Genomic DNA, 227,884 nt, shown 5'->3' on the forward strand with positions numbered 1-227,884 from the left:
AGGAGGCGCGCAGCTCGAGCTGGTGTGCGTGCGGGGGACCGGCGATGTCCCCGTACCGAACCGAGCTGGTCGCGGTCACCGTGCCGCCGAGCGCGGTCATCGGTTCGCCGCGCGTTTCGAGCGCGTCGACCAGCCAGCTCCACGCGACCTCGGGCAGCAGCGGGTCCGCGGCGAGGTCGGCGTCGAGATCGGCCTGGATGTACGCGACCAGGCGCATCGTGCCGTTCCAGGCCTCGTCACCCTCCGGGTCGTACAGCAGGATCAGTCGTCCGAAGGCGTCGCCCTCGGACTGCTCGGCCACGATGTCGGACTCGGGATGGCGGACCTCGGCGCCGAGCGCGTAGCTGTACGGCGCCAACCGCTGCGGCGGCCGGATCGGGCCCACCTCGATCTGCGGGTGAACCGAGGCCGTCTGCATCGCGTCTATCGCTCTGCGAAACTGTGCAGGCTCGGTAGGGGATCCCGACGTGGTCACACCGCGGACGTTAGACCTGCCTCGTTGGCCGCCGGTGGAGGCGCGCCGGTTCTAGCGGCATCGGCTCCAGGCACTCCACTTCGCGCGTTGGTCTCGCCGCGGGCATCATGAAGGGTGTGGACCAGCTCCTCGGGTTTCTCTCGCACTCCTGGTGGTTGCTCTTCGTCTTCGGCGGGAGTATCGGCGGGGCGGTGAAAGCGGTCGGCGCGGCCAATCAGCGGCGCGCCGAGCGGCGGCAGGAGCGCTACCGCCTGAAGCAACAGACCAAGATCGAAATCGCTCGAGCCAAGGCGCAGAGCCACACCGACGAGCAGACCCAGCGACGCGAGATCGCCAAGATCGTCGACGAGCACGACCAGACCGAGGCTCGTTGGTTCGGGTACGAGATGAGTCTCGTCACGTTGCTCGACTTCCCGATGATGACTGATATGCGCGAACCCCTGACGGTCGAATTCCACAAGGCGAGGCGGCGTGCGGACCTGCTCCGGCCGGAGGACCAGGAGTCGATGGTGGGCAACCACGAGGCACAGGTCGAGTACCGCGCCGCCGTGCATGCCTACGCGATCGCTTTCGATGTCTGCGAATCGGAGGCGAAGCGACGGCGCCGCAGCGGGTTCACCGCTCGCGAGCAAGAGCGCCTGGTGCGCGCCCAGAGGCTCCTGCGGCTGGCCATGGATGACGCGGCCACGCCGGAAGAGCGGCAGAGCGCGTACGTGAAGGCGCGGGCGGACCTCGACGGCCTGATCGTGATCCCGGCCGGTGCGCGAGCACAGCTCGAGCATCGGATTGCCGGCCAGATCGGTGCGTGAGACGGGGTCGATGCCGGGAGTCGGGTTCCCGGTGGCGGATCTGGCAGCATGGTCGCCAAGTAGACGTCGGGCGATGAGCGTTGGGACATATGAGCGACCTGGAAGACACGAATGCGGCCATGACCACCGGCGCGCAGTACCCGTACCGGAGGCTGCTGCCCCAGACACCACTGCTGGCGGCCGCGACCGGGCGCACACCGGCGCACCGGCCGGTGTGGTTCATGCGGCAGGCCGGCCGGTCGCTGCCCGAGTACCGCGAGATCCGAGCCGGGATCGGGATGCTCGAATCCTGCTTCAATCCCGAACTGGTCTGCGAGATCACGATGCAGCCGGTGCGCAGGCACAAGGTGGACGCGGCGATCCTGTTCTCCGACATCGTCGTACCGCTCAAGGCGGCGGGTATCGACCTCGACATCGTGGCCGGCACCGGACCGGTCGTGGCCTCGCCGGTGCGGTCGGCGGCCGACGTCGCGGCGCTGCCCAGGCTGCGCACCGAGGAGGTCGGCGCGGTCACCGCGGCGATCGCGCTGCTCACCCGGGAACTCGGCGACACCCCGCTGATCGGGTTCGCGGGGGCGCCGTTCACGCTGGCCTCGTACCTGGTCGAGGGCGGCCCCAGCCGCAACCACGAGCGCACCAAGGCGCTCATGCACTCGGATCCGCACACCTGGCACGCGTTGCTCGGATCGCTCGCGGACACCACGATCACCTTCCTCAAGGCACAGCTGCACGCGGGGGTCGACGCCGTGCAGCTGTTCGATTCCTGGGCGGGCGCGCTCTCGCTCGCGGAGTACCGCAAGTTCGTGCTCCCGCACTCGGAGCGGGTGTTCGCGGAGGTGGCCGAGGCGGGCGTGCCGCGCATCCACTTCGGTGTCGGCACCGGCGAACTGCTCGGAGCCATGGGTGAGGCGGGCGCGGACGTGGTCGGCGTCGACTGGCGGATCCCGCTCGACGAGGCCGCCCGTCGCGTCGGCCCCGGAAAGGCGCTGCAGGGCAACCTCGATCCCGCGGTGCTGTTCGCCGGCTGGGACGCCGTCGAACGCGAGGTCCGTCGGGTGGCGGACGAGGCGGACCGGGCGGTCGCGGCGGGCGCGATCGGACACATCTTCAATCTCGGGCACGGGGTGCTGCCGGACACCGATCCGGGCGTGCTGACCGCGGCGGTGGAGCTGGTGCACTCGCTGTGAGTTCGGTCGCCGTCATCGGTGGGGGCATCTCCGGGCTGGTCGCCGCGTACCGGCTGCGGCAACGGCTCGGGCCCGAGGCCGCCATCACGGTGGTCGAGGCGTCCGGCCGCCTCGGCGGCAAACTGCGGACCACCGAGCTGGCGGGCGACGGTGTGGACGTCGGCGCGGAGGCCTTCATCGCCCGGCGTCCGGAGGTGCCCGGGCTGCTCGCCGAGCTCGGCCTGTCGGAGCAGATCGTCGCCCCGGCCGGTGTGCGACCGCTGATCTGGTCCGGGCACGAGCTGCACCCGCTGCCGGGCGGCACCCTGATGGGCATACCCGCCCGGTCGGCATCGGTCGCCGGGCTGGTCGACGAGGCGACCCTGGCCCGCATCGATGCGGAGTCGAGCGTGCCGCTGGACTGGCGGCCCGGCACCGACACGGACGTCGCGACCCTGGTCGGATCGCGGTTCGGCGAGCAGGTGGTGCGCCGCTCGGTGGACCCGCTGCTCGGCGGCGTGTACTCGGGACTCTCGGATTCGATCGGTGTGCGTGCCGCGCTGCCGACCCTCGCCGCGGCTCTGGACCGGGGCGCGGGCAGCCTGTCGGCGGCAGTCGCCGAGGCCCTGCCGGCGCCCGCGCCCGGCCCGGTGTTCGGTGGCTTGCGTGACGGCTACGGCGTACTGCTCGACGCGCTCACCGAACGGGCCGCGGCGACCGTGCTGCGCGCGGAGGCATCGGGACTGCGACGGTCGGGTGCGGGCTGGTGGATCGATCCGGTCGGACCGGTGGACGGCGTCGTCCTGGCCGTGCCGGCCCCGTCGCTGGCCGCGCTGCTGTCCGACGTCGCGCCCGTCGCGAGCTCCGCCGCCGCACGGATCCCGCTCGCCTCGTCGGTGGTGGTCGCCCTCGCGCTCGCGGAGGGCACGCCGCTGCCGGAGAACTCCGGCATCCTGGTCGCCACCGGGGAAGCCGTGCGGGCCAAGGCGTTCACGCTGTCCAGCCGCAAGTGGCCGCACCTGGCCGAGCGCGGTGGGGCGCTGCTGCGGGCCTCGTTCGGCCGGTTCGGGGACGCGGACATCGTCGATGCCCCCGACGAGGAGCTCGTCGCGGCCGCCCGTGCCGACCTGGAGACGGTGACCGGACTCCGGGTCGATCCGGTGGACGCGGTTGTCCAGCGCTGGCACGGCGGGCTGCCCCAGTACGGGCCCGGACACCTCGAGCGGGTGCAGGTCATCGAGGACTCGGTCGCCGCGCTGCCGGGGCTGGCCGTCGCCGGGGCGCTGCTGCACGGCGTCGGTGTGCCCGCCTGCGTGGCCGCGGCGACGACGGCGGCGTCCACGGTCGCGGCGCGGATGGCACGATAGAGCCATGGCACGCCTCGATTACGACAAGCTCAACTCCACGCTCCGCTACGCGATGTTCTCGGTGTTCCAGGTGCAGCCGGGAGTCCTCGACGAGGACCGCACCAAGGCGATCGACGACGCGAAGGCGTTCTTCGACTCCTTCGAGGACACCGACGCGACCGTCCGCGGCATCTACGACATCGCCGGGATGCGGGCCGACGCGGACTTCCTGATCTGGACGCACGCGGAGCGGTTGGAGGATCTGCAGAAGCTCTACGCCGACTTCCGGCGCACCACGATCCTCGGTCGCGCGAGCGACCCGGTGTGGAGCAATGTCGCGTTGCACCGTCCGGCGGAGTTCAACAAGAGTCACCTGCCCGCGTTCGTGGCGGGCGAGGAGCCCGGCGCCTACATCTGTGTGTACCCGTTCGTGCGGTCCTACGAGTGGTACCTGCTGCCGGACGAGGAGCGTCGCAAGATGCTCGCCGACCACGGCAAGGCCGGTCGCGGCTACCCGGACGTGCGCGCCAACACGATCCCCGCGTTCGCGCTCGGCGACTACGAGTGGATCCTCGCCTTCGAGGCCCCCGAGCTCGACCGCATCGTCGACCTCATGCGGGACCTGCGCGCCACCGAGGCACGGATGCACGTGCGCGAAGAGGTCCCGTTCTTCACCGGACCCCGCGTGGCCGTCGACAAGCTCATCGCGTCGCTGCCCTGACTCGTGACCGGCGGTGCGCAGGACGGACTCAGGTGCCGATCCTGCGCACCAGCTCGTCGAGGGCCTCGCGGTATTGCGGTGTCCGGACGTACCCGCTGTGGCTCGCCACGGTCGGCAGGTAGCCGGACCGGTCTATCTCGTCGGCCGTCACGTCGATGTAGTTCGCCGCCCGCGAGTAGGCGGGAAAGCCCAGATAGTCCGTCTCGCGCCACAGATTGATCCATCGAGTCTCGCCCGTGCCCGCACGCAACAACCCGACCAGCGTCTGTCTCCTCGCGGCGGGTCGACCACCGGACGTGTCGTCACGGAACTCGTCGGCACCGAACAGTCGCGCGGCCCTGGCGGGCACGGTCGCGAGGACGTCCGGACCGAACAGCTCGGGGAAGATCCGTCCGAAGTAGGCACGCAATTGCGAACCATAGGTGAGCAGCGCGCCACGTTTGATCAGCGCCGCCGATCGCGGGTCGAGGATCACCGCCGCCGCGAGGACCGACCCGATCGAGTGCGCGGAGAGCACGACCTTGCGGCCGGGGACGCTCAGCCAGGACTCGCACCGGGTGACCAGCTCCGGCACGGCCCGCTCCGAGTAGCTCGGCGGCCCGAACGGGTGCGCGGCGCGAGGGACGATGCACAACAGGTCCCAGACGATGCCCAGCGGCCGCGCGCCGTCGGGCCGCAGGATCAACGCGCCCGCCAGCGCCACCACGAGGACGGTCGCGGGGAGCACTCCCAGATCGGTGAGTGCCTGAGGGGCAATCGGATCGCCGACCCACGGGATGATCTGCCACCCGGCGAACAGCAGGCAGGGGAGCAGCGACACCAGCGTCAGCACGGCGAGGATCCCGACCAACGGCTCGGCCCGGTGTGCGGCGGTGGCCAGCAACCGCGCCGGGGCGGTGCTCGGGTCGGTGACCGTGCCGGGTGCCGGGGCGGGCCTTGCGGAGGGGAGCGCCGCGGCCCATCGGACCGCGGCGGTCGCGAACACCGGCACGGATGCCAACACCAGCGCACCGGACACGACCAGCCCGACACCGAACCACGCGAAGAACTCCGGTACGTGGATGGTCTCGGCGGTCCTCACCGGGCCCGACGCCACCAGGTCGGCGGCGCCGCTCGTCCCGTTCAACCAGTTGCCGACCCCGACCACGACCAGGTTCGACAGCAGCATCGCGGTGCCGAGCGCGAGCAGCAGGAACACCCCGACGGCCCGGCCGCCCCACGCGCGCAGGGGCTTCTTGCCGCGCGCCGCGAAAGCGAGAGCAGGCACCAACAGCAGGACCAGCAGTGTCGCGGGGATCGCGATCAGCCCCTCCAACCGCGCCGCGGATTGTCCGTTCGGGACCCCTGAGCCGGGACCGAGGGCCAGCAGCAGGGCGTGCGCGACGAACGCGGCGCCGCTGACCCCGAGGACGACCCAGGTGGTCCAGTGGACGGCCGAGGCCGGTTTGACCGGCACGTCGGCCGCGTTCGCGCTCGTCCGGATCAGGCGGACGACGGCGCCGAGGATCGCTGCCCCCGCGACCGCCGCCGTCGCCCACGACCACCGGGCGGGCGGCTGACCGTCCGGCGGCACGAACAACGCGGTCATCGCGACGACGGCCGCCACGCTGGCGCCGGCATGGATCAGGGCGGTCTCCGTGGCGTGCGCGGTGTTGTTCCAGAAACCGTTCCGCCGCACCACCGGCGTGTCCGCGGCGACGCGGGCGTCCTGTGCCGAGGTGTCCACGTCGTAGCGGGAGCGGGAGCGCCAGGCCACCGACCACAACAGGGCCACCGCGATGACCGGTACCAGCATGGACGCCGCCAGCCGTCGCGCGGGGGTCCACTCGGCCACGACGCCGATCTGCGTCGGGAGACGACCGATCCCGGAGTGGAGGTACTGCAGCGCGATAAGGTCCGAGCAGACCGTGACGACGGTGCTCACGAACAGCAGGGTCAGGGCGAGGCCGACCAGGCGGACCGCCGCCGCCGACTGGAAGACTCGCCGCGGGCTCGCGCCGAGATCTCGAGCCCAGTACGCGAGGTTCGTCAGCCCGTACGGCAGCACCAGGCACCAGGCGGCACGGATGACGATCGCCAGAAGTTTCCGATAAACCGGGAGGACGCCGCCGCTGGTGGTGCGTGCCAACGCTCCCCAGGAGTACGCCTCCCGCCGGATGCCGGGCGGTGTGTACCCCCGCTGGTCGGCGGTGAGTTCGGCCGCGACGTCGGCCTTGACCGTCCAGAAGCTCGCCAGGTCGTCGCCGCCCACCCGGCGGACCTCGTCGGGTTGCACATCGAGCATGCAGTACGGCGGGGTGTTGCTGACCCCGTGGATGCGGAGTTCGAGGACACCGGGCCGCACGACATCGCCGCTGCGCGTCATCTCTCAGGGATACACCCCGACGTCGTGAACCGGACGGGTTTCGGCCGGATGGCAGACTCGGCGCCATGAGTTCGGGAACCACGCGGCGCCAGCACATGGCGCATTGGGGGATGTTCGAGGCGGAGTCCGACGGCGCCGAGGTGACGGCGGTGCACCCGTACTCCGGCGACGGCGATCCCTCCCCGATCCTGGCCAACGCGGTGGGCTCGGTGCGGCATCGTTCCCGGGTCGCAGGCCCGGCGGTGCGGCGGGGCTGGCTCGAGCGGGGCCCGGGCCCGTCCGACGATCGCGGATCCGACGAGTTCGTCGCGGTGTCCTGGGACGAGCTGTCGGAATTGCTCGGCGGTGAGCTGCGTCGCGTCGTGGACGCGCACGGCAATCGCGCGATCTTCGGCGGTTCCTACGGTTGGTCCTCGCCGGGCCGATTCCACCACGCGCAGAGCCAGGTGCACCGGTTCCTCAAGATGCTCGGCGGCTACACCCGCTCCGAGCACAGCTACTCCCTCGGCGCGACCGGCGTGATCATGCCGCGGGTCGTCGGCACGCACTGGAAGATGTTCGCCCGCTCCACGAACTGGGACGTCATCGCCCGCGAGACCGACCTGATGGTGTGCTTCGGGGGAGTGCCGCTCAAGAACACCGCCGTCAACGACGGGGGCACCAGTCACCACCCGACCCGCGGCGCGCTCGACGCGCTGCGGGCGCGGGGCGGCCGGATCGTGTCCATCAGCCCGTTGCGCGACGATCTCGACGGCGAGGCCGAGCGGCTCGCGCCACGTCCCGGTACCGACGTGGCGATCATGCTGGCCTGTGCGTATGTGCTCGCCGACGAGGGGCTCGCGGACCGGGCCTTCCTCGACCGCTACTGCACCGGCTACGAGGTGTTCGAGGAGTACCTGCTGGGCAAGGCCGACGGCGTCGCGAAGACCCCCGAGTGGGCGGCCGCCCTGTCGGGCCTGCCCGCGGACACCATCGCGGATTTGGCCCGCCGAATGGCGAAGGGCCGCACCATGATCTCGGTCACCTGGTCGCTGCAACGGGTGCGGCACGGCGAGCAGGCGCCGTGGGCGGGCATCACCCTGGCCGCGATGCTCGGCCAGATCGGTTTGCCGGGCGGCGGTTTCGGGCACGGATACGGCTCGATGAACGAGCCGGGGCTGGCGCCGGTGCCGTACCCCCTGCCGACCCTGTTCCAGGGGCAGAACCCGGTTTCGGACTCCATCCCGGTCGCGGCGATCTCGGACCTGCTCCTGAACCCGGGGCAGGAGTACGACTTCGACGGTCGGCGCCGCACCTTTCCCGACATCCGGCTGGTGTACTGGGCCGGAGGCAACCCCTTCCACCACCACCAGGACCTCGGCCGGCTGCGCCGCGCGCTGGCCCGGCCGGACACGATCGTCGTGCACGACCCGTATTGGACGCAGATGGCCAAGCACGCGGACATCGTCGTTCCGTCCACGACGTCGCTCGAGCGCGAGGACCTGTCCTGCACACGCAACGATCCGCTGATGGTCGCGATGCACGCCGCCACCCGTCGGTTCGCCGACGCCCGAGACGACTACGACACCTTCTCCGCCCTCGCGCACCGGCTCGGCTTCGGTGAGCGGTTCACCGAGGGCCGCACCGCCCGCCAGTGGATCGAGCACCTCTACGACCAGTGGCGCGGGTACGTCCTCGCCGACGGCGCAGACGCGCCGGAGTTCGGCGAGTTCTGGCAACGAGGGTTCGTGCGGATGCGCACCGAGGACCAGTTGACCCTTTTCGAGGAGTTCCGCGCGGATCCGGAGGCCAATGCGTTGCGCACTCCGAGCGGCAGGATCGAGATCTTCTCCGCGGACATCGACGGCTTCGGCTACGACGACTGCGCCGGGCACCCGACCTGGTATGAGCCGGAGGAGTGGCTGGGTGGGCGACGCGCCGAGGTGTTCCCACTCCACCTGATCGCGAACCAGCCCAAGACCCGGCTGCACAGCCAACTCGATCACGGCGCGACCAGTCAGGACTCGAAAATCCAGGGGCGCGAACCGATCCGGCTGCACCCCGAGGACGCCGCCGCACGGGGTATCGCCGACGGCGACGTGGTCCGGGTGTTCAACGACCGCGGTGCCTGCCTGGCCGGGGCCGTGCTCGACGACGGCGTGCGAACCCGCGTCGTCCAGCTCTCGACGGGCGCCTGGTTCGACCCGTTGGACCCATCCGATCCGCGCTCGATGTGCGTGCACGGCAATCCCAACGTGCTCACCGCCGACGTCGGCACCTCCAGCCTGGCGCGCGGGTGCACCGGCCAGCACGTGCTGGTGCAGATCGAACGGTTCGACGGCGAGCTGCCGCCTGTCCGCGCCTACGACCCGCCGGTCGTCCGACCGCGTCGGTGAGGTCCGATTTCCCTGCGACGCACCGGACCTGCGGCGTAGCGTGACCGGGCATGGACCGTCGTGCGGTGACCAGTCGACCACGCCATCTCCGAGCGGCCGGCGCCGCATTCGCGTTGACCCTGCTGCTCGGTGCCTGCTCCTCGGACACCGGGTCGGATCCGGGTCCCGCCTCCGGAACCACCTCGCCCGGCGCGGCCGCCCCCGCGATCGACGACGCGACCCTGCAGTCGACCGTGCAGGAGGCCGCCGAGCAGTTCTTGCTGCCCGGCGCGGTGGTGTTGCTGCGCACCCCGGACGGTGAACAGACCGTCACCTACGGCACCACCGAACGCGGGGGCGGTGCGCCGGTGACCCTCGACGACCACATCCGGGTCGGCTCGAACACCAAGACCTGGACCGGAACGGTGATCCTGCAGCTGGTGCAGGAAGGCAAGATCGCGCTCGAGGACCCGGTGTCGCGATATCGGCCCGAGGTCCCCGGCGGCGACGGCATCACGGTCGAGCAGTTGCTGAACATGCGCAGCGGGCTGTTCAACTACAGCGAGACGCTCGAACTCAACGAGGCCCTCGACCGGGATCCGCAGAAGGTGTGGACCCCGGAGGAGTTGCTGGCGTTGGCGTTTGCGCATCCGCCGTACTTCCCGCCCGGGCAGGGCTATCACTACTCCAACACCAATTTCGTGCTGCTCGGTCTGATCGCGGAGCAGCTCGACGGTAAGCAGCTCCCGGAGATCTTCCGGGACAGGCTGTTCACGCCGGTCGGCCTGGAGTACACCGAGTTGCCCGCCCTGACCTCGAACGCGATCCCCGCCCCGTTCTCGCGCGGCTACATGTTCGGGGACAACGTGCTGACCATGACCGACCCCGCGATCCCGCCGGACATGCAGGCCGCGGCCACCGCGGGCACCCTCGCGCCGAACGACGTCACCGAGGGCAACCCGTCCTGGGCGTGGGCCGCCGGATCCGGGATCTCCACCGCGCACGACCTCGCGACATGGGTCGAGGCGCTGGCCGACGGCAAGGCCCTCGACGCCGACATGCAGGCCCGTCGCCTCGCGAGCGTGCAACCGGTCGATCCGAGCCAGCCGGACGGGCCGGGCTACGGCTGGGCGATCGCGAAACTGGGTCCGCTCTACGGTCACACCGGCGAGCTGCCCGGGTACAACTCGTTCATGGGCTCCGATGCCGAGAGCGGCGTCACGCTGGTCGTCTGGGCCAACCTCGCGCCCGGCGCGAACGGTCAGGACCCGGCCAGCACCATCGCGAAGACGATCATCGAGACGATGTACCCGCCGAAGTGAGCGAATCGCGGTTCTGCTGACCGGAGGTCTCAGCCCTGTTCGTTCTCAGTCCACGGACGGAGCTTCTCCGGATTGCGGACCGCCCAGATGTGAGTGATGCGGCCGCCGGTGAGACTGAACGCCGCCACGGTCACGGTGACGCCCATGTGCTGGGCGACCAGGCCGGGTCTGCCGTTGACCGTCCGCTCCAGGAGCGTGAGCCCGGGGGCCTTGTCGGCGATGTGGGCCAGGTACTCGGCGATGCGCTTGCTGCCCTCGACCGGGCGGAGGACGGTGCCCACCAGGCCGCCGCCGTCGGCGGTCATCCTGGCGTGGGGGTCGAGGAGGTCGACCAGGGCTTCGATGTCCTTGGCCTCCCACGCCGCTTTGAAATGTCGCACCAGACCGGCCTGCGCGGCCGACGGAACCGCGGGAACCTGCGCGGCGCGAATCCGCCGACGGGCCGAGGACGCCAATTGCCTGCAGGCCGCGGGCGTCCGGCCGACGATCTCGGCGATGTCGGCGAAGGGGTACCGGAAGACGTCGTGCAGGATGAACGCCACGCGCTCGGCAGGCGTCATCGACTCCAGTACGACGAGAAAGGCCATGTTCACCGACTCGTCCAGGGTGACCCTGTCGGCGGGGTCGGCGCCGCCGCCACCCGTCCGCCCGCCGGCCCACTCCGTACGGTCGGGCAGCGGCTCGGGTACCCATGCGCCGACGTAGCGCTCACGCCGGGCCCGCGCCGAACCGAGCATGTCCAGGCAGATGCGGCCGGCCACGGTCGTCAGCCAGGCGCCGGGCGACTCGACGGCCTCCTGTCGGTGCTGCGACATCGCGTACCAGCGAGAGTAGGTCTCCTGCACCGCATCCTCGGCCTCGGACAGCGAACCGAGCAGCCGGTAGGCGAGATTGGTCAGATGGCGCCGCTCGCCGACGATCGCGCTCGGCTCGGATGGGGTGCTCATGGTCGCGACCGCTCCCTGGTTCTTCTCGTCCGCTTCGCCTCACATTTCGCGAGCCCGCGTCGTCGTAGTACCGAGACACTATCGATCCACCGCCGCGAGGCAGATGAGGGGACCGCATCATGGCCACACAGACGAGGGCAGTACCGGGCAGAATCACGTTCCTGCGTGTCGCGATAGCCCTGCAGACCGCGACCATCTTCTTCCAGGCGGTCACCGCCGGAATGCTGCTGTCCTCGTCCCTTGGCGCGGAACTGCACGACGCCGGATCGAAGGTGATGTACGGCGCGTCGATGCTCTACGTACTCGCCGCGATCCTGGCGTGGCGGCCGGGTGGCGGCTCGCCCCGCCCGATCCTGTACGCGTCCGGCTTCCTCGTACTCGCCTCCGCGCAGGTGGCGCTGGGCATCGCGCACGTGCCGTCGCTCCACGTTCCCCTGGGAGTCCTGATCTTTGGCCTGAGCGTGCTGGCGCTGGGCCGAGCGCTGGCCGCCCCTGCGGAGAGCGGGACTCAGTCGCGCGGAACCAGGCGCAGCGAGATCGAGTTGATGCAGTACCGCTGATCGGTGGGGGTGGGGTAGCCCTCGCCCTCGAAGACGTGGCCGAGGTGGCTGTGGCAGTTGGCGCACAGCACCTCGACCCGGCGCATGCCGAGGGTGTTGTCCTCGCGCAGGATCACCGCGTCGGAGTCCGCCGGGTCGAAGAACGACGGCCACCCGCAATGGGATTCGAACTTCTCGGTGCTGGTGAACAGCAGCGCGTCGCACGCCCGGCAGTGGTACTCGCCTACGGTCTTCGTGTCGGTGTACTCGCCGACGAACGGCCGTTCGGTGCCTGCCTGACGGAGCACCGCGTACTCCTCGGGGGTGAGACGCTCGCGCCACTGCGCGTCGGTGAACTGGACGGGTGCCGGATCTGCCGCGGAACTCATGGGAACCACGGTACTCAGCCGACGGCCACCCTCGCGGGCTCCCGGACCACGAACGCCGGGTCGATGCCGTCGTCGAGCCTGTTCTCGCGCTTCGCGGTGAGGTAGCGGGCCACCAGCACCGCGAAGATCACCATCAGGAGCAGGCTCCAGCCGAGCGTGGTCTTCATGTACTCCGCGGCCCGGCCGGCGGCCGGGAACCGCCCCGACAGCCAGCTGTCGTAGCTCATGAACCCGTAGACGGCCAGCCAGGCGGGCCAGTTCCGCATCACCGAGTTCCGCAGTACCACGCTCATCAGCAGCGGGAACAGGATCATCGAGTAGTACATCTGTCCCAGCGAGCCCAGCAGGAACGCCGCGGTCATCAGCACGCCGGAGGCGGTGGTGACGAAGAAGAGCTGATCGTCCCGGTAGTACCGGTACAGCAGCCACAGCGACACCAGCACCATCACACCGAACAGGGCGCGCAGCGCCAGGATCAGCAGGTCCGGCAGTCCGTAGTACGCGCCGTTGCCGACGATCGCGCTGTTGAAGTAGTCACGGGACTCCATCAGGTACGGCGCGGTGCGGTGCACGAAGTCCATCGGGTCGGCCGACAGCGGCCAGGCGATCGCGGTGAGGATCACCGGGATCCCGATCGCCGTGACGATCGACTTCCACTGCTTGCTCACCAGCGGCAGCAACAACAGTGGCCAGAGCACGGGCTTCACCGCGAACGTCAGCCCGAGCGCGACGCCGGACCACGCGTCCTTCTTGCGCAGCAGCAGGTACATGAACGCCACCTCGCCGAGCAGGACGAGGCCGTTGATGTTGGTGAAGACCAGGGTGTTGGTGACGGTCTCGGTGGCGAACATCGCGAACAGCAGGATCGGCGCCGCGACGGAGTCGAGCGCCAGGTTGAACATCTTCAGCAACAGGTAGCCGGCGATGATCACGGCCGCCGCATTGACGAGGATGAACAGCCAGCGCGAGCGCTCCGGGTCGATGAGGGCGATCGGGGCGATCAGCAGGGTTCCGCTGGGCGGGTAGAGGTAGTGCGGGTCCACCCAGTTGAAGTTCGCGATGTACACGGGCCGGTGGTTCAGGAAGGCCAGCGCCGCCTCGTAGACCGGTTTGAAGTCGTCGGTGCGGAACCCGTTCACCGCCTTGACCAGCACTCGATGCAACACCGTCATGATGGCGATCGGCCACAGCGCGAACTTGACCACCTCTGCGGTCGTCCGTCCGGTGCGCGGTTCGAGCTGTCGAAGGAACACCGTGGCACGGTACACCGAGCGGGCACCCCGTCGTTCGGGTGACACTCCGCGGAGCCGCCTCAGCCCGGGCAGGCGCCGCCGTCGGGAGGGAGTGCTCCGGTGCGGGCGTAGTCGGCGATCGCGAGCTGGCCGCACCCGGAATGCGTGGACACCGGGTGCCCGCTGCCGAGCCACCCGACGGTCGCGGTCGCGGTGCCCACCGCCGCCACCGTCCCGGTGACGGAGCCGGGACCGTCACTGCCGACGACCGGGTCGGCGATCCCGCTGAGGGTCAGCACGGCGACGTCGAGTTGTGCGGGCGGTTCCGGCGGCGGGGTGGTCGGCCAGGCCGTACACAGCAGCAGCGAGAGGGCGGCATCGGGCCCGAACACCGGGTACTGGTCGGCCCAGGCGGTGCGCAGCTCACGGGCCCGGCCGGGTGTCGGCCACTGATGGCCGTCGGAGCAACGCGCGATGAACTGGCCGTCCGAGTCGGTGGCCGCGGCGGTGTGCCCGATGAGGGACTGGAGTGGGCCGACATCGCCGCGACCGGCGGCGCTCAGCACGTCCGCGAACTCGCGGACGCGGGCCTGCTGATCGCCGCGGGGCGCGCCGAGGAAGCCGGTGAGCGCGATCACCAGGCCGTTCGAGGACACCGGGGCCAGCTCGCCCGCCGATGCCCGGCGGACCAGATCGGCCACCGCGGAACGAGGATCGGTGCCCAGCGAGCAGGCCAGCGCCGCGCACTGTCGGGCGAAGGCGGCCAGCGCCGCTTCCTGCCCGGCGACGCGGGATTCGGCCGAGGTCACCGCATCGGCGCGGACCGAGCCGGGGGCATCGAGGACGAGCCGGGAGAGCCGGTCCGGATGCTTCGCCGCATAGGAGAGCGCGACCGCCGCGCCGTGACCGGTGGCGAGCAGGCCCAACCGCTCGACACCCCACGCCATCCGGAGCTGTTCGAGGTCGTCCGCGGCGTGCGCGGCGTCGAAGGCCAGTTCCTGAGGCTGCAGGAAGTCGGTGCACGCGACGGTGGCGTCGCGGCTGAGCGTCATCACCTTGTCCGCCGCGTCGCCCCCGTCGGGGTCCGGCGGGGAGAACTGTCCGAGGTCGAGCATGTTCTGACGCAGGCCGGGGTCGGTCGGCGTGTCGATGCACTCGATGACGGTCGACGTACCGATCCCGCGGCGGTCCACCGCCACCACAGGTCGGGTGGCCAGCAGGTCGGTGATCGGGCCTGCGGCCAGCGCCGCGAGGGTGGCGGTCGAGGACCGGTCCGCGCCGGAGGTGAGGACGAGGGGACCCGCGTCGGTCGGTGTCTGCGGCAGCCTGGCCCGGGACACGCCGACGCTGAACGTCCCGGGGATCGCCGAGGCCGCGTCGATCGGGGCAGCGAGCTGCGCGCACTCGATGATCAGGCCCGCGGGTCCCGGACCGAGGCCGAGCGTGTCGAGGGTGGTGCGGGTGCAGTCGCTCCAGTCGAGGTCGGTCGCGGGCACCTCGAGCGGGGGCGGTTCCTGCGCGGCATCGGCGGGTCGGCCCGTCAGCTCGCCCGGGCGCTGTTCGACCGCGACGTCGGGGCGCACGCTCGGCCCGGCACTGCAGGCGCAGCAGAGGGCGAGCACCACGGCGAGCGGCCACGTCCTGCGCAGTGGGGAGGTCACGACGCACAGCCTGCCAGGTCGCTCAGCCGTTCCGCTCGCGTACCCAGCGCGCGAGCAGCGTGCCGTCGTCGTCGCCGAGCAGGTGCGCCCGTCGCATCGTCGTCGCAGTGGCAGTGGGGGAGAGCGCGATTCGCGGAGCGTGGCCACCGACCAGCAGCGGCGCGGTGGTCAGGCACAGCTCGTCGACGGCATCGTCGGTGAGCAGTTGCCCGAAGAGCGCCGGACCGCCCTCGCACAGCACCCGGCCCAGCCCGAGTCGGTGGAGGGTCCGGGCGATCGCCGCGGATGTCACGGTGGACTCACCGAGTTCGAGCACCCGCGCACCCGCCGCCTCGAGGCGGGCCTTCCGATCGTCGGGCGCGCCCGCGGTGGTGAGGATCAACGGTGCGACGGTGGTGTCGGTCAACAGGCGGGACCCCGGGTCGATATCGGCGCTCGCGGTGACCACGGCGATGGGGGGTGCGTCGGTCTGGCCGCGCTCGCGCCGTCGTGCGCTGCGCTCCGCGGTGACCCGGGCGCCACCGTAGTTCTCGGCCCGCACGGTGCCTGCGCCGACCAGGATCACGTCGGCGAGTTCGCGCAGGACGCCGAACAGGCGCTTGTCGGCGGGGGTGCCCAGCGCGCCGGACGTCCCGTCGGCGCTCACGGCGCCGTCGATGCTGGAGACGAAGTTGACCCGGATCCACGGCGCCGACGTCGTGTCCGGGTAGAGGTGCAGGTTGCGGAGTTCGTCGTCGTCCAGCGGTGTGAGGTGGGTCGCATTATCGAGGCGGTGCATATGGGAGATAACAGCACGTAGATAACCTCCTTGCATGCACGAGCGTCTTGTTGATCGCAGTCCGGTGGTTCAGGCGGACCAGCTGATCGCGCAAATGGTCCCGCCGGCGATGTTCGACGACGTCAGTTTCGCTTCCTACATCCCCGATCCGAACGAACCGAGCCAGGCCGCCGCCGTGCGCAAGGCCGAGGAGTTCGCGGCCAAGGTGACCAAGATCCGCTCGGGCGGACGACGCGGGTTGTTCGGCAAGAAGACCCAGGCCAGCGGCGCGGGCCTGTATCTCGACGGCGGCTTCGGTGTCGGAAAGACCCACCTGTTGGCGTCGATCTTCCACAGCGTGCCGTCGCCGAAGGCGTTCGGGACGTTCGTCGAGCTCACCCACGTGGTCGGCGCGCTCGGCTTCAACAACGCGGTCGAACAGCTCTCCGGGCACAGCGTGCTGTGCATCGACGAGTTCGAGCTCGACGATCCGGGCGACACCATGCTCGTCTCCCGCCTGCTCACCGAGCTGTCCGCGCGCGGCGTGTCGATCGTGGCCACCTCGAACACCCTGCCCGGACAGCTGGGCGAGGGCCGGTTCGCGGCCCAGGACTTCCTCCGCGAGATCAAGAAGCTCGGTTCGATCTTCGAGACGATCCGGGTGGACGGTCCCGACTACCGTCACCGTGATCTGCCGCCCGCGCCGGAACCGATCTCGGATGCCGAGCTCGCCGACCGTGCCGACGCGATCCCCGGCGCGACGCTCGACGACTTCGACGCGCTGTGCGCGCACCTGAGCACGCTGCACCCGTCGCGCTACAACAAGCTGATCGCGGACGTGCCCGCGGTGTTCCTGCGGGGCGTGCACCCGGCTCAGGACCAGTCGGTGGCGCTGCGACTCGTCGTGCTCGCCGACCGCCTGTACGACGCGAGCATCCCGGTCACGGTGTCCGGCGCGAAGCTGGACGAGATCTTCACCCCGGAGATGCTCGCCGGCGGGTACCGGAAGAAGTACCTGCGCGCGACCTCACGACTGCTCGCGCTGTCCCGCTTCGAGGTCGCGGCGTAGCTCAGACCGCTCGCTGCATGACGAAATCGTGGTGCAGCTGCTCGCCGACCAGGAACGTCTTCGTGCCGACTCGCTCGAAACCGTTCTTGGCGTAGAAGCGCTGGGCCCGGGTGTTCTCCTGATTCACGCCGAGCCAGACGCCCGCGGCGCCGAGCGCCCGGGCATGGTCGAGGGCGGCGGTCATCAGCGCAGCCGAGACCCCGTCGCCGTGCCGGTCCGGCAGCACGTACAGCTTGCTGATCTCCATCGTCGGCAGCAGCGTCACCGCCGCGCGCACGTCCGGGTCTTCCGGCGTGCCGTCGACGAGAATCGCGTAGCCGGTGATCCCGTCCGAGTCGACGGCCTTGAGCACGGTCCGGTCCGGAGCCGCCAGGTACTCGGTGAAGCGGGCCTCGGACAGGACCGTGGACACGAAGTCCGCCACGTCGGCCTCCGTCGCGGTCGGCGGGCACGCCAGCGGGAAGGTCTCGGCCGCGACGGCGGCGAGTTCGGCAGCGTCGGACGCGGTCGCGCGGATGATGGCGAACTGAGTCGGCATGCGTTCAGTCGACCACACTCGACAGCTCTGCGGAATCGGTATCTCTGCGCACCCGGTCGGGCCGGAACGCGGGGGCCAGCAGGAACAGCGTCACCGCGAACAGCAGGGGCAGGACGAAGCCGATCCGCAGATCGGAGACGGCCGCGACCGCGCCGACGATGGCGCCGCCGATCAACGTGCCCGCGTAGTTGAACAGGTTGAGCCGGGCGATCACGGCGTCGGTCTGGTCCGGCGGGGCGAGCCGGCCCGCGGCACTGAAGCACAGTGGGGCGACGACCGGTGCGCCCAGTCCGACGATGAGGAAGCCGATGATCGCGACGGTCGGGCTCTGCGCGGCGATCACCACGATGAGGCCGAGCGCCGCGATCGCCGAGCCCACCCGGACCACCGCGATCTCCCCGTGGCGCCGCACCCAGAAGTCGCCGGTCAGGCGGGAGACGAGGCCCGCGGTCTGATAGGCGGCCACTGCGAGCGCGGCGGTGCTGGCGCTGGCCAGCAGCAGGTCCTTGAGGTAGAGCGCCGACCAGTTGCCGACGCTGAAGTCGATGGCGAAGAACAGCGCCATCGCGGCGCCGAGGGCGAGGAAGGGGCGCAGCGGGATGGCCAGCGGCGCGGCGGACGTGGCGGCCTCGGGTTCCGGTCCCACGGCGAGCAGCCTCGGTCCGATCAGCAGGGTTCCCGCGGCGACCGCGAGCGCGGCGCCGAAGATCGACACCGGCAGGCTCACCTCGAGCGCCGAGCACGCCGAGACGTACAGTGCACCGACGATGGCGCCGACGCTCCACACCGCGTGGAACGAGGACAGGATCGACCGGCCGTAGCGGTGCTGGATCGCGACCGCCTGCATGTTGGTGGCCGCGTCGACCATGCCGAGGCCGATGCCGTACACGGCGAACCCGGTGAAGAACGCGGCGGTCGAGGGCGCGAACGCGATCCCGGCGCCCGCACCTGCGATCACGAACAGCCCAGCGCGCAGGGTGGTCTTGCTGGAGGTCCTCGTCGCCACGTACTCGGCGAGGACGCTGCCGACGCCCGCCACCAACGAGACGAGCACCACCGCGATCACGATCGTGGAGTCGTCGAAGCCGAACCGGTCCTTGAACTGGGGGAGCTGCGTCAGGAGCGCGGCGAGGAACAGGCCCTGCAGGCCGAAGGCCGTGGCCGTCGCCACGCGGGCGGCCCGCGGGGCGGGGGTGGGGAGCGTCATTAGGCCAGTGTGCTTTCGCCGGGCCCGTTCGGGCGGGTTGTTGATGAATTCAAACACCGCACTGGACGCGCGTCCAACATTTCGGGCAAACTCGTGTGATGACTGCTGTCGAAACCAATCCGGTGTTCCCTCAGGGCTTTTTGTGGGGCGTGGCCGCCGCCTCGTACCAGATCGAGGGTGCGGTGGACGAGGGTGGCCGGGGTCGTTCCATCTGGGACGAGTACTGCGAGCGGCCCGGCGTGATCGTCGGGGGCGAGACCGGGGTGGTCGCCATCGACCACTACCACCGGTATCGCGAGGATGTCGCGCTGATGCGTGATCTCGGCGTCGACGCCTATCGGCTGTCGGTGTCCTGGTCCCGGGTGCAGCCCACCGGCAGCGGTGCGGTCAACGCGGAGGGACTGGACTTCTACGACCGGCTGATCGACGAGCTCGGCGCCGCGGGCGTCAAGCCGGCGGTCACCCTGTTCCACTGGGACTTGCCGCTGGCATTGCAGGAGGCCGGCGGATGGCTCAATCGCGAGACCTCGTACCGGCTCGCCGAGTACGCCGACATCGTCGGTAGCCGGCTCGGCGACCGAGTACACATGTGGATGCCGCTGAACGAGCCGGTGGTGCACACCTTCTACGGTCACGCGTTCGGCGTGCACGCACCCGGCGAGGAGCTCGGATTCGGTGCGCTGCAGGCCGCGCACCATCAGCTGCTCGGTCATGGGCTCTCGGTGCAGGCCCTGCGGGCGGCCGGGTGTTCGAACATCGGGATCGCCTCCAATCACGCGCCGGTCCGCGCCGCCAGCGAATCGGAGGCCGACACCACCGCGGCGGAGATCTACGACCACCTCGTCAACTGGACCTTCGCCGATCCGATTCTGCGCGGTCGCTATCCCGCCGAGGAGATCGGGGCCATGATCCAGGGTCCCGTCGCCGAGGATCTCGAGGTGATCTCCCAGCCGCTGGACTGGTTCGGCATCAACTACTACGAGCCGACCGTGATCGCCGCTCCGTCCGGTGAGGACGACGGGGGCGCGGGTGTGCTCGAGGTGGACCTGCCGCCGGGAATGCCGTTCCAGCCGGTGGCGCTGGAGGGCTACGAGCGGACGGACTTCGGCTGGCCGATCGTGCCCGAGGGGTTGCGGGAGATCCTGGGGATCTTCGCGGACCGGTACGGCGACGAGCTGCCGCCGATCTACATCACCGAGAGCGGTGCCTCGTTCCACGACACCGACCCCGATGCGAACGGCCGGGTCGACGACCGGCGGCGGATCGACTACCACCGCGAACACCTGCACGCCGTGCGGGCTGCGATGGAAGACGGCGTCGACGTGCGGGGATACTTCGCCTGGTCGATCTTCGACAACTTCGAGTGGGCCGCCGGGTACAAGGAGCGGTTCGGCCTCGTCCACATCGACTACGAGACCCTTGCCCGGACGCCGAAGGACTCGTATTTCTGGTACCGCGACCTGATCGCCGGACACGCGAGCCCGAGCTGATGACCAGCCTGGCGAACCGATTGATGCCTGCTGCCCTCGCGCTGCGGGGCAGCAGGCGGGTGGGCGCCGAGGCCACCCTGCGGGAGATGGCGAGCAGGGCCCTGCGGCCCCGCTCGTTCAGTCCGCCGCGCGGGCTCGATCGGCGGGTCGACATCCGGCTGGAGCGCTCGGCCGCCGGCTGGCCGGTGTACTCGCTGGCCGCGCACGGTGCGGCCCGGCGCGACCTGGACAGTGCCCTGTACCTGCACGGCGGCTCGTACTTCCGGGAGATCACCCGGCGACACTGGCGGCTGGTCGCGGACCTGGCCCTCTCGTTGCCGATGGAGGTCGTGGTCCCGATCTACCCGCTCGCCCCCGCGGCGACCGCGGACGTGCTGGTGCCCGCGGCCGCCGATCTCGCCGAATGTCTGATGGGGGAGCGCGGCGCCGATCGGTTCTCCCTGCTCGGTGATTCCGCGGGCGGCGGGATGGCGCTGGCCGTCGCGGTGGCCTTGCGGGAACGCACGCTGGCGCCGCCGCGTCGCACGGTGCTGATCTCGCCGTGGCTCGACATCGCCGCCTACGACCCCGCGATCGCGGACCTCGCGGCGCACGACCCGTGGTTGTGTCCGGACGCGCTCCGCGTCGCCGGCGAGGCCTATCGCGGCGCCCTGCCGCCGGAGGACGTGCGGGTGAGCCCCATCAATGCCGATCTCGACGACCTCGGCCACGTCACGGTGTTCACCGGCACCCGCGACATCCTGAACGCGGACGCACGTCGGCTGCGCGAACGAATCGCGCTCAGCAACACCGAGTTCGAGTACCACGAGGAACCGGGCCTGCTGCACGTCTACCCGCTGCTGCCGACCCCGGAGGGCAGGGCGGCACGCCGGACACTGCGCGGCGTGATCGACCCGCGGGGTGCGATCAGCTCGGTGCGGTGACCCGGTCCCGGTCCGGTCGCCTGCGCCGGATGACGAAACCGGCCCAGGAGACGAGGACCGCGGTCCCGGCGAGCACCTGCAGCAGGGTGGTGTACCGCTCCGGGTAGACGACCCCGGTCAGGTAGGTGTCGATGAAGCCGCGGCTCAGCCCCTGCTCGCCCGCTTCGCGCCTGGCCCAGTCCTCGATGTGGGTGAGCGGGCAGTCGAATCCGAAGACGATCGTCGAGAAACCCCAGCCGGCGAGGATCAGGTGCGGCCAGATCATCCACGGCCAGCGCCATGCAAGGAATCCGCCTGCGACGACAAACACGAGAAAGGCGAAGTGGGCGACCATGGTCGCGTTGGCGATCAGTTGATACACCATGTGGTCATTATCGACCCGATGCGAAGAATGCACCCTCCCGAAGGGCGGCAGTGTCTTGGTGCGCGATACTGGGATTGAACCAGTGACCTCTTCCGTGTCAGGGAAGCGCTCTCCCGCTGAGCTAATCGCGCGGGACGCCGGAACTAGTCCGGCCCTCTCGAGCGGATGACGGGATTCGAACCCGCGACCCTCACCTTGGCAAGGTGATGCGCTACCACTGCGCTACATCCGCATTGTGCACTGCCGGACCCATGGTGCAGGTCCGAGAGTGCGAACAGAAAAGGCACCCGACCGGGTGCCTTTTCCTTGGTGCGCGATACTGGGATTGAACCAGTGACCTCTTCCGTGTCAGGGAAGCGCTCTCCCGCTGAGCTAATCGCGCGAGGTGGAGACGGGAATCGAACCCGTGTGCACGGCTTTGCAGGCCGTTGCCTCACCACTCGGCCACTCCACCGTCAAGGTCGAGTCCAACCTCGAGAGCGGATGACGGGATTCGAACCCGCGACCCTCACCTTGGCAAGGTGATGCGCTACCACTGCGCTACATCCGCATTGCACTTCCGGGGGCGGCGTTGCTGCCTCCGTGGTGCGAGATGAAACATTAGCCCACGGGGTGTGTAGTCACAAATCGCCAGCTCAACGGCGGAAACCGGGGTCGTCTGATGTGCTGAACCGGGAATACGGGCCATTCCCGACCCTCGTCCGGGACCCGTGGGCGGGCATCGTGGCGGGGGTTCGACGGCGGTTTTTCACTTCCGCGGAAGTCGTGTTAATGTTCCATCCCGTCCGGCCGCGAGAGTTCAGCGCGCGGCTCGGTCCCGTGGCTCAGTGGGAGAGCGTCCGCTTCACACGCGGAAGGTCGCTGGTTCGATCCCAGCCGGGACCACAGACAAAGGGTCGTCGCGAGAATCTCGCGACGGCCCTTTTTCTTGTCCCCGGGTTGGGGTGTAATGGACGCCCATGACCGTCGTACACAGCTTTCCCGCCGTACTCGACGAGCGCGCCGACACCCTCATCCTCGGGTCGATGCCCGGTATCCCGTCCCTCGTCGCGGGCATGTACTACGCGAATCCACGCAACAGCTTCTGGCCGATCATGGGTGAGCTGTTCGACGCCGGACCGTGGCAGACCTACCCGCAGCGCCTGCGGCGGCTGCAGGACGAGGGCATCGCATTGTGGGATGTGCTCAAACGGTGCAGGCGGGAGGGCAGCCTCGATTCGAGTATCGAGTCCGGGTCCGAGGTGGCGAACGACTTCGGGACGCTCTTCGATCGTCACCCGCGGATCGGCCGGATCTTCTTCAACGGGGTCACGGCCGAGCAGGCGTATCGGCGCACCGTCGTCGCGCGGGGTCTGCATCCGGCGGAGGTCGACATGGTGAAGTTGCCGTCGACAAGCCCGGCGAACGCGGGCACCTCGGCGGCGAGCAAACTCGAGGCCTGGCGGGCGGTCGCGAGGTAACGCGGCGGCCACGGCATTGCGCCGGGCCCGTCGGTACTGTGGTCCGGGTGGCGACGACCGAGAACCATGCGACCGAGAACAGGTGGATGCGCCTGCGCCGACGCATCGCCGGCAACCCGGCCCTGAACCTCGCCTATCGGATCTGCGTCGGCGTGATCGGCGGAGCGGTCCTGGTCGTCGGCATCGTCGCCATTCCCTATCCGGGACCGGGCTGGCTGATCGTCTTCGCGGGACTCGGCATCCTCGCCTCGGAGTTCGCGTGGGCCCACCGTCTGCTCCGGTTCGTGCGGGAGCGCTACGACCGGTTCATGGCCTGGTTCGTCCGGCAGTCGATCGTGGTCAAGGGACTGGCCGCGTTGCTGACGTTCGCCATCGTGATCGGAACCCTGTGGGTGCTGGGCACTCTCGGACTCATCGGCGGATGGGTGGGCATCGAGCACCCGTGGCTGCGGAGCCCGCTCTAGGCGTCATCACGGCTCGTGCATACTGCAGGAGCACTACTGACCTTCGCGCAGGGGAAGTCCGGTCGAAATCCGGCGCTGACCCGCAACGGTAGATCGCTCACGCGACAAGCCCGATTACCTGCCGATCGTCATGCGACTCCCATTCGTCGTGGTCTACGAAGCGGAAGTCCGGTGGGGCGGGATCCGGTGTGCTCGGGTTCCTTCGAGCTGGACCCGTCCTCGGCGACCCCTGAACCAGAGGTCTGCTATGAATCTCACCAGCAAGCGACGCGGTATCGCTTCGGTCGCACTCGTTCTCGGTCTCGCACTCGCGGGATGCTCCAAGGGGGAGTCGGTCACCGAACGCGCGGACGCCGCCGACTTCGCGGAGCCGGTACACATCACCAACTGTGAACGTGCCGCGACGTTCGACGCCCCGCCGCAACGCATCGTCTCCATGAACGATCACGTCACCGAGACGCTCATCCTGATGGGCGTCGGCGACCGGATCGTCGGGATGGGATACGGCGAACAGCCGAACCCGCTGCCGGAGACGGCCGATCGGTTCCGGAAGATCCCCAGCCTCGGCAAGGAGTACCCCACGGCCGAACAGATCCGCGATCTGGAACCCGATCTCATCGTCGGCGGGATGCGCAGCGCGTTCGACGCCAAGGAGGGACGCGATCGGGACCAGTTCGAAAAGGAGGGCATCGCGACCTTCCTGTTCTCCGAATACTGCGGCAAGGGCTTCCCGTCGATCGGTCTGCTGGAGAACGACTTCGCGCAGCTCGGCGAGATCCTGGGGGCGGAGGCGGAGGCCTCGACCCTCACCGAGCGCGTCACCGAGCCGCTGGAGCGGGTGCGGTCCACCCTCGCCGCCGCGGGCGCCCAGCCGGTGCCCACCTTCTTCTACGACGGTGGCGAGGCGGAACCACTGTCGATCGGCGGAGTCGGGATCGGCAATCTCATCGCCGAGTACGCGGGCGCGCGGAACATCACCTCCGAGGGCCAGAAGCCGTACACCACCACGACGTGGGAAACGGTCGGCGAACGTGCCCCTGAGGCGATCGTCGTGCTCGACTACGGCAACGCGCCGGTGGCCCAGAAGCTCGAGTACCTGCGCAGCCAGCCCATCGCCTCGGCGACCCCGGCCGTGCGCAACAACCGGATTGTCGTCGTGCCGCTCGACGACTTCTTCGAGAGCCCGCGGATGGTCACCTCGGTCGAGACGATCGCGAAGGCGCTGCATCCCGGGGTCTTCGGCGGGCAGGGGTGACGACCGCGGTCCGCGCCCGGCCCGAGGTGGTCACAGCGCGTCGGGCCGAGCCCCCGCCGTCGCTGTTGCGACGGCGGGGGACGTTCCCGCTGTTGATCATCTCCCTCCTCGTGGCGCTCTCGATGTCGATCGCCCTGGCGGTGTCGTTCGGTTCGGTGCGGATTCCGGTGGGCGACGTGTGGGCGATCGTCGGGCACCGGCTCAGCGGCGGCGCCTACGACGCCTGGTGGTCGCAGGCCCGTGAGCGGATCGTGATCGACTCGCGGATGCCGAGGGCGATCACCGCCGCGGTCGTGGGCGCCGCCCTCGCCGTCGGCGGCGCGCTGGCACAGGCGGTCACCCGCAACGCCCTCGCCGACCCGTACCTGCTCGGAGTGTCCGCGGGCGCCGGGTTCGGCGTCGTGCTCGTCACCGTGCTCGGGGTCGGGGCGGGCGTCGCGGGCGTGTTCACGGTCCCGATCGCCGCGTTCCTCGGCGCGTTGATCCCGATGTTCGCCGCGTTGGTGATCGGCGGCCGCTATCAGAACGTCACCGGGGTGATCCTCGTCGGAGTCGCCCTGGCCCAGGTGTTCTCGGCGCTGACCATGTTCGTGCTGCTGGTCCTCGCGGACGAGCACCAGCTCTCCGCCGTGTTGCGGTGGATCGCGGGCGGATTCGGCGACGCCAGGTGGTCGACGGTGACCTACCCGAGCGTGATGCTCGCGGTCGTCGGTGCGGCCGCGCTGTTCGCCGCGCGGTGGCTGAACCTGCTGCACGCGGGCGACGACGGGGCGACCGCTCTGGGCATGAACGTGCGACGGTTCCGGATGCTGATCCTGCTCGGGGTCTCGGTGCTCGCGGGCGCGGCGGTGGCCGTCGCGGGCGCCATCGGCTTCGTCGGGCTGCTGGTCCCGCACGTGGCCGGATTCCTGGTCGGCGTCAATGCCATCCGGTTGATCCCGGTGGCCGCGCTGCTCGGGGCGGTGACACTGGTACTCGCCGACCTCGCCGCTCGAGCGGTGAGTTCGTCGACGGAGCTGCCGGTGGGGGTGGTCACCGCATTGGTCGGGGCTCCGGTGTTCATCGTGATGCTCTACCGCCAGTACCGGGGGTCCGAATCATGAACGCGCCATTGCGGATCCATCGGGTGCGGGCCGGCCTGGGCGGGCGCCAGGTGCTCGCCGGCGTGGACCTGGAGGCCCGCGGCGGGGAGGTGCTCGCGCTGGTCGGGCCCAACGGGAGCGGGAAGACCACCGCGCTGCGCTGCTGCTACCGGGCGCTGTCCCCGAGCGCGGGCACGATCACCCTGACGGGGTCGGACATCGCGTCGCTCCCGCGTCGCGCTGTCGCCCGCCGGCTCGCGGCCAGCACCCAGGAACCGCCTGCTTCGGCCGGACTGACGGTGCGCGAATCCGTGCAGCTCGGCCGGGCCGCGCACCTGGGCTGGTTGCAGAGCCCCGGTGAGGTGGATCGTCGGGTGGTGGATCGCGTGCTGGCCCAGGTCGGCCTCGCGGGACTGGCAGGCCGCGACGTCAGGGAGCTGTCCGGCGGCGAACGGCAACGGGTGTCGATCGCGCGGGCCCTGGCTCAGGAACCGGCGGTGTTGCTGCTCGACGAGCCGACCAATCACCTCGACCTCCGGCACCAGATCACCGTGATGGAGCTCCTCGTGAGCCTGGCCGCGGACGGGATCGCGGTGGTGGTGACCCTGCACGACCTGCGGCTGGCGGTGGAGTACTGCGACCGCATCGCCGTCATGTCGGAGGGGGCCATCGTGGGCACCGGCGCGCCTGCCGAGGTGTTGACCGGTTCGCTCCTGTCCGGTGTGTTCGGGATCATGGGTGAGGTGGGGCCGGATCCGCGGACCGGGCGGCCCGCGCTGGCGGTACACGGATTGGCGACCGGAACGGTGGATGCGTGATGGATCCGGAACTGGGCGAGGCGTACGGGCGAGCGCTCGACGCGGTCCCCGCGCTGCGTGAGGCGATCGTGCCCCCCGCAGGCGCCGTCGAGTACCCCGGCAGCGTCCTCGCCGCCCCCGACTGGCTGGCGTCCCGGATCGTCGACACCGCGCGCCGCTGGAACTGCGACGACGCCCGGGTCACCGCCACGCTGTGGTGGTACTCGGCGAGCTCGACACTGATGTCGGTGCCGGTGTCGATGCTGCTGGCCACGGGTACGGCTCCCGATCCGGGCCTCGACGGGCTGACCTGCACGTTGCGCCCGGACGGCTATCTGGGGACGCTGCGCTCCGCCGCGGGCATCCGCGACGACGCAGTCCTCGCGGAGCGGCTACGGGGGGTGCTCGGCCCGATCATCGCGGCCCTGAGCGAGCTGAGCGGCGCGGGAGTGCGCTCGTTGTGGGCGATCGCCGCCGACTCGCTGGGCAACCGGGCGCTCGACGCGGGTACGGCGCTGGGCAGCCCGACGCTCGGGAGCGCGCTCGCGGTGCGGTTGGCCGAGCTGATCGGTCATCCGATGCCCCCGCCGCGATTCGTCGACGTCGGCCGCGGGGGACCGGTGGCCGCGGATCCGTGCGCTGCTCCCGAGGCGGCCGCGCGTCGGGTGGTCCGCAGGTCGTCCTGCTGCCTGATCTATGAAACGGAGCCCGATCCGGGTGCCGTCGAGGGCGCCAAGTGCACCAGCTGCCCCCGGCAGCGGCCGTCGGTTCGTGCGGCGCGGCTCGGCGTGCTGCTCGGGTGACAGGCCTGTCCGATCCGCGTGCCGATAGCATGAGGGCTCACCGAGCTGCCGTCTTCGCGTCGGCGCAGAACATCGAGGAGCACATCGCCGTGACCACGCCCGCATCCGCAGTCTCAGCCGCCCATGTCCGGGTGCCCGCAGGGACTACCGCAGGTACGGCGGTTCGGGAGGCGGGGCTCACCGGCAAGGGCGCGGACGCCATCGTCGTGGTCCGCGACGCGGAGGGCCAGCTCAAGGACCTGTCCTGGATTCCCGAGCAGGATGCCCTGGTCGAGCCGGTCGCGGCGGACTCCGACGACGGCCGCACCGTGATCCGGCATTCCGCCGCGCACGTGCTCGCCCAGGCCGTGCAGTCGGAGTTCCCGAACGCCAAGCTCGGCATCGGCCCGCCGATCAAGGACGGCTTCTACTACGACTTCCGCGTCGACGAGCCGTTCACTCCGGAGGACCTGGCCCGCCTCGAGAAGAAGATGAAGCAGATCATCAAGGGCTCGCAACGCTTTTCGCGGCGCGTGGTCGAGGACATCGAGGACGCCCGCGTCGAGCTGGCGAACGAGCCGTTCAAGCTCGAGCTGATCGACGACAAGTCGGGCATCGACGACCCCGAGGTGATGGAGGTCGGCGGCAACGAGCTGACCATCTACGACAACCTCGACCCGCGGACCGGGGAGAAGGTGTGGGGAGACCTGTGCCGCGGCCCGCACATCCCCACCACCAAGCACATCCCCGCCTTCAAGCTGACCCGCAGCTCGGCCGCGTACTGGCGTGGCGACCAGAACCGTGAGGACCTGCAGCGCATCTACGGCACCGCATGGGAGTCGACGGAGGCGCTCGACAAGCACATGGAGCTGATCGCGGAGGCCGAGCGCCGCGATCACCGCAAGGTCGGTGCCGAGCTGGACCTGTTCAGCTTCCCCGACGAGCTGGGGTCCGGCCTGCCCGTCTTCCACCCCAAGGGCGGCATCATCCGCCAGGAGATGGAGAACTACTCGCGCGCCAGGCACGTCGAGGAGGGCTACGAGTTCGTCTACTCGCCGCACATCACCAAGGGCGACTTGTACCAGGTGTCCGGTCACCTCGACTGGTACAAGGACGGCATGTTCCCGGCGATGCACATCGACGCGGAACTGAACGAGGACGGCACGGTCCGCAAGCCGGGCCAGGACTACTACCTCAAGCCGATGAACTGCCCGATGCACAACCTGGTGTTCCGTTCGCGTGGACGGTCGTACCGGGAACTCCCGCTGCGGCTGTTCGAGTTCGGCTCCGTCTACCGCTACGAGAAGTCCGGCGTCGTGCACGGCCTGACCCGGGTGCGCGGCATGACTCAGGACGACGCACACATCTACTGCACCCGCGAGCAGATGCGCGACGAGCTCACCAGGACGCTGAACTTCGTGCTGGGCCTGCTCAAGGACTACGGCCTGGACGACTTCTACCTCGAGCTGTCCACCAAGAACCCGGACAAGTTCGTCGGTGACGACGAAGTCTGGGAGGAGGCGACCCGGACACTGGCCGAGGTCGGCGAGGCATCCGGGCTGACCCTCGTGCCGGACCCGGGCGGGGCCGCGTTCTACGGACCCAAGATCTCCGTTCAGGTGCAGGACGCGCTCGGTCGCACCTGGCAGATGTCGACGATCCAGCTCGACTTCAACCTGCCGCAGCGCTTCGACCTCGAGTACACCGGGTCGGACGGCGCCAAGCATCAGCCGGTGATGATCCACCGCGCGCTGTTCGGATCGATCGAGCGGTTCTTCGGGGTGCTCACCGAGCACTACGCGGGCGCGTTCCCGGCGTGGCTGGCGCCGGTGCAGGTCGTCGGCATCCCCGTCGCCGAGGCGTTCGAGGGGCACCTGTTCGACGTCGTCGCCAAGCTCAAGGCCGCGGGTGTCCGCGCCGAGGTGGACGTCAGCGACGACCGGATGCAGAAGAAGATCCGCAACCACACCACACAGAAGGTGCCGTTCATGCTGCTCGCGGGCGAACGAGACGTGGAGGCAGGCGCGGTCAGCTTCCGATTCCGGGACGGCACCCAGATCAACGGTATCGCCGTCGAGGACGCGGTCGAGGCGATCGCCGGCTGGATCGCGAGGCGCGAGAACGCCTCGCCCACATCCGAACTGCTCGGGAGCCTCGGATGAGCGACGAGGGTTCGGTCGTCGACACCGGACCGGGCGACCCCGATCGGCTGCAGCGCCTGTGGTCGCCGCACCGGATGTCGTACATCGCCGAGGCGCCGAAGGTGTCGACTCCCGGCGAGGGGCCGTTCACCGACATCCCGAAGATGAGCGACGAGGAGGGTTTGATCGTCGCCCGCGGTGACCACGTCTATGCGGTGCTCAACCTGTACCCGTACAACCCCGGTCACATGATGGTGGTGCCGTATCGCCGGGTGGCCGCGCTCGAGGACCTCACCGCCGACGAGTCGGCCGAGCTGATGGCCTTCACGCAACAGGCGATCCGGGTGATCAAGCGGGTCTCTCGTCCGGACGGTTTCAACGTCGGGCTGAATCTCGGCGCCGCGGCCGGTGGTTCGCTGGCCGAGCACCTGCATCAGCACATCGTTCCGCGCTGGGGTGGTGACGCGAACTTCATCACCGTCGTCGGAGGGGCGAAGGTGATGCCCCAGCTCCTCCGCGAGACCAGGGCGCTGCTCTCGGCGGCCTGGAACGCGTGAGCCGCATGGCCTGCGTCGTGGCAGGATCGTTGACGAGATCAACTCGAACTCGGGTCTCTTCCAGCACAGGAACGGGGGACGACAGGTGCTGAGCGTTCTCGGGCGCGCCGCGGTGTCGAAGGTGATCGCACCGGTGGGTAGGGCCCTGGTCGGGGCCGGGCTGTCGCCGGATGTCGTGACGGTGTTCGGCACCGCGGCCAGTGTCGCGGCCGCGGTCACCCTGTTCCCCTCGGGCCACCTGTTCTGGGGCGCGATCGTGATCGCCTCGTTCGTCCTGTTCGACCTGGTCGACGGGGCGATGGCGCGGGTGCGCGGGGGCGGAACCCGGTACGGGGCGGTGCTGGACGCGACCTGCGACCGGATCGCGGACGGCGCCATCTTCGCCGGCCTGGCCTGGTGGGCCGTGTACCACGAGAACAGCCGGTCGCTGCTGGTCGCGACGCTGATCTGCCTGGTGACCTCCCAGGTCATCTCGTATGCCAAGGCGCGTGCCGAGGCGAGTGGGCTGTCCGCGGAGGGTGGTCTCATCGAACGGTCGGACCGCCTGGTGATCGTGCTCCTGGGCGCCGGACTGACCGGCCTCGCGGGACTCCTTGGCATCGACTGGCTCGAATGGGCTGTCTACGTGGCGATGTGGCTGCTGGCGGTGGCCAGCGTCGTCACCGTCTTCCAGCGGCTGCTGCAGGTGCGCAACGCGCCGGGGGCGCGGGACCCGTTGCCGCCGAAGGCAGGTGTCACCGAGGGTGGAGAGGCGCCGACATCGTGAATTGGACCGAACGGGCGAGCGACCTCGGCTACGCCGCCGGGTGGCGGCTCGTCCGCGCCCTTCCCGAAGGGCTGGCGAAGTCGCTGTTCGACCGGGGTGCAGATCTGGCGGCCCGTCGCGGCCCGGATCAGCTGCGCCGCAACCTGGCCCGCGTGCTCGGCGTGCCCGCCGCCGACGTGCCGGACGAGCTGATCCGGGACTCGCTGCGCTCCTATGCCCGCTACTGGCGTGAGGCTTTCCGGCTGCCGTCGATGGACCATGCCGAGCTCGCCAGGCGGCTCAACGCGCACGTACACGGCCAGGAGCACCTGGACAAGGCCCTCGCGGACGGCCGCGGAGTGGTGCTCGCGTTGCCGCACAGCGGGAACTGGGACATGGCGGGCGTGTGGGCCGTGCACCGCCTGGGCACGGTGACGACCGTCGCCGAGCGGCTCAAGCCGGAGTCGCTGTACCAGCGTTTCCTCGCCTACCGGGAGGGGCTGGGGTTCGAGATCTTCCCGCTCAGCGGTGGGGAGCGTCCGCCCTTCGAGCAGCTGGCCGAGCGGCTCCGTCAGAACCGGGTGGTGTGCCTGCTCGGGGAGCGCGACCTCGCCAAACACGGTGTGCCGGTGACCTTCTTCGGCGAACCCACCAGGATGCCCGCGGGCCCGGCCAAGCTCGCGATCGAGACCGGTGCCGCGCTGCTGTCGGTGCACTGCTATTTCGAGGGTGACGGCTGGGGGTTCCAAGTCGATCCGCCGGTGGACACGTCCGGTGGGGTCGCGTCGGCCACCCAGGCCCTCGCCGACCGCTTCGCCGTCAACATCGCCGAGCACCCGGAGGACTGGCACATGCTCCAGCCGCTGTGGCTCGCCGACCTGTCCGAGGGACGCCTGGCGCGGATGGAATCGCCATGAGGATCGGGATGGTCTGTCCCTATTCCTTCGACGTACCGGGAGGGGTCCAGGCCCACGTCGTCGAGTTGGCGTCGGTGTTGATCGAGCGGGGGCACAAGGTCAGCGTGCTGGCCCCCGCGTCCGAGGCCACCGAACTGCCCGATTTCGTGGTCTCCGCCGGCCGGGCCGTCGCGATCCCGTACAACGGCTCGGTGGCCCGGTTGAGCTTCGGCCCCGTCTCGTATGCGCGGGTGCGTCGGTGGATCGTCGACAACGACTTCGACGTGCTGCACATCCACGAGCCGAACGCACCGAGCCTGTCGATGCTCGCGATGAAGATCGCCGAGGGCCCGATCGTCGCCACCTTCCACACCTCGACCACGAAGTCGTTGGTGCTGAGCACCTTTCAGGGCGTTCTCGCGCCCTATCTGGAGAAGATCAGCGGCCGCATCGCGGTGTCCGAGCTGGCTCGGCGCTGGCAGATGGAGTCGCTCGGCTCGGATGCCGTCGAGATCCCCAACGGCGTCGACGTGCCGGCCTTCGCGAACGCGGATCCGCTGCCCGGATACCCGCGCGCAGGCGGCACGGTGCTGTTCCTCGGCCGATACGACGAATCGCGCAAGGGCATGGCGGTGTTGCTCGAGGCGCTACCCGAACTCGTCGCGAGGCATCCCGGCCTGGAGGTCCTGGTCGTCGGCCGCGGTGACGAGGACCGGCTGCGCAAGGACGCCGGCGCCTATGCCGGGCACCTGCGGCTGCTGGGCCAGGTCAGCGACGCGGAGAAGGCCTCGGCGCTGCGCAGCGCCGATGTCTACTGTGCGCCGAATCTCGGCGGCGAGAGCTTCGGCATCGTGCTCGTCGAGGCGATGGCGGCGGGCACCGCGGTCGTGGCCAGCGAGCTGGACGCGTTCCGGCGGGTGCTGCGCGATGGCGCCGCAGGGATGCTGGTGCCGGTCGGAGACTCGGCCGCGTTGGCCACCGCGATCGACTCGGTGCTCAGCGACCGGGACCGCCGACGCGCACTGGTCGGCACCGCCACCGAGGTGGTGGCGGAGTACGACTGGCCGGTGGTCGCGGAACAGATCCTGCGTGTCTACGAGACGGTGACGGTCGGCGGCAGCGGTGTCGGCGTGGAGGTCCGGTCGTGACCTTCAGCGCGACCTCGATCCTCGTCCTCGCGCTGATCACCGCCGTGATCGTCGCGATCGGGGTGTGGGCGTACGGCACCGCCAACCGGCTCGACCGCCTGCACGTGCGCTCCGACCTGTCATGGCAGGCGCTCGACGCCTCGCTCGCGCGCCGGTCGGTGGTCGCCCGGGCGGTCGCCGCCGCGCTCGCGCCGAATGGGAGTGGGCAGGCGCCCGACGGAAAAGCGCTGGCGGCGTTGGCGATCAAGGCCGAGCGGGCGGACAGGGGACATCGGGAGACCGAAGAGAACGCGCTGTCCGTCGCGCTGGCCTCGGTGCCGGCTGAGGCGCTGCCGCCGCAACTGGTGGCGGAGCTGGCCGATGCCGAGGCCCGGGTGCTGATCGCCCGCAGGTTCCACAACGACGCCGTTCGCGACACCCTTGCGCTGCGGACCCGGCGACCGGTGCGCTGGCTACACCTCGGCGGCACCGCTCCGCTGCCCACCTACTTCGAGATCGCGGAACGCACCGCCCCGGTGGTGGGCGCCGGACTGAACGTCGACGAGACACGAACGTCCTCCCGCGTGGTGCTGCTCGACGAGAAGGGCCGGGTGCTGCTGCTGCGCGGACACGACCCGCAGGTGCCCGACGTCTACTTCTGGTTCACCATCGGCGGCGCCGTCGAGATGGGTGAGACGTTGCGGGCGGCCGCGGTCCGGGAGGTCGCGGAGGAGACCGGTCTGTCGGTGGACGAGTCGGCGCTGCGCGGGCCGATGTGGCGCCGGGTGGCGGTGTTCCCGTACGACGGGGAGCTGATCCGCTCCGAGGAGCTGTTCTTCGCTCTGCAGACCAGCGAGTTCACCCCGACCCGCAACGGCTTCACCGACCTCGAGCGGCGCGCGATCACGGGTCACCGGTGGTGCACCCCGGCCGACATCCGCGAGATCGCCACGACCGGCGAGGTGGTGTACCCGGAGGAGCTGCCGGACCTCCTGGAGGAGGCGAAGGTCGTGGTCGCACGGCTGGTCGAACCCGAGGTCCGCTCGATTCGCTGACCGGGCGACCGGGGGAAAGCCGCATCGTCATAGAATTGAGAGAGTTCCCCTGACAGGTCACTACTGATGGAGTATGCCGTGAGCACCCCTGATACCGCCCCGACCACCGGCACGGCCCGCGTCAAGCGTGGCATGGCCGAGATGCTCAAGGGCGGGGTCATCATGGACGTCGTCACCCCCGAGCAGGCGAAGATCGCCGAGGACGCGGGCGCGGTGGCGGTCATGGCCCTCGAGCGTGTGCCCGCGGATATCCGCGCGCAGGGCGGCGTGTCCCGGATGAGCGACCCGGACATGATCGACGGCATCATCTCGGCCGTGTCGATCCCGGTGATGGCCAAGGCCCGCATCGGTCACTTCGTGGAGGCGCAGATCCTGCAGTCCCTCGGCGTCGACTACATCGACGAGTCCGAGGTGTTGACCCCCGCGGACTACGCCAACCACATCGACAAGTGGAAGTTCACCGTGCCGTTCGTGTGTGGCGCCACCAACCTGGGTGAGGCGCTGCGTCGAATCACCGAGGGCGCGGCCATGATCCGGTCGAAGGGTGAGGCCGGCACCGGTGACGTGTCGAACGCGACCACCCACATGCGCACCATCCTCGGTGAGATCCGCCGGCTCGGTTCGCTGAGCGAGGACGAGCTGTACGTGGCGGCCAAGGAGCTGCAGGCGCCGTACGAGCTGGTGGTCGAGGTCGCCAAGGAGGGCAAGCTGCCCGTCACGATGTTCACCGCGGGCGGCATCGCCACCCCGGCCGATGCGGCGATGATGATGCAGCTCGGCGCCGAGGGCGTGTTCGTCGGCTCGGGCATCTTCAAGTCCGGCAACCCGGCCGAGCGTGCGGCGGCGATCGTGAAGGCCACCACCTTCTTCGACGACCCGGACGTGCTGGCGAAGGTCTCCCGTGGTCTCGGTGAGGCGATGGTCGGCATCAACGTCGACGACCTGCCGGTCTCGCACCGGCTCGCCGAGCGCGGCTGGTGAACCAGAGCCTCGATACGACCGCGGCGTTCCGGCCGCGGTGACATACCTCTCGTCGCGGCGGGGGCGGCCTACGCCGCCCCCGCCGCGTTCGTTGCTAGCCTGAGCCGGCAGCCGAAAGGGGTACGCCATGTCGTCCATCGAAGAGATCCTGGAACTCGAACGGCTGGAGAAGGACATCTTCCGCGGCATCGTCGCGGACACGATGCTGACCCGGACCTTCGGCGGACAGGTGGCCGGTCAGGCCCTGGTCTCCGCGGTCCGCACGGTCGAGGAGCAGTACCGCGTGCACTCGCTGCACGGCTACTTCCTCCGGCCGGGCAACCCGACCATCCCCACCGTCTTCCTCGTCGACCGGATCCGCGACGGGCGATCGTTCTGCACCCGCCGGGTCACCGGGGTGCAGGACGGTCAGGCGATCTTCACCATGTCCGCCTCGTTCCATGTCGGCGACATCGGGATCGAGCACGAGGACCAGATGCCCCCGGTGCCGAACCCGGAGGATCTGCCCGACACCTCGGAGATGATGAGCGAGGAACTGTCGTGGGAGTTCCGGGAATGGGCGGACTGGGATCTGCGCTTCGTGCCGGAGGACAAGGTGACCCGGCGCAAGGGCGTCCCGGCGCAGCAGCAGGTCTGGTTCCGTTACCGCGGCACGCTCCCCGAGGACCCCGTCTTCCACGTCTGCACGCTGGCCTACATGAGCGACATGACGCTGCTCGGTTCGGCGAAGGTGCCGCATCCCGACGAGGACATCCAGCAGGCCTCGCTCGACCACGCGTTGTGGTTCATGCGCCCCTTCCGCGCCGACGAGTGGCTGCTCTACGACCAGTCGTCACCGTCCGCGGGGTTCGGCCGCGCGCTCACCCAGGGCCGGATCTTCGATCGCAGCGGGAACCTCGTGGCGGCGGTCGTCCAGGAGGGGCTGACCCGCTTGCTCCGCCAGGACTGACGGGTGCAGGGTGCGGAGCGCCCCGCGCATCTGCACGGTGACCATGGCCAGACGGATCATCGGGACACCTTGTCGGTCGCGCCGATTCGCAGTCGGATGCGGCAGACGAGGGCGTCGGTATCGCGGCGCAGCGCGCGATCCAGCTCGTCGCCCCTGTGGTTCGGCAGGATCCGCTGCCACGCGGAGCCCGGCTCCACCTCGCCGATCACCACGACCACACGGCGGTCGGCGAGCTTGTTCTTGATGTACCGGACCAGGGTCGCCGCGAGCCCGTCGTCGGCCCCGTCGAGCAGGACCAGGCGGACCCCCGGGTGCCACGCCTCCCACGCCTTGGTGAAGGCCCGCGGCGATTCCCCGGCCGGGCACACCCGGACCGCGACGACGTCTCTGCCCATGGACAGCCCGGCGCAGATCGCCTCGCGGCTCAGTTCGGAGACCTCGGCGACCGGAACGACGATGACGGTGCCCTGCGCGGTGGGTGCGGCGGGCACCTCGCCGAGGTGCAACCGGTCGCCGATGGTCGCGTAGGCCGTCCGTACGCGCTCCATCAGGAACACGATCAGGGGCAGGGCGACCACGATGAGCCAGGCGCCCTCGGTGAACTTCATCGCGGTCGTGACGAACGCCGCGACGGCGGTCAGCGTGGCACCGAATCCGTTGAGGCAGGCGCGCCACTGCCAGCCGGGGGCGCGGGTCAGCATCCAGTGCCGGACCAAACCGACCTGGGCGATGGTGAACCCGACGAAGACCCCGATGGCGAACAGCGGGACCAGGGCGTTCATGCTGCCGCGCGAACCGATGAGCAGCGCGGCGGCGAACAGTCCGAGGGTGAGCACCCCGTACCGGTAGACCTCGCGGGCGGAACGCAGCGCGAACCGGTGCGGCAGGCAGTTGTCGTCGGCGAGCAGGCGCATCAGCGTCGGCAGGCCGCCGTAGGACGTGTTCGCGGCGAGGGCGAGCAGCACCACGGTCGCGAATTGCACCACGTAGTAACCGATCCCGTGCCCGAGGGACGCCTCGGTGAGCTGGGAGAGCACGGTCGTCCCCTCGACGGGGTGCAGCGCGAACTTGCCGATGAGGACGGCGAGCCCGATCAGCATGGTGCCGAGCAGGATTCCGAGCGCGACCTCGGCGCGCTGCGCGTTCTTGACGCGGGGTTCGCGGAAGCTGGGCACCGCGTTCGCGATGGCCTCCACGCCGGTGAGGGCGGCACATCCGCTGGAGAACGCCTTGAGCAGCAACAGGACCCCGACGGTCTGTACGTTGGCGGCGACGGCCGTGCCTTCGGTGACGCTCAGTGGTTCCGAACGCAGCAGGCCCGCGATGATCACGGTGAAGATGCTGACCACGAAGACCGCGGTCGGGATCATGAATGCCTTGGCGCTGTCGGCGATCCCGCGCAGGTTCAGGGCCGTGATCCCGGCCAGGACGGCGAGGCAGATCCACACGCTGTGGGGAAGGAGGGAGGGAAAGGCGGAGGTGAGTGCGGCGACACCGGCGGCAATGGAGACCGCGACATTGAGGATGTAGTCGATGACCAGCGACGCCGCCGCGACGAGCCCGGTGCGGTGGCCCAGCCGGGCCCGTGCCACCGCGTACGCGCCGCCGCCGTTCGGGAAGGCCGCGATGAGCTGACGGTAGGACGCGACGAGCACGGCGAGCAGCGCCGCGATGGCCAGGGTGACGGGCAGCGTGAAGCCCAGTCCGGCTCCGCCGGCGAGCGCGAGTACCAGCACTATCGCCTCGGGTCCGTACGACACCGACGCCATCGCATCGAGGGATAGGCCTGCCAGGCCCGTGGAGACCGAGAGCTTGTGTCGATCGGTCTTGCGCTTGGGGCCACCGGTGCGGGGTGCCCGAATGAGCAGTGCGTTGGTCACCGAGCGAGTGTCGTCCCGGATCGGATGTGTACCAGCGGTCTTGATGCTTCCCTGATGCTGCCGGCCGAGCTCTTGATGCGGCGTGGACGCCGCCCGGTGCGGCGATGTCGAGAACCCGTGAACGGTTCCGTCCCAGCTGTGAACGCGACCAGAATGGGTCGCACCAGCACAGAGGAGAATCACCATGGCCAAGTACTTGCTGCTCAAGCACTACCGTGGCGCGCCGGCGGCGGTCAACGACGTGCCCATGGACAAGTGGACTCCGGAGGAGATCACGGCCCACATGCAGTACATGCAGGACTTCGCGGACCGGCTGGAGGGGACCGGCGAGTTCGTCGACGGTCAGGCACTCGCCCCCGACGGGACGTTCGTCCGGTACGACGGCGAGGGCCGCCCACCGGTCACCGACGGCCCGTTCGCCGAGACCAAGGACCTCATCGCCGGCTGGATGGTGATCGACGTCGACAGCTACGAGCGCGCCATCGAGCTGGCCGGGGAACTGTCGGCCGCCCCAGGGGCGGGCGGCAAGCCGATCCACGAGTGGCTCGAGGTGCGTCCGTTCCTGACCGCGCCGCCCACCATCACGGAGTGACGTCTCCGGTGGACGAGGTCCTGCTCCGGAGCCTCACACCGCACGTCATCGGGATCCTCGTCCGCCGCGGAGCCGACTTCGCGGCGGCCGAGGACGCCGTGCAGGACGCGCTGGTCGAGGCGGTCCGCGTCTGGCCGGACGACCCGCCGCGGGACCCGAAGGGCTGGTTGGTCACCGTCGCCTGGCGCAAGTTCCTCGACGCGACCCGCGCGGACGCCGCCCGCCGCCGGCGTGAGGACCTCGTCGAAGAGGAACCGGCGCCTGGTGCCGCGCCCGCGGTGGACGACACGCTCCAGCTCTATTTCCTGTGTGCCCACCCGTCGCTGACGCCGTCGTCCGCGGTCGCGCTCACGCTGCGCGCCGTCGGCGGGCTGACCACTCGCCAGATCGCCCAGGCCTACCTGGTGCCCGAGGCAACCATGGCGCAGCGCATCAGCCGGGCCAAGCGCACCGTCTCCGGCGTGCGGTTCGACCGGCCCGGCGACGTCGCCACCGTGCTGCGCGTCCTCTATCTGGTCTTCAACGAGGGCTACTCCGGCGATGTCGACCTCGCCGCCGAGGCCATCCGGCTCACCCGGCAGCTCGCGGCCGCTATCGACCACCCCGAGGTGGCGGGGCTGCTCGCCCTCATGCTGCTCCACCACGCCCGGCGAGCCGCCAGGACCGCGCCCGACGGCAGCCTGGTGCCGCTCGCCGAGCAGGACCGCGGCCGGTGGGACACCGAGTCGATCGCCGAGGGCGTCGAGATCCTCCAGGCAGCCCTCGCCCGCGACCGGCTCGGTGAGTTCCAGGCACAGGCCGCCATCGCGGCGCTGCACGCTGACGCGCCCACCGCCGAGGAGACCGACTGGGTGCAGATCGTCGAGTGGTATGACGAGCTCGCGCGCCTCACCGACAGTCCCGTCGTCCGGCTCAACCGCGCGGTCGCCGTCGGCGAGGCCGATGGGCCGCGCGCCGGCCTGACGGCGCTCGCGGCGCTGGACGACTCACTGCCCAGGTACGCAGCGGTGGCGGCGTACCTCCACGAGCGCGACGGCGACCTGGCGGCGGCGGCCCGGCTCTACGTCGAGGCGGCCCAGGAGGCAACCAACCTCGCCGAGCGTGATCACCTGACGCGCCAGGCCTCCCGGCTCAACGCTCGCCGTGGGTAACGTCGGTGGCAATCACGACGAAATGGACATCGCGAGACATGCTCGCGGTCGGGGGGAGTGTCCGTGGGTAGGCGGGGTGGGGGAGTCGGCGTCGATGTCGTGGTGATCGGTGCGGTCGTCGCGGTCGGGGTGGTGGTGGCAGGGCTGTTGAACGACGCTGGCCGTGAGGACTATTCGGCGCAGATACCCGGATGTGACGTCGTGAAACCGCCGGCCGAGTCCCGGCGGATCAACTTCGCGTTTGCCGGCTCTCCGAGCTACGACAACCCGCGGTACCCGTGGTTCTCCGGTCCGAAGGCCACCGCGATGACGGCGGCACTCGAGGGGGCGCTGCCCGAGGATGCCGAGCTCGAATTCGCGCCGCCCTCGCAGTCCCTGCACTTCGAGCCGATCCTTGACTTCGGAGACGCGACCGATCTGCCCGACGGCATCAATGCCGAGGACTTCGGCGGTTCGACGACTGCGCAGGGAACACTGACGCGCGGCGAGACCTCCGGTTCGCTGATGGTCGATGTGCGCCGCGCACGGTCGACGGTGCCCCCGCCCTGTGTTGCGGGTGAACTCGACCGACGCTCGACACTCCCGGATGGGACGGTCATCGACAGCCAGGAACAGGCGCGTGGCCTGACCCGTTCCGTCATGGCCTATCTGCCCGACGGAACCGGTATGTGGGTCCGGGCGGAGGGGGAGGAGTCGGGCCAGGCGCCACTCACGATCGAGGAGCTGACCGCCATCGTGACCGCTCCCGGTCTTCGGGTGACCGCGCTCGTACCGGCGGGTACCCCGTCGCCCCCGGAGCCCTGCTCCGTGAAAGAGGACGAACCTGCCACCTATGAGTTCGACAGGGCGACGGTGGATCGGCTGAACAGGGTGCTGGATGACCACTGGCAACGCCGCCCGGCTGGCCCGGCGACCCTCGATCGCCCGCTCGGCTCGCTGCAGCTCTCCGATCTGGATGCCGGCCGCAGCGGAGTCTGCGAGGTGCTGACGGTCACGACCGCGGAGTCGGAAAGCCGTTTGCACGTGGCGATCGCAGCCGAAGCGCCGCCTCGAATGGACGAGCCTGAGCGTCCGAATGGTCCGCACCGGTCCACCGAGACGTTTCCCGACGGGACGGTGGTGGAGCGGGTCGAGGTCGCACCGTCGCCCGCTGGCGGCGCGACAGGGACGGAGACGATCCGCTCGGTGACCGTGACCAAGCCGTCGGGTGTACAGATCCGGGTGAGTTCGTCGGCGCAAGCTCCGGCCGATCCGCTGGGTATCGACGAACTCGAAGCCATCGCGACCGCACCCGGGCTGGAGTTGTAGCTTCGCCGGAGCGTGTCGGTGGCCGCGCGTAGACTCGTACACATGTTCGATGCCGGGGGGTTTCGGGGTGACGCAGCAGGTGAGAGTGACTGCGACGAACCCGTCGTGGACTTCGAGAACGGGACCGATGCGCTGGCTGCGTTGCAGGGATATGCGCGGGCGGAGAACATCGCCGCGGCACGGAAGGTGTTGACGGCGGGGGCGTTTGCGCGGCGGCAGTTCGCCCACGAGGTGGATCTGTTCGGCGAGGAGTTCGCCTACCGTGCCGGGCGGTCCGCGGAGATGGAGACCGCACTCGCGTTGGGGGTGAGTGCGTTCACCGCGGAACGGTATGTGGCGGTGGGCAATGCGCTGGATCTGCGGTTGCCGCTGATACGTGCGGTGTTCGTGTCGGGGCGGGTGGACTTTCCGCGGGTGTTCGCGATCGTCGAGGCGACCGCCGAGATCAGCGACGCCACGCTCGGGCGGATGGAGGGCCATCTCGCGGATGCGGCGTTGTATTTGACTCCGAGGAAGTTGGTGGCGGAGGTGATGCGGGAGTTGATCCGCATCAACCCGGAGGAGGCGGAGGAGCTCCGCAAGCGTCGGGAGCGCCATGGTCGGCGGGTGTCGGTGACCGCGGACCTGCACGGGATGGCTCAGGTGTATGCGACGCTGACGGCGGCGGAGGGCCGGACTCTCGACAGTCTCATCCAGGAGATGGCTGGCACTGTCTGCCGGGAGGACCCGCGGACGGTCGACGCTTTGCGGGCGGATGCATTCATGGCCTTGGTGCACGGCGAGTCGTATCTGCACTGCCAGTGCGGACGCGACGGCTGCCCGACGGCGCATTTGCCGCGGCCGGCGCGTCCGAAGCCCGAGGTGCACATCCACGTCGACCTGGACACGTTGCTGCGGCTGGCCGACAACCCCAGCCATCTCGAGGGTCACGGACCCATCGATCCGGAGTTGGCGCGGCTGCTCGCCGGCGATGCGACGTGGCAGGCGGTGATCGCCGATGCCCTGCGCATCGATGCCCAACGAAATGCGGGCAGTGGCAACGACGTACCCGACGTCGACCCCGAACCGCCCGACGTCCACTCCGAACCGCCCGACATTGAACCACCGGACGGCTCCAGCGCGGAACCACCAGAACCAGAGGGCGGCAACGGTTCAGGGGACAGCTCTGCCTCGAACCCGCCACCCGGCGTACCCGCCCGCTATCGCCTGCGGCGCAGACCGGCCGGGCGACTACCTGCCCGGCATGATCCGCCGCCGCCGTCGGACACGAACTCTCACGGGCCGCGGGTCACCGACGTCCTCGACGCGATCGCCTCCGACCCGGCCCTGCTCGTTGGCCAGTATCCGGACGGGCACGGTGGATACGACCTGCCGCCCCGCGGCGCGCTGACCTACCGGCCCAGCAACGCCGTCCGCGCCGCCGTCTTCGACAAGTACGACACCTGCACCTTCCCCGGCTGCACCGTCAAAGCCCGCGACTGCCAGTTCGACCACATCGTCGAATATGACCCCGACAACCCGCATGCGGGCGGGTGGAGCGTCGAGAGCAACGGCGAACCCGCCTGCACCCGCCACCACCAGGCCAAGACCGACCGCCTCTTCCGCGTCGTCCGCCTCGATGGCGACGTCATCGTCTGGATCGGCGAACACGGCACCATCGGGGTCACCCTGCCGCTACCGGTCGAGCAGCGACCCAGCGCCCGCGTTACCAAGCCCGCACGCCGACCGGCACCGAAGTCGACACCGAAACCGCCGCCGGCCGAACCACCCGACCTCGGCATCTACGAACCGACCTGGTGGGAAACCCACATGCAGCCCACCGACCTACCCCCGACGCTCGCCGAGCTCGCCACCATCACCGACCCCGACCACCTCGCCCGATGCGCCCAACTCCGTACCCACCACACCGAACACGAAGCGATCCTGGGCGCACGCCAGCGCCACCAGCCCCCGCCGTTCTGAACATCCGTATCCTCGACCTGTGCAGACGAGACGAATTCTGGAACTGGTCCTCGGTGCGGCCGCACTCATAGCGGTCCTCGCGGCCGTGGTGGTGTCGATCGGGTCGACATCCCAGACCGCGCAGGCCGACAGTGTGGACGACACCCTCACCGTCACCGGGAACGTCTCGTACCGCGAGCGAATCGCCTTCCCTGAGAACGCCGTCGTGACGGTGCGCCTCGAGGACATCTCCCTGGCGGACGCGCCGTCGACGGTGCTCGCCGAGCAGCGCATCGAGGACGCCACCGGCGTGCCGGTGCCGTTCGAGCTCGCCGCCTACCGCGACGCCATCGACCCGCGTGCCCGTCTCGCCGTTCGTGCGCAGATCGAGGTCGACGGAGCCCTGCGCTGGACCACGGACACCGTCCATCCGATCCCGGTTGAGGGTGACGCCCCCGCGCAGGAGCTCATCCTCGTGGCGGTCCCGCAGTGAGCGTCGACATGATCGAACGGACATCGGCCGCGACCACGACACCCACCATCGGCGTGCTGGCGTTGCAAGGCGACGTCCGCGAACACCTTGCGGCCCTGGAGGCGTCTGGCGCACGAGGCGTCGGCGTGCGCCGGGTCTCGGAGCTCGAATCGGTGGACGGCCTGGTCATCCCCGGCGGAGAGTCCACCACCATGAGCCGGCTGCTCACGGTGTTCGACCTGCTCGAACCGCTCCGCGCCCGGTTGCGTGACGGCATGCCCGCGTACGGGTCGTGCGCGGGCATGATCCTGCTGGCGAGCGAGGTGCTCGACACCCGGCCGGATGCCCAGTGCCTGAGCGGAATCGACATCACCGTGCGGCGCAACGCCTTCGGTCGTCAGGTCGACTCCTTCGAGGAGGACCTCGAGTTCGCCGGCATCGAGGGCGCCCCGATGCGGGCGGTGTTCATCCGCGCGCCCTGGGTGGAACGGGTCGGCCCCGGCGTCGAGGTACTGGCCACCGTGCCGGAGGGCCCGGCCGCGGGACGGGTCGTCGCGGTCCGCGAGGGCAACGTTCTCGCGACCTCATTCCACCCCGAGGTGACGGGCGACAGGCGCGTCCATCAGCTGTTTGTCGACATGGTGCGGGAAGTCGCGGTCGCCCGCGCGTAAACTGGCGCTACTGTGTGCTCCCCGCGCCGGCGTGCTCCGCTGTCGCGTGCGCATCTACGAACGGGAAGAGGGAACTACGCATGAGCGGCCACTCCAAATGGGCCACCACCAAGCACAAGAAGGCTGCGATCGACGCCAAGCGCGGTAAATCCTTCGCGAAGCTGATCAAGAACATCGAGGTGGCGGCGCGTACCGGTGGTGGTGACCCCGCGGGTAACCCGACCCTGTACGACGCCATCCAGAAGGCGAAGAAGACGTCCGTCCCCAACGACAACATCGAGCGTGCCCGCAAGCGCGGCGCGGGCGAAGAGGCCGGCGGCGCGGACTGGCAGACCATCATGTACGAGGGCTACGGCCCCAACGGTGTGGCGCTGCTCGTCGAGTGTCTGACCGACAACCGGAACCGCGCCGCGGGCGAGGTTCGCACCGCGATGACGCGCAACGGCGGCAACCTCGCCGATCCGGGTTCGGTCGCGTACCTGTTCACCCGCAAGGGCGTCGTGGTGCTCGAGAAGAACGGCCGCACCGAGGACGAGATCCTCGAGGTCGTGCTCGAGGCGGGGGCCGAGGAGATCAACGACCTCGGTGACTCCTTCGAGATCGTGTCCGAGGCCGCCGATCTGATCGGCGTCCGGACCGCCCTCGTGGACGCAGGCATCGACTACGAGTCGGCCGACCCCGACTTCCGTGCCTCGGTCGAGGTGCCCGTCGACGTCGACGGCGCCCGCAAGGTGTTCAAGCTCGTCGACGCCCTCGAGGATTCCGACGACGTGCAGAACGTCTACACCAACGTCGACGTCTCCGACGAGGTCCTGGCCGAGCTCGACGCCTGATCGTGCGGTTTCGCGACGACCGCGACGTGCGGTGGCGGGTCGGCAGGCGCTGGCTGCCGTGGCGTCGGCGGACGAAGGTTCCCGACTGGGGCAGCGGAATCGACAGCACCTCGCTGGGCGACGACCCGATCAGCGCGATCATCGGCATCGTGCTCGCCGTGCTGATGCTGCCGGTCCTGCTGTTGGCCCTGGTCGTCGGCCTCGAGTTCCTGCTGCTGCTCCTGCTGGTGCCGGTGTGGGTGGGCATCCGAGTGCTCTTCGGCCTGCCCTGGACCGTCGTGGTCCGTCGCGACGGCAAGGTCGTGCACGAGGAGCAGGTCCGGGGCTGGCGGGCATCGGAGGCCCGGATCGAGGCGATCGGCGCCCAACTGCGGGATGGTCGCGGTCTCGCCGCCATCCGCGCGAACAGGTGACCGCCGGCCGGCCGTGTCGCCACGCGGCCGGCCGGCCCACAGCGGCTAGAATCTCGAACAGCTGTTCGTAGTGCTGGGACGAGAGGTGATCGCGTGCGCGTGTTCGGGGTGGATCCCGGCCTGACCCGTTGCGGGTTCGGGGTGGTCGACTCGGGACGCGGCCGGACGGTCGCGCCCGTTGCCGTCGACGTCATCCGCACGCCGCCCGAGATGGAACTGTCGCAGCGGTTGCTGCGGATCTCGAACGCGGCCGAGGAATGGCTCGACCTCTACCGACCGACCGTCGTCGCCGTCGAGCGGGTCTTCTCGCAGCACAACGTGCGCACCGCGATGGGCACGGCCCAGGCGGGTGGCGTCGTCGCGCTCGCCGCGGCGCGGCGCGGAATCGACGTCTGCTTCCACACCCCGAGCCAGGTGAAGTCGGCTGTCGCGGGCAACGGCGCCGCGGACAAGAAGCAGGTCACCGCGATGGTGACCAAGATCCTCGGGCTGGCCGTCGCGCCGAAGCCCGCCGACGCCGCCGACGCGCTCGCACTCGCGATCTGCCATTGCTGGCGGGCCCCGATGCTGTCGAGAATGGCGCAGGCCGAACTCGCGGCCGCCGAACAGAAGCGGCGCTACGAGGCCAGGCTCGCGGAACTGAACAAGACCCGGCTCAAGAAGGCAGGTACTCCATGATCGCCTCCGTTCGCGGTGAGGTGCTCGAGATCGCGCTCGATCACGTGGTGCTCGAGGCGGCGGGGGTCGGGTACCGGCTCAACGCCACCCCGGCGACGCTCGCCACCCTCCAACGCGGAACCGACGTCCGGCTGGTCACCGCGATGATCGTCCGTGAGGACTCGATGACGCTGTACGGCTTCCACGACACCGAATCGCGGGACCTGTTCGGCCTCCTGCAGACCGTCTCCGGGGTGGGTCCGCGGCTGGCGATGGCGACCCTCGCCGTCCTCGAACCGGAGGCGCTGCGCAAGGCGCTCGCCGAAGGCAATGTCACCGCGCTGACCCGGGTACCCGGCATCGGCAAGCGGGGCGCCGAGCGGATGGTCGTCGAACTCCGGGACAAGGTGGAGGCCGTGGCCGTCTCGTCCGATCCGGGTGGCGACGGTTCGCCGGCGGTGGTTCCGGGCCTGGTCCGCGAGCAGATCGTCGAGGCCCTCGTCGGCCTCGGCTTCCCGGCGAAGTCCGCCGAACAGGCCACCGATACGGTGCTGGCCGCGGATCCGGAGGCGGGCACGTCGACGGCCCTGCGCTCGGCGCTGTCGCTGCTGGGTAAGACCCGGTGACCGAGGAGGTGGGGGACCCGGCCGGGCTGGAATCGTCCGTCACCGCGAACTTCGTCGCGGCCGACAGTGACATCGAGGCCAGCCTCCGGCCGACGAGTCTCACCGACTTCATCGGCCAGCCGCGGGTGCGCGAGCAGCTCCAGCTCGTGCTCACGGGGGCCAAGCTGCGCGGCGGCACACCCGACCACATCCTGATGTCCGGGCCGCCCGGGCTGGGCAAGACCAGCATGGCCATGATCATCGCCGCGGAACTGGGTACGTCCCTGCGGCTGACCTCCGGCCCGGCACTCGAGCGGGCGGGCGACCTCGCCGCGATGCTGAGCAATCTCGTCGAAGGCGACGTCCTGTTCATCGACGAGATCCACCGCATCGCCCGACCGGCCGAGGAGATGCTCTACCTCGCCATGGAGGACTTCCGGGTGGACGTCGTCGTGGGCAAGGGGCCGGGGGCGACGTCGATTCCGCTGGAGGTCGCGCCGTTCACCCTGGTCGGGGCCACCACCCGCTCCGGCGCGCTGACCGGGCCGCTGCGGGACAGGTTCGGCTTCACCGCCCACATGGACTTCTACGATCCGCCGGAGCTGCAGCGGATCCTGCTGCGATCGGCGGGAATCCTCGGTGTCGACCTGGGGGAGGAGGCCAGCGCGGAGATCGCGGGCCGCTCCCGCGGCACGCCGCGGATCGCGAACCGGCTGCTCCGCCGGGTGCGCGACTACGCCGACGTGCGGGCCGACGGCGTGATCACCCGCGACGTCGCGAGGGCCGCGCTCGCGGTGTACGACGTCGACCAGCTCGGCCTGGACCGCCTCGACCGTTCGGTGCTCAGCGCGCTGGTGCGCAGCTTCGGCGGCGGACCCGTCGGCGTGTCGACCCTCGCCGTCGCGGTGGGCGAGGAGCCGGGCACGGTGGAGGAGGTCTGCGAGCCGTTTCTCGTGCGTGCGGGGATGATCGCCCGGACTCCCCGGGGCCGGGTCGCCACCGCCGCGGCGTGGGAACAGCTCGGTCTGACGCCGCCGCCGGAGGCCGCCGCGGGCGGCATCGACGTGCGTGTCAACGAACCGCAGCAAGGTCTGTTTGACTAGTGGCACACTGGAGTACCGCGCCGGTCTGTTCCGGACCGCGCGCGTCGACGACCCTCGAGGACTGAATTCAACGATGGAACTGCTGTTTCCGCTCCTGATTCTCGCCCTGCTCGTGCCCATGTTCCTGGGCATCCGCCGCCAGAAGAGGGAAATGGCGAAGACTGCCGAGCTGCAGGATTCGCTCACCGTCGGTGATCGCGTGCTCACCACCTCCGGACTCCACGCCACCGTGGTCGAGCTCGGTGACGGCACGGTCGACCTGGAGGTCGCGCCCGGCGTGGTCACCACCTGGTCGCGGTTGGTCATCCGTGAGCTCCTGGTCGAGGACGACGAGGAGTTCGAGGAGGAGGACATCGACGAGATCGTCGACGAGACCCCCGTCGACGAGAAGCCTGCCGACACGACCCCCGTCGAGGAGACTCCCGAGGAGACCAAGCGTCGCCTGGACAACGAATGAGTTGACTTCCGGACCGCTGCCGAGTGATCCCGCTCGGCAGCGGTCGCGTGTAGGGCCTGGGAAGCCGACCATCGCACGACACACGTACTAGGAGAACTTCGGATCGTGGCACCTTCGACTGGAGCCGTACGACCAGCACGCTCGCTCGTGATCTTCGGGCTGATCGTCGCCGCGCTGTACGCGCTCGTCTTCTTCACCGGGGACAAGTCCCCGACGCCGAAGCTCGGCATCGACCTGCAGGGCGGCACCCGTGTCACCCTGACCGCGCGCACCCCGGACGGTAGCCAGCCCAGCCAGGACAGCCTCCGCCGCGCGCAGGAGATCATCGAGACCCGAGTGAACGGACTCGGAGTCTCCGGGTCCGAGGTGGTCATCGACGGCGACAACCTGGTGATCACGGTCCCCGGCGACGACAGCTCGCAGGCCCGCACGCTCGGCCAGACGGCGCGGCTCTACATCCGCCCGGTCCAGGGCTCGGCAGCGTCCTCGAACTCGCAGGCACAGGCCCCGAAGGCCGAGACCCCGGCCCCCGCGCCCGCGCCGCAGAATCGGCCGTTCCCCGCCCAGGACCCGGGCACCCCGGCTCCGCCGACCGAGACCCCCGCGCCCCCCGCGGAACAGGGTGCCGCGTCGACTGCGGACCAGGCGGCCGCGGAGATCGCCGAGGCGAAGAAGACCAGGCAGAGCACGGACCCGGCGGTGCAGCAGCAGGCCATGGCGGCCCTGGACTGCAACGCGAGCGATCCGCTGCAGGGCAACGACGATCCGGCCCTGCCGCTGGTGGCCTGCTCGACGGACGGCACCACGGTCTACCTGCTCGGGCCGAGCATCATCGACGGCCAGGAGATCGCGGACGCGACCTCCGCCTTCAACACACAGCAGTCCCGTAACGAGGTGTCGCTGACCTTCAAGTCGAGCGGGAGCACCACCTGGGCGCAGTTCACCTCCGCCAACATCGGCAAGCAGGCCGCGTTCACGCTCGACTCCAAGGTCGTCAGCGCGCCGGTCGTCCAGGGCGCCACCCCCGCCGGCAGCGCCACCTCCATCACCGGTGACTTCACGACCGCGACGGCGAAGGAACTCGCGAACACGTTGAAGTACGGTTCGCTGCCGCTCTCCTTCCAGGCATCCGAGGCCGAAACCGTGTCCGCGACATTGGGTCTCGCCTCGCTCGAGGCCGGACTCATCGCCGGCGCGATCGGCCTGGTGCTGGTGCTGCTCTACTGCCTCATCTACTACCGGATGCTGGGCGTGCTCACCGCACTCTCGCTCGTGCTGTCCGGACTGATGGTGTACGCGATCATGGTCCTGCTCGGCCGGTACATCGGCTTCACCCTCGACCTCGCCGGCATCGCCGGTCTGATCATCGGTATCGGCATGACGGCCGACTCGTTCGTCGTGTACTTCGAACGCATCAAGGACGAGATCCGCGAGGGCCGCAGCTTCCGTTCGGCCGTGCCGCGCGGTTGGGCTCGCGCCAAGCGGACCATCCTCTCCGGCAACGCCGTGAGCTTCATCGCGGCCGCCGTGCTGTACGTCCTCGCGGTCGGCCAGGTGCGCGGCTTCGCGTTCACCCTCGGCCTGACCACCATCCTCGACGTCGTCGTGGTGTTCCTGGTGACGCATCCGCTGGTCCACCTGGCGTCGAAGTCCGACTTCTGGTCGAAGCCGAGCATCAACGGTCTCGGCGCGGTGCAGCAGGTCGCCCGCGAACGCAAGACCGCCGCGTCCGCGCGCACGAGCGCCGGCGCGCAGGCGAAGGAGGCCTGACTGTGACCACATCTGAAGATCTGTCGTTGTCCGATTCCGCGGCCGATCAGGCGAAGCTGCCCCGGCACAGCCTGCTCGCGCGGCTCTACACCGGCACCGGCGCCTTCGAGGTCGTCGGCAGGCGCAAGTTCTACTACGGGCTCGTCGGCGTCATCCTGCTCATCTCGATCGCCGGCATCCTGCTTCGTGGGTTCACCCTCGGAATCGACTTCGAGGGTGGCAGCCGGATCCAGTTCCCGGCAGCCGACAATGTCACCACCGAGCAGGTCGAGGAGGTCTACACGGCGAGCCTCGGCGAGGCCCCGGTGTCGGTGCAGACCGTCGGTGCCGGCAGCAGCGCGACGATCCAGATCCGGTCCGAGGCGCTCGACGCGCGTCAGGTCGTGATCCTGCAGGACGCGCTGTACGACGCCTTCCAGCCGCAGGACAAGGACGGCAACCCCAGCAAGAACGCGATCAGCATCGCCGACGTGAGCGAGACATGGGGCAGCCAGATCACCAAGAAGGCGCTGATCGCGCTCGCGGTGTTCCTGGTCATCGTGAGCATCTACATCGGTATCCGGTTCGAGCGGGACATGGCGATCGCCGCGATCGTGGCGCTCTTCTTCGACATGATCGTCACGGCGGGCGTGTACGCGTGGGTCGGTCTCGAGGTCACGCCCGCGACGGTGATCGGCTTCCTCACGATTCTCGGCTTCTCGCTGTACGACACCGTGGTGGTGTTCGACAAGGTGGAGGAGAACACCCGAGGGGTGCTGCACCTGAGCAAGCGGACCTACGCGGAACAGGCCAACCTGGCCGTGAACCAGACGCTGATGCGCTCGATCAACACCACCCTCATCAGCGTGCTGCCGGTGATCGGTCTGCTCGTGGTCGCGGTCGGACTGCTCGGCGTCGGCACCCTCAAGGACCTGGCCGTCGTCCAGCTGGTCGGCATCATCGTCGGCGCCTTCTCGTCGATCTTCTTCGCGACACCGCTGTTGGTCTCGATCAAGGAACGGTGGGGTCCGGTCGCGGCGCACACCAAGAAGGTGCTCGCCCGCCGGGAGGCCCGGACCGATACCGCGCCCGCGACGGCGACCGCGACCCCCGCCGCTGCCTCCCATGTCACCGCCTCGGCCCCGCGGCCCGGCGCTCGACCGACGGGGAAGCGCGACAAGAAGAGGCGATGACATGGGTACCGGCACCCGCAGGGCTGGCATTCGGAGAGTCGGGGTTGCCCGACGTTTGAGGGCCGGCGGCGCCGCCGGCGTGATCGCACTGATCGCGGCGTCGGCCGTCGGCTGCTCGGCGGGTGAGGATCAGGTCCAATCCATCGGGTACGCCATCGACAACGTGCTGACCACCTACAACGCCAACACGGTCGACGGTGCGGCATCGGGTGCGCGGCAGGCGTTCTCCCGCGTGCTCACCGGCCTGAGCTACATCGGGCCGGAGGGTAGCGCCCTGTCCGATGGCGATGTCGGCACCGCGGCCACGGTGCCCGCCGACGTGCTGACCGTCGCGGTCAAGCTGAACCCCCAGGCGGTGTACTCGGACGGAGTGCCCACGGCCTGTGACGACCTCGTGCTCGCCTGGGCGGCGGGGAGCGGGCGGTTCCCGATGTTCCGTGCGGCGGGAAGCGCCGGCTACGCGGACATCGACCGCGTCGACTGCCAGTCCGGGTCCAAGGACGCGACCATCGTGTTCCGCCCGGGGCGCGCGTTCGCCGACTGGCCGGCGTTGTTCGGCGCCACCGCACTGATGCCGTCGCACGTGGCGGCCAGGTCCGCGGGGGTGCCGGACCTCGTCAACGCGATCCGGTCCAACGACGTCCCTGCCCTCGAGCGGATCGCCGAGTTCTGGAACAACGGGTGGAAGCTGGTTCCGGACCAGCTCGATCTCACGCTGTTCCCCTCCTCGGGCCCGTACCGTGTCGAATCCTTCACGGCGGATGGCGGACTCGTGTTGGTCGCCAACGAGCGCTGGTGGGGCAACAAGCCCGCCACCGCGCAGATCGTGGTGTGGCCGAAGGGAACCGACCTCGAGTCCAAGACCGCGTCCGGTGAGGTCGACGTGATCGACGCGGGGGCCGGCTCGATGGCAGGGCTCTCGCCTGGGGATGGATTCACCACGGTCACCGCGCCATCGCGGAGCAGCGAGCAGTTGGTGTTCGCGACATCGGGAGTGTTCGAATCCGCCGATGCCCGCCGGGCGTTGGCGCTGTGCGTCCCGCGTCAGCAGCTCTTCGACCGACTCGGGCACCCGGACTTCGAGAAGCAGTCTGGTCTCGGCTCGGGCGTGCTCAGTTCCCGGATCGTGCAACCGGACATGCTGATCTATCCGTCGGTTGCCGCGGTCGAGGGCGGCCGGTACCTGCACCCCGACGTGCCGGCCGCCGTGGCCGCGCGGAGCGCGTCGGGGCAGGGCCCGTTCACCGTCCGGGTCGGCTATCTCGCCCCGGACACCCGGCGTGCCGAGACGGTCAAGGCGATCGCCGAGGCCTGCGCCCCGGCCGACATCACCGTGGAGGACGCCGGTTCGCCGGAGTTCACCCCGACCGCGCTCGGCGCGGGCGGCGTGGACGCCATCCTCGGTGGGACCGCGTCCGCTCAGGGTGCCGCGGGCACGGACTCTGAGGTGCCACCGGCGTACTCCCTGGTCGGGGGCTACCCGACGAACTTCGGCGGCTACCGCAACGACCGCGTCACCGCGATCGCCGAGCAGTTGGCCGTCGACACGGCGGAAGGCAGCAGGCTGAACCTGTCCTCGGAGGCCGAGACGATCCTGTGGAACGACCTGCCCTCCCTTCCGCTGTTCAACGAGCCGAGGACGACGGTGTTCGCGGAGGGTCTGCACGCCGCGGTGCCGAACCCGACGGTTTCCGGTGTGGGGTGGAACATGGACAGGTGGATACTTCTCCGGTGACTGCATTGAGTACGGCCTCCGACGACGTCGGGCGGCTGACCCGCTGGGCCGATGATTTCCCGGAGCCGGGGGTCAAGTTCGCCGATCTCACCCCGGTGTTCGCCGACGCCAAGGCCTTTCGTGATGTCATCGATGCAATGGTCGAGGCCGAGCGGAGCCTGCGGAGCGAGCATCGCGCCGGCGACGGTGCCGACCTGGTGGCCGGCATCGATGCCAGGGGATTCCTCCTCGGTGCCGGTGTGGCCCTGGCGCTGGATGCGGGCGTGCTCGCGGTCCGCAAGGCGGGCAAGCTGCCGCCGCCGGTGCTCACCCGGGAGTACCAGCTCGAGTACGGCACGGCGTCGCTGGAGATCCCGGCCGACGGGATCGAACTCGCCGGCCGCCGGGTGCTGGTGATCGACGACGTGCTGGCGACCGGCGGGACCCTGGGCGCGGCGGTCGAGTTGCTCGGCGCGGCGGGCGCCGAGGTGATCGGGATCGCGGTGGTGCTCGAGATCGAGGCGCTCGACGGGCGCTCGCGGCTCGCTGGCCACCCGGTCACATCGTTGCTCCGGGTCTGAGGACTAAAGTTTCCGGTGAGGCGACCGACAGCGCGGGAGGTGACGCAATGACCCAGAACCTCGACCGGTCGCAGTCCGAGACCGGAGGTCCGGCGGCGCCGACGGAGGGAGCCGCGCCCGCGGTGCCCACCTCGGCCTCTCGCCGGGTGCGGGCCAGGCTGGCGCGCCGGATGACCGGGCAGCGCAACGCCGCGATCAAACCGGTGCTCGAGCCGCTGGTCAGCGTGCACAAGGAGCTGTACCCGAAGGCGAACCTGGCGCCGCTGCAGCGCGCGTACGACGTCGCCGAGGAGCGGCACGCCAGCCAGAAGCGCAAGTCCGGCGATCCGTACATCACGCATCCGCTGGCCGTGGCGAACATCCTCGCCGAGCTGGGGATGGACACCACCACCCTGGTCGCGGCGCTGCTGCACGACACGGTGGAGGACACCGGGTACTCCCTCGAGCAGCTCACCGACGAGTTCGGCGAGGAGGTCGCGCACCTCGTCGACGGCGTCACCAAGCTCGACAAGGTGGTGCTCGGCAGCGCCGCGGAGGGCGAGACCATCCGCAAGATGATCATCGCGATGGCCCGCGATCCGCGGGTCCTGGTGATCAAGGTCGCGGACCGGCTGCACAACATGCGCACCATGCGCTTCCTGCCCCCCGAGAAGCAGGCACGCAAGGCCAAAGAAACCCTGGAAGTGATTGCGCCGCTTGCGCATCGACTGGGCATGGCCACCGTGAAGTGGGAGCTCGAGGATCTGTCGTTCGCGATCCTGCACCCGAAGAAGTACGAGGAGATCGTGCGCCTGGTCGCGGACCGGGCGCCGTCGCGCGACACCTACCTGGCGAAGGTGCGGGCAGAGATCAACGCCACCCTCGCCGCGTCCCGGATCAACGCGGTCGTCGAGGGCAGGCCCAAGCACTATTGGTCGATCTACCAGAAGATGATCGTCAAGGGTCGCGACTTCGACGACATCCACGACCTCGTCGGGGTGCGGATCCTGTGCGACGAGATCCGGGACTGCTACGCGGCCGTCGGTGTCGTGCACTCGCTGTGGCAGCCGATGGCGGGCCGCTTCAAGGACTACATCGCGCAGCCGCGCTACGGGGTGTACCAGTCGCTGCACACCACGGTGGTCGGCCCGGAGGGCAAGCCGCTGGAGGTGCAGATCCGCACCCGCGACATGCACCGCACCGCGGAATTCGGCATCGCCGCGCACTGGCGCTACAAGGAGACCAAGGGCAGGCACTCCGGTGACGCCGCCGAGGTCGACGACATGGCGTGGATGCGCCAGCTGCTCGACTGGCAGCGCGAGGCCGCGGATCCGGGGGAGTTCCTCGAGTCCCTGCGATACGACCTCGCGGTCAAGGAGATCTTCGTCTTCACCCCGAAGGGCGACGTGGTGACCCTGCCGGCGGGCTCGACGCCGGTGGACTTCGCGTACGCAGTGCACACCGAGGTCGGTCACCGCTGTATCGGCGCCCGGGTGAACGGCCGTCTCGTCGCGCTCGAACGCACCCTGGAGAACGGCGAGGTCGTGGAGGTGTTCACCTCCAAGGCCGCGAACGCGGGCCCGAGCCGGGACTGGCAGGGATTCGTCGTCTCGCCCCGCGCGAAGACGAAGATCCGTCAGTGGTTCGCCAAGGAGCGCCGCGAGGAGGCCCTGGAGGCGGGTAAGGACGCGATCGCCAAGGAGGTGCGCCGCGGCGGCTTGCCGCTGCAGCGTCTGCTGAGCGCCGAGTCGATGTCGGCCATCGCGCACGAGCTGCGCTACGTGGACGTGTCCGCGCTCTACACGGCGGTCGGCGAACACAACGTGTCCGCCCAGCACGTGGTGCAGCGGCTGGTCGCGAATCTCGGCGGTGTGGAGTCCGCGGAGGAGGAGCTGGCCGAGCGGTCGACGCCGTCGACCATGCCGATGCGGCAGCGTCGCACCACCGACGCGGGAGTGCTGGTGCCGGGTGCAACCGGCACGGTGGCCAAGCTCGCGAAGTGCTGCACGCCGGTGCCGGGCGACGAGATCATGGGGTTCGTCACCCGCGGTGGCGCGGTCAGCGTGCACCGGACCGACTGCACGAACGCGGGGTCTCTGCGCGAGCAGTCCGAGCGGATCATCGAGGTGCAGTGGGCGCCGTCGCCGTCCTCGGTGTTCCTCGTCGCGATCCAGATCGAGGCGCTCGACCGGCACCGCCTGCTCTCCGATGTGACGAAGGCGCTCGCGGACGAGAAGGTCAACATCCTGTCGGCCTCGGTGACCACCTCGGGGGACCGGGTTGCGATCAGCCGCTTCACCTTCGAGATGGGCGACCCCAAGCACCTCGGGCACGTGCTGAACGTGGTCCGCAACGTCGAGGGCGTGTACGACGTCTATCGGGTGACCTCGGCGGCGTAGCCGCCCGTGCGCGGTTTGCGAGTCCCTGGACTCGTAAACCGCGCACGGGCGCGAAGCGCCTAGCTGCTGATCGTGACGGTCTCGATCTGCACCGGTGTGTTCGGCTTGCCGCCGCCCGCGGACATGGAGCCGTCGTCGCCGTCCGCGGCGATCTTCTCGATGGTGGTCAGGCCCTCGTCGGAGATGGTGCCGAACACGGTGTACTGCGGAGGCAGCACGGAGTCCTCGTAGACGAGGAAGAACTGGCTGCCATTGGTGCCACCGGGCCCCGAGTTGGCCATCGCGATCGTCCCGCGCGGGTAGAGCATGCCCTCCTGGGCGGCCGGGTCGGCCTCGGCGTAGGCCGTGGTCGGGTACTCGTTGGCGAATCGGTACCCGGGGCCGCCGTTCCCGGCACCCGACGGATCACCGCACTGCAGCACCTGCAGACCCGCACTGGTGACCAGCCGATGGCAGGGGGTGTCGTCGAAGTAGCCCTGCTGCGCCAGGCTGGCGAAGCTGTTGACCGTGCACGGCGCCTCGGCGCGGTCGAGGGTGAGCCCGATCGGGCCCTGTGACGTCGTCATCGCGACGCCCACGGTGCCCGCGGTGGACACGCCATCGGTGCTCGGCGGTTGGACCGGCTTGGACGCCTGGCCCGCCGGTGCGTACGAACAGGACACGGTCGCCGATGCCGGCGCGGCCGGGGCGGGCAGCTGCGGGAACCGGGACAGGTCCGGCGCGGCACTCTGCTGGCTGGCCAGCGTGCGCGTCGTGGGTGGGGTCGAGGAGGAGTCGTCGCCCGAGCAGGCACTCGACGCGAACGCCAGTCCGATGCCGACGGCGATCATCGCGCCGCGCCGGACGCTCACCGGGGCCCTCATGCCGCCACGCTCGCGGTCGTGATCTTCACCGGCAGGTTCGGCTTGCCGCCGCCCGCGGACATCGAGCCGTCGTCACCCGCGGCCGCGACCTTCTCGATCGTCGCCAGGCCCTCGTCGGAGATGGTGCCGAACACGGTGTACATGGGCGGCAGCGGCGAGTCGTCGTAGACCAGGAAGAACTGGCTGCCGTTGCTGCCCGGCTGGCCGGTGTTCGCCATCGCGATGGTGCCGCGCGGGTAGGTCACGGGCTCGCCGAGGTTCGGGTCGTCGGGGTTGTACTGATCGGTGGGGAACTCGTTGACGTAGCCGTAGCCGGGACCGCCGGTGCCCATCCCGGTCGGGTCGCCGCACTGCAGGATCTTCAGCCCGGTGGTGCTCAGACGGTGGCACGGGGTGTCGTTGAGGTAGCCCTGCTGCACGAGGCTGACCATGCTGTTGACCGTGCACGGCGACTTGGCCCGGTCGAGCGCGAGCCCGATCGGGCCCTGGTCGCTGTCGAGGTTCACCGTGACCGTGCCCTCCGCGGGCACGCCGGCGGAGGAGGGCAGGTTCGCGGGCTTGGCGGGGGGCGTGCCGTCCGACATGTACGTGCAGTCGACGGTCGCGGGCAGTGCCTGCGCCCGGCCCGCCGGCATCGCGCCGGGGGTCTGCGCGTCGGCTGCGGCGGTCGAGGTGTCCGACGAGGCCTCGGAGGCATCGTCCTCACCACTGGTGAGGGAGTAGATGAAGGCGCCTGCGGCGACCACGAGTACGACTCCGAGGGCCGAGGCCCCGATCGTCATCTGCTTGCGCTTGCGGGCCCGCTCGGCTCGGTGTTCGAGCTGCCGCTCCAGCTTGCGCTTGGCGGCTTGGCGTCGCTGCTCATTGGTCGGCACTGCTGCTTACCTCTTTCTCGGGCAAAGCCTCGGAAAATGTCACGGCTCCTCGGGCGAAGCCTCGGGCTCTCTTCGCTGCCGTTCGGTCGCTGAGTGAGTCTGCCATTCGATCCTGAGAACTGGCCGCATAGGCTGTATCCGGTCCCGTACCCCGGACCGACCCCCACGTCATTAGGAGCGATCGCCGTGCTCGTCACCGGATTCCCGGCCGGAGCGTTTCAGACGAACTGCTACATCCTCGCGCAGGACGGTGCGAGCGAGTGCGTCGTCGTCGACCCCGGTCAGAACGCGGCCGAGCCGCTCTTCGAGTTCCTCGCGCAGTCGTCGCTGACCCCGGCGGCGGTGCTGCTCACCCACGGACACCTCGACCACACCTGGTCGGTCGAGCCGGTCTGCGAGAAGTTCGGCATCCCCGCCTACATCCATCCGGAGGACCGGTACATGCTCAGCGACCCGCTGCGAGGCACGGGTCCGGCCCTGTCCGCGATGTTGGGTGACGCCGAGTTCCGCGAGCCGGACGAGGTGATCGAGCTGGCCGACGGCGACGTCCTCGACCTGGCCGGGATGTCCCTGACCGTCGATCACACCCCCGGCCACACGCAGGGTTCGGTGGTGCTGCGGACGGTGGCGGACACCGACACCGGGCCGGTGCCCATCGCGCTGACCGGCGACACGCTCTTCAGCGGATCCATCGGCCGCTCCGATCTGCCGGGCGGCGATCACGAGCAGCTGCTCCGGTCGATCGCCGCGAAGCTGCTGGTACTGGCCGACGACACGGCCGTGCTGCCGGGTCACGGCGGGTCGACGTCGATCGGCCAGGAGCGGGCGTCCAACCCGTTCCTGGTTGGACTGGCCGGATCCAGGTAGGGGCTCGTGTTTCCGAATAGGAGAAACTAGGACAGTGAGCAAGCCCAGCAACAGCGCATTCTCTGCCCCCAAGGGCGTTCCCGACTACGTGCCGCCCGCATCCGCCGAGTTCGTCGCCGTGCGCGACGGACTGACGCGTGCGGCGAGGCTCGCCGGCTACGGCCACATCGAGCTGCCGATCTTCGAGGACACCGGACTGTTCGCCCGCGGCGTCGGCGAGTCGACCGATGTGGTGAGCAAGGAGATGTACACCTTCGCCGACCGCGGCGACCGGTCCGTGACCCTGCGGCCGGAGGGAACCGCGGGCGTGATGCGTGCGGTGATCGAGCACGGCCTCGACCGCGGACAGCTCCCGGTCAAGCTCAGCTATTCGGGACCGTTCTTCCGCTACGAGCGTCCCCAGGCCGGCCGGTATCGGCAGCTGCAGCAGGTGGGCGTCGAGGCGATCGGTGTGGACGACCCGGCGTTGGACGCCGAGGTGATCGCGATCGCGGACGCGGGCTTCCGCAGCGTCGGGCTCGAGGGGTTCCGGCTCGAGATCACCTCGCTCGGCGACGACACGTGCCGACCGCAGTACCGGGAGTTGTTGCAGGAGTTCCTGTTCACGCTCGACCTGGACGAGGACACCCGCAGGCGCGCGGAGATCAACCCGCTTCGCGTGCTCGACGACAAGCGTCCGCACATCAAGGAGATGACCGCGGCCGCCCCGCTCATGCTCGACCACCTGTCGGAGGAGGCCAAGGCCCATTTCGACGAGGTGCTCGCGCACCTGGACGCCCTCGGTGTGCCGTACGTGGTGAACCCGCGAATGGTGCGTGGCCTGGATTACTACACGAAGACCACCTTCGAGTTCGTGCACGACGGCCTGGGTGCGCAGTCGGGCATCGGTGGCGGCGGCCGGTACGACGGCCTGATGGCGCAACTCGGTGGGCAGGAGTTGTCGGGCATCGGATTCGGTCTCGGCGTGGACCGCACGGTGCTGGCGCTCGCCGCCGAGGGCAAGACCGCGGGCAGCCCCGCACGCTGCGAGGTGTTCGGGGTTCCGCTGGGCGACGAGGCGAAGTCGCAGCTCGTGGTGATCGCGGCGCGGCTGCGCGCGGCGGGGATCCGGGTCGACCTCGCCTACGGGGGCCGCGGCGTCAAGGGCGCGATGAAGGCAGCGGATCGGTCCGGGGCCAGGCTCGCGCTCGTCCTCGGGGAGCGCGACATCGCGGACGGCGTGATCGGCGTCAAGGACCTCGCGACCGGCGACCAGCGGCAGGTGCAGCTCGGCGATGTGGTCGCCGAGGTCGGGGCGATCCTTGCCGCCGGGTGACCCCGCCGGGCCGGTGTCCCTCGATCTCATCCCGGCGTCGCTGATCGCACCTCGGCTGCGCAAGGTCGCGTTGTTCGCCGTCGTACTCGGCGTCGTCGTCGCGGTCGTGGTCGGCTTCTTCGCGTCGGCCGGGGTGGCCGTGCTGGTCGGTGCGATCATCGCGGTCCCGACGGCGCTGTCGGCACTGCTGACGCTGCGTCGGCGGATCTGGCTGACGGGCACCACGATCCACGCCCGGCACGGCCTGCGAACCCGGTCGGTGGATGCGGGCCGGGCGGTGAGTGCCGAGGTGGTGGTGCGCGTCGCGCGGGTCAGTCAGGTCGGGGTCCGGATCGGTGACGGCACCGTGCTGGTCTCGATCCCGCTCGCGTTGTACACCGACGACGGCGGGCGCGAACTCGATGTGCTGGCTCTGCGGTCGCTGGCCGACGCGCTGAACGCGGGCGAGCTCGCCCCGGCGGTGGCCGTGGCCTCCGTCCTGATCGGGCAGCTCCGCGCCGAGGCGCGGGGCGCCGGGCTGGAGGAGCGGCCGCTGTACCGTGCCGTGCAGACCGCGCGAGAGGCGGGCCGGGTGCCGCAGACCGTGCTCACCGACCACGAGGTCGCGGGGCTGGCGGACTGATCCCATGACCGCGACCCCGCCCACCCGCCGCCGTCGTCGAACGGTCTGGATGGTTGCCGTGCTGGCCGCGCTCGCCGCCGTCGTGGGCGGGGTGCTGTGGGCGGCGCCGAGCCGATACCTGCCCTGGGACACCACCGATTTCCCGGCCGTCGACCTGGCGGCGCTGTCGCCTGCGCAGGCGCGGGTCGTCACGCTCCTCGAGGCGGAGCACCGGAGTCAGCGCCCCGGGACGTTCTATTCCGAGGGGGTCGAGGAACCCTGGTGCGCGGACTTCGTGAGCTGGATCATGCGGGAGGCGCAGCGGCCACTGTCGAACCCGAATTCGGGTCACTGGCGGATTCCCGGCGTCTACACGCTTCAGGAGTACTACGAATCGCAGGGCCGGTTCGAGCCGGTCGGCGGCGGGTACCGCCCCATGGTCGGTGACGTGGTGCTCTACGACAACAGCAGCTGGGTCGGTCAGCACACCAACTTCGTCGTCGCCGTCGACGGTGACACGGCAACGACGGTCGGAGGCAACGAGTTCGGCCGCATCCGCGTGCACACCGTCGACTGGGGGAGCGACTCCGCGGTGGTCGGGTTCGGCCGGCTCGATCCCTGATCAGGCGGGGGTATCGCACGACCGAACCGATTTCTGTCTCGGAGTCCGGTGGAGTGTGGCGCCGCCAGGGTCGGGGGTCATGGCGGCGCCACACGTCATTGGTACTGCACTGGCGCGCAAATCGAAAGAGTTTCCGCCCGAAATTGGGGGAACGTTTAGGGGGAACGTCGCGATTAGGGGAAGCGATCGACCTCGAATCGGGGTCCGCTGGATCAGGCGGGTTCACTCACATCAGCCGTGTAGCGCGGACATGATTCGGGCGGCGTAGTCGGCGGCCTCGGCCTCGTCGGCGTAGTGGGTGCGCGGCCAGAAGAAGCCGCGCAGGCCGTCGCCCTTGGTGCGCGGCACGATGTGCACGTGCAGGTGCGCGACGGACTGTGAGACAACGTTGTTCATCGCGACGAAGGAGCCCTGCGCGCCGAGCCCGGCGACCATGGCGCCGGAAAGTCGTTGCGCGACGGTGAACAGCGGGGAGATCAGGTCGGCCGGGAGATCGGCCAGTGTCACGACGTGTCGGCGCGGCACCAGCAGTACATGGCCCTTGAACACCGGTCGCCGGTCCAGGAATGCGACGGTGTCCGCGTCCTCGAAGACGCGGTGGGTGGGGACGGTGCCGTCCACGATGTCGCAGAACGTGCACCCCTCGGTCACGGCCGCGGCCCGGTTGCGTCGGCCAGAATCCGCTCGGCGGCCGCGCGCAACTGCGTGATCTCGCCGGGCCAACCGAGGACTCGCAGCGCGGCGTCGGCGACCAGGGCCGGCTGGTCGACGGGGTCGGGCCCACGGTCGGTCTCGTCGCTCTCCCGGTCGGACCGCTCGTTGATGATGGTCTCGACCAGGCGGAACGGCAGCCCGGCGAGAGCGGTGTCACCCGGTCGGTCCAGCTCGTCGAGCACGGCGCGGGCGAGAATCTCGTACTGCGCCCGCAGCCGGACGCGTTCGCGACGGAACTGGGCGAACCGCTCCGTGCGCAGCTCGGGTAGCAGGTAGAGCGCGCCGAGGTTCCATCGGCCGGACATCAGCTGCCGGCTGTCGAACAGCGCCAATGCATACAGCCGCTCCGGTGCGGCCTCGGCTCGATCTGCCAGTCGCGTCGCCAGTTCCATTGCGGGAGTGACCGTCTGCTCCAGCAGGGCCGCCAGGATGTCGTCCTTGGTGGCGAAGTGGTGGTAGAGGGAGGCCTGGCGCACGCCGACCACCTCGGCGATCTGGCGCGTCGAGGTGGAGGCGAATCCCTTCGTGGTGAACAGTTCCGCCGCGGCGTCGAGGATTTCGGCCTGAGCGGTCGGTCCGGGCCTGCGCTGTTTGGTCAGGCGGGGTCGTCCGGGGCCGGCATTGGTCACCTCCCCATCCTGTCAGCAGGTGGGGACGAGTGCGAACACGCGCGGACGGTAGGTGAATTCCGTGTCCGTCGCGTCGTAGTATCCAGTTGCTTAGCATTGATACAGATCAGTTCTTGGGGGGACCAGATCATCTCGCGGGAGTTTCCACGCAGTAAATCGGTCATGCTCGTGCTCGGGGGCGCGGCGGCGACCGCCGTCGTTCTCGTGATGACGACCGTCGATCCATGGCTCAACGGCGCCGGGATCCTGGCCGGTGGTGCTGATCTGCACGTGTACCGGGACGGCGCCTTCCGGATCCTGCGCGGGCTGCCGCTCTACACCGAGCCCGTCCTGTTCGGGCTCCAGTACACCTACACGCCGTTCTCCACGATCGTCTTCATCCCCATCGAGCGGATCCCGTGGGGGTCCGTCAACACCATCTGGATGGGAATCAACCTCGGCGTGATCCTCGCGTGCATCCTGTTGTCCTGGCAGCTACTCGGATACCGGGTCACGCCCAGGCTCGTCGGTGCCAGCGCGCTGCTGACGCTGACGTCCACCTTCCTCGAGCCGGTGCGGACCACCCTGTTCTACGGCCAGATCAACCTGGTGCTGATGCTCCTGGTCCTGTGGGACTTCTCCCGTGCGGATCGCAGCCGGCTGCGCGGGCTCGGCGTCGGGCTCGCCGCGGGGATCAAGCTCACCCCGGTCTATTTCGTCGCCCTGTTCGTCGTGCTACGTCAATGGCGTTCGGCGGCAGTCGCATCGGCGGCCATCGGGGCCTCGATCGTGCTGACGTGGACGGTGCTGCCGACCGACTCACGCGAGTACTGGACGTCGACGTTCTTCCAGTCCACACGGATCGCCGACGACACCCATCCCTCCAATCAGTCGATCAGGGGCGTCATCGCGCATCTGACCGGCCACGCGACGCCGACGTGGTTGTGGATTCTGATCGCGGGCGGCGTCGGGATCGTGAGCCTGCTGGTCGCGGCCCGTCTGCACCGTGACGGGGATCGGCTCCTCGCCGTCGTGCTCTGCGGACTCACGGCATGCGCGGTGTCGCCGTACTCGTGGAGTCACCACTGGGTCTGGTTCGTGCCGCTGCTGGTGTACCTCGTGCACCTGGCGTTGGCGCAGCGGTGGTGGTGGGCCGCCGCGGGCGTGCTGGTCGGATCGGCGGGGGCCTGGCCCTACGTCTGGGACGAGCGCAACGTCGTCATCGGGGTCTTCCTCTTTCCGCCGTCATGGCCGATCACCGCGATCCTGGTCAACGCGTACGTGATCGTCTTCGCGTGTGTGCTCGGCGGTGCCGTCGTGAGGGTCGGCCGGTTCCGCGACCAGGGCGCGCCGGAAGATCGGGATCAGCGGCCGGGGAGAGGGTTCGCCGGAGCGCCGGAACGGCGCCGAGTCTCGTGACGCGTCCGCCCATTCGCGGGCGCTCACCACGGACAGATCCAACCGGAACGGGGTGAGCGCCGCCAGCTGGTGCAGGAACAGCGTTGCGGTCCGGCCGTTGCCCTCACGGAAAGGGTGGGCGTGGTTGAGGGTGGCGTAGACCCGGGCGAGGGTGAAGGCGAGCGTGCCGCGGTCGGGTGACGGCCAGTCGGCGCCGGCGATGTACCCGGCCGCGAGGTCGAGGTAGTGGTCGATGGCGGGGACCGGCGCGAACTCGGTGCCGCCCTTGGTGATGTCGACGATCCTGTTCTGCCCCGCCCAGGCGAAGACGTCGCCGAACACGTGCTGGTGCAGCTGTCGCAGATGCGCGCCGTCGAAGCCGGAGCCGACCGCGGGCCGTCGATCGTGCACCTGCAGGATCCGGACGGCGGTCGCGGTGAACTCGATCGAACGCAGTGCGGCGCCGTCGCGATAGCCGAAGTTGTTTCGCAGTACCCGGGTCCCGGGCACGAGGTACGGGTGACGGCGCAGTGTCAGGAGCCGGCGCGGCGCCGTCGCGACGCGGAAGGTGTCCGCCTCGGCGCGGCAGTTGGCGAGGTAGCTGCCCACGGTGAGCTCCCGGAGCAACACCGAGACCAGGTCCGCGACGTGGTCCGCGCGTGGCTCCCACCCCTCGAGGCGCTCCGCCGCGACGGTCTGGTCCACCGCGTGGCCCTGGCGATCGTCGAGCCGGGCGAACAATGCCGGCCATTGCCGGGAGGCGTTCACGTTCCCGGGCCCGTGTACGCGAGCTTGCGTTGCACGCCGGCGATCTCGCGGACCGCGCCGGCGAGCAGGCTGCGGTACAGCGGGGTGAGCGAGGCGATCGTGATCTCATCGCCGATCGGTAGCCCCTGCTCGAGTTGTTCGCACTGGTGCCGTAGCCGGATCTGCTGGAGGACGTCGAACGACTCCGTGAGGATGCGGGCGTCGTCGGCGGGGAGCAGTTCGGCGCCCGCCGCGGCCTGCAGGCGTGCGGGCGTCGACCCGCCGACCTGTCCCGCCGCCATCCCCGCCCAACGCGCGATGTTGACGATCGGCATCACCCCCTGCGACTTCACGTTCACCGAATCGGTCCGCCTGGTGAGGATCTGGCGCAGCGAGTGGATCCGGACCTTGTCCACGACGGCCTCACGGAGCAGGAGCGCCATCGCTGCGGGGTTCGCGCGGGCCCGGGCCGAGACCGGCGCGGACAGATCGAGCCCGTCGTCTCCCCATGCGACCCGGCTGTCGGCGAGCAGGGAGATCATCAGGATGCCCTTGTCCTCATACGGGTCCGCGACCCACTGATCGACGGCACCCATCCACGCCCGGGTCGAACGGGCGAAACGCGGGCGCGCCGCGGTGGCACCCTTCTCGTCGGACGGGAACCCGCACCGGTCGAGCAGCCGATGCACCCGGGCGGCCGTCGCCCTCAGTTCGGTGTCGCTGTCGGGGCGCTGGGCGTCGTCCGCCCACACCAGGGCGCTGTCGATGTCGGATCCCGGCATCGACTCGCGCCGCGCGACACTGCCGAGGGTGAGCCAGGTGAACGGGGTCCGGCCGGACCGTGCGGCGCCGGTCTCGAGGTGCAGGGCCCGTGCGGCGGCGGCGTCCACGACCACCGAGAGGATCGCGGACACGTCGAGGGGGGCGACCCGCGCCCGCCACAGGCCGAGCACCAGTTCGGGCACCCGGGCGGTCGCCGCGACCAGTGCGTCCGGGTCGGCCGCCCTCGCCACCGCCGCGCGGAGCAGGAACCCGCTGCGGGTCGCGGTGGCCACGAGGTCGGCGTCCTCGAGGACACCGAGCAGGTCGCCGGTCGACGACAGCACGGGCAGGTGCCGCACGCCCCTCTCGAGCATGTCCATCAGCGCGTCCGCGCCGAGTCGGTCCGCCGGGACGGTACGGGCGGGAGAAGTCATCACCGCCGACACCGGCGTGTGCGTGCCGAGCCCGGCGGCCACCACCCGTCGGCGCAGGTCGCCGTCGGTGAAGATTCCGTGCGTGCCCCCGCCCAGCGGTATGACGACGTGGCGCCGACCATGGAGGGTCATGAGCTCGGCCGCCTCGCGCGCGGTGGTCTCGGGGGTGCAGGTCAGCGCCGGTCCGCGCAGCAGCTCGCCGGCCGGGCGCATGGCCGGATCACGAACGACCAGCGGGGCGCCGGACGCCTCGGCACTGCCCTTCCTCTGCTCAGCCCTCATGGGCACATCCTCCCAGGACTCCCTTCTCCGGCGCGGCAGTCGACCGAGGTGAGCACTCGGAAATCTCGGTGTAACGAATGACATTGAGACGCAACGGAATGCCCGAACCTCGAAACGTGCGGGACACCCATGCGCACCGGCCGGACGGAAAACTGTCAACTGACAGATACTCCGCCGCCCGCCTTGCAGGAGAGCCCATGACGACCGTCGCATCTCAGTCGCCGGACCACGACGACTTAGCGGAATTCGGGTATGAACAACAGCTGCACCGGTCGCTGGGCAAATTCGCCTCCTTCGCGGCCGGCTTCTCCTTCGTCTCGATCCTGACCACGATCTTTCAGCTGTTCGGACTCGGTTTCAGCTTCGCCGGGCCCGCGTTCTTCTGGACCTGGCCGTGCGTGTTCATCGGCCAGTTCATGGTGGCCCTCTGCTTCGCAGAACTCGCCGCCCGCTACCCGATCTCCGGCGCGATCTACCAGTGGTCGCGGCGGATGGGAGGCGAGCTCGTGGGCTGGTTCGCGGGATGGTTCATGATCCTCGCCCAGATCGTCACCGCCTCCGCCGCGGCCATCGCGCTCCAGGTGGTGTTGCCGACCGTGTGGAGCGGGTTCCAGATGGTCGGGGAGGACAGCGCGCTGACCTCCCCGAGCGGGGCCGCCAATGCGGTCGTGCTCGGATCCGTGCTGCTGGTGCTGACCACCACCATCAACTGCATCGGCGTCAACTGGATGTCGCGGATCAACAACATCGGGGTGACCTGCGAGATCATCGGTGTCATCGCCGTGGTCGGGATGTTCTTCACCCACGCCCAGCGCGGGCCCGACGTCGTGTTCGACACGGGGGAGGCCGGGACGCAGCCGGGGTACATCTGGGCGTGGATCGTCTCCGGGTTGATGGCCGCCTACGTGATGGTCGGCTTCGGCTCCGCGGGCGAACTGGCGGAGGAGACCCGCAACCCGCGCAGGGTCGCGCCGCGCACCATCCGGCTGGCGCTCTCGGTCTCCGCCATCGGCGGCGGCCTGATGATCGTCGGCGCGCTGATGGCGGCTCCGAGCCTGACCGACGGTCGCCTCGCGACCGAGGGTCTGCCGTACGTGCTGACCTCGATCCTCTCCTCGCCGTGGGGGACGCTGCTGCTGATCGACGTCGCGATCGCCGTGTTCGTGTGCACCCTCGCCATCCAGACGGCGGCCTCGAGGCTGATGTTCTCGATGGCCCGCGACGGTCGACTGCCCGCCTCGGCCGTGCTGGCCCGGGTCAACCCGCGCACCGGCACCCCGATCGCTCCCTCCGTGCTGATCGGCGTGCTGTGTGTCGCGGTGCTGGCGGTCAATGTCGGCAACTCCGCGATCTTCACCACCCTCTCGAGTGTCTGCATCGTGCTGATCTACCTCGCCTACCTGATGGTGACCGTGCCGTTGCTGGTGCGCAGGCTCAGCGGCTGGCCCAGCGGCGGGCCGCAGGTCGATGCGGAGGGACGTCCGCTGTTCTCGCTCGGGCGATTCGGCATCCCGGTGAACATCGCGGCGGTCCTCTACGGCGCGCTGATGGTCGTCAACCTGTCCTGGCCACGCGCCGAGATCTTCAACCCGACAGGCGAATTCCCCCTCCTGCAGTGGGCCGCGCCGCTCACCGTGGCGGCGGTCGTGCTCGTCGGGGCCCTCTGCTACCCGCGCGGCAAGACCGTACCGAACCCCGTCACGATCGGAGCATAGGCAGTGACCAGCACTGAAATGAACACGAACACCACGACCGCAGCCCGCGCGCACGCCCGCGCACAGGCAGGCGAGATCACCGATTCGATGCCGGTGCTGCCTGCGTCCCGGTGGCCCAGCCCACCGGATGGTGTGCTCGCCGAGCGCCTCACCTGGGCGGAGACCGTCCCGGGCGGTCGTTACACCTCGAAGGTCCTGGCCCGCGGGACCAGGCTGCGGCTGCGCGACCTCGCCGGGGCAGCCTGCGCGAACCTGCTGCTCTACCGCGCCGACGCACCGTGGGAGCGTCTCAACGTCGCCGACACCGTGAAGGTGCCCTGGCAGGCCTACCTCGGAGTCGGACACCCGCTCCTCTCCGATCAGGGTCGGGTCCTCGCCACCATCGTGGCCGACACCTCGGGCCGGCACGACGCCTTCTGCGGCACCAGCAGCCTGGCCGACAACATCGCGCGGTACGGCGAGGGTGCCGCGCACTCGGACGCCCCGGCGGGCCGGGAGCTGCTGACCCTCGCCGCCGCAAAGCACGGCCTGGCCCCGCGCGACCTGCCGCCGGTGCTGAGCTTCTTCCACGGCGTCCGGGTCGAGCCGGACGGCGCCCTGACCAGCACGGGGAACGCCGGGGCAGGCGCGGAGCTCGAGCTGCTGATCCACCTGCCGGTGATCGTGCTCCTCGCGAACAGCGCGCACCCGCTCGACCCGGCGCCGACGTTCCCGACCACCTCCCTCGAGGTGCTCGGCTGGGAGGCGACTGCCGATCTCGCCGCCCTGACCAATGAGGACCCCGAGTACCGGCGAGCGGTTCTCAACAGCGAAGACGCCTGGGCCGCAGCTCAGTTCGGAAAGGACGCGAAATGACCTCCACCCTCGACAATCCCGCCCTCGTCCCGGGCGCCGTCGTCCTCGACGAGACCGTCGGCGCACGCGGACCGTGGTCGGCGATCGTTCGCGCGGGCGACGTGCTGACCATCGTCGACCTGCACGGAAACCAGGCCGTGGACACCCTCTTCTACGCCGCCGGCGACCACGCCGTGCGGTACTCGGCCGCCGCGACCGTTGCCGCGCAACGCAATCTCTTCCTCACCACGGGAAGCGTGCTGCGGGCCGACGATTCGAGTGCGCTCATTACGATCGTCGCGGACGAGGTCGGCAACCACGACACCGTCGGCGGCGCCTGCTCGCAGGAATCGAACACGCTGCGCTACGGCCACCACACCAGGCATCAGCATGCCTGCGTGGAGAACTTCCTGGCCGAGGGCGCGAAATGGGGCCTGGGGAAACGCGATCTGGTCTCCAACATCAACTTCTTCATGAACGTGCCGGTCGACGCCGACGGCACCCTCGGGATCGTCGACGGGCTGTCCGCGCCCGGCAAGCGGCTGGCCCTGCGGGCCGAGGTGGACACCCTGGTGCTGGTCTCGAACTGCCCGCAGATCAACAACCCGTGCAACGGATTCGACCCGACCGAGGTCCGGATGATCGTCACCCGGCCGACGGAGGTGGACCGGTGAACGCGGTGACCGTCGAGCGCCCGGGAATGCTGACGGCCGTGCAGGATTGGCCCGGTCGGGTGGGGTACTGGCAGATCGGGGTGCCGCCGTCGGGACCGATGGACGACCTGTCCTTCCGGCTCGGGAACGTGGCGCTCGGCAATGAGGAGGGTGCACCCGGGCTCGAGTGCACCATGGCGGGCCCGGCCTTGCGGTTCGCCGAGTCGACCACCGTCTGCGTCACCGGGGCGCCCACCGTCGTCACGGTCGACGGGAGACCCGTGCCGTCGTGGCGGGCGGTCGACGTGCCCGCGGGCGGAATTCTCGATGTCGGCGCGGTCAGCGGTCCCGGCCTGCGGATCTACGTACTGGTGCGGGGCGGGCTGAGCGTGCCGGACTACCTCGGCAGCGCCGCGACCTTCACCCTGGGCCGGTTCGGCGGACACGAGGGCCGGACGTTGCGCGAGGGCGATGTGTTGGTCGCGGGGGGAGGCGTCTCGAACCCGGCTGCCGCCCAACCCGTTCCGATGGAGCACCGTCCTGTCATCGGGGGGCACTGGGAGATCGCGGTCACGGAGGGCCCGCACGGGGCGCCGGAGTTCTTCACCAGGGAGGACATCGACACGCTGCTGGCGACCGACTACGAGGTGCACTTCAACTCCGACCGCACCGGTGTCCGGCTGATCGGACCGCAGCCGGACTGGGCGCGATCCGACGGCGGCGAGGCCGGGCTGCATCCGTCGAACATCCATGACAACGCCTACTCGGTCGGTGCTCTCGATTTCACCGGTGACACCCCGATCCTGCTCGGGCCCGACGGACCCAGTCTCGGCGGATTCGTCTGCCCGGTCACCGTGGTGGCGGCCGAACGCTGGAAGCTCGGTCAGCTCAGTCCCGGTGACACCATCCGTTTCGTGCCCATCCGGGCGGCTCACGCCGCATCGAGAAGCGAACTGGGACTGGGCCGCCGGGCCAGCCTGCCGACCGTCTTCGGGCGGGGCGGCGACGGCGACGACGGGGTGATCGCCAGGCGGGACGGGTCGACCGCGGTGACCTACCGCCGTTCCGGCAACGACAACGTGCTCGTCGAGTACGGCGACATGAGCCTCGACCTGGCCCTGCGGGCCCGGGCGCACGCCCTGCACCAGCGGCTCGAGGCGGAGAAGCCGGCGGGGCTGCTCGACCTGACGCCGGGTATCCGGTCGCTGCAGGTCCGCGTCGACCCCGACGTGCTCCCGGTACCGACGTTGATGGGGCTGCTGTCCGAGGCCGAGGACCAGCTCCCCGAGGCGTCGGAATTGGTGGTGCCTAGCCGCGAGGTCCGGATGCCGCTGTCCTGGGACGATCCTTCCACCCGTGAGGCCATCAAGCGATACATGCACGGCGTCCGCGCCGACGCGCCCTGGTGTCCCTGGAACATCGAGTTCATCCGGCGGATGAACGGCCTGGACTCGGTGAACGACGTCTTCGACACCGTCTTCGGCGCGCAGTACCTGGTGCTCGGGCTCGGTGACGTCTACCTCGGCGCGCCGGTGGCCACCCCGCTCGACCCGCGGCACCGGCTGGTGACCACCAAGTACAACCCGGCCCGCACCTGGACGCCGGAGAACGCGGTCGGGATCGGCGGCGCGTACCTGTGCATCTACGGGATGGAGGGGCCGGGCGGCTACCAGTTCGTCGGCCGCACCACCCAGGTCTGGAATCACCGGCACCCGCAGCCGTCCGGGCCGTTCGAGGACGGCACCCCCTGGCTGCTGAGGTTCTTCGACCGGATCAGTTGGTACCCCGTCGAGCCCGACGAGCTGCTGGAACTGCGCGCCGAGACCGCCGCGGGCGGCCCGGGCGGTGTCCAGATCGTCGACGGCAGCTTCTCGCTGGCCGAGCACGACCGGTTCCTCGCCGACAATGCCGACTCGATCGGCGCGTTCCGTGCCACTCAGGCCCTGGCGTTCGAGGCTGAACGTGAGGCCTGGTCCGCGGCGGGCGAGTTCGCCAAGACCGAGGCCAAGGAGGTGGCCGCATGACCGCGGTGGCCCGGGTGCGGGCGGCCTATCGCGCGATCGCCGCGGCCGACCGGCCGGAGATCTGGATCCACCTGCGTCCCGAGGCGGACGCCGTGGCGGAGGCGGAGGCGGTGGACCGACGCACCGACGCGCCGGCCTTGCGCGGCACGGTACTGGCGGTCAAGGACAACGTCGACGTCGCGGGCATGCCGACCACCGCCGCCTGTCCGGAGTTCGCCTATCTGCCGGACGAGGATGCCGCATCGGTGGCGGCCCTGCGGGCGTCGGGCGCGGTGGTGATCGGCAAGACGAACCTGGACCAGTTCGCCACCGGGCTGGTCGGCACCCGGAGCCCGTACGGGGCGGTCCGCGATTCGCGCCGTCCCGAGTACATCTCGGGCGGCTCCAGCTCGGGCTCGGCGGTCGCGGTCGCGCTCGGGCTGGTGGACCTCGCGGTCGGAACCGACACCGCCGGGTCCGGGCGGGTGCCCGCGGCCCTGCAGGGGATCGTCGGGATCAAGCCGACCCGAGGGGTCGTCTCGACCGACGGCGTCGTGCCCGCGTGCGCGTCCTACGACTGCGTGAGCCTGTTCGCGGCCGACCTGCCCGCGGCGACGCGCGCGATGGGGGTGCTGGCGGCGGGCGCACCCGCCCGACCCTGGCCCGCCGACCGTCGGCTCGCCGCTCCGCCGCGACCGCGGGTGGCCGTGCCGCGCGAGCTACCGGGCCTCGATGCCGAGTGGGCGGGCGCGTTCGGCGCGGCGGTGCACGCGCTGGCCGAGTCCGGCGCGGAGATCGTGGAGATCGACCTCGACCCATTCCTGGCGGCGGCCAGGCTGCTGTACGACGGGGCGCTGGTGGCCGAGAGATACGCCGCCGTGGGCGAGTTCGTCGACTCGCGGCCCGAGGCCGTCGACCCGACGGTGCGGGCGATCGTCTCGCCGGCAGGCGCGATCGCCGCGCATCGGCTGATCGCCGATCGGCACCGCCTCACCCGGCTGCGCGCCACGGCGATGGCGCGGTTGGAGGGCATCGACGCGTTGGTGATCCCCACCGCGCCCGAGCATCCGACCATCGCCGACGTCGCGGCCGATCCGATCGGGGTGAACTCCCGGATGGGGACCTACACCAACTTCTGCAACCTCTTCGACCTGTGCGCGGTGGCGGTGCCCGCCGGGAAGGCGGGCGCGGCGCAGTTCGGGGTGACCGTGCTCGCGCGCGCGTTCGAGGACGCGGTCGCCGCGGACATCGCGGGCAAGATGTGCGGTTCGATGCCGGAGGACTGGCCGGCCGCGGCGGCCCCTGCGGTCGAGCTGGCGGTGTTCGGCGCCCACCTGCTGGGCCAGCCGCTCGAGCACCAGCTCACCGCACTCGGTGCCCGTTGGCTCGGGCCCGTGTGGACCGCGCCGAACTACCGCCTCACGGCACTGGACACGGTGCCCCGCAAGCCCGGACTGATCCGGGTGGCCGACCGCGGAGTGTCGATCGCGGGGGAGAAGTGGCTGCTCACACCCGCGGCCCTCGGGCGATTCCTGGCCGAGCTGCCGACGCCGATGCAGCTCGGCGCCGTCGAGTTCGACGATGGCAGTTGGGGTACCGGATTCGGGTGCGATCACGCGGCGGCGGCGAGCGGCCGCGACATCAGTGAGTACGGCGGCTGGAAGGCGGCGCTGGCGGCAGGCGCGTTGGGCTGAGGGTCTCGACGGGCCGCCGTGCGCCTGCAATCGTTGAGGTGCGACTCGAGGAGGCGACCATGACGAACGAGAAGAACTGGTCGGTGAGCATCGTCATCGACGAGCACGACGGCCGGACGAGGGCCACGGCGCGATTACGCGCCGACGACAAGGCCGAACTGACGGGTAGCGGGTTGGCCAGGCTCAATCCCGCCGACACCGACGTACCCGCGATCGGCGACGAGCTGGCGACCGCGCGCGCCCTGGCGGACCTGGCGCATCAGCTGATCGAGGCGACCGCGGCCGACATCGAGGAGGTGACCAAGCAGCCCACCGATCTATACAGCTAGGGCGCCTCGGCTGCGGGACCGTGTCCGTCGCGGGTCGACGACCCGAGTCCGCGGCTGAGTGTTCGTGCCAGGCTCCGGGCGAGTTCGTCCGGGGCGGCCGTGGCGTCCGGGCCGGCCTCGTAGAACCGCAGGAATGCCTGATGGAAGCAGGTGCCGTCGAGCATCGCGGCGACGGTGTCGGTGTCGGTGTCGGTGTCGACCCGCCCGAGCTCCTGCTCGGCACGCAGATAACGGGCGATCCCGGCGATGGCATGACCGGGTCCGGCGCCGTGGCGGCGCATCGAGTCACGATGTGCCGCCATCCGTTTCGGCTGTGCGAGCAATCCGCCGAGTAGCGGCAGCGACTGTTGGTAGAAGGTCAGCGCCATGCGGGCGAAAGCGGCCAGATTGTCTTCCACGGTGTCCGTGCCCGGCTCGGGACGGGCGGAATCCTGTCCAGGCATGCGATGCCGGAGGACGTTGAGGATCAGGTCTTCCTTGTCGCTGAAGTGCTTGTAGAGCGCGGCTTCGGAGTAGCCGGCCGCCTTGGCGATTTCCTTGGTCGTCGCCTGGGCCACGCCGCGATTGCGCATGATCTCGGCGGCGGCGTCGAGGATCTGATCGCGCGTTCCCATTCGGCCTCCCTTGACAGGTTGGTAAGTGTTCACTCATCCTAGGTTAGTAAGCACTCACTAACCGGAAGGCTCGACATGCGACTCACGATTTTCGGGGCCACAGGCCGCACGGGTGGACGTCTCGTGCAGCAGGCGCTCGCGGCCGGACATCAGGTGACCGCGGTGGTCCGCGGTCACTACTCGATCCCGGGTGGTCCCGGGCTGCGGGTCGTCACGGCCGACGTCATGAACCCCAACGACATCGCGGACGCCATCCGGGGCGCCGACGCCGTGGTCGACACGATCGGGTCGCGTGACGCGGGGCCCACGTCGGTGGCCACCGAAGCCGCGCTCTCGATCACCAAGGCGATGGAATCGGTGGGTGTCCGGCGGCTGATCCTGATCAGCAACAGTGCGCGAATCGCCGGGCCGGGCGACGACTGGTTCACCCGATTCGTGGTGAAGCCACTCATCCTGCGACGACTGCTACGGAACAGCCTGACTGACATGGCGGCGGCCGAGCAGTCGACGCGTGACACCGCGCTCGACTGGACCATCGTCCGTGCGCCTCAGCTCACCGACGCGCCGGGGAAGGGTTCGTATCGACTGGCCGTCGAGCGCAACGTGACATTCGGCATCCGGATCAGCCGGGACGACCTGGCGACCTGCCTGCTTGACCTGGTGGCCGATCCGCAGTCGATCCGCACGCACGTCAACGTCGCGAGTTGACCGGGCTCGACGGTCTGTGACGAAACCGGCGTGTGCAGCGGGCCGCGTGGGTGAACGGCAGGAGGTCAGCGCAGGGTGCGGGCCAGGTTGCCGGTGAGTCCGGCGAACGTGATCGCGTCGGAGCGGTATCCGACGTAGCCGTCCGGTCGGATGAGGAATCCGGTCCGGTCGGCGGTGCCATAGCCGGCGGCGAACCTGCCGTCGGAGTCGCGCACGGTGATCCCCGAGACGCCGGGAAGGTCGGCGTCGGCGGCGACGATGACGTGGCTGCGCACCGACCGGCCGAAGCGCTCGCCCACCTCGGCGGCGAGCGCGTGTTGCGCCGCGGCCGCCCGGTCGTCGGATGCCCACAGCAGCAGGGTGTGGCCGGGATGACGGAACAGTTCGTGCAGGCGGATCGGGAACGCGACGCCGTCCTGGCGCAGGCCCCTCGCGTCCGGCGCGCGATCGCCGGGGCGGGGGAGGGTGTCTGCTGCGCCGGCACCGTCGGATACCAGGGAGCTCGACGGGTACCCCACCAGAAGCTGTGCCTCCCTGGCGATCACGGTGGCGGGATCGCTGACTCCCGCGCCGATGCCCTCGCGAGCGCTCTTGACGGTACGCCCCACCACCTCCTCGCCGATGGGGTGCCGTTCGTCGTGATAGCTGTCCAGGAGCGAGGGGGCCGCCGATCCGCCGACGGCCAGCGCCAGCTTCCAGCCGAGGTTGTACGCGTCCTGGATGCCGGTGTTCATGCCCTGCGCGCCGGTGGGCGGGTGGATGTGGGCGGCGTCGCCCGCGAGGAACACGCGCCCGGCGCCGTACCGGCCCGCCAGTCGGTGGCTGATCCGGAAGACGGAGGACCACCGCATCGCGCTCGCGGTCGTCGGTTGCGGTGAGAGCCGGTCCAGCACCGCCTGCACGTGGTGCAGCTCGGGTGGTCGTCCACCCTCGAGGCCGTGTGCGATCTCGCCGGACTCGGGCGGTGGACCGGTGAGCTCGTCGGGAACGAGCATCGAGATCCGGTAGCGGTTCCGGCCGGGGAGCGGGATGCAGACCAGTAAATCGTCGGTGGCGCCGTCGGTCTGGTGCATCGCCCGGATGCCATACCCGGCGGGCATTGTCCAGTCGAGCTCGACGTCGGCGAGCATGTACCCCTCGGCGAAGGCTCCGCCGTCGAACGAGATCCCCAGCCCCTTGCGGACCGCGCTGTGGGCGCCGTCGCAGCCGACCAGGTACCGCGCCTCGACCGAGTGGTTCCCGCGTCCGTCCCGGACGGTGGCGCGGACCCCCGACGAATCCTGTTCGAACCCGGTCAGTTCGGTGCCCCGGGTGATCCGGCCGCCCAGGCCCTCCAGTGCCTCGCCGAGCACGCGTTCGGTCTCGTACTGCGGTAGCGCGAGGAATCCGTACGGGATCTCCTCGGGGAGGGTGAGCTCCAGCCGGGCGACATTGGTTCCGTTGACGTAGACGAGTTGGCCGCGCATCGTGGTCGCCGCGTCGAGGGCGGGCCGGGCCACGCCCATCGCGTCCCAGATCTCGACGGTGCGCGGCTGGATCCCGACGGCCTTCGCATAGGGCGCCCGCTCGGTGCGGCGGTCGACGACGACGACCTCGACACCGCGCCTGCGCAGCTCCACGGCCAGCGTCAGCCCGACCGGACCGGCCCCGACGATCAGGACATCGGTGGTGGCGGGCGCTACCTGCGGTTCGACTGCCGAGGCCATCTCTGGATTCTGTCAGAGGCCGCCGAGCCGGGTGAGCAATTCGATCGCGCCGTCCGCGGTACCCCACAGGGCCTCCATCTCCGCCGTCGCGGCCGGTGCGATCTGTGGGTTCTGCAGGGCGAACCCGTTCGCGAGGGTGAGGGTGTTGTATCCGCTGTCGGCGGCGCGCAACAGCAGTTCGGAGGCGACGCCCTCGCCCGCGAGCCGATCGAGTCCCTCGCCCACGAAGTAGAACCGCCACAGCGGGCCGAGATCGGCGCCGTACGCGGCCTTCGTCCTGGTGACGATCGCATCGCCGTCGGTGGCGATGGAATCGACGATCTTGTAGTAATCCGGCACGTTCCGGTCCGTGGTGCCCGTCGCGGCGACCGCCCGGGCGAGGTCGACCGTCAGGTGGGCGTTGTATCCGATCATGGCGACGCGGGCGGGGGACAGCGCGCAGTCGCGGGTCAGGTCGAAGTAGCGCTGCCACGCGGGCTCGGCTGGGGTGCCGGTGAATTCGGCATGCACGTTGTCCAGGTATCGGCGCAGCAGGTCCGTGCTGATCGCGTGTGCCCACGCGGGCACGGCGAAGGCGGCCGGGTCGCGTTGCAGCGGCATCACGGCCTGCTGCACGACCGCGTCGAGTCCGATGCCGAACAGCCCCCGGCGGTCGCCGTGCGAGGTGAGGATCTCGGAGATCCGTTGCTGGCGGTCGACCTCGTCCTCGAGCCGGTCGATGGGTGTGGGCGCGGTGATGGTCGAGGTGTCCGACAGCGCGGCGACGGTGCCGATCTCGGCCTCGGACAACAGGGTGCCGCAGGCAGAGGTGGCGACGCGATCGGGGGCGAGGGGATCGGCGGCCGCGGGCTGGGTGAGGGTGATCGAGGCGAGGAGTGCGATCGAGGAGAAGGTGGCGAGGCGGGAGACGGACGTGCGGGCGGTGGTCCGGCGCAGGCTCATCGCCGGAGTCTAACGACCACGATGTCGCGATGCGGGTCGTCGACGAGCGCACTTGACAGGTCCTAGAACACGTGTTCGACTCTGTGTATGCGATGGCAGGGGCAGGCACTCGACGCCGATGACGGCGCCCTTCCCGGACTCGCCCGTGCCGGGCTGGTCCGCACTGTACAGACCCCCGAGTTCGAGGGGATCACCTTCCACGAGGTGCTGTGCAAGTCCGCGCTGAACAAGATGCCGGAGGAGTCCACGCTGCCGTTCCGGTTCACCGTCAATGCCTTTCGCGGCTGCTCTCATGCGTGCCGGTACTGCTTCGCGAGGCCGACCCATGAGTACCTGGACCTGGACGCTGGCCGTGATTTCGACAGCCAGGTCGTGGTGAAGACAAACGTGGCCGCGGTGCTGCGGCGCGAGGTGACCCGTCGATCGTGGAAGCGTGAGCACGTCGCGCTCGGCACCAACACGGACCCCTACCAGCGGGCCGAGGGTCGCTACCGGCTGATGCCCGGGATCATCGGTGCGCTGGCCGAGTCCGGCACGCCGTTCTCGATTCTCACCAAGGGCACGCTCTTGCGGCGGGATCTGCCCCTGCTCGCCCTGGCGGCACGGCAGGTCCCGGTGGGGATCGGGGTCTCGCTCGCCATCGGGGACCCGGAGATGCAGAAGGCGATCGAGCCCGGCACGCCGTCGCCGAAGGCCCGCCTGGAGCTGATCAGGGCGATCGCCGATGCGGGCTTCGACTGCAACGTGATGGTGGCCCCGGTGATTCCGTACCTGACCGACACGTCACGACATCTCGACGCGCTGCTCGGCGCGATCGCGGAGGCGGGCGCGACGAGTGTGACGGTGTTCCCGATGCACCTGCGGGGCAGCACCAGGGGCTGGTTCCTGAACTGGCTCGCGGAGGAACACCCCGCCCTGATCCGCCGGTACCGGCAGCTCTACGGGCGCGGCGCCTACGTGACGCCGGAGTACCAGGCGTGGCTGCGCGAGCGGGTGCGACCCATGGTCGAGAAGTACGGGTTGGGTGGGTCGGCACACCGGCAGGAGGCCTCGCCGCCGCCCGCGCGTGAGCTCGTCGGGGCGGGCTCGGCTCCTGCGCTGACGCTGTTCTGAGGCAAGGCCGAATCCTATAGTGGTAGTGGGGAAATACTCCGCGCAGAAGGTCGGGACATGCAGCCGACCAGCCATCGTGAGGCAGCGATCTCACGTCGATGGTCATCGCGGACCCCGGCCAGATGTTTCGGCTCGGGATACGTTCGCGGGTTGATCGTCGGCGCGCTCACCATCCTGATCTGCGCGACCCTCACGTCCGGTGGGACGGTCACCCGGGGCGATGCTGTGACCGTCGACCGGGTCCGGTCCGAGATCGACGGGTCCTGTGGCCGGTTGGCGGCATCCCTGGCGATCGCGGTCGAGGACGCCGCGGCGGCCGGTGACGTGGTCGGGATCGCCTTCGTGGACCGCGAGGCCGGGGTGTATGCCGGTGCGGGTGACACCGCCGCCAGGTTCCCGGCGGCGTCCCTGGCAAAGCTGTTCATCGCCGACGACTATCTGTATCGCGGCGCGGCGGCCGGTGCGCCCGTCGACGACGCGCGGATGGCCTGGATCGTGTCCTTGCTCGCCACCTCCGATGACGGTGTGGCCGAGTTGCTGTGGACGCTCGGCGAGGGCCCGGCCATCATCGCGCGCGTCGCCGCCCGGTACGAGTTGCCGGCGACCTCGGCGGTCGGTGCGTGGTGGGACACCGAGGTCACGGCCGCCGATGTCGCCCGCTACTACGTCGGCCTCCTCGGCGGAGGTGGCGGCCTGCCCGAGCCGGCGCGGCGGCTGATGATCGCCGGGCTCCAGGCAGCCGTACCCGTGGCGGCCGACGGGTTCGACCAGGACTTCGGTGTGCGGGCGACGTTGGAGCGGTTGGGCCGACCCGGGATCAAGCAGGGCTGGATGGCGACGGGGGACAGGACGATCCGGCATTCGACGGGATTTGCCGGACACGACCACAGGTTCGTCCTCGTCGAGCTCGCCGACCTCGATTCCGGGTCGCCGTCGATCGCCGACGATATCGCCAATGCCGCCGCGAGCGACCGGGCCACCTCGATAGTCGAGGCCGCCCTGCCCGCGGACCTCACCGCGCATACCGCCTGCGCCGATGCGCCGTGACGGCGGCTTTTGCCCTCGTGCGGTCGTGTTCGGCGAGTACATTTCGGCTGTAGCGCCCGCATCCACCCGACCACGGAGTGTGCGATGACCGAGGAGAGCGAACCGATCGGGACCTCCGGACCCGGCGAGGGCGCCCCGCGCCGCGCCGACCTCCGCTGGCTTCGGACCGCCATCATCTACGTGCTCCTCGCGGTTGCCGGCTACCAGGTGCTCGGCTGGCTGCTGCAGAGCCTCCGCGGATTCCTGGGCATGTTGTTCCTGGCGTGGCTCTTCAGCATCACCCTCGAGCCGGTCGTCGACTGGTTCGAGCGTCGCGGGTGGCGCCGCGGCGCGGGCACCGGACTGGTGCTGTTCTCGCTCATCGCCTTCGCGATCGCGTTCCTCGCGGTGTTCGGCACCCTGCTCGCGGAACAGCTGGCCCAGCTGCTCACCGCGTTGCCCGACGCGATCTCACGGGTGACGGAGTGGGCCAACCGGACGTTCGACACAGACTTCTCGACCGGTCCGGAACTGCTCAAGCTCACCCCGGACACCATCCGTGAACTCGCGCAACGCTTCACGCCGGGCGTGCTCGGGGTGGTGTCGTCCCTGCTGGGGGTCGTGTTCCAGGCGCTGACCCTGCTGCTGTTCGTGTTCTACATGTCCGCGCAGGGGCCTGCGCTGCGCCGGACGATCTCCAGCTGGTTCCCGGCCCGGCAGCAGGAGATCATCTCCACGGTCTGGGAGACGTCGGTCGAGAAGGCCGGCGGCTACGTGGTGTCGCGGTTGATCCTGGCGGCGGTGAGCAGCGTCGGCACCGGCATCTTCCTCATGGTCATCGGGGTGCCCTACTGGCTGCCGCTGGCGATCTGGACCGGTGTGGTCTCGCAATTCATCCCCACGCTCGGCACCTACCTGGCGATCGCGCTGCCCGCGATCATCGCCGCCGCCTCGCAGCCGATGGACGGTGTGTGGGTGGTGGCGTTCGGGACGGCGTACCAGCAGGTCGAGAACTATCTGCTGCATCCACGCATCACGTCCAAGACCGTCTCGATCCATCCGGCCGTCGCCTTCGGGTCGGTGATCGCCGGAGCGTCGCTGTTCGGGGCGGTCGGCGCGCTGGTGTCGGTCCCGGTCGTCGCGGTGATCCAGGCCCTCGTCGAAACCTACGGTCGCCGTTACGAACTGGTCCACGACCGGGAGACGGAGCCCGACGCGCCCGCCGCCGAATAGCGGGCGGACGCGCCGGGAGTGGTCACCGGCGCAGCGCCGGCGGGTTGTTCAGGTCGCGGGCCGCGTAGGTGTTGCAGTCGCTGACCTGCCCGGTGCGATAGCCGGTGGCGAACCACTTCATTCGCTGATCCGAGGAGCCGTGCGTCCAGCCCTCCGGGTTCACCCTGCCGCCCGACGCCTGCTGGATCCGGTCGTCGCCCACCGACGAGGCCGCCGACAGGGCGTCGCGGATGTCGTTCTCGCTCAGCTTGTTGAGGAACGGAGGACCGCCGTCCGGGCCGGGCTTGGTGTCGGCGTAGTGCGCCCAGATGCCCGCGTAGCAGTCGGCCTGCAGTTCGGTGCGCACCGCCCCGGACTCGGCGCCCTTCGGATCGGCCTGAGCCCGGCCGATATCGCCCAGTTGGTTCTGGATGTGGTGGCCGATCTCGTGCGCGACCACGTACTCCTGTGCCAGCGGACCCGCGCTCGAACCGAACTGGTCGACCAGCAGCTGGAAGAAGCTGGTGTCGAAGTATCCGGTGGAATCGGCGGGGCAGTAGAACGGGCCGACGTCGCTGGTGGCGTTGCCGCAGCCGGTGTTCACCGCGCCGGAGAAGAGCATGATGCCGGGCTGCACGTAGCGGACGCCGGTCTGCTTCTGCAGCTCCTCGCCCCACACGGAGTCGAGGCTCGCGGTGGTGAAGGCGACCCGGCAGTTCACGTCGCGGTTGGCGTCCGCGCCGGTCTCGCAGTTCTCCAGCTCCGAGACGGAGCCGGTGCCCAGCTGGGCGGTGTCGGCCGCACCGGTCAGCCCGCCGAGCAGAGAGCCGGGATTGCCGCCGAGCAGCAGCGCCAGCACGAGCACGATCAGGCCACCCGCGCCGCCGCCGAGGGCGAACTTGCCGCCCCGCCCGCCCCCACCGCGGTGGCCGCCGCCGACTGTGACGCGGCCCGAGTCCATCCGCGCACCCTCGTTGAAGGTCATCGTCATCGCTTTCGTTCGAAGTCGAGGAACTGCGGGTACAGCTTTACACGCGATCGCGCGCAAAGTTTCGACTGCGCCGTTATGTCTTCTGAGTGTCTCTCCGTAGGATCGCAGCAACTGAGAAGTCGCTGGAAGTCTGTGAAAGGAACCCCGTGCTGCGCACCCACCTCGCCGGCTCGCTGCGAGCCGAGCACGCCGATCAAACCGTCACCCTCACCGGATGGGTGGCCAGGCGTCGCGATCACGGCGGAGTGATCTTCATCGATCTGCGTGATGCCTCCGGGGTCTCCCAGGTGGTCTTCCGCGAGGGCGACGTCGCCGAACAGGCGCATCGCCTGCGTGCCGAGTACTGCGTCAAGATCACCGGCCGCGTCGAGGTCCGGCCCGCGGGCAACCAGAACTTCGAGATCCAGACCGGTGCGATCGAGGTCAACGCGACCGCGCTCGAGGTGCTCAACGAGAGCGCGCCGCTGCCGTTCCAGCTCGACGACCAGGTCGGCGAGGAGGCGCGCCTCAAGCATCGCTACCTCGACCTGCGCCGCGAGGGTCCCGGCCAGGCGATCCGGTTGCGGTCCAAGGTCAACGCCGCGGCCCGTGAAGTGCTGGCGCACCACGAGTTCGTCGAGGTCGAGACGCCGACGCTCACCCGTTCCACGCCGGAGGGTGCCCGCGACTTCCTGGTGCCCGCGCGCCTGCAGCCGGGCAGCTTCTATGCGCTGCCGCAGAGTCCGCAGCTGTTCAAGCAGTTGCTGATGGTCGGTGGGATCGAGCGCTACTACCAGATCGCGCGCTGCTACCGGGACGAGGACTTCCGCGCCGACCGGCAGCCGGAGTTCACCCAGCTCGACATCGAGATGAGCTTCGTCGACCAGGAGGATGTGCTCCACCTCGCCGAGGAGATCCTCGCGAACGTGTGGAAGCTGATCGGCCACAAGATCAGCACCCCGATCAAGCGGATGACCTACGCGGAGGCGATGCGCCGCTTCGGTTCCGACAAGCCGGACCTGCGCTTCGGGCTCGAGCTCGTCGAGTGCATGAAGTTCTTCAAGGACACCACGTTCCGGGTTTTCCAGGCCGAGTACGTCGGCGCCGTGGTGATGCCGGGCGGGGCCAGTCAGCCGAGGCGACAGCTCGACGGCTGGCAGGAGTGGGCGAAGCAGCGCGGGGCCAAGGGGCTGGCGTACGTCCTCGTCGGCGAGGACGGTGAACTGACCGGTCCGGTCGCCAAGAACCTGACCGACGAGGAGCGCGAGGGCCTCGCGGCGCACGTCGGTGCCGCGCCGGGCGACTGCATCTTCTTCGCGGCCGGCCCGACGAAGCAGATGCGCGCGCTGCTCGGCGCCGCTCGCGGCGAGATCGCGCGCAAGCAGGACCTCATCGATCCCGACGCGTGGGCGTTCGTGTGGGTCGTCGACGCCCCGATGTTCGAGCCGACCGCCGACGCGACGGCCAGCGGCGACGTCGCGCTCGGCTACAGCGCGTGGACCGCGGTGCACCACGCCTTCACCTCGCCCAAGCCGGAGTCGATGGACACCTTCGACACCGATCCCGCCAATGCGCTGGCCTACGCGTACGACATCGTCTGCAACGGCAACGAGATCGGCGGCGGCAGTATCCGTATCCACCGCAAGGACATTCAGGAACGTGTCTTCAAGGTGATGGGGATCGATCACGAGGAGGCGGAGGACAAGTTCGGCTTCCTCATCGACGCCTTCTCGTACGGCGCGCCCCCGCACGGCGGCATCGCGTTCGGGTGGGACCGCATCACCGCGCTGCTCGCCGGGATGGACTCGATCCGGGAGGTGATCGCCTTCCCGAAGTCGGGTGGCGGCGTCGACCCGCTGACCGACGCGCCCGCGCCGATCACCGCGCTGCAGCGCAAGGAGTCGGGCATCGACGCCAAGCCGGAGCCGAAGGGCAAGCCCGAGGATCCGCAGGCCGGCACCGCGGCCTCCTGACCGGTCGGGGACCCGACCGACCGCACCCGCGGGTGGCGGTCCGGTCGGGTCCCGCTCGGGGCGCCACGGGCGACGTCTCGGTGAATTTTTCGTACGGATCGGTCTGTTTCTGCAGGTCCACACCGCGGACTCATCGGTAACGGACCGGACGGGTGACCGAGCGGACCCGCGCCGGTGCCCGGACGGGTAGGTTGGACGCCGATGACCGCACTATTGGCCGACCCCGTTTCAGAGGTAGTCACCGCAGCCGAGCAGCTGCTGGAACGACGTACCGGAGCTCCGGTCACCCTCGTGGACCCCACCGACCTCGGCGGCAGCGGCCGCACGGTCGTGCTGCGCGTCCGCTGCGCCGAGAACCCCTTCTCGTTGCCGCGCACACTGGTGATCAAGCAGGTCCGGGAGCTGTCGCCGGAGGCCGAGGCCCGGCGTATCGCGGCCTACGCGGCGCTGCCTGACGGCGAGCCGCACGTGGTGGACACGGCGTTCCTCCGCGAGGCCGTCTCGTACCAGTTCGCCACCGCGCTGGCCACCGACAGCCGACCGGGCCCGGAGCTGATCGCCTACGACCTCGACGCGCGTCTGCTGGTCCTGACCGACCTGGGCGACGCCACCCCGATCGCGGAACTGCTCCAGCAAGCCGACGGGGCGGCGGTCACCAACTCGCTGATGGCGTTGGCTCAGGCGATCGGCCGGATGCATGCCGCGACCGTGGGGCGCGAGGAGGACTTCGCCGCGTTGCTGCGTCGAGCCGACGTGCCGCATGTCGGGAACAGTGTGACCGAGCAGGTGCTCGCCGCCGTCCCGAAGCTGCCGGCGCTGCTGCATCGCGAGCTGGGCGTCGAGGTCGCCCCGGACGTCGTCGCCGTCGTCGAGCGGGCCGCCCGACTCTTCGACGGTGGTCGCTACCGGGCGTTCAGCCCATCCGACCTGTGCCCGGACAACATCATCGTCAACGACGTCGGGGTGCGCTTCCTCGACTACGAGTGGGGCGGGTTCCGCGACGCGACGCTCGACATCGCCTACGCACTGGTCTCGTTCCCCGGATGCCTGTGCGGCGTCGAGCTCTCGCCCGAACGCTCCGCGGCGATGGTCGAGGCATGGCGCGCCGAGGTGGTGGGCATGTGGCCGCAGCTCGCGGACGACGAGGTGCTCTGCGCCCGGATGCTCGAGGCCCAGCTGATCTGGGTCTGGCTCTCGACGTACTGGTTCCTGCCCGACGACCACGAGCGGATCGCCTCGGCCCGCGAGCATCACCTGTCGGTGCCGCGATCGAAGGCGTTGAGGTCGCGGTGGAACGCGCTCGCATACTGTGCCGACCACGCGGGTCGGCCGGACGTGGCCGCGCACGCCCGCGAGGTGGCGGATCGGCTCGCGACGTACTGGGCGTAGTGACGACGGACCTCCGCAGCCCGGGCCGTTCAGATCCCCGGACTGCGCGTCACCCGCGCGTCAGCAGCGGCGTCAGCGCCCCGGCCGGTGGGACGCGGGGTCGAGCGGTGCGCCGACCTGCTGGGCCCGCTGGGAGCCGTCCGCAACCCGGTAACTCGTGGCGTGGCGTGCGGCCGCCCGGGGGTCGGTCGGGTCGGTGACGTAGTACCAGTCCATCTGCGCGCCGGAGCGGGCCACCTCGAACACGCCATACCCGTGCGAATCGAGTTCGACATACCGGACGTGCCGGTTGACCGCCTTGAACGCCTCCTCGGCGGCGACCGTGGCGGTGCGCGGCGGGACCTGCAGCATGTCGTCGATGTTCGGTGAGGTCACCGACGGCACCACGAACTCGGTGCCCACGGTGGCGCCCGCCGGGTAGTTCGCCGCGTCCACCGGGAGATCGCACGCCCAGGAGGTGTGGATGTCGCCGGTGAGGAAGACCGTGTTGTCGATGCCGGCGGAGGCGATCGCGTCGAACAGGCGGCGGCGGTCAGCGGAGTAGCCGTCCCACTGGTCGGTGTTGAACGGGATGCCCGCGTCCGGCACTCCCACCATCTCGGTGACGGCGGCGGTGGTCCGCTGGTCCAGCGGCGGGAACACGCAGGGCGCGATCATCACCGGGTTGCCCACCACCTTCCAGCGGGCGGGCGAGGACACGATCCCGTTGGTCAGCCAGTCCATCTGGGCGCGACCGGCGACGGTGCGGTCGGGGGAGTCGACGGTGCGCCAGCCGGCCCCGGCGGAGGCCTGCTCGTCGCGGTAGGTGCGCAGGTCGAGCATCGAGATCTCGGCCAGCGTGCCGTACCGGAACCGGCGGTACAGCGCCGCCTCGGTGCCGGAGCCGGTGACGCGGACCGGCATCCACTCGAAATAGGCGCGGGTCGAGTTCGCCTTGCGGGTGGCCCAGTCGCCCTCGGTCGCGGGGTTGTGGTTCTCGGCGCCGCCGTCGAAGGAGTTGTCCGCGGACTCGTGGTCGTCCCAGGTGGCGATGAACGGCAGCCGGGCGTGCAGCGACATGAGGTCCGGGTCGGTCTTGTACTGGGCGTGGCGGATCCGATAGTCCGCGAGCGAGACGATCTCGTGTGCCGGGTCGTGCGGGCGGACGGATCCGTTGCGCGCGCCGTACTCGCCGCGGCCGTACTCGTAGACGTAGTCGCCGAGATGCAGGATCGCGTCGAGGTCCTCGCGCTCGGCGAGGTGGCGGTAGGACGCGAAGTAGCCGGCCTCCCAGTTCGAGCAGGACACCACGCCGAACCGCAGCCGCTCGGGGTCGGAGTCGGGCGCCGGGGCGGTGCGGGTGCGTCCGACCGGTGACTCGTGCCCGTCGACGGCGCCGCCGCGCGCGGTGAATCGGTAGTGATAGTTCGTGTTTGCGCGCAGGCCGGTGACGTCGACCTTGGCGGTGTGGTCGGTGTCGGGGCCGACGGTGACGGCGCCGCTGCGCACGACGGACCCGAAGGAGGGGTCGGTCGCGATCTCCCAGGTCAGCGAGACCGGTTCTCCCACACCGGAACCGGGCTGTGCCGCTGCCGAGGGGGTGATCCGCGTCCAGATGATGACCCGGTCGGGGAGCGGGTCACCGGAGGCGACGCCGTGCGCGAATCCGACCGGGGTCGCGGAGGGTGCGGCGCCGGCACCACCGGCGGCGGCAACGCTCAGGCCCACGCCCGCGAGCGCGGCGGAGCTCCTCAACAGGGTCCGCCTGCTCAGGCTCGGCAGGGTGGTGCGGTCGGGTAGCCAATTGTCAGACACCCGAGGATCACAACCGAACATGGACGCGTGTTCAATCCGCAACGGGGTGGATCGTCAGATGTTCACCGTAAGTTCGGTCTCCGGTCGCCGAGGATCGGTTCCAGTGCTCCGAGTAGGGCGCCGATGCTGATCTCGCGCAGCTCGGTTCGGGAGAACGCATGGTTCTCCAGCCAGTCGATCGTGAGGATGCGGACGAAGGTCAGCCAGCTCATCAGGACCGCGGAGGTCGTCTCGCGGGTTGATCCCTCGACGCCCATCGAGTCGAGCAGTCGGCGTCGTAGTTCGCCGAGCTCGCCGGTGATGATGGCCTGGATGGTGGGGTCGCCCGCGAGCACGCGATTCGCGGTGACCACGGTGTTGCTGTTGGCCTCGAAGTAGTCGAAATGTGCGTCGAGCCCCGCCGCGAGTTGTTCGGACAGTGGGGACGCGGCATCGAATTCCGTCGCCACGAGCAGGCGGTCGGCGGCCAGTTGGTAGACGCCGGCGAAGAGGTCCCTCTTGGTCGGGAAGTGGCGGTAGAGCAGCGCCCGCGACACGCCGGCTGCCGCCGCGACGTGCTCCATCAGCACCTCGTCGTAGGCGCGCTCGGCGAACAACGTCGCGCCCGCGTCGAGCAGGACGCGACGGCGTTCGTCGGGGTCGAGTCGGCGGCGCGTGGTCATCCCGAAAGCTTAGTTGACGCGTGTCTACCAAGGGTCGTAGGGTCTGGCTTAGTAGACATATGTCTACGAACTGGGTTCGCGAGGAGGGAAGCTCATGACCGGACTGCTCAAGGGCCTCAGCATGGCGATGGGCGTCGCCTGCGTGGCGATCGGCTTCGTGCACGTGGCCCTCGGCATCGACTTGGTCCCCGACATGGGTTCGTCCGGCGTGACCGCCGACAGCCAGAGCCGGTTCTTCGGCGCGATCTTCGTCGGCTACGGGGTCGCGTGGATCTGGGCGGCCCGGCGGTCGCCGATCCCCGCGGTGGCGGTGCGCTGGCTCGCCGGCATCTTCCTGCTCGGCGGAGTGGGGCGGCTGATCTCGATCGCCGTGCACGGCTGGCCGCACTGGTTCCAGATCGTGCTGACCGTGATCGAACTCGCGCTGCCGCCGGTGTTCTTCTGGCTGTCCGCCGCCGACGAGAAGCGGGTGGCCGCGCCCGACGCCGGACGGGTCCGTGCGGCCGGTTGACCGAGCGCGCCCCTTCACAGCCGGTGTCGGTGGGTTTTAGTAGCGTCGTGGCGTGAGCGACTGGTTGGGGCCCTCGGACGGCGGCGGCGAGAGCGCGGGTCTGTTCGCCGCACCCGGATCCGAGCCGGAGGGCGGCCGGGTGACCGCGGGCCTACCGCCGGTGCGCCCGGACGCACCGCTCGCGGTCCGGATGCGGCCGACGAGCCTGGACGAGGTGGTGGGGCAGGGGCATCTGCTCGGCCCCGGCGCGCCGCTGCGTCGGCTCGTCGAGGGCTCCGGTGCGGCGTCGGTGATGCTCTTCGGCCCACCTGGCACCGGCAAGACGACCCTGGCGTCGCTGATCTCGCGTGCGACGGGACGCCGGTTCGAGGCGTTGTCCGCGCTGTCGGCCGGTGTGAAGGACGTGCGCGCCGTCATCGACCTGGCGCGCAGGCGACTCACCTCCGGGGAGCAGACCGTGCTCTTCATCGACGAGGTGCACCGCTTCTCCAAGACGCAGCAGGACGCGCTGCTCGCCGCCGTGGAGAACCGGATCGTGCTGCTGGTGGCGGCAACCACCGAGAACCCCTCGTTCTCGGTGGTCTCGCCGCTGCTGTCCCGGTCCCTGGTGCTGCAGTTGCAGCCGCTGACCGCGGAGGACATCGGGGCGCTGCTCGACCGGGCGCTGCGCGACCCGCGCGGCTACGGCGGCGGCGTCGCCCTGACGGAGGACGCAGCCGACCACCTGGTGCGGCTCGCGGGTGGCGACGCCCGGCGCGCGCTGACCGCGCTGGAGGCGGCCGCCGGGACGGCGCTCGACGCGGTGGACGAGTCGGAGCCCGGCGAGCCCGTGGTCGTCGACCTGGAGACCGTCGAGGCCAGCGTCGACAAGGCCGCCGTGCGCTACGACCGCGACGGCGACCAGCACTACGACGTGATCAGCGCGTTCATCAAGTCGATCCGCGGCTCGGACGTCGATGCCGCGCTGCACTACCTGGCCCGGATGATCGCCGCGGGCGAGGACCCGCGTTTCATCGCCCGCCGGTTGGTGGTGCACGCGAGCGAGGACATCGGCATGGCCGACCCGACCGCGCTGCAGACCGCGACGGCGGCTGCGCAGGCGGTCCAGCTGATCGGCATGCCCGAGGCCCGGCTCGCGTTGGCGCAGGCGACCATTCACCTGGCGACCGCACCGAAATCCGGAGCGGTGATCGCGGCCCTCGGCGCGGCGATGGCCGACGTGTCCGCCGGAAAGTCCGGGCTGGTGCCGCCTCACCTACGGGACGGGCACTACGCGGGGGCCGAGAAGCTGGGTAGTGCGGTCGGGTACCGCTACCCGCACAACGCCGCGGACGGGGTGCTGCCGCAGCAGTACCCGCCGGACGAGCTGATCGGCGTCGACTACTACCAGCCGACCGGACACGGCGCCGAGCGCGAGATCGCCGCGCGGGTGGGCAAGTTGCGCCGGATCGTGCGGGGCTGACGCGGGCCCCGAGCGCTGCGCACCCCGCCGTCCGCGGCACGTTAAGCTGGATATTCATCCGCGACGCCCATGAAGTAAGGACCGGTTAGTGCAGACCCACGAGATCCGCAGGCGATTCCTCGACCACTTCGTCAAGGCGGGTCACGCCGAGGTGGCCAGTGCCTCGCTGATTCTCGACGACCCGAACCTGCTGTTCGTCAACGCGGGCATGGTCCAGTTCGTGCCGTACTTCCTCGGTCAGCAGACCCCGCCGTACGCGACGGCGACCAGCGTCCAGAAGTGTGTCCGCACCCTCGACATCGAGAACGTCGGCATCACCACCCGGCACAACACCTTCTTCCAGATGGCAGGCAACTTCTCCTTCGGCGACTACTTCAAGCGGGAGGCGATCAAGCACGCCTGGGCGCTGCTGACGAACAGCATCGACGACGGCGGCTACGGCTTCGACCCCGAGCGACTGTGGGTCACGGTGTACCTCGACGACGACGAGGCCCGCGACATCTGGATGGAAGAGGCCGGGATCCCCGCCGAGCGGATCCAGCGCCGCGGTAAGGCGGACAACTACTGGTCCATGGGCATCCCCGGTCCCTGCGGCCCGTGCTCGGAGATCTACTACGACCGCGGGGCCGAGTACGGCCTCGAGGGTGGACCCGAGGCCGACGAGGACCGCTACCTCGAGATCTGGAACCTCGTGTTCATGCAGAACGAGCGGGGTCTCGGCGGTCCGGGCAAGGACAACTACGAGATCCTCGGCCCCCTGCCGAAGCAGAACATCGACACCGGCATGGGCGTCGAACGCGTCGCCTTCCTGCTGCAGGGCGTCGACAACGTCTACGAGACCGACCTGGTGCGGCCCGTGATCGCGAAGGCCGAGGAGCTCACCGGCCGCGCCTACGGGAAGAACCACGAGGACGACGTCCGATTCCGCGTCATCGCCGACCACGCCCGCACCGCGGCGATGCTGATCGCCGACGGCGTGAACCCGAGCAACTTCGGTCGCGGCTACGTGCTGCGCCGACTGCTGCGGCGGATCGTCCGTTCGGTCAAGCTGCTCGGCGCCGAACAGCCCAGCATGGCGGAGTTCATCACCGTCGTCCGCGACACCATGGCCCCGTCGTACCCGGTGCTCTCCTCCGACTTCGACCGCATCCTCAGCGTCGCGGTCGGCGAGGAGTCGGCCTTCCGGCGCACACTCGACTCGGGCGAGAAGCTGTTCGAGACCGCCGCCGAGGAGGTCAGGTCCGCGGGCAAGAAGGTCATCGCGGGCAGCGAGGCCTTCGCCCTGCACGACACCTACGGCTTCCCGATCGATCTCACCCTCGAGATGGCGTCCGAGGCCGGATTGACCGTCGACGAGGACGGCTTCCGCTCGCTCATGGCCGAGCAGCGCCAGCGCGCCAAGGACGACGCGCAGGCCCGCAAGCACGCGCATGCGGACCTCACCGTCTACAAGGAGTTCGTCGACCGCGGCGAGACCGAGTTCACCGGCTTCGCCGAGCTGACCTCCGAGGCCGCCGTGCTGGCGCTGATCTCCGACGGCGTCCGGGTGCCGGTGGCGACCGCCGGGCAGGACGTCGAGGTCATCCTCGACCGCACCCCGCTGTACGCGGAGTCCGGCGGCCAGATCGCCGACATCGGCGTCATCACCGGGCCGGGCCTGCGGGTCCGCGTGCGCGATGTGCAGAAGATCGCCAAGAAGCTGTGGGTGCACAAGGTCACCGTCGAGCAGGGTCAGCTCACCGAGGGGGACACCGTGCTCGCGCAGGTCGACGCCAACTGGCGTGCCGGGGCGACCCAGGGGCACTCCGGTACCCACATGGTGCACGCCGCACTGCGACAGGTGCTGGGCCCCAACGCCGTTCAGGCCGGTTCGCTGAACAAGCCCGGCTACCTGCGGTTCGACTTCTCCTGGCAGAGCCAGCTCTCCGAGCAGCAGAAGGCCGACATCGAGGCGGTCGCCAACGAGGCCGTCGCGGCGAACCACCCGGTCAACACCTTCGTCACCGACCTGACGAAGGCCAAGTCGATGGGTGCGATGGCCCTGTTCGGCGAGAACTACGGCGACGAGGTCCGTGTCGTCGAGATCGGCGGACCGTTCTCGATGGAGCTGTGCGGTGGCACCCACGTCGCGCACTCCTCGCAGATCGGGCAGATCACCCTGCTGGGTGAGTCGTCCGTCGGCTCGGGGTATCGCCGTGTCGAGGCGTTCGTCGGGCTGGACTCGTACAAGTACCTCGCCAAGGAGCGCGCCCTGCTGGCCGGAGTCGCGACCGCCCTCAAGGTGCCGTCCGAGGAGGTGCCCGGCCGTGTCGAGCAGCTCGTCGAGCGGCTCAAGGTCGCGGAGAAGGAACTCGAGCAGACCAAGGCCGCGGCCGTTCTCGCCGCCGCCGGGTCGTTCGTGGACAAGGCCCAGCGCATCGGCGGGCTGCTGCTCGTCGCCGAGGCCGCTCCCGACGGCGTCGCGGCCGGTGACCTGCGGACCCTCGCCACCGACGTGCGTGGCCGATTCGGCACCGAGCCGGCGGTCGTCGTGCTGATCGGTTCGGTCGACGGCAAGGTGCCCTTCGTGGTGAGCGCGAACAAGGCGGCCCAGGAACTCGGCGTGAAGGCGGGCGACCTGGTGGCCGCATTCGGTCCGAGCATCGGCGGCCGCGGTGGCGGCAAGCCGGAGATGGCCCAGGGATCCGGCACCGACGCGTCGGGCATCCCCGCGGCACTCTCGGCGGTGCGCGCCCGCGTTGCCGAGCTGGCCGGGTGACCGAGGCGGATCAGCCCGGCGACCAGGGGCGGGGTCGCCGGATCGGGGTGGATGTCGGCAGCGTCCGGATCGGCGTCGCCGCCAGCGATCCGGACGGGATCCTGGCCACCCCGGTGGAGACCGTGCCGCGGGCCAAGTCCCGCGCCGACAGATCCGACATCGAGCGACTCGCCGCGATTGTCGCGGAATACGAGGCGGTCGAGGTTATCGTCGGACTGCCGCGAACCCTCAGGGGGGAGAGTGGCTCCGCGGCGGGACTCGCATCGAAGTTCGCCGCGCAGCTCCGGGATCGGTTGGCGCCCATCCCGGTTCGCATGACCGATGAACGCTTTACGACGGTGACCGCGTCGAGGGCTCTGCGTGAGAGCGGGGTCAAGGCCAAGGGTCAGCGGTCGGTGATCGATCAGGCCGCGGCCGTCGCGATCTTGCAAGGATGGTTGGACCAACGAAGCAGGGCCCTGCCGGAGCAGGGGACCGCGTCATCGATGGAGGACGAGTGACGGAAGACCCCTGGCAGTACCGCAGCCGAGCGGACGAACGTCGCGCGCGGGAGGCCGCGGCGGGCCGGAAGAGTCGTGGCAAGGCCGTCGTCGCGGTCGCCGGACTCGGTGCGCTGGCACTGGTCATCGGCGTCGGCTACGTCGGCGGCAAGAAGCTGCTCGGCGGCGGTGTCGACGCACCCGCCGACTACGCGGCAGGCGAAGCCGGACCCGACGTCGTCGTGCAGGTGCACCCCGGTGACACCGCCGATCAGATCGCCACCGAGATGGCCGAGAAGGGCGTCGTGAAGAGCGCGTCGGCGTTCTTCAACGCGGCGGTCCAGAACGACGCCATGACCTCGGTGCAGCCCGGCTTCTACAACCTCGAGTCCCAGGTGCCGGCCGCGCAGGCCGTCTCGGGTCTGGTCGACCCGAACTCACGGGTCGGCGCGCTGGTCATCTCCGAGGGCCGTCAGCTGCACGACAGCAGGGACGTCAACACCGGGGCGACCAAGCGTGGCATCTACACCCTGATCTCCGAGGCCAGCTGCCTGCCGACGCCCTCGGGCCAGCAGAAGTGCGTCAGCGTCGAGGACCTCAAGACCGCGGGCGCCAACCCGAACTTCGCCGCGCTCGGCGTGCCCGACTGGGCGGCGGCCCGGGTCAAGTCGGTCCCGGACCGGACGCGGCAGCTCGAGGGCCTCATCGCCGCGGGCAAGTGGGACTTCGACCCGACGGCGTCGGCGTCGGAGATCCTCACCACCCTGGTCAGCGAGAGCGCCGCCAAGTACGAGGCGACGGGCATCGACACCGCGGGGAACGCCGTCGGGCTCAGCCCCTATGACCTGCTCGTCGCGGCGTCCCTGGTGGAGCGGGAGTCGCTGCCGGACGACTTCGGGAAGGTCGCGCGCGTGATCGTCAACCGGCTCGCGGAGCCGCAACGCCTCGAGCTCGATTCGACGGTCAACTACGCCCTGGACACCACCGAGCTCGCGACCACCGACGGCGACCGCGCGAAGGTCACCCCGTGGAACACCTACGCGATGGACGGACTGCCCGCGACCCCGATCTCGTCGCCGAGCATCGGCGCCGTGGAGGCCGTCGAGAAGGCCCCCGCGGGCGACTGGCTGTACTTCGTGACGATCGACAGCAAGGGCACCACCCTGTTCACCAAGAGCTACACCGAGCACCTCGAGAACAGCAAGAAGGCGCTGGCAAGCGGGATCCTCGACAGTGGACGCTGAGCTGCCACGCAGGGCGGCGGTCCTGGGCAAGCCGATCGGGCACTCCAAGTCGCCGTTGCTGCACCTGGCGGCGTACCGAGCGCTCGGCCTGACCGACTGGACCTACGACCGCATCGAGTGCACCGGCGAGCAGTTGCCCGCGCTCGTCGACGGGCTGGGCCCGGAATGGGTCGGGCTCTCGGTGACGATGCCCGGCAAGCTCGCCGCGCTCGAGTTCGCGACCGAACGCACCGAACGCGCCGTGCAGGTCGGTTCGGCCAACACCCTGGTCCGGGTGGCCGGCGGCTGGCGGGCCGACTGCACCGACGTGGACGGCGTGACCGGGGCGCTGGCCGAGGTCGGGGTCACCGATCTGAGCGGCGCGAACGCGGTGGTGATCGGTGCGGGCGGGACCTCGCGGCCGGCGCTGCGGGCCCTGGCGGACCTCGGTGTCACCGCGGTGAACGTGGTGGCGCGTGACGCGCAACGGGCCGCGGACACCTTGGCGTGCGCCGAGACCATCGGCCTGCGGGCCACCCACGTCGGGTTCGACGCGGACGCGCTGGCCCGTGCCTGCGCAGGCGCGGGCGCCGTGGTGAGCACCGTCCCGGCCGAGGCGGTGGCGCCGTTCGCGGACGCGATCGCGGTGGCGCCTGTGGTGCTCGATGCAATCTACGACCCGTGGCCGACACCGCTGGCCCGGGCGGTCGAGCGGGCAGGCGGCACCGTGGTCGGCGGGCTGCGCATGCTGCTCAACCAGGCGTTCGGGCAGGTGGAGCAGTTCACCGGGCGGCCCGCGCCGCGGGAGGCGATGGCGGCGGCGCTGGAGCGCTGAGCAGGCGATCCACAGGCCCTGAAACGATCCACAGGCGCACCGTTTTCGCCGCCCGCGCGGCACCGGTGATGTCCGGTCGGTGGCACCGTTCGGGACATGGTGGTGGTCGTGATGGGGCTCGTAGGCGTGGCCGCGGGGATGTGGACCCGCCGGTTCCTGACCGGGTTCACCGCGCACCCGCCGATGTGGTGCGTGGCCGCGTTGGGGGTGGGGTTCGCGCTGTCGGCGGCGTCGGCGCCGTCATGGGCGGTGACGGCGGCCGGGTGTGCGCTGATCTGGTGGTGCGTCAGCCTCTCCGTCGTCGACCTGGGCGAACGGAGGCTCCCGAACGAGCTCACCCTGCCGGGCGCCAGCGCGGTGTTCCTGGGCTCGGTCCTCGTGGGCCGGGGGATGGCGGCCCTGGTCGGGGCGGCGATGCTGGCCGGGCTCTACCTGTTCGTGCACCTGGCATCCCCGCAGGCGATGGGCGGCGGGGACGTGAAGCTGGCCCTCGGACTCGGTGCCGTGACGGGTGCGGCGGGCGCCCAGGCGTGGCTGGCGGCGACGGTCGGTGCGGTGGCGCTGACGGCGGCGGCAGGCGGGTGCGCCCTTGCCCTCGGGCGGGGCCGCCGCGCACTCGCGCACGGGCCGTCGATGTGCCTGTCGACGCTGCTGGCGTTGAGCCTGGCAGCGGGCGGGTAGCCGGGGACCGGGCCGGTGTGCGTTGACGACCACGTTTCGTGAAAAGATGGGCGGCGTGCTGCGCTGGATAACTGCCGGAGAATCCCATGGTCCCGCCCTCGTCGCCCTCCTGGATGGGATGGTCGCCGGGGTCGAGGTGACCTCCGAGGACATTGCTTCCCAACTCGCCCGCCGTCGCCTCGGCTACGGCCGCGGTGCCCGCATGAGCTTCGAGAAGGACGTCGTGACGGTGGTCGGCGGCGTCCGGCACGGTCGCACGATGGGCGGTCCCGTCGCCATCGAGGTCGCGAACAGCGAGTGGCCCAAGTGGGAAACGGTCATGTCCTCCGACCCGGTGGACGAGGCGCTGCTCAAGGATCTCGCGCGTAACGCGCCGCTGACCCGCCCTCGCCCGGGCCACGCCGACTACTCCGGCATGCTCAAGTACGGGTTCGACGACGCCCGTCCCGTCCTGGAACGCGCCAGTGCCCGCGAGACCGCGGCCCGGGTCGCGGCCGGAACCGTGGCCCGTGCCTTCCTGCGCCAGGTCTTCGGCGTCGAGGTGATCTCCCACGTGATCTCCATCGGTGCGGCCTCGGGCCCCGCCGAGTCCCCGGTCCCCGGTCCCGACGACCTCGCGGCCATCGACGCCAGCCCGGTGCGCGCCTTCGGCGCCGAGGCCGAGGCCGCGATGATCGCGGAGATCGACGCGGCCAAGCGGGACGGCGACACCCTCGGCGGTGTCGTCGAGGTGGTCGTGCACGGCCTGCCCGTCGGGCTGGGCTCGTTCATCAGCGGCGAGAACCGGCTCGATTCCCGACTCGCCGCCGCGCTGATGGGTATCCAGGCGATCAAGGGGGTCGAGGTCGGCGACGGCTTCGAGACCTCCCGGCGCAGGGGCAGCGCCGCTCACGACGAGATGCGACCCGGCCCGGACGGCGTGCTGCGCTCGACGAACCGCGCAGGCGGCCTCGAGGGCGGCATGACCAACGGCGAGGCGCTGCGGGTCCGGGCGGCGATGAAGCCGATCTCCACCGTGCCGCGGGCGCTCGCGACCGTCGACATGTCCACCGGCGAGGAGGCCGTCGCCATCCATCAGCGCAGCGACGTGTGCGCGGTCCCCGCCGCGGGCGTGGTCGCGGAGTCGATGGTGGCACTGGTGGTCGCGCAGGCCGCGCTCGAGAAGTTCGGCGGCGACTCGGTCGAGGAGACGATGCGCAACATCGACGGCTACCTCGACTCCGTCCGGGAACGCCTGTCGAGGTGACTCCCAGGGCCGTCCTGATCGGACCGCCGGGCGCCGGCAAGTCCACCATCGGGCGTCGACTGGCGCGGGCGCTGGACGTCGAGATCTTCGACACCGACGCCGCCATCGAGCGGGAGTCGGGCAAGACGATTCCGGAGATCTTCGCCCAGGACGGGGAACCGGCGTTCCGCGCTCTGGAGGAGGACATGGTCCGGCGCGCGCTGGTCGAGCAGGAGGGCATCGTCTCGCTCGGCGGCGGCGCGATCCTGTCCGATGTCACCCGCGCCCGCCTGGTCGGCCACACGGTCGTCTACTTGGAGATCAGCGTGGCGGAGGGACTCAAGCGGACGGGCACCAACACCTCCCGGCCGCTCCTCAACGGCGGCGACCCCCGCCAGAAGTACCGGGACCTGATGCGGCGGCGGCGACCGCTGTACCGCAAGGTGGCCACCATCCGGGTCCGCACCGACGGGCGCAGCCCCGCCCGCGTGGTGCAGCAGCTCGTCACCAAACTGGGGTAGAGCAGTGGCAGCGATCCAGGCAACAGCGATCCAGCAGCAGCGCACAGAAGCGGAGAAGCAGACAGTGACCGAACCCGTACGCGTCGAGGTCAAGACCGCCAGTCCCTACCCGGTGATCATCGGCCGCGGACTGCTCGGCGAACTGGTCGACGAACTGATCGGCACCAGGACCGTCGCGATCTTCCATCAGCCGCCGTTGGCGCAGACCGCGGAGGCGGTGCGAGCCGCGCTCGCCGCGAAGGGGATCGACGCGCATCGCGTCGAGATCCCGGACGCCGAGGACGGCAAGGATCTCGCCGTCGCGGGCTTCTGCTGGGAGGTTCTCGGCCGCATCGGACTGACCCGCAGCGACGCCGTGGTCAGCCTAGGTGGCGGCGCGGCCACCGACCTCGCCGGGTTCGTCGCGGCCACCTGGATGCGGGGTGTGCGCATCATCCACGTGCCGACCACGCTGCTCGCGATGGTCGACGCTGCGGTCGGCGGCAAGACCGGCATCAACACCGAGGCGGGCAAGAACCTGGTCGGTTCGTTCCATGAGCCGTCCGCGGTGCTGATCGACCTGGCGACCCTCGAGACCGTGCCGCGCAACGAGATCGTCGCGGGCATGGCCGAGGTGATCAAGACCGGGTTCATCGCCGATCCGACGATCCTCGAGCTCATCGAGGCAGATCCCGAGGCTGCCCTCGACCCGACCGGGGAGGTGCTGCCCGAGCTGATCCGCCGATCGGTGGAGGTGAAGGCGAAGGTCGTCGCCGCCGACCTCAAGGAGTCGGACCTGCGCGAGATCCTCAACTACGGACACACGCTCGGACACGCGATCGAGCGTCGCGAGAAGTACCGCTGGCGGCACGGCGCGGCGGTGTCGGTCGGGCTCGTGTTCGCCGCGGAACTGGGCCGGCTCGCGGGCCGGCTGGACGACGCCACCGCGGAACGGCACCGCACCGTCCTCGAGAGCGTCGGACTGCCCACCACCTACGACGCGGACGCGTTCGCGGACCTGGTCAAGGGCATGCAGACCGACAAGAAGAACCGCGCGGGCATGCTGCGGTTCGTCGTGCTGGACGGACTGGCGAAGCCGGGTCGGCTGGAGGGCCCGGACCCGACGCTGCTCGCGGCCGCCTACTCCGCCGTGGCCCGCGAGGAGCAGCCGGGCACCAGCGGCACGGTGCTCCTGTGAGGGTCCAGGTCCTCAACGGACCGAACCTCGGCCGGCTCGGCAAGCGGCAGCCCGAGGTGTACGGCGCCACGACGTACGCCGACCTCGTCGCGCTCTGTGAGACGGCCGCGGCGGAACTGGGCATCGAGGTGACGGTGCGTCAGTCCGACAGCGAGGCCGAGCTGCTCGGCTGGGTCCACGATGCCGCCGACGCCGGCGACCCGGTCGTGCTCAACGCGGGCGCGCTCACCCACACCTCGATCGCGCTGCGCGACGCCTGCGCCGAGCTCACGGCCGGGCTGGTCGAGGTCCACATCTCGAATGTGCACGCCCGTGAGGAATTCCGGCATCACTCGTACCTGAGCGCGATCGCGACGGGCGTCATCGTCGGGTGTGGCGTCGCGGGCTACCCGCTCGCATTGAGGTTCCTCGCGGAGCGGTAGACGAACTGTGAGTGGGTTTCACCCCAGCCGGGGTGAAACCCACTCACAGTCGCGAAGCGCTACTTGCCGTTCTCGGGCCTGATGGCCTCGAACACCTCGGTCGGTGCGTCGTTGGCGTACTGCTGCTGGGTGGGGGTCTGGTCCTCGCCCTGGCCGGTGCCGTGCTCGTAGGCCCACTCGGAGGCCTCGTAGTTCTCCTCCGCGGTCTCGACCACGTCGTAGTCCTGCTCGTTCGCGTACTCGCCGACGGCGACAGCGCCCGCCGCGCCCGCTGCACCTGCTGCGCCCGGCGAGACGTGGGCCGGCGTCGCCGGGGCCTTGCGCCGCACCAGGAACCGGCCGACCGCCACCGCGAGCATCGCGGGCAGGAAGACGAGCAGGACGGTGAAGGCGGCCCCGGAGGTGAGTTCGAAGAACAGGGTGTTGTCGCCGAGCGCGATGTCGGTGATCACACCGATCAGCCAGGTCACCGCACCTGCGAGCAGCCCCGCCACGGCGGCGGCCTTGAGCCACATCATGGTGAGGTCGGCGCCCGACTCCTCGTCCACCGCGGTGCGCGCGTCCCTGATGCCGTCGAGCCCGCCCCACAGCAGTGCCGCCAGCACCACCAACGCCAGCGAGAGCCACCGCAGCGACGAACCGTGCAGGGGCCACTGCGTGACCGCGAGTCCGAGCACCACCCTCGTCACGACATGCACCGACGCCATACCCAGACCACGAAGAAGCCACGAGTTCATGCCGACAGCGTAACGACCGCTGATCGGGAGCTGTGGGGTGTGTCACCAAATCGGCGGGATATCGGGTCAGACTTGCCGAACCTGCGTTGCGGCACCGGTGTCGTCGTTCTGTCGGTGGCCGCTGTCACACTGCAGAGATGGTGCGGCACACGACGTTCCGATACTGCCTCGACCCGACGGTCGAGCAGCAGGCGGTGCTGGCCAAGCATGCCGGGGCGGCGCGGTTCGCGTTCAACCAATCCCTGCGCGCGGTCAAGACCGCGCTCACCCGCCGCCGCACCGATCCCGATGTGGCGGTGCCGTGGTCGGGGTTCGACCTGATCAACGCGTTCAACACCTGGAAGAAGACCGCGGACGCGGGCCGCGTATTCGTCGTCGATGCCGAGGGGGTTGCGGAGATCCGGGTGACCGGGCTGGCGTGGCGGACCGAGGTATGTCAGCAGGTGTTCGAGGAGGCCGCGGTGGACTGCGGCCGCGCCCTCGCCGCCTGGTCGGCCTCCCGGACCGGGGCGAGGACGGGTCGGAAGGTCGGATTCCCGCGGTTCAAGAAGAAGTCCGGCGCGACACCGTCGTTTCGGCTGCGCAACAAGCAGCGGACGGGCGGCAGGCCGCCGATCCGGGTCGGTGACACGCGGCCCCGCTCGGTCACCCTCCCCGGTGTCGGGGCGGTGCGGGTGCACGACGATACCCGCCGATTGCGACGACTGTTGGGCAAGGGTCGCGGGAGGATCCTGTTCGCCACGGTCAGCTTCCGGGGCGGACGGTGGTGGGTCAGCCTGAATGTCGACGCCACCGACCTGCACCCAGCACAGCACCACCCACCGCGGCCCGAGAACGACGCTGGCGGCTGGGTCGGGATCGACCGCGGCCTGACGACGTTCCTCGTCGCGGCAACCGCCGACGGCCGCGAGGTAGCCCGCATCGACGATCCGCCGAAGGCCCTGGCCGCTGGGATGCGCCGTCAGCGGCGCCTCGCCAAAACCGTCTCCCGAAAGGAGAAAGGATCACACAACCGCACACGAGCGGCCGCCCGACTGGGGCGGCACCACAAGAAAGTTCGCGATATCCGCCGGCATTTCCTGAATGAGGTGTCGAACGCACTGGTCAAGACCCACGACCGGATCGCGCTCGAAGACCTGCATGTGACCGGGATGCTGGCCAATCACCGGCTGGCCCGCGCTATATCCGACGCCGCCTGGGCGGAGTTCGCCCGGATGCTGCGTTACAAACAGGCCTGGCGACACGGTGACATCGCCGTGGTCGACCGATGGTTCCCGTCGAGTAAAACCTGCTCGATCTGCGGCACCGTCAACGCGGGCCTGACGCTGTCGGATCGGGCGTTCGTCTGCGTGAACGGACACCGACTCGACCGCGATCACAATGCCGCGATCAACCTCGCTGCCTGGGCCGAGAACCATCACGGCAGTGATGCCGATGCCCAGGTCCGGGACCCCCAAGCAGGAGGCCCGGTCACCAACGCCCGCCGACAGGACGGCCCTGGCCCACACTCTGGTGTGGGTGAAACCAGCCTGGAAGACGCGGGAACCGACGCTCACCCCACCGCTGTGGCCTGAGCCGACGACGCCCGAGAAGGGCGGTGCCTCACAAGAACAAGTGAGGTCATGCTTTGCCGTAGGTTGAGCTCATGTCGACCGTCGATCACGGGTCCCGCCGGGCCGCGCTGCGCACTCTGCTCACCGACCGGGGCGTCGAGGCCCTCCTGGTGACGGATCTGCTCAACATCCGATACCTGACCGGGTTCACCGGGTCGAACGCAGCGCTGCTCGTCGACGCGCGTGACGAGCCGGGCGTCGAGTCACGGACCCTCATCTGCACCGACGGCAGGTACCTGATCCAGGTCGGCGAGCAGGTGCCGGACCTGGAGGCCGTGATCGACCGGGCCAGCGCCGCCGCCCTGATCGGCCGGTGCGCGGAGAGCGCAATCGCGCGACTCGGTTTCGAGAGTCACGTGGTGACCGTCGACGACCTCGCCGGCTGGCAGGAACTGGCGCCGTCGCTCGAGCTGATCCGGTCGCCACGGCTGGTCGAGCGGCTCCGCATGGTCAAGGACGAGCACGAGGTGGGCCTGCTGCGTCGCGCGTGCGCGGCCGCCGACCTGGCCCTGGCCGTCCTGCTCGAGCGCGGTGGGCTGCGACCGGGCCGGTCCGAACGCGAGGTCGGACGGGAACTGGAGTTCCTGATGCTCGAGCACGGCGCGGACGGCATCTCGTTCGAGACGATCGTCGCGGCGGGCGCGAACTCGGCGATCCCGCATCACCGGCCGACCGATGCCCGCCTCGCCTCCGGCGCCTTCGTCAAGCTCGACTTCGGGGCGACCGTCGAGGGGTACCACTCCGACATGACGAGGACGTTCGTGCTCGGGTCGGCGGTGGACTGGCAGCGCGAGGTGTACGAGCTCGTGGCGGCCGCGCAGGCGGCCGGCCGGGCGGCGCTGGCACCGGGTGTGGAGGTCGCCGCGGTGGACGCGGCGGCCCGCTCGGTGATCGAGGACGCGGGCTACGGCGAGCTGTTCCTGCACGGTCTCGGGCACGGCGTCGGCCTGGAGATCCACGAAGCACCGGGGATCGGCAAGCTCGGCACCGGTACACTGCTAGCCGGTGCTGCGGTGACGGTCGAGCCCGGTGTGTACTTCTCCGGTCGCGGAGGCGTCAGGATCGAGGACACGCTCGTCGTTCGCGAGCAGGAGCCCGAGCTCCTCACCCTCACCACCAAGGATCTCGTAATCGTCTGAAGGAGACGCGAAGTAAGTGGCTGACACCAGTGATTTCAAGAACGGGCTCGTGCTGAAGATCGAGGGCCAGCTCTGGCAGATCATCGAGTTCCAGCACGTGAAGCCGGGCAAGGGCCCCGCGTTCGTGCGGACCAAGCTCAAGAACGTGCTCTCCGGCAAGACCGTGGACAAGACCTTCAATGCGGGTGTCAAGGTGGAGACCGCCACGGTCGACCGTCGCGACATGACCTACCTCTACCACGACGGTAGCGACTACATCTTCATGGACGGCGAGACCTACGACCAGATCTCGATCAACGAGGCGACGGTCGGCGACGGCGCGCGCTTCCTGCTCGAGAACATGCAGGTCCAGGTCGCGACCCACGAGAATGCCCCGCTGTTCGTCGAGCTGCCGGTCACCGTCGAGCTCGTCGTCAAGCACACCGATCCCGGCCTGCAGGGCGACCGCTCCACAGGCGGCACCAAGCCCGCCACCCTCGAGACCGACGCCGAGGTGCAGGTCCCGCTGTTCATCAACACCGGCGACAAGCTCAAGATCGACTCCCGTGATGGCAACTACCTGGGCCGTGTGACTTCGTAGCGTGTCCGGTAGTCAGAAGAAGCTCGGGGCCAGGCACAAGGCCCGCAAGCGCGCAGTCGACTTCCTCTTCGAGGCCGAGGCGCGTGACGTCGACCCGGTCGACCTCGCCACCGAGCGGGCCGAGCTCGCGGGCAAGGACGACGCCGTCGCCCCGGTGAACCCGTACACGGTCACCCTGGTGACCGGCGTCGCGGAGAACCTCGACCGGCTGGACCAGGTCATCGCCGACCACCTGCAGGACTGGACGCTCGAACGGCTACCCGCGGTGGACCGCGCGGTCCTGCGGATCGCGGTCTGGGAGCTCTTCCACGCCACCGACGTGCCGCCCGTGGTGGCGGTCGACGAGGCCGTCGAGCTGGCCAAGGAGCTGTCGACCGACGACTCGCCGGGATTCATCAACGGCGTGCTCGGTCAGGTGGTGCTCGTCGCGCCGCAGGTGCGGGCCGCGGCGGCCGCGACCTCGCAGCGTGCGGAGGCCACACCCGAGCCGGGTGCCGAGGCCTGACCCGGCGCCGAAGGACACGCGAACGCCGCGGACCGATCACGGTCCGCGGCGTTTGTCGTCGGGGAGTGGAGGCCGGGTCAACGGGGTCCGATTGTGGCTCAGCACACCCCGAACCGCGTCGGGTCCCGGGTCGCGGCGCTGATAGGCTGGCGGGCGTCAGACATCCTTTAACGATCCGTCCAGAGAGGCGGAGAAGGAGGTCCAGCTTGCTCACGCCCGAGCCATCCTCCGCCGATTCGTCGGCTCAGGATCACCCTGTCACCAGGGAGCTGCTCTCTTCTGCCGACGTTGGTCGGACCATCGCGCGGATCGCGCACCAGATCATCGAGAAGACCGCGCTCGACGCCGAGACCGATCCGCCCCGAGTGGTGTTGATCGGTATCCCGACGCGCGGCACCACCCTCGCCAACAGGCTGGCGAACAAGATCGAGGAGTTCTCGGGTGTCCGCCCCCCGACCGGCTCGCTCGACATCACCCTTTACCGCGACGATCTGCGGACCAAGCCGCACCGGCCCCTCGAGCGCACCTCGGTGCCCGAGGGCGGGGTGGACCAGGCGCTCGTCGTCCTCGTCGACGACGTCCTGTTCTCCGGGCGGACCGTGCGCTCGGCGCTGGACGCGCTCCGCGACCTGGGCAGGCCGAAGGCCGTGCAGCTCGCGGTGCTGGTCGACCGTGGTCACCGGGAGCTCCCGTTGCGCGCCGACTTCGTCGGGAAGAACGTGCCGACCGCGCGCACCGAGGACGTGAAGGTGCAGTTGGTCGAGCACGACGGGGTCGACAGCGTCACGCTGAGCGGTGGGGCCAAGGCCGCACCGCACGACGACGCGAACAAGGCGAGCGGGGAGCCGAATCTGTGAAGCACCTACTGTCGGTCTCCGACCTGACCCTCGAGAGCGCGACGGGGCTGCTCGACGAGGCCGAACGGTTCGAGCAGGCCCTGCTCGGGCGCGAGGTCCGCAAGCTCCCGACGCTGCGGGGACGCACCGTGATGACGGTGTTCTTCGAGAACTCGACCAGGACCAGGGTGTCCTTCGAGGTCGCGGGCAAGTGGATGAGCGCCGACGTGATCAACGTCAGCGCCAGCAGCTCGTCGGTGTCGAAGGGTGAATCGCTGCGCGACACCGCGATGACCCTGCGGGCCGCAGGCGCCGACGCGCTGATCGTGCGGCACCCGGCCTCCGGCGCCGCGCACCGGATCGCGGAATGGACCACGCAGGGCGACGAAGGCCCGGCCGTGATCAATGCGGGCGACGGCACGCACGAGCACCCCACCCAGGCACTCCTGGACGCGTTGACCCTGCGGCAGCGGCTCGGTTCCATCGCCGGCAAGCGGATCGCGATCGTCGGGGACATCCTGCACAGCCGGGTGGCCAGGTCGAACGCCTTCCTGCTCTCGACGTTGGGTGCGGAGGTGGTGCTCGTCGCGCCGCCCACCCTGCTGCCGGTGGGCGTGTCGAGCTGGCCGGTGACCGTGTCGCATTCGTTGGACGCGGAGCTGCCGGGCGTCGACGCCGTGCTGATGCTGCGGGTGCAGGCCGAGCGCATGAACGGTGGGTTCTTCCCGTCGCCGCGCGAGTACTCGATCACCTACGGGCTGTCCGAGAAGCGGCTCGGCATGCTCGCCGATCATGCCGTCGTGCTGCACCCTGGCCCGATGCTGCGCGGCATGGAGATCGCATCGGCGGTCGCGGATTCACCGAAAGCTGCAGTGCTGCAGCAGGTTACGAACGGAGTTCACATTCGCATGGCGGTCCTGTTCGGGTTGTTGGTCGGTACCGAGGAAGGTGCAGCGCTGTGAGCAGTGACAACTCCCGAGGCTTCGCCCGCGGCGATGTGCTGATCCGCGGGGCGCGGATCTACGGCGAGGGCGAGCCGCAGGACGTGCTGATCTCGGCCGGAGAGATCCGCGAGATCGGAGCCGGACTGGACGTGCCCGCAGGCGCCGAGGTCATCGAGGCGGCCGGTCAGGTGCTGCTGCCCGGTTTCGTCGACATGCACACCCACCTGCGCGAGCCCGGTCGCGAGGACACCGAGACCATCGAGTCCGGCTCGGCGGCGGCGGCGCTGGGCGGCTACACCGCGGTGTTCGCGATGGCCAACACCAGCCCGGTCGCCGACTCCGTCGTGATCACCGACCACGTGTGGCGCAGGGGGCAGGAGGTCGGCCTGGTCGACGTGCACCCGGTCGGCGCGGTCACCGTGGGGCTGGAGGGCAAGCAGCTCGCCGAGATGGCCACCATGGCGGCGGGCGTCGGCAAGGTGAAGATGTTCTCCGACGACGGTCACTGCGTGTACGACCCGCTCATCATGCGCCGGGCGCTCGAGTACTCGAGCGCGCTCGGAGTCCTGATCGCCCAGCACGCCGAGGAGCCGCGGCTGACCGTCGGCGCCGTCGCCCACGAGGGCCCGACCGCCGCCCGGCTCGGGCTGGCCGGCTGGCCCCGTGCCGCGGAGGAGTCCATCGTCGCCCGCGACGCGCTGCTGGCCCGAGACGCAGGCGCGCGCGTGCACATCTGCCACGCCTCCACCGCAGGCACCGTCGAGCTGATGAAGTGGGCGCGCGGGCAGGGCATCTCGATCACCGCCGAGGTCACCCCGCACCACCTGCTGCTCGACGATTCGCGGCTGGAGACCTACGACGCGGTGAACCGGGTGAACCCGCCGCTGCGCGAGCCCAGCGACATCGCCGCGCTGCGGCAGGGGTTGGCCGACGGCGTCATCGACTGCGTCGCCACCGACCACGCCCCGCACGCCGAGCAGGACAAGTGCTGCGAGTTCTCGGCCGCGAGGCCAGGCATGCTCGGGCTGGAGACGGCGCTGGCGATCGTCGCGCAGACGATGGTCGAGACCGGCCTGCTGGACTGGCGCGGCGTTGCCCGGGTGATGAGCGAGCGGCCCGCGGAGATCGTCGGGCTGAGCGATCAGGGCCGGCCGATCGCGGTCGGCGAGCCCGCCACGCTGGCACTGGTCGACCCGGCCCGCGAATGGACGGTGCGGGCACCCGAGCTGGCATCGATCGCCCAGAACAGCCCGTTCGACGCGATGACGTTCGGCGCCAAGGTGACCAACACCCTGCTGCGCGGCCGGATCACCGTCCGGGACGGGCAGGTGCGGGCATGAGCACGGACCGGATCCTGCTGACGCTCGGCTTCTTCCTGTTCTGGGCGCTGATGGTGGCGCTGATGTACCGGGGCTGGAAGAAGCGGGCCGGCCGTCAGGCGGACGTGATCGGGGACCTGCCCGCGGTGCCCGCCGACCTGGGCGCGCTGCTGATCCCCCCGAGCAGCGGCCTGTACGTGGGGAGCACCCTCGCGCCCAGCTGGCAGGACCGGATCGCGGTCGGCGACATCGGCTTCCGCGCGACGGGCGACCTCAGCAGGCACGAGAAGGGTGTGCTGCTCGAACGCGACGGCGCATCGGCGATCTGGATCCCGCAGGCATCGATCCGGGCGATCCGGACCGAGCGGGGGCTCGCGGGCAAGGTCATGAGCAAGGACGGGGTCCTGGTGATCCGGTGGGAGCTGCCCACCGGAACGGAGATCGACACCGGATTCCGTGGAGACGACAAGAGTGTGTACCCGGCATGGGTGAACGGAGAGAACGCGTGAGCGACAGCATTGAATCGGCCAGCGGCACAGGACCCGCGGCCCTGGTCCTCGAGGACGGCCGGATCTTCCGCGGCATCAGCTTCGGTGCGGTCGGCCAGACCCTCGGCGAGGCGGTGTTCAGCACCGGCATGACCGGCTACCAGGAGACGCTCACCGATCCGAGCTACCACCGCCAGATCGTGGTCTCCACCGCCCCGCAGATCGGTAACACCGGCTGGAACGATGAGGACGGCGAGGCGCTGAGCGCAGGCCGCCAGGCCTCCGGCGACTCGAACAAGATCTGGGTGGCCGGCTATGTGGTCCGCGATCCCGCGCGCCGCACCTCGAGCTGGCGCGCCACCGGGTCGTTGCAGGACGAGCTCGTCCGCCAGGGCATCGTCGGCATCTCGGGCATCGACACCCGGGCCCTGGTCCGGCACCTGCGCACCCGCGGTTCCATGCGGGCGGGCGTCTTCTCGGGGGCGGCGCTCACCGACGACGCCACGATGCTGCAGGCCGTGAAGGACCAGCCGTCCATGCTGGGTGCCGATCTCGCGGGCGAGGTCAGCACCGACAGCGGCTACATCATCGAGCCGGTCGGTGGCGAGGCCCGGTTCACGGTCGCGGCCATCGACCTGGGCATCAAGACCAACACCCCACGGATGTTCGCCCAGCGCGGCATCCGGGTGCACGTGCTGCCCTCGAACGCGAGCCTCGAGCAGATCCTCGACCTCGGCGCGGACGGGGTGTTCCTGTCCAACGGTCCCGGGGACCCGGCGACCGCCGACGGCGCGGTGCACCTGACCAAGGAGGTGCTCGGCCAGGGACTGCCGCTGTTCGGCATCTGCTTCGGCAACCAGATCCTCGGCCGCGCGCTCGGCCTGAGCACCTACAAGATGAAGTTCGGCCACCGGGGCATCAACATCCCGGTGATCGAGCACGGCACCGGGCGGATCGCCATCACCGCGCAGAACCACGGGTTCGCGCTCGAGGGCGAGGCCGGCCAGGAGTTCGACACCCCGTTCGGCCGCGCCGTGATCAGTCACACCTGCGCCAACGACGGCGCCGTCGAGGGCGTCCGCCTGCTCGACGACTCGGCCTTCTCGGTGCAGTACCACCCCGAGGCCGCGGCGGGTCCGCACGATGCCGCCTACCTGTTCGACCGCTTCACCAGCCTGCTCGAGGGAGTCAAGAAGTAATGCCACGTCGCACAGATCTCAAGCACATCCTGGTGATCGGTTCCGGACCGATCGTCATCGGCCAGGCCTGCGAGTTCGACTACTCGGGCACCCAGGCGTGTCGCGTGCTGCGCGAGGAGGGCCTGCGCGTGTCGCTGGTCAACTCCAACCCGGCCACGATCATGACCGACCCGGAGTTCGCCGACGCCACCTACGTCGAGCCGATCACCGCCGAGTTCGTCGAGAAGGTCATCGCCCGCGAGGCCGAGCAGGGCCACAAGATCGACGCGGTGCTCGCCACCCTCGGCGGCCAGACCGCGCTGAACACCGCGGTCGCGCTGCACGAGCAGGGCATCCTCGAGAAGTACGACGTCGAGCTGATCGGCGCCGACTTCGACGCCATCCAGCGCGGCGAGGACCGGCAGAAGTTCAAGGACATCGTCGCCAAGGTCGGCGGCGAGTCCGCGCGCTCGCGTGTCTGCTTCTCGATGGAGGAGGTGCACGACACCGTCGCCGAGCTCGGCTACCCGGTCGTCGTGCGGCCCTCGTTCACCATGGGCGGTCTCGGCTCCGGCATGGCGTACGACGTGGACGACCTCACCCGCATCGCGGGCGGCGGCCTGGCCGCCTCGCCCACCGCGAACGTCCTGATCGAGGAATCCATCCTCGGCTGGAAGGAGTACGAGCTCGAGCTGATGCGCGACGGCCGCGACAACGTGGTCATCGTCTGCTCGATCGAGAACGTCGACCCGGTCGGTGTGCACACCGGCGACTCGGTGACCGTGGCCCCGGCCATGACGCTCACCGACCGCGAGTACCAGAAGATGCGCGACCTCTCCATCGACATCCTGCGTGAGGTCGGCGTCGACACCGGCGGCTGCAACATCCAGTTCGCGATGGACCCGACCGACGGCCGCCTGGTGGTCATCGAGATGAACCCGCGCGTCTCGCGCTCGTCGGCGCTGGCGTCGAAGGCGACCGGCTACCCGATCGCGAAGATGGCCGCGAAGCTGGCGATCGGCTACACCCTCGACGAGATCGTCAACGACATCACGAAGGAGACGCCTGCCTGCTTCGAGCCGACGCTCGACTACGTGGTCGTCAAGGCTCCGCGGTTCGCGTTCGAGAAGTTCCCGGGTGCCGACGGCACGCTGACCACGACCATGAAGTCGGTCGGCGAGGCCATGTCCATCGGCCGCAACTTCACCGAGGCGTTCGGCAAGGTCATGCGCTCGCTCGAGACCAAGCGGGCCGGCTACTGGACGGGCCCCGACGTCGAGGCCGGCGGGGCGAGCGGAGCGACGGGGGATGTCACTGCCCTGGACGCACTGCTGCAGGATCTTTCCGTCCCGCAGGACGGGCGGATGTACGGCATCGAGAAGGCGTTCGCGCTCGGCGCGACCGTCGAGCAGCTGTTCGAGGCCACCAAGATCGACCCGTGGTTCCTCGACCAGTTCCAGCAGATCCACGAGCTGGGGGAGCAGATCCGCGCGGCCGAGGTGCTCGACGAGGCGATGCTGCGCCAGGCCAAGTACCACGGCCTGTCCGACCGGCAGATCGCGGCGCTGCGGCCGGGGCTCGGCGGGGACAGCCAGGAGGGCGAGGACGCGGTCCGCACACTGCGCGACGCGCTGAAGGTGCACCCGGTCTACAAGACGGTCGACACCTGCGCGGCCGAGTTCGAGGCCAAGACCCCGTACCACTACTCGACGTACGAGCTCGACCCCGAGGCGGAGTCCGAGGTCGCGCCGCAGACCGAGCGGCCCAAGGTGCTGATCCTGGGTTCGGGCCCGAACCGCATCGGGCAGGGCATCGAGTTCGACTACTCCTGCGTGCACGCGGCCCTGACGCTGTCCGAGGCCGGGTACGAGACCGTCATGGTCAACTGCAACCCGGAGACGGTCTCCACCGACTACGACACCGCGGACCGGCTGTACTTCGAGCCGCTGACCTTCGAGGACGTGTTCGAGGTCTACCGCGCCGAGTCGGCATCGGGCACGGTCGCGGGCGTGATCGTCCAGCTCGGCGGCCAGACCCCGCTCGGCCTGGCGAGGCGGCTCAAGGCCGCGGGGGTGCCGATCGTCGGCACCAGTCCCGAGGCCATCGATCTCGCGGAGGACCGGGGCGAGTTCGGCCGCGTGCTCACCGAGGCGGGCCTGCCCGCGCCGAAGTTCGGCACCGCCACCACCTTCGACGGTGCCCGCGAGATCGCGGGCGGCATCGGCTACCCGGTGCTGGTGCGCCCCTCGTACGTGCTCGGTGGACGCGGCATGGAGATCGTTTACGACGAGAAGTCGCTGCAGGACTACATCTCTCGCGCCACCGAGATCTCCGACGACCGCCCGGTGCTGGTGGACCGGTTCCTGGAGGACGCGGTCGAGATCGACGTCGACGCGCTGTGCGACGGCACCGAGGTGTACCTCGGCGGCGTGATGGAGCACATCGAGGAGGCCGGCATCCACTCCGGCGACTCGGCCTGCGCGCTGCCGCCGATCACGCTCGGCAAGGCCGATCTCGAGAACGTCCGACGCTCCACCGAGGCGCTCGCCAAGGGCATCGGGGTCAAGGGGCTGCTGAACGTGCAGTACGCGCTCAAGGACGACATCCTGTACGTCCTCGAGGCGAACCCGCGCGCCAGTCGCACGGTGCCGTTCGTGTCCAAGGCGACCGCCGTCCAGTTGGCGAAGGCCTGCGCCCGGGTGATGCTCGGCGAGTCCATCGCGGACCTGCGGGCGAGCGGGGTCCTGCCTGCCGAGGGGGACGGCGGCAACACCCCGGCGGGCGCGCCGATCGCGGTCAAGGAGGCGGTGCTCCCGTTCAACCGCTTCCGCAGGGCGGACGGCACCGGCGTCGACACCCTGCTGAGCCCGGAGATGAAGTCCACCGGCGAGGTGATGGGGATCGACGCTGACTTCGGTACCGCGTTCGCCAAGAGCCAGACCGCCGCGTACGGCTCGCTGCCCACCAGCGGCGCGGTGTTCGTCTCGGTCGCGAACAAGGACAAGCGGTCGCTGATCTTCCCCGTGAAGCGGCTCGCCGACCTGGGCTTCAGGATCCTGGCCACCGAGGGAACCGCGGACGTGCTGCGGCGCAACGGCATCACCTGCGAGCAGGTGAACAAGCAGTCCGGCGAGGATCTGCCCGAGGGGGCGCGCACGATCGTCGACCAGATCAAGGCGGGGGAGGTGGACATGGTGATCAACACCCCGTACGGCAACTCGGGTCCCCGCGTGGACGGCTACGAGATCCGCAGCGCGGCGGTGTCGGTGAACATCCCGTGCATCACCACCGTCCAGGGCGCCTCCGCTGCCGTGCAGGGCATCGAGGCCGGCATCCGGGGCGACATCGGGGTGCGCTCCCTGCAGGACCTGCACGCGGCACTGCGCGAGCCGGGTCAGTCGTGAGCCAGCACAGCTGGGGCAGCCGGCTCCGGTCCGCGATCGCGGACCGGGGCCGGCTGTGCGTGGGCATCGACCCGCACCCGTCGCTGCTGCGGGCGTGGGGGCTCCCAGAGACCGCTGGGGGCGTCGAGACCTTCGCGGAGATATGCGTGGAGGCCTTCGTCGGCGACGTGGCGCTGGTGAAGCCTCAGGTGGCCTTCTTCGAGGCGTACGGTGCGGCCGGGTACGCGGTGCTCGAGCGGACCATCTCGGTGGTGCGCGCGGCGGGCACCCTGGTCATCGCCGATGCCAAGCGCGGCGACATCGGTTCGACCATGGCGGCGTACTCGCAGGCCTGGCTGGGCAAGGATGCCCCGCTGGCGTCCGACGCGGTGACGGTCTCGCCCTATCTCGGGTTCGGCGCGCTCGAGCCGGCCGTCGAGCTGGCGACCGAGCACGGCCGCGGGTTGTTCGTGCTCGCCCGTACCTCGAATCCGGAGGGTGGGCAGTTGCAGGGCGCTCGGTTGCTGGGTGATCGGTTGTTGGGTGATGAGCTCGACGCTGCCGACCTGTCGGATGTTTCTGCTGGTGAGGGTGTGTCGGTGGCGCAGTCGATCGTTGACGCGGCCGTCGCGCAGAACCGGGACGGCCGGGACACGGTGGGCCTGGTGGTCGGCGCGACACGCGGACACGGATTGGATTTATCGGAATTTTCCGGGCCGATTCTCGCGCCCGGGCTGGGTGCTCAGGGCGCCACCGTGGCCGATCTGGCGGAGATTTTCTGCGATTCGCGAGAGTTGTTGCTGCCCAACACTTCTCGTGACATTCTTCGGCACGGACCGTCGGTTTCCGCGCTTCGCGAGGCCGCGGAGCGGGCCCGGGACGAGGTCGAGAAGGGGCTCGCATAACCCACCGGAATTGCGCGCTGACCTGGGGGGTGGGTTCGCAATCGGCGCTCGGCGTGAGTACGGTCGCTATCGCTGCTGGTTAACCGGTGGCAGAAGACTATTTGCACACGACGAGACGGAGGAACCGTGGCCCTTCCCCAGTTGACTGATGAGCAGCGCGCCGCTGCTTTGGAGAAGGCGGCTGCAGCCCGTAAGGCCAGGGCTGAGCTCAAGGAGCGCCTCAAGCGCGGCGGCACCGACCTGAAGCAGGTCCTCAAGGACGCCGAAGAGAACGAGATCCTCGGCAAGATGAAGGTGTCCGCACTGCTCGAGGCCCTGCCCAAGGTGGGCAAGGTCAAGGCGCAGGAAATCATGACCGAGCTGGAGATCGCTCCGACCCGTCGCCTGCGTGGCCTCGGCGATCGGCAGCGCAAGGCTCTGCTCACCAGGTTCGATTTCGACGCTGAGTAGGAATCTGGTGGCTGACACACACAACGTGTCAGACAACAGCAAGACCACCCCGGCTTCGGACAGCGGGGACAGCACAGCGCAGAGGGGCCGGCTGGTTGTACTGGCCGGCCCCTCGGCCGTGGGTAAGTCGAGCGTGGTCCGCAAACTGCACGAGCGACTTCCCGACCTGGTCTTCAGCGTGTCTGCCACGACGAGAGACCCGCGCCCAGGCGAAATCGACGGCAAGGACTATCAGTTCGTCACCGCCGCCGAGTTCGACCGGATGATCGGCGCGGGCGAACTGCTCGAATGGGCGGAGATCCACGGCGGGCTGCAGCGGTCGGGCACCCCCGCCGCACCCGTGATCGCGGCCCTCGAGGCCGGACACCCCGTCCTGGTGGAGGTCGATCTGGCCGGCGCCCGCGCCGTCCGGGCGGCCATGCCAGAGGCGATTCTGGCCTTCCTGGCGCCGCCGAGCTGGGAGGAACTGGTGTCCCGGCTGACCGGTCGCGGCACCGAGTCGGAGGACGTCGTCGCCCGTCGGCTGGAGACCGCGAAGATCGAATTGGCTGCCAAGGACGAGTTCGACACGGTCATCGTGAACGTGGATGTCGACCGTGCGTGCGACGAGTTGGTATCCTTGTTGGTTGGAACGCCGCGATAGCCGGCGTTCATTCAGGATTCTAGGTAGAAACCAGTACCGATCTCGACTAGCAGCACCTTTGCACGAACCTGCAGTTCTCAGAAGTAGTTGCAGTTGAAACACAAGCGCCGACCACCACAGGAGATTCGCCAGTGAGCGCAACTCAAGCAGCCTTGTCCGACGCCGAGCGCCACGGCGTCCCGGCGTACGACACCCCGTTGGGCATCACCAACCCGCCGATCGACGAGCTGCTCGCCCGCACCTCCTCGAAGTACGCGCTGGTGATCTACTCGGCCAAGCGTGCCCGCCAGATCAACGACTACTACAACCAGCTCGGCGACGGCATCCTCGAGTACGTCGGCCCGCTGGTCGAGCCGGGCCTCCAGGAGAAGCCGCTCTCCATCGCGCTGCGCGAGATCCACTCCGACATGCTCGAGCACACCGAAGGCGAGTGACCGAGTGCCGGGTCGCCCCGCAGACTCCGCTCCAGTGACCCCTGAGGGCGAGTTCAACTCTGATTCCGCCGATCGACCCCGACGCATCGTCGTCGGGGTCGGCGGCGGAATCGCCGCATACAAGGCCTGTTCGATCATCCGCAGCTTCACCGAGAGCGGACACCAGGTGCGGGTGATCCCGACCGACTCGGCACTCGAGTTCGTCGGCCGCGCGACCTTCGAGGCACTGTCGGGCAATCCGGTGCAGACCGGCGTGTTCGCCGACGTCCCACAGGTGCCCCACGTGCGGCTCGGTCAGGAGGCCGACCTGGTGGTGATCGCGCCCGCGACGGCCGACCTGATGGCCAGGGCCGCGCACGGTCGCGCCGACGACCTGCTCACCGCGACACTGCTCACGGCGCGCTGTCCCGTGGTGTTCGCCCCCGCGATGCACACCGAGATGTGGGAGCACCCCGCGACCGTCGCGAACGTGGCCACCCTGCGCGACCGCGGAGCCTGTGTGATCGAGCCCGCGTCGGGGCGGCTGACCGGCAAGGACACCGGCGCGGGCCGGCTGCCCGACCCGGACGAGATCGTCGGCCTGGCGACGCTGCTGCTGGAGCGGCCCGACGCGCTGCGGCGCGACCTCGTCGGTCGCAAGATCCTGGTCTCGGCCGGCGGGACCCGCGAACCCCTCGATCCGGTCCGGTTCCTGGGTAACCGCAGTTCGGGTAAGCAGGGCTATGCCATCGCCCGGCTCGCCGCGCAGCGGGGCGCCGAGGTGACCCTGATCGCCGGCTATACCGCGGACCTGGCCGATCCGGCCGCGCTCGACGTGATCCGGATCCGCACGGCGAGCGAGCTGAAGGAGGCCGTGGACAAGGCGGCCGTGACCGCGGAGGCGGTCGTGATGGCCGCCGCCGTCGCGGACTTCCGGCCGTCGACGGTCGCGGACAGCAAGATCAAGAAGGGCGCGGACGAGCCCGACACGATCCCGCTGACCCGCAACGAGGACATCCTGGCCGGTCTCGTCCAGGCGCGACGCGACGGTGAGTTGCCGAACACGTCCGTCATCGTCGGCTTCGCGGCCGAGACCGGAGACGCGCACGGCGACGTGCTCACCCACGCTCGATCGAAGCTCGCCCGCAAGGGCTGCGACCTGCTCGTGGTCAATGCGGTCGGGGAGGGCAAGGCGTTCGAGGTCGACCACAACGACGGTTGGCTGCTCGGTGCCGACGGCTCCGAGGTCGCGCTCGAATACGGGTCCAAGGCGTTGATGGCGAGCCGAGTGCTCGACGCGCTGGTGTCCCTGCTCGACAGCGGTGGGGGCGCGCACGCGCAGACCGGTTCGGCCTCGTAGTCTGAAGGTCAGGGGGAACACTCCCGCTGGTTTCGTTTTTCTGCTGATTTCAATGGTTCATATCCGTCGTACCCCGCATTAGGGTCTGTGGGGCAATACCAACGCTGTGGCGAGAGGGAGTTCTGTGAGCAAGTCCGGTAGCCGGCTATTCACCAGTGAGTCCGTGACCGAGGGACACCCGGACAAGATCTGTGATGCGATCAGCGACTCCATCCTCGACGCCCTGCTGGAGCAGGATCCGCGCAGCCGCGTCGCCGTCGAGACGTTGGTGACCACCGGCCAGGTGCACGTGGCGGGCGAGGTCACCACCACGGCCTACGCGGACATCCCCAAGATCGTCCGCGACAAGGTCCTCGAGATCGGCTACGACTCGTCGGCCAAGGGCTTCGACGGCAACTCCTGCGGCGTGAACATCGCGATCGGTGCGCAGTCCCCGGAGATCGCGCAGGGCGTCGACCATTCCCACGAAGCCAGGGTCGACGGCGTCACCGACGACGAGATCGACCGTCAGGGCGCCGGCGACCAGGGGCTGATGTTCGGGTACGCCTGCACCGACACCCCCGAGCTGATGCCGCTGCCGATCGCCCTCGCGCACCGGCTCTCGCGCCGGCTGACGGAGGTCCGCAAGACCGGTGTGCTGCCGTACCTGCGCCCGGACGGCAAGACCCAGGTCACCATCGAGTACGACGGCGACCGTGCCGTGCGCCTCGACACCGTGGTCATCTCCACCCAGCACGCCGCCGACATCGACCTCGACAACCTGCTCACCCCGGACATCCGCGAGAAGGTGCTCGGTTCGGTGCTCGCCGAGCTCGGCGTTGCCACCCTCGACACCTCGGACGTCCGGCTGCTGGTCAACCCGACCGGCAAGTTCGTCCTCGGCGGTCCGATGGGCGATGCCGGCCTGACCGGCCGCAAGATCATCGTCGACACCTACGGTGGCATGGCCCGCCACGGCGGCGGCGCCTTCTCCGGCAAGGATCCGTCGAAGGTCGACCGGTCCGCCGCGTACGCCATGCGATGGGTGGCCAAGAACGCCATCGCCGCCGGCCTCGCCGAGCGCATCGAGGTCCAGGTGGCGTACGCCATCGGCAAGGCGGCCCCCGTCGGCCTGTTCGTGGAGACCTTCGGCACCGAGCGGACCGATCCGGCGCTGATCCAGAAGGCGATCACCGAGGTCTTCGATCTGCGCCCCGGCGCGATCATCCGGGACCTCGACCTGCTGCGCCCGATCTACGCGCCGACCGCGGCGTACGGGCATTTCGGCCGCACCGACATCGACCTCCCCTGGGAGCGCACGGACCGGGCCGAGAAGCTGCGCGCGGCCGCCGGACTCTAGATGGAATCAGCTCCGAGCCGCTCACCGAAATCGGTGGGCGGCTCGTGCTGTCGGTGCGGGATGGTCGGCTCGTGCCGGTGACCGCCGAACGGGACCCGGCGGAGTTCCTGCCCGTCGCCAGGGTGATCCCGATGCTGCCGCTCGCGCACCTGGACCGGGAGTTCGACTACCGGGTACCGCGTGAGCTGGACGAGCTGGCACAACCGGGAGTGCGGGTGCGCGTGCGATTCGCCGGGCGGCTGGTCGACGGTTTCCTGGTCGAACGCGTCGAGTCGAGCGAACACCCCGGCAAGCTGGGCTGGTTGGACAAGGTGGTCAGCGGTGAGCGCGTGCTGACCCCGGAGATCGCGACGCTGGTGGAGGCGGTAGCGCAGCGGTATGCCGGCACGCGGGCAGACGTTCTGCGGCTCGCAGTGCCACCCCGGCACGCGCGGGTCGAGGCGGAGCCGTGCGGCGAGCGGGCGCCCGCCCCGGATCCGTCCGGTTGCGAGGCGTGGTCGAGCTACGTCCACGGTGAGGCCTTCGTGGCCGCGGTGCGGGCGGGTCGCGGTCCACGTGCGGTCTGGCAGGCGTTGCCGGGGGAGGACTGGCCGGCCCGGCTGGCCGAGCTGGCGGCCGTGGTCGTCGCTCGCGCTCAGGCCGCGGTCCTGGTGGTGCCCGACCAGAAGGACCTTGATCGGGTCGCGGCGGCGTGCGTCGACCTGGTCGGTGACGAACTGGTGGTTCCGTTGGCAGCGGGCCTCGGTCCCGCGATGCGGTACCGCCGCTGGCTCGCGGCCCTGCGGGGCACCGCCCGGATCGTCGTCGGCACCCGCAGCTCGGTCTTCGCGCCGGTGCCGGACCTCGGCCTGGTCGCGGTCTGGGACGACGGCGACGACAGCCACTCCGAGCCGCGCTCGCCCTACCCGCACGCCCGCGAGGTGGCGTTGCTGCGGGCACACGCGAGCGGGTGCGCGCTGGTGCTCGGAGGCCACGCCCGGACCGCGGAGGCGCAGGCGCTGGTGAACTCGGGTTGGGCACACGACCTGGTGGCCGACCGTGCCGTGGTGCGCGCGCGGGCTCCCCAGGTCACCGCGCTGGCGGACAGCGACCACGCGCTCGCCCGGGATCCGGGGGCCAGGGCCGCGCGGCTGCCTGCGATCGCGTTCGCCGCCGCGAGGGAGGCGCTCGCCGCGGGGGCGGGCGTCCTGGTGCAGGTACCGCGGCGCGGCTATGTCCCGTCCCTGGCCTGCGGCAAGTGCCGCGCACCCGCCCGGTGCCGTCGGTGCAACGGCCCGATGTCGCTGGCGTCGGCAGTGGGCCCGGACGGTGCCGGCACGCCGACGTGCCGGTGGTGCGGGGTCGCCGACGCCACCCATCGGTGCAATGCGTGCGGAGCTCGGTCGCTGCGGGCGGTGGTCGTCGGGGCCGGCCGGACCGCGGAGGAGTTGGGACGGGCATTCCCCGGGGTGCCGGTCCGTACCTCGGGCGGCAGCGAGACGTTGGCGGCCGTGAAACCCGGTGCCGCGCTGGTGGTGTCGACCGTCGGTGCCGAGCCCGTCATGCCGGGCGGCTACGGTGCCGCGCTGCTGCTCGACGGTTGGGCGTTGCTGGGGCGGGCGGACCTGCGGGCCGAGGAGGAGACGTTGCGACGCTGGATGACGGCCGGTTCGCTCGTCCGCCCCGCAGGCGAGGGCGGCCGGGTCGTGGTGGTCGCGGACTCGACCCTTCCGACGGTCCAGTCCCTGGTTCGCTGGGACCCGGTGGGTGCGGCCCAGGCCCAGCTCGACGAGCGGTCCGAGGTCCGGTTCCCGCCGACCGTGCACATGGCCGCGGTCGACGGTTCGCGCGAGGCGATCGAGGCGTTGCTGGAGAACGCGCAACTGCCCGACGTGGTGGAACAGCTCGGTCCGGTGCCGCTGCCGCCGGGCGAACGGTTGCCGTTCGCGGGTGACGGCCCGGAACCGGCCGAGGTCGAGCGGATGCTGCTGCGGGTGCCGCGGGGGAGCGGCGGCGCCCTGGCGAAGGCGTTGTCCGAGGCGCAGGCCGTGCGCGGCGCCCGGCGCGAATCGGGGTCGGTCCGCGTGCAGGTCGACCCCGTCCGGATCGGCTGAGAATCGAGCATGATGTCGAACCCACCGCACCCGAGCACCTCGTGTCACCCGTTGCCCATCGTGGAAGAGCAGTACTCGATAGGTTGTCAAACCAGATCAACAGAACATCGAGTTCTTCGGAGAGAGCGAGCTGCACAGATGTCGAGTTTTCCGGGCCTTGCCCACATCGCGATCACGGTCTCTGATCTGTCCGCCAGTACCGCTTGGTACAGCGCATTGTTCGGGGCGGCGCCAGTGCTCGACGAGGACGAGGAGTCGGGAACCTTCCATCACACCGTGTTCGCACTCGACGGCGGAATGCTGTTCGGCCTGCACACCCACAGCACCAGCGGCGCTCCCAGCACATTCGATGAACGGCAGGTCGGTCTCGACCACATCGCGTTCCAGTGTTCCTCCGACACCCTGCCCCAGTGGCGCGATCGGCTCGACAGCCTGGGGATAGAGCACGGCGGGATCAAGTCGGCACACTACGGATCCGGTATCTCCTTCCGGGATCCGGACAACATCGCTCTCGAGTTCTTCGCGCCGCCGGCGTAGATACTCGCGGTCGCACCGCCACTACCGTCGGCCCGGACCGGCGGTTGTGTACCGCACCGGCTGGGCGTTCACTGGAAGTGGATGCACATGATCCACCACACGCCCCGGGAGGCTCGTCATGAAGCGGGCAGCGCCATCGACAAGTTGGAGTACCTACGACGTGCTGCCCCATGAGGGAGGCGACGCGGCGCACGGCTGGGAGGTGCACGAGCACGGTGCGCGTGAGCGCACGTACTTCGGTACCGAGCGGGAGGCGATCGCCGCCGCCCGTGAACTGGCGCACGCACATCACCCGGCGAAAGTGGTGCTGCACGGGCGAGACGGTTTCGCGTACCGCGAATTCGACTGCTAGCTAACGCATTTAACCCTCCCGAGTCGGTGGCGAGGAAGGATCGCGACCCCGCGAAATGTCTCCATGTGCGGGCCTGGGCGGTCCGCGGTCGTCGTCCGCTTGCCGTGTCCATCCGGAGTGTGATTGCCGGCACCCTTGCTATCGACTGTTTGTCGATATATCGTCGAATACGATATTGACGAACAGTCCGAGGAGGCTGACATGGAAGACATTCAACGAGGGCACGGGCGCGTCAGGCGCCGGCCCGGACGAGAGGGGCGGGACCGTCGTCGCGACGGATTCGGTCCCGGGTTCGGTCCCGGGTTCGGTCCCGGACAGGGCTTCGGGCCCGGTCACGGTCCCGGCGGTCAGCGACTCGGCCGCGGGCGGGGGCGTGGTGGACGCGGACGGCGCGGTGACGTGCGAGCCGCGGTGCTGCTGCTGCTCGCCGAGGGCCCGATGCACGGCTACGAACTGATCCAGCGGATCGTCGAGCGCAGCGACGGCGTCTGGCGGCCCAGCCCGGGCTCCATCTATCCCGCGCTCGCGCAGCTCGAGGACGAGGGCCTGGTGCTGATCGAGAAGGTGGCCGGCCGCAAGACCGCGCGCCTGACCGAGTCGGGCGTCGCGTACGTGGAGGAGAACAGGGCCGACCTGGGCAATCCGTGGGACGAGGTCAGCGCGGGCGTCGGCCAGGAGGCGCAGGACCTGCGCGCGCTGATCGGACAGCTGATGGGTGCGGCAGGCCAGGTCGCCGCGGTCGGGACCTCCGACCAGATCCGCAAGGCAGGCGAGGTGCTTGTCGAAAGCCGGCGCGCGCTGTACCGGATTCTGGCCGACGATCCGACTCCGACGTCCACCCCGGAGCCGGCCCCGGAACGGGCCGAGCCCGAACCGCACGAGTGATCGGCAACCGAATCCCCACCGGACCGTGCTGAAATCGTGACCTCCAGGTGGTCCCGTAGCCGCCGCCCCCGTGTGCATGATGTGGGTCGTGAACAGGATCGATTCGGGACCGTCCGGGGTAGGGGCGGGGCGGAGGATCGTCGCGACGGTCTCGCTGGCCCTCGCCGCATCAGTGCTCCCGCTCTCGTCGGCGCATGCCGAATCCGGCTCGTCGCAGGGTGGCGGGTCGATCTCCGAGGTCCCCGAGAATTCCGGACCGGCGCAGTCGACCCACGCCGCCGCGGCCGCATACGCGCGCACGCATCCCGGCACGGCGCCGCCCGGATCGAACGACTTCTCCTGCAGGCCGTCCGCGGCGCATCCGCGCCCGGTGATCCTCGCCCACGGCACCGATGCCAGCGCCTATTCGGACTGGTCCGCGCTCTCACCCGCACTCGAGTCCGCGGGCTACTGCGTGTTCGCCCTGAACTACGGGGGCAGGCCGGGCGGCGACTCGTTCGGGACCGAGGACATGCGGATCAGCGGGGAGCAGACCGCGGACTTCGTTCAGCGGGTCCGGTCCGCTACCGGTGCCGAGAAGGTCGACCTGGTCGGGTTCTCGCAGGGTGCGACGGTGACCAGGTACTTCGTCAACCGGCTCGGCGGTGCCGCGGTGGTCGACAGGTGGGTCGGGGTGGCCTCGCCCTCGTACGGCGGGGTGTTCTACGGACTGGCGCCGGTCGTCGACGGGATCCCCGGCGGGGCGGGGGCCATCGAGGCGGTGCTCGGGCAGGCGGTCGGCCAGCAGATTCAGGGATCGCCGTTCCTGGATGCCCTGAACCGGCCCTCGGACACCGTCCCGGGCGTGAGTTACACCACCATCGGGACCCGCTATGACGAGATGATCCAGCCCTCGTCGAATGTCGCACTGCGAGGCCCGGGCGCGACGAACATCGAGATCCAGGAGCTGTGCCCGGAGGATCGGACCGGGCACATGAACATGGTCTACGACCCGTTCACCATCGGTCTCGTGCTCCGGGCCCTCGACGCCGGTGCCCCGGAACCGCGCTGTGCGCCCGTCGCGCTCGGGACCGGGATGCCGGAGATGATGCTCGAGAGCAACTTCGGCGGGGGCAGCAGCGACGGCAGCTGACGCGGTCCTCGCATCGCGGCGGCTCAGCCGGCCGGCAACACCTCGGCCATCACGCGGAGCGTGTTGCCGCCCATGATCGCCCTGATCTCGTCGTCGGTGCGGCCGCGGTCGCGCAGTTCCTGGGTGATGACGGCGATCTCGCTGGTGTCCCACGCGACCGTCGTCGCACCGTCGTAGTCGCTCCCGAGCGCCGCCGTCTCCAGGCCGCCGACCGCGATGACGTGCTCGATCGCATCGACCACCGCGGCGGGGGTCAGCTCGCAGACCGCGGCGTCCCAGTAGCCGATGCCGACCACGCCGCCGGTCGCCGCCACGCCCCGGATCTCGTCGTCGGTCAGGTTGCGGTTGACGTCGCACGTCGCCTGGACGCCGCCGTGGCTCGCGACCACGGGCCGGGTCGCCCGCGCGAGCATCTCCTCGATGGCCGGGTGGCTGGCGTGGGCGATGTCGACGATCACGCCGCGTCGTTCCATCTCCGCGAACACCGTCTTCCCGAGATCGGTCAGGCCGCCCTTGGCCTCACCGTGCATGGATCCGGACGTCTCGTTGTCGAAGAAGTGGGTGAACCCCGCCATCCGCATGCCGGCGTCGTAGAGCTTGTCGAAGTTCTCGGCCTTGCCCTCGAGGTTCTGCAGGCCCTCGACGGAGAACAGTGCGCCCGTCACGTTCTGTCCGGCACCTCGGTCCTCCAGCAGTGTCGCCAAGTCGCCTCGCGTCCGGACGTATCGCAGCTGACCGTCCGAGTCCTCGGCCGCGTTCTCGAGCTTCTCCGCGTGGTAGAGCGACCTCTCCAGGAGCGATCCCCAGGTGCGCGGCGGCTGAAGCTGGGTAATCGTCAGGAGCTCGATGTTGTCGGTCTCGTCGGAGTTGGCATCGTAGTTCTGGCCCTTCGGCGACTTCGACACGGACGAGAACACCTGCACGGCGACGTTGCCGTCCTGCAGGCGGGGCAGGTCCATGTGCCCGCGGCCCGATCGCTTCAAGATGTCGCGGTCCCACATCAGGGTGTCCGAGTGCATGTCGGCGATCTGCAGACTGTCGTGCAGGGCCTGCGTCTGAGCGGTCACCTCCGGTAGATCGGCGGCCACGACCTTGTTCATGCTTCGTTCGACCGCGCCGGGCGCGATCGTGAAGAATCCGACGAGTGCCACCACGATCAGGACCAGGGAACCGATGAGGACGCGACGCGGCCACTTGCGCTTCGGGGACGACATGCCGCGAATCCTAAGGTGTGCGAACCAGATTTGATCGAGTGTTGTGGGATCTCGCGCGGAGGCCGCCGCACGGGAGTACCCAGTCCCGTCCTTCCGGGCGATGCGGCTGTCGTGGGGAGCCCGTCGGCTTCCCTAGACTGTTCGTGACGTCGGACCCGACATGACGCAACCCGTGGGAGCAACTTCGTGAGTATTCAGCCCGTTCGCCTGTTCGGCGATCCCGTTCTGCGAACACGCGCGGACGAGGTGGTCGACTTCGACCGGGAGTTGCACAAGTTGGTCGAGGACCTGACCGACACCATGCACGACCGCGGCGGCGCCGGGATCGCAGCGCCGCAGATCGGCGTGGGTCTGCGCGTGTTCGCCTACCACTGTGGCGGGATGTCCGGACACCTGGTGAACCCGACCTACGAGGTACTCGGATCGGGGCAGCAGGTCGGCCCGGAGGGCTGCCTGTCGATTCCCGGCGTGCGCGCGGACTGCACGCGCGCGCTGACCGTGCGGGCGAGTGGCTTCACCATGCACGGCGAGCCGGTGGACTTCGAGTGCGAGGGAATCATGGCGCGCTGCGTGCAGCACGAGACCGATCACCTCGACGGGATCCTGTTCCTGACCCGCCTCGCGCCCGAGGACCGCAAGGACGCGATGCGGGTGATCCGCGAATCGGACTGGTTCCGCGCGGGCATCAACGTCTCGACGGAGTCCCCGGCTCCGGCGGGGGGACGCTGACATGCGGATCGTCTTCGCCGGTACCCCGGAACCCGCCGTTCCCTCGCTGGCCCGACTGCTCGCCTCGCAGCGGCACGAGGTCGTCGCCGTGGTGACCCGCCCCGACGCGGTGGCGGGTCGCGGGCGCAAGGTGACCCGTTCGCCGGTCGGGTTGCTCGCCGACGAACACGGCATCGAGGTCCTCACGCCAGCCCGCGCCTCCGACCCCGAATTCCTCACCAGGCTCCGGGAACTCGCGCCCGACTGCTGCCCGGTGGTGGCCTACGGCGCGCTGCTGCCGCGCGCGGTGCTCGACGTCCCGCGCCACGGTTGGGTGAACCTGCACTTCTCGCTGCTCCCCGCGTGGCGGGGTGCCGCGCCGGTCCAGGCGGCGATCGCGTCGGGCGACGAGATGACCGGCGCGAGTGCATTTCTGCTGGAGGAGGGCCTCGACACCGGGCCGGTGTTCGGGGTGATGACCGAGCGCATCCGCACCGACGACACCGCAGGCGAGCTGCTGAGCCGGCTCGCGGACGGCGGCGCGGGCCTGCTCGACTCGGTTCTCGACGGTATCGAGGACGCTGTGCTGACTCCCGTGCCGCAGCCGGCGGAGGGCGTCTCGCACGCACCGAAGGTGACGGTGGAATCCGCCCGGATCCGCTGGGATCAGCCGGCGCACGCGGTCGATCGCCTGATCCGGTCGGTCACCCCCGCGCCCGGTGCGTGGACGGAGGTGGGACAGTTGCGGCTCAAGGTCGGGCCGGTGCAGATCACCGACGAGACCCTGGAGCCCGGGCAGTTCCTGGTCCGCAAGGACGGGTGCTACGTCGGGACCGCGACGACCGCGGTTCGGCTGAGTCAGGTTCAGCCGCAAGGTAAGAAGGCCATGGCGGCCGCAGATTGGGCGCGGGGAGCGCGCCTCGACCCCGAGGTGCGTGCACAGTGACCGAATCCCGCAGGCCCGCACGAGGAAAGCGCGATCAGTCGCGAGGCGGTGACAAGCCGGGCGCGAAGGGCGGACCGAACACCCGGCCGCGCCAGGCGGCCAGGCCGAACCCGTCCGCGAGTGGGGTCGATCAGCCCCGGGTGGCGGCGCGTGACGTGCTGCGGGCCGTGCGCGAGCGCGACGCCTACGCAAACCTGGTGCTGCCCGGTCTGCTGCGCGACCGGAAGATGGACGGCCGGGACGCGGCACTGGCGACCGAACTCGCCTACGGGGCGTGCCGCGCGCAGGGCCTGCTGGACGCCGTCATCGCCAGCGGCGCGGGCCGGCCGATCGACGAGATCGACGGCCCACTCCTGGACGTGTTGCGGCTCGGTGCCTATCAGCTGTTGCGCACCCGGGTCGCCCCGCACGCGGCGGTGGCCACGTCGGTGGATCTGGTCCGCAGCGAATTCGGTAGCGGCAAGGCCGGTTTCGTCAACGCGGTGCTCCGCCGGGTGGCGGAGAAGAGTGAGGGCCAGTGGGTCGCCGAGCTCGCGCCCGATGCGACGACGGATCCGGTGGGGCACCTGGCGTTCGAGCACGCGCACCCCGTCTGGATCGCGCAGGCGTTCGCCGATGCGTTGGGGCCCGACGCCGGCGAACTCGAGCGGGTGTTGGCCGCGGACGACGCGCGTCCGGCGGTGCACCTGGTGGCGCGGCCGGGCGAGATCTCCGCGGAGGAGCTCGCCCTCGTGACCGGGGGCGAGATCGGCCCCTACTCGCCGTACGCGGTGCATCTCGACGGCGGCGACCCGGGCCAGCTCGATGCGGTCCGCGAGGGTCTGGCCGGTGTGCAGGACGAGGGCAGCCAGCTCGTGGCGAGGGCGCTGGCGCTGGCGCCGCTGATCGGAGCCGACGGCGGACGCTGGCTCGACCTGTGCGCGGGCCCGGGTGGCAAGGCGGCCCTGCTCGGCGCGCTCGCCGACATCGACGGCGCCCGTCTCGACGCCGTCGAGCCCGCGGAGCACCGGGCCGACCTGGTGCGCAAGACCGCCAGGGGACTGCCGGTCGACGTGCACGTCGCGGATGGCCGAGACCCCGGACTGGCACCCGGGTTCGACCGGGTGTTGGTGGACGCGCCGTGTACCGGCCTCGGCGCCCTCCGGCGTCGCCCCGAGGCGCGCTGGCGGCGTCGGCCCACCGATGTGGCGGCGCTGGTCAAGCTGCAGCGCGAGCTCCTCGCGTCGGCGATCTCGTTGGTCCGGCCGGGCGGGGTCGTCCTGTACTCGACGTGTTCCCCGCACCTGTCGGAGACCGTCGCGGTTGTCTCGGACGCGGTCCGACGACACGGCGTCGTGCCGCTGGACACCAGGGACCTGGTGCCGGGCGTGCCCGAGCTGGGCGACGGGCCGGGCGTGCAGCTGTGGCCGCACCGGCACGGCACCGACGCGATGTTCATGGCCGCGCTGCGCAAGCCCGAGTAGCGAGCGCTCAGCAGCAGTTCGGGTCGAGCACGAGGCGCAGCGCCTCGAGTGAGTCGGCGCGTGCGCGGTAGTAGACGTTCATGCCGCGCCTGCTCGATTCCACCATGCCCGCCTTCTTCAGCTGGGCGAGGTGGTGGCTGGCCGTCGACTCCGTCAGTTCGATCGCGGCGGCGAGGTCGCAGGTACAGGCCTCCCCGTCGGGGCTGGTGAGCAGGATCGACATCAGCTTGATCCGAGTCGGGTCGGCGAGCGCCTTGAGGCGAAGCGCCACGTGCAGCGCGGCCTCGTCCGTCATCGGGCCGGCCGCCACCGGCGCGCAGCAGATGGGTGCGGTGACGTCCAGCAACGGCAGGGCCTTGGGCATGACATCCATCATGCCAGCCCCTTGACATATGTCATAAAGGTGCCACAGTTGTGGGTGAGTAATTCGATATATGTCTCATCAATGGAGGTTCTCATGTCCCGCGTACAGCTCGCCCTCAATGTCGACGACCTGACCGAGTCGGTGGCGTTCTACTCGAAACTGTTCAACACCGAACCGGCCAAGCTGCGCGACGGCTATGCGAACTTCGCCATCGCAAAGCCGCCGCTGAAGCTGGTGCTGCTGCAGAACCCGGGCAAGGGCGGCAGCATCAATCACCTCGGCGTGGAGGTGGAATCGACCGAGATCGTGCACGACGAGATCGCCCGGCTGACCGGCGAGGGCCTGTTCACCGACGAGGAACTCGGCACCACCTGTTGCTTCGCCACCCAGGACAAGGTGTGGGTCACCGGGCCCGCGGGGGAGAAGTGGGAGGTGTACACGGTGCTGGCTGACAGCGAGACCTTCGGCACCGGACCGGCCGCGCTCCAGATGGCAGAGAGCGCCGCGCCCGCGGGCGGGGTGTGCTGTGCGACGTCGGCGGACGAGGCCGCGCCTGCGCAGGGCTCCTGCTGCTGAGGAGTCACCCCTGGTCGAGGTATGCCCGCGCCAGCGTGCTGGGCGCCGATGCCAACCATCCGTCGAGCACGAGGTCCCGCAACCCGTCTCTCGTCGCCGCACTCAACTGGACGAGGACTGCCGGGTAGCCGTCGAAGTGGGGAATCGTGAAGCACGCGTGCGGGTGCTCGGCGAGGGCGGCTTCCTTCTCGTTCAGGTCGGCGGTTCGAACGGCGAGGATGGGCCCGTCCGGGGGCGCGACATCGCCGAACCGTCGGAGGTCGGCATTGCTGAACGGCCGCTCCCAGGCGAATGCCTTCCCGGCGACCGACCACGCGCGGTACCCGTAGTGCTCGCCCTCCGTGACGCCCGGCAGTTCTCGGCACAGCTCCGCTGCATCATCGAGACTCGCCATGGGCGGACGGTACCCGGTCTCGACGCGGAAGCGCGGCAAGCCGGGTGGGACCCGTTCGATCGGCGCTGTTCGCCGTGGCGAATCCGCCGATCGAACGGGTCCGGACAATCAGGCGGGTACGACGGAGATCGTTCCCTTGCAGACCGCCTTCTGGGGATTGATGAATCGCAATCCCGCACCGGTCTCGACGGTGACGGTGAAGGACACCGCTCCGGTTCCTGTCCAGGTTCGGTTGATCGGGATCCCGGGCTTCTGCTGGAAGTTCGCCTCCTCGCTGACGCTGCGGCCGGTGGCTCCCGTCGTCGTGTTGTGCCAGTCGACCAACACCCGCGTGCCGTACCAATTGATCCCGAAGCTCGGGATGAGGCCGGGGGGCGGGGCCGGCAGTTCGTTTCCGCCGCTGAGCAGGATGGCCGGTTCCAGTGCGGGTGCCCCCGGGCGGAGCGACGCGCCCGAAGCGGCCCTGATGTTCCATGTGAACGACGGTGCCCAGAACAGCGGGTTCGCGCTCGAGCACGACATCGACGTCGACGTCGGCGGCGCAGGCTCGGCGTTCGCGACGGCGCCCCCTCCGGCGGTCACCGCGGTACCCAGCCCGAGTGCGGCCAGTGCCGCGGCGCTGACGCGCCGCACCGATTTTCTACTCATGATCACTCCCTGTATCCGATACTGCGAGGATTGAGACGTTTACTGCACCTTTATATTCGAAGACGCAACACAATTCATTACCAATCGTCCGATCGGGAGCGCACCCGCGGCCGCATTCGGCAATCGTGCTGCGCTCCGGACCCACGATCGGCGACAGCGGGCGGGAGGCATCGGCGCACCCACTAAGCTGGCGACTTGTGGCTCACCCGATGATCGCTCCGTCCATTCTTTCCGCGGACTTCGCCCGCCTCGCCGAGGAGGCCGCCGCCGTGGCCGGCTCCGACTGGCTGCACGTCGACGTCATGGATGCGCACTTCGTGCCGAACCTGACGCTCGGGCTCCCCGTCGTGCAGAGCCTGCTCAAGGCGACCGACATCCCGCTCGACTGCCATCTGATGATCGACAACCCCGGCCGCTGGGCGCCGCCGTACGCGGAGGCGGGCGCGCACAACGTCACCTTCCACGCCGAGGCCACCGACGATCCGGTCGCCGTCGCGCGCGACATCAGGGCGGCTGGGGCGAAGGCGGGCCTCAGCGTCAAGCCCGGCACCCCGATCGAGCCGTACCTGGAGATCCTCAAGGAGTTCGACACCCTGCTCGTGATGAGCGTCGAGCCCGGCTTCGGGGGACAGTCCTTCATGCCCGAGGTGCTCAGCAAGGCGCGGGCGGTGCGCAAGCTGGTCGACTCCGGCGAACTGACCCTGCTGGTGGAGATCGACGGCGGAATCAACACCGACACCGTCGAGGCGGCCGCCGAGGCGGGCGTCGACTGCTTCGTCGCCGGCTCCGCCGTCTACGGTGCCTCCGATCCGGCCGAGGCCGTTCGCGCTCTGCGGGCGCAGGCCGCGTCGGCGTCTGCACACCTGACCCTGGCCCAGTAACGTGCCCGGTCCCAGTCGAGCACCCGGACCGGAGGCGACAGCGTCCGAGGTGGCGGCGATGCGGCTCGCCGTGGACGCCTCCGAGCGGGTGCGCGGGACCACCAGCCCCAATCCGCCGGTGGGCGCGGTGATCCTCGACGAGGGCGGCGGGGTCGTGGGCGTCGGGGCGACCAGCCCCGCGGGCGGGCCGCACGCCGAGGTGATGGCGCTGCGGGCCGCCGGCAGCCGGGCCAGGGGCGGGACCGCGGTGGTGACGCTCGAGCCGTGCAATCACCAGGGCAGGACCGGACCGTGCGCGCTCGCCCTGATCGAGGCCGGGGTGTCTCGCGTTATCTACGCGGTGGGTGATCCCAACCCGGAGGCGGCGGGGGGTGCACAGGCCCTGCGATCGGCGGGCGTGGACGTGCTGTCCGGTCTCGGCGCCCGCGACGTCGAACTCGGGCCGCTGCGCGCCTGGCTGCACCGCCAGCGCACCGGCCGATCCCACGTCACCTGGAAGTTCGCCGCGAGCCTCGACGGGCGCAGCGCCGCGGCCGACGGGAGCAGCCAGTGGATCACCGGCCCCGAGTCCAGGGCGCGGGTGCACCAGCAGCGCACCACGCTGGACGCCATCGTGGTCGGCACCGGAACCGTACTCGCCGACGACCCGTGGCTGACCGCCCGGAACCCGGACGGCGGCCTCGCCGATCGTCAGCCGGTGCGAGTGGTGGTGGGGGAGCGCGAGATCCCGGCCTCGGCCCGGGTGCTCGACGACGCAGCGCCCACCCTCGTGTTGCGGACCCGCGACCCCCGGGAGGTGGTCGACGCGCTGGCCGAGCTGCCCGACGTCCTGCTCGAGGGCGGCCCGCATCTGGCCGGCGCCTTCCTCGCGGCGGGATTGGTCGACCGGGTCCTGGCGTTCCTCTCACCGGTACTGCTCGGTGCGGGCGCCGCGGCCGTGGAGGATGCTGGGGTCACGAACATCGCACAGGCGCTCCGGTTTCGGCGTGAGTCGGTCGAGGAGCTCGGCCCGGATCTGCTGCTGAGTCTGACGCCCGGCGACCGGGTCGCGGGAGCCGAGGGCGAGAATGAACCGAACAGCGTCAACAACTGAGGAGCGGACTGAAGTGTTCACCGGGATCGTCGAAGAACTGGGTGAGATCGTGGCCAAGGAGGACCTGGCCGACGCCGCCCGCTTCACCGTGCGCGGCGCGCTGGTGACCTCGGATGCCGGGCACGGGGATTCGATCGCGGTCAACGGCGTCTGCCTGACCGTGGTGGAGGTGCTCGGTGGCGACTCCTTCACCGCCGACGTCATGGCCGAGACGCTCCGCCGGTCCAGCCTCGGCGCCCTGGAGGTCGGCAGCCGGGTGAACCTGGAGCGGGCCGCGGCGCTGAACAGTCGTCTCGGCGGTCACCTCGTGCAGGGCCATGTAGACGCCACCGGAGCCGTCATCAGCCGCTCGCCGTCGGAGAACTGGGAGGTCGTCCGGATCTCGCTGCCCGCGTCGATCGCGCGGTACGTGGTGGAGAAGGGCTCGATCACCGTCGACGGGGTCTCGCTCACAGTGTCCGCCCTCGGCGGCGACGAGAGCGGCGAGTTCTTCGAGATCTCGCTGATTCCCACCACCCTCGAGATGACCACCCTCGGCGGCGCGGCCCCCGGGACCCCGGTGAACCTGGAGGTGGACGTGATCGCCAAGTACGTCGAGCGTCTGCAGACCGCCGGCGGGTAGCCGAATTTCGGGCCCGAGGAGTCGGGGTCGTACTGTTGAGGTGCACTTACGGGTGCACGGAAAGCTATTCATGACTTTGATGGAGCGCACCACGTGACCAGGTTCGACAGTATCGAGCGCGCAGTCGCCGATATCGCCGCAGGCAAGGCCGTCGTCGTCGTCGACGACGAGGACCGCGAGAACGAGGGCGACCTCATCTTCGCCGCCGAGAAGGCGACCCCGGAGCTGGTGGCCTTCATGGTCCGCTACACCTCCGGTTATCTGTGCGTCCCGCTCGACGGCGACGACTGCGACCGGCTCGGCCTGCCGCCGATGTTCTCCAGCAACCAGGACAAGCACGGCACCGCGTACACCGTGACCGTCGACGCCAAGGAGGGCATCGGCACCGGCATCTCCGCGTCCGACCGCGCCGCCACGATGCGCCTGCTCGCGGACCCGAACTCCGGTGCGAACGACTTCACCCGGCCCGGCCACGTGGTGCCGCTGCGCGCCAAGGAGGGCGGCGTGCTGCGCAGGCCCGGTCACACCGAGGCGGCGGTCGACCTGGCCCGGATGGCGGATCTGCGTCCCGCGGGCGTCATCTGCGAGATCGTCAGCCAGAAGGACGAGGGCCACATGGCCCAGACCGACGAGCTCCGGGTCTTCGCCGACGACCACAACCTCGCCATGATCTCCATCGCGGACCTCATCGCTTGGCGCCGCAAGCACGAGAAGCACGTCGTGCGGATCGCCGAGGCCCGGATCCCGACCAACCACGGCGAGTTCAAGGCCGTCGGCTACCAGAGCATCTACGACGAGGTCGAGCACGTGGCCCTCGTCCGCGGCGACCTGGCGGGGCCGGACGGTGACGGCAGTGACGTGCTGGTCCGCGTGCACTCGGAGTGCTTGACCGGAGACGTGTTCGGGTCGCTGCGGTGCGACTGCGGCCCGCAGCTCGACGCGGCGCTGGACATGGTCGCCCAGGAGGGCCGCGGAGTCGTGCTGTACATGCGCGGACACGAGGGCCGCGGCATCGGCCTGATGCACAAGCTGCAGGCGTACCAGCTGCAGGACGCGGGGTCGGACACCGTCGACGCGAACCTGGAGCTCGGGCTGCCCGCGGATGCCCGCGACTACGGCATCGGTGCGCAGATCCTGGTCGATCTCGGCATCTCCTCGATGCGGCTGCTGACGAACAACCCCGCGAAGCGGGTCGGACTGGACGGCTACGGTCTGCAGATCACCGAGCGGGTGCCGATGCCGTTGCGTGCCAACGCCGAGAACCTCACGTACCTGCGCACCAAGCGGGACCGAATGGGTCACGACCTGATCGGACTCGACGACTTCGAGACCGGAGGCGCGGTATGAGCGGCGAGGGGCTGCCGCAGCTCCAGCTCGACGAGGCCAAGGACCTCAAGCTCGCGATCGTGGCCGGACAGTGGCACGCCGAGATCTCCGAGGCGTTGATCGCGGGTGCGCAGCGGGTCGCCGCGCAGGCCCAGATCGAAGACGTCACGCTGGTGCGCGTCGCCGGGGCGATCGAGCTGCCCGTGGTGGCGCAGGCGCTGGCCCGCACCCACGACGCCGTGGTGGCGCTGGGTGTCGTCATCCGTGGCGGCACCCCGCATTTCGAGTACGTGTGCGACGCCGTGACCGCGGGCCTGACCCGGGTCTCGCTCGACGAGGGCACCCCGGTCGGCAACGGGGTGCTCACCACGGACACCGAGCAGCAGGCCAGGGACCGTTCGGGCCTGCCCGGATCGGTCGAGGACAAGGGCGGCCAGGCGTGCGCCGCCGCGCTCGACACCGCGGTCACCCTCCGCCACCTGCGTCAGCCATGGACGGAGCAGTCTTTCCGATGAGTGCCTGGGAGATGGACGTGCGGTCCAAGCGGTCCGCGCGCTACGCGATGGCGGTCGCGGCGGTGTTCGTGCTGGTGTTCATCGTGCTGGCGGTGCTGTTGCGCAGCTCGGCCACCGGCGTGTACTTCCGGCTGATCGACCAGCTCGCGATGGTCGGCATCGGCGCGATCCTCGCGGGTGGGGCGCTGCTGCTGACCCGCCCGCGGCTGCGCGCGAACGCAGAGGGCGTCTCCGTGCGCAACGCGTTCACCGATCGGTTCGTCGAGTGGGACCTGGTGCGCGGCCTGACCTTTCCGGACGGGGCGGCGTGGGCGCGGATCGAGCTGCCCGATGACGAGTACATCCCGGTGATGGCGATCCAGTCGAACGATCGCGAGCACGCGGTGAACGCGGTCAGGAAGTTTCGCGAGCTCGAGTCGAAGTACGCGCAGGCGGACGCCGAATAGACCTGCCGCGCGAGGGAACTGGGCAACCCGTCCCGGTGTCTCCGTGTTTCGTGACACGATTGAACGCGCCATGATCGCTCCACCACAGAGGGAGACGAACAATGTCGGTCGCGAAAGTTCTGGAGATCACCGCAAGTTCCACCGTGGGCACGGACGACGCCGTCAAACAGGGCATCGCGAAGGCCGCGGAGACCGTGCACGGCATCACCGGTGCCTGGGTGAAGGACACCCAGGTGGTCATCGAGAACAACGCGATCACCGAGTGGCGGGTCAACCTGAAAATCACCTTCGTACTCGAGTAGACGCCGCGGCCCCGATCGCAGGCCCGGCGTGCTCCGAGCGCGTCGGGCCGCGGGCGCGCGTGTGTCGGGGGCCTCGGAGCAGGCCGGTTGTGTTCGATCTCACGCTCGGTTCACGACCGAGTTCATCGAGCCGTCATCGGCGTTGCGGCGCAGACGTATTAGCGTGAGACGGGTTCCAGCTTCGGTTGTCCGGCTCCACGCGAGATGGAGGCGCCCGTGGAAGTCCTTCTGGTACTGGCGTGCGGCCCGATCATCATGGCCGCCATCTACATCGCGATCAGCGCGGTGTATCTCGTCGAACTGCGTCGCATCGACAATCCCGGTGCGGCCGAGAAACCCGATGCGGAGCCGATTCCGTGTCCGCGGCTACCCGACGACGTCGCCGGTCACCGCGCCCTCCCGGCGCGGGTCGGCGCCGCCGATCCAGTCCCCGTCTTGACGCGCCAGCACGCTCAGTCCGCTGGACAGCGGGTCCGTCGAAACCTGGTGGCCCATCTCTGTCAACGCCCGCACCAGCGGGTCCGTGGCGCCGTTGTCGGCCGCGTCGATGTTGGGGTGCTCGCCGCCGACGTTCGTCCTCGGTGAGTTCGCGGCACCGAAATCGACCATCGACACCGCCTGCTGCGGATCGAGCTCCCAGTCGAGCATGCCGACCAGGGTCTTGACCACGAACTGGATGATCACGGAGCCGCCGGGAGATCCCACGGCCAACAGCACCTCGCCGCGGTGCCCGTTGCCCCGTTCGAACACCAGGGTCGGGGCCATCGAGCTGCGCGGCCGTTTCCCCGGCTCCACCCGGTTGGCGAGCGGCGAGCCATCCGGAGCGGTGGGCTGCGCCGAGAAGTCGGTCAACTCGTTGTTGAGCAGGAAACCGTCGACCATGTGGAAGGAGCCGAACGCCGACTCGATGGTGGTGGTCATGGCCGCGACGTTGCCGTACCGGTCGGCGACCGTGATCTGGCTGGTGCCGTGGTCGTTGCCCGGCTGTGTACCCATGGGCACCGGGCCGAAGTCGCCCGGCTGGGCGGTGCCCATGCTGCGCCGCGGGTCGATCAGCGCGGAGCGGCCGCGCAGGTAGTCGGGATCGACCAGGGTGTCGGGCGAATTGCCAGGGAGCGGCACGAAGTCCGAGTCGGCGACGTACTTGTCCCGGTCGGCGTAGGCGAGCCGCTCCGCTTCGGCGATCAGGTGCACGCCGGTGGCGTCGGGCTCGCCGCCGTCCGCGTCGAGCGCCGACGGCGGGTACGCCGACAGGTCGAAGTTGCTGAGGATGCCCAGTGTGGCGGCCACGGCGGTGCCGCCGGAGGATGGGCTCGGCATTCCGCACACCTCGCGCCCCCGGTAGTCGGTGCACAGCGCGGTGCGCTTCTTGGCCTGGTATCCGGCGAGGTCCGCGGTGGTCATCGCGCCCGGTGTGCGACCGCCGCTCGGGTCGGCGGTCGCGGTCACGATCGCCTCGGCGATCGGCCCCGTGTAGAACGCGTCGGCACCCCCCGTGGCGATCGCCCCCAATGTCTTCGCCATCGCCGGGTTCGTCAGCACGGTGCCCGCCGGTTTCGGTGACCCGTCCGGGTTCAGGAAGTACGCCCGCGCGTCCTCGTCCACGGCCAGATCCCGGGCGGAGTCCGCGATCTGGCCCGCCATCCGGGGACTGATCTCGACCCCGTTGTCCGCGAGCTCGATCGCGGGCTCGAACAGGGTGTCCCAGGGCTGCTTTCCGTGTTCGCGGTGGCTCGCCTCCAGCATGCGTAGGACCCCGGGAACGCCGATCGAGCGGCCGCTCGCCCGCGCTGTGGGCGTCGGTTCGGTGCGGTTGGTGTCGTCGATGAAGCGCAGATAGTTCTCGGTGGCCGCCATCGGCGCGGTCTCGCGGCCGTCGTAGGCGTCGACGGCCCCCGTCGCCGCGTTGTGGTACAGCAGGAACGCGCCGCCGCCGATGCCGGACGATTGCGGCTCGACCAGACCGAGCACGGTCTGGGCGGTGATCAGCGCGTCCGCGGCGGTACCGCCGTCGGCGAGCACCCGGCACGCGGCCTCGGTCGAGACGGGGTTCGCGGTGGACACCGCGAATGTCGCGGTCGTCACCGGAGTCATGTCCGAGCGGTAGCCGGTGGCGATCTCCGGGTTGGTGGACAGGTTCGCACTGGTGGGGCTGGTGGGGGAGTCGGGCTCGGGGACGGCCGCGACCGGGGTGCCGTTCGGCTGGATGGCGCACACGTCGGCGTCGCTGCCGGGCAACGAACATCCGGCGGCCAGGGTCAGGGACAGGACCGCCGCCGTCGCCGTTGCGAGGCGCAACGCATCGCCCGTTCTCACACCGATCACCCCGCACGAGAGGCCTTGTGCTGCGTCTACCGACGCTAGCAGGCCGACGGGCCTCGGTGCGGCCGTCCGGGGTGGTCGGTGGGGACGACTAACCTGGTGGTGTGCCCGATCCAGCCACCTATCGCCCCGCCACGGGAACCATTCCGGTGGCCCCCGGCGTCTACAAGTTTCGCGATCCTCACGGACGGGTCATCTACGTCGGCAAGGCCAAGAGCCTCCGGAGCCGGCTGAACTCCTACTTTGCGGATGTCGCGTCGCTGCATCCGCGCACGCGGCAGATGGTCACGACCGCGGGCAGCGTCGAATGGACGGTGGTCGGCACCGAGGTCGAGGCGCTGCAGCTCGAGTACAACTGGATCAAGGAGTTCGACCCCCGCTTCAACGTCCGCTATCGGGACGACAAGACCTACCCGGTGCTGGCGGTGACCCTGGGCGAGGAGTTCCCGCGGTTGTTCGTGTACCGAGGTCCGCGGCGCAAGGGGGTGCGGTACTTCGGTCCGTACTCGCACGCCTGGGCGATCCGGGAGACGCTGGACCTGCTGCTGCGGGTGTTCCCGGCGCGCACCTGCTCGGCCGGTGTGTTCAAGCGGCACAACCAGATCGGCAGGCCCTGCCTGCTCGGCTACATAGACAAGTGCTCGGCGCCGTGCATCGGCCGGGTCAGCGCGGAGGAGCACCGGCGCATCGTCGAGGACTTCTGCGACTTCCTGGCCGGGCGCACCGACAAGCTGGTGCGTGAGATCGAGGCGAAGATGCTCCGCGCGTCCGACGACCTGGACTTCGAGAGTGCGGCGCGTCTGCGCGACGATCTCGGGGCGCTGCGCAAGGCGCTCGAGAAGCAGGCCGTGGTGCTCGGCGACGGGACCGACGCCGATGTCGTCGCGTTCGCGGCCGACGAGCTCGAGGCCGCCGTCCAGGTTTTCCACGTCCGTGGTGGCCGGGTGCGCGGTCAGCGCGGCTGGGTGGTCGAGCGTTCCGGGGAGAGCGGACCCGAGGATCTCGTCGAGCAGTTCCTGACCCAGTTCTACGGCGAGCAGGCCGCCATGACCGACCAGCCCGGACTGACCGCGGACAAGAACACGGTGGTGCCGCGCGAGGTCCTGGTGCCGGTGCTGCCGCCGAACGCCGAGGAACTCCAGGTCTGGCTGAGTGGTCTGCGCGGTTCGTCGGTGACGCTGCGGGTTCCGCAGCGCGGCGACAAGAAAGCGCTCGCCGAGACGGTCCAGCGCAACGCCCAGGAATCGCTCGGACAGCACAAGCTCCGCAGGGCGGGCGATCTCACCTCGAGATCGGCGGCGCTGCAGGGGATTCAGGATGCACTCGACCTCGATCAGGCGCCGCTGCGCATCGAGTGCGTGGACATCAGTCACGTGCAGGGAACCGACGTGGTGGCCTCGTTGGTGGTCTTCGAGGACGGCCTGCCCCGCAAGTCCGACTACCGGCACTACTCGATCAAAGAGGCTGCGGGGGAAGGTCGTTCGGACGACGTCGCCAGCATCGCCGAGGTCACGCGCCGACGGTTCCTGCGACACTCCGCCGATGCGGCCGCGGCCACCGACGGCCCCGAGTTCGGGGGGGCGTCGGAAGGGGGAGATCAGGCGCCCGAGGCAGCACTCGACCCGCAGACGGGCAGGCCGAGGCGGTTCGCCTATCCGCCGAACCTGTTCGTCGTCGACGGTGGCGCCCCGCAGGTCGCGGCCGCGGCGGCCGTCCTCGACGAGCTGGGTATCACCGACGTCGCGGTCGTCGGCCTCGCGAAGCGGCTCGAGGAGGTTTGGGTGCCTGGGGACGCGGACCCGGTGATCCTGCCGCGGACGAGTGAGTCGCTGTACCTGTTGCAGCGGGTGCGCGACGAGGCGCACCGGTTCGCCATCACCTTCCACCGCAGCAAGCGGTCCCGGCGGATGACGGCCTCGGCGCTCGATTCCGTCCGGGGGCTCGGCGAGGCCAGGCGCACTGCGCTGGTCACCCACTTCGGGTCCGTGGCCAAGCTCAAGCAGGCCACCGTGGAGGAGATCACGGAGGTCCCGGGGATCGGGATCACCACCGCGAAGGCGGTGCTCGTCGCGCTCGGCGCCGAACCGGATTCGACCGTGGCCGGGACATCATCGGGCGCGGATGAACCGGTGGTGGACGCCGCGGTGGGGGATGATGGTCGCAGCGTGAGCGCCGGAGCGGCGCACGAGGACGAGTTCGGGGGCTCCGACCAGCACGGAAACGGACTGAGGAGGGCGGGAGTCGAGTGAGTGACCTGACCGGGCAGGGGGAGTCGGACATGGAGGTGGCGCTGGTCACAGGCCTGTCCGGTGCCGGAATGGGTACCGCGGCGAAGGTGCTCGAGGATCTCGGTTGGTACGTCGCGGACAATCTGCCGCCGGAACTGATCTCCCGGATGGTCGACCTCGGGCGCGAACAGGGGTCGCGGATCCCCAAGCTCGCCGTGGTCATCGACGTGCGGAGCCGGCGGTTCACCGGCGATCTCGTCTCCGTGATCAAGGAGGTGGAGTCCAAGACGGCACGCACCCGTGTCCTGTTCCTCGAGGCCACCGACCAGGTGCTGGTGCGGCGGTTCGAACAGGTCCGACGCAGCCACCCGCTGCAGCAGGACGGCGTCGACGGCACGCTGATGGAGGGGATCGAGGCCGAGCGGGCGCAACTCGCCCCGGTCAAGGCCGACGCCGATCTCGTGATCGACACCTCGTCGCTGTCGGTGCACGAGTTGCGCCAGAAGATCGAGTCCGCGTTCGGTGGGGAGACGACCGGCGCGATCGCGGTCACCGTGCAGTCCTTCGGCTTCAAGTACGGGCTACCGATGGATGCGGACCTCGTCTGCGACGTACGGTTCCTGCCGAACCCGCACTGGATCCCGGAGTTGCGTGAGCACACCGGCCGCGACGCTGCCGTGAGCGACTACGTCCTCGCCCAGGAGGGCGCCAGGGACTACCTGGACACCTACCGGCATTTGTTGGAGCTGACAACCAACGGATACCGTCGGGAAGGCAAGCGTTACATGACAATTGCGGTGGGATGCACCGGCGGGAAGCATCGGAGTGTGGCAATGACAGAGGCCCTAGCGGGCATGCTGGCGCGGGAGCAGGGTATGACCGTCAAGGTCATGCACCGGGACCTGGGGCGCGAATGACGTCCGACTCCCTCACGGCGGCTCCCGGCGACCCCACGATCGTCGCCCTCGGTGGTGGTCACGGCCTCTACGCCACCCTCGGCGCCGCCCGCCGGGTGAGCTCCGATGTCACCGCGGTCGTGACGGTCGCGGACGACGGTGGCTCCTCGGGCCGGCTGCGGTCCGAGCTCGGTGTGATCCCGCCCGGCGACCTCCGCATGGCGCTGGCGGCGCTGGCCGCGGACACCCCCGAGGTGCGGACGTGGACGGCGACCCTGCAGCACCGCTTCGGCGGCACCGGCGCGCTCGCGGGCCACTCCGTGGGCAACCTCATCCTCGCCGGGCTCAGCGAGGTGCTGGGCGATAGCGTCGCCGCCCTCGACGAGATGGGCCGGATGCTCGGCATCCACGGACGGGTGCTGCCGATGTCCCCGATCGCGCTCGACATCGAGGCCGACGTGGTGGGGCTGGAAACGGATCCACGGGTGAGCCGCTGCATCCGCGGGCAGGTGGCCGTCGCCACCACCCCCGGAAAGGTGCGGCGGGTGCGGTTGCTGCCGCCGGATCCGCCCGCGTGCCCCGACGCGGTGGCCGCGATCGAGCGGGCCGACCTGGTGCTCCTCGGTCCCGGGTCCTGGTTCTCCAGCGTCATCCCGCACATGCTGGTGCCCGAGTTGGTGCAGGCCCTGATGGAGACCGGTGCACGCAAGACGCTGATCCTGAACCTGGTGGCCGAGCTCGGCGAGACGACGGGGTTCTCCGCGGAGCGGCACCTGCACGTACTGTCCCAGCATGCGCCGGAGCTGACGGTCGACGACATCGTGGTCGATTCGGCGTCGGTGCCGGAGGGCAGTGAACGCGAATATCTCCATCGGGCCGCCCAGCTCCTGGGTGCGGCCGTGACCTACGCCGACGTTGCGGACAACGGCGGTGCGACGCACCACGCGGGCAAGCTCGCCGCGGTCCTCGACCGCCTCGCAGCTGCGGCGCCGAAGAAACGCCAGACAACCCCCGGAAGGGAGACCACTTCGTGGCAATGACAGCGGAGGTCAAGGACGAGCTGAGCCGGCTTGCGGTGACCCAGGTCTCCGCCCGTAAGGCCGAGGTCTCGTCCCTGCTTCGATTCGCGGGCGGGCTGCACATCGTCGGTGGGCGCGTGGTGGTCGAGGCGGAGGTGGATCTCGGGAACACCGCGCGCCGGCTCCGCCGCGAGATCTTCGACCTGTACGGCTACGCGTCGGACGTGCACGTGCTCGGTGCGGGCGGACTGCGCAAGAGCTCCCGCTACATCGTTCGGGTGGCCAAGGAGGGTGAGGCGCTCGCGAGGCAGACCGGGCTGCTCGACCTTCGCGGACGTCCGGTGCGCGGGCTGCCTGCCCAGGTCGTCGGTGGCAGCGTCGTCGACTCGGAGGCGGCGTGGCGTGGTGCGTTCCTCGCGCACGGTTCGCTGACCGAACCCGGTCGCTCGTCCGCGCTGGAGATCAGCTGCCCCGGTCCGGAGGCGGCACTGGCCCTGGTCGGTGCGGCCCGCCGGCTCGGCGTGGCGGCCAAGGCCCGGGAAGTCCGCGGAACCGATCGGGTGGTGGTGCGCGACGGCGAGGCGATCGGCGCGCTGCTCACCCGGATGGGTGCCCAGGACACGCGACTGACCTGGGAGGAACGGCGGATGCGCCGCGAGGTCCGGGCCACCGCGAACAGGCTGGCGAACTTCGACGACGCGAACCTGCGGCGGTCGGCGCGGGCAGCGGTCGCGGCCGCAGCCCGGGTCGAACGGGCACTGGAGATCCTCGGCGACGACGTGCCCGACCATCTCGCCGCGGCGGGCAGCCTGCGGGTGCAGCACCGGCAGGCCTCGCTTGAGGAACTCGGCCAGCTGGCCGATCCGCCGATGACGAAGGACGCGGTCGCAGGCCGGATCCGGCGCCTGCTGTCGATGGCGGACCGCAAGGCGAAGGACACGGGGATCCCGGACACCGAGTCCGCGGTGACCGCCGACCTGCTGGACGAGGCGTAGCGCAGCGGACACCGAGGCGTAGCGAACCTGGCGTATCGAGCTTCACCTCGGGCGCAGTGGGTGATCCATCCCACTGGGCCACCTGACTTTGCGCCCCGCGCGGCGCACTAGTGTGGGGCACACATCTGATCGATGAACACTGAAAATGGTCAAAGGAGCGAATTGTGACTGTCCGGGTAGGCGTGAACGGCTTCGGTCGTATCGGACGTAACTTCTTCAGGGCCGTCGACGCGCAGAAGGCGCTCGGCACCACCGACATCGAGATCGTCGCGGTCAACGACCTGACCGACAACGCGAGCCTCGCCCACCTGCTCAAGTACGACTCGATCCTGGGCCGCCTGCCGCACGACGTCTCGCTCGAGGGCGACGACACAATCGTGGTCGGCGATCAGAAGATCAAGGCCCTCGCGCACCGCGGCCCGCTCGGCGAGCTGCCCTGGGGCGACCTGGGCGTCGACGTCGTCGTCGAGTCCACCGGCATCTTCACCGACGCCGAGAAGGCGAAGGGCCACCTCGAGGCCGGCGCCAAGAAGGTCATCATCTCCGCGCCCGCCAAGGGCGAGGACATCACCATCGTGATGGGCGTCAACGACGACAAGTACGACGGCAGCCAGAACATCATCTCCAACGCCTCGTGCACCACCAACTGCCTCGGCCCGATCGCCAAGGTCCTCGACGACGAGTTCGGCATCGTCAAGGGCCTGATGACCACGGTCCACGCGTACACCCAGGACCAGAACCTGCAGGACGGCCCGCACAGCGACCTGCGTCGCGCCCGCGCTGCCGCGCTGAACGTCGTCCCGACCGGCACGGGTGCGGCCAAGGCCATCGGCCTGGTGCTCCCGCAGCTGCTCGGCAAGCTGGACGGCTACGCCCTGCGAGTGCCGATCCCCACCGGCTCGGTCACCGACCTCACCGCGAACCTGGCGAAGTCCGCTTCCGTCGCTGACATCAACGCCGCGATGAAGGCCGCCGCCGAGGGACCGCTCAAGGGCATCCTCAAGTACACCGAGGCGCCGATCGTGTCCTCGGACATCGTCACCGACCCGCACTCCTCAATCTTCGACGCGGGCCTGACCAAGGTGATCGACGACCAGGTCAAGATCGTCTCCTGGTACGACAACGAGTGGGGCTACTCCAACCGTCTGGCGGACCTCATCGGTCTCGTCGCCAAGTCCCTCTGATCGACGTGGCTGTTCAGACACTGAAGGATCTGCTGGACGCCGGGGTCGCCGGCCGCACCGTCCTGGTGCGCTCGGACCTCAACGTCCCGCTGGACAACGGCACGATCACCGACCCGGGTCGCATCATCGCGTCCGCGCCGACCATCCGCACGCTGGCCGAGGCGGGCGCCAAGGTCATCGTGATGGCGCACCTGGGCCGTCCCAAGGGCGAGCCCGACGCGGCGCTCTCCCTGGCCCCGGTCGCGGCCAGGCTGGGCGAGGAGCTCGGACGCAACGTGCAGCTGGCAGGCGATGTCGTCGGACAGGATGCGCTGGCGCGTTCCGAGGGACTCACCGACGGCGACGTGCTCCTGCTGGAGAACATCCGTTTCGATCCCCGTGAGACCAGCAAGGACGACGCTGAGCGGGAATCGCTGGCCAAGGCGCTCGTCGAGCTGGTCGACGGCGACGGCGCGTTCGTCTCCGACGGATTCGGTGTGGTGCACCGCAAGCAGGCGTCGGTCTACGACGTGGCGAAGCTGCTGCCGCACTACGCCGGCACCCTGGTCGCCACCGAGGTCGAGGTGCTCCAGAAGCTGACCGAGGATTCCGAGCGGCCGTACGCGGTGGTGCTCGGCGGCTCGAAGGTCTCCGACAAGCTGGCCGTGATCGAGGCGCTGGCCACCAAGGCCGACACCCTGGTCATCGGTGGCGGCATGTTCTACACCTTCCTCGCCGCGCAGGGGGTGTCCGTCGGTAACTCGCTGTGCGAGGAGTCGATGATCGACACCTGCAAGTCGCTGCTCGAGCGGTACGCCGACGTCATCCACATCCCGCAGGACGTGGTGATCGCCGACTCGTTCTCCGCCGACGCGGAGGCGAAGACGGTGTCCGTGTTGGAGATCCCGGACGGCTGGATGGGCCTGGACATCGGACCGGAGTCGGTGGAGCGCTTCGCGGCGATCCTGTCCGGCGCCAAGACGGTGTTCTGGAACGGGCCGATGGGCGTGTTCGAGTTCGAGAAGTTCTCGGCGGGCACCAAGGGTGTCGCCGAGGCGATCATCGGGGCCACCGGCAAGGGCGCGTTCAGCGTCGTCGGCGGCGGCGACTCGGCCGCGGCCGTGCGCCTGCTGGGCCTGCCCGAGGACGGCTTCTCGCACATCTCGACCGGCGGCGGCGCCTCCCTGGAGTATCTCGAGGGCAAGAGCCTTCCGGGCATCGAAGCGCTGGAGGGCTGAGCGATGGCACGTAAGCCGCTCATCGCGGGCAACTGGAAGATGAACCTCAACCATTTCGAGGCCATCGCCCTGGTGCAGAAGCTCGCGTTCTCGCTGCCCGCGAAGTACTTCGACAAGGTCGACGTGACGGTGATCCCGCCGTTCACCGACATCCGCAGCGTGCAGACGCTCGTCGAGGGCGACAAGCTCCTGCTCACCTACGGTGCACAGGATGTCTCGGCGCACGATTCCGGCGCGTACACCGGCGAGATCAGCGGTGCCATGCTCGCCAAGCTGGGTTGCACCTTCGCGGTGGTGGGCCACTCGGAGCGGCGCACCCTGCACTGGGAGTCGAACGAGACGGTGCTCGCCAAGACCAAGGCGGCGCTGAAGAACGGTCTGACCCCCATCGTGTGCATCGGTGAGGGCCTGGAGATCCGCGAGGCAGGCAACCAGGTGGAGTACAACCTGGAGCAGCTGCGTGGATCCCTGGCCGGGTTGTCTGCGGACGAGATCTCCAAGGTCGTCGTCGCGTACGAGCCGGTGTGGGCGATCGGCACCGGCCGGGTGGCGACTCCGGCGGATGCCCAGGAGGTCTGCAAGGCGATCCGCGGCGAGCTCACGACGCTGGCGTCGGCCGAGGTCGCGGCGGGCGTTCGCGTCCTCTACGGCGGTTCGGTGAACGCGAAGAACGTCGGCGAGATCGTCGGTCAGCCGGACGTGGACGGCGCCCTCGTGGGCGGCGCCTCACTCAAGGCGGACGAGTTCGCGACGCTGTCGGCGATCGCGGCGGGCGGTCCGCTGCCGTGAGCGGCACATCGAAACTGCCCTGATCTGAGAGCACACCGACGAACGCCGGTGGGTGCGTGGTCCTCGGACCTGCGCTCACCGGCGTTTTCTGTGTCACGGGGTAACATGTAGTGCACGTCGACCAGAGGAGCATGCCGGTGAAGTTCGAGGAGATCCCCGCGGTGAAGAAGATCGGGGTCGAGGTGCTGAAGGCGCATCAGTGGGTGTACGAGCGTACGAACGGCCGGATCGGCCACCGCATCCTCGGTGTGCCCTGCCTGCTGCTCGACACCGTCGGCGCCAAGACCGGCCAGGCGCGGGTCAACAGCCTCACCTACGTGCGCGACGGACAGGACTATGTCGTGGTCGCCTCCAACGGTGGCGCGGCGCGGTCGCCCGGGTGGTACTTCAACCTGAAGGCACGTCCGGACGCCTCGATCCGGGTCGGCACCACCACCGTGCCGGTCACTGCGCGTCTGATCGGGCCCGACGACGCGGACTACTCGCGGTTGTTCGCCGCCGCGGACGCGAACAACGGCGGCCGCTACAGCGGCTACCAGCGGCACACCTCGCGGGCGATCCCGCTGGTGGTACTCGCGCCCCGGTAGCGAAACGCGCAAACGCCGGTGGGCGCGTGGCTGTGGCCGCGCGCCCACCGGCGTTCGTTCTCGGGTCAGATCAGCGGAGCAGCTTGGCCTTCAGCTTGCCGAGGGTGGCCTGATCCAGGCCGAGGCCGTCGGTCAGGTACTTGTCGACGGTGCCGTAGTCGGCCTTGAGCTTGTCCAGGCCGGCCTGGAGGTAGCTGGCCTCGACGCCGAGCAGCGGCTCGAACAGCAGGGCCACCTGCTCGCCCTGGGTGGAGGCGATGTAGGCGCGGGTCTTGGCGGCCCACTCCTTGTTGTACTCGTTGGTGAGCAGGTAGTCGCTCAGGATGGTCTCGTTGCTGGCGCCTGCGATGCTCTGCAGCAGCATCGAGGTCCAGCCGGTCCGGTCCTTGCCGGCGGTGCAGTGGTAGACCGCCGGGCCCTTGGTGTTCGCGAGACCGGTGAGCAGCTGCGCGAAGCCCGCCTTCTCGGCCGCGCCGGTGACGAAGGCCTGGTTCATCTCCTGCATCATCCGGCGAGCGTCGTCGGGGGACTTGATCTTCCCGACCATCTCGTTGATGTTGCCCGACAGGATCGGGATGCGGATGTACTCGGCGCCCGCCGGGACGATATCGGCCTTGTCGTGGACCTCCTGGTCGGAACGCAGGTCGTAGACGGCGGCCAGCTTGAGCCCGTCGAGGGTGGCGACGTCGGCGCCCTTCGGCACGATGGCGTCCGCGCGGTAGAAGACGCCCTTGTTCAGGTTCTTCCCGTGCGCGCCTGCGTAGCCGGCGCCGGTGCCCGCGACATCGCGGAAGTTCGGAATGCTGGCCATCCGCGGCGCGTCGGGGGCGGTCTTGCCCGCGCCGACGCTGCCCAGGCCGCCGGCGCCCGACTCGAGCAGCTGACCAAGGGCGGGCGGGATGGCCGGCTCGGCCTGCGCGATGCCGGTGGTGCCCACGCTCACGAGCAGCGCGGCGCTGGTGACGACGAGCGCGCCCGCGATCCTGGATACGTGTCGAGTCATGAAGAACCTTCCGATCGAATAATTGAGGTCTGTCGGGAGGCGAAGGTAGTCATGCGGGCGCGCGCTTGTCTCGATTGACGGCCGTTCCTCCCGCTGAGCGGTCACAATTCGTGTTGGGCCGGTCACAACCGGACCGATACGGGGCCGCGAGTGGTCGAACGGTAGGCTAAAGCGACTTGTGGCCGTATCCGTCAGCGAAGGCGTGGAGATTACATGGAACTGTTCCTGGACATCCTGCTGGTGATCACCAGCCTGCTGCTGATCCTGCTGGTGCTGCTGCACCGCGGCAAGGGCGGCGGCCTGTCCAGCCTGTTCGGTGGCGGCGTGCAGTCCAGCCTGTCCGGCTCCACCGTGGTCGAGAAGAATCTCGACCGACTCACCGTGTTCACGGCCGTGATCTGGCTGATCGCGATTCTCGGTATCGGTCTCCAGATCAAGTTCAGCTGACACCTGGCCGGATGGTGACGCCTCGGGTGAGCGGCCCGGTCCGGGGTCCGACACGCTGATCGGGAAGCCCTGATCCTGCCGTCGCGGGGCGAAGACCCCGATACTGGTTCCATGAACCCGTCGCCCGTGCACGAGGGTCCGAATCCAGACAGGCCGGCCGAGCCTCCGCGTGAGGCGACCGAGCCACTCCGCGAGGACATCCGGCTGCTCGGCGGGATCCTCGGGCAGATCATCCGTGAGCAGGCCGGTGACGAGGTCTTCGAGCTGGTCGAACGCGCCCGGGTCGAGTCGTTCCGGGTACGCCGATCCGAGATCGATCGTGCCGAGCTGGCCGCCCTGTTCGCGAACGTCGAGGTGGGCGTCGCGATCCCGGTCATCCGTGCGTTCAGTCATTTCGCGCTGCTGGCGAACCTCGCGGAGGATCTGCACCGCGAGCGTCGCCGGGCGATCCACGTTCGGGCGGGCGAGCCGCCCCAGGACAGCACGCTCGCGGCGACCTACCGGAAACTCGATGCGGCGCAACTCGATCCGTTGACGGTGGCGCGGGTGTTGGAGGGCGCGTCGGTGGTGCCCGTGATCACCGCGCATCCGACCGAGACGAGGCGCCGCACGGTCTTCGAGACCCAGCACCGGATCACCGACCTGATGCGATTCCGTGAGCGCACGGACCTGGACCCGGGCGAACTGGAGGACGTCGACCGCGATCTGCGCAGACAGATCCTCACCCTGTGGCAGACCGCCCTGATCCGGCTGTCGCGGTTGCGGATCCAGGACGAGATCGAGGTGGGCCTGCGGTACTACGACGCGGCGCTGTTCGAGGTGGTGCCGCGGATCAACGCCCAGCTGCGCGCCGAACTCCGGCGCCGCTGGCCGGAGGCCGGCCTGCTCGCCGAACCGATGCTCACGACCGGGTCCTGGATCGGCGGCGACCGCGATGGGAACCCCTTCGTGACGGCGGAGGTGGTGCATCGGGCCACCCACCGGGCCGCGGCCACCGCGCTCGAGCACCATCTCGGCGAGCTCGAGGCCCTCGAACGAGAGCTGTCCATGTCGGATCGGCTGGTCGACGCCTCGGCGGCCCTGCGGGCCCTGGCCGATGCGTCGGGCGACGATTCGCCGTTCCGGACGGACGAGTCGTATCGGCGCGCGCTGCGCGGGATCCGGGGGCGGCTGACGGCCACCGCGCTCTGCATTCTCGGCGAGGCCGAGGTGGCCTTGTCGCGATCCGCCCTGCACAGTCCCGGTCTGGATCCGTTCGATTCGCCGGCCGAGTTGCTCGCCGACCTCGACGTGATCGACGCGTCGCTGCGCGGACACGGCGACGAACTGCTGGCCGAGGACCGCCTGGCGACGATGCGTGAATCGGTGCAGGCGTTCGGGTTCCACCTGTCCGGGCTGGACATGCGGCAGAACTCGGAGATACACGAGCAGGTGATCGCGGAGCTGTTCGCCTGGGCGGGAGTGCATCCGGAATACTCGTCCCTGCGCGAGCAGGATCGCGTCGCATTGTTGACGGCCGAGCTGGGGACACGGCGGCCGCTGGTGGGGCCCGGTGCGACCTTCGGCGAGCAGACCACATCCGAGCTGGCGATCCTGGCCGCCGGAGCTCGGGCCGTGAAAAGCATTGGTGCAGGAGCGATCCCGAACTACATCATCAGCATGTGCACCTCCGTCAGCGACATGCTGGAGGCGGCGGTGCTGCTCAAGGAGGTGGGTCTGCTCGATCCGGGTGCGCAGGGATCCGGGCCATCGTGCCCGGTCGGGATCGTGCCACTGTTCGAGACCATCGAGGACCTGCAGGCCGGAGCGGCCACCCTGACCGCCGTGCTGGACGTGCCGGTGTACCGCGCACTGTTGGACGCGAGGGGCGGGCGGCAGGAAGTGATGCTCGGCTACTCGGACTCCAACAAGGACGGTGGCTACCTCGCCGCGAACTGGGCGCTGTACCGGGCGGAGCTGGATCTCGTGGCCGCGTCGCGGTCCGCGGGAATCCGGCTGCGGCTGTTCCACGGTCGAGGCGGTACCGTCGGGCGCGGCGGGGGACCGAGCTACGAGGCGATCCTGGCGCAGCCGCCGGGAGCGGTGGCCGGGTCACTGCGGATCACCGAGCAGGGCGAGGTGATCGCGGCGAAGTATGCCGAACCGCGCCTGGCACACCGCAATCTGGAGACACTGCTCGCCGCGACGCTCGAGTCCACGCTGCTGGATGTCGAGGGCCTCGGCACCGATGCGGGACCCGCCTATGCGGTACTCGACGAGCTGGCCGCGGCCGCCAGGACCGCCTACGCCGACCTGGTGCACGACACGCCGGGCTTCGTGGAGTACTTCACCACGTCGACGCCGGTAGCGGAGATCGGTGCGCTGAACATCGGCAGCCGCCCGGCATCGCGGAAGGCCACGAAGTCGATAGCGGACCTGCGCGCGATCCCGTGGGTGCTGTCCTGGAGCCAGTCCCGGGTGATGCTGCCGGGGTGGTACGGGACGGGCACGGCCTTCGAGGAGTGGGTCGGTGACGATCCGGCGCGCCTGGCGAGGCTGACGGAGCTGTACGAGCGGTGGCCGTTCTTCCGCACCGTGCTCTCGAACATGGCGATGGTGATGGCGAAGTCCGACATGGGGCTGGCCGCGCGGTACGCGGAGCTGGTGCCGGACGTGGAACTGCGGGAGCGGGTGTTCGGCAAGATCACCGCCGAGCACGCGCGGACGATCGCTCTGTACAGGGCGATCACCGGCAACGACGACCTGCTCGCGGACAACCCGGGGTTGCGGAGGTCGGTGCACAACCGGTTCCCGTACCTCGAGCCGCTGAACCACCTGCAGGTGGAGTTGCTGCGGCGGTACCGATCCGGCGACGACAGCGACCTGGTGCGCCGGGGCATCCAGCTGACGATGAACGGCTTGGCCACGGCGCTGCGCAACAGCGGGTAGTCACGCACCTGGCCCGCTGAACTGGGTAGCCGGCCTAACGGTGGAACCGATCGCGTCGACGCCACGTCAAACTCCCCAACAGCCGCAACAGGCCGAGGAGGGAGTCCCGCGATGACGGACTGCACAGGAGCGCAGGCAGCATGGCGTGGGGGAATCGACAAGCGATCGCGGCGGCGTCCCGCGATCCGGTCCGGCTGCCGGCCCACCGGCTCGCGCGAGGTGTGGGGTGTGCCCGAGATACATCCGGTCCGCCCTCCCGTCGTGGAGGACGAACCGGACGAGGGCTGAGCGTCAGCTCGCGGGCAGGTCCGCCGCCGCGGCCTCGTCGAGCATCCAGATCGTGGACTCGGAGCCGACGGCGCCCGCCGCCGGAATGTCCTCGGGGCTCGCGCCCCGCAGCGCCGCGCCCACGGCCTCGGCCTTGTCCGCCCCGGCGACCAGCAGCCACACGCGCTTCGCCCGCTGCACGCCGGGCAGCGTCAGGGTGACCCGCTCTGCGGGGGGCTTGGGGGAGTCGGTGACCCCGACGACGAACCGCTTGTCCTCGCGGACAGCGTCGGTGTCCGGGAACAGCGAATTGATGTGACCCTCACCGCCCATGCCGAGCAGGTGGACGTCGAACTCGGGGATCGAGTTCGACCCGGCGTGCGCGCTGAGCAGGTGGCTGTACGCGACGGCCGCGGCATCGGGGTCACCCGCGTACAGCCCGTCGCCGTACGGCATCGGGTGCAGGCGGGCCGGAGTCACCGGCACGTGATCGAGCAGCGCCTCGTGCGCCTGCACCTCGTTGCGGTCCGGATGACCCCGCGGCAGGAATCGCTCGTCGCCCCAGTAGAAGTCGACCTTGGTCCAGTCGACGTCGCCGGGATTCTCGCGGACCTTGCGCAGCAGGCCGATCCCGTTCCCGCCGCCCGTGAGCACCACCGCGGCCTCGCCGCGCTCGGCCTGTGCGGCGACGATGACGTCGACGAACTGTGCGGCGGCGGCCGTCACCAACTCGTCGGAGTCGGCGTAGGTCTGGACGCTCACGTTCTCACTCATAGGTCACCTTCGTCAGCCCGGCGAGCGCCGCATGGTAGATCTCGTCCGGGTCGAGGCGGCGCAGTTCCTCGGCCAGGCAGTCGCGGGTCTCTCGACGAGCAAGCGAGACAAGCGAATCCGGTGCGCCGGAACGGCTCAGCGTCGCGGTCTTGCCGGTCTGGGGCCTGCTGAGCGTCACCGAACTGTTCTCCCGCTGCAGCACGACCTTCAGCTTGCCGGCTTCCCGGTGAACGGGGCCGTCGATGCGGCTGGCCAGCCAGCCGGCGATCATGTCGACCGCGGGCTCCTCCGGGATACCGGACACCGTCGCGGAGACGATCCGCTCGTACGGCGGCTGGTCCAGCGCGGAGGTGAGCAACGCCCGCCAGTAGGTGATTCGGCTCCACGCCAGATCGGTGTCGCCGGGGGAGTAGGACTGCAGGCGCGACTTGATCGTCGACAGCGGGTCCGGTGCGCCGGTCGCATCCGTGATGCGACGAATCGCGAGACGCCCCACGGGATCCTGTGCGGGGAAGGGCGGACTCTTGTCGGGCCACCAGGCCACGACCGGGGTGTCGGGGAGCAGGAAGGGCACCACCACGCTGCTCTCGTGGTCGGCGAGCTCACCGTGGAGTCGCAGCACCACGACCTCCGACGCGCCCGCGTCGCCGCCGACCCGGATCTGCGCGTCGAGCCGCGTGGCTGCGGATCGGTCGCCGCGCGCGACCACGATCACCCGGCACGGATGCTCGCGACTGGCCTCGTTGGCCGCGTCGATGACGTCCTCGGCGTTCTCGCTGTCGCGAGTGCAGACGACGAGGGTCAGCACCCGCCCGAGGGTCACGGCGCCGCCGGTCTCCCGGACCTCGACGAGCTTCTTGTTGATCTGCTCCGTGGTCGTGGAGGGGATGTCGATGATCACTGGAGCGCCTCCAAAGTCGTCACGGCCTTCTCCATTCACGCCCGGTGCGGCGGAGCATCTCCTGCGCCGACGCCGGACCCCAGGTGCCCGCCTCGTACGGCTCGGGCTTGCCGGACTCGGCCCAGTGCTCGAGCACCGGGTCGAGGATCTTCCAGGACAGCTCCACCTCGGCGTCGACGGGGAACAGCGACGGCTCGCCGAGCAGCACGTCGAGAATCAGACGCTCGTAGGCCTCGGGGGACGACTCGGTGAACGCCTGGCCGTAGCTGAAGTCCATGTTCACGTCGCGGACCTCCATCGAGGACCCGGGCACCTTCGAACCGAACCGCATCGTGACGCCCTCGTCGGGCTGCACCCGGATCACCAGCGCGTTCTGGCCGAGTTCCTCGGTCATGGTCCGGTCGAACGGCAGGTGGGGTGCCCGCTTGAACACCACCGCGATCTCGGTGACCCTGCGGCCCAACCTCTTCCCGGTGCGGAGGTAGAACGGGACGCCGGCCCACCTGCGGGTGTCCACCTCGAGGGTGATCGCGGCGAAGGTCTCCGTGGTGGAGTTCTTCGAGAAACCCTCCTCGTCGAGCAGACCGACGACCTGTTGGCCGCCCTGCCACCCGCCCGCGTACTGGCCGCGCGCGGTGGTCTCGTCGAGCGGTTCCGCGAGCCGGGTCGCGGAGAGCACCTTGATCTTCTCCGACTGCAGCTCCGACGGCTCGAAGCTGACCGGTTCCTCCATCGCGGTGAAGGCCAGCAGCTGCAGCAGGTGGTTCTGGATCACGTCGCGGGCCGCGCCGATGCCGTCGTAGTAGCCGGCCCGGCCGCCGAGCCCGATGTCCTCGGCCATGGTGATCTGGACATGGTCGACGTAGTGCGCGTTCCAGATCGGGTCGAACAGCTGGTTCGCGAACCGCAGCGCCAGGATGTTCTGCACCGTCTCCTTGCCGAGGTAGTGATCGATGCGGAACACCGAGTCCTCGGGGAAGACCGTGTTGACGACGGCGTTGAGCTCCTTGGCGCTCTCCAGGTCGTGCCCGAACGGCTTCTCGATGACCACCCGGCGCCACTGGTCCTCCACCGGCTGCGCCAGCCCGGACTTCGAGAGCTGCTCGCACACGGTCGGGAACGCCGCAGGCGGAATAGCAAGGTAGAAGGCGTGATTGCCGCCGGTGCCGCGTTCCTCGTCGAGCGCGGTCAGGGTCTTGGTCAGCTCGACGAACGCCGCATCGTCGTCGAAGCTGCCCTGCACGAACCGGATTCCCTCGGCGAGCCGCTCCCACACCTCCTCGCGGAAGGGGGTGCGGGAGTGCTGCTTGACCGCGTCGTGGACGACCTGCCCGAAGTCCTCGGCCGCCCAGTCCCTGCGGGCGAAGCCGACCAGCGCGAACCCGGGTGGGAGCAGACCCCGGTTGGCCAGGTCGTACACCGCGGGCATCAGCTTCTTGCGCGCGAGGTCGCCGGTGACGCCGAAGATCACCAACGCGCACGGGCCCGCGATTCGCGGTAGTCGTTTGTCCCTCTCGTCCCGAAGCGGGTTGTCCCACCGCGGACCGGAGCCCGTGCCCGGCACCGGGTCAGCCCTTGTCGGACGCGGCCGCGAGTTCCCCGGAAATGGCGTCGAGCAGCTCATTCCAGGAGACCTCGAACTTGTCGACTCCTTCGGTTTCCAGCTTCTCGAACACCTCGGGAAGCGAGACGCCGGCCGCGGCCAGCGCGTCGAAGACCTGCTGCGAGGCCACGGCGGTCCCGGTGATGGTGTCGCCGGCGATGACGCCGTGATCGGCCACCGCCTCCATCGTCTTCTCCGGCATGGTGTTCACCGTGTTCGGTGCGACCAGCTCCGTGACGTAGAGCGTGTCGGAGTACTCGGGGTTCTTGACGCCGGTCGACGCCCACAGCGGACGCTGCACGCGGGCGCCCCCGGTCGCCAGGCCGGCGAAGGTGCTGCCACCCTCGAACACCTCCTGGTAGGCCGCATAGGCGAGCCGCGCGTTGGCCAGCCCGGCCTTGCCGCGCAGGGCCAGCGCCTCCTCGGTGCCGATGGCCTCGAGGCGGGCATCGATCTCCGAGTCCACCCGGGAGACGAAGAACGAGGCGACCGAGTGGATCTGGGACAGGTCGTGACCCGCGGCCTTCGCGGCGGTGAGGCCGGCCAGGTAGGCGTCCATCACGGCCCGGTGCCGCTCCACCGAGAAGATCAGCGTGACGTTGACGCTGATGCCCTCGGCGATCACCCGGGTGATCGCGGGCAGCCCCGCCAGCGTGGCCGGGATCTTGATCAGCAGGTTGGGCCGGTCCACGATCTTCCACAGCTCGATGGCCTGGGCCACCGTGGCATCGGTCTCGTGGGCCAGCCGCGGATCGACCTCGATGGAGACGCGGCCGTCCACGCCCGCGCTGGCCTCGAACTGCGGGGCCAGCACGTCGCAGGCGTCGCGGACGTCATCGGTGGTCAGCGAGCGGACCGTGTCATCCACGTTCGCGCCCCGGCCGGCGAGCTCCTTGAGCTGGATCGTGTACTCGTGACCCTTGGTGATGGCGCCCTGGAAGATCGTCGGGTTGGTGGTGACACCGACGACGCTCTTCTCCCGGACCAGTGCCGCGAGGTTGCCGGACTCGAGGCGGCCGCGGGACAGGTCGTCGAGCCACACCGAGACCCCGGCCCGCGACAGCGCGGCGAGGTTGGCGTTCTGTACTGATTCGCTCATCGAGGTCATCCCTTCACTCGGTCGAGGGTGCGGCGTGCCGCGGCGGTGACGGCCTCGGCCGTGAAACCGAACTCGCGGAACAGGGTCTTGTGATCGGCGGACGCACCGAAGTGCTCGATGGAGACGGACTCACCGGCGTCGCCGATGATCCGGTACCACGGCATCGCGATACCCGCCTCGACCGAGACGCGGGCGCGGACCGCGGGCGGCAGCACCGAGTCGCGGTACTCCTGGTCCTGCTCCTGGAACCAGTCCAGGCAGGGGACCGAGACGACCCGGGTGCCGATGCCCTCCGCCTCGAGCGCCGCACGGGCCTCGACGGCGAGGTACAGCTCGGAACCGCTGGCCAGCAGGATCACCTCGGGGGTGCCGGTGGACGCCTCGGCGAGGACGTACGCGCCGCGGGCCACGCCCTCGACCGATCCCGCCTTGGTGCCCTCGAGCACCGGGATGTCCTGGCGGGTCAGCGCGAGCGCGGACGGTCCGGTCTTGTTCTCCAGGGCGGTCTTCCACGCGTGCGCGGTCTCGTTGGCGTCGCCCGGACGGATCACCGCGAGGTTCGGGATCGCGCGCAGCGCGGCGAGGTGCTCGATCGGCTGATGCGTCGGGCCGTCCTCGCCGAGACCGATGGAATCGTGCGTCCACACGTAGATGGCGGGCGTCTTCATCAGCGCTGCGAGCCGGACCGCCGGACGCATGTAGTCGCTGAACACCATGAAGGTGCCGCCGTACGGGCGGGTCGGCCCGTGCAGCGCGATGCCGTTGAGGATCGAGCCCATCGCATGCTCGCGGATGCCGAAGTGCAGGGTGCGGCCGTATGGCTGCGCGGTCCAGTCCTTCGTCGAGATGGACGGCGGGCCGAACGAGTCCGAGCCGTCGATGGTGGTGTTGTTGCTGCCCGCCAGGTCGGCCGAACCGCCCCAGAGCTCGGGCAGGATCGGGCCGAGCGCGTTGAGCACCTTGGCCGAGGCCTTGCGGGTGGCGGCGCCCTTGGCGTCCGGCTCCCAGGTCGGCAGGATGTCCGTCCAGCCCTCGGGGAACTCGCCCGCCTGCAGGCGGTCGAAGAGCGCCTTGCGCTCGGGCTCGCGCCCGGCCCACGCCTCGAACTCGGCCTCCCAGGCCGCACGCGCGGCGGCACCGCGGACCGCGACCTCGCGGGCGTGTGCCAGCGCGGCGGGGTCGACCTCGAACGACTTCTCGGGATCGAACCCGAGTGCCTTCTTGACGCCCGCGACCTCGTCCGCGCCGAGCGCGGCGCCGTGCACGTCGCCGGTGTTCATCTTGGTCGGCGCGGGGTAGCCGATGATGGTGCGCAGGATGATGATCGACGGCTTGTCGGTCACGGACTGGGCCGCCGCGACGGCGTCGAGCATCGCGGAGACGTTCTCGCCGCCCTCCACGCGCTGCACATGCCAGCCGTATGCCTCGTAGCGCTTGGCGACGTCCTCGCCGAACGCGATCGCGGTGTCGTGCTCGATGGAGATCTCGTTGTCGTCGTAGAAGACGATCAGGTTGCCGAGCTGCTGCACGCCCGCGATCGAGGAGGCCTCGGAGGTGACACCCTCCTGCAGGTCACCGTCGGACGCGATCACGTAGACGTTGTGGTCGAACGGGCTCGCGCCCACGGCGGTGTCCGGGTCGAACAGCCCGCGCTCGCGGCGCGCGGCCATCGCCATGCCGACGGCCGAGGCCAGACCCTGGCCGAGGGGGCCGGTGGTCATCTCGACGCCGACGGTGTGGCCGTACTCGGGGTGGCCGGGGGTCAGCGAACCCCAGGTGCGCAGCGCCTCGATGTCGGACAGCTCGAGGCCGTAGCCCGACAAGTAGAGCTGCAGGTACAGGGTGAGGCTGCTGTGACCACAGGACAGCACGAACCGGTCGCGACCGACCCACTCGGCGTCCGCCGGGTCGTGCCGCATGATCCGCTGGAACAGCGTGTAGGCCAGCGGCGCGAGGCTCATCGCGGTGCCGGGGTGACCGTTCCCCACCTTCTGCACGGCGTCGGCGGCGAGGACACGGGCGGTGTCCACGGCCTTGGTGTCTAGCTCCGTCCAGTCGGTGGGGTGCACCGGCTGGGTGAGGACGCGGATCTCGTCTGTGATCGACACGAGCAGAAGTCTCCTGACATGGGGGGTATGGCGACGCGGTAACGCCAAGGGTAGTTCCGCGACAACAGTAGTGCTCGGGCGCATCCCGGTCGATCGGTCGACGGGCCGTGTCGAGACCGGGTGGTCTGTGCTGGAAGCGGTGTTAGTGCGACCTGCGGTTCGGATCTGTTCAGCCTGCCGTCTACCATCTTGTGTAGTAGTGCGAAGTCAGGCGCGCAGCGGTGCGCGACAGGATCAGGTGGTCACTCGCGTGTCGCAAGGAGAAATGGTGCGGATTGTGGAGCATGGCGGACACGGTCTCGCTGGTGGCTCCGGGCCCGCCCAGGTGAACAGGCCCGACACCCTCTGGGGTCGGGCGATCGGGAAGGTTCTCGCCTACCTCGCGCTGACCAAGCCGCGGGTGATCGAGCTGCTGCTCGTCGCGACCATCCCTGCGATGCTGCTCGCGGATCGCGGCAACGTCGACTTCCCGCTCATCCTGAGCACGCTGTTCGGCGGCTGGATGGGTGCGGCCAGCGCCAACACGCTCAACTGCGTGGTCGACGCGGACATCGACAAGGTGATGAAGCGGACCGCGCGCCGCCCGCTGGCCCGCCTGGCGGTCCCGACCTCGCACGCGCTCGTCTTCGGGCTCGTCCTCGGCGCCGGGTCCTTCGCGTGGCTGTGGTGGGCGACGAATCTGCTGGCGGCCGTGCTGATCGTGCTGACCATCGCGTTCTACGTGCTCGTGTACACGATGGTGCTCAAGCGCCGGACCTGGCAGAACGTGATCTGGGGCGGCGCCGCCGGCTGCATGCCGGTGATGGTCGGATGGGCCGCGGTCACCGGCTCGATCAGCTGGGAGCCGATCGTGCTGTTCCTGGTCATCTTCTTCTGGACGCCGCCGCACACCTGGGCGCTCGCCATGCGCTACAAGGAGGACTACAAGGCGGCGGGCGTGCCGATGCTCCCGGTCATCGCGACCGAGGAACGCGTCACCAAGCAGATCCTCGTCTACACCTGGCTGACCGTGCTGACCACGCTGGCCCTCGTGCCCGCGGCCGGCGTCGTCTACGCCGCCATCGCCCTGGTCGCAGGCGCCTGGTTCCTGCTGATGGCGCACCAGCTGTACGCGGGTGTGCGCCGCGGCGAGCCGGTGAGGCCGCTGCGCCTGTTCCTGCAGTCGAACAACTACCTCGCCGTGGTGTTCTGCGGGCTCGCGGTCGACTCGGTGCTGGGCATGAACACGATCGGCTCCTTCTTCAGCTGATCGCGGGGCGCTCGCATCGTCCCGGCACCCTTTCCCGAGTCTCGTCGAAACCACTGTCCCGTCGGGCCCGTGGTTCGACTTGTTCCGACGCCGGGGCAATAGGTGGATCCACGGCCACATGGGGACCGATTGAGTGCGGCGGCCCCGACGAGCAGGCCGTCCTGCCGAAGGTAGAACGCCCACAGGTCGTCGGCCCACGAGGACACCGCCGCGCGCCCCAGCCACGAGCTCGCTCGTGCTCGGGACGTAGGTGGCGGGCGTCCGTCGCGGCAGCGCGCCCGAGCGAGCGGAATCGCCCTGACCTGCAAACACGCTCTCTGACAGGGTTTCCTTACGGCGTATAGCCCTATCTCTGTACTTCGTATGGAGATAACGAGGTCCCTACGCTGCAGCAACGGTTGATGGGGCTCGCGGGTGCGACGCGGCGTCAATCTTTGAGAGGGTTCATTGACAATGGTCTTCCCATGCCCGAATGTTGGCGTCGTCGATGTAACGCAGATAACTCTCGGGAGGAAATGTGACGCACGCGGTACCGCCGGATGACATGAAGATGCAGCGAACGAGCCGGGACATGAGCGTCGTGCCGGCCGCCTTGGCCGGATGGCTCGCGACAAAGCTCCCCGCGGGGGCGGAGCCCACCGTCACCCTGCACTCGGGGATCGACGCCAACGGGATGTCCTCCGAGACCCTCGTCTTCGACGCGTCCTGGCGGGAGGACGGCGAGGAGCGCACCGCCGAGTATGTGGCCCGAGTCGTTCCGTCGGCCGAGGACTTCCCGGTCCTCGAGCGCTACGCGCTGCAGGATCAGTACGACACGATGCGGATCATCGGCGAGCTGAGCGACGTCCCCGTACCGCGGGTGGGTTTCATGGAGCCGTCGGGTGACGTGCTGGGGACGCCGTTCTTCCTGATGGATCGTCTCGCCGGCGTCGTCCCGCCCGACGTGATGCCGTACAATTTCGGCGGCAACTGGCTCTTCGATGCGTCGCCAGAGGATCAGCGGCGCCTGCAGGACAGCACGGTGAAGGCTCTCGCGGGCCTGCATGCGATCCCGGCGGCGGACGAGACCTTCGCCTTCCTCGACCCGAAGCACCCCGGCGCCACCGCGTTGCAGCGCAACCTCGCCCGCACGCGTGCCTGGTACGAGTTCGCGGTCCGTGACCTCGAGCGCTCGCCGCTGATCGAGCGCGGTCTGAGCTGGCTCGAGTCCAACCTGCCCGACACCACCGAGGCGGTGCTGACCTGGGGTGACGCTCGCCTCGGCAACGTGATGTACGTCGACTTCGAGCCGGTCGGGGTCCTGGACTGGGAGATGGCGAGCATCGGCCCGCGCGAGCTCGACCTGTCCTGGCTGATCTTCGCGCATCGGGTCTTCGAGTCGATGACCACCCGCTTCGGCATGCCCGGCATGCCGGACTTCATGCGCGAGGAGGACATCGTGGCCCGGTACACCGAGCTCACCGGCGCCCCGGTCGGCGACCTGCTCTGGTATCACGTCCACAGCGCGGTCAGCTGGGGCATCCTGTTCCTGCGCACCGGGGCGCGAGCCATCCACTTCGGGGAGGCCGAACGTCCCGACGACATCGAGTCGTTGCTGCACCACAGGCCGCTGCTCGAGAGCCTCCTCGACAGTCTGGACGTGGTGGCCCCGTGAGCGAGCAGTTGAACGAGCTCGGCTACTACGCCGTGACCCGGCACCCTGCAGACGCCCGGGTGCTGCTGCCCGAGGCCCGCGCGGCGGAGGAGCTCGGTCTGGGCTCCTGCCACGTCGGGGAGCGCTTCACCGTGAAGGACGCCGCGGTGCTGTCCGGCGCGCTGGCCGGCGCCACGACCAGCCTCGGCATCGCCCCGTCGACCAACCACCACACCCGGCACCCCACCGTCACCGCGACCGTGGGATCGACGATGCACGCGCTGACCGAAGGGCGTTTCTCCATGGCGTTCGGCCGGGGGATGGCCGCGTACTGGCAGGCCGTCGGCCTTCCGGTGGTGACCGAGGCCCGGCTGCGCGACTTCATCGGCATCCTGCGTCGGCTGTGGGACGGCGAGACGATCCTGAATCACGACGGGCCGGCGGGGAAGTGGCCGGTGCTGCGCCACGTGAACGGGTTGGAGGACGCGCCGCCGATCGGGATGGTCGCGGTCGGCCCCAAGACGATGGAACTCGCCGGCGAGATCTGCGACTACGTCATCTTGCACACCTTCTTCTCGGACGAGGCGACGATCGCGTCGGTCGAGGCCGTGCGTCGCGGTGCCGAACGGGCGGGCAAGGACCCCGACAGTGTCCGCATCTGGGCCTGTCTGGCGACGGTCAGTGACACCCTGGCGGAGGAGGACCGCCTGCGCCGCCGGGCCGGGCGGCTCGTGACCTACCTGCAGGCCTACGCCGACGTCCTGATCCGCGCCAACGGCTGGGACCCCGCCGTGTGGGAGCGGATACGCCAGACCGAGCTGTTCACGAACGCGGCCGCCGCGGGTCCCATCGACGCCAGTGCATCGGTCGAGACACTGGAGCAGCTCGACGCCATGATGCCGGACGAATGGCTGGCTTCGGCGGCCTCGGGATCGCCCGAGGATTGTGCGAAGACCATCGCCCGGCAGTTCGACCTGGGCGTGCACTCGGTCATCATGCACGGGGCGAGCCCGCAGGAGCTCGCGCCCGTCGTGGCGGCATACCGCGCCGATCGACCGACGCTGCGCAGGGCCGTCGCGGCGAATGCGGGACGGTTCGCCTGACCGGGTCCGGTAGGTTGTGCACGTCATGACGAGCGAGTCCCCACAGGCAGCCCGGGCGCTGGAGCAGTGGCGGGTGGCGGTTCCGTCCCAGGTCACCCTGTCGGCCGCCGGAACACGGCTGAACAAGCGCGGCCTCGAGACCCGGGCGCGGCTGCTCGATGTGGCCATTGCCTGCCTGGCTGACAGCGGCAGCGAGCCGGTCTCCGCGAACCGCATCGCCAAGGAGGCCGGCGTCACCTGGGGCACGGTCCAGCACCAGTTCGGTGACCTGGACGGCCTGTGGGTCGCCGTCGTCACCGAGATCCATGCCCGCAGCTGGGTCGATCTCCCGGGTCCGTGGCCCGCACGGAGCGGCTCGCTGCGGGAGCGGGTCGAGGGAGTCATCGACTCGGTGTGGACCTACCTCGACACCACCGAGGGACGGGCGCTCACCGCGCTGCGCACCTGGCTGCCCCCGCGACCGTCGGACATAGCCGCCGAGTACCCGCGGACCGCAGCAGCCTTCGCCGCCCGCGAGCACGACTGGATTCAGGGCTTCGACTACTTGATGGAGGGCCTCGACCTCGACCCGACCAAGCTGTACCAGGTGCGCTGCCTGCTCCCGGCGGCCGTGCGAGGCCTGAGCAACGAGCGCCAGCTCGGCTTCACGTCAGAACTCGATGTCGCCCGCCGGACGCTGGCCGAGGCCCTCGTGGCCTTCCTGACCTGACCTCAGGGGACCAGCACGATCGAGCCGGTGGTGCGGCGGCCCTGCAGATCGCGGTGCGCCTGCTCGGCCTGATCGAGCGGGTACCGCGCGCCGACTCGGATCTTCACGGAGCCGTCCCGGATCGCCTCGAACACCTCGCCCGAGCGCCACAGCAGTTCGTCGCGGTCGCGGGTGTAGTGCGCGAGGGTCGGACGGGTCAGGAACAGCGAGCCGGCCGGGTTGAGCCGCTGCGGATCGAACGGCGGCACCGGTCCACTGGCCGCCCCGAACAGCGCGAGCGTGCCCCGGATCCGGACCGACGCGAGGCTGGCCTCGAAGGTGTCCGCCCCGACGCCGTCGAACGCCGCGGCCACGCCCTCGCCGTCGGTGAGCGCCCGCACCCGCTGGGCGAGGTCGTCCGTGTAGCGCAGCACCTCTGCGGCGCCCGCCTCCCGGGACAGCAGTTCCTTCTCGTCCGAGGAGACGGTGGTGATCACGCGCGCGCCCCGCGCGACCGCGAGCTGCGTCAGCACCAGGCCGACCCCGCCCGCGCCGGCGTGCACCAGCACGGTGTCGCCGGGTTCGACGTAGTAGACCGAGTTCATCAGGTAGTGCGCCGTCATGCCCTGCAGCAGAACCGAGGCGGCGACGGGTGCTTCGACGCCGTCGGGCACCGGCACCGCGACCGCGGCGGGCACCACGACCTTCTCCGCGTAGCTGCCGGGTGCGGAGGACCACGCCACCCTGTCACCGACCCGGACCCCGGACACGGCCGAGCCGACCGACTCGACGACCCCGCTGCCCTCGAGGCCGGGGACGTACGGCAGGTCGACGGCATAGGCGCCGGTCCGGTAGTAGGTGTCGATGTAGTTCACGCCGATCGCGTCCGTGCGGACCAGCAGGTCCGCATCGCCCGGCGCCGGGTCGGGGGTCTCGGACATTCGGAGTACCTCTGGGCCGCCGAACTCGGTCACGGTGATTGCGCGCATGACCCTATTTCTACTCTCCAGTATTCTGACGCCATGACTGTGGACACCCAGGACTCCGGCGCGAGCGCTCCGGCCGTATCGCTGCCCCCGCGGACCGTCGCCGCGGTGAAGAAGTTCGTCGCCGAGCACGGCGGTTCGGCCTCGGCGGTGATCCAGCCGGTCGGTCTCGACAGCGTGCGGATCACCCTCGTCGGCGCCGACGGCGTCCTCGGTGATCAGGTGGTCGACGACCTCGCCACCGCGAACGCAGTCGTGGCCGCCGTCGACAACGTGACCGTCTCCGAGTGGGAGCGGGCCATCACCAGCATCGTCACCCCGCGCGTCGGGCACTGGCGGAAGATGGCCGGCTGGGTGGCAAACCAGACCCGATTCCCGAAGGCACGCAACGGTCTCGGCTGAGCGCAGCACGCACTTCTTTCGGGTGGCCTGATCGGCCGGTCAGCGTTGCGATCGGCCGATCAGCAGATGGCCGTCGATCGGCTTGCGCCGCACCACCCGCTGTTCGACGGTCAGCCCCGCCTTTTCCAGTGCGGCGGTGACCTCCTCGACCGGGCGTAGCCGGAAACCGAATTGCGTGAACGGCATTTCCGCCATAGCGCCCGGATCCCCGATAGCCACGACGATCCGTCCGCCCGGGCGAAGCACCCGCGCGAACTCCGCGCATGCCTGATCCAGCTCCGGCACAAAGTAGATGGTGTTGGCGGTGATGGCGACATCCACGCTCGCATCGGCAAGCGGCAAGGCCGTCATCGACCCTTCCAGTATCCGCAACCGCCCGGCGCCGATCTCGCCGGTGTGGCGAGATTTGGCGCGCGCCAACATATCCGGAGAGATCTCGATCCCGATCACGGTGCCGCCGGCACCGACCCGGTCCAGCAGCAGCGACAGCCCGACACCCCCGCCGAACCCGATGTCAGCCGCCGTCTCCGCCGGCGCAACAGCACTCCCGGCCACCGCCTCGCCGATCAGAAATCGATTGCCGCGATTGAGCAGAATCGCAATCCCCTTGCCCAGAAACCCATGCGGATTCCCGAGCTGACCGGCGACCGTGGACATCACACGTGTGGCAAGTGGATTCACGCGACGAATGCTACCGACGATCCCGCCCCGGCTTGCGCCCCACGCCGACTCGCTCGGTGGTGGGGTCAGCGGGTGGTGATCGGCTCCGGTGCGACGCCGGCGGGCTCGCGGATCCGGCCCGCGGCATAGAGCGCTGCGGTCGCGGCCGTGCAGGCGCCGGCCAGCGCCACGTGGACGGTGACCAGCGCGGCGGGGACATGGGTCCAGAACTGGACCAGGCCGACGCAGGCCTGGGCCACGACGAGCGCGACGACCACCTTCAGGCGCAGGATCACCGCGGCCCTGGCCCCGACCGCGTACAACCCGAAGCCCAGGCCCACCAGCAGCGCCAGGTAGGCGATCAGCAGTTCGGCGTGCAGGTGCACCAGATTGGTGATGTCGAGGCCGAGCCTCTCCACCGTGCGCTCGGGGTTCTTGTCGCCCGCGTGCGGGCCCGCGCCGGTCACCATCGTGCCCGCGACGAGCGTCCCCGCCAGCGCGACGCCGGACAGTGCGGTCAGCCAGCGGAGCTGCCGGGGGAGTGTGATCACCTCGACGCCGTCGTCCGGCTGGTCGATCTTGTGGAACAGGATCACCGCCAGCCAGACCATCGCCATGGACACCAGCAGGTGTATCGCGACGGTCCACCACAGCAGGCCGGTCAGCACGGTGATGCCGCCGATCACGGCCTGCGCGACGGTCGAGAGCGGCATCAGCCAGGCGTAGAAGAGCACCTCGCGACGGCGGGCGGCACGGGTCACCGCGAGCACGACGGCCGCGGCCGTGGCCACGACCAGGAACGTGAGCAGACGGTTACCGAACTCGATGGCCTGGTGGAACCACGGCGCGGTGGCCGTCCCGGTGGGCACGAAGCTGCCGGGATGGCACTGCGGCCAGGTGGTGCAGCCCAGGCCCGACGCGGTCACCCGGACGACGGCGCCGGTCACGGCGATGCCCCCCTGGGTGAGGATCACCGCGATGGCGATCCATTTCTGCACCGCCAGAGAGGGGAGCGGCAGACGGTTGACGAGGCTCACGAACCCGCGATACAGCACGATTCCGATGGTAGAGCCCCGTCAACTACAGCCTGTCGTTGGGTGTGGCCGTCAGCTGCCTGAGCTGCCGGAGCTGCCGAGGTCGAGGCTGCCGCCACCGAGGCTGCCGGAGCCGGCGCCCTGGCCGACCCGCTGGATGCCGGTGATCGTGCCCTGCCAGTAGTCGCCCTCGGCGCTGATCAGCGCCGACATCTGCAGGGTGTCGTTGGCGGTGGTGCCGGGCATCGAGGTGCGGCCGCGGACCTCGCCGGTGGCCGGATCGATGGCGGCGAAGGTGTACCCGTCCAGTGGGCCACCGGTGCCCTCGCGCAGCACCGTGTACAGGTTGCCGTCGGCGGTGGACAGGTGCGGCACCGCGGAGCTGCGCACGTTCGTGTCCCAGACCTGGTGGCAGCCGGCGCCGTCGAGGTCGACGCGAGTCATGCCGCCCGCGAAGGGCGCGGAGGCGGGCACCGCGGGCCCGGCACCCTCGGGCACCTTCGGGTAGGGGTAGCCGTACGTGCCGGCCACGAACACCGAGTTGCCGACCCCGATGGGCGAGTTCTCGCTGCCGGGACCGCCGGACCCGAGCACGGGGATCTTGCACACCTCCGCGCCGTTGTCGGTGCGGTGCACCAGCAGGTTCACCCGGGTGTCTGCGTTGTCCACCATCGCGACGTATTCGTAGCCGCTGGCGGGGCCGAAGTAGGTGGGTGTCGACCCGGTTCCCCAGCTCAGCTGCCCGGGCTTGCGGGCCGAGCCGCGGTCGTAGGCGCGGCGCCAATCGATCTCCGGGGTGCCGTCCCCGCCGCGGCTGAGCTGGTACAGGGCGTGCGTAGTCGCCACCGAGACGCCGTCGGGGGAGCTGGAGATGCTGTTCTGCACCTGCTCGCCCTGCGGCACCCGCACGGTGCGGGCCACGCCGGAGGAGTCCACCGACCCGATCACACCGCCGCCGGTGGCGAACCAGACGTTGCCCTGCCAGTCGGGCACCAGGCCGGTGACGGCGTCGCCGTCGGGGACCGCGCCGGACAGGTCGACCGTCTCATCGACGAACAGGCTGTCTGCGGTGTGGCCGATCCGCTGCAGCTTGCGGTTCCCGTCCACGGCAACGAGCCGGTTCTCGTTGTCGAGGTACGCGTACACGCCGCCGAGCAGGCTGCCCTTGGCCAGCTCCAGCTTCGCCTTGGAGCCGCCGGACGCCGGGTCGATGAGGTGCACGGTGGGTGTCTGGCCGAGGACCGCGGTGCACAGCGCCACCACCATGCGGTCGGATCCCTGCAGCAGCGTCGGGCAGGCGGCCAACAGCGAATAGGACTGCACGCCGAGCTTTCCTGCGCCGGGCCCGGCGAGCGGGGTCGCGTCGGACGACCCGGCATCGCCGTGCATCGTGGAGGTCCCGACCGGTCCGAGGAACGGGTTCGGCGGGGCGAGCGGTCCCCAGGCGGGCTGGGCGGAGGCGAGCCCGCCCCCGAGGGTGAGCGCGGCGGCGGCGGTCAGCGAGGCGGCAAGGCGCAGCGGAGTTTTCGGCACGCCCTGCATGATGCCGTGCCTCATGGTATTCGGAATACGTTTCGGCGTGATTCGTAATCAGATGAACTTGAACAGCCGGGTCGCCAGCCACGCCGCGACCGCACCCCAGATCGCCAGTACCGCAACCGCGAACATGTCGATCGATCCGCCGATCGCGTGCTGCAGGGCCTCGGCGAGAGCTCCGGACGGGATCAGCCGGGCGGCCGTGTGCAGCGGTGCGGGGATGTCGTCGGCGAACACGACGGAGCCGATGCCCGCCATCACGAACCAGAGGACGTTCGCCAGCGCGAGCACGATCTCGGCGCGCAGGGTGCCGCCGAGCAACAGTCCGAGCGAAGCGAAGGTGACGGTCCCGAGTGCGATGATCAGCGCGCCCAGCAGCAGGTCGGTCACACCCGGCCGCCACCCGAGCGCAAGGCCGATGCCGCCGAGGATGAGTGATTGCATGGCGACCACGATGACGACCGCGGCGCTCTTGCCCGCGATGATCCCCCAGCGCGGCAGTGCCGTGGCGCCGAGCCGCTTGAGGGCGCCGTAGCGTCGGTCGAAGCCGACGGCGATGGCCTGCCCGGTGAACGCGGTGGACATGATCGCCACCATCATGACGGCGGGCAGCACGGTGTCGACCCGGGGGTCGCCGAGGTCGCCGACCGGCAGCAGGCACAGCCCGATCAGCAGGGTGATCGGGATGAACATGGTGAGCAGCAGTTGCTCGCCGTTGCGCAGCAGCAGTGTCAGCTCGAGCCGGGTCTGGGCTGCCAGCATGGACAGCGCGGCACTCGGCCGGGGATCGGGGGCGAAGGTCCCCGCCTCGAACCTGTTGTCGGCGAGCCGGTCTTGCACGTTCATCCCCTTAGATCCCGTCCGGTGAGGTCGAGGAAGACGTCCTCGAGCCTGCGTTGATCGACCCGCAATTCGGTGGCGAGCACATCGAGCTCGGCGCACCACGCCGTGACGGTCGCCAGCACCTGGGGATCGACGACTCCCTCGACCAGATACGAGCCGGGGGAGACCTCGCGTGGGGTGAAGCCGGTGGGCAGCGCCGCGCGCAACCCGGTCAGGTCCAGGTTCTCGGGTGCCAGGAACCGGAGCTGCCCGGCGGAACCGTGGCGCGTCAGTTCGGTCGGCGTGCCCTCGGCGACGATCCGGCCGTGGTCGATGATGATCAGCCGGTCGGCGAGCGCCTCGGCCTCGTCCATCAGGTGCGTGGTGAGCAGCACCGCGACCCCGTCCCGGCGCAGCGCGTCGATCAGTTCCCACACCAGGAGCCGGGCCTGCGCGTCCAGACCCGCGGTCGGTTCGTCGAGGAACACCAGCTCGGGTCGGCCGACGAGTGCGCAGGCCAGCGCGAGTCGCTGCTGTTGGCCGCCCGAGAGGCGGCGGTACGGCGTGCGGACCGCGTCGGACATGCCCAGGGTGCGCAGCAGCCAGTCGGGGTCGAGGGGATCCGCCGAGTACGAGGCCACCAGGTTCAGCATCTCGCCCGCACGGGATCCGGGGTAGGCCCCGCCGCCCTGCAGCATGACGCCGATGCGCGAGCGCACGGCGCCGGAATCGACGATCGGGTCGAGGTCGAAGACCCGCACAGACCCGCTGTCGGGGCGCAGGAAGCCCTCGCACATCTCGACGGTGGTGGTCTTGCCCGCGCCGTTGGGGCCCAGGAGGGCGAGCACCTCGCCGCGGTGCAGGGACAGGTCGAGTCCGTCGACGGCGGTGACGCTGCCGAAGGTTTTCACCACGCCGTCGAGCCGGAGAACTGGATGCGCCGAGTCGGACGCGGAAGAGCTCACGGGGTCTCAGCGTATTCGTCGGCCGGTCGGGGACCGGTCGGTGCCCCGGCCCCGGCCCGCCACGGCAGCCGGTCGCGCGTGATGACCATCGCGATCCCGACCACGGTGATGGTGGCGATCGCGGCCTGCACGATCATGAACGGCTGGTACTCGCCGCCGTTGGGCATCACGATCAGGCTGACCGCGGAGGAGAAGACGATCGCCGGGATGCGGAAGACCGGACGGGTCGCCCACGCGGCCAACGGGATGACCGCCCACAGCAGGTACCACGGTTGAACGACAGGGAAGAGCAGGACCAGCACGCCGAGGGACACGCCGAGCGCACCGACGGGATGCAGGCGCCCGACGAGCACCGCGACGAGCATCCGCAGCGCGACGACGGCCGCGGCGAAGGAGGCGATCGGCCGGGTCAGATTGAGTACTGCGGTGGTGTGGTCGCCGAGGCCGAGGAACACCCCGGCCAGGCCGGTGCCGAGGCCGAGCAGCGTGGGCAGCGACATCCAGCTGCGCACCTCGTTGGCGGTGCCGAGCGTGCCCGGGGAGAGCCAGCCGAAGCCGAGGCCGCTGGCCAGGCTGACGGCGAGGACGACGACCGCGGTCACCGCCGCCAGCAGGGCCGCGGCGGCCAGCACCGACCGGACGGTGGCCCCCCACCGGCGCGCGAGCGCCATCCCGATGAACCCGAGCGCCAGCAGCGACGGGATCTTCACGGTCGCCGACAGCGCGATCAGGCCGGACCCGGCCAGCAGGTAGGCCAGGTTGGCGCTGCCCGGAGTTCGGCCGGGGAGCTCGAATCGGATCGGGTCGGTGCTCTCGACGGCGCGCAGCGCCAGCTCCATGCCGGCCAGCATGAGCCCGAGCATCAGGGCCTCGTTGTGGATCCCCGCGACGAGGTGGAACAGCAGCAATGGGTTGGCGGCGCCGAGCCAGAGGGCGGTGACGCTGGCGACGCCGCAGCGGCGCGCCAGCCGGGGCAGTGCCCAGACGATCAGGGCGACGCCCACGAGCGCGAGCAGTCGGTGCAGGAAGATCCCGGCAACGATGTTCTCGCCGGTCAGCGCGGAGATGCCGCGGCCGATCCAGAGGAACAGCGGTCCGTACGGGGCGGGGGTGTCGCGCCAGATCGTCGGCACCGTCCTGGTGAGAACGTGATCGACGCCGAGTGCCTGGGCGGGCCCGATCGCATACGGGTCGAGTCCGCGGGCGGTGATCTCGCTCTGCGCCAGATACGAGTAGACGTCCTTGCTGAACATCGGCGGTGCGATCGAGAGCGGTATCACCCACAGCAGCAGGGTGCGGTCCAGCTGGGAGCGGGTCAGCCGTCGTGGCGCGGCGCCCTCCGCCCGGTACCGGCCGATCGCGAACCGGCCGAGCAGCAGCCACGCGAGCACCACCATCACGCTGCCGGTCATGGTCAGCGTGAGCGCGGTTGCACCGAGCCGCGCGGGCAGGCCGAGGATCCGCAGACCCTGGACCGGGTTCTGCAGCACCGGCTGCGCGCCGGCCCCGAGCGCGCCGATCGCCATCAGGACGGCCCCGGTCGCGCCGAAACGCCTGATCCCGCGCAGCTGACCGGTCTCGCGCTCGTTGAGTCCCGGGGCCTCCGCCTCGTCGCCGTGCAGGCTCGACACCTCGAAGCCGTGGTGTGGGCCGTCGATTCCCAGCCCTCGCTTGGCGAGCGTCACCGCCCGTTCGCGGAATCGGGTCGCCGGGCCGGCGCTGGGGATGTCACCGGAGTCCGGTGCGTCGTCGGTCTGCGGCACATGGGGCAGCGTAGCGGTGTAATACAGGGCACCCTTGGTGGACCAGCTCGGATAATTCCGTCACACTTGTGTTGTGAAATCGGCACCGGCTCGGGACGCGCGGAGTGAAGGCGCAGGTCATGCACCTGTTTCGCCTGTGCTCAGTGGTGCCCCGACCGCGACCGTGGTGAGCCATGACGGGCACACCAGGGCCGCCGTCGTGCAGCTTCTGCTCGAACAGGGCCCGATCACGGCCCCCGAGATCGGTGCGAAGCTCGGTCTGAGCGCCGCGGGTGTCCGACGTCACCTCGAGGCGTTGATCGATGCGGGCGAGGCACGTTCCTCGAACGCCGCGAGCTGGCAGCACAAGGGCCGCGGTCGCCCGGCGAAGCAGTTCCAGCTGACCGCCGCGGGCCGTTCGCGTCTCGGTCACTCCTACGACGATCTCGCCGGTGCTGCCATGCGGCACCTCCGCGAGGTCGGCGGTGAGGAGGCGATCGTCGAGTTCGCGCGCCGCCGGGTCCAGACGATCGTCGCCGACATCGATCCCGTCGCCCCGCACACCCCTGGCGAGGTGGCGAACACCGCCGACGCCATCGCGGACGCGTTCACCTCGGCAGGCTTCGCGGCCACCACCCGGCCGGTGGGCAACGGCGTCCAGATCTGCCAGCACCACTGCCCGGTCTCGCACGTCGCCTCGGAGTTCCCCGAGCTGTGCGAGGCGGAGACGCAGGCCTTCGCCGAGTTGCTCGGCACCCACGTGCAGCGCCTGGCGACCATCGCCAACGGTGACTGCGCCTGCACCACCCACGTACCGATAGCTCCACCAGACGAGCCTCGCTCGTCGACAGACGAATCCCCGAAGTAAGCACCACCCACGCCGATGCCCAGCCCGCACCGGTACGCAACAAGACTCCGGAAGGAGCTCGCATGACAGTCACCCAAGATCAGGCAGCCGGCAGCACGGAGAAGTCGCCCGCCCTGACCCAGGACGAGGCCATCGCCTCGCTCGGCCATTACGGCTACGGCTGGTCTGATTCCGACGTGGCGGGCGCCAGCGCGCAGCGCGGGCTCTCCGAGGCCGTCGTGCGGGACATCTCGGCGAAGAAGAGCGAGCCCGAGTGGATGCTCGACATCCGGCTCAAGGCGCTCAAGACCTTCGACAAGAAGCCGATGCCGCACTGGGGCTCCAACCTCGAGGGCATCCACTTCGACAACATCAAGTACTTCGTGCGGTCCAGCGAGAAGCAGGCGGAGTCCTGGGAGGACCTGCCCGAGGACATCAAGAACACCTACGACAAGCTCGGCATCCCTGAGGCGGAGAAGCAGCGCCTGGTCGCCGGTGTCGCCGCGCAGTACGAGTCCGAGGTCGTCTACCACTCGATCCGTGAGGATCTCGAGAAGCAGGGCGTGATCTTCCTCGACACGGACACCGGGCTCAAGCAGCACCCGGAGCTGTTCAAGGAGTACTTCGGCTCCGTGATCCCCGCGGGCGACAACAAGTTCTCCGCGCTCAACACCGCGGTCTGGTCGGGCGGCTCCTTCATCTACGTGCCGCCGGGCGTGCACGTGGACATCCCGCTGCAGGCCTACTTCCGGATCAACACCGAGAACATGGGCCAGTTCGAGCGCACCCTGATCATCGTCGACGAGGGCGCCTCGGTGCACTACGTCGAGGGCTGCACCGCGCCGATCTACAAGTCCGACTCGCTGCACTCGGCGGTCGTCGAGATCATCGTGAAGAAGGGCGGCCACTGCCGCTACACGACCATCCAGAACTGGTCGAACAACGTCTACAACCTGGTGACCAAGCGCACCAAGGTGGACGCGGGCGGATCGATGGAGTGGATCGACGGCAACATCGGTTCCAAGGTCACGATGAAGTACCCGGCCGTGTGGATGATGGGCGAGCACGCCCGCGGCGAGGTCCTCTCGGTCGCGTTCGCGGGCGAGGGCCAGCACCAGGACACCGGCGCGAAGATGCTGCACCTGGCGCCGCACACCTCCTCGACCATCGTCAGCAAGTCGGTGGCCCGCGGCGGTGGCCGCGCCTCCTACCGCGGCCTGGTCCAGGTCAACAAGGGTGCGCACGGCTCGAAGTCGACCGTCAAGTGTGACGCGCTGCTCGTCGACCAGATCAGCCGCTCCGACACCTACCCGTACGTCGACATCCGCGAGGACGACGTCTCGATGGGTCACGAGGCGACCGTGTCGAAGGTCAGCGAAGACCAGTTGTTCTACCTGATGAGCCGCGGCCTCACCGAGGACGAGGCGATGGCCATGGTGGTGCGCGGGTTCGTCGAGCCCATCGCCAAGGAGCTGCCGATGGAATACGCCCTCGAGCTCAACCGCCTGATCGAACTGCAGATGGAAGGGGCCGTGGGTTAGTGGCCAACGCAAACGAGGCGACGACCGGGGTCAAGGCCGCCGTCGCCGGTGAGAACATCGTGCCCGCCACCAACAAGGGCGAGGTGTTCACCTCCTACGACGTCAACGCCTTCGAGGTCCCGGCGGGACGCGACGAGGTGTGGCGCTTCACGCCGCTGCGCCGTCTGCGCGGCCTGCACGACGGCACGGCGGTCCGCTCCGGCACCGCCACTGTGGAGGTGCAGGCGGGGGACGGCGTCACTGTCGAGACCGTCGGTCGCGACGACGCCCGTCTCGGTCAGGCCGGGGTTCCCGCCGACCGCATCGCCGCCCAGGCGTACTCGAGCTTCGAGTCGGCGACCGTCGTGACCGTGGGCAAGGAGCAGGAGCCGGCCGACGCGGTCAACATCGTGGTCACCGGTCCGGGCGCCGATCAGGTCGCCTACGGCCACATCCAGGTCCGGCTCGAGGCCTTCTCGAAGGCGACCGTGGTCCTCGATCAGCGTGGCAGCGGCACCTACGCGGAGAACGTCGAGTTCGTGCTCGGCGACAGCGCCAAGCTGACCGTGGTCGCGGTGCAGGACTGGGCCGACGATGCCGTGCACGTCGCGGCGCACCACTCGCGGCTCGGCCGCGACGCCGTCCTCCGGTACACCTCGGTGAGCCTGGGCGGCGACCTGGTCCGCCTGACGCCGATCGTGAAGTACGACGGGCCCGGCGGCGACGCCGAGCTGCTCGGCCTGTACTTCGCCGACGCCGGCCAGTTCTTCGAGCAGCGGCTGCTGGTCGATCATTCGCAGCCGCACTGCAAGTCGAACGTCGTCTACAAGGGCGCGCTGCAGGGCGATCCGCACTCCGGCAAGCCCGACGCGCACACCGTGTGGGTCGGCGACGTGCTGATCCGCGCCGAGGCCGAGGGCACCGACACCTTCGAACTCAACCGCAACCTGGTGCTCACCGACGGGGCGCGCGCCGACTCGGTGCCGAACCTCGAGATCGAGACCGGCGAGATCGTCGGTGCCGGCCACGCCAGCGCCACCGGCCGGTTCGACGACGAGCAGCTGTTCTACCTGCGCTCGCGGGGCATCCCGGAGGACCAGGCCCGTCGCCTGGTGGTCCGTGGGTTCTTCCACGAGATCATCAACCGCATTGCCGTCCCGGAGGTGCGCGAGCGCCTCGAAGCCGCCATCGAGGTCGAGCTCGCCGCGGTCGGCGTCTGAGATCGTCGCCGACACCACACTTCTCTAAGGAACATTGAATGACCACCGCTGAAAACTCGGTTCTGGAAATCAAGGATCTGCACGTCAACGTCGCCACCACCGACGAGAACGCCGAGCCGATCAACATCCTCAAGGGCGTGAACCTCACGGTCCGCTCGGGGGAGACCCACGCGATCATGGGCCCCAACGGCTCGGGCAAGTCGACGCTGTCGTACGCCATCGCCGGCCACCCCAAGTACGAGGTGACCTCCGGCAGCATCACCCTCAACGGTGAGAACGTGCTCGAGATGAGCGTCGACGAGCGGGCCCGCGCCGGCCTGTTCCTGGCCATGCAGTACCCGGTCGAGGTGCCCGGCGTCTCGATGTCGAACTTCCTCCGCACCGCGGCGACCGCGGTCCGCGGCGAGGCCCCCAAGCTCCGGCACTGGGTCAAGGAGGTCAAGGAGTCCCTGACCGAGCTCGAGATCGATCCGTCGTTCAGCGAGCGCAGCGTCAACGAGGGATTCTCCGGCGGCGAGAAGAAGCGCCACGAGATCCTGCAGCTGGGCCTGCTCAAGCCGAAGATCGCGATCCTCGACGAGACCGACTCCGGGCTCGACGTCGACGCGCTGCGCATCGTGTCCGAGGGCGTCAACCGCTACAAGGAGCGCGAGCACGGCGGCGTTCTGCTCATCACGCACTACACCCGCATCCTGCGGTACATCCGGCCGGAATTCGTGCACGTCTTCGTCGGCGGCCAGATCGTCGAGTCCGGCGGCGCCGAGCTCGCCGACGAGCTCGAGGAGAACGGCTACGTTCGGTTCACGCAGGCTGCAGCGACAGGAGCCTAGTTCCATGACCACCTCGGTGCGGGAACTCGACATCACCAAGATCCGGAAGGATTTCCCGATCCTCGGCCGTACGGTGCGTGACGGTAAACCGTTGGTGTACCTGGATTCCGGGGCGACCTCGCAGCGCCCCGTCCAGGTGCTCGACGCCGAACGGGAGTTCCTCACCACCTGTAACGCGGCCGTGCACCGCGGGGCGCACCAGCTGGCGGAGGAGGCGACCGACGCGTACGAGGGTGCGCGCGCGGCGATCGCCCACTTCGTCGGGGCCGACGCCGACGAGCTGACGTTCACCAAGAACGCCACCGAGGCGCTGAACCTGGTGACCTACGTGCTCGGCGACGAGCGTTTCGAGCGGCACCTGAGCCCGGGCGACGAGATCGTGATCTCCGAGCTCGAGCACCACGCGAATCTGGTGCCGTGGCAGGAATTGGCACGGCGGACCGGCGCGACGCTGCGCTGGTACGGGGTGACTGACGACGGCCGGATCGACGTGGACTCGCTGGAGCTGACCGATGCGGTGAAGGTGGTCGCGTTCACGCACCAGTCGAATGTGACGGGCGCCGTGGCGCCGGTGGCCGAACTGGTCCGCCGGGCCAGGGCGGTCGGCGCGCTGGTCGTGCTCGACGCGTGCCAGTCGGTTCCGCACATGCCGGTCGACTTCCACGCGCTCGACGTGGACTACGCGGCGTTCTCCGGGCACAAGATGCTCGGGCCGTCGGGCGTCGGGGTGTTGTACGGCAAGCGTGAGCTGCTGGCCGCGATGCCGCCCTTCATCACCGGTGGCTCGATGATCGAGACGGTCACGATGGAGGCGACCACCTACGCCGCGCCGCCACAGCGTTTCGAGGCGGGGGTGCCGATGACCTCGCAGGTCGTCGCCCTGGGCGCGGCGGTGCGCTACCTCTCCGAGCTGGGCATGGACTCGGTCGCGGCGCACGAGCACGAGCTGACGGCGCTCGCGCTCGAGCAGCTGGGTGCGATCGAGGGGGTGCGGATCATCGGTCCGACCACCCCGGAGAACCGTGGTGGCGCGGTGTCGTTCGTGGTGGACGGAATCCACGCACACGATCTCGGCCAGATTCTCGACGACGAGGGCATCGCGATCCGGGTCGGGCACCACTGCGCCTGGCCGCTGCACCGGCACTTCGGTGTCGCGGCGACCGCGCGCGCGTCGTTCGCCGTGTACAACACCGTCGACGAGGTGTACGCGCTGGCGGCAGGAATCCGTACCGCGCAGAAGTTCTTCGGCGTGAGCGGCGCGAGCGCGCCGGTCGTCGACGAACCGGAGAGCGCACCGATCGACGGGGCGTCGTAGACCATGCGGATGGAGCAGATGTACCAGGAGGTCATCCTGGATCACTACAAGCATCCGCACGGCCGGGGGCTACGCGAACCGTTCGGTGCCGAGGTGCATCACGTCAACCCGACCTGTGGCGACGAGGTGACGCTGCGGGTGGCGTTGACCGACGACGGGCGGGTGGCGGACATCTCGTACGACGGGCAGGGCTGCTCGATCAGCCAGGCGTCGACCTCCGTGCTCACCGACCAGGTGGTCGGGCTCAGCGTGATGGACGCGCTCGCGACGGTTGACGCGTTCGACGCGATGATCACCAGCCGCGGCAACATCGAGGGTGACGAGGACGTGCTCGGCGACGGAATCGCGTTCGCAGGCGTCTCGAAGTACCCGGCCCGCGTCAAGTGCGCGTTGCTGGGATGGATGGCATTCAAGGATGCCGTTGTTCAAGTAGTCGACGGCGCCGACGGTGCGCCCACGAAGAATGTCATCGGCACCGTTGTGCCGGTCCAGACCGGAGGATCGTCATCATGACCGACACCCAGGCAACCGCCGAGTCCACCGAGGACAACGCCGCTGTCGAGGCAGAGTCCGCCGTTGTCGAGCTGACCCCCGAGCAGCAGGCCGTGGTGGACGAGCTCGAGGAGGCGATGCGCGATGTCGTCGACCCCGAGCTCGGGATCAACGTGGTGGACCTCGGGCTCGTCTACGGCATCAGCGTCGACGCCGACGACGTGGCCCTCCTGGACATGACCCTGACGTCCGCCGCGTGCCCGCTCACCGACGTGATCGAGGAGCAGGCCCGGGGCGCGCTGGTCAAGAGCGGACTCGTGAGCGATCTGAAGATCAACTGGGTGTGGATGCCGCCGTGGGGCCCGGACAAGATCACCGAGGACGGCCGCGAGCAGCTCCGCGCGCTCGGCTTCACCGTCTGACCCGATCGCGACAGAGAAGGCGCCAGACCCGAGTGATCGGGTCTGGCGCCTTTGTTATGCGGTCATGCGGATCAGTTGACGCGCACCGTACCGGTGCAGGATGTGGTCGGGATGCTCCACAGGGCGTGGCGGTTGACCGCGCTTCTGGTGATCTCGACCTCGCCGGGGCCGCTGTTCATCCGGAGGTTGACCGAGTTGCCGAGCGCGATCGGCGTGGTGGCGGTGAGCGTGCCGGTGGCCCCGGTCGTCTTGTTGCGCCAGTCGAGCCGGGTGTCGGACAGGTACGGCGCCGTGAAGAACCCCACCACGCTCGACACGTCGGCGAGGGTGACGGTGCCGGTGCCCGGCCCGTCCTGGTAGAACCATGCCCTGCTGGCGACGTAGGGCTGGTCGACGATGTACGGGCTCAGGCCGAAGCAGGTGCTCATGGGTACTTCCACCGTCTGCGCCGCTGCCGATCCCGCGCCCGCGACGAGGCCCCCCGCGATGCCGGCCGATACGACGGCCGTGGTCGCCATGCGTCGAAAGGTGTTGCCGTTCATGTGCGTTTCTCCCCTGTTTGTTGAAACTAACCGCTTCCGATCATGTCAGTCCTCCGATTCGATTCGGGGTGCCGACACCTGAAAGTCGAAAGAAACCGACAATTCGTTACGTGGAAGGCCGGAAAAGCGCGGGGCCGGGACCGCGATGGGCGCGCCCCTCACCCCCTGATCATCAGGTACGCGGCCGCGACGGACCCGACCGCGGCGCCCCCGTAGCACGCCAATGTGACCGCACCCCTGGACTTCTGGAGCCGCAGTCCGTGCCAGAGGGTGAAGCGGAGCCGGTGCGCGGCGTGGAACAGCGCCAGGACACAGAGGCCGATCAGCACGACGACGGTGATCGGGTGGCGCAGCACCGAGTGCAGGTGCGTGTACTCGGGGGCGGCGATCCAGCCCAGCGGGATCGCTACTCCGAACAGCAGGATGAGTACCGGGATCAGCAGGGCCGCGGCCATCCCGCCTGCGCTGAACGCCAGCCACGCCAGCGGTTCCGCCGTCGGCCTGTTACTTCGCCGGGCGGCCGTCATCGCAGGACCACCCACGCCGCGATCGCCGAACACGCGGCCCACAGCGCGTAGTGCGCGGCGAGCACCGCGACCGGTGGAACGGCCCGTCCGCCCAACCGGATCACCATCGCCTTGGGCGCCAGGTTCAACCAGGTCACCGCGTGCAGCAGGACGAACGCCGCCGCGATCACGTTGAGCGCGATCACCCAGGGGCGGGCGCTCCAGTCGAGGAAGTCCCGGTAGGCGCCCGGTCCGTCGCCGACCGCGACGACCAGCATCAGCACGAACACGACGAACCACGCCACGAATACACAGGACAGTTCGCGGAGCATGAACAGGAGGTACGACCTGCGCCGCAGCCACCACAGCCGGGGAACGGGCGCGAGGTACGGACGCGCCGCCGCGGTGCCGGCGGAACTCATCGCGCACCCCTCGGCAGCAGGAACTCCTTGAGCGACCTCGACGCCGCGGTCAGCTTGTACCGCTGGATGGCGCCGGCGGGGTCGACGCCCTTGGGACACGCGACGCTGCACTCGCCCACGAAGGTGCAGGCCCACGCGCCCTCCGCGGAGGCCAACACGTCGCGACGGTCCTCGGCGCCCTCGTCCCGCGAGTCCAGGTTGTAGCGCTGGCCGAGCGCGATCGCCGCGGGGCCGAGGAAGGTGGGCTCGAGGGCGTAAACCGGGCACGCCGAGTAGCAGAGCATGCAGTTGATGCACATGCTGTACCGCTGGTACGCCTCCATCTCCTCGGGTGTCTGCAGGTACTCACCGTCCTCGGGTTCGGCCTCGTCCGGGCGGATCAGCCAGGGCTTGACCTTGGGCAGTTTCGACATGAAGTCGCTGATGTCGACCACGAGGTCGCGGATCACCGGGAAGTTCCGCATCGGCTCGACCCGAATCGACCCGGGCGCATAGTCGGTCAGGAACGTCGAGCAGGCCAGCTTCGGCTCGCCGTTGACCGTCATGCCGCAGCTGCCGCAGATCCCCATCCGGCAGGACCACCGGTAGGAGAGCGTGCCGTCCAGCTGGTCCTTGATGTGGTTGAGGCCGTCGAGGACGGTCCATTCCTTCCGCAGTGGGACCCGGTAGCACTGCGGTGCGGGCGTGGACTCCTGCTCCGGCCGGTACCGCGTGATCTCGACGGCGATGGTGTCGTGCTCGGGCATCGCTCACCTCCCGTAGACCCGTTGGCCCGGCGGCCAGCGGGTGATGGTCACCGGCAGGTAGGAGATCCGGGCCTCGCCGCCCGGTTGCCGGTGGATCAGTGAATGAGCCAGGTATCTGTCGTCGTCCCGGTCCGGGAAGTCGGTGCGCTGGTGAGCGCCGCGGGACTCCTCTCGCTGCAGCGCGCTGCCGACGATGCACTCGGCGACATCCAGCATTCCCGAGAGCTCGAGGGTGGCAATCAGTTCGGTGTTGAACGTCCGGCTGTGATCGTCGATGACCGCGTGGGCGTAGCGCTCCTTCCACTCCCGGATCTCGTCCACCGCTGTGCGCAGTGAGGCCGCATCCCGATAGATGCCCGCACCGGCCTCCATCGTCTTCTGCATCCCGGTTCGGATGTCGGCGATGCGGTCCGGCCTGGCTCCGCCCGTGCCGTCGTGACGGGAGAGTTCTCGTTCGAGCCGGCGTTGCTCGTCGCGTCCCTGTGCCTCGATCGCCGCGGTGGAGCCGCCGGCGCGAGCCGTTGCGGCGTGCTCGGCGGCCGCCCGTCCGGCGCGGGCGCCGAAGACGAGCAGTTCGGGTAGTGAGTTCGAGCCGAGACGGTTGGCGCCGTTGATGCTGACGCAGGCGACCTCACCCGCCGCGTACAGCCCGTCCACATCGGTGGCACCGTGGATGTCGGTGTGGATCCCGCCCATCATGTAGTGCACCACCGGGCGTACCGGGACGAGCTCGTGCACCGGGTCGATGTTCTGGTAGCTCGCGCACAGTTCCCTCACGAACGGCAGTTTCGTGTCGATGAGCTCGGCGCCGAGATGCCGAAGGTCCAGGTGGACGATCGGTCCGTCGGGGGTGTCGATCGTCCTGCCCTTCTCCTGCTCGTGCACAAAGGCCTGGGAGAGCCGGTCTCGTGGGCCCAGTTCCATGCTGCGCAGCACCGGACCCGGGGTGGGTGTACCGAGGTCGTAGTCCTGCAGGTAGCGGTATCCGTCCTTGTTGATCAGCCAACCCCCCTCGGCCCGCGCGGCCTCGGTGATGAGGATGCCGGTGAACGGCAGTCCGGTCGGGTGGTACTGGACGAACTCCATGTCCTTGAGCCCGGCCCCGGCCCGGAAGGCCAAGGCCATACCGTCGCCGGTCTTGATGGTGGCGTTGGTGGTGAAGGGGAAGACCCGGCCGCACCCACCGGTGCACACGATGACGGCGTCGGCGATGATCGTCTCGATCCGGCCGGTGGACAACTCGATGGCCACCACACCCCGCACCCGCCCGTCGTCGACGAGCAGCGTGGAGGCGAACCACTCGTCATAGCGCACGATGTCCGAATAGGACAGCGCCGTCTGGAAGAGGGTGTGCAACAGGTGAAATCCGGTCTTGTCGGCGGCGAACCAGGTGCGCTTGTTCTTCATCCCGCCGAATGCGCGCACCGCGATGTGCCCATCGGGTTGCCTGCTCCACGGGCAGCCCCAATGCTCCAGGCGGAGAAGCTCCGTCGGTGCCTCCCGGATGAACGCCTCGACGGCGTCCTGGTCGCACAGCCAGTCGCTGCCGGACACCGTGTCGTAGGCGTGCTCGTCGAGAGAGTCGTCCGGTGCGATCACCGCCGCGGCGCCGCCCTCCGCGGACACGGTGTGGCTGCGCATCGGGTAGACCTTCGACACGATCGCGACACTCAGGGTCGGGTCGGATTCCGCGATCGAGATGGCCGCTCGCAGTCCGGCGCCGCCGCCGCCGACGATGACGACAGAATGGGATGCGGTCATCGCTCAGGCCTCGTGGTTGCCGCTGTGCTCATCCGTCAGCACCTTGCCGTCGTGCCGAATCGTCTTGATGCGCACTGATCCGTCGTGATACTCGTGGCGGATCACGCGGCAACCGCACGCATAGGTGCGGTCGTCGATACGCAGGCCCTCGTCGTCGTTCTCCTGATGTCGGCGGCCGTCCACGACGCGACCGCACGGGGCTGTATCCGCGGTGATGGGTGAACTGGTGGTGCTCATCGCCGACCTCCATGCCCTGGTGGACGGCCGAACCCCTGATCGATCTCGAGCGGACAGGCGGGCCGAGCGCCACCACGCGGTGTGATCTGTTTCACATCGGACGATACGCCCCTTGTGGGTGGCGAATCCTGGCCCGGGGCGTAAGTTAACGGCAGTTCGCACGCGTCGGAGGGAAGTTCTCGGTGGCTGATCGGGTGAGTGCCGCGGTTCTCGCGGAGTACGGCAGATCCCCCCAGATCAGGGAGATCCAGACCGGCGCCCTGCGGGCCGGGGAGATCCTGGTCGCGATGGCAGGCGTCGGCATCTGCCACACCGACCTGACGGCGGCAGCAGGGGCGATCCCCTTCCCGATGCCCGCGGTTCTCGGGCACGAGGGGTCGGGCGTGGTGGCGTCGGTCGGCCCCGGAGTCGACTCGGTCCGCCCCGGCGACCACGTCGTCCTCAGCTTCGCGTCGTGCCGGAGCTGCCGGAACTGCGTCGCCGGTCACCCGGCCTACTGCGCGGACTTCGCCGCGCTCAACTACTCGGGACGCAGGCAGGACGGCAGCACCACGTTGCGCTCGGGGCCGGAGGAGGTCCACGGCGGCTGGTTCGGGCAATCCTCGTTCGCGACCCATGCCGTTGCCGCCGCCGCGGGTGCGGTCGTGGTTCCGGCGGATCTCCCGCTCGCGCTTCTCGGTCCGCTCGGGTGCGGCATCCAGACCGGCGCAGGCGCCGTGATGCGGGTGTTGCGACCCCACCATGGTTCGGCGGTGGTTGTCTTCGGTGCGGGCGCGGTCGGGCTGGGGTCGGTCCTCGCCGCCGCGGCGGCCGGGTGCGGAACCGTCGTCGTGGTCGATCCGCTACCGGGACGGCGCGAGCTGGCTCTGCGGCTCGGCGCCACTGCCGCACTGGACAGCGACACTCCGGGGATCGGCCGCGAACTGCGCCGGTTGACGGGCGGCGGCGCTGACCACAGCGTGGACACCGTCAGCAGCGAGGAGGTGCTGAACCTGGCGGTGTCGACGCTGCGCTCGCCGGGCAGCTGCGCGACGGTTGGCCTTCGCGGCCAACGCAATCCGGTCACGATCGACCAGTCCAGCCTGCTGATGGGCCGCAGCGTGACCGGGGTCATCGAGGGCGACGTGGACCCGCAGACGTTCATCCCCGAGCTGATCGACCTGTGGCGGGCAGGCCGGTTCCCGTTCGAGGAGATGATCACGACCTTCCCGTTCGAGGACATCGACACCGCTCTCGCCGCGGCAGCGAGCGGCGCCGTGGTCAAACCGGTGCTCACCTTCTGACCCCGTTCGAACGGTCCCCGACACACGCCCGACGAAAGGAACGCCGTGACCGGTCAGCAGAAGTTCTTCGAACTCCTCGGCAGCGAGGGGCCGGTGGATCCTCGGCGCCTCGACGAGGTGTGGGCGGCGCTGCCGACCGTGCACATCGACGAGCTCAAGGGCAGGTGGCGGGGGAGCGGTTTCGAGACGGGTCACCGCACCGGCCGGCTACTCGCCAAGTCGGGTTGGTACGGCAAGAACTTCGGTTCGCGATTCGATGTGCAACCGATGCTGTGCCGAGGGACGGACGGTGAGCTGTTCTCCGATGTCGCCGCGGGCAAGGGGGAGGCGAGCCTGTGGATGGTCGAGTTCCGCGGTGAGTGCACCGCGACGATGGTCTACGACGGGATGCCGGTGTTCGATCATTTCAAGCGCGTCGACGATCAGACGCTGATGGGCATCATGAACGGCAAGGCGGTGCTCGACGGCGGCGAGCACTTCTACTTTGCACTCATGAGGGACGAGACCGACTAGCCGGTCTTCCTGGCAGGTGCCTTCTTCGCGGCAGCCTTCTTCGCGGGAGCCTTCTTGGCGGGCTCGGCCTTCGCGGAGCCCTTCTCCGCGCCCGCCTTGCCCGACTTCGCCGCATCGACGCTGCGCTGCAGCGCGGCGACCAGGTCCACGACCTCGGCGTCCTCCTTGTGCGCGGCGACCTCCTCGGGCGGGGTGACCTTCTTTCCGCCGTTCTTGATCGCCTCGTCGAGCATCTTCTGCAGCTGGATCTGGTACTCGTCGGTGTACGACTCGGGCTCGAAGTCCTCGGACATGGACTCCACCAACGACTTTGCCATCGTGAGTTCCTTGGCGGTCGGAGCGGTCGCCTTGTCGAGGGTGTCGAACTCGGCGGCCCGCACCTCGTCGGGCCACAGCAGCGTCTGGATCACCAGCACGCCGCCGCGCACCCTGAGTGCGGCGAGCCGGGTGCGTTGGCGCAACGTGAAGTGCACGAGCGCGGTGCGATCGCTCTCGGTCAGGGTGGACGCGAGCAACTGGTATGCCTTCGGGGAAGCGGAGTCCGGCTCCAGGTAGTAGCTCTTCTCGAACAGGATCGGATCGATCTGGTCGGACGGCACGAACTGCAGGACCGGGATCTCGTGCTTCTCGGCAGCGGGCAGCTCGTCGAAGTCCTCGTCGGTGAGGATCACCTGCGTACCGTCCTCGGAGCTGTACGCCTTGTCGATGTCGGCGAACTGGATGGTCTTGCCGCATTCGGTGCAGACGCGGTTGTACTTGATACGCCCGCCATCGGCGCCGTGGACCTGATGGAACTTGATGTCATGGTCCTCGGTCGCGGTGTAGACCTTCACCGGGACGTTCACGAGCCCGAACGCGATGGAGCCTTTCCAAATAGACCGCATGAAACCATGATGGTGCACAGAATGGGATCAGGCCAGGCAGTACCCGAAAATGGGTGGGCGGATGACGAGTCACAACACCGCGGTGATGGTGGAGGGCAAACGCCTGTCCCTGACCAATCTGGACAAGATCCTCTACCCCGAGTCCGGGACCACCAAGGCCGAGGTCCTGCAGTACTTCACCGCGGTGGGGCCGCTGATGGTGCCGCTGCTCGCCGGTCGGCCGGTGACGAGAAAGCGCTGGCCGGACGGCACATCCGCGACACCGTTCTTCCAGAAGAACGTGGATGCGTCGACCCCGGACTGGGTGGACCGGCGCACCATGACGCACTCGTCGAAGACGATCACGTATCCCCTCGTCGACGACCTGGCGTCGCTCGTGTACTTCGCCCAGGCGGGTTCGCTCGAGTTCCATGTGCCGCAATGGCGGTTCGGCGAGGGCGGCGCGCCGCTGGACCCGGACCGGCTGGTGATCGACCTCGATCCGGGGCCGGGCGTGACCCTGGAGGAGTGTGCCGAGGTGGCCCTTCGGGTTCGTGATCGGCTCGCCGACCGTGGCCTGGGTGCGCTGCCCGTGACCAGCGGCAGCAAGGGTATTCACCTCTACGCGGGAGTCGGGGAGGGGTGGACGGCGGCGCGGTGCGTGGAGTTCGCGAAGTCGATCGCCGTCGAGCTGGAACGGGAGACACCGAAGTCGGTGATCTCCAAGATGACCCGGGCCGAGCGCGCGGGCAGGGTGTTCGTGGACTGGAGCCAGAATTCGGCATCGAAGACGACGGTGTCGCCGTATTCGCTGCGGGGCACGGCGAGGCCGACCGTCGCGGCTCCGCGCACCTGGGACGAGCTGGCCCATCCGGGGCTGCGGCAGTTGGACTTCCGGGAGGTGCTCGATCGGATAGCCGGGGGCGGTGAGCAGCCGGGGATCCCGTCCGCGCCCGAGGCCGAGCCGGCCGGCGCCGCGCCGAGAGCGCGCCGCTCCGGCGCTGACGACCTCGTGCCGATGCTGGCGTCGGCGGCGACGATCGAGGATTTCGCCCCGCAGGCCGACCCCGAGGTGTGGGCCCTGGAGCCGAAGCTGGACGGAATCCGCGCCCTGGTGCATTTCGACCACGACGCGGACAGCGGGACATCCTCGGTCCGGCTGGTCAGTCGCAGCGGGCTGGACCTGACTGCCGGCTACCCCGAGCTCCTGGCCGTTCCGGAAGGGCTGCACGGTCATTCGGGGGTGCTGGACGGGGAGATCGTGTCCCTCGGCGACGACGGGGCGCCGAGCTTCGGTCGGCTGCAACGGCGGATGGGCCTGACCAAGCCCCGGGACGTGCGCGCGGCCGCGGAGCAGGACCCGGTCCTGCTGGAGATCTTCGACGTCCTGCAGCTCGACGGGACGTCCCTGCGCGCCAAGGTCTACCGGGACCGGCGCCGGGTGCTCGAGGCGATCCGACTGGACGAGGGCGGCGCCTGGCTGGTGCTCGCGCTGGCGCCGGCCGACTTCGGCGAGGCCCTCGAGTCCAGCCGGACGGCCCGGATGGAGGGTCTGGTGGCCAAGCGCTGGGATTCGACCTACCGCGGCGGTCGATCCGCGGCCTGGCGCAAGCTCAAACACTTCTCGGACCTCGAGGTGGTGCTGGGTGGCTGGCAGCCGGGGGAGGGACGGCGGTCCGGTGGTATCGGATCGCTGCTGCTCGGGGTGCCGGAGGTCGGAGGTGGCCTGCGGTACGTCGGGAAGGTGGGGACCGGGTTCAGTGACGCCGCCCTGACGCGGCTGGCACAGCTGCTGGGGGACCTGTCCGTGGATTCCACACCGTTCGGTGACTCCGTCCCCGCGGCGGATGCGCGCCACGCCCACTGGGTGCGCCCGGAACTCGTTGGGGAGGTGCGGTACTCGGAGCTCACCGGCGACGGAAGGCTTCGGCACCCGAGCTGGCGGGGGCTGCGCCCCGACAAGAGCCCGGATCAGGTCGAGGGGATTCTCAGCGGCGGCGCGTGAGCGCCGAACCCGCAGTGCTGATCTCCGGCCTAGATCGGTGAGCGCGGGCGGCCGACGGGGAAGACTGTCGCTGCGGCTTGCTAGTTTTGTGTGGGCGGCTCCGATCGGGCACTGCTCGACGGTTCCTCCGAAAGGCGTTGTCTCACATGGTGATGGGTGCTACCCATGCTGTTTCCGGTGCGGTCGCGGGTCTGCTTGCCGCGCAGGTACTTCCACCCGAATGGGGCGGGCCGACCTCGACGGCCGAGGTGTTCACCTTTGCCGGCGTCTGCGCGGGTGCCGCTCTCCTGCCCGATCTCGACACGGCGCAGTCCACCGTCGCGAGGTCCTTCGGTCCGGTCAGTCAGCTCGTCGCGAAGGGAGTCGACGAGATCTCGCTGTGGTACTACCGGCTCACCCGCGGGCGCCGGGACCCCAAGCGCCGCGGCGGCCACCGGACGCTCACGCACACAGCGTTGTTCGCGATCGCCTTGAGCGCGGGGATCTCGGCGCTGGTGATCGAGTTCGGGCGCCCGGCGATCGTCGGCACCCTGTTCGTCACTCTCGGTCTCGCGTTGCGCGGTCTGGCCGGGAGTTGGGCCGCACGCAACGGCTGGATCGCGGTCACCGTCGTCGCCGCGGCGCTCTCGGCCTTCACCTGGACCTGGTATCCGGACGAGGTCGGCTCCCGCGCACTCGGTGTCGCGGTGGGTCTCGGATGTGCGGTGCACTGTCTCGGCGATGCGATCACCAAGGAGGGCGTCCCGTTCCTGGCGCCCCTGCTGCCCTGGGGCCGCAGGCGGTGGTGGGAACTGCGCCTGCCGTCGATGCTCTCGATCCGGGCGGGTGGCACGGTCGAGCGGGTCGTGCTCGGTCCGTTGCTGACCCTGGTCGCGGTGGGGCTGGCGGTGTGGGCGATCGACGGTGTCCCCGGCGCGGTCACCGAGGTCGTGGCCGAGATCCGAGCCTGGGGTTGAGATCCGGCAGCACCGCGCCCGCCAGGGTGCGCCGGACCGGGTTCGGGGCTCGTCGGAACACCGCGGCCATCGCCGCGCCCACCGCCACCGGGTCGGCGCGCGCGGAGAGATAGGCGCGCTGGTGGGCGGCGGGCAGGTCGAAGAAGGCGTCGAAGAAGTCGGCGGTGAGTGGCGGCGGCAGCCGCAGCAGCGCGCGGAGCCCGACGTCGCGCAGTCGGCGGACCGCGCGGGCGCGCACAGGCCAGAGCGCACGCCGTGGATCTCGGCCCGCGGCGATCGCGCTGACCACCTCGTCGACGGAGGACAGCGACGCCGCGACGCTGTATCCGGTGCCGGGGTGCATGATTCCGGCGCGGGCACCGAAGGTGGTCACCGCGCCCGCGGCCCGCGGGACCTCGACGGGGAACCGGACCCGCTCGCGTTCCGCGTGAGCGGACACCGGCACGCCGCGGGCGCGCAGCCTGGTCTCCAGGCGTCCGCGCAGCTCCTCCTGCGAGAGTCCGGGCCTGCCCACCAGGCAGGTCTCCTCCAGCAGCACCCGGTCACCGCCGAGAGGGACGGCGTAGAGGAACGATCGCGGCTGGTCCGGCGGTGCGCCGTTGTCCGGGCGCCAGTCCATGAACCAGGCATCGCCGCCACCGAGAACCGGACTCGCGGCTTCGCCCGACACCACCACGCCGTGGGCGGTCTGCTCCGCCAGCCCCCGGCTGTGCCGGGCGCCACGCGCATCGATGACCTGGCGGGCGCGCAACCGTGTGCCGTCCTGGAGGATCACCCGGTCCGGCTCGACGTCCACGGCGGTGCCGGCGTGCACCCGGGCGGTGCCGAGGTCCAGGGCGGCGCGGAGGGCGTCGTTGTCGAGCACGCAGTATGGCCGCGCCAGTGCGCGCTCCCGGGTCGCCCAGACCCGGGGGCGCTCGACCCGGGCGGCAGACACCGCGTCCGCGTCGAGCCACCCCGGCAACTCGTCGGACCACGCGGCGTAGGTGGGCGTCCAGCGGCGGTCGGGATGCGGGTCGACCGCGACCACGTCGAGCCCGGCAACGGCGGCCCGGTGGGCCAGTGCTCGACCGGCCGGGCCCAGCCCGACCACCGCGAGGTCGGCGGCGGGTTCGCGGGTTGTCATCGGGTCACAGGTGGCCCACGACGTTGACCACGCGGCCGTTGGGGTCGCGGACGAAGAACCGGCGCACGCCCCACTGCTCGTCCTGCAAGGGATACACGATCTCCGCGCCCGCGGCCACGACTGCGGCGTACACCGAGTCCACGTCGTCCACCTCGACGCTCACGTCAGGCTGGACGGCGGCGGTCGCGTCCTCGCCCATCAGCGTCAACTGCGCTGTCGGGTTCGACGGCGACGCGAGTGTCATCGCCCAGCCCAGGTTCATGACCTCCACGAACCCGAGGAGGCCGTAGAAACTGCGGCTGCCTTCCAGGTCGTCGGACCGGATGTCCGGTACGACACGTCGAATGGTCACAGCGCCTCCTCCATGGCTACATCGAACCCGTCGCGAGCAGGCCGCCGTCCACCCGGACCGTCTCGCCGGTGATCCAGGACGCCGCGTCCGAGACGAGGAACCCGACCAGATTCGCGACATCCTCGGGCGACCCGAGTCGCTTCATCGGATAACCCGCGGCGGCCCGGTCCTCGCCCGCCGCGACCAGAGCAGCTGCGAACTGGGTCTTCACGATGCCGGGGGCGACCGCGTTCACCCGGATCTTCGGACCGAGCTGCCAGGCCAGTTCCTCGGTGAGGCGGATCAGCGCAGCCTTCGAGGCGCCGTATGCGGCGATCACACCGGTCGATCGCAGACCGCCGACGCTGGCGAGGTTGACCACCGCGCCGCCGTGCTCGCCCATCCAGGCCCGGTACGCCTGCTGGATGAAGCCGAGCGCGGCGACCACGTTCACGTCGAAGATCTTCCGGACCGCGTCCAGGTCGGCGTCCATCAGCGGACCGAAGACCGGATTGATGCCCGTGTTGTTGACCAGGATGTCGAGCGACCCCAGCTCGGCCACGGTCCGCGCGACCGCGTCCGCGCGCGAATCCGCGTCACCGGCATTGCCCGCGAGCGGCAGCACCACCGCGCCGGGGACGGTGGACCGCAACTCCTGCGCGGCCGCCTCCAGCGGCTCCGGCTTGCGTGCGGTGATCGCGACGGCGGCGCCCCGCGCCAGGAACTCGGCCGCGATTGCCTTGCCGATGCCGCGGCTCGCGCCTGTGACCAGCGCCGTCTTTCCCGTCAGATCATTCGCGAGAGTCATCTGCGGAACGTTAGCCGAATCACATCGCCGTGCAACTCCCGGTGGGAATGCCACGGTAAAGTGGATCGTTCTTGTGTCTCGTGTGCCATCGGCGTTTGCCCGGCCACGCAGAGTTCGCCTTTTCCATTTCTCGTTTTCGTTGAGGAGTTCTTGTTGATTACCGCCACCGACCTCGAAGTTCGTGCCGGTGTGCGAACCCTGCTCTCCTCGCCGGGCTCGGCCCTGCGTGTCCAGGCGGGCGACCGGATCGGCCTCGTCGGCCGAAACGGTGCGGGCAAGACCACCACGCTGCGCATCCTCGCCGGTGAGGGTGAGCCCTACGCGGGCGAGGTGATCCGCAGCGGGGAACTGGGGTACCTGCCGCAGGACCCGAAGGAGGGCAACCTCGACGTCCTCGCCAAGGACCGGGTCCTGTCCGCCCGCGGTCTCGACGAGATCCTCCGCAGCATGGAGAAGCAGCAGGCGATCATGGCCGAGGCGGTGGACGACGCCGAGCGCGACAAGGCGGTCCGCAAGTACGGCCAGCTCGAGGACCGGTTCTCGTCGCTGGGCGGGTACGAGGCGGAGTCCGAGGCGGCCCGGATCTGCAGCAGCCTCGGGCTGGCGGACCGGATCCTCGCCCAGCCGCTGCGCACCCTGTCCGGCGGTCAGCGTCGTCGCGTCGAGCTCGCGCGCATCCTCTTCGCCGCGTCCGACGGATCCGGCGGCAAGTCGAACACCACCCTGTTGCTCGACGAGCCGACCAACCACCTCGATGCCGACTCGATCACCTGGCTGCGCTCGTTCCTGCAGAACCACGATGGCGGGCTGATCGTCATCAGCCACGACGTGGATCTGCTCGCCGACGTCGTGAACAAGGTGTGGTTCCTCGACGCGGTCCGTGGCGAGGCCGACATCTACAACATGGGCTGGAAGAAGTACCTCGACGCGCGCGCCACCGACGAGCAGCGTCGTCGGCGTGAGCGCGCCAACGCGGAGAAGAAGGCGAGTGCGCTGCGCGCGCAGGCCGCCAAGCTCGGCGCGAAGGCGACGAAGGCGACGGCCGCACAGAACATGGCCAAGCGTGCCGACAAGCTCATGAACGACCTCGACGACGTTCGGGTCGCCGACAAGGTTGCGCACATCCGTTTCCCCGAGCCCGCGCCGTGCGGCAAGACCCCGCTCATGGCGAAGGAACTCACCAAGGTCTACGGCTCGCTGGAGATCTTCACCGGCGTCGACCTCGCGATCGACCGCGGCAGCCGGGTGGTGATCCTCGGGCTCAACGGTGCCGGCAAGACGACACTGCTGCGCCTGCTCGGTGGCGTGGAGACGCCGGACCTCGGCGAGCTCGTACCCGGTCACGGCCTGAAGATCGGCTACTTCGCGCAGGAGCACGACACCCTCGACGACGAGGCGAGTGTGTGGGAGAACATCCGGCACGCGGCCCCGGACGCGGGGGAGCAGGACCTGCGCGGGCTGCTGGGCGCGTTCATGTTCACCGGCCCGCAGCTCGAGCAGCCGGCCGGCACCCTGTCCGGCGGTGAGAAGACCCGACTCGCCCTCGCCGGTCTGGTGTCATCGGCGGCGAACGTGCTGCTGCTCGACGAGCCGACGAACAACCTGGATCCGATCTCCCGCGAGCAGGTGCTCGACGCACTGCGCAGCTACAAGGGTGCCGTCGTGCTGGTGACCCACGATCCCGGCGCGGCGGAGGCACTGAACCCTGAGCGGGTCATCCTGCTGCCCGACGGCCAGGAGGACCACTGGTCGCAGGAGTACCTGGAACTGATCCAGCTGGCCTGATCGCCGGGTGCCCCGGACCGCCGTGCGGGGCACCTGGCACCAAGAATTCGTAAGGACGCGTCGCGCACTCTGGCCATCGGCACGCGCGCGCGATTGACTGATCGCATGACCGCACCGGGTTGGCGTCGCCATGATCTGCGCGCCGTGCCCCTCGCCGCGGGATACCCAGGCGCGCAGCCGAATCGGGCCGTGTTGCCATCCACCCTGGAGCGCTTCGGCTTCGGGTGCGAGGACGAACCGCCAAGTCCCGCCTGACCGATCTCTTCTCAGCGCGCCGCACGGCGCCGCGATTCGTCGTGCCCTCATCACGGCGGTCATCCGCCGTCCAACTCCCGCGTGGTGCTCCTCATCGTGTTCGCACGGCGAAGGCGGCGCCATGCGACGACCCAGGGGATGAACCATGTCCGAAAACTCATTCAAATCTCTCACCGTGCTCGTGACCGGCGGCGACAAGGGCCTTGGATACGAAACCGCCCGCCGGTTCGTTGCCGGCGGCGCCACCGTGTACCTGCATGCCCGCGATCTGGCGACTGGCGAGGAGGCCCTGACGCGTCTGATCGACGATGGAGCCGATCCGCTTCGCCTGCAACTGGTGGTGGCCGACTTCACGCGCCTCGCCGAGGTACGGAGCCTGGGCGAGCGGCTCGCGGGCTCGATGCCCGGGCTGGACGTTCTGGTCAACAATGCGGCCATCGCGGCACCTCAAGGGCGCACCTTCACCGAGAACGGAATCGAGGCGACCTTCCAGGTCAACTATCTCGCGCCGTACGTCCTCACGACGGCGCTCGCGGGCCGGATCGAATCCCGGCGAGGCCGGGTGGTGAACGTGTCGTCGAACCTGCACCGGGGCGGAAGTGTGGACTTCGCAGACCTGTCCAGGCTCCGACGCGGATACTCGCCGCTGGCCGTCTACGCGCAGTCGAAGCTGGCGTTGACGATGTTCACCCGGTCGCTCGCGGACAGCCACCCGGCCGCACTCACCGCGGTGAGTGTGTACCCGGGATTCCTCGACACCGAGCGTCCCACGCACGGCCCTGCCAACACGTCGGTGACGGAGGCCGCGCGGTTGCTGACCATGCTGAGCGCGCCGTCCACGACGGTGGTCAGCGGGCAGCACTACGAAATGCTCGAGCAGATGGGTGGGGCCGCGCTGGTCGAGAAGCCGCGGGCCCGCGAGCGGCTGGCCAGGCTCAGTGCCGAACTCGCCAAGGCCGCCTAGTGTCGCCTGCCAGGGTGTGTCGCATCGTCGGCGCACCCTGGCGCTTCTTTACCGAGTGATTGCCGGGGCGTGGCCCGGATGGCTAACCTGGGAGTGTTCGCTCAAGTAGTAATCGTGCGCACTCCAGTGTGGAGGACAGCCATGGCTGAGCTCACGCGACTGCCCAAGGGCGCCCGGGTGTCTGGGGGTGCGCGGGAGGCCCTGCAGACCGAGCTGCGCGAGCGCTATCAGTCGGGCACCAGCATCCGAACTCTCGCGGACGCCACCGGCCGCTCGTACGGCTTCATCCGGGCCCTGTTGACGGAGGCGGGGGTGACGCTGCGGGGCCGCGGCGGCGCGAACCGCCGCGGCCGCCTCTCGCACTAGTCATCGCGGCCGCCGGTCGCATCAGTCTCTGCGGCGGACCGATTCCTCGACCAGGTCGAGCACGGCGGACAGGTTCTCGCCCGCATGTCCCGATGCGATCCGGGCGATGAGCCCGTCGAGGACGAGGTCGAGGTAGCCGACCAGGACGTCGGTCGGCAGGTCGTCTCGCAGCCGGCCCGCGGACTTCTGACGCTCGAGCCGCTTGATCGTCGCCTCGGTCAGTTCCGCGCTGCGCTGCGACCAGCCCCGCGCGAACTCGGGGTCGGTCCGCAGCCGACGCGCGATCTCCAGCCGGGTGCCGAGCCAGTTGAACTGGTCGGGCTGGGCCAGCATGTCCCGCATCACCTGGACCAGGCCCTGGTTCGCGGCCACGTCGGCCATCCGCATGGCATCCTCGTGCGCGAGCGCGAGAAACAGGCCGTCTTTGTCCTTGAAGTGGTGGAAAATCGCTCCCCGGGAGAGACCGGTGGTCTCCTCGAGGCGGCGGACGGTGGCACCGTCGTAGCCGTACTCCGCGAAGCAGCGGCGAGCACCGTCGAGGATCTCGCTCCGCCGCGCGGCGAGGTGGTCTTCGCTGACCTTAGGCAAACTGCCTCCTTCGTCGGCATTGTGCCTGTGAGTGTTTTCGGCCCACAGGCGACCTCCTGCGTCGGTCACCTGTGCGCGTTTTCGGCCCAGATGGGCACAAAGCGCGCACGACCACAATTCCCGGTCCGCAACGTCCGTTGGAAAGTGGTCGTGCGCGCTTTGTGCATTAGGTGACCCATCTCGCGAAAGGCCGAAAACGCGCACACGCGCGAGGCGGCTACGTGGCCGAAGGCTCACGCAGCCGCGTTGCGCCTAGCCCCGGATCATGTTGCGCAGCACGTACTGCAGGATGCCGCCGTTGCGGTAGTAGTCCGCCTCACCGGGGGTGTCGATGCGCACGACCGCGTCGAACTCGACCTTGCTGCCGTCGGCCTTGGTGGCGGTGACGCGCACGGTCCGCGGCGTGGTGCCCTCGTTGAGCTCCGTGATGCCCGCGATGTCGAACACCTCGGTGCCGTCGAGACCCAGCGATTGCGCCGACTCGCCCGCCGGGAACTGCAGCGGGATCACGCCCATGCCGATCAGGTTCGAGCGGTGGATGCGCTCGAAGGACTCGGTGATGACGGCCTTGACGCCGAGCAGGCTGGTGCCCTTCGCCGCCCAGTCACGAGACGAACCGGAGCCGTACTCCTTGCCGCCCAGGACCACCAGCGGGACGCCCGCCTTCTGGTAGTTCTGCGAGGCGTCGTAGATGAACGACTGCGGGCCGCCCTCGAGGGTGAAGTCGCGGGTGTAGCCGCCCGAGACGTCGTCGAGGAGCTGGTTGCGCAGGCGGATGTTCGCGAACGTGCCGCGGATCATCACCTCGTGGTTGCCGCGCCGCGAGCCCAGGGAGTTGTAGTCCTTGCGCTCGACACCGTTGGCGTCCAGGTACTGGGCGGCCGGGGTGCCGGGCTTGATCGGACCGGCCGGGCTGATGTGGTCGGTGGTGACCGAGTCGCCCAGCAGCGCCAGCACGCGCGCGCCGCTGATGTCGGTGACCGGGGTGGTCTCCATGGTCATGCCGTCGAAGTACGGCGCCTTGCGGACGTAGGTCGACTTCTCGTCCCACGCGAAGGTGTCGCCCTCCGGGGTGGCCAGGTTCTGCCAGCGCTCGTCGCCTGCGAAGACCGTCGCGTAGGACTTGCGGAACATGTCCTGGCTGATCGCCGACTTGATGGTGTCGTCGATCTCCTGGGCGGACGGCCAGATGTCCTTGAGGAAGACGTCGTTGCCGTCCTGGTCCTGGCCCAGGGCGTCGACCTCGAAGTCGAAGTCCATGGTGCCTGCCAGCGCGTACGCGATGACGAGCGGCGGGGAGGCCAGGTAGTTCATCTTCACGTCGGGGGAGATGCGTCCCTCGAAGTTGCGGTTACCGGACAGGACGGCGGTGACCGACAGGTCGTTCTCGTTGATCGCCTTGGAGATCTCCTCCGGCAGCGGGCCGGTGTTACCGATGCAGGTGGTGCAGCCGTAGCCGCCGAGGTAGAAGCCGAGCTTCTCGAGGTAGGGCCACAGGCCGGCCTTCTCGTAGTAGTCGGAGACGACCTGCGAACCGGGCGCCATGTTGGTCTTGACCCACGGCTTGGTGGACAGGCCCTTCTCGACGGCGTTGCGGGCGAGCAGGGCGGCGCCGAGCATGACCGACGGGTTGGAGGTGTTGGTGCAGGACGTGATGCCCGCGACCGCGACGGCGCCGTGGTCGAGGACGAACTCGCCACGCTCGGACTGCACCTTCACCGGCTTGCTCGGCCGGCCGTGCGAACCGTTGGCGGCCGAGGGAACCGCCGCGACCTCGTCGTGCGCGGTGGAGGTCTCGACCGGATCGGACGCGGGGAACGACTCCTCGACGGCCTCGTCGAGCGCGGAGTGCGCGGCGGCGGTGCCGTTGGTGACATAGGTCTCGATGTCGCGACGGAACGCGGCCTTCGAGTCGGACAGCAGGATGCGGTCCTGCGGACGCTTCGGGCCGGCGATCGACGGCACGACGGAGCCGAGGTCCAGCTCGAGGTACTCGGAGTAGGCGGGCTCGTGGTCCGCGTCGTGCCACATGCCCTGCTCCTTGGCGTACGCCTCGACGAGCGCGAGCTGCTCCTCGGAGCGTCCGGTCAGACGCAGGTAGTTGATGGTCTCGCCGTCGATCGGGAAGATCGCTGCGGTGGAACCGAATTCGGGGCTCATGTTGCCCAGGGTTGCGCGGTTCGCCAGGGGAACCTCGGCCACGCCGGCACCGTAGAACTCGACGAACTTGCCGACCACACCGTGCTTGCGGAGCATGTCGGTGACGGTGAGCACGACGTCGGTGGCGGTCACACCGGGCTGGATCTCACCGGTGAGCTTGAAGCCGACGACGCGGGGGATGAGCATGGAGACCGGCTGGCCGAGCATCGCGGCCTCGGCCTCGATGCCGCCGACGCCCCAGCCGAGCACGCCGAGGCCGTTGACCATCGTGGTGTGCGAGTCGGTGCCGACACAGGTGTCGGGGTAGGCCTGGCCGTTGCGGGTCATGACGGTGGGCGCCAGGTACTCGATGTTGACCTGGTGCACGATGCCCATGCCCGGGGGGACGACCTTGAAGTCGTCGAACGCGCCCTGGCCCCAGCGCAGGAACTGGTAGCGCTCGCCGTTGCGCTGGTACTCGAGGTCGACGTTGCGCTCGAGCGCGTCCGCCTGGCCGAACACGTCCAGGATGACCGAGTGGTCGATGACCATGTCGGCGGGCGAGAGCGGGTTGACCTTGTTCGGGTCGCCGCCGAGGGTGGCGACGGCCTCACGCATGGTGGCGAGGTCCACCACACAGGGCACGCCGGTGAAGTCCTGCATGATCACGCGGGCCGGGGTGAACTGGATCTCGACGCTCGGCTGGGCCGAGGGGTCCCAGTTCGCGATGGCGCGAATGTGATCGGCGGTGATGTTGGCACCGTCCTCGGTACGCAGAAGGTTCTCGGCGAGAACCTTCAGGGCGTACGGCAGCTTCTCGGTGCCGGGCACGGCCTTGAGTCGGAAGATCTCGTAGGAGTTCTCTCCGACCTCAAGGGTTCCCTTTGCACCGAACGAATCAATACTGGTGGTCACGTCAGCTCCACTCGTCTTTGAGGTTCGCCGCCGACGGGGCTGTGTCGACGGCTGAAGCGAAGCGCATCGCGGCGAACCGATCGGTCGCGCCGGGCGCATCGCGGCAAGCCTAACAGTACGCTTGTCCTGTGAGAATTTCGGTCCGGTGCCGCGGCGCGTCGTGCCCGCTCCGGCACCTGCCGATTCTTGTCGACGGCACGGATGTCCGCAACGCGGGCGACAGCGGGTTTCGTCGCGCGGCGACCCGCGTCACGTAATGTGCATCGGGTCAGCCGCGATGGTCTCGATACCGTCGTTCTCAGAACACGTTCTTCCCCCGACCCGATCCGGATGAAAGATGCCTGCTGCTCTCACCTCTGCGTTTCATCCGGTCCTGGCCGACGTTCCGCCCGATGTCAGTGTCGACACGATCCTGACCGATGTCCGGGACGACGGCGTCTCGGCGCCCGCGGGCGACGTCGACGGGCTCACCGGTGTCGTGGCGCGAGCCGAACGTGAGGGAATCGAGCTGAGCATCGTGGTGCTCGCCGAGAATCCGGTACGGGATTCGCAGCTGCGCGACATCGCGACCGAGGTGGGCAGGCAGGAGGGCGGCACCGTGCTGGTGCTCAGTCCGAGTTGGGTGGGTACCTACAGCGACACTCTCAGTCGGGTCACGGTCGAGGACGCACAGGACAAGGCGTACACCGGAAACGCGGTGGCATCGGCCGACAACTTTGTCGGCGCGATCACCCGGCCGGACCCGCCGTACGGACTCATCACGGCCGCGCTGGTGCTGCTCGTCGGCGGCGTTGCCGCGGTGGGCCTGTGGCGGCGCTCGCGGCGTTCGGTGGACGCGATCGACGGTGACCTCGAGCGTCGATAGGACGTCGCATTCGGCGGCCCGACGGGCCCGCCCCTCGGATCAATAGGTCGCTCCCGAGAAATCCCGTCTCCGCGAATATCTTTCGCATGCTCATCCGTGAAGGCGCTGCTCACAACGTGTGTTGCGCTGCCGAAGCGATGTCGATTTTGTGACTAGAGTTCCACCAGTGGGCATTGTGTCGTACGATACTTTTGGCACTTATGGGGAAGAAGTGTCGCTATGAGCAGCATGGCCACGGGAGTGGCGCGAGTTCGGCGATTCTCTGCTGATCGTCGACTGCTGCCGGTTTGCGCGTCTTCCCCGTGCGGGTACGACCGGGCCGAGCGCTGATGCGTCCGACCCGGTGGCAGAACCGAGGGAGAGACCTGTGAGGCGAAGGGCACCGCGCGCAGCAATGCCGAGCCGCGGCTTCTCGCGCACGAGAACCCCGCGCACGAGAATTCGTAGTGCACAACTGCTCACCGGAATGGCGATCGTCGCGTCTCTGGTGACGGGAACCCCGGGACTGGCGGCCGCGGTGCCGCCACCACCACCGAACCCGAGCGAGGCCGAACTCCAGCAGGCCGGCCAGGGCGTCGAGGAGCGCGTCGGTCAGGTGAGCTCCCTCATCAACGAGGTGGCCGCCGCCGATCAGCAGCTGCGTGCGCTCGACGACGCCGTCGCGATCAAGCGCGAGCAGGTGAACAAGGCGCTCGTCGACCTGCAGATGTCGCGTGATGCGGCCGCGGCCGCCGCCGGGGCGGTGGGTATCAGCCAGCAGGCCCTGCGGGATGCCGGCGCTCAGATCGAGTTGGCGCAGAACAGGTTCGACGAGTTCGCCGCCAGGACGTACAAGCAGGGCACCGGCATCGCGTCGTTCGCGTCGTTCCTCGGTTCGCAGGGTCCCGGCGACGTACTCGACCGAGCCCAGGTGATGAAGATCCTCGCCACCAACAAGAATTCGGTGCTCGACGCCCTGCAGCGGGCGAGAACCGAACAGGCCAACAAGGATTCGTCGACGCGCCAGGCGAAGCAGCAGGCCGATGCCGCCGCCAGCGCGGCCGAGTCCCGCAAGTCCGACGCCGAGAACGCGATCGCGGTCGCCAGGTCGGCGCTGGCGGAACAGTCGAGCAAGAAGGCCGCCATCGAGGCGCAGAAGGCGTCCGCGGAGTCGGCGCTCTCGTCGGCACGGGAGAACGTCTCGGGGCTGCAGAGCCAGCGCCAGGCGTTCGTCAACTGGGATACCCAGCGCGCCGCCGAGCAGGCGGCGATCGCGGCGGCCGCCGCCGCGGCCAAGGAGGTCGCTGCCGCAGCCGCCGCACGCGTCGCGGCGAACCAGGCGGCGAAGGACCGCGCCCGCGAGCTCGCCACGGGACAGCGTCCGCACACCCAGATCGAGGACGACTCGGCGACCGACTACACGACCGACGAGTCGGGGACCGTCGAGTCGGGGACCGTCGAGTCGGGCACCGAGGAGACGGGGACCGAGGAGTGGGGGACCGAGGAACTCGAGGAGTCGGAAGAGTCCGAGGAATCGGCCCCGGTCACCACGAAGCCGGTCAAACCGAAGCCGAACAAGCCCAAACCCGCGGTCACCGGTAGCGCTGCCGTCGAGACGGTGATCGACCGGGGCATGTCGCAGCTCGGCGTCACCTACGCCTGGGGCGGCGGCGACGAGAACGGCCCCACCCTCGGTATCAGGGACGGCGGTGTGGCCGACAGCTACGGCGACTTCAACAAGGTCGGATTCGACTGCTCGGGATTGATGATCTACGCATTCGCGGGCATCGGCGTCTCGCTGCCGCACTACACCGGCTACCAGTACACCGCCGGTGAGCAGGTGCCGTCGTCGGAGATGCGACGCGGCGACATGATCTTCTATGGACCGAACGCCAGTCAGCATGTCGCGCTGTACCTTGGCAATGGGGAGATGCTGGAGGCACCGCAGTCCGGTTCCATCGTCAAGGTGTCGCCGGTGCGCTGGGACGGCATGACCCCGTACGTGGTCCGAATGGTGTAGCGACCCGACTGCCTGCCGGGACTCGGCGGCGGATCGAGGCGATCGATGTGAAAGCGGTGGATTCTTGGTGACCTCAGCTGACGGGGCGACCGGCAGTACCGACGTGCAGATTCTCGAGAAGGTGATCTACGAGGTCAAGCGGGTCATCGTCGGTCAGGACCGGCTGGTCGAGCGCATTCTGGTGGGACTGCTCGCGAAGGGGCACGTGCTGCTCGAGGGCGTGCCCGGCGTCGCCAAGACGCTCGCGGTGGAGACCTTCGCCACCGTCGTCGGCGGGTCGTTCTCCCGGGTTCAGTTCACGCCCGACCTGGTGCCCACCGACCTGGTCGGTACCCGGATCTACCGGCAGGGCCGGGAGGAGTTCGACACTGAGCTCGGTCCCGTGGTCGCGAACTTCGTCCTCGCCGACGAGATCAACCGCGCGCCCGCGAAGGTCCAGTCGGCCCTGCTCGAGGTGATGGCCGAGCGGCACGTGACCATCGGCGGCAAGACGTTCCCTATGCCCGAGCCGTTCCTGGTGATGGCCACCCAGAACCCGATCGAGAGCGAGGGCGTCTACCAGCTGCCCGAGGCGCAACGCGACCGCTTCCTGTTCAAGATCCTCGTGGACTACCCCTCGGTCGAGGAGGAGCGCGAGATCGTCTACCGGATGGGCGTCGCGGCGCCCGAGCCGAAGCCGATCCTGGACCCGGCCGAACTGATCCGCCTGCAGAAGGCCGCGAGCACCGTCTTCGTCCACCACGCCCTGGTGGATTACGTGGTCCGCGTCATCGCCGCCACCCGCAGCCCCGGGGACCTGGGCATGACCGACGTCGCCGGCTGGATCGCCTACGGCGCCTCGCCGCGCGCGACGCTCGGGATCATCGCCGCCTCGCGCGCGCTGGCCCTGATCCGGGGCCGCGACTACGTGGTGCCGCAGGACGTGCTCGAGGTGATTCCGGACGTCCTCCGGCACCGCCTCGTGCTCTCCTATGACGCACTCGCCGACGACATCTCGCCGGACGACGTCATCACCAGGGTGCTGCAGAGTGTCGGCCTCCCGCAGGTCGCGGCACAACCGGTCGCCCCGCCCGTGCAGGCGCAGAACGGTGCGGTCGCCCCGCAGGCCGCGCCGACGTCGAACGGCACGCCGCCGCAACAGGCCGTGGCCGACCCCACCGCGTCGGTTGGTGGCCAGCAGCGGTGAGCATCGCGGCTCACGCTGACGGCGGCTCGTTGCCCTCGTTTCGATCGGGCGAGCTGCGCAACCCGGAACTGTCCGCGGCCCTGCGCACCCTCGAGTTGACGGTGCGCAGGCGGCTCGACGGCGTCCTGCACGGCGAACACTTGGGTCTGATCCCGGGTCCGGGCACCGAGTCCGGTGATGCCCGCGAGTACCAGCCGGGCGACGACGTGCGTCAGATGGACTGGTCGGTGACCGCAAGGACCACGCACCCGCACGTGCGGGAGTCCGTCGCCGATCGTGAACTCGAGACCTGGCTGGTGGTGGACCTGTCCGCGAGCCTGGACTTCGGCACCACCGGGGCGGAGAAGCGCGACCTCGCGGTCGCCGCCGCGGCCGCCGTCACCCACCTCACCAGCGGGGGCGGTAACCGGATCGGCGCCATCGTGGCCACCGGCGAGCGGACCGTGCGCATCCCCGCTCGCGGCGGCCGGCTGCACGCGCAGGCGATGCTCAGGAAGATCGCGACCACCCCGCACGCCCCGGACGGGGTGCGGGGCGACCTGCGGGGCGCAATCGAGTCGCTGCGCCGCCCCCAGCGTCGACGCGGTCTGGCGGTGGTGATCAGCGACTTCCTCGGCCCGATCGACTGGGAGCGGTCGATGCGCGCGGTGTCGGGTCGGCACGACCTGCTGGGCGTCGAGGTGCTCGATCCCCGTGACCTGGAGTTGCCGGACGTCGGCGACGTCGTGCTGCACGATCCCGAGACCGGCCGGACCCGGGAGTTCCACACGAGTGCGGGGCTGCGGGCCGATTTCGCGGCGGCCGCGCAGGCGCACCGCCGCGCGGTCGAGCACACGCTGCGCGGGTGCGGGGCGCCCGTCCTCGCGCTGCGCACCGACCGGGACTGGATCGCTGACGTCGTTCGCTTCGTGGCGTCGCGGCGACACAGTTATGGTGCTCGGGTGAATCGGGTGCCCCGCCAGTGAGCCTCACCGACTTCGCCTCACCGCTGTGGTTGGCCTTCCTCGCGGTGGTGGCGGCCCTGGCCGTCGCCTACGTGCTCGTCCAGCGGACCCGGCACAAGCATCTGCTCCGGTTCTCGAACCTCGAGCTCCTGGAAAAAGTGGCACCGTCGCGGCCGGGCCGCTACCGGCACGTGCCCACCGCGTTGGTGTTGTGCGGACTGTTGTTGCTCACGGTCGCGCTGGCCGGACCGACGTCGGAGAAGCGGGTACCGCGCAACCGGGCCACCGTGATCATGGTGATCGACGTGTCGCTGTCGATGAAGGCCACCGACGTGGAACCGACCCGGTTCGACGCAGCCAAGGCGGCCGCCAAGGACTTCGCGGACGGGCTGACACCCGGGATCAACCTCGGGCTCGTCGCGTTCGCGGGCACCGCCTCGGTCCTGGTCTCGCCGACCATCAATCGCGAGGAGACCAAGACCGCGATCGATCACCTCAAACTGAGCGAACGCACGGCGACCGGCGAGGCCATCTTCACCTCGCTGCAGTCGATCGAGACGCTCGGTGCGGTCCTCGGTGGCGGAGACCAGGCTCCGCCCGCGCGGATCGTGCTCCTCTCCGATGGCAAGCAGACCGTTCCCGACGATCCGGACGCCCAGCGCGGCGGCTACACCGCTGCCAGGGAGGCCAAGGAAAAGGGCGTGCCGATCTCGACGATCTCGTTCGGTACCACCTACGGCACCGTCGACATCGAGGACGAGCGGATCCCGGTCCCGGTCGACGACCCGTCCCTCCGCGAGATCGCGAACCTCTCCGGCGGCAGCTTCTTCACGGCGTCCAGCCTCGAGGAACTCCGGAAGGTCTACGACACCCTCGAGGAGCAGATCGGCTTCGAGACGACCAGGGGCGATGCCAGCAGACCCTGGCTCGTGCTCGGCGTCCTGTGCACCACCGCCGGGCTCGCCATGGCTTTGGTTCTGCGCCAACGCCTGCCCTAGGGGGCCGTGACCCCTCACAATTTCACCGACCGCCGCCAACTCGGCGTTCCCGAACAGATAGGTTGATCGCATGTCGAACACCCCCTCTCCGTCCCGTTCCGTGCTCGTGACCGGAGGCAACCGCGGCATCGGCCTCGCGGTGGCCCAGCGTCTCGCGGCGGACGGCCACAAGGTGGCGGTCACGCACCGCGGGTCCGGGGTTCCCGAGGGCCTGTTCGGTGTGAAGTGCGATGTCACCGATGCGGAGTCGGTCGACCGCGCGTTCACCGAGGTCGAGGAGCACCAGGGCCCGGTCGAGGTGCTGGTCGCCAACGCCGGCATCACCGACGACACGCTGCTGATGCGGATGACCGAGGAGCAGTTCACCAACGTCATCGACGCCAACCTGACGGGTGCGTTCCGCTGCGCCAAGCGGGCGAACCGTGCCATGCTGCGGGCGCGCTGGGGCCGGATGATCTTCCTCGGTTCGGTGGTGGGCATGGCCGGTCAGGCCGGGCAGATCAACTACGCGGCCTCCAAGGCCGGCGTGATCGGCCTGGCACGCTCGGTGACCCGCGAGCTGGGTTCGCGGTCGATCACCGCGAACGTGGTGGCGCCCGGCTTCATCGAGACCGACATGACCGCCGACCTGCCGGAGGACATGAAGGAGATGGCGAAGAAGTTCATCCCGCTGCAGCGAGTGGGCAAGGCCGAGGACGTCGCCGCCGTGGTCAGCTTCCTCGCCTCGGAGGACTCCGCGTACGTCTCCGGTGCGGTGATCCCGGTCGACGGCGGCATGGGCATGGGCCACTAGCTCCGCCCGAAGCGCAACCAACACACAGACTTTCACTTACAGGAGTACAAGCATGGGCGGACTGCTCGAAGGCAAGACCATTCTCGTCACCGGCATCATCACCGACGCGTCGATCGCGTTCCACGCGGCCGCGGTGGCGCAGGAACAGGGCGCGAAGGTGATCATCACCGGCCTGCCGGAGCGGCTGCGGCTGATCGACCGGATCGCCAAGCGGCTGCCGCAGGAGGTGCCGCCCGCGATCGGACTCGAGATCACCAGCGAGGAGGACCTCGACGCGCTCGCCGGCCGGGTCCGGGAACTGGCGCCCGAGGGCATCGACGGTGTCCTGCACTCGATCGCGTTCGCCCCCAAGACCCTGATGGGCCCCGAGGCGAAGCCCTTCCTCGACGCACCCGGTCCGGATGCGTCGAAGGCGTTCGAGATCTCCGCCTGGAGCTACGCGTCGCTGGCCCGCGCCGTGCTGCCCGTCATGAACGAGGGCGGCTCGATCGTCGGCATGGACTTCGACCCCCGCACCGCGATGCCGTACTACAACTGGATGGGCGTGGCGAAGGCGGCGCTCGAGTCGGTCAACCGGTACGTCGCCCGCGAGGTGGGCGAGGCGAAGAAGATCCGGTCGAACCTGGTCGCGGCGGGCCCGATCAAGACCCTCGCGGCGAAGGCCATCGCCGGCACCGCGACCGACGATGCGAAGCAGCTGGACCAGCTCAACACGTACTGGGACGGCGCGTCCCCGATCGGCTGGAACGTCGACGACCCGACCGTCGTGGCGAAGTCCGTCGTCGCGCTGCTGTCCGACTGGCTGCCCGGTACCACCGGCTCGATCATCTACGTCGACGGCGGGGCCAGCCACAACATGTGGTTCCCGGAGGGCTTCGCGGGCTGACACGCCGATGACCGAGTACGACGCCCTGCTGCTGCTCTCCTTCGGCGGACCCGAGAAGCCCGACGACGTCCGCCCGTTCCTGGAGAACGTGACCAGGGGCAGGGGAGTGCCGCCCGAGCGCCTCGACGAGGTGGTCGAGCACTACCTGCACTTCGGTGGGGTGTCGCCGATCAATCGACTCAACCGCGACATCATCGCCGCGGTCGAGGCCGAGTTCGCCGGTGCGGGAATCGAATTGCCGATCTACTTCGGCAACCGCAACTGGCACCCGATGGTCGAGGACACCGTCGCTCGCATGCGCGACGACGGTGTCCGTTCGGCGCTGATGTTCCCCACCTCGGCGTGGGGCGGCTACTCGGGGTGCAGGCAGTATCACGAGGACGTCGAGCGGGCTCGGCGCAGTGTGGGGGACGGCGCGCCGACGCTGACGAAGCTGCGCCAGTACTACGACCACCCGTTGCTGGTGGGTGTCTTCGCGGATTCGATCACCGGCGCGCGGCAGCAGCTCCCCGCCGGGCAGCGCGCGGCCGCCAGGCTCGTGTTCACCGCGCATTCGGTTCCGGTGTCGGCGGATGCCTCCGCGGGGCCGCCGGCCGACGGGGGACGGCTCTACAGCCGGCAGGTCGCCGAGGCGGCCAGGCTGTGTGCGGCCGCCGCCGGGGTTGCCGAGTACGACCTGGTCTGGCAGTCGCGATCGGGTCCGCCGCAGGTGCCGTGGCTGGAGCCGGACATCTGTGATCACCTCGACGCGCTGGCCGCGACCGGGACCGAGGCGGTCATCGTGTGCCCGGTGGGTTTCGTCTCCGATCACCTCGAGGTGATCTGGGACCTCGACACCGAGGCCAGAGACAGGGCCGCCGAGCTCGGGATGGGATACGTGCGGGCGGGCACCCCCGGGACCGATCCCCGTTTCGCGCAGCTGGTTTCGGCGTTGGTGCAGGAGAAGGTGCGTGGCGGCGTCCCCGCCCGGCTCGGCACGGAACCGCTGTACGGGGCAGGCGTGAACGGCGGCCTGTGCGCGGTGGCATGCTGTGAGCCACCGCGCAGGCCGGGGCGCTAGCGGTTCGTCCTATCCCGAGATCTGCTGCAGCGTCCAGGTGTTGCCGTCGGGGTCGGTGAATCCCGAGTACGAGACGGTGGGCTTGCCCGGGGCGCCCATCTCCTCGACCTCGCCCATCTCCACTCCACGGCCGGCGAGTTCGGCTCGCGCACCGTGGATGTCGTCGACGACCAGGTGCAGGCCCTTCACCGAACCGGGTTCGGTGTCGACGATGCCGACGCCGAAACAGATGGAGCAGGCCGACCCGGGCGGGGTCAGCTGCACCACGCGGAAGTGATCGCCCGCGCGGTGATCGTGGTCGAGCGTGAAGCCCGCCTTGTCGACGTAGAAGGATTTTGCCCGGTCCACGTCGCTGACGGGAAGCGGCACGAGTTGGAGTCTCAGGTTCACGGTTGTCTGCCCTCTCCGGCGGTTGCAGGGGTCACGATCACCGAGGATCTTCCTCCTCTCGCGGTCAGCCTGCGCGGAAAGCGTCTGACCTGGCGCGCTCGGGTCTCTGCCACACTCGGCTCCGTGACGGACTACTGGAATCACAACTCCGCCTATCACGACTGGATCGTCGGTATCGCGACGCAGCATCGTGGCGACGTGCTCGATGTCGGGTGCGGCGACGGGCTTCTGGCCCAACGCCTCTCGCCGGTGTCGGCCACCGTGACGGGGATCGACATGGATCCCTCGGCAACGGTGCGGGCGCGGGCCCGAACGAGCGGACTCGCGAACGTGTCGATCGACACCGTCGGCTTCGACGAGCACGTCGGCGTTGACGCGAGCTATGACGTGGTGACATTCGTCGCAGCGCTGCATCACCTCGACCTCAGATCCTCGCTGCGCAGGGCGCGTTCCCTCCTGCGGCCCGGTGGCGAACTCGTCGTGGTCGGCCTGTCGGCGAACACGACACCTTCCGATTGGGTGCTCTCCGCCCTGCAGGTTCCCGTGGTCCGGGTCGCGTCGTGGTGGCACGGGGAGGCCCGCGACATCGGTGTGGTGACAGCGGAGCCCCGCGAGGGTCTGCGGGAGATCAGGGCGATCGCCGATCAGGAGGTGCCCGGGGCGAGGATCAGGCGCGGGCTCTACTACCGCTATCTGTTGCGGTGGCGCAGGGGCTGAGTCACACGCGCGGCCGGGCCGCTCGGACTGTCGCGGCGACCGCCCCGAGCCGGGCAGCCCTGATGGTCGACCAGAGTGGTCGGAGAGTCTCCTCGCGTGCCGCCACTCCCGCGGCGGTCTGCGCCCGAATGCCGGTTTCTCCCGCGACGGTGAGGATCGCGGCAACCTGGTCGGCGGTGTCGAAGATGCGCAGCGCGCGATCGGGAGTGGTACCGGGGTAGCTGTGATGCGAGAACTCCTCGAGCGCCTCGGCGACGCGGGCGCGCGGGTCGCGGTCGTCGGCGGTGAACCCGCCGCGCATCGAGGCGAGCGTGTCGGCGGCCTCGCGGACGGCGCGGCGCATCTCGAACTCGGCCTCACCCAATCCCATCCGTTCGACGGGCTGCGGGATGACCGGCACCGGGAACACCGTCCAGCGCAGCACATCCGGGCCCTCCACGGTGGGCACGATCCCGACCCCCGGCCGGCCGGACGCGCCGATGAGGACGCCCTCCTCCGCGTGGATGGCGGAGGCGGCGAAGTCGGTACCGGTTGGCAGACCGCGGACGTCGCCCGGTGCGGGCAGCACCAGTATCGGGTGGGCGCCGGGATCGGCAGCGGTGACCGCGCGCAGCACTCGCAGCAGGACCACCGGCCCCGCATCGGTCGGGTCCGGCCAGGGCAGATCCCAGCGCAGCGCGACCTCGGCATCGCCCGCTCCCACCAGGTGCATGGGCGCCCAGGACCGGACAGCGTCGATGACGTCGTCGGGGGAGCTGGAGCCGGCGAGCCAGGATGCGGCCCACAGGGTCAGGGTGGTGCTGGGACAGGACACGGTATTCCAGCATAGGTCGGCGTGGCGGGCCGCGGCGAACCGAATCGGTGTCCTAGCGTTGGCGCCCGTGAGCGCACGCGACATGTACGGCGGAAACATCTTCTCCGGCCACACCCGTAGCCGACGGCCGGAGTACCCGAAGGTCCCGGCGGACAAGGGGCTGGTCGTCGAGGACTCGGCCACCGGTTACTGCGGCGCGGTGGTCGGCATGGAGAAGACGTACGACGGCGACTACGTCCGGCTCGAGGATTCCCGGCGCCAGACCAGGCTGTTCGCCATGCGTGAGGCGGCATTCCTGATCGACGGCAAGCCGGTGACGCTGGTGCGCCCGACCGCGGCGAAGAAGCCCGCCGCGGCCACGCGGTCCGCGTCGGGGTCGACCAGGGTCGAGGGCTTGAAGGCGCGTACCGCCCTGCCGAGCCGGATCTGGGTGGAGGGGATCCACGACGCGGCCCTCGTCGAACGGGTCTGGGGACACGACCTGCGCGTCGAGGGCGTCGTCGTCGAGCACCTGGAGGGACTCGACAACCTCGCGGACCGGCTGGCCGAGTTCGTGCCCGGTCCGGGTCGCAGGGTCGGGGTGCTGGCCGACCACCTGGTCGAGGGCTCGAAGGAGTCCCGGATGACGCAGAACGTCGGTCCACACGTGCTGGTCACCGGGCACCCGTACATCGACGTGTGGGAGGCGGTTCGGCCCAAGTCGGTCGGCATCGCCGCCTGGCCGAAGATCCCGCGCGGACAGGACTGGAAGACGGGCATCTGCCGTGAACTGGGCTGGGGGACCCCGCAGGACGGGTGGCGTCGCGTCTACGGCGCGGTGTCCAGTTTCCGGGACCTGGAGGCGCCGCTGATCGGCGCGGTCGAGCGGTTGGTCGACTTCGTCACCGCCGTGGACTGATCCCGTGGTTGTCATGCGGGCCGCAGTTCGGGCGAACTCTGGTTAGATGGTGTTGTGGCAGCACTCATCTGGCTGATAGCGGGAGTATTGCTGGCCGCGGCCGAGGTGTTGTCGGGGGACTTCTTCCTGCTGATGTTGGCCGGCGGCGCGCTCGCCGCCGCCGGGGTCAGTGCGGTTACCGACTGGCCGGTGTGGATCGACGCGGTGGTGTTCGGGGTGGTCTCGCTCGCCCTGGTCCTCGGGGTCCGGCCGGCCCTGCTGCGCCGCTTCGCGAAGCCACCGCTGCTTCCCACGAACGTCGAGGCCCTGCCGGGTAAGCAGGCGCTGGTGCTCGAGGAGGTCGCCGAGCACGCGGGCCAGATCAAGCTCGACGGCGAGGTCTGGACCGCGCGCCCGCTCGACAGGTCCGAGGTGTACCCGCCGGGAACGACCGTGACCGTGATGGAGATCGACGGCGCGACCGCCGTCGTATGGAGGGGACCGTAATGGCCGCATTGATTGTTCTGGCCGTGATCGTGGTGCTGGTGGTGATCGTGGTGGCCAAGTCGGTCGCCCTGGTCCCGCAGGCGGAGGCGGCCGTCATCGAGCGGCTCGGCCGGTACGTGAAGACGGTGTCCGGTCAGCTCACCTTCCTGGTGCCGTTCGTCGACAAGATCCGGGCCAAGGTCGACCTGCGCGAGCGGGTGGTGTCCTTCCCGCCCCAGCCGGTGATCACCCAGGACAACCTGACCCTGAACATCGACACCGTCGTCTACTTCCAGGTGACCAACCCCCAGGCCGCCGTGTACGAGATCAACAACTACATCGTCGGCGTCGAGCAGTTGACCACCACGACCCTGCGCAATGTGGTCGGCGGCATGACCCTCGAGGAGACGCTGACCTCGCGCGATTCGATCAACGGACAGCTCCGCGGCGTGCTGGACGAGGCCACCGGGCGCTGGGGACTGCGGGTCGCCCGCGTCGAGCTCAAGAGCATCGATCCGCCGCCGTCGATCCAGGAGTCGATGGAGAAGCAGATGAAGGCCGATCGCGAGAAGCGGGCGATGATCCTCACCGCCGAGGGTCACCGCGAATCCGCCATCAAGACCGCGGAGGGCGACAAGCAGTCGCGGATCCTCGCGGCCGAGGGCGCCAAGCAGGCGTCGATCCTCAGCGCGGAGGGCGAGCGGCAGTCCCGCATCCTGCGCGCGCAGGGTGAACGGGCCGCGAAGTACCTGCAGGCGCAGGGTCAGGCGAAGGCGATCGAGAAGGTGTTCGCGGCCATCAAGGCCGGCAAGCCGACGCCGGAACTTCTTGCCTACCAATATCTTCAGACACTTCCTCAGATGGCACAGGGCGACGCGAACAAGGTGTGGTTGGTGCCGAGCGACTTCGGCGACGCGCTCAAGGGGTTCGCCCGGAGGCTGGGCGCGCCCGGCGAGGACGGCGTGTTCCGGTACGAGCCCAGCCAGGCCCAGGAGGACCTGCCCAAGCCGGAGGACGATTCGGCAGAGGTCGCCGACTGGTTCGAGACGAAGTCGGACCCGGCCGTCGCGAGGGCGGTGGCGGCGGCGGAAGCCGTTGCGCGCCAACCCGTCGACACCTCGCTGGTGCCCGAGCACCAGTTGGAGGCGCCGGATCCCGGTGTGCTGCCGCCCGCTTAGGCGATCGGTGTCCGGGGTGGCAGGCGCTCAGGTGATGAGTGCCTTGGCGACCCCGCACACCGCGACCGACCAGAGCACGCTGGTGAAGGTGCCGAGGATGAACTGCTCGGACGCATGGGGTTCGCGTAGCTCCGGGTAGCGTGCCAGGCCCTTGACCGCGAGAACGATGGCGAGGCCCTCCGGCCAGCCGGCCAGGATCGACGCCGCGACCGCGCTGCGCTAGAGGACGCCGATGATCCGGCCCCCGCGCAGTGGGCCCTCGCTGAGGATGCGATGAGCGGGCATCGTCGTGTCGGGCGTCGGCCCGGCGCCCTCCTGGCGCTTGGCGATGCGAAATGCCGCGCGTACCAACGGCGCCCCGCCGGTGGCGGCGGCGAGCACGGCGAGCACCAGGGTGGCGCCCAGCGCGAATCCCGTGACCGGCCTGGTGGCCGCGGCCGCCAACGCGGCTCCGCCGAGCGCGAGGATCGCGACGGTCGGACTGATCCACATCCGGATGCGGCCGCCGGCGAGCACCACGGGCGACACGGCGGCGAGGCCGAGCAGGACCAGGGCAAGGGTGGTCATCGGGCCGCCTCCTGGAGCAGTCGCCGGGCGAGGGTGCGTCCGGCGCATTCCGCCTGCCAACCGGCCACGGCCAACCGCTGCGAGATGGCCTGTTTGCTGATGCCGAGCCGTTCCGCGGCCTGGGCCTGGGTGAGCCCCTCCCGCATCGCGGTCACGGCGTCCCTGCCCTGCTCGGAGCGTCGCGAGATCAACAGGGACACCAGCATCAGGGCCGCCTCCGCGTCGGCGGCGGCAGCGGGGTCCGGTCCGGTGACGGCGATCGAGCCGGGCAAGTTCTTGGCTCGGTCGACGGCGTCCCGGGCGGCCTCGAAGGCAGGTCCCCGGCCGGCGCGGGTGCTGGCGGGCAGGGGAGTCTCGACGGGACCGATGCCGATCCCGATGCTCCAGTGCCCTCGGATCGCGAGCTCGAGTGCGAGGTCGACGACCAGGTCGGCGCGGTCGGCCACGCCCTGTACCTCGTCACCCGCGGTGCGCTCGAGGGGGCGTAGCAGCGGTGCGTCGGCGAACTCCCGCAGCAGGGGGGCGACGCGGTCGACATCGCGGCGGCTGCCCCGCTGGTCGACCGTCGTGACGAACATTGGTCAAGGTTAGAAACTGGATATGTGGAAGTCAAGGATTGGCACTTGACTGTTCGCGGTCTAGTCTGCGGTCTTGACGTCGCCGGCCTGAATGTCGGCCCCGTCGTTCGCGGTCGGCACCCCCATCCGGGCGTCCACGACCAGCCCGGCCACGCCGACGGCGATGCAGATCCCGGAGAGGGCGAGGAGCGCCGGGTTGGTATCGCCGCCGATCGCGTTGCCGAGCACCACGACACCGACGGTGCCGGGCAGCACTCCGGCCAGGGTGGCGAGCAGGTACGGCAGGAGCCGCACGGACGAGACGCCGCTGCAGTAGTTGATCACCGAGAACGGGACCGGCGCGATCAGTCGCAGTGAACCGACGGCAAGCCAGCCCCGGCGGGCGAGCCGGTCGTCGATGGACCGGATCGCCGGGTGGGTCATCCGCGCGGCGAATGCATCGCGCCCGACGGCGCGCACGAGCAGCAGCGCCAGCACGGCGCTGACGGTGGTGGCCGCCACGGCGATCAGGATCCCGGTCGCGGCGCCGAACAGCACGCCCGCGCTGAGGGTGAAGAAGGTGCGCGGCACCGGGGCCACCGTGATCAGGGCGTGCGCCGCGAAGAACACCAGCGGGAACGCGGGGCCGACGGAACGCGCCCACTCCCGGATCTGGTCGAGAGACGGGTGCGGGACGAGCAGCGCGGCGACCAGCAGGGCCGCGGCGACCAGTAGCGCAGCGATCAGCTTCGGATCACGAAGGCGCCTGGTCACGTTCGCCGAGGATACCCGCGTCGGCGGGGCGCACGGGGTCACCCGGGGCAGCGCGGCGGCAGGTGACGGTCGCGACCCCACATTCGCGCCCGTCGGCGTCGGTGCACGTGACGCGGGTCACCACCACCCGCCGCCCGGCGCGCAGCACCTCGGCCTCGAAGACGGCAGGGCGGTCGAGCGGCACCGTGCGGAAGAAGTTGATCCGCAGGGAACTGGTGTCGAAGGTGCCCGCCGTTCCCGCGGCGGCCGCGTTGCCCGCCAGGTCGTACGCGCACGCCTGCACGCCGCCGTGCATGACGCCGAGCGCGTTCGCGAGCGACCGGTTCGGCGGCACGGTGAGCCGCGCCCCGCGGTCGGTCCGCTCGAGGGTGCCGCCGATCGCCTCCAGCGGCGTCGTCGACGTCGGCACGGACTCGTCGGAGGGTGCGCGCGGGCGGTCGTCGCGGGACTGCTCGACGCCGTCGATGAAGTTGCCCCAGGCGGTGCCGGTGGCGACCAGCTCGCCTGCCGCGTCGAAGACCCGCACCGAACCCATCGCGCCGTCCTCGCCGCGGGTCTCGAGCCTGCCCTCGGCGGTCAGGCGCAGCCCGGTCCAGCCGGTCGGCCGGACGAAATCGACGGACAGGTCGGCGCTGACCAGCCCCGCCCGATCGCCGCGCCGCTCGTACATCGTGAAGCCGAGGCAGTCGTCGAGCAGCACCCCGAGCGCGGCGGTCCTGCCGTGCGGTTCGGGAGCGCCCAGGTCCATCGTCATCCGGTTCACCTCGCCGGCGCGGGTCGGCGGGCTGACCCGGAACAGTGCCTGTGGCGTGGTCCGCTCGGCGCCCGTCCGGACGTTCGCAATGCTCATTGCTCGGAGGTTACCGAAGGGTAGGTGATCCAGGCGATAGTGGTCGAAACGGTGCGGCTAGCATCACAGAAAAACAATGACTGTGTCCGAATATGGAGAGGAAGCAGACACCGTGTCACAAGCTCCTGTGTCACACGCTTCACAGGCCGAGGACGCTGCCCGCGACTACGCGAAGTGGCAGAAGGCTGTGGCCGCGGTGCTGGCGAAGGCCCGCAAGGTCGACGTGGCTGACATGCCCGCCGAGCCGGAACGGCTGCTCGACACCACCACCTACGACGGAGTGACCGTCGCGCCCCTGTACACCCGGCGCGACGAGACACCCGAGACCGCGCTGCCCGGCGTGTTCCCCTTTGTCCGAGGCCGCGACGCCCACCGCGACGTCAACCGCGGATGGCTCGTCAGCGCCAGTTTCGGTGCCGGACAAGCGGATCCGAAGGCCGTCAACCAGGCGATCCTGGACGGGCTCGAGAACGGCATCAGCGCGATCTGGCTCCGGGCGGGCGGCGACAACCTGCCCGCCGCGTCCGTCGCGCGGGCCCTGGACGGGGTGCTGCTCGACCTGGCGCCGCTGACCCTCGACGCGGGCGTCGAGACGGCGGCGGCCGCGGAGGCCGTGCTCGCGCTGCTCGACGAGCGTGCGGCCGCGGGCGACGGCGTGACGGAACGTTCGTCGGTCGCCGTCAGCTTCGGTGCCGCGCCGCTGACCAGTGGTTTCTCGGGTCGGCGTGACGTCGACGCCGAGACCGCGGTCGCGCTGGCGCGGATCGCGACGGGGCGGTCCGAGACGGTCCGCGCGATCACCGTCGACGGCACGGTCTTCCACGACGCGGGTGCGAGCGACGCCGAGGAGCTCGGTGCGGCCATCGCGGCCGGGCTGGAGTACCTCCGTTCGCTGACCGCCGCCGGCATCACGATCTCGGCGGCGTTGGGGCAGGTGGAGTTCCGGTTCTCCGCCACCGACGACCAGTTCCAGACGATCGCGAAGCTCCGTGCGGCACGGCAGCTGTGGGCCCGCATCGCGCAGGTCTGCGGCGCGTCCGAGTTCGGCGGTGCGCCCCAGCACGCCGTCACCTCCGCCGCGATGATGACCCAGCGCGACCCGTGGGTGAACATGCTCCGCACCACGCTCGCGGCGTTCGGCGCGGGCGTCGGCGGCGCCGATGCGGTGACCGTGCTGCCCTTCGATGTCGCGGTGCCCGAGGGCACGCTGGAGACGTCGAAGTCGTTCGCGGCCCGCATCGCCCGCAACACCCAGCTGCTGCTGCTCGAGGAGTCCCACCTCGGTCGGGTGCTCGATCCCGGAGCCGGATCCTGGTACGTCGAGGATCTCACCGGGGCCATCGCGGCCGGCGCGTGGGAGTTCTTCCAGCAGATCGAGGCCGACGGTGGCTACGCGGCCGCCCTCGAATCGGGGCTGATCGCTGACCGGGTCGCGGTCACCCGCGCCACCCGGGAGTCCGACATCGCGCACCGCAAGACCGCGGTGACCGGTGTCAACGAGTTCCCGAACCTCGACGAGAAGCCGCTGCCGCCGAACGCGCAGTCGCCACTCGCCGGCGTCGCCCGCTATGCCGCGGCGTTCGAGGCGCTGCGGGACCGCTCGGACCGGTTCCTCGCCGAACGCGGTCACCGGCCCAAGGTGCTGCTCGCGGCGCTCGGCCCGGTCGCGGAGCACAACGGCCGCACCACCTTTGCCGCGAACTTGCTCGCCTCCGGCGGCATCGAGGCGGTCAATCCCGGCACCCTCGACCTGGCGACCGTGTCCGGGATCGTGCGTGAGTCGGAGACCACCATCGCGGTCCTGTGCGGCACGGACAAGCGATACGGAATCGACGGGGTGCCCGCGGTCGACGCGCTGCGTGCCGCCGGCATCGAGACCGTCCTGCTGGCAGGCCCGGAGAAGACGTTCGCGGACGCGCAGGGCGCGGACCGGCCGGACGGGTTCCTGACCGCTCGTATTGACGCAGTGTCGGCGCTGACCGGTCTGCTCGACACCCTGGGAGCGAAATGAGCATCAAGCACGTGATCGGCAGCTTCGCCGACGTGCCGCTGACCGACCCCGATTTCCCGGCGCCGTCCGCGCCGACGGAGGCCGAGGTCGCCGCGCACATCGAGGAAGCCGCCAAGGCGAACAACTATGCGGCCGACCAGGTGGTGTGGTCGACGCCCGAGGGCATCGACGTCAAGCCCGTCTACACCAAGGCCGACCGGGACGCGGCCGAGGCGTCGGGCTACCCGCTCGACAGCTTCCCGGGTGCCGCGCCGTTCCTGCGCGGGCCGTACCCGACGATGTACGTCAACCAGCCGTGGACCATCCGGCAGTACGCCGGCTTCTCCACCGCCGCCGAGTCCAACGCCTTCTACCGGCGCAACCTCGCGTCCGGGCAGAAGGGCCTGTCGGTCGCCTTCGACCTCGCGACGCACCGCGGCTACGACTCCGACCACCCGCGTGTCCAGGGTGACGTCGGCATGGCCGGTGTCGCGATCGACTCGATCCTCGACATGCGCCAGCTCTTCGACGGCATCGACCTGTCCCAGGTCTCGGTGTCGATGACCATGAACGGTGCGGTGCTGCCCATCCTGGCGCTGTACGTCGTCGCCGCGGAGGAGCAGGGCGTCACGCCCGACCAGCTGGCCGGAACCATTCAGAACGACATTCTGAAGGAGTTCATGGTCCGCAACACCTACATCTACCCGCCGAAGCCGTCGATGCGGATCATCTCCGACATCTTCGCGTACACCAGCGCGGAGATGCCGAAGTTCAACTCGATCTCCATCTCGGGCTACCACATCCAGGAGGCCGGAGCGACCGCCGACCTGGAGCTGGCGTACACCCTCGCCGACGGCGTGGAGTACATCCGGGCCGGACTCGACGCGGGCATGGACATCGACAAGTTCGCGCCGAGGCTCTCGTTCTTCTGGGCGATCGGCATGAACTTCTTCATGGAGGTCGCCAAGCTGCGTGCGGGCCGATTGCTGTGGAGCGAGCTGGTCGCGAAGTTCGAGCCCCAGAGCAGCAAGTCGTTGTCGCTGCGCACCCACTCGCAGACCTCCGGCTGGTCGCTGACCGCGCAGGACGTGTTCAACAACGTCGCGCGCACCTGCGTCGAGGCGATGGCGGCGACGCAGGGCCACACCCAGTCGCTGCACACCAACGCGCTCGACGAGGCGATCGCGCTGCCGACCGACTTCTCGGCCCGCATCGCGCGCAACACCCAGCTGCTGCTGCAGCAGGAATCCGGCACCACCCGGCCGATCGACCCGTGGGGCGGCTCGCACTACGTCGAGTGGCTCACCAACGAGCTGGCCAACCGGGCGCGGGCGCACATCGCCGAGGTCGAGGAGGCCGGCGGCATGGCGCAGGCCATCGGTGAGGGCATCCCGAAGCTGCGCATCGAGGAGGCCGCGGCCCGCACCCAGGCCCGCATCGACTCCGGCCGTCAGCCACTGATCGGCGTCAACAAGTACGTGCCGGACGAGCCGGACAGCATCGAGGTGCTCAAGGTCGACAACACCAAGGTGCGTGCCGAGCAGCTCGCGAAGCTGGAGCAGCTGCGGGCGGACCGGGACGAGGCGGCCACCCAGGCCGCGCTGGCCGAGCTGACCCGCGCGGCCGGCTCCACCGAGGGCGGCATGGGCAACAACCTGCTCGCGCTCGCCGTGAACGCGGCACGCGCCAAGGCCACCGTCGGGGAGATCTCCGACGCACTGGAGAAGGTGTACGGGCGTCACCAGGCCGAGATCCGGACCATCAGCGGGGTGTACCGGGACGAGGCCGGAAAGTCGGAGAACATCAGCAGCGCAACGGAACTCGTCGAGGCATTCGCGGAGGCCGAGGGCCGTCGTCCGCGCATCCTCGTCGCGAAGATGGGTCAGGACGGACACGACCGAGGGCAGAAGGTGATCGCCACCGGCTTCGCGGACCTCGGGTTCGACGTCGACGTGGGACCGCTGTTCCAGACCCCCGAGGAGGTCGCCCAGCAGGCGGCCGACGCCGACGTGCACATCGTCGGTGTCTCCTCCCTCGCCGCCGGACACCTCACCCTGGTGCCGGCGCTGCGGGAGGCGCTCGCCGCGGTGGGCCGCCCCGACATCATGGTCGTGGTCGGCGGCGTCATCCCGCCCGGCGACTTCGAGGAGCTGTACCAGGCCGGTGCCGCGGCGATCTTCCCGCCCGGCACCGTGCTGGCCGATGCCGCCATCGGCCTGCTGCACAAGCTCGGGGAACAGTTGGGACACGATTCGGTTGCCGCCGACTAGCCGTCCACCCCTGGATCTGACCGCACTCGGCGACGCGGTACTGGCAGGCAGGCGAGGGGAGATCGCGAAGGCGATCACCCTGGTCGAGTCCACCCGAACGGATCATCGGGAGCAGGCGCAGCAGCTGCTGCTGCGCCTGCTCCCGCATGCGGGCGGCGCGATCCGCGTCGGTATCACCGGGGTTCCCGGGGTCGGTAAGTCGACGACCATCGAGGCCCTCGGGATGTACCTGATCTCGTTGGGGCACAAGGTCGCGGTGCTGGCGGTCGACCCGTCGTCCACCCGGACCGGCGGCTCGATCCTCGGCGACAAGACCCGGATGCAGAACCTGTCGGTCGAGCCGAACGCGTTCATCCGGCCGTCCCCGACGTCGGGCACGCTCGGCGGCGTGGCGAAGGCGACCCGCGAGACGATGGTGCTGATCGAGGCCGCCGGCTACGACGTGATCCTCGTCGAGACCGTCGGCGTCGGGCAGTCCGAGGTGACCGTCGCGAACATGGTGGACACGTTCACCTTCCTGACGCTCGCTCGCACCGGCGACCAGTTGCAGGGCATCAAAAAGGGCGTGCTCGAGCTCGCCGACATCGTCACCGTCAACAAGGCCGACGGCAAGCACGAGGCCGAGGCCAGGGTCGCGGCGCGCGAGCTGGCCGGGGCGTTGCGGTTGATCTACCCGCACGACGCGCTGTGGAAGCCGCCGGTGCTGACCATGAGCGCGCTCGAGAACAACGGTGTCGACAAGTTCTGGGACGAGGTGCTGCGGCACCGCAAGGTGCTCGGCGACGCGGGCGAACTCGAGGCCAAGCGGCATCAGCAGCAGGTCGACTGGACGTGGTCGATGGTCCACGACCAGCTGTTGCGCCGGCTCGACACCGACCCCGAGGTGAAGGCGATCCGGGGTGAGGTCGAGCAGCGGGTCCGCGATGGCTCGCTCACGGCGGCGCTGGCCGCCCACCAGATCCTGGACGCGTTCGACCGATAGGCGCTGCGCGCCCGTGCGCGGTCAGCGAGTCTCTGGACTCGTCAACCGCGCACGGGCGGCGAAGCCGCCCACCCGGTCGATGAGGTGGTCGAAGAACGCGGCCGGGTCGGTGCCGACGGCGATGTCGGCGTTCGGCTCGCGGCCCCACATGCCGGTCCAGTCGGCGACTGTGGTGCCGCGGGTGAGCGTGCCCGCCAGTTCGACGTCCACCGTCGCCGGCCGTGTGACCGCCAGGCCCGGGTTCAGCGCCAGGGCCGCGGCGAAGGGGTCGTGCATGTGTGCCAGGAAGCCCTGGCCGTGGTCGCGATGGAACTCGAGGTAGAAGCGCACCGCGTCCGACAGGTGCCGCACGATGGGATTGGACGTGCGCGAGCGGGTGCCGGGCGGGTCCTGCTCGGTGATGAGCTCGGCGGGTTCACTGCCGGCGACCTCGGCGAGCCGGCGCAGGTGTTCGGGCCGCATCTCGATGGTCTCGGTGACGTCGAGCGGGCAGATCAGCGGCCTGCGGTCGGCGGGGACCACCGAGAACGCCGCGAAGACCTCCTGTGCCGCCTCCGGGTCGACGAAGATGTTCCATTCGCAGGTCGGCGTGGTGTTCCCGGGATGGTTGAAGACCCCGCCCATCACGACCAGACGCCGGATCAGGTGGGGGAGATCGGGTTCGAGTCGGAGCGCGAGGGCGAGGTTGGTGAGTGGCCCCGTGACCAGTCCGGTGACCTCGCCCGGACGCTCGCGCGCGATCTCCACCCACGCGCGCGCGGAACTGCGGTCCGACGGCCGGCGCGGTGAGTTCGGCAGTACCGCGTACCCGATGCCCTGCGGCCCATGGGTGTCCTCGGTGGTCCGCAACGGGATCCGCAGCGGCGTGGGGGAGCCGACGGTGACCTCGATGCCGGGGTCGCCGCACAGGTCCAGCCAGGCCAGATTGTTCGCGGCGACCTGGGCGACGGGCACGTTGCCACCGGTGCTGGCGATGGTGAGGATCTCCGCCTCGGGGCTGGCGAGCAGGTAGAGCAGAGCGAGTGAGTCGTCGATGCCGGTGTCGACGTCGACGATCAGCGGGACGGTGGACACGCCTGGCCCCGACATCTGCGCACCCGACATCAGGCCGCCACGAGCGCGGTGGGCCGGTGGTGCACCGGAAAGTTCACCGAGCGGGCGATGAAGCACTTCTCGTGGGCCACCGCGTGCAGTGCCTCCGCCTTCGGGACCATGTCCTCGGAGCGCACGGTGACCTCCGGCCTGAGCACCACTTCGGTGAACTGCCCTGTCCCGCTCGACTCCTCGGTCATCGTCCCGGTTGGTCGGTCGACGTAATCGGTGACGACCACGCCTTCGGCCGCGGCGAGGCCGAGGAACCAGAGCATGTGGCATTGCGAGAGCGAGGCAACCAGCAGCTCCTCCGGGTTCCAGCGCGCGGGGTCGCCCCGGAACGACGGATCCGAGCTGCCCAGCAGGTCCGGCTTCCCCGGGTCGGAGACCACATGATCACGCCCATAGGCGCGGGCATCGGCGGTGCCGACACCCCGGTTCCCGGTCCAGGTGACGGTGAGGCCGTACTGGTGTTCGCGCACGGGCAAATCCTCTCAGGTTCCGGCCGTCACTTATGACCAGTGCGGCGCATCGGTGCCCCAGTCGTGCGCGGGAAATGGGTACTGCCCGTACCCGGGCAGTGGCGGTCGAGCCGCGGTGACCGCGCCGTGGGTCACGGCGACGCCGGGACTCGGCTGTCGCGGCGGCGACGGATCGTGCACCCGACCGGGTGCGTCGAGCAGCCAGCGCGCCGTGCGGGCCAGTGACACCGACACCGACCTTCCGCGACCGTCGGTGCCCCGCAACGCGACGGCATCGACGACCCCGGCCGCGAGCAGGTATCCGCTGGCGTGGTCGAGTGCCTGCGCGGGTAGCGCACCGGGGTGCTCGCCGCCCTCGATCAGCGAGATCCCGCTGGCCGCCTGCACGATGGAGTCGAAGCCTCGGCGGTGGGCCCACGGACCCTCGGTTCCCCAGGCGCTGACGCTGCCCCGGATCAGGCCGGGGCGGTCGTCGCCGAGCCCGAACCGGTCGAGGGCCCCGGGCCGGTACCCGGTGAGCAGGATGTCCGCGGTGTCCAGCAGGTCGTGCATGGTGGCGGCGGCCTCCGTGGTGGCGAGGTCGAGCAGCGCGGACCGCTTGCCCTGCCCGGTATCCCGGTGCTGCCAGTCGATCTCGTGCAACTGGGGCGGATCGATCCGCAGCACCTGCGCGCCGAGCAAGGCCAGCGCCCTGCCCGCGACGGGCCCGGCCAGCACTCGCGTCAGATCCAGCACCCGCAACCCCGCCAGCGGCCGCAACTGATCCGCGCCGATCGGCGATGCACCGGCGAACGTCGCGCCCGCGCTCACGTCCATCCGGACGATCGGTCCGGCACCGGAAGCGATGCCCTGTGGGTGGTCGGCCCACTCGGGTTCGGTACGCACCCGCACGGCGACGGCACCCGCCTCGGCGGCTCGATCCTCGACCTCCTGCGCGGGAAACTCTCCGATGCGGGAGGAGAGGACGCCCGCATCGGAGTCCTCCGACAGGTCGAGTGCACGCAGCAGTCGGACGCGGTGGTGCGGGTAGTTCGCGTGCGTCCGGACCCACCCGTCGGATGCGGCGAAGAACCCCGACATCGGCGCGAATCCCGACACCGGATCGCCGTCGATCCGCATCATCCGATCGCCCGCGAACGAGGCGGCGACCCGTTCGGAGTCGAGGGTCCACCAATGTGGGTCCCGCCCGCGCGTGGTGAGCAGGCGGTTCACCGCGGAGGCCAGCGCGCCGACGGACCCGAGGGCCAGGCCCGCGGTCGGCAATCTGGAAGCGAGGTAGCCGTCGGCGGGCGGGTACTCGATCGAGCCCGGATTGCTCGGCAGCGCGCAGCCATGCTCGTAGTCGGTGCACAGTAGCTCCGCTGACGCCATTCCTGCACCGTATACCGCGGCCAGTGCCTCGTGCTCGAGGCACTACCGGGCGACCGCCGGCACGCCCGTCGTCGCTAGTTCCGCCGCGCGCTGATCTCGAAGCCCGCGGTGCGCAGCCGGTCGACGAGTGCGTCGCCGATCGCCGTCGCGGGCGTCAACACGCCCGCCGTGTCCGGCAGGGCGTCCCGGTCGAGCGCAAGTGCCAGCGCCGATTCGCCGAGCATGACCGCGGTGGCCGCGTAGCCCGGGTCGCCCTTCGCCCGCACCCGGGAGGTGTACCGGGCGCCGGTGCTGGTGCGCGTGTAGATGTCCATCGTGAAATGTCCTGTACTGCGGGCCTTCTCGCTCGGACCCTCGCCGGGCTTGGGGAGCACCCGGTCGAGGACGTACCGGGTCGGGGGGAAGGCGAGTCCCGCCATCAGGGCGCCGAGGCCCGCGGACACCCCCGCGGCGAAGACGGGCGAGAGCACCGACTGCCCGACGCTCATCACCTCGCGGTAGCGGAAGGCGCGTCCGTACTCCCACTTGCGCAGTGCGTTGCTGCGGCGCACGATCCGGGTGTTGGTCGAGCCCATCAGGAACGGCGCGGTGCGCCCGCCCAGCCCGGGCGCGATGTCCGATCCCTTCGGCATCTCGACGTCGGACTGTCGGCCGAGGTCGGGTTCGGACGTGCGGTCCGGGCTCAGGGAGTACGGGCTCGCCGCGATGCGGCGCGCGGACTTGTCGCCCTTGACGGTGTCGACGAGGTTGCGCATCGAATCGATGGTGCCGCCGCTGATGCCGCCGCGCATCGAGCTGACCACCAGCGTGGTGTCGGTGAGGTCGCCCTCGCCGTCGGCCGCGACCAGCTGGTGCAGGACGTGGACACCGAGGTCGGAGGGGATGGAGTCGAACCCGCAGGCATGCACGATCCGGGCGCCCGAGGCCACCGCGACATCGTGGAACCTGTCGATGCACTCGCGGCCGAAGAGCACTTCGCCGCTGAGGTCGGCGTAGTCGGTGCCGGCCTCGGCGCAGGCGCGGACCAGGTCCACGCCGTACTTGGCGTACGGGCCGACGGTTGTGACGATCACGTGCGCGGACGCGGCGAGTGCGGTCAGCGAGGCGGGATCGTCGGCGTTCGCGACGATGATCGGCCACTGCGCGGCGGCCGGGCCGAGTTCCGCCCGCACCTTCTCGAGCTTGGCCCGGGACCGCCCGGCGAGGCCGATGCGTGCGCTCCGCGGGGCGCTCCGCGCCAGGTACTCGGCGGTGAGTGCGCCGACGAAACCGGTGGCGCCGTAGACGACGACGTCGAGATCACGAGTGCGGGTCATGCATCAGGACCCTACGCGGAACACGCCGACGCAGCAGGGGGCTACCAGCTCCACGTGTGTACCGGCTCGCCCGAGTGCATTCGTTCCAGGTACTCGCACAGCATGGTCCGCAACGCGCTGTCGCGGGACTGCCCGGCCCGTTCCCTCGCGGACACATACTCGCGTTGCCACACCGATCCGTTCCGGGCCGCGCGGCATCGGCCCTCGATCACGCCCAGGTATCTGTCGCGGAGTGCGGCGTCGACGCCCAGCGCGTCGAGCCCCGCGTCCGCCATCGGAAGCAGTGTGCGCTGCACCAGATCCTGTGGACTCACGGCGCGGACCACGGGCCACTGCAGCACGGAGTCGAAGCCGTTCATCGCGCCGACCCGGAGGTTCTCTTCCGCGGCGGCGAACGGCATCTGCGTCCACAGTGGTCGGTCGGAACGGGCGAGCGAGCACAGCGTGCCGTAGTAGAACGCGGCATTGGCGACTGTGTCGACGATGGTCGGCCCGGCGGGCAGCACCCGGTTCTCCAGGCGGAGCGGCACTCGGGCGTCCCTGGGGTCGTAGACCGGCCGATTCCACCGGTAGATGGTTCCGTTGTGCATCGTGAGCTCGGCGAGTTCGGGCGTGCCGCCGCCGGCGACCACTGCGATGGGGTCCTCGGGCGTGCAATCCGGCAGGAGCGCGGGGAAGTAGCGCGAGTTCTCCTCGAACAGGTCGAAGATCGACGTGATCCAGCGCTCGCCGAACCACACCCGGGGGCGGACCCCCTGATTCCTGAGCTCCCGCGGCCGGGTGTCGGTGGCCTGCTCGAACAGCGGGAGCCGCGTCTCGTTCCACAGCGCCCGCCCCGCGAAGAACGGCGAGTTGGCGGCGAGCACCACCTGAGCCGCGGCCAGTATCTGGGCGGCATTCCAGTACGCGGCGAAGTCGCCGGGGGCCACCTGCAGGTGCAGTTGGACCGAGGTGCACGCGGCCTCGGGGAGAATCGTCTGGGCGACGGTGGTCAGGCGTTCGGCGCTGGAGCGGCCGGGCAGCGGCACCCCCGCGATGCTCAGCTCGATGTCCTCGCCCCTGGCGGCGAGGATCTGTTCTTCCAGGACGGTGTACCGGGTGTCGGCCGACATCCATTTCTGCTCGAAATGCTCCTCACGCAGGGTCGGCAGGATCCCGATCATCGCGAGCCGGCCACCGCAGTCGCGGGCACGGGCATCCGCGAGGTCGAGCGAGGCACGGAGGTCGTTCTCGAGTGCGGCGAGATTCGCGCCCGCCAAGTGCCTCGGCTCGACATTGATCTCGATGTTGAACTGAGCGAGCTCGGACTGATAGTTCGGGCCTGCGAGGTCGGCGAGCACCGCGGCGTTCACCATGGCGGGGTCGCAGTTCTCGTCGACCAGGTTCAGCTCGATCTCCATGCCCATCTTCGGGCTGGGGATCTCGCCCTCGGCCTTCTCGAGGAGGGTGGCCAGGGCATCGAGACAGGCCTGCACCTTCTCGCGGAAGTCCTGCCGGTCCCGGTGCGAGAACTTCAGCCGTGACACCTCGTGGCCCATGGGTACTCCTCGGCCGGTGCTGACGCCCTGGACTCAGTATCCCCGCTCCGGCCCCCGCAGCGCAGCGGTGGGTTCCGGCGTCACCAGGGGCTGGGCTTGTAGTCCTTGAGGAAGCAGCCGTACAGGTCGACCCCCCGCTCACCCTGCACGATCGGGTCGTACACGCGGGCCGCGCCGTCGACCAGGTCGAGCGGGGCGTGGAAGCCCTCGTCGGCGAGGCGGACCTTGGTGTAATGCGGACGCTCGTCGGTGATCCAACCGGTGTCGACGGCCGTCATGAGGATGCCGTCCTGGTCGAGCATCTCCTTGGCGCTGGTGCGGGTCAGCATGTTCAGCGCGGCCTTCGCCATGTTGGTGTGCGGGTGCCCGGCACCCTTGTACGCGCGGCTGAACTGGCCCTCCATCGCGGACACGTTGACCACGTACTTGCGGCGGGCCGCCGCGGCCGCCATCGCCGGGCGCAGCCGGGACACCAGGATGAACGGCGCGACCGAGTTGCACAGCTGCACCTCGAGCAGCTCGATCGGATCGACCTCCGCGACGGTCTGGACCCAGCTGTTGGTGTGCGCGAGATCGGGAACCAGGCCACCGGCGTCGATCGCGATGCCCTGCTCGATGCGATCGAGCGAGGCGGAGCCGGCCACGAGGGCGAGCTCGCTGACCTGATGGACCACCGATTCCGCGTTCGGCAGCGAACTCGCCAGCGACGCCGGGTGGGCGTCGCTGGTCTTGCCGAAGGTCAGCACGTCCGGGAGCTCGCCCGCGGGCAGCGGACCGGACTCGGCCTCCGCGAGCGCGGAGTAGGCCCCGGGGGAGCGCCGCACGGTCTGCGCGGCGTTGTTGATGAGGATGTCGAGCGGGCCCTGCTCGGCCACCGAGTCGGCCAGCGAGACCACCTGGGCAGGATCACGCAGGTCGATACCGACCACCCGGAGCCGGTGGATCCAGTCGCCGCTGTCCTCCATCGCCTTGAACCGGCGGATCGCGTCGTTGGGGAAGCGGGTGGTGATGGTGAGGTGGGCGCCGTCGCGCAACAGCCGCAGCGCGATGTACATGCCGATCTTGGCCCGGCCTCCGGTCAGCAGCGCCCGCCTGCCGGTCAGGTCCGTGCTGGCGTCGCGCTTGGCGTGGCTGCTGGCCGCGCACTCGGGGCAGAGCTGGTGGTAGAACGCGTCGACAACCGTGTAGCGCTGCTTGCAGATGTAGCAGGGCCGCGGACGGATCAGGGTCCCCGCGCTGGCGCCGGGTGCGTTCGAGGTGAGCAGCACGCCCGCGGTCTCGTCGTCGATGCGCTCGGGGGAACCGGTGGCGGTCGCGGCCACGACCTGACGGTCGGCCTCGGAGATCGCGTCGCGCGCCTCGACCCGCCGGCGCCGCTTGAGCTGCTTGAACATCTTGCCGCTGGCGCGCTGGAGGACCATCGAATCCGGGTGGTCGGCGTCGAGGCTGCCGGCCTCGGACAGGACGCGCAGGCAGATCTCCAGGTCGGCGGGATCGATGCCCGTCATCGGTTGTGCCATCGGTAGGTAGCTCAGTTCTGGTCTCGAGGTGCCGGTCGACGTCGAATTCTACCGAGTCCGCGGATGTGTCGAGACCATCGCAGTTTCCACCGACACAGGTGGTGACATCGCTCACAAGCCCGAGGAGGATTTTGGTATCGGGGGATTCGTCGGCAGTCAATGCCGATCACCGAAAGGTCGAGATCATGAATGAGTTGAGTGGTTCCACGGATCCGCCCCGGTTTCCGACGGCAGTGACCGACGACATGACGCGCCCGAACTCGTTGCTCCACGTCGAGTCGGTCGTCCCAGTCGAGGCGCCGGTGCAGAAGGACGGGCCGTTCCTGCCGGAGCTGACGGAGGTCGATCTGCTCGTCCGTGCGGCGGACGCTCGCCGTGAGTTCAACGTCGGCGGCTCCGGTGTCACGGTGGCGGTGCTCGACACCGGATTACGTACCACGCATGTGGATTTCGCGGGCCGGGTGGTTCCGGGACGCAATTTCACGCGCGAGGGCGCCGGCGACCCGGCCGACGTCGAGGACAGGAACGGTCACGGCACGAACGTGGCGGGCATCGCGTGCGCGGCGCGGATCCACACGGGCGTCGCACCGAACGCACGGATCGTCCCGGTCAAGGTCCTGGGCGACGGTGGTGGGGGGAGCTTCGCCGACATCCGGGACGGACTGGACTGGGTGCTCGAGCGTCGCTCGTCGCTCGGCATCTCCGCCGTGTGCATGGCGCTCGGCGCGTCGGACAACCGGACGACCGACACGGACATGCCGGGCGACGGTATCGGCGCCCTGTTGCAGGAACTGACGGACGAGGGCGTCTGCTGTTGCGTCGCCGCGGGCAACGAGTACTACGCGCACGGCGGATTGCAGGGGATGAGCTATCCCGCGATCTTCAGGCAGACGATCAGTGTCGGGTCGGTCTACGACGCGGACGAGGGCAGCTTCCGCTACCGGGACGGTGCGAAGGCATTCGTCACGGCAGCCGACCGGATGACGCCCTTCTCGCAGCGGCTCCACCGCAAGGTCGGTGGGCCGTGCGCGACGGACATCTTCGCGCCGGGTTCGCCGGTGACCTCGGCGGGCATCCTCAACGACACGGGTGAGTCCCTTCAGTTCGGGGCGAGCCAGGCGACTCCGGTCGTGACCGGGGTCGTGCTGCTGTTGCAGTCCTTCTACCTGCGGACCAGGGGTGAGCTGCCCACGGTCGCCGACGTCAAGCGCTGGCTGGTGCGCGGCGCCACCGTCATCTACGACGGCGACGACGAGCACGACAATGTCGGTCACACCGGGCTCTCGTTCCCGAGGATCAGCGCGGTCGGCTCGCTGCTCGCCTGCGCGAAGGATCTCGCGATGCGCGAGTTGACGGCGGCAGAGCACGCCAGGGAGGAGTCGGGCGCGGCGACGGCGAGGCGATGACGTGAAGGACAGGTGATGTCGGTAGACGAAAAAGGCCCCGGATCGTGATCCGGGGCCTTGCTCGTCTGTCTCAACTCAGAGTGCGCGAGGGGGGACTTGAACCCCCACGTCCATTAGTAGGACACTAGCACCTCAAGCTAGCGCGTCTGCCATTCCGCCACTCGCGCTTGCACACCTTGTTGTTTGCCCGCCGTGTTCTGCGTGCTGGGAAAGATTAGCTGATGCAGCGCCCCACACCAAAATCAGCGCGTCTGCGCTGCTAGGAGGGGGTGTTCGGTGGTAGGAAAGTGTGGTGTCAGACGCAGAGAACACTCACGGCCCCGCCGAAGCGATCAATTCCGATCGAGGCCGGGCCGAGGCCGAAGTCGTCGATCTGGTCAGCGCACTGATCCGATTCGACACCTCCAACACCGGTGAACTCGCCACCACCAAGGGCGAGCGTGAGTGTGCCGAGTGGGTGGCCGCGCGGCTCGAGGAGGTCGGCTACGAGACCGAGTACGTCGAGTCCGGTGCGCCGGGCCGGGGCAACGTGTTCGCGCGGCTTCGCGGCGCGGATCCGTCCCGCGGCGCACTGTTGATCCACGGTCACCTCGACGTCGTGCCCGCCGAGCCGGCGGATTGGAGCGTGCATCCCTTCTCCGGCGCGGTCGAGGACGGCTATGTGTGGGGCCGCGGGGCGATCGACATGAAGGACATGGTCGGGATGACCCTTGCGCTGGCCCGCCAGTTCAAGGCGGAGGGCACGGTTCCGCCGCGTGACCTGGTGTTCGCCTTCCTCGCCGACGAGGAGGCGGGCGGCAAGTACGGGTCGCAGTGGCTGGTCGAGCACCGACCGGACCTGTTCGACGGCATCACCGAGGCGGTCGGTGAGGTCGGTGGCTTCTCACTGAGCGTGCCCCGACCCGACGGGAGCGACGCCAGGCTGTACCTGGTGGAGACCGCGGAGAAGGGGCTCGGCTGGATGCGGCTGACGGCGAAGGCCCGCGCCGGTCACGGATCCTTCCTGCACGAGGACAACGCCGTCACGATCCTGGCCGAGGCCGTCGCGCGGCTGGGCAGGCACACCTTCCCGCTCGTGGTGCCCGACTCGGTCGCCGAGTTCCTGGGCGCGGTGAGCGCCGAGACGGGGCTGGAGTTCGATCCGACCTCGCCGGACATCGACGGCACGCTCGAGAAGCTGGGGACGATCTCGCGGATCATCGGGGCGACGCTGCGCGACACCGCGAACCCGACCATGCTCAGCGCCGGGTACAAGGCCAACGTGATCCCACAGACCGCAGAGGCCGTCGTCGACTGTCGGGTGCTGCCGGGAAGGCAGGCGGCCTTCGAGCGTGAGGTGGACGAGCTGATCGGCCCGGACGTGACCCGGGAGTGGATCACCAAGCTCGACTCCTACGAGACGACCTTCGACGGGCATCTGGTCGATGCGATGAACGCCGCGATCCTGGCGCACGACGAGAACGGCAGGACAGTGCCGTACATGCTGTCCGGAGGGACAGACGCGAAGGCGTTCGCGAAGCTCGGGATCCGCTGCTTCGGGTTCGCGCCTCTGCAGTTGCCGCCGGAGCTCGACTTCACCGCCCTCTTCCACGGCGTCGACGAGCGGGTGCCCGTCGACGCGCTCGAGTTCGGTACCCGCGTGCTCGAGCATTTTCTCCATAATTGCTAGGGCCCATGCCAACTGATCAACCGCTTCAGCCCCGCCCACTCAATGCCGAAAGGGTCCCATCATGGCTTCCTCGCACAATCCTTACGACGCCCTTCCCGAGCTCCCGTCGTTCACGCTGACCTCGACCGACATCGAGGACGGTCAGGTTCTGGCCAACGCCCAGGTGAGCGGGATCTTCGGGGCAGGCGGGCAGGACATCTCGCCGCAGCTGTCGTGGTCCGGATTCCCCGCGGAGACGAAGGGCTTCGCGGTGACGGTATTCGATCCGGATGCCCCCACCGCCTCCGGTTTCTGGCACTGGGCGGTCGCGAACATCCCGGTGACGGTGACGTCGCTGGCGTCCGGCGCCGGGACCGCGGACGGGTCCGGGCTGCCCGAGGGCGCGGTGCAGTTGCTCAACGACGGCGGGCTGTACGGATACCTCGGTGCCGCACCGCCGGCCGGGCACGGCCCGCACCGGTACATCGTCGCCGTGCATGCGGTCGGCGTCGAGAAGCTCGACGTCGATACGGAGGTCAGCCCTGCCCGTCTCGGGTTCAACCTGTACAGCCACGCGATCGCGCGTGCCACGCTGACGGGGACCTACGAGCAGTAGCGCTCCGTTCGGTACGTGGGGGCCGTCGAACCGCACGATCGACGGACCCCACGCACCGCTACGACGACGGAGGAGTCGGTCGCGGCCGAACTGGACTGGGGGAGCGAGCATGGAGATTCGGAAGGTCGCGGACCGGCGCCCACCCGGCACCGGTGCGGCGCGCGTTTACGGGGAGCCGTACGAGACCGCCCAGGGCGCCACGATCATCACCGTGGCCAGGCTCGGCGGCGGCCGCTGCGGGACCCGCGATGTCGCGGCGGTGCCCGTCGGGGTGTTCGTCATCCACGACGGCGAGGTGGCCTGGGAACCCGCCGTCGACGAGACCCGAATAGCGTTGATGGCCTTGTCCATCGGCCTGGCGTCGGCGGTGTTGGCCACGCTGGCGGTCCTGCGCCGTCCGCCGTGGCCCGATTTGTCCCGACGTTGACGTCCGCGGGTCAGCTGCCGTGGGCGAGGGGGTTGAACACCACTCGGTACCAGTTGCTCGTGACGGGATCCTGAGTGCAGGGCACGAGGACGACGGCGCGCGAGGTCCGTTCGAGCATTTCGGCCTTGCTGCACAGATACTGCGCGCCCTCGCCGGAGGACTCCGATCGGTAGAGCGGCCCGAACTCCCACGGTTCGGCGTTCGCGGGCGCCGTGCCGAGCGTGGCCCCGAGGACGACGGGTGCCGCCAGCAGTACGAAGATCCTCGCGGTGCGCCTGGTCGCCTTCTTGTGCACGATTGCTCCTCGATTGACGATGGAGAGTGCTTCCTCTTGCACCGTCGCCGGAGAGGCCTGAAGTGTTACGGCCCGCCCGCCGCTCATGCGCTTCCTTCGACTAAAAATCTGAGGCACCAGGCGCATGTCGAACGAAATCGCGGGAGCTCCCTTCGTGCCGGAACTGCCGCCGGCGCCTGAAGAATGGGAGAGAAATCGGACATCGTGAGTTTCTGAGACAAGCACCTGGGGTCTTGTATTCCTATGAGACGACCACGTCATCGGATGACCAGCAGTCGAGGCGCGGAACTCGAAATATGGTGTGGCCTGTTCTCGTAGGCCCGGTCGTCCACGTCTGTCTCTGGGAAGCTGCGGTGGGCTCGGGACCACGCGGAAAATGGGTCCTGGATAGGGTGCCCTCGCAGGATCAGTGTGCAGGACGGGTATCCAGGACTGTTTGACGGCCGCCAGCCGAGGGAGTCGAGCGCCTCACTCACCGGAGTCCTGCTCTGTTTGATCGAGGCCGCGGCCTCTCGCCACCCTCTGTGGATTCGAGTGCACACCGCGGTCTCTGAAGGCGACACGGCCGGGCACGGAGGAAACAAGGGGATGGGTCGCTTCTGATGCAGGATCCAAGAGGATCCACACAACTCGGACGAAGAGGACACCAGGATGCGATTGATCTCCCGCGCCGCACTCGTTGCGGCGGCGTCGATTCCGCTGGCCGTGGCGGCCCCCGCGCTGGCATCGGCGGCCGCCGCCAGCGACGTCACCTACAGCTTCACCGTGAACGGATCGACGGTGACCAACTCGATCACCAACAGTTCCGGCACACCCCTGACCTGTCTGACTGCGCTCGCACCGGCACCCGGTGGCGTGCTGCCTCCGATCGCGGATGTCATCGGGCCCGGCCAATCGCTTGCCGCCCAAGGCGAAATCCAGACGGGCACCTCGATGCAGTCGGTCACGGACGTCCCCGACGGCTCCTATGTCGTCCTCGCTTCCTGCGGGCGCTACGACACCGACCCCGCTATGTGGGTCTCCGCCTACCCCGGGGTCGAGGAGTACCTGACGCAATTCCCGGTCACCGCGTTCACCGTGCAGCAGGAGTCGACGGTCGTCACCATCCCTCACCCTGATCCGGCCGGCCCAGACCTCGGCGCGATCTTCGGCAGCTGACCACCAGCTGACCACCAGCAACACCAGATCAACACGCTCAAACAGGAAGGGCCCCACCAGTGGCGGTGGGGCCCTTCCGTTGATCAGAGGCCGAGCAGGCGGGTGTTCAGCGAAGAACTTGGACTTCGAGGCTCTCGATCGCCGCGAGGGCGTCGAGAACCTGCACGCTGGAGCTAG

At 69.7% G+C, this 227,884-nt stretch carries 214 protein-coding genes, 7 tRNA genes, 3 pseudogenes and 1 riboswitch (1 of these 225 only partly in view); of the genes and pseudogenes, 151 read left to right on the forward strand and 73 right to left on the reverse strand.

Annotated elements, in window-relative coordinates; genetic code table 11:
• A protein-coding gene (locus ACFQS9_RS19995; RefSeq protein WP_378407862.1) for a DUF3000 domain-containing protein crosses the window boundary here: on the reverse strand, positions 1-475 show its 5' portion. It extends 119 nt beyond the left edge of the window; the window shows 475 of its 594 coding nt (coding positions 1-475); it begins with the start codon at positions 473-475; its stop codon lies off the left edge, out of view.
• Between the two features lie 107 nt (positions 476-582).
• Between ACFQS9_RS19995 and ACFQS9_RS20000 the strand changes: the two genes are divergently transcribed.
• The 4 genes from ACFQS9_RS20000 (at position 583) to hemQ (ending at position 4,517) form a co-directional block, all read left to right on the forward strand.
• Positions 583-1,284 carry a hypothetical protein gene (locus ACFQS9_RS20000; protein WP_378407864.1) on the forward strand — a complete coding sequence of 234 codons (702 nt, stop codon included), beginning with the start codon at positions 583-585 and terminating at the stop codon, positions 1,282-1,284.
• 89 nt (positions 1,285-1,373) lie between these two features.
• Entirely contained in the window at positions 1,374-2,471 is a 1,098-nt protein-coding gene (gene hemE / locus ACFQS9_RS20005) for a uroporphyrinogen decarboxylase (protein ID WP_378407866.1), read from the forward strand.
• Complete coding sequence (locus tag ACFQS9_RS20010) at positions 2,468-3,817, forward strand: protoporphyrinogen oxidase (RefSeq protein WP_378407868.1); 1,350 nt, start codon at positions 2,468-2,470, stop codon at positions 3,815-3,817. The genes hemE and ACFQS9_RS20010 overlap by 4 nt, the downstream gene beginning before the upstream one ends.
• Before the next feature lie 4 nt (positions 3,818-3,821).
• Positions 3,822-4,517 carry a hydrogen peroxide-dependent heme synthase gene (gene hemQ, locus ACFQS9_RS20015; protein ID WP_378407870.1) on the forward strand — a complete coding sequence of 232 codons (696 nt, stop codon included), beginning with the start codon at positions 3,822-3,824 and terminating at the stop codon, positions 4,515-4,517.
• A gap of 28 nt (positions 4,518-4,545) precedes the next feature.
• On the opposite strand, the gene ACFQS9_RS20020 is transcribed toward hemQ, so the two are convergent.
• Positions 4,546-6,882 (reverse strand): hypothetical protein, encoded by a 2,337-nt coding sequence (locus ACFQS9_RS20020; protein ID WP_378407871.1) that lies wholly within the window; start codon positions 6,880-6,882, stop codon positions 4,546-4,548.
• Between the two features lie 95 nt (positions 6,883-6,977).
• On the opposite strand from ACFQS9_RS20020, the gene ACFQS9_RS20025 reads away from it, so the two are divergent.
• Positions 6,978-9,257, forward strand: coding sequence for a molybdopterin-dependent oxidoreductase (locus ACFQS9_RS20025; protein WP_378408292.1), 2,280 nt, complete (start codon positions 6,978-6,980; stop codon positions 9,255-9,257).
• A gap of 50 nt (positions 9,258-9,307) precedes the next feature.
• Positions 9,308-10,558: a serine hydrolase domain-containing protein gene (locus ACFQS9_RS20030; protein ID WP_378407873.1), complete on the forward strand. Its 1,251-nt coding sequence runs from the start codon at positions 9,308-9,310 to the stop codon at positions 10,556-10,558.
• A 29-nt stretch (positions 10,559-10,587) separates the two neighbouring features.
• Here the strand turns inward: ACFQS9_RS20030 and sigJ are convergent, their stop codons facing one another.
• Entirely contained in the window at positions 10,588-11,505 is a 918-nt protein-coding gene (gene sigJ, locus ACFQS9_RS20035) for an RNA polymerase sigma factor SigJ (protein ID WP_378407875.1), read from the reverse strand.
• A gap of 119 nt (positions 11,506-11,624) precedes the next feature.
• Between sigJ and ACFQS9_RS20040 the strand changes: the two genes are divergently transcribed.
• On the forward strand, positions 11,625-12,065 hold the full coding sequence (locus tag ACFQS9_RS20040) for a hypothetical protein (protein WP_378407877.1): 441 nt from the start codon (positions 11,625-11,627) through the stop codon (positions 12,063-12,065).
• Here the strand turns inward: ACFQS9_RS20040 and msrB are convergent.
• From msrB to ACFQS9_RS20060, 4 genes are read right to left on the reverse strand one after another with little or no spacing between them, the layout of a single operon-like run.
• Positions 12,014-12,433, reverse strand: a complete 420-nt coding sequence (gene msrB / locus ACFQS9_RS20045) for a peptide-methionine (R)-S-oxide reductase MsrB (protein WP_378407879.1) — start codon at positions 12,431-12,433, stop codon at positions 12,014-12,016. The genes ACFQS9_RS20040 and msrB overlap by 52 nt on opposite strands.
• Positions 12,434-12,447: 14 nt before the next feature.
• Positions 12,448-13,686: a glycosyltransferase family 87 protein gene (locus ACFQS9_RS20050; RefSeq protein WP_378407881.1), complete on the reverse strand. Its 1,239-nt coding sequence runs from the start codon at positions 13,684-13,686 to the stop codon at positions 12,448-12,450.
• 59 nt (positions 13,687-13,745) lie between these two features.
• Entirely contained in the window at positions 13,746-15,326 is a 1,581-nt protein-coding gene (locus tag ACFQS9_RS20055) for an alpha/beta hydrolase (RefSeq protein WP_378407883.1), read from the reverse strand.
• Between the two features lie 22 nt (positions 15,327-15,348).
• On the reverse strand, positions 15,349-16,104 hold the full coding sequence (locus ACFQS9_RS20060) for a pyrimidine reductase family protein (RefSeq protein ID WP_378407885.1): 756 nt from the start codon (positions 16,102-16,104) through the stop codon (positions 15,349-15,351).
• Between the two features lie 34 nt (positions 16,105-16,138).
• Between ACFQS9_RS20060 and zapE the strand changes: the two genes are divergently transcribed.
• Entirely contained in the window at positions 16,139-17,152 is a 1,014-nt protein-coding gene (zapE, locus tag ACFQS9_RS20065; protein ID WP_378407887.1) for a cell division protein ZapE, read from the forward strand.
• Position 17,153: 1 nt separating this feature from the next.
• Here the strand turns inward: zapE and ACFQS9_RS20070 are convergent, their stop codons facing one another.
• Both ACFQS9_RS20070 and ACFQS9_RS20075 read right to left on the reverse strand, forming a co-directional pair.
• Positions 17,154-17,690 (reverse strand): GNAT family N-acetyltransferase, encoded by a 537-nt coding sequence (locus tag ACFQS9_RS20070; protein ID WP_378407889.1) that lies wholly within the window; start codon positions 17,688-17,690, stop codon positions 17,154-17,156.
• A 4-nt stretch (positions 17,691-17,694) separates the two neighbouring features.
• Entirely contained in the window at positions 17,695-18,897 is a 1,203-nt protein-coding gene (locus ACFQS9_RS20075) for an MFS transporter (RefSeq protein WP_378407890.1), read from the reverse strand.
• A 98-nt stretch (positions 18,898-18,995) separates the two neighbouring features.
• On the opposite strand from ACFQS9_RS20075, the gene ACFQS9_RS20080 reads away from it, so the two are divergent.
• Positions 18,996-20,387, forward strand: a complete 1,392-nt coding sequence (locus tag ACFQS9_RS20080; protein WP_378407892.1) for a GH1 family beta-glucosidase — start codon at positions 18,996-18,998, stop codon at positions 20,385-20,387.
• Complete coding sequence (locus tag ACFQS9_RS20085; protein ID WP_378407894.1) at positions 20,387-21,310, forward strand: alpha/beta hydrolase fold domain-containing protein; 924 nt, start codon at positions 20,387-20,389, stop codon at positions 21,308-21,310. Before ACFQS9_RS20080 ends, ACFQS9_RS20085 begins: the two co-directional genes overlap by 1 nt.
• Here the strand turns inward: ACFQS9_RS20085 and ACFQS9_RS20090 are convergent.
• From ACFQS9_RS20090 to ACFQS9_RS20115, 6 genes are all read right to left on the reverse strand, one after another.
• Positions 21,294-21,674, reverse strand: a complete 381-nt coding sequence (locus ACFQS9_RS20090) for a DUF2784 domain-containing protein (RefSeq protein WP_378407896.1) — start codon at positions 21,672-21,674, stop codon at positions 21,294-21,296. The genes ACFQS9_RS20085 and ACFQS9_RS20090 overlap by 17 nt on opposite strands.
• 56 nt (positions 21,675-21,730) lie before the next feature.
• Positions 21,731-21,805 (reverse strand) — tRNA-Val (locus ACFQS9_RS20095).
• A 29-nt stretch (positions 21,806-21,834) separates the two neighbouring features.
• A tRNA-Gly gene (locus ACFQS9_RS20100) sits at positions 21,835-21,906 on the reverse strand.
• 75 nt (positions 21,907-21,981) lie between these two features.
• Positions 21,982-22,056: transfer RNA gene (locus ACFQS9_RS20105), tRNA-Val, on the reverse strand.
• 1 nt (position 22,057) lies between these two features.
• A tRNA-Cys gene (locus ACFQS9_RS20110) sits at positions 22,058-22,128 on the reverse strand.
• 24 nt (positions 22,129-22,152) lie between these two features.
• Positions 22,153-22,224, reverse strand: a tRNA-Gly gene (locus tag ACFQS9_RS20115).
• Positions 22,225-22,487: 263 nt separating this feature from the next.
• On the opposite strand from ACFQS9_RS20115, the gene ACFQS9_RS20120 reads away from it, so the two are divergent.
• From ACFQS9_RS20120 to ACFQS9_RS20190, 15 genes are all read left to right on the forward strand, one after another.
• Positions 22,488-22,559 (forward strand) — tRNA-Val (locus tag ACFQS9_RS20120).
• Between the two features lie 74 nt (positions 22,560-22,633).
• The gene (locus ACFQS9_RS20125; RefSeq protein ID WP_378407898.1) at positions 22,634-23,134 is read left to right on the forward strand and encodes a DNA-deoxyinosine glycosylase; all 501 of its coding nucleotides are present in this window, start codon (positions 22,634-22,636) and stop codon (positions 23,132-23,134) included.
• A gap of 86 nt (positions 23,135-23,220) precedes the next feature.
• Positions 23,221-23,598 (forward strand): TIGR02611 family protein, encoded by a 378-nt coding sequence (locus tag ACFQS9_RS20130; protein WP_378408294.1) that lies wholly within the window; start codon positions 23,221-23,223, stop codon positions 23,596-23,598.
• A riboswitch (cobalamin riboswitch) is annotated at positions 23,591-23,739 on the forward strand. (Overlaps the previous gene by 8 nt.)
• Positions 23,740-23,845: 106 nt before the next feature.
• Positions 23,846-24,853, forward strand: coding sequence for an ABC transporter substrate-binding protein (locus ACFQS9_RS20135; protein ID WP_378407900.1), 1,008 nt, complete (start codon positions 23,846-23,848; stop codon positions 24,851-24,853).
• 122 nt (positions 24,854-24,975) lie between these two features.
• Complete coding sequence (locus ACFQS9_RS20140; protein WP_378408296.1) at positions 24,976-25,956, forward strand: FecCD family ABC transporter permease; 981 nt, start codon at positions 24,976-24,978, stop codon at positions 25,954-25,956.
• Complete coding sequence (locus ACFQS9_RS20145) at positions 25,953-26,753, forward strand: ABC transporter ATP-binding protein (protein ID WP_378407902.1); 801 nt, start codon at positions 25,953-25,955, stop codon at positions 26,751-26,753. The genes ACFQS9_RS20140 and ACFQS9_RS20145 overlap by 4 nt, the downstream gene beginning before the upstream one ends.
• Positions 26,753-27,535, forward strand: a complete 783-nt coding sequence (locus ACFQS9_RS20150) for a (2Fe-2S)-binding protein (RefSeq protein WP_378407904.1) — start codon at positions 26,753-26,755, stop codon at positions 27,533-27,535. The genes ACFQS9_RS20145 and ACFQS9_RS20150 overlap by 1 nt, the downstream gene beginning before the upstream one ends.
• Before the next feature lie 89 nt (positions 27,536-27,624).
• Complete coding sequence (thrS, locus tag ACFQS9_RS20155) at positions 27,625-29,676, forward strand: threonine--tRNA ligase (protein WP_378408298.1); 2,052 nt, start codon at positions 27,625-27,627, stop codon at positions 29,674-29,676.
• The gene (locus ACFQS9_RS20160) at positions 29,673-30,212 is read left to right on the forward strand and encodes an ATP adenylyltransferase (RefSeq protein ID WP_378407906.1); all 540 of its coding nucleotides are present in this window, start codon (positions 29,673-29,675) and stop codon (positions 30,210-30,212) included. The genes thrS and ACFQS9_RS20160 overlap by 4 nt, the downstream gene beginning before the upstream one ends.
• Before the next feature lie 85 nt (positions 30,213-30,297).
• Positions 30,298-30,978 (forward strand): phosphatidylinositol phosphate synthase, encoded by a 681-nt coding sequence (gene pgsA, locus ACFQS9_RS20165; RefSeq protein ID WP_378407908.1) that lies wholly within the window; start codon positions 30,298-30,300, stop codon positions 30,976-30,978.
• A complete protein-coding gene (locus tag ACFQS9_RS20170; protein ID WP_378407910.1) occupies positions 30,975-31,874 on the forward strand; it encodes a phosphatidylinositol mannoside acyltransferase in 900 nt (299 codons plus the stop codon). The genes pgsA and ACFQS9_RS20170 overlap by 4 nt, the downstream gene beginning before the upstream one ends.
• Positions 31,871-33,001: a glycosyltransferase family 4 protein gene (locus ACFQS9_RS20175; RefSeq protein ID WP_378407912.1), complete on the forward strand. Its 1,131-nt coding sequence runs from the start codon at positions 31,871-31,873 to the stop codon at positions 32,999-33,001. Before ACFQS9_RS20170 ends, ACFQS9_RS20175 begins: the two co-directional genes overlap by 4 nt.
• On the forward strand, positions 32,998-34,035 hold the full coding sequence (locus tag ACFQS9_RS20180; RefSeq protein ID WP_378407914.1) for an NUDIX hydrolase: 1,038 nt from the start codon (positions 32,998-33,000) through the stop codon (positions 34,033-34,035). Before ACFQS9_RS20175 ends, ACFQS9_RS20180 begins: the two co-directional genes overlap by 4 nt.
• Positions 34,036-34,101: 66 nt before the next feature.
• The gene (gene pdxS / locus ACFQS9_RS20185; protein ID WP_378407915.1) at positions 34,102-35,016 is read left to right on the forward strand and encodes a pyridoxal 5'-phosphate synthase lyase subunit PdxS; all 915 of its coding nucleotides are present in this window, start codon (positions 34,102-34,104) and stop codon (positions 35,014-35,016) included.
• A gap of 127 nt (positions 35,017-35,143) precedes the next feature.
• Positions 35,144-35,965: an acyl-CoA thioesterase gene (locus ACFQS9_RS20190; protein WP_378407917.1), complete on the forward strand. Its 822-nt coding sequence runs from the start codon at positions 35,144-35,146 to the stop codon at positions 35,963-35,965.
• Positions 35,966-36,021: 56 nt separating this feature from the next.
• Here ACFQS9_RS20190 and ACFQS9_RS20195 read toward each other — a convergent pair whose 3' ends face one another.
• Positions 36,022-37,734: an APC family permease gene (locus ACFQS9_RS20195; RefSeq protein WP_378408300.1), complete on the reverse strand. Its 1,713-nt coding sequence runs from the start codon at positions 37,732-37,734 to the stop codon at positions 36,022-36,024.
• Between the two features lie 295 nt (positions 37,735-38,029).
• Here ACFQS9_RS20195 and ACFQS9_RS20200 point away from each other — a divergent pair, with 295 nt between their 5' ends.
• From ACFQS9_RS20200 to ACFQS9_RS20280, 17 genes are all read left to right on the forward strand, one after another.
• Entirely contained in the window at positions 38,030-38,437 is a 408-nt protein-coding gene (locus ACFQS9_RS20200) for a YciI family protein (RefSeq protein WP_378407919.1), read from the forward strand.
• A gap of 8 nt (positions 38,438-38,445) precedes the next feature.
• Entirely contained in the window at positions 38,446-39,588 is a 1,143-nt protein-coding gene (locus ACFQS9_RS20205; protein WP_378408302.1) for an RNA polymerase sigma factor, read from the forward strand.
• A 63-nt stretch (positions 39,589-39,651) separates the two neighbouring features.
• Positions 39,652-40,896, forward strand: coding sequence for a hypothetical protein (locus ACFQS9_RS20210; protein ID WP_378407921.1), 1,245 nt, complete (start codon positions 39,652-39,654; stop codon positions 40,894-40,896).
• A 42-nt stretch (positions 40,897-40,938) separates the two neighbouring features.
• Complete coding sequence (locus tag ACFQS9_RS20215) at positions 40,939-42,858, forward strand: HNH endonuclease signature motif containing protein (protein ID WP_378407923.1); 1,920 nt, start codon at positions 40,939-40,941, stop codon at positions 42,856-42,858.
• A gap of 19 nt (positions 42,859-42,877) precedes the next feature.
• Complete coding sequence (locus ACFQS9_RS20220; protein WP_378407925.1) at positions 42,878-43,330, forward strand: YbaY family lipoprotein; 453 nt, start codon at positions 42,878-42,880, stop codon at positions 43,328-43,330.
• A gap of 8 nt (positions 43,331-43,338) precedes the next feature.
• Positions 43,339-43,980 (forward strand): pyridoxal 5'-phosphate synthase glutaminase subunit PdxT, encoded by a 642-nt coding sequence (gene pdxT / locus ACFQS9_RS20225; protein WP_378407926.1) that lies wholly within the window; start codon positions 43,339-43,341, stop codon positions 43,978-43,980.
• Positions 43,981-44,060: 80 nt separating this feature from the next.
• Complete coding sequence (locus ACFQS9_RS20230) at positions 44,061-44,813, forward strand: YebC/PmpR family DNA-binding transcriptional regulator (protein ID WP_378407927.1); 753 nt, start codon at positions 44,061-44,063, stop codon at positions 44,811-44,813.
• 2 nt (positions 44,814-44,815) lie between these two features.
• Positions 44,816-45,226 (forward strand): hypothetical protein, encoded by a 411-nt coding sequence (locus tag ACFQS9_RS20235; RefSeq protein ID WP_378407929.1) that lies wholly within the window; start codon positions 44,816-44,818, stop codon positions 45,224-45,226.
• A gap of 93 nt (positions 45,227-45,319) precedes the next feature.
• The gene (ruvC, locus tag ACFQS9_RS20240) at positions 45,320-45,904 is read left to right on the forward strand and encodes a crossover junction endodeoxyribonuclease RuvC (RefSeq protein ID WP_378407931.1); all 585 of its coding nucleotides are present in this window, start codon (positions 45,320-45,322) and stop codon (positions 45,902-45,904) included.
• A complete protein-coding gene (ruvA, locus tag ACFQS9_RS20245; protein WP_378407933.1) occupies positions 45,901-46,509 on the forward strand; it encodes a Holliday junction branch migration protein RuvA in 609 nt (202 codons plus the stop codon). Before ruvC ends, ruvA begins: the two co-directional genes overlap by 4 nt.
• A gap of 8 nt (positions 46,510-46,517) precedes the next feature.
• Positions 46,518-47,591 carry a Holliday junction branch migration DNA helicase RuvB gene (gene ruvB / locus ACFQS9_RS20250; protein ID WP_378408304.1) on the forward strand — a complete coding sequence of 358 codons (1,074 nt, stop codon included), beginning with the start codon at positions 46,518-46,520 and terminating at the stop codon, positions 47,589-47,591.
• Between the two features lie 73 nt (positions 47,592-47,664).
• On the forward strand, positions 47,665-48,048 hold the full coding sequence (gene yajC / locus ACFQS9_RS20255; RefSeq protein ID WP_378407935.1) for a preprotein translocase subunit YajC: 384 nt from the start codon (positions 47,665-47,667) through the stop codon (positions 48,046-48,048).
• Between the two features lie 105 nt (positions 48,049-48,153).
• Positions 48,154-49,818 carry a protein translocase subunit SecD gene (secD, locus tag ACFQS9_RS20260; protein WP_378407937.1) on the forward strand — a complete coding sequence of 555 codons (1,665 nt, stop codon included), beginning with the start codon at positions 48,154-48,156 and terminating at the stop codon, positions 49,816-49,818.
• A gap of 2 nt (positions 49,819-49,820) precedes the next feature.
• The gene (gene secF / locus ACFQS9_RS20265) at positions 49,821-50,990 is read left to right on the forward strand and encodes a protein translocase subunit SecF (RefSeq protein WP_378407939.1); all 1,170 of its coding nucleotides are present in this window, start codon (positions 49,821-49,823) and stop codon (positions 50,988-50,990) included.
• Between the two features lies 1 nt (position 50,991).
• Positions 50,992-52,725 (forward strand): ABC transporter substrate-binding protein, encoded by a 1,734-nt coding sequence (locus ACFQS9_RS20270; protein ID WP_378407941.1) that lies wholly within the window; start codon positions 50,992-50,994, stop codon positions 52,723-52,725.
• The gene (locus ACFQS9_RS20275; protein WP_378407943.1) at positions 52,722-53,285 is read left to right on the forward strand and encodes an adenine phosphoribosyltransferase; all 564 of its coding nucleotides are present in this window, start codon (positions 52,722-52,724) and stop codon (positions 53,283-53,285) included. The genes ACFQS9_RS20270 and ACFQS9_RS20275 overlap by 4 nt, the downstream gene beginning before the upstream one ends.
• Positions 53,286-53,332: 47 nt before the next feature.
• Positions 53,333-55,663: a RelA/SpoT family protein gene (locus ACFQS9_RS20280; protein ID WP_378407945.1), complete on the forward strand. Its 2,331-nt coding sequence runs from the start codon at positions 53,333-53,335 to the stop codon at positions 55,661-55,663.
• 59 nt (positions 55,664-55,722) lie between these two features.
• Here the strand turns inward: ACFQS9_RS20280 and ACFQS9_RS20285 are convergent, their stop codons facing one another.
• Positions 55,723-56,526, reverse strand: coding sequence for a peptidylprolyl isomerase (locus ACFQS9_RS20285; RefSeq protein WP_378407947.1), 804 nt, complete (start codon positions 56,524-56,526; stop codon positions 55,723-55,725).
• Complete coding sequence (locus ACFQS9_RS20290) at positions 56,523-57,401, reverse strand: peptidylprolyl isomerase (protein ID WP_378407949.1); 879 nt, start codon at positions 57,399-57,401, stop codon at positions 56,523-56,525. Before ACFQS9_RS20290 ends, ACFQS9_RS20285 begins: the two co-directional genes overlap by 4 nt.
• Positions 57,402-57,587: 186 nt before the next feature.
• On the opposite strand from ACFQS9_RS20290, the gene ACFQS9_RS20295 reads away from it, so the two are divergent.
• Genes ACFQS9_RS20295 through ACFQS9_RS20310 form a run of 4 tightly spaced genes read left to right on the forward strand, consistent with a single transcriptional unit; the run spans position 57,588 to position 60,806 of the window.
• Positions 57,588-58,268 (forward strand): MBL fold metallo-hydrolase, encoded by a 681-nt coding sequence (locus tag ACFQS9_RS20295; RefSeq protein ID WP_378407951.1) that lies wholly within the window; start codon positions 57,588-57,590, stop codon positions 58,266-58,268.
• 34 nt (positions 58,269-58,302) lie between these two features.
• Positions 58,303-59,583: a histidine--tRNA ligase gene (hisS, locus tag ACFQS9_RS20300; protein WP_378407953.1), complete on the forward strand. Its 1,281-nt coding sequence runs from the start codon at positions 58,303-58,305 to the stop codon at positions 59,581-59,583.
• Positions 59,543-60,205: a hypothetical protein gene (locus ACFQS9_RS20305; protein WP_378407955.1), complete on the forward strand. Its 663-nt coding sequence runs from the start codon at positions 59,543-59,545 to the stop codon at positions 60,203-60,205. Before hisS ends, ACFQS9_RS20305 begins: the two co-directional genes overlap by 41 nt.
• Positions 60,206-60,209: 4 nt before the next feature.
• Positions 60,210-60,806, forward strand: a complete 597-nt coding sequence (locus tag ACFQS9_RS20310) for a CHAP domain-containing protein (protein ID WP_378407957.1) — start codon at positions 60,210-60,212, stop codon at positions 60,804-60,806.
• A 231-nt stretch (positions 60,807-61,037) separates the two neighbouring features.
• On the opposite strand, the gene ACFQS9_RS20315 is transcribed toward ACFQS9_RS20310, so the two are convergent.
• Positions 61,038-61,457, reverse strand: a complete 420-nt coding sequence (locus ACFQS9_RS20315; protein ID WP_378407959.1) for an HIT family protein — start codon at positions 61,455-61,457, stop codon at positions 61,038-61,040.
• On the reverse strand, positions 61,454-62,149 hold the full coding sequence (locus tag ACFQS9_RS20320; RefSeq protein WP_378407961.1) for a TetR/AcrR family transcriptional regulator: 696 nt from the start codon (positions 62,147-62,149) through the stop codon (positions 61,454-61,456). Before ACFQS9_RS20320 ends, ACFQS9_RS20315 begins: the two co-directional genes overlap by 4 nt.
• Before the next feature lie 162 nt (positions 62,150-62,311).
• On the opposite strand from ACFQS9_RS20320, the gene ACFQS9_RS20325 reads away from it, so the two are divergent.
• The gene (locus ACFQS9_RS20325; RefSeq protein WP_378407963.1) at positions 62,312-63,547 is read left to right on the forward strand and encodes a glycosyltransferase 87 family protein; all 1,236 of its coding nucleotides are present in this window, start codon (positions 62,312-62,314) and stop codon (positions 63,545-63,547) included.
• Between the two features lie 75 nt (positions 63,548-63,622).
• On the opposite strand, the pseudogene ACFQS9_RS20330 reads toward ACFQS9_RS20325, so the two are convergent.
• Together ACFQS9_RS20330 and ACFQS9_RS20335 are read right to left on the reverse strand one after the other, a co-directional pair.
• Positions 63,623-64,294, reverse strand: a pseudogene (locus ACFQS9_RS20330) (Fic/DOC family protein); the annotation flags it as partial.
• Positions 64,291-65,751, reverse strand: a complete 1,461-nt coding sequence (locus ACFQS9_RS20335; RefSeq protein ID WP_378407965.1) for a putative nucleotidyltransferase substrate binding domain-containing protein — start codon at positions 65,749-65,751, stop codon at positions 64,291-64,293. The gene ACFQS9_RS20335 and the pseudogene ACFQS9_RS20330, both read right to left, overlap by 4 nt.
• A gap of 197 nt (positions 65,752-65,948) precedes the next feature.
• Here ACFQS9_RS20335 and ACFQS9_RS20340 point away from each other — a divergent pair, with 197 nt between their 5' ends.
• From ACFQS9_RS20340 to ACFQS9_RS20365, 6 genes are read left to right on the forward strand one after another with little or no spacing between them, the layout of a single operon-like run.
• Positions 65,949-67,466: an amino acid permease gene (locus ACFQS9_RS20340; protein WP_378407967.1), complete on the forward strand. Its 1,518-nt coding sequence runs from the start codon at positions 65,949-65,951 to the stop codon at positions 67,464-67,466.
• An 18-nt stretch (positions 67,467-67,484) separates the two neighbouring features.
• Entirely contained in the window at positions 67,485-68,321 is an 837-nt protein-coding gene (locus tag ACFQS9_RS20345; protein WP_378408307.1) for an urea amidolyase associated protein UAAP1, read from the forward strand.
• Positions 68,318-68,974 (forward strand): urea amidolyase associated protein UAAP2, encoded by a 657-nt coding sequence (locus ACFQS9_RS20350; RefSeq protein WP_378407969.1) that lies wholly within the window; start codon positions 68,318-68,320, stop codon positions 68,972-68,974. Before ACFQS9_RS20345 ends, ACFQS9_RS20350 begins: the two co-directional genes overlap by 4 nt.
• A gap of 26 nt (positions 68,975-69,000) precedes the next feature.
• On the forward strand, positions 69,001-70,977 hold the full coding sequence (locus ACFQS9_RS20355; protein ID WP_378408309.1) for a 5-oxoprolinase/urea amidolyase family protein: 1,977 nt from the start codon (positions 69,001-69,003) through the stop codon (positions 70,975-70,977).
• Complete coding sequence (gene atzF, locus ACFQS9_RS20360; RefSeq protein WP_378407971.1) at positions 70,974-72,650, forward strand: allophanate hydrolase; 1,677 nt, start codon at positions 70,974-70,976, stop codon at positions 72,648-72,650. Before ACFQS9_RS20355 ends, atzF begins: the two co-directional genes overlap by 4 nt.
• Before the next feature lie 59 nt (positions 72,651-72,709).
• A complete protein-coding gene (locus tag ACFQS9_RS20365; RefSeq protein ID WP_378407973.1) occupies positions 72,710-72,979 on the forward strand; it encodes a DUF1876 domain-containing protein in 270 nt (89 codons plus the stop codon).
• Here the strand turns inward: ACFQS9_RS20365 and ACFQS9_RS20370 are convergent.
• On the reverse strand, positions 72,976-73,593 hold the full coding sequence (locus tag ACFQS9_RS20370) for a TetR/AcrR family transcriptional regulator (RefSeq protein WP_378407975.1): 618 nt from the start codon (positions 73,591-73,593) through the stop codon (positions 72,976-72,978). The two genes, ACFQS9_RS20365 and ACFQS9_RS20370, sit on opposite strands and share 4 nt — an antisense overlap.
• Before the next feature lie 75 nt (positions 73,594-73,668).
• On the opposite strand from ACFQS9_RS20370, the gene ACFQS9_RS20375 reads away from it, so the two are divergent.
• Positions 73,669-74,301 carry an NAD(P)-dependent oxidoreductase gene (locus ACFQS9_RS20375; protein ID WP_378407977.1) on the forward strand — a complete coding sequence of 211 codons (633 nt, stop codon included), beginning with the start codon at positions 73,669-73,671 and terminating at the stop codon, positions 74,299-74,301.
• Positions 74,302-74,366: 65 nt separating this feature from the next.
• On the opposite strand, the gene ACFQS9_RS20380 is transcribed toward ACFQS9_RS20375, so the two are convergent.
• Together ACFQS9_RS20380 and ACFQS9_RS20385 are read right to left on the reverse strand one after the other, a co-directional pair.
• Positions 74,367-76,007 (reverse strand): FAD-dependent oxidoreductase, encoded by a 1,641-nt coding sequence (locus ACFQS9_RS20380; RefSeq protein ID WP_378407979.1) that lies wholly within the window; start codon positions 76,005-76,007, stop codon positions 74,367-74,369.
• Between the two features lie 12 nt (positions 76,008-76,019).
• On the reverse strand, positions 76,020-76,949 hold the full coding sequence (locus ACFQS9_RS20385; RefSeq protein WP_378407981.1) for a DUF5995 family protein: 930 nt from the start codon (positions 76,947-76,949) through the stop codon (positions 76,020-76,022).
• A gap of 87 nt (positions 76,950-77,036) precedes the next feature.
• On the opposite strand from ACFQS9_RS20385, the gene ACFQS9_RS20390 reads away from it, so the two are divergent.
• The 3 genes from ACFQS9_RS20390 (at position 77,037) to ACFQS9_RS20400 (ending at position 80,321) form a co-directional block, all read left to right on the forward strand.
• A complete protein-coding gene (locus ACFQS9_RS20390; protein ID WP_378407983.1) occupies positions 77,037-78,062 on the forward strand; it encodes an Rv2578c family radical SAM protein in 1,026 nt (341 codons plus the stop codon).
• 57 nt (positions 78,063-78,119) lie between these two features.
• Complete coding sequence (locus ACFQS9_RS20395; protein ID WP_378407985.1) at positions 78,120-79,109, forward strand: hypothetical protein; 990 nt, start codon at positions 78,120-78,122, stop codon at positions 79,107-79,109.
• Between the two features lie 84 nt (positions 79,110-79,193).
• Positions 79,194-80,321, forward strand: coding sequence for an AI-2E family transporter (locus tag ACFQS9_RS20400; protein WP_378407987.1), 1,128 nt, complete (start codon positions 79,194-79,196; stop codon positions 80,319-80,321).
• 22 nt (positions 80,322-80,343) lie between these two features.
• Here the strand turns inward: ACFQS9_RS20400 and ypfJ are convergent, their stop codons facing one another.
• Positions 80,344-81,285 carry a KPN_02809 family neutral zinc metallopeptidase gene (ypfJ, locus tag ACFQS9_RS20405; RefSeq protein WP_378407989.1) on the reverse strand — a complete coding sequence of 314 codons (942 nt, stop codon included), beginning with the start codon at positions 81,283-81,285 and terminating at the stop codon, positions 80,344-80,346.
• 152 nt (positions 81,286-81,437) lie between these two features.
• Between ypfJ and aspS the strand changes: the two genes are divergently transcribed.
• Both aspS and ACFQS9_RS20415 read left to right on the forward strand, forming a co-directional pair.
• On the forward strand, positions 81,438-83,243 hold the full coding sequence (gene aspS, locus ACFQS9_RS20410; RefSeq protein WP_378407991.1) for an aspartate--tRNA ligase: 1,806 nt from the start codon (positions 81,438-81,440) through the stop codon (positions 83,241-83,243).
• 201 nt (positions 83,244-83,444) lie between these two features.
• Positions 83,445-84,632 (forward strand): phosphotransferase family protein, encoded by a 1,188-nt coding sequence (locus ACFQS9_RS20415; RefSeq protein WP_378407993.1) that lies wholly within the window; start codon positions 83,445-83,447, stop codon positions 84,630-84,632.
• Positions 84,633-84,704: 72 nt separating this feature from the next.
• Here the strand turns inward: ACFQS9_RS20415 and ACFQS9_RS20420 are convergent, their stop codons facing one another.
• Together ACFQS9_RS20420 and ACFQS9_RS20425 are read right to left on the reverse strand one after the other, a co-directional pair.
• Entirely contained in the window at positions 84,705-86,447 is a 1,743-nt protein-coding gene (locus ACFQS9_RS20420) for an alkaline phosphatase D family protein (RefSeq protein ID WP_378408311.1), read from the reverse strand.
• A gap of 41 nt (positions 86,448-86,488) precedes the next feature.
• A complete protein-coding gene (locus tag ACFQS9_RS20425) occupies positions 86,489-87,088 on the reverse strand; it encodes a TetR/AcrR family transcriptional regulator (protein WP_378407995.1) in 600 nt (199 codons plus the stop codon).
• A 94-nt stretch (positions 87,089-87,182) separates the two neighbouring features.
• On the opposite strand from ACFQS9_RS20425, the gene ACFQS9_RS20430 reads away from it, so the two are divergent.
• From ACFQS9_RS20430 to aroQ, 11 genes and pseudogenes are all read left to right on the forward strand, one after another.
• Positions 87,183-87,599 (forward strand): DUF4345 domain-containing protein, encoded by a 417-nt coding sequence (locus ACFQS9_RS20430; protein WP_378407998.1) that lies wholly within the window; start codon positions 87,183-87,185, stop codon positions 87,597-87,599.
• A 52-nt stretch (positions 87,600-87,651) separates the two neighbouring features.
• On the forward strand, positions 87,652-89,061 hold the full coding sequence (locus tag ACFQS9_RS20435) for a replication-associated recombination protein A (RefSeq protein WP_378408000.1): 1,410 nt from the start codon (positions 87,652-87,654) through the stop codon (positions 89,059-89,061).
• Between the two features lie 88 nt (positions 89,062-89,149).
• Positions 89,150-91,819, forward strand: a complete 2,670-nt coding sequence (gene alaS, locus ACFQS9_RS20440; protein WP_378408002.1) for an alanine--tRNA ligase — start codon at positions 89,150-89,152, stop codon at positions 91,817-91,819.
• Entirely contained in the window at positions 91,816-92,319 is a 504-nt protein-coding gene (ruvX, locus tag ACFQS9_RS20445) for a Holliday junction resolvase RuvX (protein ID WP_378408004.1), read from the forward strand. The genes alaS and ruvX overlap by 4 nt, the downstream gene beginning before the upstream one ends.
• 8 nt (positions 92,320-92,327) lie before the next feature.
• Positions 92,328-93,542, forward strand: a pseudogene (locus ACFQS9_RS20450) (endolytic transglycosylase MltG); the annotation flags it as partial.
• Positions 93,532-94,356, forward strand: coding sequence for a shikimate dehydrogenase (locus tag ACFQS9_RS20455; RefSeq protein WP_378408006.1), 825 nt, complete (start codon positions 93,532-93,534; stop codon positions 94,354-94,356). The pseudogene ACFQS9_RS20450 and the gene ACFQS9_RS20455, both read left to right, overlap by 11 nt.
• Positions 94,357-94,452: 96 nt before the next feature.
• Positions 94,453-95,037: a prepilin peptidase gene (locus ACFQS9_RS20460; RefSeq protein ID WP_378408008.1), complete on the forward strand. Its 585-nt coding sequence runs from the start codon at positions 94,453-94,455 to the stop codon at positions 95,035-95,037.
• A 46-nt stretch (positions 95,038-95,083) separates the two neighbouring features.
• Positions 95,084-96,283 carry a chorismate synthase gene (gene aroC / locus ACFQS9_RS20465; protein WP_378408313.1) on the forward strand — a complete coding sequence of 400 codons (1,200 nt, stop codon included), beginning with the start codon at positions 95,084-95,086 and terminating at the stop codon, positions 96,281-96,283.
• Positions 96,280-96,783, forward strand: a complete 504-nt coding sequence (locus ACFQS9_RS20470) for a shikimate kinase (protein WP_378408010.1) — start codon at positions 96,280-96,282, stop codon at positions 96,781-96,783. Before aroC ends, ACFQS9_RS20470 begins: the two co-directional genes overlap by 4 nt.
• A 64-nt stretch (positions 96,784-96,847) precedes the next feature.
• Positions 96,848-97,960, forward strand: coding sequence for a 3-dehydroquinate synthase (gene aroB, locus ACFQS9_RS20475; protein WP_378408012.1), 1,113 nt, complete (start codon positions 96,848-96,850; stop codon positions 97,958-97,960).
• The gene (gene aroQ, locus ACFQS9_RS20480; RefSeq protein ID WP_378408014.1) at positions 97,957-98,382 is read left to right on the forward strand and encodes a type II 3-dehydroquinate dehydratase; all 426 of its coding nucleotides are present in this window, start codon (positions 97,957-97,959) and stop codon (positions 98,380-98,382) included. The genes aroB and aroQ overlap by 4 nt, the downstream gene beginning before the upstream one ends.
• Positions 98,383-98,441: 59 nt before the next feature.
• Here the strand turns inward: aroQ and ACFQS9_RS20485 are convergent, their stop codons facing one another.
• Complete coding sequence (locus ACFQS9_RS20485) at positions 98,442-99,119, reverse strand: B-4DMT family transporter (protein WP_378408016.1); 678 nt, start codon at positions 99,117-99,119, stop codon at positions 98,442-98,444.
• A 137-nt stretch (positions 99,120-99,256) separates the two neighbouring features.
• Between ACFQS9_RS20485 and ACFQS9_RS20490 the strand changes: the two genes are divergently transcribed.
• The 21 genes from ACFQS9_RS20490 to ACFQS9_RS20590 all read left to right on the forward strand — a co-directional run bounded on the left by ACFQS9_RS20490 (position 99,257) and on the right by ACFQS9_RS20590 (position 121,213).
• Complete coding sequence (locus ACFQS9_RS20490) at positions 99,257-100,693, forward strand: RNA-guided endonuclease InsQ/TnpB family protein (RefSeq protein WP_378408018.1); 1,437 nt, start codon at positions 99,257-99,259, stop codon at positions 100,691-100,693.
• A 71-nt stretch (positions 100,694-100,764) separates the two neighbouring features.
• Positions 100,765-101,871 (forward strand): M24 family metallopeptidase, encoded by a 1,107-nt coding sequence (locus ACFQS9_RS20495; RefSeq protein ID WP_378408020.1) that lies wholly within the window; start codon positions 100,765-100,767, stop codon positions 101,869-101,871.
• A 16-nt stretch (positions 101,872-101,887) separates the two neighbouring features.
• Positions 101,888-102,451: an elongation factor P gene (gene efp / locus ACFQS9_RS20500; protein ID WP_378408022.1), complete on the forward strand. Its 564-nt coding sequence runs from the start codon at positions 101,888-101,890 to the stop codon at positions 102,449-102,451.
• A gap of 1 nt (position 102,452) precedes the next feature.
• Complete coding sequence (nusB, locus tag ACFQS9_RS20505) at positions 102,453-102,956, forward strand: transcription antitermination factor NusB (protein WP_378408024.1); 504 nt, start codon at positions 102,453-102,455, stop codon at positions 102,954-102,956.
• Between the two features lie 206 nt (positions 102,957-103,162).
• Entirely contained in the window at positions 103,163-103,813 is a 651-nt protein-coding gene (gene pyrR, locus ACFQS9_RS20510; RefSeq protein ID WP_378408026.1) for a bifunctional pyr operon transcriptional regulator/uracil phosphoribosyltransferase PyrR, read from the forward strand.
• On the forward strand, positions 103,810-104,754 hold the full coding sequence (locus ACFQS9_RS20515; RefSeq protein WP_378408028.1) for an aspartate carbamoyltransferase catalytic subunit: 945 nt from the start codon (positions 103,810-103,812) through the stop codon (positions 104,752-104,754). Before pyrR ends, ACFQS9_RS20515 begins: the two co-directional genes overlap by 4 nt.
• On the forward strand, positions 104,751-106,076 hold the full coding sequence (locus tag ACFQS9_RS20520; protein ID WP_378408030.1) for a dihydroorotase: 1,326 nt from the start codon (positions 104,751-104,753) through the stop codon (positions 106,074-106,076). The genes ACFQS9_RS20515 and ACFQS9_RS20520 overlap by 4 nt, the downstream gene beginning before the upstream one ends.
• Positions 106,073-106,564, forward strand: a complete 492-nt coding sequence (locus tag ACFQS9_RS20525) for a PH-like domain-containing protein (protein ID WP_378408032.1) — start codon at positions 106,073-106,075, stop codon at positions 106,562-106,564. Before ACFQS9_RS20520 ends, ACFQS9_RS20525 begins: the two co-directional genes overlap by 4 nt.
• Entirely contained in the window at positions 106,561-107,742 is a 1,182-nt protein-coding gene (gene carA, locus ACFQS9_RS20530) for a glutamine-hydrolyzing carbamoyl-phosphate synthase small subunit (RefSeq protein WP_378408034.1), read from the forward strand. Before ACFQS9_RS20525 ends, carA begins: the two co-directional genes overlap by 4 nt.
• Complete coding sequence (gene carB, locus ACFQS9_RS20535; protein ID WP_378408036.1) at positions 107,742-111,125, forward strand: carbamoyl-phosphate synthase large subunit; 3,384 nt, start codon at positions 107,742-107,744, stop codon at positions 111,123-111,125. The genes carA and carB overlap by 1 nt, the downstream gene beginning before the upstream one ends.
• Positions 111,122-112,009 (forward strand): orotidine-5'-phosphate decarboxylase, encoded by an 888-nt coding sequence (gene pyrF, locus ACFQS9_RS20540; RefSeq protein WP_378408038.1) that lies wholly within the window; start codon positions 111,122-111,124, stop codon positions 112,007-112,009. Before carB ends, pyrF begins: the two co-directional genes overlap by 4 nt.
• Before the next feature lie 126 nt (positions 112,010-112,135).
• Positions 112,136-112,459, forward strand: a complete 324-nt coding sequence (gene mihF, locus ACFQS9_RS20545; RefSeq protein WP_027499670.1) for an integration host factor, actinobacterial type — start codon at positions 112,136-112,138, stop codon at positions 112,457-112,459.
• Positions 112,460-112,550: 91 nt separating this feature from the next.
• Entirely contained in the window at positions 112,551-113,102 is a 552-nt protein-coding gene (gene gmk, locus ACFQS9_RS20550) for a guanylate kinase (RefSeq protein WP_378408315.1), read from the forward strand.
• A gap of 131 nt (positions 113,103-113,233) precedes the next feature.
• On the forward strand, positions 113,234-113,536 hold the full coding sequence (gene rpoZ, locus ACFQS9_RS20555) for a DNA-directed RNA polymerase subunit omega (RefSeq protein ID WP_378408041.1): 303 nt from the start codon (positions 113,234-113,236) through the stop codon (positions 113,534-113,536).
• 34 nt (positions 113,537-113,570) lie between these two features.
• Positions 113,571-114,875 (forward strand): bifunctional phosphopantothenoylcysteine decarboxylase/phosphopantothenate--cysteine ligase CoaBC, encoded by a 1,305-nt coding sequence (gene coaBC, locus ACFQS9_RS20560; RefSeq protein WP_378408043.1) that lies wholly within the window; start codon positions 113,571-113,573, stop codon positions 114,873-114,875.
• A gap of 124 nt (positions 114,876-114,999) precedes the next feature.
• Entirely contained in the window at positions 115,000-116,214 is a 1,215-nt protein-coding gene (gene metK / locus ACFQS9_RS20565; RefSeq protein WP_378408045.1) for a methionine adenosyltransferase, read from the forward strand.
• 131 nt (positions 116,215-116,345) lie between these two features.
• Entirely contained in the window at positions 116,346-118,307 is a 1,962-nt protein-coding gene (locus tag ACFQS9_RS20570; RefSeq protein WP_378408317.1) for a primosomal protein N', read from the forward strand.
• A 138-nt stretch (positions 118,308-118,445) separates the two neighbouring features.
• Positions 118,446-118,844: a VOC family protein gene (locus ACFQS9_RS20575; protein ID WP_378408047.1), complete on the forward strand. Its 399-nt coding sequence runs from the start codon at positions 118,446-118,448 to the stop codon at positions 118,842-118,844.
• Positions 118,845-118,962: 118 nt separating this feature from the next.
• A complete protein-coding gene (locus ACFQS9_RS20580; protein WP_378408049.1) occupies positions 118,963-119,196 on the forward strand; it encodes a DUF2188 domain-containing protein in 234 nt (77 codons plus the stop codon).
• Positions 119,197-119,397: 201 nt separating this feature from the next.
• A complete protein-coding gene (locus tag ACFQS9_RS20585; protein WP_378408051.1) occupies positions 119,398-120,081 on the forward strand; it encodes a PadR family transcriptional regulator in 684 nt (227 codons plus the stop codon).
• Positions 120,082-120,217: 136 nt separating this feature from the next.
• Positions 120,218-121,213 (forward strand): esterase/lipase family protein, encoded by a 996-nt coding sequence (locus tag ACFQS9_RS20590; protein ID WP_378408319.1) that lies wholly within the window; start codon positions 120,218-120,220, stop codon positions 121,211-121,213.
• A 23-nt stretch (positions 121,214-121,236) separates the two neighbouring features.
• Here ACFQS9_RS20590 and ACFQS9_RS20595 read toward each other — a convergent pair whose 3' ends face one another.
• Positions 121,237-122,427 carry a dipeptidase gene (locus ACFQS9_RS20595; RefSeq protein WP_378408053.1) on the reverse strand — a complete coding sequence of 397 codons (1,191 nt, stop codon included), beginning with the start codon at positions 122,425-122,427 and terminating at the stop codon, positions 121,237-121,239.
• A gap of 186 nt (positions 122,428-122,613) precedes the next feature.
• Here ACFQS9_RS20595 and def point away from each other — a divergent pair, with 186 nt between their 5' ends.
• From def to ACFQS9_RS20610, 3 genes are read left to right on the forward strand one after another with little or no spacing between them, the layout of a single operon-like run.
• Complete coding sequence (def, locus tag ACFQS9_RS20600; protein ID WP_378408055.1) at positions 122,614-123,156, forward strand: peptide deformylase; 543 nt, start codon at positions 122,614-122,616, stop codon at positions 123,154-123,156.
• A gap of 1 nt (position 123,157) precedes the next feature.
• A complete protein-coding gene (fmt, locus tag ACFQS9_RS20605; RefSeq protein ID WP_378408056.1) occupies positions 123,158-124,081 on the forward strand; it encodes a methionyl-tRNA formyltransferase in 924 nt (307 codons plus the stop codon).
• Positions 124,078-125,544 (forward strand): RsmB/NOP family class I SAM-dependent RNA methyltransferase, encoded by a 1,467-nt coding sequence (locus ACFQS9_RS20610; RefSeq protein WP_378408058.1) that lies wholly within the window; start codon positions 124,078-124,080, stop codon positions 125,542-125,544. The genes fmt and ACFQS9_RS20610 overlap by 4 nt, the downstream gene beginning before the upstream one ends.
• Before the next feature lie 7 nt (positions 125,545-125,551).
• Here the strand turns inward: ACFQS9_RS20610 and ACFQS9_RS20615 are convergent, their stop codons facing one another.
• Positions 125,552-125,908 (reverse strand): Rv2640c family ArsR-like transcriptional regulator, encoded by a 357-nt coding sequence (locus ACFQS9_RS20615; RefSeq protein ID WP_378408321.1) that lies wholly within the window; start codon positions 125,906-125,908, stop codon positions 125,552-125,554.
• A 93-nt stretch (positions 125,909-126,001) separates the two neighbouring features.
• Here ACFQS9_RS20615 and ACFQS9_RS20620 point away from each other — a divergent pair, with 93 nt between their 5' ends.
• Entirely contained in the window at positions 126,002-126,484 is a 483-nt protein-coding gene (locus ACFQS9_RS20620) for an ArsI/CadI family heavy metal resistance metalloenzyme (RefSeq protein WP_378408060.1), read from the forward strand.
• Positions 126,485-126,488: 4 nt separating this feature from the next.
• Here ACFQS9_RS20620 and ACFQS9_RS20625 read toward each other — a convergent pair whose 3' ends face one another.
• Complete coding sequence (locus ACFQS9_RS20625) at positions 126,489-126,878, reverse strand: MmcQ/YjbR family DNA-binding protein (RefSeq protein ID WP_378408062.1); 390 nt, start codon at positions 126,876-126,878, stop codon at positions 126,489-126,491.
• Between the two features lie 108 nt (positions 126,879-126,986).
• Complete coding sequence (locus ACFQS9_RS20630) at positions 126,987-127,526, reverse strand: hypothetical protein (protein WP_378408064.1); 540 nt, start codon at positions 127,524-127,526, stop codon at positions 126,987-126,989.
• A 197-nt stretch (positions 127,527-127,723) separates the two neighbouring features.
• On the opposite strand from ACFQS9_RS20630, the gene rpe reads away from it, so the two are divergent.
• The 7 genes from rpe to ACFQS9_RS20665 all read left to right on the forward strand — a co-directional run bounded on the left by rpe (position 127,724) and on the right by ACFQS9_RS20665 (position 132,711).
• A complete protein-coding gene (rpe, locus tag ACFQS9_RS20635) occupies positions 127,724-128,407 on the forward strand; it encodes a ribulose-phosphate 3-epimerase (protein ID WP_378408066.1) in 684 nt (227 codons plus the stop codon).
• A gap of 58 nt (positions 128,408-128,465) precedes the next feature.
• Entirely contained in the window at positions 128,466-129,500 is a 1,035-nt protein-coding gene (gene ribD / locus ACFQS9_RS20640; protein WP_378408068.1) for a bifunctional diaminohydroxyphosphoribosylaminopyrimidine deaminase/5-amino-6-(5-phosphoribosylamino)uracil reductase RibD, read from the forward strand.
• 13 nt (positions 129,501-129,513) lie between these two features.
• Positions 129,514-130,122, forward strand: a complete 609-nt coding sequence (locus ACFQS9_RS20645) for a riboflavin synthase (protein WP_378408070.1) — start codon at positions 129,514-129,516, stop codon at positions 130,120-130,122.
• 93 nt (positions 130,123-130,215) lie between these two features.
• Positions 130,216-131,469 carry a bifunctional 3,4-dihydroxy-2-butanone-4-phosphate synthase/GTP cyclohydrolase II gene (locus tag ACFQS9_RS20650; RefSeq protein WP_378408072.1) on the forward strand — a complete coding sequence of 418 codons (1,254 nt, stop codon included), beginning with the start codon at positions 130,216-130,218 and terminating at the stop codon, positions 131,467-131,469.
• Positions 131,466-131,963, forward strand: a complete 498-nt coding sequence (gene ribH / locus ACFQS9_RS20655) for a 6,7-dimethyl-8-ribityllumazine synthase (RefSeq protein WP_378408074.1) — start codon at positions 131,466-131,468, stop codon at positions 131,961-131,963. The genes ACFQS9_RS20650 and ribH overlap by 4 nt, the downstream gene beginning before the upstream one ends.
• Positions 131,960-132,409: a PH domain-containing protein gene (locus tag ACFQS9_RS20660; protein ID WP_378408076.1), complete on the forward strand. Its 450-nt coding sequence runs from the start codon at positions 131,960-131,962 to the stop codon at positions 132,407-132,409. The genes ribH and ACFQS9_RS20660 overlap by 4 nt, the downstream gene beginning before the upstream one ends.
• Before the next feature lie 101 nt (positions 132,410-132,510).
• Entirely contained in the window at positions 132,511-132,711 is a 201-nt protein-coding gene (locus ACFQS9_RS20665) for a dodecin family protein (protein WP_378408078.1), read from the forward strand.
• A 366-nt stretch (positions 132,712-133,077) separates the two neighbouring features.
• Here the strand turns inward: ACFQS9_RS20665 and ggt are convergent, their stop codons facing one another.
• Positions 133,078-135,033, reverse strand: a complete 1,956-nt coding sequence (ggt, locus tag ACFQS9_RS20670; RefSeq protein WP_378408323.1) for a gamma-glutamyltransferase — start codon at positions 135,031-135,033, stop codon at positions 133,078-133,080.
• A 104-nt stretch (positions 135,034-135,137) separates the two neighbouring features.
• On the opposite strand from ggt, the gene uvrC reads away from it, so the two are divergent.
• The 8 genes from uvrC to ACFQS9_RS20710 all read left to right on the forward strand — a co-directional run bounded on the left by uvrC (position 135,138) and on the right by ACFQS9_RS20710 (position 143,948).
• The gene (uvrC, locus tag ACFQS9_RS20675) at positions 135,138-137,282 is read left to right on the forward strand and encodes an excinuclease ABC subunit UvrC (protein WP_378408080.1); all 2,145 of its coding nucleotides are present in this window, start codon (positions 135,138-135,140) and stop codon (positions 137,280-137,282) included.
• A gap of 29 nt (positions 137,283-137,311) precedes the next feature.
• Complete coding sequence (rapZ, locus tag ACFQS9_RS20680; protein ID WP_378408325.1) at positions 137,312-138,178, forward strand: RNase adapter RapZ; 867 nt, start codon at positions 137,312-137,314, stop codon at positions 138,176-138,178.
• Positions 138,175-139,197, forward strand: a complete 1,023-nt coding sequence (locus ACFQS9_RS20685; RefSeq protein ID WP_378408082.1) for a gluconeogenesis factor YvcK family protein — start codon at positions 138,175-138,177, stop codon at positions 139,195-139,197. Before rapZ ends, ACFQS9_RS20685 begins: the two co-directional genes overlap by 4 nt.
• On the forward strand, positions 139,188-140,171 hold the full coding sequence (whiA, locus tag ACFQS9_RS20690; RefSeq protein WP_027499697.1) for a DNA-binding protein WhiA: 984 nt from the start codon (positions 139,188-139,190) through the stop codon (positions 140,169-140,171). The genes ACFQS9_RS20685 and whiA overlap by 10 nt, the downstream gene beginning before the upstream one ends.
• Positions 140,172-140,335: 164 nt before the next feature.
• Positions 140,336-141,355, forward strand: a complete 1,020-nt coding sequence (gene gap, locus ACFQS9_RS20695) for a type I glyceraldehyde-3-phosphate dehydrogenase (RefSeq protein WP_378408084.1) — start codon at positions 140,336-140,338, stop codon at positions 141,353-141,355.
• A gap of 5 nt (positions 141,356-141,360) precedes the next feature.
• Complete coding sequence (locus ACFQS9_RS20700; protein WP_027499699.1) at positions 141,361-142,572, forward strand: phosphoglycerate kinase; 1,212 nt, start codon at positions 141,361-141,363, stop codon at positions 142,570-142,572.
• A gap of 3 nt (positions 142,573-142,575) precedes the next feature.
• On the forward strand, positions 142,576-143,361 hold the full coding sequence (gene tpiA / locus ACFQS9_RS20705) for a triose-phosphate isomerase (protein ID WP_378408087.1): 786 nt from the start codon (positions 142,576-142,578) through the stop codon (positions 143,359-143,361).
• Between the two features lie 137 nt (positions 143,362-143,498).
• Complete coding sequence (locus ACFQS9_RS20710; RefSeq protein WP_378408089.1) at positions 143,499-143,948, forward strand: nitroreductase family deazaflavin-dependent oxidoreductase; 450 nt, start codon at positions 143,499-143,501, stop codon at positions 143,946-143,948.
• Between the two features lie 70 nt (positions 143,949-144,018).
• Here ACFQS9_RS20710 and ACFQS9_RS20715 read toward each other — a convergent pair whose 3' ends face one another.
• On the reverse strand, positions 144,019-144,951 hold the full coding sequence (locus ACFQS9_RS20715) for a tyrosine-protein phosphatase (protein ID WP_378408091.1): 933 nt from the start codon (positions 144,949-144,951) through the stop codon (positions 144,019-144,021).
• Between the two features lie 213 nt (positions 144,952-145,164).
• Between ACFQS9_RS20715 and secG the strand changes: the two genes are divergently transcribed.
• On the forward strand, positions 145,165-145,398 hold the full coding sequence (gene secG, locus ACFQS9_RS20720; protein ID WP_378408093.1) for a preprotein translocase subunit SecG: 234 nt from the start codon (positions 145,165-145,167) through the stop codon (positions 145,396-145,398).
• A gap of 111 nt (positions 145,399-145,509) precedes the next feature.
• The gene (gene ppc / locus ACFQS9_RS20725) at positions 145,510-148,326 is read left to right on the forward strand and encodes a phosphoenolpyruvate carboxylase (protein WP_378408095.1); all 2,817 of its coding nucleotides are present in this window, start codon (positions 145,510-145,512) and stop codon (positions 148,324-148,326) included.
• 291 nt (positions 148,327-148,617) lie between these two features.
• Here the strand turns inward: ppc and pgl are convergent, their stop codons facing one another.
• Genes pgl through tkt form a run of 5 tightly spaced genes read right to left on the reverse strand, consistent with a single transcriptional unit; the run spans position 148,618 to position 155,078 of the window.
• Positions 148,618-149,367 (reverse strand): 6-phosphogluconolactonase, encoded by a 750-nt coding sequence (gene pgl, locus ACFQS9_RS20730; protein WP_378408097.1) that lies wholly within the window; start codon positions 149,365-149,367, stop codon positions 148,618-148,620.
• A complete protein-coding gene (gene opcA, locus ACFQS9_RS20735) occupies positions 149,360-150,268 on the reverse strand; it encodes a glucose-6-phosphate dehydrogenase assembly protein OpcA (protein WP_378408099.1) in 909 nt (302 codons plus the stop codon). Before opcA ends, pgl begins: the two co-directional genes overlap by 8 nt.
• Before the next feature lie 19 nt (positions 150,269-150,287).
• Positions 150,288-151,892 (reverse strand): glucose-6-phosphate dehydrogenase, encoded by a 1,605-nt coding sequence (zwf, locus tag ACFQS9_RS20740; protein WP_378408101.1) that lies wholly within the window; start codon positions 151,890-151,892, stop codon positions 150,288-150,290.
• The gene (gene tal, locus ACFQS9_RS20745) at positions 151,837-152,970 is read right to left on the reverse strand and encodes a transaldolase (RefSeq protein WP_378408103.1); all 1,134 of its coding nucleotides are present in this window, start codon (positions 152,968-152,970) and stop codon (positions 151,837-151,839) included. The genes zwf and tal overlap by 56 nt, the downstream gene beginning before the upstream one ends.
• Positions 152,971-152,975: 5 nt before the next feature.
• Positions 152,976-155,078: a transketolase gene (tkt, locus tag ACFQS9_RS20750; RefSeq protein ID WP_378408105.1), complete on the reverse strand. Its 2,103-nt coding sequence runs from the start codon at positions 155,076-155,078 to the stop codon at positions 152,976-152,978.
• Positions 155,079-155,343: 265 nt separating this feature from the next.
• On the opposite strand from tkt, the gene ACFQS9_RS20755 reads away from it, so the two are divergent.
• From ACFQS9_RS20755 to ACFQS9_RS20770, 4 genes are all read left to right on the forward strand, one after another.
• A complete protein-coding gene (locus tag ACFQS9_RS20755; RefSeq protein WP_378408107.1) occupies positions 155,344-156,327 on the forward strand; it encodes a heme o synthase in 984 nt (327 codons plus the stop codon).
• A 571-nt stretch (positions 156,328-156,898) separates the two neighbouring features.
• Positions 156,899-157,981, forward strand: coding sequence for a phosphotransferase family protein (locus tag ACFQS9_RS20760; RefSeq protein ID WP_378408109.1), 1,083 nt, complete (start codon positions 156,899-156,901; stop codon positions 157,979-157,981).
• Entirely contained in the window at positions 157,978-159,063 is a 1,086-nt protein-coding gene (locus ACFQS9_RS20765) for a TIGR03857 family LLM class F420-dependent oxidoreductase (protein WP_378408110.1), read from the forward strand. Before ACFQS9_RS20760 ends, ACFQS9_RS20765 begins: the two co-directional genes overlap by 4 nt.
• Positions 159,064-159,088: 25 nt before the next feature.
• Positions 159,089-159,772, forward strand: a complete 684-nt coding sequence (locus tag ACFQS9_RS20770; RefSeq protein ID WP_378408112.1) for a TetR/AcrR family transcriptional regulator — start codon at positions 159,089-159,091, stop codon at positions 159,770-159,772.
• Positions 159,773-159,774: 2 nt separating this feature from the next.
• On the opposite strand, the gene ACFQS9_RS20775 is transcribed toward ACFQS9_RS20770, so the two are convergent.
• Positions 159,775-160,740, reverse strand: a complete 966-nt coding sequence (locus ACFQS9_RS20775) for a quinone oxidoreductase family protein (RefSeq protein WP_378408114.1) — start codon at positions 160,738-160,740, stop codon at positions 159,775-159,777.
• A gap of 33 nt (positions 160,741-160,773) precedes the next feature.
• Here ACFQS9_RS20775 and ACFQS9_RS20780 point away from each other — a divergent pair, with 33 nt between their 5' ends.
• A complete protein-coding gene (locus ACFQS9_RS20780) occupies positions 160,774-161,139 on the forward strand; it encodes a hypothetical protein (RefSeq protein WP_378408116.1) in 366 nt (121 codons plus the stop codon).
• 39 nt (positions 161,140-161,178) lie between these two features.
• Here ACFQS9_RS20780 and ACFQS9_RS20785 read toward each other — a convergent pair whose 3' ends face one another.
• The 6 genes from ACFQS9_RS20785 to mptB form a co-directional block, all read right to left on the reverse strand.
• Positions 161,179-161,820, reverse strand: coding sequence for a class I SAM-dependent methyltransferase (locus ACFQS9_RS20785; protein ID WP_378408118.1), 642 nt, complete (start codon positions 161,818-161,820; stop codon positions 161,179-161,181).
• A 65-nt stretch (positions 161,821-161,885) separates the two neighbouring features.
• Complete coding sequence (locus ACFQS9_RS20790; protein ID WP_378408120.1) at positions 161,886-162,854, reverse strand: COX15/CtaA family protein; 969 nt, start codon at positions 162,852-162,854, stop codon at positions 161,886-161,888.
• 51 nt (positions 162,855-162,905) lie between these two features.
• Positions 162,906-164,375, reverse strand: coding sequence for a hypothetical protein (locus ACFQS9_RS20795; RefSeq protein WP_378408327.1), 1,470 nt, complete (start codon positions 164,373-164,375; stop codon positions 162,906-162,908).
• Positions 164,376-164,423: 48 nt separating this feature from the next.
• Positions 164,424-165,215 (reverse strand): ABC transporter permease, encoded by a 792-nt coding sequence (locus tag ACFQS9_RS20800; protein ID WP_378408122.1) that lies wholly within the window; start codon positions 165,213-165,215, stop codon positions 164,424-164,426.
• Entirely contained in the window at positions 165,212-166,156 is a 945-nt protein-coding gene (locus ACFQS9_RS20805; protein ID WP_378408124.1) for an ABC transporter ATP-binding protein, read from the reverse strand. Before ACFQS9_RS20805 ends, ACFQS9_RS20800 begins: the two co-directional genes overlap by 4 nt.
• Positions 166,153-167,883 carry a polyprenol phosphomannose-dependent alpha 1,6 mannosyltransferase MptB gene (gene mptB, locus ACFQS9_RS20810; RefSeq protein ID WP_378408329.1) on the reverse strand — a complete coding sequence of 577 codons (1,731 nt, stop codon included), beginning with the start codon at positions 167,881-167,883 and terminating at the stop codon, positions 166,153-166,155. The genes ACFQS9_RS20805 and mptB overlap by 4 nt, the downstream gene beginning before the upstream one ends.
• 172 nt (positions 167,884-168,055) lie before the next feature.
• Between mptB and ACFQS9_RS20815 the strand changes: the two genes are divergently transcribed.
• From ACFQS9_RS20815 to ACFQS9_RS20845, 7 genes are all read left to right on the forward strand, one after another.
• On the forward strand, positions 168,056-168,766 hold the full coding sequence (locus ACFQS9_RS20815) for a helix-turn-helix transcriptional regulator (RefSeq protein ID WP_378408126.1): 711 nt from the start codon (positions 168,056-168,058) through the stop codon (positions 168,764-168,766).
• Positions 168,767-168,828: 62 nt separating this feature from the next.
• On the forward strand, positions 168,829-170,286 hold the full coding sequence (gene sufB, locus ACFQS9_RS20820; protein ID WP_072752025.1) for a Fe-S cluster assembly protein SufB: 1,458 nt from the start codon (positions 168,829-168,831) through the stop codon (positions 170,284-170,286).
• On the forward strand, positions 170,286-171,485 hold the full coding sequence (gene sufD, locus ACFQS9_RS20825) for a Fe-S cluster assembly protein SufD (protein WP_378408128.1): 1,200 nt from the start codon (positions 170,286-170,288) through the stop codon (positions 171,483-171,485). The genes sufB and sufD overlap by 1 nt, the downstream gene beginning before the upstream one ends.
• 38 nt (positions 171,486-171,523) lie before the next feature.
• Complete coding sequence (sufC, locus tag ACFQS9_RS20830) at positions 171,524-172,315, forward strand: Fe-S cluster assembly ATPase SufC (protein WP_072752021.1); 792 nt, start codon at positions 171,524-171,526, stop codon at positions 172,313-172,315.
• 4 nt (positions 172,316-172,319) lie between these two features.
• Complete coding sequence (locus ACFQS9_RS20835; protein WP_378408130.1) at positions 172,320-173,630, forward strand: cysteine desulfurase; 1,311 nt, start codon at positions 172,320-172,322, stop codon at positions 173,628-173,630.
• Positions 173,631-173,633: 3 nt separating this feature from the next.
• The gene (gene sufU / locus ACFQS9_RS20840; protein WP_378408132.1) at positions 173,634-174,143 is read left to right on the forward strand and encodes a Fe-S cluster assembly sulfur transfer protein SufU; all 510 of its coding nucleotides are present in this window, start codon (positions 173,634-173,636) and stop codon (positions 174,141-174,143) included.
• Entirely contained in the window at positions 174,140-174,544 is a 405-nt protein-coding gene (locus ACFQS9_RS20845) for a metal-sulfur cluster assembly factor (protein ID WP_378408134.1), read from the forward strand. The genes sufU and ACFQS9_RS20845 overlap by 4 nt, the downstream gene beginning before the upstream one ends.
• 71 nt (positions 174,545-174,615) lie before the next feature.
• On the opposite strand, the gene ACFQS9_RS20850 is transcribed toward ACFQS9_RS20845, so the two are convergent.
• From ACFQS9_RS20850 to ACFQS9_RS20875, 6 genes are all read right to left on the reverse strand, one after another.
• Positions 174,616-175,062 carry a hypothetical protein gene (locus tag ACFQS9_RS20850; protein WP_378408135.1) on the reverse strand — a complete coding sequence of 149 codons (447 nt, stop codon included), beginning with the start codon at positions 175,060-175,062 and terminating at the stop codon, positions 174,616-174,618.
• Between the two features lie 182 nt (positions 175,063-175,244).
• Entirely contained in the window at positions 175,245-175,613 is a 369-nt protein-coding gene (gene frdD / locus ACFQS9_RS20855) for a fumarate reductase subunit FrdD (RefSeq protein ID WP_378408136.1), read from the reverse strand.
• On the reverse strand, positions 175,610-176,014 hold the full coding sequence (locus ACFQS9_RS20860) for a fumarate reductase subunit C (RefSeq protein WP_378408138.1): 405 nt from the start codon (positions 176,012-176,014) through the stop codon (positions 175,610-175,612). The genes frdD and ACFQS9_RS20860 overlap by 4 nt, the downstream gene beginning before the upstream one ends.
• Entirely contained in the window at positions 176,011-176,760 is a 750-nt protein-coding gene (locus tag ACFQS9_RS20865; RefSeq protein WP_378408140.1) for a succinate dehydrogenase/fumarate reductase iron-sulfur subunit, read from the reverse strand. The genes ACFQS9_RS20860 and ACFQS9_RS20865 overlap by 4 nt, the downstream gene beginning before the upstream one ends.
• A gap of 3 nt (positions 176,761-176,763) precedes the next feature.
• A complete protein-coding gene (gene frdA, locus ACFQS9_RS20870) occupies positions 176,764-178,521 on the reverse strand; it encodes a fumarate reductase (quinol) flavoprotein subunit (RefSeq protein ID WP_378408142.1) in 1,758 nt (585 codons plus the stop codon).
• A gap of 3 nt (positions 178,522-178,524) precedes the next feature.
• Complete coding sequence (locus ACFQS9_RS20875; protein ID WP_378408144.1) at positions 178,525-178,758, reverse strand: hypothetical protein; 234 nt, start codon at positions 178,756-178,758, stop codon at positions 178,525-178,527.
• Between the two features lie 182 nt (positions 178,759-178,940).
• Here ACFQS9_RS20875 and ACFQS9_RS20880 point away from each other — a divergent pair, with 182 nt between their 5' ends.
• Together ACFQS9_RS20880 and ACFQS9_RS20885 are read left to right on the forward strand one after the other, a co-directional pair.
• Entirely contained in the window at positions 178,941-180,041 is a 1,101-nt protein-coding gene (locus ACFQS9_RS20880) for an NAD(P)-dependent alcohol dehydrogenase (RefSeq protein WP_378408146.1), read from the forward strand.
• Between the two features lie 45 nt (positions 180,042-180,086).
• The gene (locus ACFQS9_RS20885; protein WP_378408148.1) at positions 180,087-180,554 is read left to right on the forward strand and encodes a DUF4334 domain-containing protein; all 468 of its coding nucleotides are present in this window, start codon (positions 180,087-180,089) and stop codon (positions 180,552-180,554) included.
• Here ACFQS9_RS20885 and ku read toward each other — a convergent pair.
• Entirely contained in the window at positions 180,551-181,438 is an 888-nt protein-coding gene (gene ku, locus ACFQS9_RS20890; RefSeq protein ID WP_378408150.1) for a non-homologous end joining protein Ku, read from the reverse strand. The genes ACFQS9_RS20885 and ku overlap by 4 nt on opposite strands.
• Positions 181,439-181,499: 61 nt before the next feature.
• On the opposite strand from ku, the gene ligD reads away from it, so the two are divergent.
• Complete coding sequence (gene ligD / locus ACFQS9_RS20895; RefSeq protein WP_378408152.1) at positions 181,500-183,422, forward strand: non-homologous end-joining DNA ligase; 1,923 nt, start codon at positions 181,500-181,502, stop codon at positions 183,420-183,422.
• A gap of 146 nt (positions 183,423-183,568) precedes the next feature.
• Positions 183,569-184,378 carry a metal-dependent hydrolase gene (locus ACFQS9_RS20900; protein ID WP_378408154.1) on the forward strand — a complete coding sequence of 270 codons (810 nt, stop codon included), beginning with the start codon at positions 183,569-183,571 and terminating at the stop codon, positions 184,376-184,378.
• Here ACFQS9_RS20900 and ACFQS9_RS20905 read toward each other — a convergent pair.
• The 3 genes from ACFQS9_RS20905 to ACFQS9_RS20915 are packed head-to-tail and all read right to left on the reverse strand — an operon-like array spanning position 184,341 to position 186,643.
• Entirely contained in the window at positions 184,341-185,504 is a 1,164-nt protein-coding gene (locus tag ACFQS9_RS20905; protein ID WP_378408156.1) for a lycopene cyclase family protein, read from the reverse strand. The genes ACFQS9_RS20900 and ACFQS9_RS20905 overlap by 38 nt on opposite strands.
• Before the next feature lie 4 nt (positions 185,505-185,508).
• Positions 185,509-185,856 carry a VOC family protein gene (locus ACFQS9_RS20910; protein ID WP_378408157.1) on the reverse strand — a complete coding sequence of 116 codons (348 nt, stop codon included), beginning with the start codon at positions 185,854-185,856 and terminating at the stop codon, positions 185,509-185,511.
• Between the two features lie 16 nt (positions 185,857-185,872).
• On the reverse strand, positions 185,873-186,643 hold the full coding sequence (locus tag ACFQS9_RS20915; RefSeq protein WP_378408159.1) for an SDR family oxidoreductase: 771 nt from the start codon (positions 186,641-186,643) through the stop codon (positions 185,873-185,875).
• 153 nt (positions 186,644-186,796) lie between these two features.
• On the opposite strand from ACFQS9_RS20915, the gene ACFQS9_RS20920 reads away from it, so the two are divergent.
• The 3 genes from ACFQS9_RS20920 (at position 186,797) to ACFQS9_RS20930 (ending at position 190,013) form a co-directional block, all read left to right on the forward strand.
• On the forward strand, positions 186,797-188,428 hold the full coding sequence (locus tag ACFQS9_RS20920; protein WP_378408161.1) for an ABC-F family ATP-binding cassette domain-containing protein: 1,632 nt from the start codon (positions 186,797-186,799) through the stop codon (positions 188,426-188,428).
• 400 nt (positions 188,429-188,828) lie between these two features.
• Positions 188,829-189,647 carry an SDR family NAD(P)-dependent oxidoreductase gene (locus ACFQS9_RS20925; RefSeq protein ID WP_378408163.1) on the forward strand — a complete coding sequence of 273 codons (819 nt, stop codon included), beginning with the start codon at positions 188,829-188,831 and terminating at the stop codon, positions 189,645-189,647.
• 141 nt (positions 189,648-189,788) lie between these two features.
• On the forward strand, positions 189,789-190,013 hold the full coding sequence (locus tag ACFQS9_RS20930; RefSeq protein ID WP_072751985.1) for a helix-turn-helix domain-containing protein: 225 nt from the start codon (positions 189,789-189,791) through the stop codon (positions 190,011-190,013).
• A 21-nt stretch (positions 190,014-190,034) separates the two neighbouring features.
• On the opposite strand, the gene ACFQS9_RS20935 is transcribed toward ACFQS9_RS20930, so the two are convergent.
• A complete protein-coding gene (locus ACFQS9_RS20935; protein WP_378408166.1) occupies positions 190,035-190,601 on the reverse strand; it encodes a TetR/AcrR family transcriptional regulator in 567 nt (188 codons plus the stop codon).
• A gap of 252 nt (positions 190,602-190,853) precedes the next feature.
• Positions 190,854-193,655: an aconitate hydratase gene (locus tag ACFQS9_RS20940; protein WP_378408168.1), complete on the reverse strand. Its 2,802-nt coding sequence runs from the start codon at positions 193,653-193,655 to the stop codon at positions 190,854-190,856.
• Between the two features lie 337 nt (positions 193,656-193,992).
• On the opposite strand from ACFQS9_RS20940, the gene ACFQS9_RS20945 reads away from it, so the two are divergent.
• The 8 genes from ACFQS9_RS20945 (at position 193,993) to ACFQS9_RS20980 (ending at position 202,386) form a co-directional block, all read left to right on the forward strand.
• A complete protein-coding gene (locus ACFQS9_RS20945) occupies positions 193,993-194,520 on the forward strand; it encodes an Rv1476 family membrane protein (RefSeq protein WP_378408170.1) in 528 nt (175 codons plus the stop codon).
• 394 nt (positions 194,521-194,914) lie between these two features.
• Positions 194,915-196,519, forward strand: a complete 1,605-nt coding sequence (locus tag ACFQS9_RS20950) for an NlpC/P60 family protein (RefSeq protein WP_378408331.1) — start codon at positions 194,915-194,917, stop codon at positions 196,517-196,519.
• Between the two features lie 64 nt (positions 196,520-196,583).
• Complete coding sequence (locus tag ACFQS9_RS20955; RefSeq protein WP_378408171.1) at positions 196,584-197,705, forward strand: chaperone MoxR1; 1,122 nt, start codon at positions 196,584-196,586, stop codon at positions 197,703-197,705.
• A complete protein-coding gene (locus tag ACFQS9_RS20960; protein ID WP_378408173.1) occupies positions 197,702-198,670 on the forward strand; it encodes a DUF58 domain-containing protein in 969 nt (322 codons plus the stop codon). Before ACFQS9_RS20955 ends, ACFQS9_RS20960 begins: the two co-directional genes overlap by 4 nt.
• The gene (locus ACFQS9_RS20965) at positions 198,667-199,647 is read left to right on the forward strand and encodes a VWA domain-containing protein (protein WP_378408175.1); all 981 of its coding nucleotides are present in this window, start codon (positions 198,667-198,669) and stop codon (positions 199,645-199,647) included. The genes ACFQS9_RS20960 and ACFQS9_RS20965 overlap by 4 nt, the downstream gene beginning before the upstream one ends.
• Positions 199,648-199,717: 70 nt before the next feature.
• Complete coding sequence (gene fabG1 / locus ACFQS9_RS20970; RefSeq protein WP_077041567.1) at positions 199,718-200,440, forward strand: 3-oxoacyl-ACP reductase FabG1; 723 nt, start codon at positions 199,718-199,720, stop codon at positions 200,438-200,440.
• A gap of 52 nt (positions 200,441-200,492) precedes the next feature.
• Positions 200,493-201,326, forward strand: a complete 834-nt coding sequence (gene inhA / locus ACFQS9_RS20975; protein ID WP_378408177.1) for an NADH-dependent enoyl-ACP reductase InhA — start codon at positions 200,493-200,495, stop codon at positions 201,324-201,326.
• Positions 201,327-201,333: 7 nt separating this feature from the next.
• On the forward strand, positions 201,334-202,386 hold the full coding sequence (locus ACFQS9_RS20980; protein WP_378408179.1) for a ferrochelatase: 1,053 nt from the start codon (positions 201,334-201,336) through the stop codon (positions 202,384-202,386).
• Between the two features lie 9 nt (positions 202,387-202,395).
• On the opposite strand, the gene ACFQS9_RS20985 is transcribed toward ACFQS9_RS20980, so the two are convergent.
• Positions 202,396-202,776, reverse strand: a complete 381-nt coding sequence (locus ACFQS9_RS20985) for a glyoxalase superfamily protein (RefSeq protein ID WP_378408181.1) — start codon at positions 202,774-202,776, stop codon at positions 202,396-202,398.
• Between the two features lie 123 nt (positions 202,777-202,899).
• Between ACFQS9_RS20985 and ACFQS9_RS20990 the strand changes: the two genes are divergently transcribed.
• Positions 202,900-203,493 (forward strand): class I SAM-dependent methyltransferase, encoded by a 594-nt coding sequence (locus tag ACFQS9_RS20990; RefSeq protein WP_378408183.1) that lies wholly within the window; start codon positions 202,900-202,902, stop codon positions 203,491-203,493.
• 1 nt (position 203,494) lies between these two features.
• On the opposite strand, the gene ACFQS9_RS20995 is transcribed toward ACFQS9_RS20990, so the two are convergent.
• Complete coding sequence (locus ACFQS9_RS20995) at positions 203,495-204,307, reverse strand: hypothetical protein (protein WP_378408185.1); 813 nt, start codon at positions 204,305-204,307, stop codon at positions 203,495-203,497.
• A gap of 82 nt (positions 204,308-204,389) precedes the next feature.
• Between ACFQS9_RS20995 and ACFQS9_RS21000 the strand changes: the two genes are divergently transcribed.
• From ACFQS9_RS21000 to ACFQS9_RS21010, 3 genes are read left to right on the forward strand one after another with little or no spacing between them, the layout of a single operon-like run.
• Positions 204,390-205,205, forward strand: coding sequence for a DUF3097 domain-containing protein (locus ACFQS9_RS21000; RefSeq protein WP_378408333.1), 816 nt, complete (start codon positions 204,390-204,392; stop codon positions 205,203-205,205).
• A 54-nt stretch (positions 205,206-205,259) separates the two neighbouring features.
• The gene (locus ACFQS9_RS21005; protein WP_378408187.1) at positions 205,260-205,691 is read left to right on the forward strand and encodes an NfeD family protein; all 432 of its coding nucleotides are present in this window, start codon (positions 205,260-205,262) and stop codon (positions 205,689-205,691) included.
• Positions 205,691-206,848, forward strand: coding sequence for an SPFH domain-containing protein (locus tag ACFQS9_RS21010; RefSeq protein WP_378408189.1), 1,158 nt, complete (start codon positions 205,691-205,693; stop codon positions 206,846-206,848). The genes ACFQS9_RS21005 and ACFQS9_RS21010 overlap by 1 nt, the downstream gene beginning before the upstream one ends.
• A 27-nt stretch (positions 206,849-206,875) precedes the next feature.
• Here ACFQS9_RS21010 and ACFQS9_RS21015 read toward each other — a convergent pair.
• The 4 genes and pseudogenes from ACFQS9_RS21015 to ACFQS9_RS21030 all read right to left on the reverse strand — a co-directional run bounded on the left by ACFQS9_RS21015 (position 206,876) and on the right by ACFQS9_RS21030 (position 209,596).
• Positions 206,876-207,415 (reverse strand): annotated as a pseudogene (locus tag ACFQS9_RS21015) (hypothetical protein).
• Positions 207,412-207,993: a hypothetical protein gene (locus tag ACFQS9_RS21020; protein ID WP_378408191.1), complete on the reverse strand. Its 582-nt coding sequence runs from the start codon at positions 207,991-207,993 to the stop codon at positions 207,412-207,414. The pseudogene ACFQS9_RS21015 and the gene ACFQS9_RS21020 overlap by 4 nt, the downstream one beginning before the upstream one ends.
• 60 nt (positions 207,994-208,053) lie before the next feature.
• Positions 208,054-208,746, reverse strand: a complete 693-nt coding sequence (locus ACFQS9_RS21025; protein WP_378408193.1) for a TVP38/TMEM64 family protein — start codon at positions 208,744-208,746, stop codon at positions 208,054-208,056.
• Positions 208,727-209,596, reverse strand: coding sequence for a PaaI family thioesterase (locus tag ACFQS9_RS21030; protein ID WP_378408195.1), 870 nt, complete (start codon positions 209,594-209,596; stop codon positions 208,727-208,729). Before ACFQS9_RS21030 ends, ACFQS9_RS21025 begins: the two co-directional genes overlap by 20 nt.
• A gap of 127 nt (positions 209,597-209,723) precedes the next feature.
• On the opposite strand from ACFQS9_RS21030, the gene mutA reads away from it, so the two are divergent.
• Genes mutA through meaB form a run of 3 tightly spaced genes read left to right on the forward strand, consistent with a single transcriptional unit; the run spans position 209,724 to position 214,838 of the window.
• Positions 209,724-211,607 carry a methylmalonyl-CoA mutase small subunit gene (gene mutA / locus ACFQS9_RS21035; RefSeq protein WP_378408197.1) on the forward strand — a complete coding sequence of 628 codons (1,884 nt, stop codon included), beginning with the start codon at positions 209,724-209,726 and terminating at the stop codon, positions 211,605-211,607.
• Entirely contained in the window at positions 211,604-213,856 is a 2,253-nt protein-coding gene (gene scpA, locus ACFQS9_RS21040) for a methylmalonyl-CoA mutase (protein ID WP_378408199.1), read from the forward strand. The genes mutA and scpA overlap by 4 nt, the downstream gene beginning before the upstream one ends.
• A complete protein-coding gene (gene meaB / locus ACFQS9_RS21045; RefSeq protein WP_378408201.1) occupies positions 213,843-214,838 on the forward strand; it encodes a methylmalonyl Co-A mutase-associated GTPase MeaB in 996 nt (331 codons plus the stop codon). The genes scpA and meaB overlap by 14 nt, the downstream gene beginning before the upstream one ends.
• A 21-nt stretch (positions 214,839-214,859) precedes the next feature.
• Here meaB and ACFQS9_RS21050 read toward each other — a convergent pair whose 3' ends face one another.
• The 6 genes from ACFQS9_RS21050 to ACFQS9_RS21075 form a co-directional block, all read right to left on the reverse strand.
• A complete protein-coding gene (locus ACFQS9_RS21050) occupies positions 214,860-215,927 on the reverse strand; it encodes a nucleoside hydrolase (protein ID WP_378408203.1) in 1,068 nt (355 codons plus the stop codon).
• 14 nt (positions 215,928-215,941) lie between these two features.
• The gene (locus ACFQS9_RS21055; protein ID WP_378408205.1) at positions 215,942-216,412 is read right to left on the reverse strand and encodes an OsmC family protein; all 471 of its coding nucleotides are present in this window, start codon (positions 216,410-216,412) and stop codon (positions 215,942-215,944) included.
• Between the two features lie 30 nt (positions 216,413-216,442).
• A complete protein-coding gene (locus ACFQS9_RS21060; protein ID WP_378408206.1) occupies positions 216,443-217,783 on the reverse strand; it encodes a CoA transferase in 1,341 nt (446 codons plus the stop codon).
• 74 nt (positions 217,784-217,857) lie between these two features.
• Positions 217,858-219,099 carry a saccharopine dehydrogenase family protein gene (locus tag ACFQS9_RS21065; protein WP_378408208.1) on the reverse strand — a complete coding sequence of 414 codons (1,242 nt, stop codon included), beginning with the start codon at positions 219,097-219,099 and terminating at the stop codon, positions 217,858-217,860.
• 41 nt (positions 219,100-219,140) lie between these two features.
• On the reverse strand, positions 219,141-220,637 hold the full coding sequence (locus ACFQS9_RS21070; RefSeq protein ID WP_378408210.1) for a glutamate-cysteine ligase family protein: 1,497 nt from the start codon (positions 220,635-220,637) through the stop codon (positions 219,141-219,143).
• A gap of 80 nt (positions 220,638-220,717) precedes the next feature.
• The gene (locus ACFQS9_RS21075; protein ID WP_378408212.1) at positions 220,718-222,157 is read right to left on the reverse strand and encodes an SDR family NAD(P)-dependent oxidoreductase; all 1,440 of its coding nucleotides are present in this window, start codon (positions 222,155-222,157) and stop codon (positions 220,718-220,720) included.
• Between the two features lie 185 nt (positions 222,158-222,342).
• Here ACFQS9_RS21075 and ACFQS9_RS21080 point away from each other — a divergent pair, with 185 nt between their 5' ends.
• Positions 222,343-223,563: a S8 family serine peptidase gene (locus tag ACFQS9_RS21080; RefSeq protein ID WP_378408214.1), complete on the forward strand. Its 1,221-nt coding sequence runs from the start codon at positions 222,343-222,345 to the stop codon at positions 223,561-223,563.
• Positions 223,564-223,644: 81 nt separating this feature from the next.
• Here ACFQS9_RS21080 and ACFQS9_RS21085 read toward each other — a convergent pair.
• Positions 223,645-223,730 (reverse strand) — tRNA-Leu (locus ACFQS9_RS21085).
• A gap of 164 nt (positions 223,731-223,894) precedes the next feature.
• Between ACFQS9_RS21085 and ACFQS9_RS21090 the strand changes: the two genes are divergently transcribed.
• The 3 genes from ACFQS9_RS21090 (at position 223,895) to ACFQS9_RS21100 (ending at position 226,254) form a co-directional block, all read left to right on the forward strand.
• Entirely contained in the window at positions 223,895-225,232 is a 1,338-nt protein-coding gene (locus ACFQS9_RS21090) for a M20/M25/M40 family metallo-hydrolase (protein ID WP_378408335.1), read from the forward strand.
• A gap of 61 nt (positions 225,233-225,293) precedes the next feature.
• Complete coding sequence (locus tag ACFQS9_RS21095; RefSeq protein ID WP_378408216.1) at positions 225,294-225,827, forward strand: YbhB/YbcL family Raf kinase inhibitor-like protein; 534 nt, start codon at positions 225,294-225,296, stop codon at positions 225,825-225,827.
• A 109-nt stretch (positions 225,828-225,936) separates the two neighbouring features.
• Positions 225,937-226,254, forward strand: coding sequence for a hypothetical protein (locus ACFQS9_RS21100; RefSeq protein WP_378408218.1), 318 nt, complete (start codon positions 225,937-225,939; stop codon positions 226,252-226,254).
• Between the two features lie 10 nt (positions 226,255-226,264).
• Here ACFQS9_RS21100 and ACFQS9_RS21105 read toward each other — a convergent pair whose 3' ends face one another.
• Positions 226,265-226,549, reverse strand: a complete 285-nt coding sequence (locus ACFQS9_RS21105) for a hypothetical protein (protein ID WP_378408220.1) — start codon at positions 226,547-226,549, stop codon at positions 226,265-226,267.
• A 651-nt stretch (positions 226,550-227,200) separates the two neighbouring features.
• Between ACFQS9_RS21105 and ACFQS9_RS21110 the strand changes: the two genes are divergently transcribed.
• The gene (locus ACFQS9_RS21110) at positions 227,201-227,707 is read left to right on the forward strand and encodes a hypothetical protein (RefSeq protein WP_378408222.1); all 507 of its coding nucleotides are present in this window, start codon (positions 227,201-227,203) and stop codon (positions 227,705-227,707) included.
• Positions 227,708-227,884: the final 177 nt, after the last annotated feature.

It is taken from the genome of Rhodococcus daqingensis (assembly GCF_042665615.1).
Classification (GTDB): Bacteria; Actinomycetota; Actinomycetes; order Mycobacteriales; family Mycobacteriaceae; genus Rhodococcus_G; species Rhodococcus_G daqingensis.

Excerpts from the sequence above, each read along its gene's own strand:
- ACFQS9_RS20000 (WP_378407864.1), top strand. The coding sequence starts at position 583 with ATGAAGGGTGTGGACCAGCTCCTCGGGTTTCTCTCGCACTCCTGGTGG.
- hemE (WP_378407866.1), top strand. The coding sequence starts at position 1,374 with ATGAGCGACCTGGAAGACACGAATGCGGCCATGACCACCGGCGCGCAG.
- hemQ (WP_378407870.1), top strand. The coding sequence starts at position 3,822 with ATGGCACGCCTCGATTACGACAAGCTCAACTCCACGCTCCGCTACGCG.
- ACFQS9_RS20020 (WP_378407871.1), bottom strand. The coding sequence starts at position 6,882 with ATGACGCGCAGCGGCGATGTCGTGCGGCCCGGTGTCCTCGAACTCCGC.
- ACFQS9_RS20025 (WP_378408292.1), top strand. The coding sequence starts at position 6,978 with ATGGCGCATTGGGGGATGTTCGAGGCGGAGTCCGACGGCGCCGAGGTG.
- ACFQS9_RS20030 (WP_378407873.1), top strand. The coding sequence starts at position 9,308 with ATGGACCGTCGTGCGGTGACCAGTCGACCACGCCATCTCCGAGCGGCC.
- sigJ (WP_378407875.1), bottom strand. The coding sequence starts at position 11,505 with ATGAGCACCCCATCCGAGCCGAGCGCGATCGTCGGCGAGCGGCGCCAT.
- ACFQS9_RS20040 (WP_378407877.1), top strand. The coding sequence starts at position 11,625 with ATGGCCACACAGACGAGGGCAGTACCGGGCAGAATCACGTTCCTGCGT.
- msrB (WP_378407879.1), bottom strand. The coding sequence starts at position 12,433 with ATGAGTTCCGCGGCAGATCCGGCACCCGTCCAGTTCACCGACGCGCAG.
- ACFQS9_RS20060 (WP_378407885.1), bottom strand. The coding sequence starts at position 16,104 with ATGCACCGCCTCGATAATGCGACCCACCTCACACCGCTGGACGACGAC.
- zapE (WP_378407887.1), top strand. The coding sequence starts at position 16,139 with ATGCACGAGCGTCTTGTTGATCGCAGTCCGGTGGTTCAGGCGGACCAG.
- ACFQS9_RS20070 (WP_378407889.1), bottom strand. The coding sequence starts at position 17,690 with ATGCCGACTCAGTTCGCCATCATCCGCGCGACCGCGTCCGACGCTGCC.
- ACFQS9_RS20075 (WP_378407890.1), bottom strand. The coding sequence starts at position 18,897 with ATGACGCTCCCCACCCCCGCCCCGCGGGCCGCCCGCGTGGCGACGGCC.
- ACFQS9_RS20080 (WP_378407892.1), top strand. The coding sequence starts at position 18,996 with ATGACTGCTGTCGAAACCAATCCGGTGTTCCCTCAGGGCTTTTTGTGG.
- ACFQS9_RS20085 (WP_378407894.1), top strand. The coding sequence starts at position 20,387 with ATGACCAGCCTGGCGAACCGATTGATGCCTGCTGCCCTCGCGCTGCGG.
- ACFQS9_RS20090 (WP_378407896.1), bottom strand. The coding sequence starts at position 21,674 with ATGGTGTATCAACTGATCGCCAACGCGACCATGGTCGCCCACTTCGCC.
- ACFQS9_RS20125 (WP_378407898.1), top strand. The coding sequence starts at position 22,634 with ATGACCGTCGTACACAGCTTTCCCGCCGTACTCGACGAGCGCGCCGAC.
- ACFQS9_RS20130 (WP_378408294.1), top strand. The coding sequence starts at position 23,221 with ATGCGCCTGCGCCGACGCATCGCCGGCAACCCGGCCCTGAACCTCGCC.
- ACFQS9_RS20135 (WP_378407900.1), top strand. The coding sequence starts at position 23,846 with ATGAATCTCACCAGCAAGCGACGCGGTATCGCTTCGGTCGCACTCGTT.
- ACFQS9_RS20140 (WP_378408296.1), top strand. The coding sequence starts at position 24,976 with ATGTCGATCGCCCTGGCGGTGTCGTTCGGTTCGGTGCGGATTCCGGTG.
- ACFQS9_RS20145 (WP_378407902.1), top strand. The coding sequence starts at position 25,953 with ATGAACGCGCCATTGCGGATCCATCGGGTGCGGGCCGGCCTGGGCGGG.
- ACFQS9_RS20150 (WP_378407904.1), top strand. The coding sequence starts at position 26,753 with ATGGATCCGGAACTGGGCGAGGCGTACGGGCGAGCGCTCGACGCGGTC.
- ACFQS9_RS20160 (WP_378407906.1), top strand. The coding sequence starts at position 29,673 with ATGAGCGACGAGGGTTCGGTCGTCGACACCGGACCGGGCGACCCCGAT.
- ACFQS9_RS20175 (WP_378407912.1), top strand. The coding sequence starts at position 31,871 with ATGAGGATCGGGATGGTCTGTCCCTATTCCTTCGACGTACCGGGAGGG.
- pdxS (WP_378407915.1), top strand. The coding sequence starts at position 34,102 with ATGGAGTATGCCGTGAGCACCCCTGATACCGCCCCGACCACCGGCACG.
- ACFQS9_RS20190 (WP_378407917.1), top strand. The coding sequence starts at position 35,144 with ATGTCGTCCATCGAAGAGATCCTGGAACTCGAACGGCTGGAGAAGGAC.
- ACFQS9_RS20195 (WP_378408300.1), bottom strand. The coding sequence starts at position 37,734 with ATGGCGTCGGTGTCGTACGGACCCGAGGCGATAGTGCTGGTACTCGCG.
- ACFQS9_RS20200 (WP_378407919.1), top strand. The coding sequence starts at position 38,030 with ATGGCCAAGTACTTGCTGCTCAAGCACTACCGTGGCGCGCCGGCGGCG.
- ACFQS9_RS20215 (WP_378407923.1), top strand. The coding sequence starts at position 40,939 with ATGTTCGATGCCGGGGGGTTTCGGGGTGACGCAGCAGGTGAGAGTGAC.
- pdxT (WP_378407926.1), top strand. The coding sequence starts at position 43,339 with ATGATCGAACGGACATCGGCCGCGACCACGACACCCACCATCGGCGTG.
- ACFQS9_RS20230 (WP_378407927.1), top strand. The coding sequence starts at position 44,061 with ATGAGCGGCCACTCCAAATGGGCCACCACCAAGCACAAGAAGGCTGCG.
- ruvA (WP_378407933.1), top strand. The coding sequence starts at position 45,901 with ATGATCGCCTCCGTTCGCGGTGAGGTGCTCGAGATCGCGCTCGATCAC.
- yajC (WP_378407935.1), top strand. The coding sequence starts at position 47,665 with ATGGAACTGCTGTTTCCGCTCCTGATTCTCGCCCTGCTCGTGCCCATG.
- ACFQS9_RS20270 (WP_378407941.1), top strand. The coding sequence starts at position 50,992 with ATGGGTACCGGCACCCGCAGGGCTGGCATTCGGAGAGTCGGGGTTGCC.
- ACFQS9_RS20280 (WP_378407945.1), top strand. The coding sequence starts at position 53,333 with ATGACCCAGAACCTCGACCGGTCGCAGTCCGAGACCGGAGGTCCGGCG.
- ACFQS9_RS20285 (WP_378407947.1), bottom strand. The coding sequence starts at position 56,526 with ATGAGGGCCCCGGTGAGCGTCCGGCGCGGCGCGATGATCGCCGTCGGC.
- ACFQS9_RS20305 (WP_378407955.1), top strand. The coding sequence starts at position 59,543 with ATGTGGTCGCCGAGGTCGGGGCGATCCTTGCCGCCGGGTGACCCCGCC.
- ACFQS9_RS20310 (WP_378407957.1), top strand. The coding sequence starts at position 60,210 with ATGACCGCGACCCCGCCCACCCGCCGCCGTCGTCGAACGGTCTGGATG.
- ACFQS9_RS20325 (WP_378407963.1), top strand. The coding sequence starts at position 62,312 with ATGCTCGTGCTCGGGGGCGCGGCGGCGACCGCCGTCGTTCTCGTGATG.
- ACFQS9_RS20335 (WP_378407965.1), bottom strand. The coding sequence starts at position 65,751 with ATGAGGGCTGAGCAGAGGAAGGGCAGTGCCGAGGCGTCCGGCGCCCCG.
- ACFQS9_RS20340 (WP_378407967.1), top strand. The coding sequence starts at position 65,949 with ATGACGACCGTCGCATCTCAGTCGCCGGACCACGACGACTTAGCGGAA.
- ACFQS9_RS20345 (WP_378408307.1), top strand. The coding sequence starts at position 67,485 with ATGAACACGAACACCACGACCGCAGCCCGCGCGCACGCCCGCGCACAG.
- ACFQS9_RS20350 (WP_378407969.1), top strand. The coding sequence starts at position 68,318 with ATGACCTCCACCCTCGACAATCCCGCCCTCGTCCCGGGCGCCGTCGTC.
- ACFQS9_RS20355 (WP_378408309.1), top strand. The coding sequence starts at position 69,001 with ATGCTGACGGCCGTGCAGGATTGGCCCGGTCGGGTGGGGTACTGGCAG.
- atzF (WP_378407971.1), top strand. The coding sequence starts at position 70,974 with ATGACCGCGGTGGCCCGGGTGCGGGCGGCCTATCGCGCGATCGCCGCG.
- ACFQS9_RS20365 (WP_378407973.1), top strand. The coding sequence starts at position 72,710 with ATGACGAACGAGAAGAACTGGTCGGTGAGCATCGTCATCGACGAGCAC.
- ACFQS9_RS20370 (WP_378407975.1), bottom strand. The coding sequence starts at position 73,593 with ATGGGAACGCGCGATCAGATCCTCGACGCCGCCGCCGAGATCATGCGC.
- ACFQS9_RS20375 (WP_378407977.1), top strand. The coding sequence starts at position 73,669 with ATGCGACTCACGATTTTCGGGGCCACAGGCCGCACGGGTGGACGTCTC.
- ACFQS9_RS20380 (WP_378407979.1), bottom strand. The coding sequence starts at position 76,007 with ATGGCCTCGGCAGTCGAACCGCAGGTAGCGCCCGCCACCACCGATGTC.
- ACFQS9_RS20385 (WP_378407981.1), bottom strand. The coding sequence starts at position 76,949 with ATGAGCCTGCGCCGGACCACCGCCCGCACGTCCGTCTCCCGCCTCGCC.
- ACFQS9_RS20390 (WP_378407983.1), top strand. The coding sequence starts at position 77,037 with ATGCGATGGCAGGGGCAGGCACTCGACGCCGATGACGGCGCCCTTCCC.
- ACFQS9_RS20395 (WP_378407985.1), top strand. The coding sequence starts at position 78,120 with ATGCAGCCGACCAGCCATCGTGAGGCAGCGATCTCACGTCGATGGTCA.
- ACFQS9_RS20400 (WP_378407987.1), top strand. The coding sequence starts at position 79,194 with ATGACCGAGGAGAGCGAACCGATCGGGACCTCCGGACCCGGCGAGGGC.
- ypfJ (WP_378407989.1), bottom strand. The coding sequence starts at position 81,285 with ATGACCTTCAACGAGGGTGCGCGGATGGACTCGGGCCGCGTCACAGTC.
- ACFQS9_RS20415 (WP_378407993.1), top strand. The coding sequence starts at position 83,445 with ATGACCGCACTATTGGCCGACCCCGTTTCAGAGGTAGTCACCGCAGCC.
- ACFQS9_RS20420 (WP_378408311.1), bottom strand. The coding sequence starts at position 86,447 with ATGTTCGGTTGTGATCCTCGGGTGTCTGACAATTGGCTACCCGACCGC.
- ACFQS9_RS20425 (WP_378407995.1), bottom strand. The coding sequence starts at position 87,088 with ATGACCACGCGCCGCCGACTCGACCCCGACGAACGCCGTCGCGTCCTG.
- ACFQS9_RS20430 (WP_378407998.1), top strand. The coding sequence starts at position 87,183 with ATGACCGGACTGCTCAAGGGCCTCAGCATGGCGATGGGCGTCGCCTGC.
- ACFQS9_RS20460 (WP_378408008.1), top strand. The coding sequence starts at position 94,453 with ATGGTGGTGGTCGTGATGGGGCTCGTAGGCGTGGCCGCGGGGATGTGG.
- aroC (WP_378408313.1), top strand. The coding sequence starts at position 95,084 with ATGGGCGGCGTGCTGCGCTGGATAACTGCCGGAGAATCCCATGGTCCC.
- ACFQS9_RS20485 (WP_378408016.1), bottom strand. The coding sequence starts at position 99,119 with ATGAACTCGTGGCTTCTTCGTGGTCTGGGTATGGCGTCGGTGCATGTC.
- ACFQS9_RS20490 (WP_378408018.1), top strand. The coding sequence starts at position 99,257 with ATGGTGCGGCACACGACGTTCCGATACTGCCTCGACCCGACGGTCGAG.
- ACFQS9_RS20495 (WP_378408020.1), top strand. The coding sequence starts at position 100,765 with ATGTCGACCGTCGATCACGGGTCCCGCCGGGCCGCGCTGCGCACTCTG.
- ACFQS9_RS20525 (WP_378408032.1), top strand. The coding sequence starts at position 106,073 with ATGAGCACGGACCGGATCCTGCTGACGCTCGGCTTCTTCCTGTTCTGG.
- carB (WP_378408036.1), top strand. The coding sequence starts at position 107,742 with ATGCCACGTCGCACAGATCTCAAGCACATCCTGGTGATCGGTTCCGGA.
- ACFQS9_RS20570 (WP_378408317.1), top strand. The coding sequence starts at position 116,346 with ATGCTGCCGCTCGCGCACCTGGACCGGGAGTTCGACTACCGGGTACCG.
- ACFQS9_RS20575 (WP_378408047.1), top strand. The coding sequence starts at position 118,446 with ATGTCGAGTTTTCCGGGCCTTGCCCACATCGCGATCACGGTCTCTGAT.
- ACFQS9_RS20580 (WP_378408049.1), top strand. The coding sequence starts at position 118,963 with ATGAAGCGGGCAGCGCCATCGACAAGTTGGAGTACCTACGACGTGCTG.
- ACFQS9_RS20585 (WP_378408051.1), top strand. The coding sequence starts at position 119,398 with ATGGAAGACATTCAACGAGGGCACGGGCGCGTCAGGCGCCGGCCCGGA.
- ACFQS9_RS20595 (WP_378408053.1), bottom strand. The coding sequence starts at position 122,427 with ATGTCGTCCCCGAAGCGCAAGTGGCCGCGTCGCGTCCTCATCGGTTCC.
- fmt (WP_378408056.1), top strand. The coding sequence starts at position 123,158 with ATGCGGATCGTCTTCGCCGGTACCCCGGAACCCGCCGTTCCCTCGCTG.
- ACFQS9_RS20615 (WP_378408321.1), bottom strand. The coding sequence starts at position 125,908 with ATGCCCAAGGCCCTGCCGTTGCTGGACGTCACCGCACCCATCTGCTGC.
- ACFQS9_RS20620 (WP_378408060.1), top strand. The coding sequence starts at position 126,002 with ATGTCCCGCGTACAGCTCGCCCTCAATGTCGACGACCTGACCGAGTCG.
- ACFQS9_RS20625 (WP_378408062.1), bottom strand. The coding sequence starts at position 126,878 with ATGGCGAGTCTCGATGATGCAGCGGAGCTGTGCCGAGAACTGCCGGGC.
- ACFQS9_RS20630 (WP_378408064.1), bottom strand. The coding sequence starts at position 127,526 with ATGAGTAGAAAATCGGTGCGGCGCGTCAGCGCCGCGGCACTGGCCGCA.
- ribD (WP_378408068.1), top strand. The coding sequence starts at position 128,466 with ATGCGGCTCGCCGTGGACGCCTCCGAGCGGGTGCGCGGGACCACCAGC.
- ribH (WP_378408074.1), top strand. The coding sequence starts at position 131,466 with ATGAGCGGCGAGGGGCTGCCGCAGCTCCAGCTCGACGAGGCCAAGGAC.
- ACFQS9_RS20660 (WP_378408076.1), top strand. The coding sequence starts at position 131,960 with ATGAGTGCCTGGGAGATGGACGTGCGGTCCAAGCGGTCCGCGCGCTAC.
- ACFQS9_RS20665 (WP_378408078.1), top strand. The coding sequence starts at position 132,511 with ATGTCGGTCGCGAAAGTTCTGGAGATCACCGCAAGTTCCACCGTGGGC.
- rapZ (WP_378408325.1), top strand. The coding sequence starts at position 137,312 with ATGGAGGTGGCGCTGGTCACAGGCCTGTCCGGTGCCGGAATGGGTACC.
- ACFQS9_RS20685 (WP_378408082.1), top strand. The coding sequence starts at position 138,175 with ATGACGTCCGACTCCCTCACGGCGGCTCCCGGCGACCCCACGATCGTC.
- tpiA (WP_378408087.1), top strand. The coding sequence starts at position 142,576 with ATGGCACGTAAGCCGCTCATCGCGGGCAACTGGAAGATGAACCTCAAC.
- ACFQS9_RS20715 (WP_378408091.1), bottom strand. The coding sequence starts at position 144,951 with ATGACTCGACACGTATCCAGGATCGCGGGCGCGCTCGTCGTCACCAGC.
- secG (WP_378408093.1), top strand. The coding sequence starts at position 145,165 with ATGGAACTGTTCCTGGACATCCTGCTGGTGATCACCAGCCTGCTGCTG.
- ppc (WP_378408095.1), top strand. The coding sequence starts at position 145,510 with ATGAACCCGTCGCCCGTGCACGAGGGTCCGAATCCAGACAGGCCGGCC.
- pgl (WP_378408097.1), bottom strand. The coding sequence starts at position 149,367 with ATGAGTGAGAACGTGAGCGTCCAGACCTACGCCGACTCCGACGAGTTG.
- zwf (WP_378408101.1), bottom strand. The coding sequence starts at position 151,892 with ATGAGCTGCTCGACGCCATTTCCGGGGAACTCGCGGCCGCGTCCGACA.
- tal (WP_378408103.1), bottom strand. The coding sequence starts at position 152,970 with ATGAGCGAATCAGTACAGAACGCCAACCTCGCCGCGCTGTCGCGGGCC.
- ACFQS9_RS20755 (WP_378408107.1), top strand. The coding sequence starts at position 155,344 with ATGGTGCGGATTGTGGAGCATGGCGGACACGGTCTCGCTGGTGGCTCC.
- ACFQS9_RS20760 (WP_378408109.1), top strand. The coding sequence starts at position 156,899 with ATGAGCGTCGTGCCGGCCGCCTTGGCCGGATGGCTCGCGACAAAGCTC.
- ACFQS9_RS20770 (WP_378408112.1), top strand. The coding sequence starts at position 159,089 with ATGACGAGCGAGTCCCCACAGGCAGCCCGGGCGCTGGAGCAGTGGCGG.
- ACFQS9_RS20775 (WP_378408114.1), bottom strand. The coding sequence starts at position 160,740 with ATGCGCGCAATCACCGTGACCGAGTTCGGCGGCCCAGAGGTACTCCGA.
- ACFQS9_RS20780 (WP_378408116.1), top strand. The coding sequence starts at position 160,774 with ATGACTGTGGACACCCAGGACTCCGGCGCGAGCGCTCCGGCCGTATCG.
- ACFQS9_RS20795 (WP_378408327.1), bottom strand. The coding sequence starts at position 164,375 with ATGCAGGGCGTGCCGAAAACTCCGCTGCGCCTTGCCGCCTCGCTGACC.
- ACFQS9_RS20800 (WP_378408122.1), bottom strand. The coding sequence starts at position 165,215 with ATGAACGTGCAAGACCGGCTCGCCGACAACAGGTTCGAGGCGGGGACC.
- sufB (WP_072752025.1), top strand. The coding sequence starts at position 168,829 with ATGACAGTCACCCAAGATCAGGCAGCCGGCAGCACGGAGAAGTCGCCC.
- sufC (WP_072752021.1), top strand. The coding sequence starts at position 171,524 with ATGACCACCGCTGAAAACTCGGTTCTGGAAATCAAGGATCTGCACGTC.
- ACFQS9_RS20835 (WP_378408130.1), top strand. The coding sequence starts at position 172,320 with ATGACCACCTCGGTGCGGGAACTCGACATCACCAAGATCCGGAAGGAT.
- sufU (WP_378408132.1), top strand. The coding sequence starts at position 173,634 with ATGCGGATGGAGCAGATGTACCAGGAGGTCATCCTGGATCACTACAAG.
- ACFQS9_RS20845 (WP_378408134.1), top strand. The coding sequence starts at position 174,140 with ATGACCGACACCCAGGCAACCGCCGAGTCCACCGAGGACAACGCCGCT.
- ACFQS9_RS20850 (WP_378408135.1), bottom strand. The coding sequence starts at position 175,062 with ATGGCGACCACGGCCGTCGTATCGGCCGGCATCGCGGGGGGCCTCGTC.
- frdD (WP_378408136.1), bottom strand. The coding sequence starts at position 175,613 with ATGACGGCCGCCCGGCGAAGTAACAGGCCGACGGCGGAACCGCTGGCG.
- ACFQS9_RS20860 (WP_378408138.1), bottom strand. The coding sequence starts at position 176,014 with ATGAGTTCCGCCGGCACCGCGGCGGCGCGTCCGTACCTCGCGCCCGTT.
- ACFQS9_RS20865 (WP_378408140.1), bottom strand. The coding sequence starts at position 176,760 with ATGCCCGAGCACGACACCATCGCCGTCGAGATCACGCGGTACCGGCCG.
- frdA (WP_378408142.1), bottom strand. The coding sequence starts at position 178,521 with ATGACCGCATCCCATTCTGTCGTCATCGTCGGCGGCGGCGGCGCCGGA.
- ACFQS9_RS20875 (WP_378408144.1), bottom strand. The coding sequence starts at position 178,758 with ATGAGCACCACCAGTTCACCCATCACCGCGGATACAGCCCCGTGCGGT.
- ku (WP_378408150.1), bottom strand. The coding sequence starts at position 181,438 with ATGCGGTCTATTTGGAAAGGCTCCATCGCGTTCGGGCTCGTGAACGTC.
- ligD (WP_378408152.1), top strand. The coding sequence starts at position 181,500 with ATGACGAGTCACAACACCGCGGTGATGGTGGAGGGCAAACGCCTGTCC.
- ACFQS9_RS20900 (WP_378408154.1), top strand. The coding sequence starts at position 183,569 with ATGGTGATGGGTGCTACCCATGCTGTTTCCGGTGCGGTCGCGGGTCTG.
- ACFQS9_RS20905 (WP_378408156.1), bottom strand. The coding sequence starts at position 185,504 with ATGACAACCCGCGAACCCGCCGCCGACCTCGCGGTGGTCGGGCTGGGC.
- ACFQS9_RS20915 (WP_378408159.1), bottom strand. The coding sequence starts at position 186,643 with ATGACTCTCGCGAATGATCTGACGGGAAAGACGGCGCTGGTCACAGGC.
- ACFQS9_RS20925 (WP_378408163.1), top strand. The coding sequence starts at position 188,829 with ATGTCCGAAAACTCATTCAAATCTCTCACCGTGCTCGTGACCGGCGGC.
- ACFQS9_RS20930 (WP_072751985.1), top strand. The coding sequence starts at position 189,789 with ATGGCTGAGCTCACGCGACTGCCCAAGGGCGCCCGGGTGTCTGGGGGT.
- ACFQS9_RS20945 (WP_378408170.1), top strand. The coding sequence starts at position 193,993 with ATGCCTGCTGCTCTCACCTCTGCGTTTCATCCGGTCCTGGCCGACGTT.
- ACFQS9_RS20950 (WP_378408331.1), top strand. The coding sequence starts at position 194,915 with ATGCCGAGCCGCGGCTTCTCGCGCACGAGAACCCCGCGCACGAGAATT.
- fabG1 (WP_077041567.1), top strand. The coding sequence starts at position 199,718 with ATGTCGAACACCCCCTCTCCGTCCCGTTCCGTGCTCGTGACCGGAGGC.
- inhA (WP_378408177.1), top strand. The coding sequence starts at position 200,493 with ATGGGCGGACTGCTCGAAGGCAAGACCATTCTCGTCACCGGCATCATC.
- ACFQS9_RS20980 (WP_378408179.1), top strand. The coding sequence starts at position 201,334 with ATGACCGAGTACGACGCCCTGCTGCTGCTCTCCTTCGGCGGACCCGAG.
- ACFQS9_RS21000 (WP_378408333.1), top strand. The coding sequence starts at position 204,390 with ATGTACGGCGGAAACATCTTCTCCGGCCACACCCGTAGCCGACGGCCG.
- ACFQS9_RS21010 (WP_378408189.1), top strand. The coding sequence starts at position 205,691 with ATGGCCGCATTGATTGTTCTGGCCGTGATCGTGGTGCTGGTGGTGATC.
- ACFQS9_RS21020 (WP_378408191.1), bottom strand. The coding sequence starts at position 207,993 with ATGTTCGTCACGACGGTCGACCAGCGGGGCAGCCGCCGCGATGTCGAC.
- ACFQS9_RS21030 (WP_378408195.1), bottom strand. The coding sequence starts at position 209,596 with ATGAGCATTGCGAACGTCCGGACGGGCGCCGAGCGGACCACGCCACAG.
- scpA (WP_378408199.1), top strand. The coding sequence starts at position 211,604 with ATGAGCATCAAGCACGTGATCGGCAGCTTCGCCGACGTGCCGCTGACC.
- ACFQS9_RS21050 (WP_378408203.1), bottom strand. The coding sequence starts at position 215,927 with ATGTCGGGGCCAGGCGTGTCCACCGTCCCGCTGATCGTCGACGTCGAC.
- ACFQS9_RS21060 (WP_378408206.1), bottom strand. The coding sequence starts at position 217,783 with ATGGCGTCAGCGGAGCTACTGTGCACCGACTACGAGCATGGCTGCGCG.
- ACFQS9_RS21065 (WP_378408208.1), bottom strand. The coding sequence starts at position 219,099 with ATGACCCGCACTCGTGATCTCGACGTCGTCGTCTACGGCGCCACCGGT.
- ACFQS9_RS21070 (WP_378408210.1), bottom strand. The coding sequence starts at position 220,637 with ATGGGCCACGAGGTGTCACGGCTGAAGTTCTCGCACCGGGACCGGCAG.
- ACFQS9_RS21075 (WP_378408212.1), bottom strand. The coding sequence starts at position 222,157 with ATGGCACAACCGATGACGGGCATCGATCCCGCCGACCTGGAGATCTGC.
- ACFQS9_RS21080 (WP_378408214.1), top strand. The coding sequence starts at position 222,343 with ATGAATGAGTTGAGTGGTTCCACGGATCCGCCCCGGTTTCCGACGGCA.
- ACFQS9_RS21095 (WP_378408216.1), top strand. The coding sequence starts at position 225,294 with ATGGCTTCCTCGCACAATCCTTACGACGCCCTTCCCGAGCTCCCGTCG.
- ACFQS9_RS21100 (WP_378408218.1), top strand. The coding sequence starts at position 225,937 with ATGGAGATTCGGAAGGTCGCGGACCGGCGCCCACCCGGCACCGGTGCG.
- ACFQS9_RS21110 (WP_378408222.1), top strand. The coding sequence starts at position 227,201 with ATGCGATTGATCTCCCGCGCCGCACTCGTTGCGGCGGCGTCGATTCCG.